We start from the raw sequence: 225,889 nt of genomic DNA, 5'->3' as shown, positions 1-225,889 counted from the left end.
CAGCCGGCTCGCCGCCGAGGCCGTCGCCGACGGCTTCCGGCAGATCAAGCTGAAGGTCGGTGCCGATCTGGAGGACGACGTACGCCGCTGCCGTGTCGCCCGCTCGGTCGTCGGCCCCGACATCCGCATGGCGATCGACGCCAACCAGCGCTGGGACGTGGAGGAGGCGATCCGCTGGACCAAGGCGCTCGCCGAGTTCGACCCGTACTGGATCGAGGAGCCCACCAGCCCGGACGACGTCCTCGGCCACGCGGCGATCCGCGAGGCCGTCGCCCCGGTGAAGGTGGCCACCGGCGAGCACGTCCAGAACCGGGTCGTCTTCAAGCAGCTCCTGCAGACCGGCGCCCTGGACGTCGTCCAGATCGACGCCGCCCGCGTCGGCGGGGTCAACGAGAACCTCGCCGTCCTGCTGCTCGCCGCCAAGTTCGGCGTCCCGGTCTGCCCGCACGCGGGCGGTGTCGGACTGTGCGAACTCGTCCAGCACCTGTCGATGTACGACTACGTCGCCGTCACCGGCACCACCGACGACCGCGTCATCGAGTACGTCGACCATCTGCACGACCACTTCCTCACCCCGGTGGTGATCCGCGAAGGCCGCTACACGGCACCCACCGCGCCGGGCTTCTCGGCCGCCATGCGACCCGAGTCGATCGCGCGGTACACGTTCCCGGGCGGCGCCTTCTGGGCCGCCGACCTCCAGACGCAGAAGAAGGGGCACGCGGCATGAGCGACTTCGACGGTCTCAAGGCGCTGGTGACGGGAGGCGCCTCCGGCATCGGCCGGGCCGCGGCCGAACTCCTCGCCGCCCGCGGAGCCCAGGTCGCCGTACTCGACCTGAACCCGTCGTCCGTCGACAAGCCGCTGCTCGCCTTCCGCGCCGACGTCACCGACGACGCTTCCGTACGCGCGGCCGTCGCGGCCGCCGTGGCCGAACTCGGCGGCCTGGACGTAGTGATCAACAACGCCGGCGTCGGCGCCCAGGGCACCGTCGAGGACAACGACGACGCCGAGTGGCACCGCGTCATGGACGTGAATGTCGTCGGCATGGTCCGAGTGGCCCGCGCCGCCCTGCCGCACCTGCGGAACTCGTCCCACGCGGCGATCGTCAACACCTGCTCCATCGCGGCCACCGCGGGGCTGCCGCAGCGGGCGCTGTACAGCGCGACCAAGGGTGCCGTCCACTCGCTGACCCTCGCCATGGCCGCCGACCATGTGCGCGAGGGCATCCGCGTCAACTGCGTCAACCCGGGTACGGCCGACACACCCTGGATCGGCCGCCTGCTCGACGCCGCCCCCGACCCGGCCGCCGAACGCGCCGCGCTGGAGGCCCGCCAGCCCACCGGCCGGCTCGTCTCCGCCGCCGAGGTCGCGGGCGCCATCGCCTACCTGGCGAGCCCGCTCTCCGGGGCCACGACCGGGACCGCGCTCGCCGTGGACGGCGGCATGCAGGGCCTGCGGCTACGGCCGGTGGGCCGGTGAGGCGGCTCGGCGGCAGCGGCGTCGAGGTCAGCGAGCTGGCCTTCGGAGCCGCCGCCATCGCCAACCTCTACACCGAGGTCGGCGAGGGGCAGGCGTACGAGGCGGTGCACGCCGCCTGGCAGCGGGGCATCCGCTACTTCGACACGGCACCGCACTACGGCCTCGGCCTGTCGGAACGCCGCCTCGGCGCGGCCCTGCGCGAGCGCCCCCGCGACCGGTACACCATCTCCACGAAGGTGGGCCGGCGTCTGGAGCCGTGGGACGAGGGCGGCGACGACCTGGGCAACGGCTTCGCCGTCCCCGCCACCCACCGCCGGGTCTGGGACTTCAGCGAGGACGGCGTACACCGCACCCTGGAGGCGAGCCTGACACGGCTCGGCCTGGACCGCGTGGACATCGTCTACCTCCACGACCCCGACGACCACGCCGAGTGGGCCTTCCGCGAGGGCTATCCGGCGCTGGAGAAGCTCCGCGCGCAGGGCGTCGTCGGCGCGATCGGCGCCGGCATGAACCAGGCGGAGATGCTCACCCGCTTCGTCCGGGACACCGACGTCGACGTGGTGCTGTGCGCCGGCCGCTACACCCTGCTCGACCAGCGGGCCCTCACCGAACTGCTGCCCGCCGCCCAGGCGCGCGGTACGTCGGTCGTGATCGGCGGCGCCTTCAACTCGGGCCTCCTGGCGGATCCGAAGCCCGGCGCGACCTACAACTACGCCACCGCGCCATCCGATCTGCTGGACCGGGCCCTGCGCCTGAAGTCCGTCGCCGACCGCCACGGCACCACCCTGCGGGCCGCCGCCCTGGCCTTCTGCGCCGCGCATCCGGCCGTCGCGAGCGTTCTGGTCGGCGCCCGCTCGGCGGCCGAAGTCGTCGACTGCGCCCACCAGTTCGCGGCTCCCGTGCCGGCCACCTTCTGGCAGGAACTGCGCGACACCGGCCTCCTGCCGCCCGACGCCCCCGTCCCCGCCGAGGAGCAGTGATGAGAGTCGCCCTGCACACAAGGGTCCGCGCGGACCGCGTCGCAGAGTACGACGCCGCGCACCGCGAGGTCCCCGGGGAGCTCACCGACGCCATCCGGGCCGCCGGGGCCACCTCCTGGACCATCTGGCGCAGCGGATGCGACCTGTTCCACGTCCTGGAGTGCGAGGACTACGGCCGCCTCCTCGCCGAACTGGAGAAACTGCCGGTCAACGTGGCCTGGCAGGCCCGCATGGCCGAGCTGCTGGAGGTGGCGCACGACTACTCGGGGGCGGGTGCGGACGCCGGCCTGCCCGTCGTGTGGGAGCTGCCGTGACGGTCGTCGACGCCCATCACCATGTGTGGGACCTCGCGGTACGCGACCAGGACTGGATCACCGGCCCCGCACTCGCGCCGCTCCGGCGCGACTTCACCGTGGCCGGCCTCGCCCCCGAGGCGCGGGCCGCCGGAGTCGACCGTACGGTCCTCGTCCAGACCGTCACCGTGCCCGAGGAGACCCCTGAGTTCCTGGCCCTCGCCGCCGAGCACGAGCTGATCGCGGGTGTCGTCGGCTGGACCGACCTCACCCGTGCGGACATCGCCGAGGAACTGGCCCGGCTGCGGGAGCTGCCGGGCGGGCCGTACCTGAAGGGCGTCCGCCACCAGGTCCAGGGCGAGCCGGACCCGCGGTGGCTGCTGCGCCCGGACGTACGGCGCGGACTGGCCGCCGTGGCCGACGCCGGGCTGGTCTACGACCTGGTGGTGCTGCCGCACCAGCTGCCGGCCTGCGTCGAGGCCGCCGCGGGCCATCCCGGCCTGACGTTCGTCCTCGACCACCTCGGCAAACCGCCCATCGCCGCCGGCGAGCGAGAACCGTGGGAGACCTCGGTCCGCTCCCTGGCCGCCCTCCCCAACACCGTCTGCAAGTTCTCCGGCATGGTCACCGAGGCCGACCCCGCCGCCTGGACGGTCGAGGACCTGCGCCCGTACGCGGACGTGGTGCTGGAGGCGTTCGGCCCGCGGCGCCTGATGTTCGGCTCGGACTGGCCGGTGTGCACCTTGGCCGCGTCGTACGCGCACGTGCTCGCCACGGCAGAGGAGTTGACGAGCCCGGCGGATCGCGCGGAGATCTTCGAGCGGACCGCCGTCCGGGTCTACGGTCTGTGAGCCGCGTCCGCCAACCGCGTGGGCGGCAGATACTCCCGCACATACGTCCGCTCCCAGCACGCGCCCGTCTCCCGCAGCTCACGCCAGGTCGTGTAGCGGTAACGGAAGAGACGGGCGCGGATGTGGCGCGGCGGCGCGTCCGGGGGGAACGGCGAGCGGCGCAGCAGCTTCAGTGTGTCCCGGTCGTTCTCCAGAAGCCGTTCCACGAGGGCGCCGAACCACGACCCGGCGTACCCGGGTGACAGCGCGGCGAACCACATCAGCCAGTCCAGTCGCAGGTGGTAGGGCGCGAACTGGCGCGGCCAGCGCCGGGGATCGCCCGGCTTGCCCTTGAACTCGTACTCACGCCAGTCCGAGTCCGGCCGCGGTACCTCGTCGGCGGTGCCCTCGATCACCACCTCGTACCGGATCCTGCTGACGCTGCCGAACGCTCCGTAGGTGTTGACCAGATGGAGCGGGTCGAAGGAGCGGTTCATGACCTGGCGGCGGGAGATCATGTTGGCGACCGGGTGGTAGCTGAGGAACAGCAGCAGCGCGGCGACCGCCAGGACCACGACCTCGTACCACAGCGGCGCGTCCGGCACGGACGGCGGATCGCTCGGGAACTCCACCGCCGACAGGGCCAGCACGATGGTGATCCAGTTGAGCCAGGAGAAGTTGCCCGACAGGACGAGCCACAGCTGGGTCACGATCATCAGGGCGGCGGCGGCCGTGGCGACCGGCTGCGGGGTGAACAGGGCGAACGGCACGACGAGCTGGGTGACGTGGTTCGCGGCCACCTCCACGCGGTGCAGGGGCCTGGGCAGATGGTGGAAGAACCAGCTCAACGGCCCCGGCATCGGCTGCGTCTCGTGGTGGTGGTCCAGGCAGGTCAGCTTCCGCCAGCAGGCGTCGCCCCGCATCTTGATCAGGCCTGCCCCGAACTCCACCCGGAACAGGATCCAGCGCAGCAGGAAGAGCACCACGATCGGCGGCGCCACCTCGTCGTTGCCGAGGAAGACGGCGAGAAAGCCGACCTCCAGCAACAGGGACTCCCAGCCGAACGAGTACCAGGTCTGGCCGACGTTGACGATCGACAGGTACAACACCCAGGGCAGCAGCCACAGCAGCATGGCCCCCCACAGCGGCACCACCGAGTCCAGCCCGGCGAGCAATGCCACCGACACCGCGCAGCCCGACCATGCGCAGAAGGCGAAGAAGCGGTCCGAATAGCGCAGTTGGAACAGGCTCGGCGCGGCCTTGAAGGGCACCCGTTCGACGAAGCGCGGCACGGGCAGCATCCCGCGCTCGCCGATCAGGGCCCGGAACTGCAGGGCCGCCGTCAGGAACGCGACGAGATACACCCCGGCCAGGGCCCGCTGGAAGACCAGCCGGCTCGTCCAGTACTCGGGCGCGATGAACCAGTCCACGGCCGTGTGCTCCTCGTTTCCAGTGTCGCGCCCGAGACGCGTGTGACTCTCCGTATACCACCTCTCCGCTTGCGTAACCCGAGCGAGTGAAACAGACAATTAGTGACGAAAACGTCGAAACCGTTGGGAGGGTGTGGTGCGGACATCCAGTGCGGTCGTCGTCGCGGCCTGCGCGCTCCCGGCGGCCCTCGTCGTCGCCGGCTGCGGCGGCAACGCGGTGCAGGGCACGGAACCGGCCGCGGAAGTCCTCCTCGAACCCGCGGCGGCCAAGGGGCCGGACCCCTTCACCGACACCACGGCGGTCACCGGAGCCACCCCGCCCCCGACCGCCCGGACCCCGCAACCGCCACGCTCGGAGCACAGCGGCCCGCGGACCCTGTCCGGCGGAACGCCCGGCCTCTACGGCGGCACCCGGGGTGCCGGCAGCTGTGACGTCGAGCGGCAGATCGGCCATCTCATGTCCGACCGGGGCAGGGCCCAGGCCTTCGCCCGGGCCGCGGGCATCTCCGCGGCCTTGGTACCCGGCCATCTGCGGAGCCTGACCTCGGTCGTGCTGCGCGCCGACACCCGGGTCACCAACCACGGCTTCCGTGACGGCCGCGCGACCGGCTACCAGTCCGTCCTTCAGGCGGGCACCGCCGTCCTCGTCGACCGCCACGGCGTGCCGCGGGTGCGCTGCGCCTGCGGCAACCCGCTCACACCGGCGGCACGCCTGCGGGGCGAGCCCGGCACCAGCGGCCGGCCGTGGTCCGGGTACCGGCCGGGCCAGGTGATCGTGGTGGCCCCCGCGCCCCAGGTGATCACCGGCCTCACGATCATCGACATCGCCGACCACACCTGGATCGAACGCCCGACCGGTCATCGGGGCCACCGCCGCGACCACGCCCTGCCACGGCCCAAGCCGCCGCACCCGCACGACAGCGCCACCGGCACCTCACCCGGCGAGGAGGGCCGGTTCCCCGAAGACGAGGGCGCGTCCCGGTCCGGCGCACCCACCTCCCCCTCCGACGAGCGCACCTCCCCGAAAGAGTCGCCGGCCGACTGCGTGACCCCGACGGCCACCGCCACCCCGGGCACCACCGACCCCCCGCCGGCCGAGAGCGCCTCGGACACCTCGGCCGGACCGGTCCCCGCCCCCTCCGGCTGCCCCACGGCGACCGGTACGGCCCCGTCCGCGGCGGCCTCCCCCGACCGCGTCCCCAAGCCGCCCGGGAAGCCCAGCGCTCACGGGACCGGGACCGCCCCCGGGTCGTCCCCGAAGTCCTCCGATCCGGCGGAGACGGGCACCGGGGCGATGCCGGAAAGCCCCGACCTTTCGGACGGCGGCGGGCTGATCCCCGATGCCCCGGAGACCTCCGGCAGCATCTTCGGCAGCCCCACCGACGTCTTCGACGGGTGACGGACGCGGCTGGAGAGGCACCGGGGGGCGGTGGGAACAGTTCTGTCGCCCCGGTCGAAGAATCCGGCAAATCCTGGCAAGGTGGCCCCATGGTTGATCGGGGAGCGAGCGCCCTGTCCCTCCCGGACGACTGGCCCGCCCACCCGGACCCGATCCTGGCGCTCAACCGCATGGGCAGCTTCGACTGGGACCTGGACAGCGGTCTGCTCCACATGGACGCCCAGGCCCACGAGGTCTTCGACCTGCGCCCCGACGAATACGACGGCAACCCCGCGACCCTGGCGGTCCGGGTACCGCCGCCGGAGTCCTACCGGCTCGACGGCCTGGTCTCCCAGGCGCTGAAGGACGGCAGCGAGAACTACGGTGCCTACTTCCGCATCCGCTGCCGCGACGGCACCCTGCGCTGGACCCACACCCAGGGCTACATCCGCCGCGACGAGACGGGCCGCCCCCGCCGCATCGTCGGCATCGTCCGCGACGCCACCGAGGAACTCGCCGAGAGCGAGGAGCGGGGCGAGCAGACCGCCGAGGACGAGGCTCGCCGGCAGCAGACCAGCGTCGTCCAGCTCACCACCGCCGCCCTCGCGCACGCCCGCACCGTGCAGGACGTCATCGACGTCCTCAAGGACACCCACGGCATCACCCACCTCGGCGCCACCAGCCTGGTGATGGGCCTGGTCGAGGCCGGCCGCATCCGGCTGGTCGCCGAGGGCCCCGCGGGCAGCTTCGTGCCCGGGACGCTGGTCACCCGGATCGACGAGCAGTACCCGATGAGCGAGGTCGTACGGACCCTGAGCCCGCGTTTCATCGAGTCGCCGGAGGAGTTCGCGGCACGCTACCCGATCCTCTGGCCGCACATCACCGACCTGAACATCACAGCCGCCGCCTACATGCCGCTGATCGCCCAGGCCCGGCCCATCGGCGCCATCGGCCTGCTCTACAGCGACCGCGACGGCTTCTCCACCGAGGACCGCAACGTGCTCGTGGCCCTCGGCAGCAGCATCGCGCAGAGCCTGCAGCGGGCCATGCTCTACGAGCAGGAGAAGGACCTCGCCACCGGCCTCCAGCAGGCGATGCTGCCGCGCACCATCCCCAGCGTGCCCGGCGCGGACGTCGCCGTGCGCTACCGCGCGGCAGGAGCGGCGGGCTCCCTCGGCCGGGACATCGGCGGCGACTGGTACGACCTCATCCCGCTGCCGGGCGGCCGCGTCGGCGCCGTCATCGGCGACGTCCAGGGCCACGACACGCACGCCGCCGCCGTGATGGGCCAGCTGCGCATCGTCCTGCGCGCCTACGCCGCCGAGGGGCACACCCCGGCCACGGTGATGGCCCGCGCCTCCGTCTTCCTGCACGAACTGGACACCGACCGCTTCGCCACCTGCCTGTACGCGGAGGCCGACCTGACCACCGGCGTCGTGCAGGTCGTCCGGGCCGGTCACATCGACCCGTTGATCCGCGAACCGGGCGGCGCCTGCCGCCGCGTCCCGGTCGAGGGCGGGCTGCCGCTCGGCCTGTCCGCGGAGTTCGGGCGTCTGGAATACCCCGTCAGCACGATCGAGCTGGACTCCGACCACACCCTCCTGCTGTGCACCGATGGCCTGGTCGAGCAGCCCGGCGCCGACCTGGACGACGGCATGCAGGCCCTCACCGCCCTCATCGCCACCGGCCCGCACGACGTACGGGAGCTCGCCGACCGCCTCATCGACGTCGCCGAGGAACGCGGCGGCGACGACGACGTCGCGCTGCTCCTGCTGCGCCGCCGCGTCCTGGACGCCCCGCAGTCCGGCGGCCGCCTCCAGCAGCATGTCGCCCCCGGTGACCCCGAGGCCCTCACCGGGGCCCGGCACATGATCCGTGCCGCCGTGCGTGCCTGGGACGCCGCCGAACGGGCCGACGAGATCGAGCTGGTGGCCGACGAGCTGATCACCAACGCCCTGATGCACACCGAGGGCTCCGCCATCGTGACCCTGCGGGTCCTCACCGGCTCCGAGCGGCGGCTGCGCGTCGAGGTCGAGGACTCCTCCAGCGCGCTGCCACGCCGCCGGGAGGCGGGGGAGTCGGGGGTCTCCGGCCGCGGTCTGCTCCTGGTCGACCTGCTGACGGACGTGTGGGGCGTGGAGGCCAGGGGCGGCGGCAAGGCGGTCTGGTGCGAGTTCGTGGTCGCGGAGCGGCCCTGATGGCGTTGCCGGTGCCGGGTGGCACTCTGGACGTATGCCGGAACTCCCCGAGGTCGAAGCGCTCAAGGACTTCCTGACCGAGCACCTGGTGGGCCATGAGGTGGTCCGCGTGCTGCCCGTCGCGATCAGCGTCCTCAAGACGTACGACCCCCCGGTCACCGCTCTGGAGGGCCATCAGGTCACCGCCGTGCACCGCTACGGCAAGTTCCTCGACCTCCAGACGGCCGACGGTCCCCACCTGGTCACCCATCTGGCGCGGGCCGGCTGGCTGCACTGGAAGGACGAGCTGCCCAGCGGCATGCCCCGCCCCGGCAAGGGCCCGCTCGCGCTGCGTGTGGCCCTGGAGACCGGCGCCGGCTTCGACCTCACGGAAGCCGGCACCCAAAAGCGCCTCGCGGTGTACCTGGTGCGGGACCCGCAGCAGGTGCCCGGCGTGGCGCGGCTGGGACCCGACCCGCTCGCCGACGGCTTCGACGAGGGACGCTTCGCCGCTCTGCTGAAGGACGAGCGCCGTCAGATCAAGGGCGCCCTGCGCGATCAGAGCCTGATCGCCGGGGTCGGCAACGCCTACAGCGACGAGATCCTGCACGCGGCGGGAATGTCCCCCTTCAAGCTGGCGTCGTCCCTGACGGCCGAGGAGACGGCGAGGCTGTACGCCGCCCTGCGGACGACCCTCACCGAGGCGGTCGAGCGCTCGCGAGGGCTGGCGGCCGGGCGGCTGAAGGCGGAGAAGAAGAGCGGCCTGCGTGTCCACGGCCGCACCGGTGAGCCCTGCCCGGTGTGCGGCGACACCATCCGCGAGGTCTCCTTCAGCGACTCCTCGCTGCAGTACTGCCCGACCTGCCAGACGGGCGGGAAGCCGCTGGCCGACCGGAGGCTGTCGAGGCTGCTCAAGTAGTCCCCGCGCCGGAGCCGGGCGCCCTCGTCACCGGGGCTTCAGGGTCACCAGATGCTCCCCGCCCGACGTTCTCACCTCGTAGCGCACGATCTCGTCGGAGTGCATCGCCGTGGCGCCCGTCATGGTGTCCTCGCGGGCGTCGTGGTCGGCCGCGTGCCAGCTGGTCACGGTCTCCTCCGAGCCGTCCCGGCCGACGGCGACCAGATGGCAGGCGCGCGGACCCGCGGCGTCCTTCACCTTCAGCTGCACCTGGCTGCCGTACAACTCGTCCTCGGTGGTGACCTGCGCCCACACGCCCGAGCGCGCGTCCGTCGCCTGGACGACCCGTGCGCTCCCCCCGTCGTCACCGCTCGCCATGATCGCGGCGGTGGGGCCGGCGAAGGCGAACACCACGGAGGCGGCCACGGCGTACAGGGTGCGCCGGCGGCGGGCACGATGGCGGGCCGCCACCGATTCGAGCAGCCGGTTCAGCAGCTGCGGGCCCGGTTGGGCCATGGGGTGCACGAACCGGGGCGTGGACCGCCGGTACAACATCAACTGGCGGGTGACAGGCCCGAACTCGGTCACGTGTGCCGCGCAGCGCGGGCACTCCATGAGGTGGTCCTCGAAGCGGAACGCCTCCGCCTCGTTCAGCACGCCGAGCGCGTACGCGGCGACGTCGCGATGCCTCTCCAGGGACCTCATGCCGAATCCTCGTGCCGTTGGGTGCGGGGTGGGTTACTCCTTGCGCCCACTGGTACGCACCAGACAGTCGAATCACTCAAGCCACGCACCGAATCGCAACCAAAGGATTCGGAGCGGTCGGGCCCGAGGATTGGTCCGAGGCGGAAAGAACTTAAAAAAGATGGATGGCGAGGTGCCCGAGCGGCAGCCCCAGCTGCCACGCCGGGGTCCACACCTTCGGTCCCTCGTCCTCGCCGACCAGCGCGCCGCCGCCCGGAACCGCGTTGAGATCGGGTGCGAGCAGCTCGGTCTCCTGCAGCCAGCGCCAGGCCGCCTCGGCCAGCTCCAGGTCGGGTGCGGGTCCGCCGGCCTCGACCGCCTCCGCCGCGAGACCCGCCATGCGCTCGCCCACCCAGTCCTGCCACGGCTGGTCGTACGCCGTCAGCGAGAGCCAGGTCTCCAGCTGGGTGACGACCCGGATGCCGGAGAGCTCGCCGTCGGTGTCGGACAGGAAGATGGTCAGCGCCAGGGCGTCGCGCCCGGCGCGGAACTCGAAGGACGTCGGCGGCATCAGATCGCCGGTGCGCAGCAGCTCGTCGGCGATGTACTCGGCGTACAACCACGCCATGGGGACGGCCAGTTCACCGCCGCCGGTGCCGTCCGTGCTCTCTTGACCTCTGTGCAGCATCCCTTCCTGCCTTCCTCCGGTGAGTGCGTCGCCCGACCCGGGGCCCTTGGGCCCTGGGGCCCAATCCGGAACACGGATGAGGACAGCCGATTACTCAACCGGTGTCTTCAGCAAGGCGCTTTACGGAGGTTTGACTCAGCCATTGGTTTCACCGCAGGTCGGCCGCGTATCCCGGAAGCACCCTGCGCAGGGCGCGCAGCGCGTAGTAAGCGCGGGACTTCACGGTACCGGGCGGGATCCCCAGGGTTTCCGCGGCCTCCGCAACACTCGCCCCTTGGAAGTACACGAGCACCAGGACTTCACGGTGCTCGGGAGTGAGTGTCTTCACAGCCTCACGGACGTCCAGCACCTCGGCGGCCCGCTCGGCGTGGTCGGAGATCACCCGGGCGTTCTCCAGGATCGCGTCGCCGACCTCCGGCGGCCGTGCCTGCCGGGCGCGGCGCGCGTCGATCGCGAGCCGCCGCCCGACCGTCATGAGCCAGGGCCGCACGGACTCGAAGTCAGCCGCGCGCAGCGCCTCGGGGTGCTGCCAGGCGCGCACCAGGGTCTCCTGCACGAGGTCCTCGGCGCGCTGCCGGTCGCCGTCGCAGAGCCGGAGCAGGAGCGCGAAAAGGGGCCGGCCGTGCTCGCGCTGCAGCGCGGCGAGCTCGTGCTCGGCGGTCGTCGTCCCTTGGGGCAGGGTGGTTCCGGCCGTCATGGCCGTATGGCATCGCAGGCGGCCTTTCCGGGACAGGGCGCGCACACGGGTCTGCGGCGGACGGTCGATCGCGTCGACGAACGGTTCGACGAACGGTCCCTTCCGCCTGCGTCGGCCGGTGAACGGTCGGTTCCGCCTGGGGCGGTACGCGGACGGGCTAACAGAAGTGGCCGGATTGTTTGCGATCAGGTCCAGATTCATACCTATTGGTGGGTAAATAAGACCATCCGGGGTGAGTTGATGATTGCACGCAGTCGACTTGCGGCCCTCGCTCTGACGGCCGCCCTCGCCGCAGGCGCCGCCTGCCAGGCCAACAACCACAAGGGTCCGGGGCATCCGGGCGCCTCCGCCGACCCCCGCGGCTTCACGCTCGTCGCCTCCGGCGACATCCTCCCGCACACCTCGGTCATCGACCGCGCGCGCTTCGACGCGGGCGGCTCCGGCTACGACTTCCGCCCGATGCTGGCCGGTGTCGAACCCGTCGTCTCGCGGGCCGACCTGGCGCTGTGTCACATGGAGACCGTCTACGGCGAGGGCGGCCAGTACACCGGCTACCCCACCTTCAAGTCCCCTCCGGAGATCGCCCGCGGGGTCGCCGCCACCGGTTACGACGGCTGCTCCACCGCCTCCGACCACAGCCTCGACGACGGGGCCGCGGGCATCCTGCGCACCCTGAACGCCCTCGACAAGGCGCGGGTACGCCACGCGGGAACGGCCCGCACCCAGGGCGAGGCGCGTGCCGTCACGGTGCTGCGGGCGGGCCGCGCCAAGGTGGCCCACCTCGCGTACACGTACGGCGTCAGCGGCTTCCCGCTGCCCGCCGGGCAGCCCTGGGCCGTCAACCTCATCGACGAGGGCAAGATCGTGGCGGACGCCCGCGCCGCCCGCAAGGCCGGCGCCGACGTGGTCGTCGTCTCGCTGCACTGGGGCACCGAGTGGCAGGACGAGCCCGACGACCAGCAGCTGGCCCTCGCCCGCTCCCTCACCGGCTCCCGGACCGGCGAGCGCCCCGACATCGACCTGATCCTCGGCACCCACGCCCACGTCCCGCAGGCGTACGAGAAGGTCAACGGCACCTGGGTGGTCTACGGCATGGGCGACCAGGTCGCGGGCGCGATGTACAACCACCAGGGCGTGCAGGATCCGCGCGGCAACCAGTCCACGCTCGGCCGCTTCACCTTCGCGCCGCCCGACCGCGCCGACGGGCGCTGGGAGGTGACCAAGGCCGAGTTCATCCCCCAGTACTTCGACATCGACGCCGGCCGGGTGGTCGACCTCAACCGCGCGATCGACAAGGGCGCAGAGCTGAACGGCGTACGGGACCGGATCCGCGACGTCGTGCTCAGCCGGGGGGCGGCGGAGGACGGCCTGGTGATGGGGGAGTAGGGGAGCGGGCTCAGTCGACGTCGACGTGGTCGAAGGTGCGCACCATCTCGGTCAGCACCCGCACGCACGCCCGCACCTCGGCGTCGGTCAGTCCGCCGCCGACCTGCCGGTTGAGGGTGTGCTCACGGGCGAGTACGGCCGTGATGGTCGCCGCGCCCGCCTCGGTGAGCCGGATCAGGGACGAGCGCTGGTGCGCCGGGTTCGGGATGGTCTCCACCCAGCCCCGGGCGGCCGCGTCGTTGACCATGCGCTGCACGAACTGCCGGCTCAGCGCCTGGGCCCGGCCCATCTGGGGAACGGTCATGGGCCCGTTCTGGCGCAGCAGGTTCAGCACGGCCCGCACTCCGGCGGACGCCCCCTCGATGGGTTCGGCCAGCTCCACCTTGCGCGCGGCGGTCCGGTAGAGCGGGCCCACGAGGTCGAACACCGCGGTGAGGCGATGGCCGAGCTCATCGGGCGGGAGTGGTTCCTCGGTTTCGGTCACCAGCCCATCATGACACCTGGGTTGCCAAAGTGGGCCCAGGATGACACCTTGGTTGTCATGACAGTCGACGAACTGAGCTTCTTCGCCTCTGCCGACGGGGACCTGGCCTACCGCGACCTGGGAGCCGGGGACCCCGTGGTACTGCTGCACTCCGGCTACGCCGACCATCGCGTCTTCGACGACCAGATGACGGCCCTGGCCGCCCACTACCGGGTGATCGCACCCGACGTGCGCGGACACGGCTTCTCGGCCAACGCGAGCCGCCCGTTCCGCTGGGCCGACGACCTCGCCGGACTGCTCCGCCACCTCGACGTCGGCCCCGCGGCCCTGGTCGGCCTGTGCATGGGCTCGGCGGTCGCGACCGACACCGCGTTGGAATACCCCGAACTGGTCCGCGCGGTCGTCGTCAGCGGAGCCGGCACCAGCGAGTTCGAGTTCACCGACCCGGGGACGCTGGAGCACGTGGCCGAGGCCGCCCGGCTGCTGGCCGCCGGCGACGTCGAGGGATGGCTCGACCACTTCGCGCGGGGAGTGGCAGGCCCGCACCGCACGGTGGACGAGGTCGATCCCGAGGTCGTCCACCGGCTCCGGGAGATGGTCGCACACACGCTCGCCAAGCACACGCCCGGCGAACAGGAATGGCACGTGCCCCTGAACGACACCTGGCCGCGCCTGCCGAAGATCGACGTCCCCGTCCTGGCCGTCCACGGCGCCCTCGACGCACCGGACAGCATCGCGATGGCCGAACGCGTCGCCCGCACCGTGCCCGACGGCCGGTCGCTCACCGTCGACGGCGTCGGGCACTACCCGAACATGGAGAAGCCACAGGTCTTCAACGAGATCGTGCTGGAGTTCCTGCGAACACTCTGACGCACCGCCGGGAGCCCACGGTCGCCGAACTGTGCGCGGCGGCGCCCCAGTCGGGGCGCGCGGGATCTCACTGAACGTCGCCGTCTCCCGCTCGGTCTTCGAAGGGGGCGCCCGTGTCGACGCCGGACCGGTGCTGCGACCGTGGCGCCCCCTGCTGCTGTTCTTCTCCAAGTGGTGGCAGCCGGAGGCCCTGTACCGCTCCAACGCCGAGTACCGGCCGCACTGGTGCCCCGCTTCATCCGCTACGGCAGGGCCCTTACTCGCCGTATCGGCCGTGCCTCCGCCATCGCCGAACAGGTCGTCTCCGTACTCCAGAGCAGTTCGGCTCGGTACTTCGCTGAGCAGACTCCGCAGAAAAGGGCACCCGAGGAACGGGTCACGTCCCGCCACCACTCAGGGACTGCCCTCGCCGGCGGCGCTCGGCCCCGAAGGAGGGGATGGGGCCGGGGCCGCCGGACCAGGTGCCGGCCTGCCCCAACAGGTCCGCATCCGGCACCGCGCCTTCGACCGGCTGCGCGCGGACGCCCTGGACCGCTGCCCCGTAGGCATACGCCCCGCACCACGCCCCGGCCGACGTCCGCGTCGTCGACCACCAACTCGCCCTCACCCGCGGGGAGACCGGCCCGGCACGGCCTCGACCGCCTCACCACCGCCACCGCCACCGACACCGACATCGGCGGGGGTGACCGAGTCCCCTCCTCGGCGAACGCCGCTGCCTCGCCCACCCCGAGGCCGAGGTCCGCATGCGCTACCTCGACCTGGTCTCCGGCCCGCCGCCCGCGGCTGACCCCACGTCACAAGTCAGGCGCGGCCGCCACCCGGGCTCGGCCGGTCGAGCGTTTTCCTGCCGCCGTCCCGGTGCCGCCGTGGTCCACCGGTCCCTCCCCGGGCGACTGATGAGTCATGACGAAGGATCAGTCGCTCACAGGTCCGCTCACGCGGCGCCGCGCGCTGCTCGCCGGTGCCGCCGCCGTCGGAGCCGCCGGCGCCGCCGGACTGTTCACGACGATCGCGGGCGAGAAGCCGATCCGGCCCGCCGCCCCGGCCGCGGGCCCGCAGGCGCACCGCGCGCTCAAGCCCTCCGCCTATCGACTCCAGCCCCTGACGGGATACGGCCCGCCCCGTACAACGCCCCGCCGGCCCCTCGTACGGCGCGCGCCGTTCCTGCGGGTGTCCGGACGGGGCCGCACCATGGTGCTGACCTTCGACGACGGACCCGACGCCCGGTACACCCCCTACATCCTGGACATCCTGCGCGAGTACGACGTACGCGCGATGTTCTTCGTGTGCGGCGAGATGGTCGCCGACAACAAGGACCTGCTGGCGCGGATGGCCGACGAGGGCCATGCGGTCGGCAACCACACCTGGTCCCACCCGCTGCTCACCCGTCTCAGCCGCGCCCGGATCCGCGCCGAGATGGAGCGCACCAGCGACATCGTCGAGGCGGCGTACGGCGATCGCCCCCTCTGGTTCCGGGCCCCCTACGGTGCCTGGAACCGTGCCGCCTTCCAACTCGGCGCCGAGCTCGGCATGGAGCCGCTGGCCTGGACCGTCGACACCCTCGACTGGATGGCGCCGGGCACCCGCACCATCGTCGACCGGGTCGAGAACGGCGCCGCCCCCGGCGTCGTCGTGCTCTCGCACGACGCCGGGGGCGACCGCTCCCAGAGCGTCATGGCGCTGCGGTCGTACCTGCCGCAGCTGCTCGACGCCGGATACTTCGTCACCGTCCCCGAACGGAAGTACGCCTGACGGGCGGTCGCGCCGGCTTTCGCCGGCCCGGTGCGGAACGTTCAGCGCACCTCGACCAGGCTGGCGAAAGCGACGACGTTCCCGTCATAACCGTTCTGTTTGGAGAAACCGCCACCGCACGTGATGACCCGCAATTCGGCGGTGCCTTTCGAGGCGTAGACCCGGTCGCCGGGGAAGTTGTTCTTCTCGAACACCTCCACGCCGTAGATCTCGAAAACAGCCGTCTTTCCGTCCTGCCGGACGACCTCGACGCGATTTCCCTGCCTGAGGGAGCCGAGCCCATAGAACACCGCGGGCCCCTGAGCGTTGTCGACATGGCCGACGACCACCGACGTGCCCTTCTCGCCGGGGGACACGGAACCGGTGAACCAGCCCGCCAGGTTGGGATCCTCGGGCGGCGGAGCGCCGATCCAGCCGTCCATGTCCAATCCGACCGGGATCATCGGCGCGTCGACCTGGATCCCGGGAATCCGCACCCGTTCCGGCATGGCGTACGGCAGCGGCCGCGCGGCCGCCGCGAAGACGCCGCCCGGTACCCGGCTGTCCGGGGCCGCCGCCGAGGCGGGCTGCGGCGGTCCCGTGTCGAACTCCCCCGAGCCATTGCGAATGAGCGCGAGACCGGTCAGCAGAACAAGCGCTATCACGCCCCAAGGAGCATGCTTCTTCCGCCGCTCCTCCTCTTCGGCCTGCTCGGACCCATACATTCGGCTTCCCCTCTCGACGCGGCCGTCGCCACGTCAATCGCGCATAGGAAAACGCTAAGTCGCGCGCCGGGAACCGGCGACGGGGCGGATGCGAACGGGTGGCCCCCTTTTCACCGGTGAGCCATCCGAGTTGCCGCCGGCAGGAAAATTCTGACGGTCCGTGACCTGCGGCAATATCGGATTGTGGGCTCATCGGTCGGCGTGTCCTCTCACCAGGACGGACCATCGCCGAAATGCGGCCTCGCGCACGTCATCTGAGGGTCTTTCTGGGAGGCGCTTTCTCGCCGATCGACCGGGGACGGTTCCCGGGGCGTCTTCCGCGGAGGATCACATGCGTACTACTCGTGCCCTGGCGGCCGCTGCCACCGCGGTCGCCGCCCTCGGCCTCGCCGCCCCGGCGGCACAAGCTCGGGACGGCATGCCCGTCGGCCCCAGCAACATCGTCGCCATGCCCAGCGTCATCGCGCGCGGCGGGCAGCTGACCATCACCGTCGACGGCTGCCCGAGAGGCGGCACGGCGACCTCGGACGCCTTCCGGCCCACCCGGCTGTTCCCGGTCAGCGGCAGCACGGCCAAGGGCACCGCGACGATCGACCGGCACGCGAGGCCGGGTGCGCACAGCATCACGGTCCACTGCGACGGCGCCGGCCGGCCCCTGACGCACCCCAACGCCTTCACCGTCATCGGCGGTGTCAGGGGCGGCCTCGGCGGCAGCACCTCCACGGGAGCGACGCCGACCGACATGGCCATCGGCGCCGGGCTCATCGCCGTGGCCCTGGTCGGCGGCGGTGTGTTCTGGATGCGGCGGCGCTCGGAGAGGCAGATCTGAGGGGCTGTCCGGCGCAGACGGAGGCACCCGGACCGCACGTGGACACACCTTCGCCCCGGCCCCCTTCGCGGGGGATCCGGGGCGAAGCCGTGTCCGGGCGGTGCCGACGGGCCCGGTCAGCCGCCGTCCTCGCCGCCGCGGCGCCGGGAGAGGTGGTACGCCGTCCCGAGCGAAGCCGTGATGAGCGCGGCACCCAGCCCGATCTGCTTCAGGTTCAGGTCGGCCAGGCTGCCCCCCTCGCCCGCCTGGACGCCGTGCTGCCGGTAGTCGGGCACCGGGCTGACGTGCCGGCCGCCGGCGATGGTGAGGTCGACGTCCTGCCAGAACGTGCCGCAGTGGAAGGACACCTCGTACACCGCACCCGGTTTGGCGTCCCAGTCGACCTTCACCCTGGCCGTCGTGTACCCCCGCGGGATGATGACGGTGTCGAAGACGCCCGAGGACACGCTCACGCTCTTCTCGCAGCCGGTCGCGCGCAGCGTGACCCGGCCACCGGGGGCGACGGTGGAGGGCAGGACACTGACTCGGAAGCCGTCGGACTCACCGCTCGCCTGCGCGGCGGGGGCGGTCATGACGAGGGCGCTGACGCCCAGCAGTGCGGCCGAAGCAACGCGTATCGCGCGCATGGTGTTCCCTCCGGGTCCCCGAGGAGCTGCTGCGGACCTTCTTCCGCTCGTGTCGGGCATGCACCTCGATGATCCGAACGCTAGGAAGACGCGCACCCGCGCGCGATCGCTGTCGTGCGAATGGGGCACAGGTGTGGGCCGCTCAGGGGAAGCCGCTCCCACCACCGGGGGACCGGCACGGCGTGGCGGCCCGCACATCGGGTGCGTCGCCGCGTGCCCACGCCCCCCGGTCGGCGCGCCGGCTGAACCCGTCAGCCCTTGATGTGCGGGAACAGATCGAAGAAGGGCTCGGCCGACGCCGTGACGCCCCGGCTGTACGGAGCGTCGAAATCCCAGATGAGGAAGAGCAGGAAGGCGATCAGCGCGGAGAACACACCGGCGAGGACCAGCTCACGGGGCGTGCGCCGGATCTGCAGGGCGAAGATCATCCCGATGGTGACGACGCCGCCCGCGATGAGCCCGAACCACACCACGCCCGGCATGGTCTCGCCGGTGGAGTTCGCGCGGGCGATACGGGCCTGGTCGGCGGCGGTCACCTGGTCGAGGAGCGGCTGGTAGGCCTGGGCCTCGAAGTCCGTCCCCGGCTGGTAGTCGGTGACGTCCTCACGGATGCGCTGCAGGAGCGCGGTGCCGCGTTCGGTGACCCGGCCCTCCTCGGACATCGTCTTCCACTCGGTGGTGACGACGTGTCCGACATAGGCGTTGACATCGTCCCGAATGCGGTCGCGGGTGTCGGCCGGATAGACCCGGACGCGCTCCGAGATCTCGTGCAGCGCCGTGGCCTCCGCCTGTACGTGGTCCTGCGCGGCGCTGCGGCCCTCCCACACACCGGCGATGGCCAGGCCCAGGACGATGGCGTACACCACGCCGATCCACATCGTCATGTACTCGATGACGTCAGGGGTCTCGGAGGGGTCCTCGTCCTCGGGGGCGGTGCGGTGCCGTACGAAGGTGATGATGACCACCACGGCGCAGGCGGCCAGCATCGCGAGGGTGAGAACAAGCCATTCCGGCAACGGAAGCCTCCAGGGTCAGCGCGGACGCAGTGCGGCGACGGCGACGATCGCGGGTGCCGCGATGAGCAGGACGAAAGTGAGAGGTGACGGCGCGTCGTGCGCCGGGCGCCGGTGCGGGGCGGCGCGGTAGGGCGGGTAGTGCACGGGGGTCGTGGACGGGCTCGGGGTGGGCTTGACCGACGGTTTCGGCGCGGGAGCGGCCGGGGTGGGCGTCGGCTTCGGCGCGGGAGGCGGTGTCGGGGCCGGCCGCGGCCGGGGCGGCGCGGGCCGGGGGGCCGGTGCGGCCGGGGGTGGCGGTGGCGCGGGCCGCGGTGGCTCGGGTTTCGCGGTGGGCGTGGGCTTCGGTGGTGACGGCGCCGGGGGCACGGGGTCCGGAGTGGGTGTGGGTGTCGGCGTCGGGGTGGGTGTGGGTGTGGGTGTCGGCGTCGGTGCCGGGCACTGCGGAGGCGTCGGCCAGGTGCGGCTCCCGGCCACCGCCACCGCCTGCGCGCCGTCCGGACCGGTGCCGGCGTACGCGCAGGCGTCGGCAACCGCCACGCCGGCCGGCGCCGCGACCAGCAGCCAGGTCAGCGCCGCCACCGTCAACAACCGTGTCGTCAAGGCGGATTGGGTCGGATCGAGTGCATGCACGACGAAGATCTTCAGGCCGGTGTGTGCTCCGGCACGCCGCAGTGCGGGCGGAATGCCCCGAACGGGCGACGAAAGGCCCTCGATGGTTTGACCGGCGGGCACGGACGTGACTGCCGGGACGTACGCGCGTGCGACGCGCACGTGGGGCGGCCGGGGTTCAAAGGACCCGCGTCCCATGCTTTAGGAAAGAAATTTGCGCGCCCGTTGAACACAGTCGTGGCTCTCGTGCGTACCTCTTGTCGTGCGGCGGCGCAGCAGGGCGCTGCAACACCCTTGTGAGTATGGGGAGTTGACGATGAAGACCTCGTGGCGGAGCGCCTCGCTCGTGGTGAGCGCCGTGGCAGTGCTGGCGCTGACGACGGCATGTGGGCAGGAAACCGCCCCGCCGGCGAGCAGCCAGAACGTGGGTGCCACGGCCGCGGCCGGCGACTACGGAACCGCCGGCACCGGTTTGGGGAGCGGAACCGGCACGGGCACCGGCGCCGGAGTCGGCGCGGCCGGTCAGGAGAATGCCGCGGCACAGGGCGCCTCCGCCGGTGAGCTGTCCGTCTCCACCAACCAGGAACTCGGCAAGGTGCTCACCGACAGCGCCGGTCTGACGCTCTACCGTTTCGACAAGGACACCGCGGAGCCGCCCAAGTCCAGCTGCGACGGCGACTGCGCGAAGAAGTGGCCGCCGGTCCCCGCGGACGACGCCACGGCCGGCGCCGGCATCGACAAGTCGCTGCTCGGTTCGGTCACCCGGTCCGACGGCAGCAAGCAGTTGACCGTCGACGGCTGGCCGGCCTACCGCTTCGCCAAGGACACCGCCGCCGGTGATGTCAACGGCCAGGGCGTCGGCGGTACTTGGTACGCGCTCGCCCCCGACGGCAAGAAGGCGAAGGGGGGCGCGGGGGCGGCCGACCTGCCCGGGCTGTCCACACGCAAGGACCCCAAGCTCGGCGAGATCGTCATCGACAAGAACGGCATGACGGTCTACCGCTTCATGAAGGACTCGCCCTGGCCGATGAAGACGGCGTGCACCGGCGCCTGTCTGGACAAGTGGCCGGTCATCGAGCCGGTCGATGCCGAGGACACCGAGGGCATCGATCTGAAGGGCTCCGGTCCCCGGGGGCAGGGCTATGTGGTCTTCGACCGGCCCGACGGGCTGAAGCAGCAGACCATCGACTGCGTCCCGATCTACACCTTCGCCGGTGACAAGAAGCCCGGAGACACCAACGGTCAGGGCGTCGGCGGTACCTGGTACGCCATCCGCCCCGACGGCAAGCCGGTCGGCGCGCCCCAGCAGTAGAGATCACACCTCCCCAGGGTTGATCGCCTCACCCGGTCGAGTACCGATCACGGAAGGGAGGGACGAAACGGAGAGAGTGCCGGACGAACGGACGGCGCGCCCGACCGAACCGGTCCGCCCCCTGCGGTTCCACCAGCAGGGGGCGGACCGGTTTGTCGTCGTTCACCCGTGTCCTTCGCCCTCTTCACCATGGTTCGGAGGTCTGTGGAACGCTTCGGGTGCTTTTCGCGCCCGGTGTACGGGGCATCAATACGGCACGTGCCGCTGGCAGTGACCGGGAACGGATGGTCAATTTCCGTTTCCGCTCGCTCCTTTGGCGGGCGATCAGTAGCCTCTGCTCGAACACCGGATCGCCTAAGCCTTGGAGAGATAGATGGAGCGTCCCGCCTGGGCCCCACGGAGCATCGACATCTCGGTGCCCAGTGTCTCGCGGATCTACGACTACTACCTGGGCGGTTCGCACAACTTCGAGGTCGACCGGGAAGCAGCCCGCAAGGCCATGGAGTTCATGCCGGGGCTCCCCAAGATCATGCAGGCCAACCGGGCGTTCATGCGCCGCGCGGTGCGCTTCGCGGTCGACGAGGGCATCACCCAGTTCCTGGACATCGGTTCCGGCATCCCGACGTTCGGCAACGTCCACGAGGTGGCCCAGAAGGCCGACCCCGGCGCCCGCGTGGTGTACGTCGACCACGACCCGGTCGCCGTCGCGCACAGCCAGGCCGTCCTGGAGGGCAACGACGGCGCGGACGTCGTCGCCGCGGACCTGCGCAAGCCCCAGGACATTCTGACGAGTTCACAGGTCGAGCGCCTCATCGATCTGAAGCGACCGGTGGCGTTGCTGCTCGTTGCCATACTGCACTTCGTGGAGGACGAGGACGACCCGTGCAGGGCGGTGGCCGAGCTGCGTGACGCACTCGCCCCCGGCAGCATGCTGGTGCTCACACATGCCTCGTACGAGGGAATCCCGCTGCCCGAGGGGCGGGCCAAGGGCACGGTCGACGTATACAAGGACATTCGCAACCCGCTGATCATGCGCTCGCGCGAGGAGATCGCGCGGTTCTTCGAGGGGTACGACATGGTGGAACCGGGACTGGTGCCGATGCCGCTCTGGCGGCCGGACACCGCACCGGAGGACGAGGACCCGTATGCCTTCTCCGGGTTCGCAGGCGTGGGGCGTACGGCGTGAGCGCGGGGCCGGACGGGCCGGAGGACAGACTGCGCCGGTTCGCGACGATCTGGAGCCGGGCGGTCTTCCCGGTGACCTCGACGTCGTCGACCCGGCCGGAGTTCGAGGACCAACTGCTGCCGCTGGCCCGGCGGTTGAGTGAGGCGCTCAGGGCCAGGGCCTTCGCGGCGGACGAGGGCAAGGCCGTCGGAGCCGCGCTCGTCGCCGCGCACTGCACCGACCCCGAGGCGCTCAGCCGTTCATTGGACTGCGTGGACGCCTACCTGGTGCTCTACTGCGGCGGCGACGGCGACCAGGAGGACCTGCGGGCCCGATCGGCGCGGCTCCAGCACGCGATGGCCGCCGGGTACGCCCAGGCGCTGCGCGAGCGGACGCTGGCCGAGCAGGAGGCGATCTCCGCGGCGGCCCTGAAGGCGCAGGGCGTGGTGGCACAGGCGCTGCACGCCACCGAGGCCCGCTTCCGCGCGGTCTTCGAGGGCGCCGCCATAGGAATCGGCATCTCCGACCTCGCCGGCAACATACTGCAGGTCAACGGGGCGCTGCTGCGTATGTTCGGGGTCTCCGAACAGGCGATCCGCAGCCGCAACGTCAAGGAGTGGACCCACCCCGAGGACGCGCCGCAGACCTGGAAGCTCTACGACGAGCTCGTGCGCGGCGAGCGCGAGCACTACCACGTCGAGAAGGCCTTCTACCGCCCTGACGGGACGGTCCTGTGGACCAACCTCACGGTCTCCCTGCTGCGCGACGCCGACGGCGAACCGCAGTACCAGCTGGCCCTGATGGAGGACACCACCGAGCGGCGCCTGCTCAATCTGCGGCTGCGCTACGAGGCCACGCACGACGCCCTCACGGGCCTGCCCAACCGCACGTTCTTCTTCGAACGCCTGGAGAAGGCACTGGGTGCCGGCGAAGGACAGCGGTTCGGCCTGTGCTATCTCGACCTGGACGGCTTCAAGACCGTCAACGACAGCCTCGGTCACGCGGCCGGCGACCGGCTGCTCGTCGAGGTCGCCGACCGGCTGCAGTCCTGCGCCACCGCGCCCGGCGAGATGGTCGCGCGGCTCGGCGGCGACGAGTTCGTGGCGCTGACCACCGGACCCGACACCGAGCGCGAGGTGGACGAGCTGGCCACCCGGATCATGAACGCGCTGGTCGCGCCGATCAGCGTGGACGGCCGGGAGCTGACCGTGCGCGGCAGCATCGGCATCGTCGAAGGGCCGGCCGGGGAGCGCAGCCCGGCGGAGGTGCTGCGCAGCGCCGACATCACGATGTACCGGGCCAAGTCGGCCGGCGGCAACCGCTTCGAGCTGGCCGACCCCGAGGCCGACGCCCGCGCCATCACCCGGCACGGGCTGACCACGGCGCTGCCGACGGCCCTGGAGCGCGGCGAGTTCTTCATCGAGTACCAGCCGCTGGTCCACCTCGGCGACGGCAGCGTGCGCGGCGCGGAGGCCCTGGTGCGCTGGCTGCATCCGCAGCACGGCATCCTCGGACCGGACCGGTTCATCCCGCTCGCCGAGCACACGGGACTCATCGTCCCGCTCGGCCGCTGGGTGCTGGAGCAGTCGGTGCGTCAGGCGCGCGAATGGCGAGAACGCCACCACGACGCGGGCCCGCTCCGGATCAACGTCAACCTCTCGCCGTGCCAGCTCACCCACCCCGGCCTCGTGCAGGACACGGTGGACATCCTGGAGCGCGCGGGTGTCGCGCCGGACGCCCTGTGCCTGGAGGTCACGGAGTCGGCCCTGATCGGCGCCGACGACGACCTGCTGAAGCCGCTGCGCCGACTGGCCGAAATGGGCGTGGACATCGCCCTGGACGACTTCGGCACCGGCTACTCCAACCTCGCCAACCTGCGCCGGCTGCCGGTGAGCGTCCTCAAACTGGACCGCTCCTTCACCCAGAGCATGCAGCGGTTCCCGGCGGATCCCGTCGACCTGAAGATCGTCGAGGGGATCGTCTCCCTCGCCCACAGCCTGAACCTCGCGGTGACGGTCGAGGGCGTGGAGACCGGAGCCCAGGCCGAGCAGCTGCGGATACTGGGCTGCGACACCGCCCAGGGCTGGTACTACGCCCGCCCGGGCCCGCCGGAGCGGCTGCACGAGCTGGCGCTGGTGGACGCGGCGGGGTGAACCGCGCGGCCGTACGGGGAAGTCGCCTGTCTCCAGGGCCCGTACGGCCGGCCCAGGTACTCTGCCCGCTCGCCCGGCGGGCAGGTCGGGGAGCGGCCGCAGACCCGCGCACGATGCCCGCCCGGCTCGCGTGCTGCGGCACCGCACCCCGCCGCGTGGCCCGAGCGCCCACCCGGTTCCGCCACGAGGGCGCTGCGGGCCCTGCCCCTGACGGTACCGGAGCACTCGACCCGACCGGACGCTCACAGTGCGCAGACCTCTTGAGCACCACCATCGACCCGGTCGACGACGGCTCGGAGCAGGTCAGCGACCTCGCCGACAGCGCGCGCGCCGACTTCTGCCGGCGGATCGGCATGACGGGCCTGCTGACAGCCCGGACCGCGAGCTGATCCTCACCGTTCCAGCAGCATCCGCTGCAGCTCCCGGGCGGCCCGCGGCGGCGCCACGTCGCTGCGGTGGGCCAGGGCGATCGTCCGGTGCAGCCCGGGCCGGGCCAGCGGGGTCACCCGCAGCCCGCGGCCCGCGCGCGCCGCCACCATGCGGGGGACGACGGCCACGCCCAGCCCCGCCCGCACGAATCCCAGTACCGCGTCCATCTCCCCGCCCTCCACCGCGAGATCCGGTTCGAAGCCCTCGGCGCGGCAGGCGGCCACGGTCAGCTCGCGCAGGTCGTAGCCGTGCCGGAACATCACCAGGCGCTCGCCCTCCAGGTCGGCGACGCGTACCGTGCGCCGGTGGCCGCCCGGGCGGGGCGCCTCGGGGGAGGAGACGACCACCAGGTCCTCGCGCAGCAGCTCCACCGTGGTCAGCGCGGGGGAGGGGCTGGGCAACGGCAGGACGACCAGAGCGAGGTCGAGGGCGCCACGCGCCAGCTCGCGTACCAGGTCGTGCGAGCCGCCCTCCTCGATCAGCAACCGGATGCCCGGGTAGCGGTCGTGGAAGGCGCGCAGCACGTCCGGGAGCAGGCCCGTGCACAGGCTCGGGGTCGCACCGAGGCGGACCCGGCCGCGGCGCAGCTGCACCAGCTCCTGGACCTCGTGCCGGGCCGTGTCGGCGTCGGCCAGGATGCGCCGGGCCAGCGGCAGCAGCGCCTCACCGGCGTCCGTCAGCGTGATGTTGCCCCGTGCCCGCAGGAACAGGTCCGCGCCCAACTCCCGCTCCAGCGCCTTGATCTGCTGCGACAGGGACGGCTGGGCGACATGCACCAGGTCGGCGGCCCGGGTGAAGTGCCGGGTCTCGGCGACCGCCACGAAGTACTGGAGCTGCTGGAACTGCACCCTGCCATCATAGGTGCCACCTATCGAAACGAGCCGGACCATGTCTTGGACCGATGGGGCCGTCCGGCCCTAGCGTCGTGGCCATGGCTCTGGCAACGCGGACGGACCGACGGCCGTCCATGGCACGCACCGTGTGGGACTCCACCGTCGGCAAGAAGACCGTGATGGCTGTCAGCGGGCTGATCATGCTGCTGTACCTGGTCGTCCACATGATCGGCAACCTGAAGATCTTCTTCGGGGCGGGCGAGTTCAACCACTACGCGCACTGGCTGCGCACCGTCGGTGAGCCGTTCATGCACTACGAGTGGACGCTCTGGCTCGTGCGGATCGTGCTGGTCCTCGCCGTCGTCGCCCACGCCACCTCGGCGTACCAGCTCAGCCGCCGCGACATCAGGGCGCGCCCCAGCAAGTACGTGCACAAGAAGCCGCGGGCCAGTTACGCCACCCGCACCATGCGCTGGGGCGGCGTCATCCTCGGCCTCTTCATCGTCTGGCACATCCTCGACCTGACGACCGGCACCGTGCACCCCGGCGGCTTCCAGCAGGGCCACCCGTACCAGAACGTCGTGGACACCTTCTCCACCTGGTACGGCAACGTCGTCTACATCGTGGCGATGCTCGCCCTCGGCCTGCACATCCGGCACGGCTTCTGGAGCGCCGCCCAGACCCTCGGCGTCGGCAGCCGCGCCCGCGACCGCGCCCTGAAGGCCACGGCCGACATCCTCGCGCTGCTGCTCACGGCCGGCTTCATCGCCGTACCCGTGGGCGTCATGACCGGAGTGGTGAGCTGACATGACCGCATACACGAACTACGTGACCGGCGACCCTCTCGTCGACGCCTTGGCACCTTCCGGCCCCGTCCACGAACGGTGGGATAAGCGCCGCTTCGAGGCCAAGCTGGTCAACCCCGCCAACCGCCGCAAGCACACCGTGATCGTCGTCGGCACCGGCCTGGCGGGCGGCTCCGCGGGCGCCACGCTCGCCGAACAGGGCTACCACGTCGTCCAGTTCTGCTACCAGGACTCCCCGCGCCGCGCCCACTCCATCGCCGCGCAGGGCGGCATCAACGCGGCGAAGAACTACCGCAACGACGGCGACTCGATCCACCGGCTGTTCTACGACACCGTCAAGGGCGGCGACTTCCGGGCCCGCGAGTCCAATGTGCACCGGCTCGCGCAGATCTCGGTGGAGATCATCGACCAGTGCGTCGCGCAGGGCGTGCCGTTCGCGCGGGAGTACGGCGGTCTGCTCGACACCCGCTCCTTCGGCGGCGTGCAGGTCTCCCGTACGTTCTACGCCCGCGGCCAGACGGGTCAGCAGCTGCTGCTCGGCGCCTACCAGGCGCTCAGCAGGCAGATCGCCGCGGGGAACATCGAGATGCACCCGCGCACCGAGATGCTCGACCTGATCGTCGTCGACGGACGGGCGCGCGGCATCGTGGCCCGGGACCTGATCACCGGGAAGATCGACACGTACTTCGCGGACGCCGTCGTCCTCGCCTCCGGCGGCTACGGCAACGTCTTCTACCTGTCGACGAACGCCATGAACTCCAACGCCACCGCCGTCTGGCGGGCGCACCGGCGCGGCGCGTACTTCGCCAACCCCTGCTTCACCCAGATCCACCCCACCTGCATCCCGCGCACCGGCGACCACCAGTCGAAACTGACGCTGATGAGCGAGTCGCTGCGCAACGACGGCCGGATCTGGGTGCCGAAGGCCAAGGGCGACACCCGCCCGGCGAACCAGATCCCCGAGGACGAGCGCGACTACTACCTGGAGCGTATCTACCCGTCCTTCGGCAACCTGGTCCCGCGCGACATCGCCTCCCGCGCCGCGAAGAACGTGTGCGACGAGGGCAGGGGAGTGGGCCCCGGCGGCCAGGGCGTGTACCTGGACTTCGCGGACGCCATCGAGCGGATGGGCCGGGCGGCCGTCGAGGCCAAGTACGGCAACCTCTTCGACATGTACCAGCGGATCACCGACGAGGATCCGTACGAGGTGCCGATGCGGATCTACCCGGCCGTGCACTACACGATGGGCGGCCTGTGGGTCGACTACGACCTGCAGACCACCGTCCCCGGCCTGTTCGCCATCGGCGAGGCCAACTTCTCCGACCACGGCGCCAACCGGCTCGGCGCGAGCGCGCTGATGCAGGGCCTGGCCGACGGCTACTTCGTTCTGCCGGCCACGATCAACGACTACCTCGCCCGCAACCCGCACCACGAGAAGGTCACCGACGAACACCCCGTCGTCCAGGAGGCGCTGGCCGAGACCCAGGACCGGCTCAACCTGCTGCTGGCGGTCGACGGCGACCGTACGCCGGACTCCTTCCACCGCGAACTCGGCGAACTGATGTGGGAGTTCTGCGGCATGGCCCGCACCGACTCCGGTCTGCGCAAGGCGCTGGAGCGCATCCCGCAGATCCGCGAGGAGTTCTGGCGGCGCATCAAGGTCCCCGGCTCCGGCGAGGAGTTCAACCAGTCGCTGGAGAAGGCCAACCGGGTCGTCGACTACCTGGAACTCGCCGAGCTCATGTGCCTCGACGCGCTGCACCGCGCCGAGTCCTGCGGCGGCCACTTCCGTGAGGAGTCGCAGACACCCGACGGCGAAGCGGCCCGCAGGGACGACGAGTTCGCCTACGCGGCGGCCTGGGAGTTCACCGACACGGGCACCGCACCCGTCCTGCACAAGGAAGACCTGGTCTTCGAGTACGTCCACCCCACCCAGCGGAGCTACGCATGAAGCTCACCCTGCGCGTCTGGCGGCAGCGCAACGCCGACGCCGAAGGCCACATGTCCACGTACGAGGTGGACGGCATCTCCAGCGACATGTCCTTCCTGGAGATGCTCGACACCCTCAACGAGGAGCTCATCCTCAAGGGCGAGGACCCGGTCGCCTTCGACCACGACTGCCGTGAGGGCATCTGCGGCGCCTGCTCGCTCGTCATCAACGGCGACGCGCACGGGCCCGAGCGCACGACGACCTGCCAGCTGCACATGCGGTCCTTCAAGGACGGCGACACGATCGACATCGAGCCGTGGCGGGCCTCCGCGTTCCCGGTGATCAAGGACCTGGTGGTGGACCGGTCGGCGTTCGACCGGATCATCCAGGCCGGCGGCTACATCACCGCGCCGACCGGATCCGCGCCGGAGGCCCACGCCACGCCCGTGCCGAAGCCCGACGCCGACCACGCCTTCGAGCACGCCGAGTGCATCGGCTGCGGCGCGTGCGTGGCGGCCTGCCCCAACGGGGCGGCGATGCTGTTCACCTCCGCCAAGATCAACCACCTGAACGTGCTGCCCCAGGGAGCGCCCGAACGCGAGACCCGGGTCCTGGACATGGTGGCCCGGATGGACGAGGAGGGCTTCGGCGGGTGCACGCTCACCGGTGAGTGCGCGACGGCCTGCCCCAAGGGCATCCCGCTCATGTCCATCACCGGCATGAACAAGGAGTGGCTGCGGGCCACGCGGAAGGTGAAGCGGTAGACACCGGCGCACCACAGACGTTCGCCGGCAGGTGCGGACGGGCGGGGCCGGGAGTGGTGCTCCCCGGCCCCGTCTCGCCTTCCCGCGCCCCACAGGTGAACGGCACCGGAGCAGCCGGCTGACCGCTCGGGCACCGGAAGGTGGACCGCCGGTACCGGTCCGTGCCGTTCAACATCCGCACATCACCTCTCCTGGCCCAGGTCACGCACACGCCAACCGGCATCGGAAGAACAGGGGCGGCACACCGCACCGCTCCCGCTGTGCTCCGCTCGCCGTCCCCGGCCCGTGACCAGGAGTAGCCATGACCGGCGTACTGACCGTCGACCGCCCCCCGCAGCCCACGGCACCCACCCGCTACACCGTCGCTCTCGCCCGCGACGAGGAGGACGTGCGCGCCGCCCAGCGGCTGCGGTACGACGTCTTCGCCGGCGAGATGGGGGCCCTGCTGTCCACCCCGCAGCCCGGCCACGACATCGACGCCTTCGACGCGTACTGCGACCACCTCCTCGTCCGCGAGGAGCTCTCCGGGCAGGTCGTCGGCACCTACCGGCTGCTCCCGCCCGAACGCGCCGCGGTAGCGGGCCGGCTGTACTCGGAGGGCGAGTTCGACCTCACCCGCGTCGACGCCCTGCGCCCGGACCTGGTCGAGGTCGGCCGCTCCTGCGTCCACCCCGACCACCGCGACGGCGCGGTCATCGGCCTCATCTGGGCCGGCATCGCCCGCTACATGACCGACCGCGGCCACGAGTGGCTGGCCGGCTGCTGCTCGATCCCGCTCACCGACGGCGGCACCCTCGCCGCCGCCACCTGGGACCGGGTACGGGACAGGCACCTGGCCCCCGAGGAGTACCGCGTACGACCGCTGCGCCCCTGGCGGCCCACCGTCCCCGCCCCGGCCGCCCGCCATGAACTGCCCGCCCTCCTGCGCGGTTACCTCCGCCTCGGCGCCTGGGTCGGCGGCGCGCCCGCGCACGACCCGGAGTTCGGGGTCGCCGACCTGTACGTGCTGCTGTCGATGCGCCGGGTCAACCCGCGCTATCTGCGGCACTTCCTCTCCCTCGTCCCCGCATGACGGACATGGCGGCGACCCTGTCCGAGTCGGAGGGGGCCGGTGCCGGCACCCTCTGGCGGCCCACCGCCCCCTGCACCCCGCGGGGGTGCGTGACGGCGACGGGACGAGCCGCGGCCCTGCCCCTGGCCGTCCTGCGGGTCGCGGCGGTCGTCTCGCTGCTGACCGCCGCAATCGCGGTCAGCCACCTCTGCCGGGGGCCCGCGCACCGGCGGGGCAGGGTCCCCGCGGCGCTGGTCCGGCGCTGGTGCCGCTGGGTCGTGCGCGCCGCCGGGGTCCGGGTGCGCATCGACGGCGGCGCCGCTCCCGACGGCGGGCTGCTGCTCGTCGCCAACCACATCTCCTGGCTGGACATCCCGCTGCTCGCCGCCGTACGCCCCGCCCGGATGCTCGCCAAGTCGGAGATCCGCCGATGGCCCGTGGCGGGCCGGCTGACCGCCCGCAGCGGCGCCCTGTTCATCGACCGGGACCGGATCCGCGCCCTGCCCGACACGGTGGCCCGGATCGCCGGCGCCCTGCGGGCGGGGGACGCGGTCACCGTCTTCCCCGAGGGCAGCACCTGGTGCGGGCGTGCCCAGGGCCCGTTCCGCCGGGCCGCCTTCCAGGCCGCGCTCGACGCCGGTGTTCCCGTGCAGCCGGTGCGTCTGCGCTACCGGGTCGCCGGGGGCCCGCCCAGCACGGCCCCCGCCTTCGTCGGCGAGGACTCGCTGCTGAGGTCGGTATGGCGGGTGGTGACGACACGGGGGCTGGTGGCCGAGGTGGAGGTGCGGGCCGCGATCCCGGCGGGCAGCCGCCCCGATCGCCGCACCCTGGCCCGGGCGGCCGAGGCGTCCGTCCTGCCGCGGGTGCGGCGGCTCCAGGTCCGCGGCCCGCGGCACCCCGGGCCCGTTCCGGCGGACCGGTGCGGCCACGGGGCCGAGCGGCTCCAGGTGGGCTGTTCAGGGACGTCGGTGACGGGCGGCACGCCTTGAGCGGTCCTCGACCGGGACGGGGGCCTTCGTCCGGCGCGCCGAGGGCACGCACCGGACACCGCAGGCACCGCACGCGACTTGCGCAACACCCCCTGGCCGGCCCCGCCCCGCGAGGCCGTCACGGCATGACCCGGGCGAGATACGGGGCCGTGGCGCCGTCCCCCGCCCGCGCCACCTGAGCGGGCGGACCGGCGGCCACGATCCGTCCGCCCGCGTCCCCGCCGCCCGGACCGAGGTCGATCACCCAGTCCGCGCCCGCGACGACCGACATGTCGTGCTCGACCACGACGACGGTGTGCCCGGCGTCGACCAGGCCGTGCAACTGGCGCATCAGCACCTCGACATCGGCGGGGTGGAGGCCGGTCGTCGGCTCGTCGAGGAGGTAGAGGGTGTGGCCGCGCCGGGCCCGCTGCAACTCGCTCGCCAGCTTGATGCGCTGGGCCTCGCCGCCCGACAGTTCGGTGGCCGGCTGGCCCAGCCGGAGGTAGCCGAGTCCCACGTCGAGCAGTGCGGCCAGGCTGCGGGAGGCGGCCGGGGTGTCCGAGAAGAAGGCCGCGGCCTCCTCGACGGTGAGGTCCAGCACCTGCGCGACGGTGCGCCCCCGATAGGTCACCTGGAGCGTCTCGGGGTTGTAGCGGGCCCCGCCGCAGTCCGGGCACGGCGCGTAGGTGCTCGGCAGGAACAGCAGCTCGACGCTGACGAACCCCTCGCCCTGGCAGGTCTCGCAGCGCCCTCCCGCGACGTTGAAGGAGAAGCGCCCGACACCGTAGCCGCGCTCCCGCGCGTCGTCGGTGGCCGCGAACACCTTGCGTACGACGTCGAAGAGGCCGGTGTAGGTGGCGAGGTTGGAGCGCGGAGTACGGCCGATCGGCCTCTGGTCGACCGAGACCAGCCGGCCCACGCCCGCCGACTCCTCGGTGATCTCGCCGATGAGCGTCGACTTGCCCGAACCGGACACCCCGGTCACGGCCGTGAACACCCCGAGCGGGAACTCGGCGCTCACCCCGCGCAGGTTGTGCCGGGTGACCGGGCCGACCGTCACCTGGCCGCGCGGGGCGCGCACCCGGCGTACGGCGGCGGGGGAGCGGTCGAACAGGAAGCGTGCCGTCGCCGACTCGGTGACGGCGGCCAGCTCCGCCACCGGACCGCTGTGCAGCACCTGCCCGCCGTGCTCACCCGCGCGCGGCCCGACATCGACCAGCCAGTCGGCGCCGCGCACCACGTCGAGATGGTGTTCCACCACGAACACCGTGTTCCCGGCCGCCTTCAGCCGCTCCAGCACGCCCAGCAACGCCTCCGTGTCCGCCGGGTGCAGTCCCGCGGACGGCTCGTCGAGGACGTACACGACACCGAACAGACCGGACCTCAGCTGGGTCGCCAGCCGCAGCCGCTGCAGTTCGCCCGCCGAGAGCGTGGGGGTGGCGCGATCGAGGCTGAGGTAGCCGAGGCCGAGCTCCACGACGGGCGCGATACGGGAGGTGAGGTCCTCGGTGAGGACACGAGCGGTCCGCGAGGCGCCGCCCTCCAGGACGCCCGCCAGCTCCTTCAGCGGCAGCGCCGCCAGCTCGGCGATCGTGCGGCCGGCGAAGGTCACCGCCAGCGCCTCGGGTCGCAGCCTGCTGCCGTCGCACGCCGGGCAGGGCGCCGAGGTGAGGAACCGCTCCGCCTTGGCCCGCAGCGTCGGGCTCCTGGAGTCGGAGAACGTCTTCATGACATAGCGCCGGGCACTCATGTACGTGCCCTGGTACGGCCGTTGGATGCGGTCGGCGTCCCGCACCGGATGGACGGTCACCACCGGCTGCTCGTCGGTGAACAGGATCCACTGCCGCTGCTCGGCCGGCAGCTCGCGCCAGGGCCGGTCGACGTCGTGGCCGAGCGTGTCGAGGATGTCGCGCAGGTTCTTGCCCTGCCAGGCCCCGGGCCACGCGGCGATCGCGCCCTCCCGGATCGACAGCGACGGATCCGGGACCAGCAACTCCTCGGTCGTACGGTGCACTTGGCCCAGCCCGTGGCACCGGGGGCACGCCCCGGCCGCCGTGTTGGGTGAGAAGGCGTCCGAGGCGAGCCGCTCGGCGCCGGGCGGGTAGGTGCCGGCGCGGGAGAACAGCATCCGCAGGGAGTTGGAGAGGTTGGTGACCGTGCCGACCGAGGAGCGGGAGGTGGGCGCCGAGCGGCGCTGCTGCAGGGACACGGCGGGTGGCAGCCCGGTGATCTCGCCGACCTTCGGCGCTCCCACCTGGTGGATCAGCCTGCGGGCGTACGGGGCGACCGACTCGAAGTAGCGGCGCTGGGCCTCGGCGTAGATCGTGCCGAAGGCGAGCGACGACTTCCCGGACCCGGAGACCCCGGTGAAGACGGCCAGGACGTCCCGCGGGATGTCGACGTCCACGCCCTTGAGGTTGTGCTCACGGGCGCCGCGGACGCGGACGAACGGGTCGTGCGGGGAATGCATGGGGTGGATGCTCCGGGACGGTCGGGTGAGAGGTGTGGGCAAACCCCGCGATCCTATGCGAACCAGGCGTACGCCCGTGCGAGCCACCTGATGTTCACGACGCCGTCGGCTCACCCACACCGACCGCCCGTAGCGTCACGCCAGTCTCTCTTCCTACCGAGGAGTATCGTGAGCGCTTCAGCTCTGAGCACTCTCACCGCCGTGCTGCTGATGGTCACGGGTGCCGCCGCCCCGCAGCCGGTCTCCGTCTCCGCACGCGTGGAGACGCCCGCCGTGTACGACGATGAGGCGGGCGGCAACGCCGACGCCGACGACCCGGCCGTCTGGGTCGACCCGCGAGACCCCGGGCGCAGCCTCGTGATCGGCACCCTGAAGGAGGCCGGCCTCGACGTCCACGGCCTCGACGGCAGGAGGCTGCAGCACATCGCCGCGCCCCCCGCGCCGGGTGAGGACGCCGCACCGGGCCGCTTCAACAACGTCGACGTCGTCTACGGTTTCGAACTGGGCGGCAGGAAGACCGACGTGGCCCTGGTCAGCGACCGCGGCCGGGACCGGGTGAGGGCCTACGCCATCGATCCGGCCGCCGTCGCGGCGGGCAGGCCCCCGCTGAGGGACGTGACCGCACCCGACGCCCCGCCGGTCTTCTCCGCCGACGAGGCCGAGGTCGACGATCAGCGCACCGCCTACGGACTGGCCGCCTTCAGCGCTGACGACCACGCGTACGCCGTGGTCAGCCGCCGCTCGGAGACCCGCCTGCGGCTGCTCCGGCTGGAGGACCGGGGCGGGCGCGTCGGCTACCGCACCGAGGACACCCTCGACCTGCCCGCCTCCTTCACGCTGCCGAACGGGGCGAACTGGACGCCGTGCGCCGACCCCGGCGACCGCCCGCAGGTCGAGGGCATGGTCGTGGACCAGGAGGAACACGTCCTGTACGCGGCGCAGGAGGACGTCGGGCTGTGGCGCGTCGACCTCGACGACGAGGAGTTCGACCGGCCGGAGCTGATCGACCGGGTGCGCGAGTACGGCACGCCGTGGACGTACGACGCGGAGCAAGAGGAGTGCGTCCTGGACACCGCTAACGACCCGGGATTCGGCGGTGAGCACCTGAGCGCCGACGCCGAGGGCACGACGATCTACCACGCCGCCGACGGCAGGGGCTATCTCCTCGCCTCCAGCCAGGGCGACAACAGTTTCGCCGTGTACGAGCGCGAGGGCGGCAACGCCTACCTCGGCTCCTTCGTCGTCACCGACGGCCCCGCCACCGACGGTGTGCAGCACTCCGACGGGACGGCCGTGATCAATGTGCCGCTGGGCCGGTCCTTCCCCAAGGGGCTGCTCGTCGCCCACGACGGCGAGGCGACGCCGGCGGACGGCGACCGTGAAGGCACCGGCTTCAAGTTCATCCGCTGGGAGGCGGTGGCGACCGCGTTCCCGAAGCCGCTGACCGTCGACACCGGTTCGTTCGACCCGCGCGACACCGACTGACCGCCGGCCGGCGCCTCGCCCTGATCAGGAGGTGACGATCCGGGCGAGGCGCCGGCAGGAGTCCGCCGACGCCGCACACCGAAAGGTTCGTTCCGGGGCGGGGAGCTCTTGAGCATGTCCTACTCCCGCGGCGATCAATGGACCTTCCTGACCAGCCACGCCCGCGTCCTGCTGCAGATGGCCCGTGACGCCGACACGCGCCTGCGCCACCCCGCCGAGGCCGGCCATCCCGTGGGCGACCTCCTCGGGGCGTTCCTCCACCGCGAGGAAAGCCCCGACCCGACCGGGCCGGAGTCGTCCCCCACCTGATGCCCGGGCCGCCGTGCTGATCTCGACGGGACGAGGCAGCGCCCGCCCGGCAGGCGTGGGCGTCCTCACCTCGGTCAGCATCGGAGCGGGAGGCATCGCCGGCGCAGGGGCTTCGTGCCTCACTCACGGCGCAGTACGACCTTGAGCGCGCCGGACTGCGTGCCGTGGGAGAACACCCCGTAGGCGTCCTCCACCCGATCGAGGCCGAATGTGTGGGTGACCAGCTGTGAGACGTGCAGGCGTCCGAACCTCACCAGCTCCATCAGCCACGGTATGGAGTACGTGTCCACCTGGCCGGTGCTGATCGTCACGTTCTTGCGCCACAGGGATTCGAGATGCAATGTGACCGGTTTGCCGTGGGTGCCGATGTTGGCGATGTGCCCTCCCGCGCGGACGGCGCGGGTGCACAGCACGAAGCCCTCCGGCTCACCCGATGCCTCGATGACCACGTCGGCACCCGGCCCCTCGGACAGCTCGGCGATCATCGTCCCCGGTAGTTCGGCGGCATCGGCCCCCACGCGAGCGGCGGCTTCCAGGCGGGCGGAAGACAGGTCCACCACGATGATCCGGCGGGGCGAGCAGAGCCGCGCGACGGCCACGCAGGCGAGACCGACGGGACCCGCGCCCACCACGACGACGGTGTCTCCCGGCCCCACCTCTCCGTTGCGCACGCCGACTTCATAGGCGGTGGGGAGGACTTCGGCCAGCAGGACCGCGTCGTCGAGCGGGAGGGCGGAGGGCCGTCGGTGGGTGGAGTGGTCGGCGAAGGGAACCCGTACGAACTCCGCCTGGGTCCCGTTGACCAGATTCCCCAGGACCCATCCACCGCCCCCGCTGCACTGTCCGCGCAGGGTGTCACGGCACGCCGGACAGCGGCCGCAGGCCGAGACGGACGACACGATCACCTGGTCGCCGGCGCGCAGGTCGTGGACGTCGCCGCCGGTCTCCATGACTTCGCCCACGGCCTCATGACCGAGGACCGTCCCCGGCTTCACCTCGGGCAGGTCCCCGCGAAGGATGTGCAGATCGGTGCCGCAGACGGCCGTGGCCTCGATGCGCACGACGGCGTCGGCAGGGTCCTCGATCACAGGATCCGGGACGCTGTCCCAGGAGATCTGTCCGGGACCGTGGTAGACGAGAGCACGCATGGGCATCCACTCCCTGGCCGACTCGGCCGGCTCCCTCCACCGTCGCTCTGCGAGGACGCCCGGGCAACCGGGACCATCGGACCCGCCGACTCCGCAGGATCGTCGGACTCCTGCGGCCGGGAAGTGCGGCTGCGTCGCCCGGTGTTCAGGGCCGGACGGGCAGGGATGCCGCTGCGCCGACCAGGGAGAGCCAGCCGGTCAGACCGGCGGGGTCGGCGGCCCCGCAGCGGAAGCCGACATGCCCGTCCGGCCGGACGGCAACCCATGGTGGCCTCCTCACGACGAGCCGTGACGGCGAGGACGCCGGGTTCTGCCGTGCCTGCCATGCCGGGGCCCGTACCACCCACCATGCGGCGATGCGCCCTGCCCCGCGAGACGAGGTGACGCGGCCGGCAACAGGGGGCGCGAACCCCAGCGGTGCACACCCCTTCGTTCGGCTCGACCGCGACGGCCTCGGGCCATGGCGGCGTGTACAGGCCGTCGCCGTAGCCGGCCGCCGCGGATTGCTCAGCCGGGATGCCGGCCAGCTCCGTACGGAGGCGGTCGCTGCTGAGCGGCGTGAGCCCCAGCCGGTCGGTCAGTGCTCCGGACAGGGTGGACTTCCCGCTGCCGGGCAGTGCGCCGGCACGGGTCAGGGCGACGGGCGGAGGTGCGCAGGTGGTGCAGTGACGTCGCGATCAGTCGTCGTGACGCCGTCTCCGGTGAGCCGTCCAGGCCCACGGTGACGACTGGTTGCATGGCAGCGGCCTCCGTGTCGTACGAAGCTGGAGATGACGGTGAACGAGTCCGACGGTGTGGACGCTCCGGACGTGGTCGGCATGCCGGGCACGACGGGTCCTCTCGTTCGAGGAGCGCCCCGATCCCCTCCGCGGCGCATGTGGACGGGACGGGACCGGAGATGCGGCATCCGGCCGAAAGGAGATCGGGCGGTGACGATTCCCCTGGTGGTCGGCATCGACGGCTCCGAGGCGAGCCTGGAGGCGGTGGACTGGGCCGCCGACGAAGCCGTCCGGCATGGTGTGCCGCTCCGTCTCCTGCACGCGGCGGCGCAAGACCACGAAGCGTCCGAACTGATCGATGCCGCCTCGGAACGCGTCATAAAGCGCGCTCCCGGCGTGCAGCTGTCGAGCGAAGTGCTGCATGAGGACGCGACCGCCGCCCTGGTCGACGAGGGGCGTAACGCCTTTGCGCTGGTGGTGGGATCGAGGGGGCTCGGTGGCCTGGCCGGAATGCTTCTGGGATCGGTCAGCCTCGCCGTGGCGGCGCGAGCGGACTGCCCGGTCGTCGTGGTGCGTGGCTCGGCAGAGCACCGGGACGCCCGGTTCGGGAGCGTCGTGGTCGGGGTCGAGGAGGGAGAGGGCAGCGGTACGGCAGTGCCGTTCGCGTTCCGTGAGGCACATGCACGGCACTGCCGACTGGTGGCGGTGCACGCCTGGAGCGCACCGTTCGGTGCCTTCGGCACAGCACAGGTTTCGTCTTCGTACGCTCCCGAGGACCACCGGCGCCCGCCGGCGCAGGTGCTGGACGACGCCCTGCGGGACGCGTCGGAGCAGTACGGCGCCCCGGTGAGCCGACGGGTGATCGAGGGACCGGCACGCCAGGCCCTGCTGGAGGCGGCCTCCGAGGCGGACCTGCTGGTAGTCGGCGCCCGCAGACGAAAGGGGCACCTGGGCCTGCAACTGGGACTGATCAACCATGCGGTACTGCATCACGCGCCATGTCCGATCGCGGTCGTGCCCCGGATATGACCCCGGACATGAGCAGACCGGCGCAGACGCACCACGGTCCGCCCCCGCAGGGCCGGAAGTCGTCCCCGCGGGGACTTTCGGCCCTGTGACCGCGGTCCGGTGCCGTCCCACGGTGGGAGTGGTGGAGGTACGGGCCGGCGATCTGCTGGAGGCCGAGTCATGAGTGCACAGGATTCGCCGCACGCGTCCGGTCCGCCTCCGCCGCGCCGCCGGCGGGCATCGAAGGGGACGAACCCCCTGCGACGTACGTCCGACCGGTTCGAGTCCTGGTTCCGCCGCTTCCTGATGCTGGCCCTCGTCCTCGGCGTGCCGGTCGCCGCGCTCAGCGCGGGGCTGACGGCGTACGAGTCGTCGATGCGTACGGTGCGAGCCCAGTCGGCGGAACGGGAGGAGGTCGCGGCCCGACTCGTGTCGACCGCCAAGGGCGTCACCACGGATGGGAAGCAACGGGCGCAGGTGCGCTGGACCGATGGCGACGGCACGGTGCGGACGGGAACGACCCTCGTCACGGCGCACACCCCGCAGGGCGCCACCGTGCGGGTGTGGACGGACCGCGACGGCGGCCTCACCGGTCCGCCGATGAGCGGGATCAGCGCGACGACCAATGGCTGGTTCGTGGGCGGTGTGGCCGCGATCGGCGTGGGCGCCGGGTTCTACGCGGCGCGCGCAGGCATGCGCCGTTCGCTGGACCGCAGACGGTACGCGCAGTGGGACGCCGAGTGGGACTGGGTCGAGCCCCTGTGGTCCGCGCGCTTCCGCCGGTGACGGGCAGGAACCCCGGCCGGGAGACGAGGAGGCGATGTCGATGTCCGACGCGACGAGCACCGACCTGTACGAAGTGACCATGGCCATGTCCTACCTCCGGGAGGGCATGACCGGGCCCGGCCACGTGCAGCCTCTTCGTCGGCGGGCAGCGCACCGGAACCAGGCCGTCCTCGGTCCCCTGACGAACGTGTCCGGACCTCATGGGTCCGTAATCGAGCTGAGGAGGAAAGCGATGCCGCACACGGCGGAGTGGAAGGTTCGACTCCACCTCTTCGAGGAGGGCGACGGAACAACGAAGGCACAGGTGCTGCTGGACACCGGCACCACGGCGCTCACCGGCCACGGGACCGCGCATTGCCACCCGGCGGACGCCGACGTGCCCTTGATCGGCGACGAACTGGCTGCGGGCCGAGCCATGAAGGATCTCGCCCAGCAGCTGCTGAACATCGCCGAGCGCGACATCGAGGGCATGGGCGCGCCCCGGCCCAGTACCCGTCAGGTCGCCGGATGGCCCATGTGACCGACGGTTGGCGCAGCAAGTCGAGGAGGATCAGCGATGACACATCCCGTACGACCCAGCAGAGGTGGACTCTCGGCAGCCCTGCATGAGCTGGACGATCTCCGTGCCCGGATGGACCAGCTCATGCACGCTGTCTTTCCTGTGGGCGGTTACCCCGAGTTCGGCACGGCCGAGCCGTGGGCGCCGCCGGCCGACGTCGTGGACACCGAGGACGCCTACCTGGTGGAACTGGAGCTTCCCGGCGTGGGTAAGGACCAGATCACCGTGGAGGTCGCCGCGGGCGAGCTCGACATCCACGGCGAGATCAAGGAGAAGGAACAAACCGGGGTGGTCCGCAGGCACACCCGCCGCATGGGGCAGTTCGACTACCGCACGACTCTGCCGCCGAACGCCGACACCGAGCACATCAGCGCGGACCTGACGAGTGGAGTCCTCAGGGTGCGGGTGCCGAAAACCGAGACGGGCAAGGCTCGGCGCATCGAGATCACCGGCTGACCGGGGTGAGGAGGTCCGGGGTCGCGTGCCGGTTCGGCAGGCCGGTGCCCGTTCCCTCCGCGCGAGGCCGGCGGCCTCGCGCGGTCACGGTCCCGTGTGGCTTCCAGCCGTCGCTTCCGACGGCCCCTCAGGTGGCGGTGGTGGGGGATCGCCGGGCGTCATGGGATCGCCGGGCGTCGTCGGTCCGGTGTGCGAGATGCTCGGAGGCCGAGACCAAGCCGTCGACGCTCCGGCAGAGCCGCTCGATGACGGGGACCACACTTCCGTACCCGACCGAGACCGTCTCCAGGCGTGGCACAGGGGCCCTGCCCGGCGGGTCGGCTGGTCGGGCGCTTGCGCAGCAGTCTTGAACGGCCGGTCAGGCCGCGCCGTGACGACCTCTCGGGTCATGAGGTCCGCGACCGTTCGGTGGTGCATGTCGCCCGTCCGCTCCGGGTTGTGACCCCCCGTCCGGGATGTGACCGATTGACATCCGGTCGGCTCGGCCCGCCCCCGCGGATACGGGCCGGTCGGCCCATGCGGCCGCGTGTCGCGAGTGGCACGGTGGATACAGCACCATTCTGAGGAGAGGCGGCGACCATGCGAGCTCACCTCGGCGACCAGCTCGTCGTAGAAAACCCCGCCGGCGTCGGCAGGCGCGACGGCGAGATCGTCGGACTCCACCACGAGGACGGAACGCCTCCCTACGACGTGCGCTGGTCGGACACGGATGAGGTGACGCTCATGTTCCCCGGGCCCGACGCGCACATCCGGCATGTGGAGCACGGGCAGCCGGGGACCACGCGCACGTCATCTCGGACGGACACCGGTGAGGCGGAGGCCAGGGCCGCTTTTGCTCCACCGACCGGGACAGCCGGCCCGGGCGACATCGGTCGGCGCGTGGCCCTCGAACGCCGCAGGCGCGGGCTCAGCCGCGAGGAGACGGCCCGCCGCGCCCACATCTCGCCGGGCTACCTGGCGTACCTGGAGGAACAGCCGGCCGACCCGACCATGGCGACTCTCCTCAGCCTGGCCGCCGTACTGGGCACCACCGCCACCGCCCTGCGCGGAGCAGGCGTCGACCTGCCATCCGGTCAGGGTCATGCACTGCTGCATCCGCAGCTGCGGGAGCTCGGCCCGGAGGAATGCCGCCGCCTGCTGTCCACGCACGGCGTGGGGCGCATCGCCGTGTCCACGCCGGACGGCCGCCCGGCGATCGTCCCGGTCAACTACGACGTCGTGGATGACGCGATCGCCTTCCGGACCGCGCCCGACTCCGTGCCCGCGGCGGCTGTCGGAACGGAGGTCGCCTTCGAGGTCGACCACGTGGATGATGCGATGGGCCAGGGCTGGAGTGTGCTCGCGGTCGGCCCCGCGAACGTCGTCACGGAGCCCGACGCCGTACGTGGGCTCGCCCGGCGCGCACACGCCGAGCCATGGGCGGGCGGTGCACGCGAGATGTGGGTGTCGATCCGGCCCACGCGACTCACGGGCCGGCGTATCACTCCGGCCGATCAGTAGCCGCCCACGGGCCGCCGAGGGCCCCGCCCAGCGGGCCGCCGGCTCGCGACGGGAGGCGCAGCCGCACGTTCGAGATCCGCGCCGACTTCCGGCACGTCATCCAGCCCTGACCCGCCGGAGCGACCGAAGCCGGCCGGCGGTCGGCCGCGCACACGGTCACGGAGTCGTCCCGGTCCCGTCCCGACCGGCTGACTCGCCGGCGAGTTGTGGCTCGACGTCCACGACGCCTTCCACGGCCCGCACGAGGCGCACGGCGACGGAGATGAGCGAGGTGTCGTGGATGTGCCCGCGGAGCGTGACGACTCCCTCGTGCACGCTCACGTGGATGGCGTGGCTGAAGGCCGGGAAGAGGTAGGACACCACGGTACGGCGGACCTCCTCCTCGATCTCCTCGTCCGGCCGCAGGAAGACCTTCAGCAGATCGGCGCGGCTGACGATGCCCTGGAGCATGCCGATGCCATCGACCACGGGCAGCCGCTTGACATGCCGGACGGCCATGATCCTGGCCGCCTGTGCCAGGGTGGCGTCGGCGTGGACCGTGATCGCGGGGGTGCTCATGAGCTCCTGCGCCGTCACCGCCCCGGCCTTGACGACGTCGGACAGGCGCCGACGTTGTTCGAACAGGCTCGGGTCGCTGTCGCGGAACTCCTCCTTGGGCAGCAGGTCGGCCTCGGAGACGACGCCGATGACACGCCCTTCTCCCTCCAGGACCGGCATGGCACTGACCTTCCACCGCTCCATGGTCCGGACGATCTCCTTGAAGGGCGCGTCACGTCCGACGGCCACGACCGTCCGGGTCATCACATCGCCGACGATGTGCGGGGTCTCAGGCACGCGATCCTCCTCGTCTCGCCTCGTCAGGGCACCTCGCCGGCACCCTGGGGGCGCACAGGTCGAGCAGCCGCACCCGGGCGGACCTGAGTCGCTCCACGATCACGCCTGCGACGCAGGTGAGCAGCACATGATCGGGTTCCGGACGGTGCCGGCACAGCTCACGGACCGCGGCGGCGTCGAACTCGCAGACACGTACCGGGTCGTCGGCGGCCTGCGCGCCGAGCTGCCACCCGGTTCTCGCGCCGGCCGCATGACTCCACGATCGTCGCAAATCAGCGCAGCGCAACCCGGGCCGAGGGCCTCCGCCGGAGCCCATCCATGTGTCGCGACGGAAGCCGTGCGGTGCGACGGTATTGACAAGGGCTTCCCGCAGTGGCCGGGCATGAAGGTGGTGGTGACCGTGGAGCTCCCGCTGGTGGTGGGTGTGGACGGATCGGACTCCAGCCTGGAGGCCGTTGACTGGGCGGTGGACGAGGCGGCACGCCTCGGGCTGTCCCTACGGCTCCTCTACGCCTCTTTGTGGGAGCGGTACGAGGGAGGCCGCCCGTCCTTCAGTACCGACCGTCCGGCCGAAGCGGTCATGGCTCAGCACATCGCCGCGTCCTGCGCGGAACGCGCCCGGCTGCGCAACCCGGAGGTGAAGGTCTCCAGCGACGTAGTGCCCGACGACGCCGTGTCCGCTCTCCTGCACGCGGCTCATGAATCCTTCGCCCTGGTCACGGGCTCCCGCGGCCGCGGTGAGATCGCCGGGGTCCTGCTGGGTTCGGTCAGCCTCGCGGTGGCCGCCCGTGCCGTGTGCCCGGTGATCGTGGTTCGCGGTGCGGAGCGGAACCGGCAGGGCTCGCTCGGCCGGGTGGTGGTCGGCGTCGGCGACTCCACGGAGGGCGCGGCGGCCGTCCGGTTCGCCTTGCGCGAGGCCGAGGCGCGCGGTTGCGGTCTGCACGCCGTACGGGCCTGGCGCCGCCCCGCCCACGAACACGCGGACCATCCCTTGATCGCGGATGACGCCGCCGGTTCCCATGAGGAGCGCGCCTCCGCTCTCCTCACCGACGCGCTGCGCGACGCCCTACGCAATCACCCGCAGGTGGACGTGCACCGTCAGGCCGTCGAAGGCCCCGCCCACCAGGTCCTCCTGGACGCCGCGGCGGAGGCTGACCTGGTGGTCGTGGGTGCGCGCAGGCGCCACGGCCATGTCGGTCTGCAATTCGGCAGGGTCGCCCACGCCTTGCTGCATCACGCCCGGTGCCCGGTGGCCGTCGTCCCGCAACGGGCCTGACCCGACACGCGTCTGATGGTCCTTCACATCGCGCAGGGGGAAGAGGAGAGGGCGGCGGATGTCGGAGTGGACCTGGGAGTACGAGGGCTACGACCCGGCCGGCGAGCGGCTGCGCGAGTCGTTGTGCACGCTCGGCAACGGGTACTTCGCCACCCGTGGTGCCGTGCCCGAGAGCAGGGCGGGCCTGGTGCACTGCCCGGCCACCTACGCGGCCGGCGTCTACAACCGTCTGGAGTCCGGCGTGGCGGGGCGGCGGGTGGTGAACGAGGACCTGGTGAACCTCCCCAACTGGCTGCTTCTGCGGGTCCGTCTCCGCTTCGCCGACGGATCGACGAGCCCGTGGTTCTCTCCCGACAGATGGCAGCCGCTCGACCACCGGCACAGCCTGGATCTGCGCCGGGCCACGCTGACACGGACGTTCCGGTTCCGGGACGACGAGGCAGGCGTGCTCAGTGTGGAACAGGTACGGCTGGTCCACATGGCGGATCCGCACCTGGCCGCGCTGCGGACCGTTGTCACAGCCGAGGAGTGGTCCGGAGAGCTGGAGGTGGAGTCCGTCCTCGACGGCGATGTGATCAACAGCAACGTGCACCGATACAGGTCCCTCAACCGTCACCACCTGGTCCGTGTACGCACCGGCGCGTCCGCGGCCGACGTGACGTGGCTGAGCTGCCGCACCAGCACCTCCGACATCGGCATCGGGATGGCGGCCCGTACGGTCGCCGTCGGCCGGCCCCCCACGTCCTCGGAGCTGCGGGCTTCTCGCCGCCGTGCCGTACACCGGCTGGTGGTACCGGTCGCTCCAGGCCGCCCCGCCGTCGTGGACAAGACGGTCGCCCTGCACACCTCCCGTGATCTGGCGATCAGTGACCCGCTCGGCGCGGCGCTCGACCGGGTGGCCACGGCTGCGGACTTCCCGGCGCTCGTGAACTCCCATGAAGCGGCCTGGGCACGGTTGTGGCGGGGCGCGGACATCCAGGTGCCCGGGGAGGCGGGCCGTGTCCTGCGCCTGCATCTGTTCCACGTGCTGCAGACACTGTCGCCGCACACCGCGGACCTGGACGTGGGCGTGCCGGCCCGTGGGCTGCACGGCGAGGCGTACCGGGGCCATGTCTTCTGGGACGAGCTGTTCGTACTGCCGTACCTGAATCTGCACTTCCCGGAGGTCTCCCGGGCCCTGCTCGACTACCGTCACCGGCGCCTGCCCCAGGCATGCCGCGCTGCCCGCACGGCGGGCCGGGCGGGGGCGATGTACCCGTGGCAGTCCGGCAGCGACGGCCGTGAGGAGACCCAGCGACTGCACCTCAACCCCCGTTCGGGCCGGTGGCTGCCGGACCACTCCAGGCTCCAGCACCACGTCGGCTCGGCGATCGCCTACAACGTGTGGCAGTACTGCGAGGCGAGCGGCGACACCGAGTACCTGCACACCAAGGGCGCGGAGATGCTGCTGCAGATCGCCCGCTTCTGGGCGGAGAGCGCGCAGTTCGCCCCGGGCCTCGGCCGGTACCGCATCCGTGGCGTGGTCGGCCCGGACGAGTACCACGACAGCTACCCCGACGCCGCCCGGCCGGGCCTGGACGACAACGCGTACACCAACGTCACCGCCGTCTGGGTGCTCAGCCGTGCCCTGGACCTGGTGCGGCGCCTCCCGGCCTGGCGCCGACAGGAGCTGTTCGAACGCATCGAGCTGGACAGCGGCGAACTCCCGCGGTGGGAGGAGGTCTCCCGGCGGCTGCGGGTGCCGTTCCATCAGGGCGTCATCAGCCAGTTCGACGGCTACGGCGACCTCCCCGAGCTGGACTGGGACGCCTACCGCACCCGCTACGACAGCATCCGGCGGCTGGACCGCATCCTCGAGGCGGAGGGCGACTCCGTGAACCGCTACCAAGCCTCCAAACAGGCCGACGTCCTGATGCTCGGCTACCTCTTCTCGCCCGCCGAGCTGCGGGCTCTGTTCCGCCGTCTCGGGTACGACGTGGACGACGAGGTCTGGCGCCGGACCGTCGACTACTACCTGCGACGCACCAGCCACGGCTCCACCCTCAGCGGACTCGTCCACGGCCTCGTCCTCGCCCGGGCCAGACGAGCCGAGGCGTGGAGTTACGTCCAGGAGGCCCTGGAGGCGGACATCGCCGACATCCAGGGCGGCACGACCGGCGAAGGCATCCATCTCGGCGCCATGGCCGGGACCTTGGACCTGGTGCAACGCGGCCTGACGGGACTGGGGACGCGTGAGGACGCGCTCTTCCTGGACCCGGTGCCCCTACCCGCGCTGTCGGAGTACGGGTTCTCCATGCGCTACCGCGGCCATTGGGGTGTCGGTATGCGGCGCCGCAGCGGCCAGCTGGAGATCCGGGTGCCCGACTCGGAGGAGTCACCGATCCGCGTGGTGCTGGCCGACCGGGCCGTGACCGTGGCGCCCGGGGAGACCTGCACGCTCGTGCTGCCGGAGAGTTGATACGCGCAGATGCGCGTGCCGGGCTCGGCCTCTGCGGCAGGACCACCCAGCGGGCCATAGGCTCGAAAGCGGGTTCCGCTTCAGGTGACAGCGTCGTGGGAGAAGTGGATGAAGTGGCTGGTCTCGCTGCTCGGTGCCGGGCTCGTCGTGCTCACCCTGCGGGATCTCTTCCACACCCTCTGGCACCCCACCCGCCACGGCGGCCTGAGCCGCCTCGTCATGACGGCGATGTGGCGCCTGGCCCGGCGCTTCCGCGCACGCAGGCGGGTGGTCGGGCTGGTCGGGCCGCTCGCCATGGTCACGGTCGTGTCCATGTGGACCGCCACCGTCATCCTCGGCTGGGCCGTCGTCTACTGGCCCCACATGCCCGAAGCGTTCACCTTCTCCCCCGGCTCCGAGGCGGCCCAGGAGCCGGCGTTGCTCGACTCCCTGTACCTGTCGCTCGTCACGGTGGCCACCTTGGGCCTGGGAGACATCGCACCCGGCGAGGGCTGGCTCCGCCTGGTCTCACCGGTGGAAGCCCTCGTCGGCTTCGCCCTCCTGACGGCCACTGTCTCCTGGGTGCTGGAGATCTACCCGGCGCTGACCCGCCGGCGGGTCCTGGCCATCCGGCTGGCGCTGCTGCGCGACTCGGACCCGACGCCGGGGCAGATCGACTGCACGGCCGGGGCGCTGCTGCTGGACGGCCTGGCAACGGACGTCGTGCGCGTGCGTATCGACTTCACACAGTACGCCGAGGCGTACTACTTCCATGACGGGGAGGACCACTCGTCGCTGGCGGCCATGGTCGGCTACGCCGCCACCCTCGCCCAGCGAGGACAGGCAGCCCAGCGGCCGGAGGTGCGCCTGGCAGGTGAGGTGCTCGCCGGTGCGCTGAAGGACCTCGCCGCCATCCTTGACCAGCGTTTTCTCCACACCGGTGGCACGGTGACGGAAGTCTTCGCCGCGTACGCCGCGGACCACGGGCGCAGCCTCACCCAGCCCTGACCACCAGGCCCGTGCCGGGGCAGACCGTGGCGGCGAGCGCCACTGCCCCCTTTGTCGATCCACGAGCGAACCCGTGCCCGTGCGCGCCGCCCCTCGCTCGTGGGCGGCATGCGCCGGACCGGGGCCAGAAGGTGCCGACGAACCCGTCCGTGTCCGGGCGGGCACGGACCAAGCCGCCCGTGGCGTGCCGTGCCGCACCGCTCAGATCCCCGCATGCCCGCCGGGTCCGCCCGGCCCCGGCACGGCCCCGAGCCACCGGACGTCTTCGTCGGCGGAACGCCGTGACCGGGTTCTCGTGGGGCGGGGCTCCCGGCTGCTGCGGCACGCGACTCTGCGGTGAGGACCGGCTGAGGAGGGAAGCGGCAGGCGATGCACAGCACGAGCGACCCCGGGCTGCCGCCTTTACGACACGGTCACCCGGACCGCCGTGACCTTGTACTCGGGGCAGGAGGTGACGGTGTCGGCGACGTCCGAGGTGAGGCGATTCACTCCGCTCGCGGGGAAGTGGAAGGCGCAGAAGACCTGGCCGGGGGCTGTCTGGTCACCCAGACGGGCGATGAGCCGGGCTCGGCCGTGCCGACTCTCCACCGTTACCCGCTCACCGTCGCGCACCTGGTATCGGCCGGCGTCGTCGGGATGGAGGTCCAGGAAGTCAACCGGGTCGAGCGCGAGGTTGCCGCCCCGCCGCGTCATGCTTCCGGAGTTGTAGTGAGCCCAGCGCCTTCCGGTGACCAGGATCAGCGGATAGTCGTGGTCGGGCTGTTCACCCGGGGGGAGGTAGGGGGCGGCGGCCAGGTGGGCCCGGCCGTCCGGCGTGGCGAAGCGCTCGGTGTACAGCTTGGCTTCTCCCGGCCGGTCGGCGGCGGTGCAGGGCCAAGGCACGGAGCCCTCGCGGTCCAGCCGGTCGTGGGAGAGCCCGGCGAAGACGGGCGCGAGCCGGCCACACTCGGCGAAGGCGTCGGCGGGAGTAGCGCACGCCAGGTCGGCTCCCATGGCCTCGGCGACGGCCCGAAGGGTGTCGAAGTCGGTGCGGGCCTGTCCCGGCGGGGGTACGGCGGGGCGGACGCGCTGGAACCGGCGGTCGAAGTTGACGAAGGTCCCGTCCTTCTCCAGCCAGGAGGCCACCGGCAGGACGACGTCGGCGTGCCGGGCCGTCTCGGAAGGGAACAGTTCGTCGCAGACGACGAGCGGGCAGGCGTCCAGGGCCTCCGCCACCTTCTCGGCGTCGGGATCGGTGGCGCATACGTCCTCGCCGATGACCCACAGCGCCCGCAGATTCCCGGCTCGTGCGGCGGCGAACATGTCCGGGATCCGCAGACCGGGCCGCCCGGGGACCGGTACGCCCCAGACGTCTTCGGCCCGCGCGCGAGCGGCCGGGTCGGTGACCTTGCCGTACCCGGGCAGGAGATCGGGCAGGGCGCCCATGTCGGAGGCGCCCTGGACGTTGTTCTGGCCGCGCAGCGGGTTGACCCCGTATCCCCGGTCGGTGCCCACGGCGCCGCGCAGGATCGCCAGGTTGGCCAGGGACCGTACCCCGTCGGTGCCATGGAGGTGCTCGGTCACTCCCAGGCCGTAGACGATGGCCGGATGCCCGGCGCTGCCGTACAGGCGGGCGGCGGCGACCAGGTCCTCGGCCGGTACCCCGGTGACGTCCGCGACGCGGTCGGGTGGGTAGTCGGCCAGCAGATCGGTGAGTTCCGGCAGTCCGGTGGCCCGTTCGCGCAGGAACGCCTCGTCGGTCAGCCCTTCGGCGAGCAGGACGTGGGCGAGTCCGTGGAAGAGTGCCACGTTGGTGCCGGGACGCGGCCGCAGGTGCACGTCGGCGTGCAGGGCGAGGCCGACCGCGCGCGGATCGGCGACCACCAGCTGGGCCCCCTGGAGGACCCGCCGCAGCAGCCGGGCTCCGACCACCGGATGGGCCTCGACGGGATTGGCCCCGACCACCAGCAGGCAGTCGGCCCGCTCCACGTCGTCGAAGGCGTCGGTGCCGCCGGAGAGCCCGAAGGAAGCGGTGAGGCCGGCGGCGGAGGGGGAGTGGCAGAGCCGGGAGCAGTTGTCGACGTTGTTGGTTCCGATGACGACCCGCATGAACTTCTGTACGAGGTAGTTCTCCTCGTTCGTGGCGCGGGCCGAGGAGATCGCCGCCACGGAGTCCGGGCCGCCGGCATCGACGGCGGCCCGCAGTCCCCGGGCGACGTGAGCCAGTGCCTCGTCCCAGCCGACCGGTTCCAGCACGCCGCCGCGTCGCAGCAGGGGCCGGGTGAGCCGTTCCGGTGAGGTACGGAATCCGTGGGAGAAGCGGCCCTTCACGCACGCGTGGCCGCGGTTGACCGGGCCGTCCCGGGCGGGCAGCACCGTCGTGACCTCACCGTCGTGTGCGATCACGTCGAGGGTGCAGCCCACGCCGCAGTAGCCGCATGTGGTGCGCGTCCGGGCCTGAGCGGGATGGAACGCCGAGGTGAGTCCCCGCGCCGGTCCCGGCTGGGTGATCGCCCCGGTGGGGCAGGTGTCCACGCAGCCGCCGCAGGCCACGCAGTCCGATTCGGCCCAGGGCCCGCCGGTGCCGGGGGCCACGACGGTGTCGCCGCCTCTGCCGACCAGGGTGAGGGCGAAGGTGCCCTGCACCTCGGCGCACATCCGCACGCACCGGCCGCAGGCGATGCACAGGTCCCGGTCCAGGTGGACGTACGGGTGGGAGTCGTCGCCGCCCCGGCCTCCGGCACCCTGGGCCGCCTTTGGGCCGATGCCCATCGACCGGCAGACACGGGCCAGTTCGCTGGGACTGCCGTCGGCGAGGGCCCGGGGCGGCAGCGCGGAGACGATGAGCTCCACCGCGTCCCGGCGCAGCCGCACAACCTCGTCGCTTCCGGTGTCCACGCGCATGCCGGGGACGGCCGGAGTGACACAGGCCGCCGCGATGCGTCCCTCGGCCCGTACGAGACACGTACGGCATGACCCGGCGGGACTGAGGCGGTCGTCGGAGCACAGCGCGGGCAGCTCGATCCCGGCCGCCCGCACCGCCGTGAGCAGCGACGACTCCTCGGGCACCTCGACGCCGGCGCCGTCGACCTCGATCGTGACCGCGTTCATGGTCCCCATCCCGCCAGTCGGTCCCCGTAGGCGCGGGCAAGGCTGTGCACGGCGGGCGGGATCCGCCGTCCGAAGGCGCACAGGCTCGCCTCGGTGAGGACCCGGGACAGCTGCTCCCACTCCCGGCCCGGCGGCCTGTCGGCGGACGCCCATTCCAGGCCGCGGCGCGAGCCGACACGGCAGGGCGAGCACGCGCCGCAGCTCTCGGCCGCGGCGAACTCCCAGACATGACGCAGCACTTCCTTTGGTGCCACACGCTCGTCGAAGGCGACGAGACCGGCATGGCCGAGAGCGGCGCCCCGGGCCGACAGCCCTGCCTCCGACAGCGGCACGTCCAGCGCGTCGGCGGCGAGGAAGCCGCCCAGCGGCCCTCCGACCTGGAGTGCCGCCAGCTCGGCGCCGTCCTTCAGGCCGCCTCCCAGCTCGGTGACGATCCGCCGCACCGGCGTGCCGAGTTCCACCTCGTAGCAGCCCGGTCGTGCGAACCGCTCCGAGAGACAGACCAGCTTGGTCCCCGTCTCGTCGGACGTGCCGCGCCGGGCGTACGCCTGGCCGCCGTGCCGGACGATCCAGGGGACGGCCGCCAGGGTCTCCACGTTGTTGACCACGGTCGGCGCGTTCCACAGCCCACGCTCGGTCGGGTAGGGCGGACGCGGCCGGGCGCAGCCGCGACCACCCTCCAACCCCGCGATGAGCGCGGTCTCCTCACCGGCGACGTAGGAGCCGGCACCCTCGACGATGCGGATGTCCAGGGACGTGGCCGTCCCGTGCACGGACGCTCCGAGATGCCCATTCGCGTACGCCTGGCGCACCGCTTCCCGTATCCGTGCCAGAGCGGCCGGGTACTCGGAGCGCACCAGCACCAGCCCCTCACGGGCCCCGCACGCGAAACAGGCCAGGGCCAGACCTTCCAGTACGCGCCCCGGGTCGGCCTCCATCAGCAGCCTGTCGGCGTACGAACCGGGATCGCCTTCGTCCCCGTTGGCGACGACCACGGTCCCGGCTGCGCGACCGGCCGCCTCCCATTTCGCCGCCACGCGGAATCCGGCGCCGCCACGCCCACGCAGCCCGGACGCCGCGACCTCCCGGCGCACCTCGTCCGCCGTACCCGACGACACCGTCCTCGACCACACCAGCCACGCCGGTTCACCGGAGAGCACACCCCGCAGCAGGACCGGGTCGCCGGTGTCGTCGGCCACCGGGATCTCCGGCGCCCGCGGTGGCTCCCGCCCGGCGAGCTGAGCGGGCAAGGACGCCCCGGTGCAGGGCGTGTCGCCGTCGAGGGCGGCGGGCCCCGCGTAGCAGTAGCCGAGACATCGGACAGCCTGCAGCGACATGTCACCGCGCGGTGAGGCGGCGTGTGCGGCGACGCCCAGCTCACGCTCCACCTCCGGCAGGTGCTCTCCGCCCGTTGCGGCGAAGCAGGCCGTCGCGGCGCACACCCGGACATGGCGGTCCCCGTGCGGGGCCGCGAGGTCGGCGTAGTAGCCGGCAGGCCCCAATGCGGCGGCAGCAGGCAGTCCGACGCGGGCGGCGACAGCCGGTGCCCAGAGCTCAGGGCTGTCCTTCGTCGTGGCCCTGGCCTCGGCCAGCGACTCGATCAACCTTGCTCCAGGCCGCCCATGCCGGTCCGCCAGCGCCCGGAAAGCGTCGAAGGAGTGACCGGAACGGACGACCGCCATGCATTCATCGTGGCCGAAGGCGCAGAAGAGCGCAGCTGGGGAACGGCGCGGTCGGACTTCGAAATCGAGCACCTGCTGCAGTCCGCCTGGCTGGGCTCACCCCGGGCAGCCGTCCTCTCACGGCGACCGGCGGAAGCGCGATTCCAGCCCCGCGCGTGGCGTCCGACGGCAAGAGCCCGCGGGGGCTCCAAGACCCGGTCTTCCAGGTCCCGGGCCGGCCGGACGATGTCGGGCAGTGCCTCCGCGTGCGTGCGGCCCTCCTGGGTGCGGGAGCGGTCCAGGACGCGGAAGCGGGTCGAGGCGCTCCCGGAACTCATACCGGGTGCAATGCCTGGGAGTCCGCAGGATTCCTTTCGTGGTCGCAGGTGTCGTCGACGCCGTAGGTGTCCCAGGCCGGGAACGGGTCGTCGGCCGGGAGGTCCTCACCGTCCGCGATCAGGCAGTCGGCCAGGGCGGCCTGGAGCGCCTCGGCGTCCAGCCGGATGCCGATGAGGACCAGTTCCTGCGCGTACGGGGCGTCGGTGTCCCGTGCGGCGCTGGGCTCGAAGCGGGCGACCGAGCCGGCCTGGGACCACAGGCCCGTCACCTGGGGGCGGCTGGCGAGGGTGAAGAAGCCCTTGGACCGCAGTACCTTTCCGTACGCGCCGCTGTCGAGCCGCTCCGTGACGAAGGTCCACAACCGCCCCGGGTGGAAGGGGGTTTCGGAGCGGAACACCGTCGAGGAGATGCCGTACTCCTCGGTCTCCGGAACGTGGTCGCCGTTCAGCTCCCGCACCCAGCCCGGTGACTGCTGGGCGCGCTCCAGGTCGAAGAGCCGGGTGCCGAGCACCTCCTGGAGCGCCACGCGGCCGTGTACGGCGTCGACGACGCGCGCGGCCGGGTTGAGCCGGGCCAGCGCCGCGCGCAGCCGGTCGGCCGTCGCAGGGTCGACCAGGTCCAGCTTGTTGAGCACGAGGACGTCGGCGAACTCGACCTGGTCGACGAGGAGATCGCTGACGGTGCGTTCGTCGTCCTCGTACGGGGCGAGGCCGCGTTCGGCCAGCTCGTCCCCGCTGTCCAGCTCGGTGAGGAAGTTGGCGGCGTCGACGACCGTGACCATGGTGTCCAGCGAAGCGAGATCGCCGAGCGTTGCGCCGTCGTCGCGGGCGAAGGAGAAGGTGGCGGCGACCGGCATCGGTTCGGAGATACCGGAACTCTCGATGAGCAGGTGGTCGAAACGGCCCTCGCGGGCCAGCCGGTCGACCTCGTCCAGCAGGTCGTCGCGCAGGGTGCAGCAGATGCACCCGTTGGTCATCTCGACCAGGCGTTCCTCGGTCCGTGACAGCGCGGCCTCGCCGCCCCGCACCAGGGCGGCGTCGATGTTGACCTCGCTCATGTCGTTGACGATGACCGCCACGCGCAGCCCTTCACGGTTGGCCAGCACATGGTTGAGCAGCGTCGTCTTGCCCGCCCCGAGGAAGCCGGACAGGACGGTGACGGGCAGACGGCTCTCGTACGGCATCCCCGCTCAGCCCTCGGGGCGCAGCAGCCCGCGCTCGTACGCCCTGACCAGGTGCTGCGGCACGAGGTGGCGGACGCCGTCGACGGTGACGGGTACGAGCCGCGGCGTGCTCGCCTTCCACTGGGCGCGGCGGTGGCGGGTGTTGCTGCGGGACATCTTCCGCTTGGGGACAGCCATGACGGACCTCCTCGGTGGGTGAACACCGAGGACGCTACATGAAAATGGATCCCATTAACAATTGCTGCCGAGGGCTGACGCCGGGAGCGGTGGCCCGTCAGCGTCGCGACCGTACCCGTGCGTCCCGCGGCGGCCGGACGAACTGCAGCTCCAGCGCGACAGGCGGCCGCGCGAGACCCGGCCCGCCCGCGGCCGCCCACTGCACCAGCTCCTCCGTGCAGTCGTCGTCCATCGCGAAGCCCACCCAGGTGGCCCGCCCGCCGGCCCGGCGCCCCGCGGCCGACGGCTGGACGACGATCACATTGGCCTGGTCGCAGGGGCCGAGGCAGTCCGTCGTGCGGACCTGGAAGCCGTGCTCGGCGCCGGCCGCGCGCAGCCGCTCCAACTGCCCCGCGTGATCGGTGCCGGGGTGCTTGCGGGGATCGCCGCAGCAGCAGCCCCGGCAGACGACGAGCGTGCAGGGGCGCTGGCGGGCGGCGCCGATCAGGAAGGTGTGAGTGGGCATGACAGAAGCATCCCTCACTCCTTCGTGCCCACGAGCATCCGCACCTCGAACTCCGCGTAGGCGGCGTCCTCCCGGGCCTCCTGGCGGTCGCTCAGCACCGTGCCGAGCCAGCCGAGGAGGAAGCCCGCCGGGATGGAGACGATGCCGGGGTTCTGCAGCGGGAACCAGGCGAAGTCGGCACCCGGGTAGAACGAGCCCGGCGTGGCCGAGACCACCGGGGAGAACAGCACCAGCAGGACCGAGCAGGCCAGGCCGCCCCAGAGGCTGAGCAGCGCGCCCCGTCCCGTGAAGCGCCGCCAGAACAGGGTGTAGACGATCGTCGGCAGGATCGCGGACGCCGCGATGGCGAAGGCGAGGAAAGCGAGCGTCGCGGTGTTGGCGCCGTACGAGACGAGGGCGAGCATCATGGCGAGGACGCCGATGACGGCCGCGGACAGCCGAGCCACGGTCAGTTCCTCGGTCTCGCTCGCACGGCCCTTGCGGATCACCTCGCCGTACAGGTCGTGGGCGAGGGAGGAGGCGGCGGCGAGGGTGAGGCCGGCCGCGACCGCGAGCAGCGTGACGAAGGCGAGGCAGGACAGCAGGGCCGTCAGGATGCCGCCGCCGAGGGCGTTGGCCAGCAGCAGGACCGCGGAGTCGCCCTTGTGGTCGGTCTCGGCGATGGTCTCCCGGCCGACGACCGCGGTGGCGCCGAGGCCGAGGATCCCGGCCGCCAGGCAGACCAGCGCGACCAGGCCCATCGCCCAGACCACGGACGAGCGCAGGACGTCGACCTTGCGCGGAGCGAGCAGGCGCATCAGGACATGCGGGAGCGCGGCCAGGCCGAGGACGATCGCCAGCTCCAGGCTGAAGAAGTCGAGTTTGCTGGTGGCGCTGGCCCCGTAGCGCAGCCCGGGTTCCAGGAACCGTGTGCCGGTGCCGCTGTTGTGCGCCGCGGCGGACAGCAGGGCGTCGGGGTTCCAGTCGTAGTGGTCGAGCACCATCACGGCGGTGACGCAGACGCCCGCCACCAGCATCACGGCCTTGATGATCTGGATGACGGTGGCACCGGGCATGCCGCCGATCGCGGCGTACACGATGACGATCGTGCCGATCACGATCACGCACAGGGTGCGGGTCGCCGCGCTGGGTTCACCCGTGAACTGGGTCAACAGCGCCATGCTGCCCACGAGCTGGGCCACCAGGTACAGCACCGCGATGGTGAGGGTGCACACCGCCAGCGCGAGCCGCGCCGGGCGCTGGAGTTCGGTCAGACGCAGGGCCAGCGTGTCGCCCAGGGTGAACCTGCCCGTGCGGCGCAGGGGTTCGGCGATGAGCAGCAGCACCATCATCCAGGCGGCGACCGTGCCGCCGAGGTACAGCAGTCCGTCGTACCCGGTGAGGGCGACCAGTCCGGTACTGCCCAGCAGGGTCGCGGCCGACAGGTAGTCGCCGCACATGGCGAGCCCGTTGCGCAGCGGGGACATGCTGCGGTTGCCGAGGTAGAACTCGCTGATCTCGTCGCGTTGCGGGGCTGTGAGCAGCGCCATGAACAGCGTGACCACGACCACCGACAGGAAGAGGACGAACGTCAGTTGCAGGCTGAACCGGTCGACGATGCCTTCGGACAGGGTCACCACGCGTGGTACCCCCCGGAACCGGGCTGGACGCTCCGCCCGGCCTCGTCGCGGGACGCGGTGGCGCGCGGCGAGCCCGCTTCGTGCTGCCGCAGTCGAGAGCCGAGGCCCCGGGCGAGCGGATCGACCCGCCTGCGCATGTGCCGGACGTAGCACCAGGCCGTCACGCCCATCACGGCGAACTGGCCGAGTCCCAGGGCGAGGCCGACGGTGAGGTGTCCGACCAGGCGCTCGTTCATCGGACCCGGGACGTAATGCGACAGCAGCACGTACAGCAGGAATCCGCCGGCCGAAAGAAGAGTGGCGCGGATGCCGAATCCGAGCTGGGTGCGCCGCAGTGAGTGGAATTCGGGATCCTCGGATATGCGTCTGGACGGCGGTGGTTCATCGGTTCGTGAACCGTTTGTGAGCGAATTGTCGTGCCATGGTGAAAACTTGGGCACAGGCGCACCTTCTTCGCTGCGTCATGCCGAACACACTCGTGGGTGCGGGCTTGGTGGGGGGTGGGCGGCAGGGCCGGAGCCCGGAGTATGTCAGCGGCCTCTTTGAACAATCAACCGCCCGGGATGAATTGCGCGGCGTCCGTGGCGCGTCACGCCCCGGCGAACGTGTTGTGATCTTGAACGGCCTGCGGAAAAGGGCCCCCGGCGAAATAGTCCGCACCAGCACTTCTGGTCAGGCTGTCTCAAAGCGGTCCCGGGCCGTCTAGGGTGAAAGTGTGACCGACCGCAGCAACCGCCCGCTCGCCGTGTTCGACCTGGACAACACCCTCGCCGACACGGCACACCGGCAGCACTTCCTGGAGCGCCGGCCGCGCGACTGGGACGCCTTCTTCGCGGCCGCCCCGCAGGACCCGCCGATCGCGCAGGGCGTCGCGCTGGCCCTGGAGGCCGCCGGGGAGTGCGAGGTCCGCTATCTGACCGGGCGGCCCGAGCGCTGCCGGCGCGCCACGCTGGACTGGCTCGCCGCGCACGGGCTGCCCGAAGGGCGCGTCCACATGCGGCGCAACGACGACCGACGGCCCGCCCGGCGCACCAAGCTGGAGACCCTGAACCGCCTCGCCCGCACCCGGGAGATCCGCATGCTGGTGGACGACGACGAACTGGTCTGCGAGGACGCCGAACGGGCCGGTTTCACCGTCGTACGGGCCCGCTGGGCCGCCCCCTCCGCCGCGCTGAAGGTGGCGCAGGAGCGGGAGGGGCGGACCTGACGGCCCGGCGTGTCAGCCGGCGTCCTCCAGGCGGAAACCGACCTTCATGGTCACCTGCCAGTGCGCGATCTGCCCGTTGTCGAGCTGGCCGCGCACCTCGGTCACCTCGAACCAGTCCAGGTTGCGCAGGGTCTGCGAGGCACGCTCGATGCCGTTGCGGATGGCCTGGTCCACGCCCTCGGGCGAGGTGCCGACGATGTCCGTGACCCGGTAGGTGTGGTTCGTCATGCGGGTGCTCCTCTCCCGTGACCGAGCCATGGCGGATCGGTCACACATCACTCCACCGTGCCCCAGGGCGGGGCATCACGCGAGCCGTCCGTCACCGCGCCACGCTCAGCGACAACGCGAAACGGCCCTGGCGGTCCGTCCACCAGTGCGCCAGGTCCAGCCCGGCCGCCGCCAGCTCGGCGCGCACGCCCTCCCTGCGGAACTTCGCCGACACCTCGGTGCGCAGTTCCTCGCCCGCCGCGAAGTCCACGGCCAGATCGAGCGCGGGCACCTTCACCGTCTGCGCCGTACGGGACCGCAGCCGCATCTCGATCCACTCGCTGCGCGCGTCCCAGATCGCCACGTGATCGAAGGCGTCGGGATCGAAGTCGGCGCCCAACTCGCGGTTCATCACGGTCAGGACGTTCTTGTTGAAGGCGGCCGTCACCCCGGCCGCGTCGTCGTACGCCTCCACCAGGACCCGCTCGTCCTTCACCAGGTCGGTGCCGAGCAGCAGCGCGTCCCCGGGGGAGAGACGGGACCGCACCGAGGACAGGAACGCGGCGCGCTCCTCGGGCAGGAGGTTGCCGATCGTGCCGCCCAGGAACGCCAGCAGCCGGGGGCCCGGCGTGTCCGGCAGGGCCAGCCCTCCCGTGAAGTCGGCGATCAGTGCGTGCACGTCCAGTCCGGGCCGCGCCTCGACGAGGGCCTGCCCGGCCTGGGTGAGGGCGCTCTCGCTGACGTCGACGGGGACGTACGTGTGCAAGCCGGTGAGCGCGTCGATGAGGTACCGCGTCTTCTGGGAGGAGCCCGACCCCAGTTCGACCAGGGTCCGGGCGCCGGTGGCCGCGGCGATCTCGCCGGCCCGGTCGACGAGGATCTCGCGCTCGGCGCGCGTGGGGTAGTACTCGGGCAACTCGGTGATCAGCTCGAAGAGTTCACTGCCCTTCGCGTCGTAGAACCACTTCGGCGGCAGCGTCTTGGGCGTGCTCGTCAGACCCTTGAGGACATCGGCGCGCAACGCGGCGTCGGTGGCGTCCTCGGGCAGGGTGCGGGTGAGAAGGAACGGACTCACGTGCTGGGCTCCTTCGGTGGCTGTGCCAGGGTGTCGTCGGGATCCTTGAGCGGGGTGAGCAGCACATCGGAGCGGCTCGCCGCGAGCAGGGTGCGGTCCGGGACCTCCTGCCAGTGCGGATCGTCGTCGTAGGGCTCGGAGGCCACGACGGTGCCGCCGCCGGGCCGGGTCAGGTACCACAGGGTGTCGCCCCAGGCGGTCGCGGTGACGGTCTCGCCGTCGGTGAGCAGCAGGTTGAGCCGGGACGCGGGCGCCGCCTCGGCGACCTCCACGACCGTGTCGGCCAGTGCCTGCGCCGGGTCGTCACCGCCGCGCAGCCGGGCGAGGACCAGCGCCCAGACGAACGCCGAGTCGTTGCGGGCCTCCATCCGCAGCAGGTCCACCGCGGGCAGGCCCGCGACCAGCGGCGTCAGCGAGCCGGGCCAGTCCTTCACGGCGCCGTTGTGGCTGAACAGCCAGGGCCCCGTGCCGAACGGCGCCGCCGCGGCCTCCTGGTCGGCGCCCGGTACGGTCGCGTCCCGTACGGCGGCCAGCAGCGCGGTACTGCGTACGACCCGGGCGAGATCGGCGAAGGACGGATCCGCCCAGACGGGCCCGGCCCTGCGGTAGCGCGCCGGCACCGGATCCTCCTCGGCGTACCAGCCGACTCCGAAACCGTCGGCGTTGACGGTCCCGTACCGCTGGCGCCGAGGCGCCCACGACTGGCGGTACAGCCCGTGCGGGGGCTCCACGAGGAGCCGGCCGAGCGGCTCGGCGGGGCCCACATAAGCCAGGTGACGGCACATCAGGCGGCTCCCGAACGTGCCGTACGGAACCCGCAGAAGATCTGCCGGCGGATCGGGTAGTCCCAGTTGCGGAAGGTGCCCCGGCAGGCCACCGCGTCCACGGCGAACGAACCGCCCCGCAGCACCTTGTACTCGGGCCCGAAGAACACCTCCGAGTACTCCTTGTACGGAAACGCCTGGAAGCCCGGATAGGGCAGGAAGTCGCTCGCCGTCCACTCCCACACGTCACCGATCAACTGTCGTACGCCGAGCGGGGATTCGCCCGCCGGGTAGCTCCCGGCCGGTGCCGGGCGCAGATGCCGCTGGCCGAGGTTGGCGTGCTCGGGCCCCGGGTCCGCGTCGCCCCACGGGTAGCGCGTCGAGCGGTCCCCGGCGGGGTCGTGCCGGGCGGCCTTCTCCCACTCGGCCTCGGTGGGCAGCCGGCGCCCGGCCCAGCGCGCGTAGGCGTCGGCCTCGTACCAGCACACGTGCAGCACCGGCTCGTCGGGCGGCACCACCTCGGTGACGCCGAAACGGCGCCTGAGCCACTGCTTGCCGTCGCGCCGCCAGAACAGCGGCGCCCGGATCGAGTGCTGCCGGATGTGCGCCCAGCCCTCCGGCGTCCACCAGCGCTCGGTGTCGTAGCCGCCGTCCTCGATGAACGCCTGGTACGCGGCGTTCGTGACCGGCGTCGTGTCGATGTAGTACGGCGGCACCTCGCGCCGGTGCGCCGGGCGTTCGTTGTCCAGCGCCCAGGGCTCGGTGGAGGTGCCCATGGTGAACGGGCCGCCCGGGACCAGGACTTCGGACGGTCCCGTGAACAGCGGCGCCGGTTCGGGGTCGGGGGCGGTCAGGGCCTGGGGACCCTTGCGCAGCTGATGGGTGATCAGCATCGTCTCGTCGTGCTGCTGCTCGTGCTGCGCGATCATCCCGAAGGCGAAGCCCGCCTCGGTCAGCCGCGTTCCGTGGAAGGCCGTGCTCTCCAGCAGGTCGAGCACCCGGCCGCGCACCTCGGCCGCGTACTGCCGGGCCTCGGCGGGCGGCAGCAGGGGCAGCGAGGGGCGTTCGGCGCGGGGGTGCTCGAAGGCGTCGTAGAGGCCGTCGATCTCGGGCCGTATCGCCTCCCGCCGCCCCACCGTCCGCAGGAGCCACTGCTCCTCCTGGTTTCCGATGTGCGCGAGGTCCCACACCAGCGGGGACATCAGCGGGGAGTGCTGGGCCGTCAGATCGGGGTCGTCCACGCAGCTGGTCAGCAGGGTGGTCCGGGCACGGGCGGTGGTCAGGGTGGTCAGGGCCCGCTCGCGGAGGGTGTCGGCTTCGGGGGCGGGGTCGGTCATGTGCGAAGGTCCTTCCGGTGCGCGGTGCGGTCCGTGCCGTCGAACTCGTCCAGCAGGTCGTCGGCGGGGCAGCGGCCCCTGCTGACGTAGCGCTCCTGGTATGCCGCCACAGCGGCCGTGACGTCGCTCGTCGCGCCCAGGCGGGGCAGCGCCTCAAGGGCGGCCGCGAAGCAGATGACGGCCACCTCCCGCAGCTCCGGATCGGCCAGGCCCGTCCGGGCGGCGTCGGCCCACAGCGAATTGTGCGGTGCCGGCAGCGACTGGGCACGCTCGGCCAGCGGCTTCACGGCGCGGTACGCGGTCTCGGCGGCCTCGGGGTCGTCGAACAGGGCGGTCGTCACCGCGAGCGGCACGATCCAGCCGTCCTCGCCGGGCTGGGCGTCGATCATGCGCAGTTCCAGATGGCCACGCGGTCGGACCGGGGGGAACAGCGTGGTGAGGTGGTAGTCGAGGTCCTCCCGCGTCGGCGGTTCGGGCGCGCCGCACCTGATCCACTCCCGGAACGTCAGGCCGTCCGGGACGTCCCACGGGCCGTTCTCCCGCCGTACGCACATCACCGGAGCGTCCAGCACGTGCCGCGCCCAGGCGGCCCGCGGATCGCCGTTGAGCGGGGGCGCGCCCGCGCGGTCCGCGCCGATCTCCATCCACAGCAGCTGCCGGGTCGAGAGCCAGCCGGTGGCCTCGCTGCCGGCCAGCGGCGAGTTGGCGAAGGCGGCCACCAGGACCGCGCCCAGCTGGTGGGCCAGCCACCAGCGCCGCCCGTGACCGAGCGGACCGGGCTCCTCGTGACCGGCGTCCAGGCACACCTGCACGGAGGCCGAGGTGCACATCATGGCCCGGCCGGCCGGGCCCGTGCGGTCCAGGCAGGCCTCCATGGCGTCGTAGCGCGGCTCGCGCAGGAAGCGGCGGGGCGGGTGCCAGGGGTCGTTGCCGATGCCGACGAGGGCGAGGTCGTGCTCGCGCAGCACCGCGCGGGCGGTGCCGAGGTCGGCGGAGACGGTACCGACGCACTCCATCAGTGAGGCGGCGGGCGGCGAGCTCAGCTCCAGCTGACCGCCGGGTTCGACGGTGAGCGCCGACCTCAGGGGCGCGGTACGCAGTGCGGCGTAGGCCGCTTCGAGTCGTTCGGGTGTCACGGGGAGCTGCGGTTTGCGCAGCTCATGGACGAGCCATTCCACTTCGACACCGAGCCTGCGGGGCGGACCGGTCTTGAAGCAGATGCCCCTGACCAGGGCCTCCACCTCGGCTTCGGTGACCGCGGCGCGCGGCTGCGCCGTACAGTCACTCACCGAATCGGACATGGGATCCTCCTGAGTGTCCACGGTGGCACCGCCCCGGATCTTGTGGGCGGGGCGGCACACTGGTCCCACCCAAAACCCTCGCGCCGCTTCGCACAAGGGTGCGTACCGGTACGTTCCGGGTCGGTGATCTTCGTTTTCCCCGCGTTGGCCGGGGCATTCCCGGCCGTTCCCCGACCAAATGGCGGGGCTCGGGAAAACTCTGTTGCACCGCACGACCAGCATCGCTCACGATGCCTGGGTGAGCACGACGGGGGAGATCGCGGGCAGCCGACGCGGTCGCGGGTGCATGGCGCGCACGGGGGTGGCGCCATGAGCGCGCGCCTGCGCGGCATCGCGCGGGAGACGGAGCAGATCGTCGCGGCGGGGGCCTACACCGCGCCGGACGGCCGCGAGGTGTCCGTCGCGGCGGCGATCGAGGCGGCACGGTCCGGCACCCGCATGTACGGACCGGGCCCCGTCACGTTCCCGGTGCCGGCGGTCTCCGCGACGGAAGTGTCCGTCGAGGTCACGGGCGAGAGCAGCCTGGCGGCGGCCCGCCGGCTCGGCGACGCGGCAGCCGTGCTGAACTTCGCGTCCGCCCGTAATCCCGGCGGCGGTTACCTCAACGGCGCGCAGGCCCAGGAAGAAGCCCTGTGCCGAGCCTCGGCGCTGCACACCTGCCTGCTTTCGGCCCGTGCGTTCTACGACCACCACCGGGCCCACCGCGACCCGTTCTACACGGACCGCGTCATCCACTCACCAGGCGTTCCCGTCTTCCGCGACGACGGCGGCCGTCTCCTGGACGAGCCGGTCACGGTCGGCTTCCTCACCGCCGCCGCGCCGAACGCGGGAGTCGTCCGCCGGACGGCGCCGCACCGCACGTCCGAACTGCCGCACGCGCTCGCGGTACGGGCCGAGCGGGTACTGGAGACGGCCGCGGCGCACGGGTACCGGCGCCTGGTGCTGGGCGCGTGGGGCTGCGGGGTGTTCCAGAACGACCCCGCTCAGGTGGCGGCCGCCTTCCGGGCGCTGCTCGGACCCGGCGGGCGGTTCGCATCGGCCTTCGAGCACGTGGTGTTCGGGATCCTGGACCGCACACCGAACAATGCGGTACGGGAGGCGTTCGTCCGGGCCTTCCCGGCGCGTCAGGTCCAGCCGTAGCGCTCGTGCAGCCGCTGCCTGACCAGGTTGAACCGTCCGCGGTCCAAAGCGCACGCCTCCCGGCGCATGCCCTCCTCGTGCAGGCGCAGGACGCGGTCCACGTCCACCCACGACTCCCGCCCGGACCGGTCCCACGGCCCGCTGCCGATCGCCACCCACTCACGCTCCCCGTCGTGCCGCTTGCTGGAGAGCTGCACCGCGAGGAACGTCCCTGCGGCCTCCCGGGCCACCACCAGGACCGGGCGGTCCTTGCCCCGCCCGTCGTTCTCCTCGAAGGGCACCCAGGTCCAGACGATCTCGCCGGGATCGGGGTCGCCGTCGTGGGCGGGGGAGTACTCGGTGCGCACCCTGCCGATGGCACGCGGGTCGGCTTCGGCGGTCGCGGTCGGGCCCTGGCGGCCCGGGACGCTCTCTGCGGTGGAGGTGGTCACGGGGGCACCTTAGGGCCTGGTGGCGGTGGCGAAGCACCTACCCCCGGAACAGGTGGACGGCCGGGCGGTCGAGGCGGTCCGGCGTTCGCTCAGACGACGGCGGTGGGCGCCGTCTCGCCCTGCTGCGGCGGCCACAGTTCGTGCCAGCGCAGTTCCGCCTCCAACTGCGCCGCCAGCGAGACCAGCAGGGGCTCGCTGTTGGCCGGCCCGAGCAACTGGGCGCCCACGGGCAGGCCGCCCACGAATCCCGCGGGGACGTTGACACCGGGCCAGCCCAGCACGTTCCACGGCCAGGCGTACGGGCAGGCGGCGATCATCGCCCGGTCGGTGGCGAACCCGCCGAGCCCGAGCATGGCGCCGACACGGGGCGGGGGAGCGGCGGTCGTGGGTGCGAGCACGACGTCGTACGACTCGTAGAACCTGCCGATACGACGGTGCAGGACCGCCTCGGCCCGCCGGGCCGCCCGCAGCGGCGGACCGCCGAGCAGCCGGCCCAGCCGGACGGCGCTGCGGGTGCGCGGGTCGAGCAGCGCGGGAAAGGGGACCTCGCTCGCCCACTCGGCGATACCGGCCGTCGCGCGCGGCACGAAGGTCAGCCCGATCTGGCCGTACGGCGGATCGGCCTCCTCGACGACGTGCCCCAACGCGCTGAGCCTCTCGGCGAGTTCGACGACCCTGGCCCGCACCTCGGGCTGGAGGCGGGCCGGCAGTGCGGTGAACGGCGGCTTGAGGGAGAGCGCGATCCGCAGCCGGCCCGGTTCACGGCCCACGGCCCCGGAGGCGTCGACGGCCGGCGGGCGGTGCGGGTCGAGCGCGTGGTTGCCGGCCGCCGCGTCCAGCAGAAGAGCCGCGTCGGCCACCGTGCGGGCGAGGGTGCCGTTGACGGTGATGCCCTGGAACGACTCACCCTTCGGCCAGGTGGAGATACGACCGCGCTGCGGTTTGATGCCGATCAGATGGGTCCAGGACGCGGGGATCCGCACCGAGCCGGCGCCGTCCGAGCCGAGCGCGGCGGGCACCAGGCCCGCGGCCACGGCGGCGGCCGAACCGCCGGACGAGCCACCGGGAGTGTGCTCCGGGTTCCACGGGTTGCGGGTCGCGCCGAAGGCGGGCCCCTCCGTGAACGGCCACTGCCCCAGCTCGCAGGTGTTGGTCTTGCCGACGATCACGGCCCCGGCCGCGCGCAGCCGCCGTACCGCCTCGCCGTCCTCGGCGACGGGCGGGAACTCCCCGCCGCAGCCGAACGCCGTCGGCTCGCCCGCCACGTCCATGTCGTCCTTCACCGCGACCGGCACCCCGAGCAGCGGCCGTCGCGCGCCCGCGGCGAGCTCCGCGTCCGCGGCCGCGGCCTCGGCGAGGGCGGCCTCGGCCCGCACCACCCGGAAGGCGTTGAGCGAGCCCTGCGTCGCCTCGATCCGCTCCAGCGCCCGGCTGACCAGCGCCTGCGACGTCACCTCCCCGTCGGCCAGCGCACGGGCGGACTCGGCGAGGCCTACGGCACGGTCGGGTGTCATACGGGGCACCTCCGGGACGACGTTGTCTACCGAACGGTAACGTCCCGGGAGCGGTGGCGGAACGCTCTCGCCGGGCGCGGCTCCCAGGTTCCCGACAGGTTTCCCCCGGTGGGCCCCCTTGCGCGCAGCATTGACGCAACTTCACGGTGATCAAGGATGCCGTCCCGGGCGGCCCGGCCCTGACGAGGAACGTCACCCGCTCCCTCCGGTCGGTCGACCAACCCACCCGGTACTGGGGTCGATCCGCTTCGAGTCGTAACAACTGCCCCGGGTACTACCTGCGGCACCACGGCCACCGGCTGAACGGGGCGACGGCACGGACCTGTTCCGGCAGGACAGCTCCCTTGCGCCGGTGGCCGCCTGGGCCTGAGCGAAGGTGTCCGGGGGCCCTTGGCCTGACTTCGCAGGTGTCACGCGAGTGACGTATCGACTCTTGTGGGAAAAGATGCGCACTTTGTGGCGATGTGGTGACCTTGGTTGTGGAGGCTATGGCTGACCCCAGAGGAGATGGTGATATGCCTTCCATTGACAAGGCGATCAAGGAAACGACCGGCGTCCGGACCGACCTCGAAGCGGCACTCGACCCCACCGAGCCCGACGGAGTCTTCCGTGACAGCCGCGAGTGCGCCGCCCTGGCGCTGCTCTCCGCGGACACCAAGCTGCTGCTGTCCCCGCCGACCCCTCGCCCCAAGAAGGGCTGAGTGGACCGACGGGAGCGGCTGAATGGAGCAGTCAGGCACTTCGGCCCTCTTGCAGGGCGCGGTGCAGGACCTTGCGTCCGACGTGGTCTCCGCCCTTCGGGGCGGGGACCACGTGCGCATGTCCGGCACGGAGACGGTGGACGACCCTGAGGGAAGCCTCTCCCTCGCGGCCGTACGAGTGCTGGGAGCGGATCTTCTGCTGCCGCACGTACTCTTCCCGACACCCCCGGTACCAGAGGCACTTACCGTGTTCCGCAGGACGGTGGAGGCGTTCCCGCCGCGCCCGGACGCGGCCCCCACCGTCAGGTGGAGCCACTGGGCCATGGCGCGCACACTGCGGCGGTTCGACATGTCCGCACCCGGGACCGGGGGCGAGGAGGACGCCACGGCACCCGACGCGAGCTGGCTCGACGCGGCGACCTGGCAGGTGCTGACGCATCAACTCGCGGTCCTGGCCCCGCTCGCGGTCCCCGGCGAGGACTGCGCCGTGAGCCTGGTGGCCAGGCGCCGGCCGGTCGACGTGGCCCGTGGCTTCGTACGCGCCGTGCGCCGGCGGGACTGGCAGCAGGCGGCGGGCGCCGGCCGCTGGCTGACCCTGCTCGACGGGGTGCCGGACACGCTCGGCCTCGAAACCGGGCTGGACTTCGTGGAGTTGATGGGCGGCAGCGACCCCCGCGTCGCCCTCCAGGTGCAGGCGGCACGGGTCATGCGGGTGGCCGGAGCGCTCGTATGACCGCCCTGGGTGTCCAGGAGATCCGGGACGTGGGGGCCGCCGCCTTCGCATGGCTGTCCGCGCACCGCGGCGAGTTCGCGCTCGGCGAGGACGCGCTCTCCGCGGACGGCCATGTGGACGCCACCTGGAAACCCCTCGGCGAACTGGCCCAGACGTGCGCGAGCGTACGCTCGCACACGCCGCCGTCCGACTCGCTGCACATCTGCGCGGCGGACCTGCTGCGGTTCGCCTGGCAGCAGACCGGCCAGGGCGAACTCTTCCTGCACCTGCAGCGGATGGAGCCCTTCGCCACCTACCCCCTGGAGATCTACTCCGTGTTCGCCGCGGCCGGACTCAGACATCCCGGGTACGAGGCCGCCGCCGCGACGACCGCCCGCACTCGCGGCTGGCGGCTCACCGAGCAGGACCCGACGCGGCGGCTCGGCGTGCTGAAGGCCGAGCGGCGCAGCGGCATCCACCGGCCGGAGCAGGCCGAGCGGGTGCTGCGGCAGACCTGGCTGGGCGCACTGCCGGAACCCTGGACGTTCGAGCGCTCCTCCGGTTACGCGCTCACCCATGTCGTCTTCCACCTCACCGACTGGGGCCGCCTGCCCGCAGGCGTCCCCGCCGACCTCGACGCCTACCTGTCGCACTGGCTGCCGCCCTGGCTCGACACCTGCCTGGACGCCGGGATGTGGGACCTCAGCTGTGAGCTGCTGGTGGTGGCCGCGAGCCTCCCGACCCCGCCGGACCCCGCGGCACTCCAGGCCGCCTGGGCGCGGATCGCTCGGGCGCAGCTCGACTCCGGCGCGCTGCCCGAGCAGCGCCCCGACTCCGACGCCGAAGGGGGCCGGGAGCCGGGCTTCCGCCACTGCTACCACTCCACGCTGATGGCCGGCTTCGCGGCGGCACAGACCGTCAAGTGCCTCACCGGCGAGGGCGATGCGGTACCCGCGGGCGGCATGCAGAACCGCTACGGGGGACAAGGAGTGCCAGGATGACCGACACCCGTCTCATGCACACCGTCGGCGTGCGCGCCCTGGAGTGGCTGTGGGCCCACCGCGACGGCTTCCGCCTGGAACCGGACGTCGATCCGGAGGTGGGCTTCCTGGAGCGCTTCAAGCCCGTCGGTGAACTGGCCCTGATCTGCCGGGTGTTGTTCCGGGAGGGCGTGGCGGGCTCGCGGCAGGCCGAGCTGGCACGCCGGCTGCTGGACCACACCTGGCGGGAGAGCCTGGACGGCGGGCGCCTGCTGGTGCGCGGACAGCGTGTCGAACCGCTCTCGCCCATCCCGTTCGAGGTGTACCTCCCCTACAAGGAACTCGGTTACAGCGAGCCCGAGGTGGAGCGTGCCACCGTCCTCTACCACCGGCTCGACAGCTGGGACGCCCTCGAACTGGACCCGACCCGCCGCCTCGGACTGGCCGCGTTCCAGCGCCGTTTCGGCCTCACTCCCCGCACGCCCGAATCGGACCTCGTCGGCTCCACCTGGCTGGCCCGTACGCCCGAACCCTGGACGGTCAGCGGGCACATCGCCTACGACGTCACCCACACGGTGTTCCACCTCACCGACTGGGGAGAGCACCCCGAGCAGCTGCCGCCGGACATCGCGGACTACCTCGCCACCTGGCTGCCCGTCTGGATCGACGACTGGCTGGACCTCAGACGCTGGGACCTGCTCGGCGAACTCCTCGTCGTCGACGCCTGCCTGCCCCGCCCCACACTGGACGAACGGGCCTGGGAGGGCTTCGCCGCGGCCCAGCAGCCCGACGGCGCGATGCCGGCCGTCCGGGACATGCCCGAGTGCGAACCCGACGAGCTGTTCGACATCGTCTACCACCCGACGCTGGTCGCCGCCTTCGCCTCCGTGCTGGCCACCTCCCGCGCCCTGTCCGAGCTGACTCACGCCACGACCACGACCTCATGACCGGGCGGGACCTGCCCTGGCCGGGAGGCGACGGCGGCGCGGACGTACGGGGTGGTGCGGGGGTCGTGGCCTCGGCGGGAGACCCGCCCGCCGGTGCCGGGAACGGCCTCCGCCTCCGGGGCGCCGTCGCGGGCGACGAGCCCGTCGGCACCCAGGACGACGCGCTGGTGGAGCGGCTGCGCCGGGCCGTCGACGCCGTGGAGGCGCCCGACGTGGTCCTCGCCGTCTCCCGCTCCGGCCGCCGCACCCTGTACTGCGGCGGCACCGCCGCGCCCCCGCGGGTGCCCCGTCGGGAGCTGCGCTACGAGATCGGGTCGGCCTCGAAGGCGTTCACCGGGCTGCTGCTGGCCCAGCTCATCCAGCGGGGCGTCCTCACCGGGGGCGAGCCGGTCGCCGCCTGCCTGGACCCGGCCCGGCGCAGGGAGCGGGACCCGGTCACGTTCGCCCATCTCGTCACGCACACGGCCGGACTGCCCGCCCTGCCCGCGGACTTCTACCGCCGGGCCCTGCCCGCCTGGCGCACCAACCCCTACGGCCGCTATCCGGCCGAGCGGGTGACCGACGCCTTCCTGCGCCACCGCCCGCGGCACCGGCCCGGCTCCCGGTGGCAGTACTCCAACTTCGGTGTCGCCGTGCTCGGTCACGCGGTCGCCGCGGCCACCGGCACGGCATGGGAGGACCTGCTCGGCGCCCATGTGCTGCGTCCGCTCGCTCTGCACGGCACCGCCCTCAAGGCGCAGGACGCGGGGACTGACGCCGTCGGACACGGCAAGGACGGACGCACTCCCACCCTCTTCTTCGACGCCGGCGGATTCCAGGCGGCGGGTGCTCTGCGGTCCACCCCGCACGACCTGCTGACCTTCCTGGAAGCCCACCTCGACCCAGCCGGCAGCCCACTGGCCGACGCGCTGCGGGCGGTCCGTGTGCCGGTGCTCCGCCGCGGCCGGGACCACCGGCACGTCCACACGGTGGCGTGGTTCCGCCATCCCACCGACGGCGGTCCCCTGTACTTCCACAGCGGGGCGACCCTCGGCCAGCAGGCCTTCCTCGGCTTCCGGCCCGACACGGGCACGGCCCTGGTCGCGCTGTGCACCCGCCGCTTCCGCGCCCGCGACCGCTTCGTCACCACGGCGTACGGGCTCCTCGCCGCGGAGTAGGGGAGCGGCGGCGGGACCGGTGCGGGGCGGGCCCCGCACCGGAACGGTCGTACGACTCCTACATCCGCTGCCACAGCGCCGGCGTGGCGACCGGCGACCACGCGCCCTGCGCCTGGTGGGACTGCAGGCACTGGTACCGCACGCCCGCGTGGGTGACGGTGGTGCCCGCCTCGTAGACACGGCCGGCGGCCCAGGTGTCCACCGTCCCGTTGTCCTGCGGGGCGGACGCGCCGGACTGGGCCGCGGCGGTCTTCAGGACCAGGCCGAAGTCGCTCAGGATCGGATTGATCGGCTGGTAGAAGGTGGTGCCGCCCTCGTCGCAGTCACCTGAGCCGCCGGAGGTGACGCCCTGTGCCTGGGAGCCGGAGACGTACGGGCCGCCGGAGTCGCCCGGCTCGGCGCAGACGGTGGTCTGGGTGACGCCGTCGACCGTGCCCTCGGAGTAGGCGACGCTCGTGTCGTGCTGCTGGATGGTGCCGCAGTGCCAGCCGGTGGTGGAGCCGGAGCGGCAGACGGACGCCCCGACGAGTGCCTGGACCGAACCGGTGACCTGCGTGCGCTGGCCGTCCTCTCCCTCCACGTCGGGCGTGGCCGTCCAGTCGCTGTTCACGGCGACCCAGGACATGTCCTTGCCGGGGAACGTGGAGGCCTGGAACGTGCCCTGGGACGCACGGTTGGAGCCGGCCGTCGAGTCGCCCCGGTCGCCGCAGTGGCCCGCCGAGGCGAAGCCCTGCTGCTGGTCCTTGGTGACGGAGAACCCGATGGAACAGCGGGCGGTGCTCTCGATGTAGTAGGCGTCGCCGCCGACGAGGTCCGCCAGCAGCCTCGGCCGTTGCGCCGACACACGGACGCTCACGCCCTTGCCCCGGACGCCGGCGGCCTTGATGAAGGCGGTGGCGGCCGGCCGCCTGGTCGCCTGGACCACGACGCGGTTGGTCGGTACGTCGACGTACCAGACCGGTGTGTCGCGCGTCTTGACGCGGCGGGCGGCCGAGTCCAGCTTCTTCTTGACGGCCTGGAGGTCGGTCAACGGCCGCTTGAAGACGGCGGCCTTGGCGCCCTGCGACTCGATGGCGGCCACGTCGGCGGAGTGCGTGGTGGCGACGGTGAGCTCGGCGGAGGTCGCGCCGCTCACCCAGGCCCCCGCGAAGTGCGTGCCCAGCGCGTTGCGCAGGCGGCCCGCGCGAGCGCCCGCCTCCGCTTCGTTGACCAGCCGCTCGGCCGCCTGACCCGGCTTCAGCTTGAGGTCCCGCTCCAGGGCGCGCAGTACCGCCGCGGGCGGCCGGTCGGCGCCGAGGGTGTGAGCGGCGGTGGACGCCGGGGCGGGCGGCGGCTCGGCCGAGGCGGCCGTGGTGACGCCGGTGAGGACGAGGGTGCCGAGAGCGGTGAGGGCGGTGCGGCGCCGCGCTGCGCCATGTCTGCCGAGCATGCGGTGTACCTCCATCGGGGTGCGCGTGGGTGTCGATCAGCTCAAGTCCTTGACAGAAAGCGACGCGCCGATGCCATAAGTGATGTTTTTTCGCGCTTTGGGGGGCCTCGGAGGGTGTCATGTGCGCCAGCGGACGGAACGGGGGCGGGAACGCGGCCGCGGCCGACCTCGCTTTCCGGCCATCCAGGACGTGGCAAACTTTCATCGTTCGTTTTCTTGAATCATTCGTGTTTAGGAAGGTAGGTTGTCCCCATGACCGCATCCCCGACCCCGACCCCCGCCGAGGAGCTGCGCGGTGCCGGCCTGCGGGTGACCGCCGCGCGAGTCGCGCTGCTGGAGGCCGTGCGCGCCGGTGACCACCTCGGTGTCGAGGCCATCGCCTCCGGGGTGCGCGATCGCGTGGGGCACGTCTCCCTGCAGGCCGTCTACGAGGGCCTGCACGCTCTCACCGCGGCCGGACTCGTGCGCCGCCTCGAACCACCCGGCAGCCCGGCCCTCTACGAGGGGCGGGTCGGCGACAACCATCACCACCTGGTGTGCCGGTCCTGCGGCGCCGTCGCCGACGTCGACTGCGCGGTCGGTCATGCCCCGTGCCTGACCGCGTCCGACGACCGTGGCTTCGCGGTCGACGAGGCCGAGGTCATCTACTGGGGCCTGTGCCCCGCCTGTTCAGCCGCCCGCGGCTCCTGAACACGTGATCCAGCCGAGCACCGTGATCCACCCGAGCACTGTGATCCACCGAGCACCGTGATCCACCCGAGCACTGTGATCCACCCCGTCCGGAAGGATTCCCATGACTGAGAACCACGACGCGATCGTCACCGACCCGAAGTCGGAGGAGGCGGGCGGTGGTTGCCCCGTCGCGCACGGGCGTGCCGCGCACCCGACTCAGGGCGGTGGCAACCGTCAGTGGTGGCCCGAGCGCCTCAACCTGAAGATCCTCGCCAAGAACCCCGAGGTGGCCAACCCCCTCGGTGAGGAGTTCGACTACGCCGAGGCGTTCCAGGCCCTCGACCTCGCGGCCGTGAAACGTGACATCGCCGAGGTCCTCACCACCTCGCAGGACTGGTGGCCGGCCGACTTCGGCAACTACGGCCCGCTGATGGTCCGTATGGCCTGGCACAGCGCGGGTACCTACCGCATCAGCGACGGCCGCGGCGGCGCCGGCGCGGGTCAGCAGCGCTTCGCCCCGCTCAACAGCTGGCCGGACAACGGCAACCTCGACAAGGCCCGCCGCCTGCTGTGGCCGGTCAAGAAGAAGTACGGCCAGTCCATCTCCTGGGCCGACCTCATGATCCTCACCGGCAACGTCGCCCTGGAGCAGATGGGCTTCAAGACCTTCGGCTTCGCCGGTGGTCGCGAGGACGTCTGGGAGGCCGACGAGGACGTCTACTGGGGCCCCGAGACCACCTGGCTCGACGACCAGCGCTACAGCGGCGACCGCGAGCTGGAGAACCCGCTCGCCGCGGTCCAGATGGGCCTGATCTACGTCAACCCCGAGGGCCCGAACGGCAATCCGGACCCGATCGCCGCCGCCCGCGACATCCGCGAGACGTTCCGCCGCATGGCGATGAACGACGAGGAGACCGTCGCCCTGATCGCCGGTGGCCACACCTTCGGCAAGACGCACGGCGCCGGCCCGGCCGACCACGTGGGTGCCGACCCCGAGGCCGCGTCCATGGAGGAGCAGGGCCTGGGCTGGAAGAGCACCTACGGCACGGGCAAGGGCGGTGACGCCATCACCTCCGGCCTGGAGGTCACCTGGACCACCACGCCGACCCAGTGGAGCAACGGGTTCTTCAAGAACCTCTTCGAGTACGAGTACGAGCTGGAGCAGAGCCCGGCCGGCGCCCACCAGTGGGTGGCCAAGGACGCTCCGGAGATCGTCCCGGACGCCCACGACTCGTCGAAGAAGCACCGTCCGAAGATGCTCACCACGGACCTGTCTCTGCGCTTCGACCCGATCTACGAGCCGATCTCCCGCCGGTTCTACGAGAACCCGGAGGAGTTCGCGGACGCCTTCGCGCGCGCCTGGTTCAAGCTGACCCACCGTGACATGGGCCCGAAGTCCCTGTACCTCGGCCCGGAGGTTCCGGCGGAGACGCTGCTGTGGCAGGACCCGCTGCCCGAGGCCCAGGGCGAGGCCATCGACGACGCCGAGGTCGCGGCCCTCAAGGCCAAGCTCCTCGACTCCGGCCTGACCGTCTCTCAGCTGGTCTCCACCGCGTGGGCGTCCGCCTCGACGTTCCGTGGCAGCGACAAGCGCGGCGGTGCCAACGGCGCCCGTATCCGTCTGGAGCCGCAGCGCAGCTGGGAGGCCAACGACCCCGACCAGCTCGCTCAGGTCCTGCGCGTGCTGGAGGGCGTCCAGCAGGAGTTCAACTCCGGCGCCAAGAAGGTCTCGCTGGCCGACCTGATCGTCCTCGGTGGTTCCGCGGCCGTGGAGAAGGCCGCCAAGGACGCCGGGTTCGACGTCGAGGTGCCGTTCGCCCCGGGCCGTGTCGACGCGACCGAGGAGCACACCGACGCGGAGTCCTTCGCCGCGCTGGAGCCGGTCGCCGACGGGTTCCGCAACTACCTCGGCAAGGGCAACCGCCTTCCCGCCGAGTACCTGCTGCTCGACAAGGCGAACCTGCTCACCCTGAGCGCCCCCGAGATGACGGCCCTCGTCGGTGGCCTGCGCGTCCTCGGCGCCAACCACCAGCAGTCGCAGCTGGGTGTCCTGACCCGGACCCCGGGCGTGCTGACCAACGACTTCTTCGTCAACCTGCTCGACCTGGGCACCACGTGGAAGTCGACGTCCTCGGACCAGACCACGTTCGAGGGCCGTGACGCCGCCACGGGCGAGCTGAAGTGGGCCGGCAGCCGTGCCGACCTCGTCTTCGGCTCCAACTCCGAGCTGCGCGCGCTCGCGGAGGTCTACGCGAGCGACGACGCGAAGGAGAAGTTCGTGAACGACTTCGTCGCGGCGTGGGTCAAGGTCATGAACCTGGACCGGTTCGACCTCGTCTGATCCGTCACTCGTCTGATCCGTCACGCGTACGACGTCCAGGCCGGCCCGTGGGGGCCGGCCTGGACGTTTCTCGTGTGTGGGGGCGCTCGGCCCGGACGAGGCGCGGCTCCAGGAGCTACACCCGCCACATCTGCCACGCCGGTCACATCGGCCACACCAGCCGCATCGGCCACACCCTTCACACAACGCACACGGCACCCCATCAGTTCTTTAAGTTTCAATCGCTAGGCTCGCCGCGAGGAGTTCGGCCCCACCCAGCACAGGAGACCCGGCGTGCTCGACGGCGACGTAGTGGTGATCGGCGGCGGCTATGCGGGCGTCCGTCTGGCGAGAAGACTGGACGCCACGGCACGGGTGACCCTCGTGGACCGCAAGGAGGTCTTCTTCCACCGCATCGCCTCCCTGCGCGCCGGGGTGCGTCGCGACTGGTCGTTCACCCCCTTCATCCCGTACGACCGCCTGCTGAGCAACGGCCGTGTGGCCGTGGGCAAGGCCGTGCGCATCGACACCGCCGAGCGCCAGGTGGTGCTCGCGACGGGGGAGCGGCTCCCCTACGACGTGCTCGTGATCGCCACCGGCGCCGACTACCCCGAACCCGCCCGCTTCACGGGCACCACCCAGGAGGAGGCGGCGAAGTCCTTCGCCGCGCACCAGCAGCACATCGCGGGCGCCGAGCACGTCCTGGTCGTCGGCGGCGGGCCCTCCGGTGTCGAGCTCAGCGCGGAGATCCGCCTGGCGCGGCCCGGAGCCAGGGTCACGCTCGCCCACTCCGGGCCGGAACTGCTGCACGCCACCGGCAGCACCCGGGCCGGGCGCAAGGCGCGCGAGTGGCTGGAGTCCCACGACGTGGAGGTGTGGCTGGACGCCTTCATGTCGCCGGGCAACGAGTTCGGCACCTACCGCGACAGCCGCGGGACCGTCATCGAGGCCGACCTCTCCTTCTGGGCGACCGGTACCACCCCCAACACCCTCTGGCTGCGGTTGGCCGGGCACGGGGACTGGCTCAACGGGACGGGCCATGTGAAGGTCGACCAGGCGCTGCGCGTCCAGGGGTGGCTGGAGGTGTTCGCGGTCGGCGACGTGAACGACGCCACCGAGCTCAAGATCACTCCGGCCGCGCTCGCACAGGCCGACCTGGCGGCTCACAACATCCGCGCCTACCTCAACAGCGCCGGCAGGCACCGCAAGGAGCCCCGCTCCTATCGCCCGACGCACCGTACGCCGCTCATCGTCCCCTTCGGCCCGGCCGACGGAGTGACCCTGCTCCCCGTGCCCGGGGGCGAGACGGCGGTCCTCGGCGGCCGCACGACCACGCTGGCCAAGGCCAAGACGCTCATGACCCCCTATATGAGACGGCAGCTGGGCTACACCGCGGCGTGACCGCCCGGCGGCGGCTTCCCGAGCGCTTCCCGAGCGCTGCCCGAGCGCCCCCCGAGCGCGGCCCGCCCGCTGCCCGACCGCCTCCCGAACCGGCGACGAACGACCTGCAGGGCCCTGCTCACCGTATTGATGCTCGCCGTATTGAACCTGGTGTGCCGGGTACTCGGCCTCCGATCGAGCCCGCCCGCCCCCAGCCGCGGGCTCGGACAGGACCGGCGTGCTTCGAACGGAGTCGTGATGACGCAGAACCGGGAGAGTGCGACGCCCGCCCAGCGACCCGGGTTTGCGGAACTGCGCCCGGTGGAGGAGGGCCCGTCGCCTTCGCGGGAGCCGCGCTCGCTCACCAACGGAACACCGGTAGGTGACCGCAGCCAGGCGATCCTGGAGGCGGCCAAGCAGGTGGGCGCGCTGCTCAAACGCAAGGGGCACAGCTTCGCCCTGGCCGGCAGCGTCGCCGTCTACGCGCACGGCGGAAGCGGTCACCTCCAGCACGACGCCGACTTCTGCATCCGCCGCTCCGATGCCCAGGCGGTGACCGAGACACTGGCCGAGGCGGGCCTCACCGTCCGTACGCCCCCGGAGGACTGGCTGCTGAAGACCACCTGCTTCGGACAGGAGGTCGACCTCCTGTTCGAGCTGGCGCACCGGCCGGTCTCCGACGACATGCTCGCCCGCGCGCAGGAGCTCCCGGTCGACTCGGTGCGGATGCCCGTCATCGCGCCGACCGACCTCATGCGCGGCCTGATCGAGCCCTTCTCGGAGCACTACTGCGACTTCGGGCCGGTGCTGGCCGCCGCCCGTGCCCTGCGCGAGAAGGTGGACTGGGAGGACGTACGCGCTTCCTGCGGTGACGAGCCCATGCCCGCCGCCTTCTTCTTTCTCCTCGAACGCCTGAACGTCATCGCCCCACGGGAGGAGCTTCGATGACCGGATACGGCGCCCCGCCCGCTCCCGGCGCCGGAGCGCCGCAGGGCCTGGACTACCGGGTGGCGCATCTCGCCGACCATCTGGCCGCCGGGGACCTCGGCGAGCTCGGTGTGCGGATCGAAATCCGCGGCGAGGCGGTCCTGCTGACCGGCACCGTGCCGTCAGCGCAGTGCCGCGACGACATCCTGCGCATGGCGCGTGAAGAGCTGTCGGGGGCGCCCGTCCACAGCGACATCGTGGTCGCGGACTCCACCGCGCCCGATCACGCCGAGGAGGTCGAATGATCCGGATAGCAGCCGTCGGGGACATCCACATGGGGCCCGACAGCAAGGGCCGGCTGCGTCCCTCCTTCGAGACCCTGCCCGAATGCGCCGACGTGCTGCTGCTCGCCGGTGACCTCACCCGCCACGGCACCCCGGAGGAGGCCCGGGTGGTGGCGCACGAGATCGAGGGACTGGCGGTCCCGGTCGTCGCGGTGCTGGGCAACCACGATCACCACGCCGACTGCCCCGAGGAGATCACCGCCGTGCTGGAGGACGCGGGCGCGCGGGTTCTGGAAGGCCAGGCGACCGTGGTGGGCAACGGGGGCGCCAGGATCGGCGTGGCCGGCACGAAGGGCTTCGGCGGTGGGTTCGTCGGGCGCTGCGCCGGTGAGTTCGGGGAACCGATCATGAAGGAGTTCGTCAGGTACTCGCGCCGGCGCGCCGACACCCTGCGGGAGTCCCTGCAGGAGCTGGCGGGGCAGGACTGCGACGTACGTATCGCGCTCACCCACTTCTCCCCGGTACCGGACACGCTGGCCGGGGAACCGCCCGAGATCTACCCGTTCCTCGGCAGCTATCTGCTGGCCGAGGCGATCGACACGGCCGGCGCCGACCTCGCGGTGCACGGGCACGCGCACCTGGGCAGCGAGCACGGCATGACGAGCGGGGGCGTGAAGGTGCGCAACGTCGCTCAGCCGGTGATCGGCCGGGCCTTCCACGTCTACCACCTCGCACGGCACGACCGGGCGGTATCCGTTGCCCCGGGCGGCCGGACGCGGATCTGAGGGTGTGGTCGCGTCGTGCCGTGACCGTCCCGGTGTGGGCGAGGCCACGCCGCCGATCGGCCTTCGGGCATGTCCACCGGCCGGGACGCCGGGCTACCGTTTCAGGGCTTCTGTAGATCTGGTGGACCTAAGCGTCCATCGCTCGTACCCCGGACGGCCCGGCAGTGCTCGCAGACCTCTCCCCGCTCATCGCGGCGACCACCCAATGGCTGACACGTTCCTATCCCGCGTGCGGCGGCGCGCTGGCCGCCGCCCTGGGTGAGGTGCAGGCCCGGCAGGCCGTCACGGTCGCGGCATGGCTGCGGTACCCGACGCCGACGGACGCCGCACTCGTGGGGATGGCGGGCCCGGGCGGCTCGGGTGGCCTGGACTGGGTCACCGGCGCGGACGCCGCCGCGGCCGACGAGACGGACGACTTCGCCTGGCGCACCTGGGTCGACGAGGTCGTGGCGAGCTGGGCGGCCTGCCTGCTCACCGACGACGCCCTGGCCCGGCTGGCGGTAGCGGCGCTCGCCGACGGCGATCACGCGACGGGCGTACCGCAGGAGTTCCGCCGCCTCGTCCGCCCCGACTCCCGCGACCGGGCCGCAGCTGCCCTGCTGCGTCACCCCGACCTGGTGGCCCCCGTGGCCGCCCTCCATCGAGCCGCCCTTCAGGCACGCCTCGATCCGGGCCGGGCGCTGGCCGCCTGAGCGTGCGTGGTGCCGCCGTTCGGGTGGGCGGGGGCGTCGGACGGCGTACGGGGAAGGACCGGGCGACGGGTCCGGTGAGCCCGGCCCAGCAGTCGCCGGTTCGGATGCCGCCCAGCCTCGCTGCCTGCGAGCTCTGATGGCGCCGAGCCCGGGAGTCCTCGCGCCGCGCAGCCCAGCGACGGCAGCCGCGTGCTGCAGGGCCTTTCGCGTACGGCTCGGCGAGCCGGCCCCGGCCTGCCCGCGGGCGCTCCTCGTCCAGCCCTCGAAGGGCCGTCCGGCTCCGCCACCCGCGTGCCTCGTGAGGTGAGTCGTCTCGCTGGGGTTGTCCGGCTCGTGGCGTCGGCCCTGGGCCGTGTCAGGTGAGTCGTCTCGCTGTCGTCCCGCCAGGCCGCCCGCTCCGTGCCGTCGGGCCCGGGGGAACCCGCTCCGTGCTGTCCCGCCAGGGCCGCCCGCCCCGTGCCGTCGGGCCCGGGCCGCCCGCCCCGTGCCGTCGCCCCCCTCCCGTCAGGCAGCCGTCCCCAGGGCCGCCCGCACCGTGGCGTCGCCCTCCTTCGTCGGCAGGGTCGTCGGCGTCGGGGTTCGGCGGGCGCGGAGGGTGAGGCCCGCCGCGATGGTGGCGGCGATGATCAGACCGCCGGTGACCAGGGCGCCGCGGGCGCCGGCCAGTTCCATGAGGAGGCCGAGGGCCGGAGGGCCGCCGAGCCCCCAGGCGGTACCGATGCTGCTCCAGACGCCGAGCACGCGTCCCCGCAGGTGGGCCGGAGGGTCGGTCTGCAGGACGGAAGTCCCGGCGGTGTCGGAGACGGACTCCACCACGGCCATCGGCAGCACCAGCACCAGCAGCACGGCCAGCGACGGGGACAGCCCGGCCGCCACCTGCAGCAGACCGCCCGCCGCCGCCAGCGTGCCCACCAGCCGGACGGAGGGCCTGCGCAGCCGGGCACCGAGGACCGCGCCCAGGATGCCGCCGACGGCGAGCACCGTGGAGACCGTGCCGAAGGACCCCGCCCCGCCCGCGAGCGGCCCGGTGACGAGCACCGCCAGGGTGAGGCCGTAGTTGCGGCCGAAGACCGAGCTGACCCCGGTGACCGCGGCGAGCGCGACCAGACGGGGGCGGCGCAGGAAGAAGAGCAGGCCCTGGCGCATGGTCATGTCCGGCGCGGAGGGTTTGCCGTCGCCGGGCCGCGGCACGGAGCGCACCTGCGCGGCGTGCCGCACCGCGCCGGGCGCCGGACGCAGGAAGGGAATCACCGACGCCACGAACAGGAACGACAGGCCGTTCGCGGCGTAGGCGGCGGCTGTGCCGAGGAACCCGACCGTGACACCGGCCAGGGCGGTGCCCACGAGCCGGCCCGCGTTGTGCACCAGCGAGCCGACGCCGATCGCGGAGGGCACGTCCGCCACAGGAACGAGGTCGTTGCCCAGCAGGGCGCACGCGGGCCCGTCGACGGTGGCGATGATGCCGGTCACGGCGGCCAGCACCATCAGGGAGGTCATGTCCAGCCCGCCCAGCGCCACCAGCAGGGCCGTGGTGAAGGCCACCGCGCCGAGCAGCGCCTGGCTGACGGCGGCCGTCAGCTTGAGGGGCCAGCGGTCCACCGCCGTACCGCCCAGCAGGCTCATGAACAGCGCGGGAGCGGCCTGAACGGACATCGACAGGCCCGTCGCCGCCGCCGAGCCGGTGATCTGCAGGACGAGCAGGTTCTGCACCGTGAGCTGCATCCAGGTGCCGGCGTTCGACAGGAAGTTGGCGACGGACCACCAGCGCATGCTGCGGTACCTCAGCGACCGCCAGGGCGAGCGGGACTCGCCGTCGGACGGGACGGAGGCGGTGTTCGGCGCAGACGGGGGCAGGGCAGGGGTGAAAGACACAGTGCGGTACCCGGAACCAGGGGAGTCGAGGAGGGACCGGGGAACCGGTATCGCCGGCTGCGCTGCGCGGCGGTTCCACCGAGTCGGTCACGGCGCGGACCATCGTGGCAGACCGGACCCCCGGAACGACGGCGCCCGCCCTGTCGCGCCGCCGCCCCGGGGGTCAACTGCCCGGGACGATCCGGTATTTGCCGGTCGAGTGTGGTTGCTCACAGGGGCCCGGGAGGCCGGACCGCACGGCCGTCCCTCCCGGCCCGGGTCAGTCCTTCTTGCCGCGACCGCTCAGCGCGTCGCGCATCCGGTCCACCAGGCCCGCTCCGGGGGCCAGGAGCTTGTTGGCGGGCGGCTTGTCCGGGGCGGCCGGATGCGGCCGCGTCGGTGCCATCTTCTTCGCCGTACGCACCTTGTCGCCGAGCTGGTCGAGCGCCTCGGGCGGACAGGCCGCGCGCAGCCTGGGGAAGAGGTTCTGCTCCTCGTCCGCGATGTGCGAGCGGACCTCGGTCATCAACATCCCGACGAGCCGGTCGAAGTCCGGATCGCCGGCCTCGCACCCCTCCAGGTCCTTCATGATCTGCTCGGCCTTGGAGTGATCCTCGGTCTCCCTGTCCGCGAGGGTGTCCCCGCCCGCGACATGCTCCCGCACCGCCGGGTAGAGGTACTCCTCCTCGGCGACCGAGTGCCTCACCAGCTCCATGGTGACCTGCTCGGCATACACCTTGCGGTCCTTGTCACCGGACGGAAGCGCCTCGATCCGGCCGAAGAGCTCCTCGACCTCGCGGTGATCGGTCACCAGCTCGTCGATGACGTTCCCACCATGACCCATGTCCTTCACCTCCAGCTTCAGCGGCGCCCCGGGTGGGCCGCCGCCGGCTCCGAGTGCCCGCGGTCGGCGGACTCACACGAAGTCGCGACCGGCCACGGACCGACGCATAGTAGGAATCAACGTGTGAAACCAGCACACCCCGGGAACCCCGTGGTCGTGCGTCGTCGAAAGAGACGACTGCGGGCGCGGGCGCTTCCGCCGGGCGCCGTCCGCGACCAGTTCTTTCACCCTCGCCAACAGTCGGGCGAAGGCGCGCCGAAGCCTTCCGCGGTTCTCCGAAACCTCCTGTGCCGCGCCTGAGGGTGTGCGGTGTGCGCCGGTTTCCCGGCGTCCTCGTGCGTGGAGAAGGAAGACCCATGAGCGAATCTTCGACATGTACATGGCGACGTGCCCTGGTGACCGGCGGTGCCGGCTTCCTCGGCAGCCATCTGTGCGAGCGCCTGCTGGATTCGGACGTCGAAGTCGACTGCGCCGACAACCTGTGCTCCGGTTCGCGTGAGAACATCGCGCACCTCGAAGCCCGCCGCGGCTTCCGGTTCGTCGAATGCGACGTCTCGGCACCCGACGCCCCCCAGCGGCTCCCGGGGCCGTACGACCTGGTCCTGCACTTCGCCTGCCCCGCGTCACCCGCCGACTACCTTCGGCTGCCCCTGGAGACGCTCGACGCGGGCAGCCTCGGCACCCGCACCATGCTGGCCGTCGCCGAGCGTGACCGGTGCCGGTTCCTGCTGGCCTCGACCTCCGAGGTGTACGGCGATCCGCTGCGGCATCCGCAGCGCGAGGACTACTGGGGCAACGTCAACCCGGTCGGGCCGCGCAGCGTGTACGACGAGTCCAAGAGGTTCGCCGAGGCCCTGGTCACCGCCCATGTGCGGGTGAAGGACGCGAACGCCGGGATCGTGCGCCTGTTCAACACCTACGGGCCGCGCATGCGCGCGCACGACGGGCGAGCCGTCCCCACCTTCGTCAGCCAGGCACTGGCCGGCGAACCGCTCACCGTGGCGGGCGACGGCCGTCAGACACGGTCGCTGTGCTACGTGGACGACACCGTCGACGGGATCCTGCTCGTGGCGGCGAGCCACTCGGTCCGCCCCGTCAACATCGGCGGCAGCGACGAGGTCACCGTCCGCGAGATCGCCCACCGGGTGGTCGAGTTGACGGGTTCCTCCTCACCGATCGTGTACGTCGACCGCCCCACCGACGACCCGCAGCGCCGCCGCCCGGACACCGGCCTGGCGCGCGAGCTGCTCGGCTGGACGCCCCGGGTGCCCTGGGAGGAGGGCGTCAAGCAGACCATCGCCTACTTCGCCACGGAGTCTGCGGCGCGCGAGCCCGGCCCACAGGACTGACCCACCCGCACGCCGTACGGAGGCATCGCATGCGCGTCCTGGGAATCAACGCCCTCTTCCACGACCCCGCCGCCGCCCTCGTCGTGGACGGCCGGATCGTGGCGGCCGCCGAGGAGGAACGCTTCAGCCGGCGCAAGCACGGCAAGCGCCCCCTGCCCTTCTCCGCCTGGGAACTTCCCGAACTCTCCGCCCGATGGTGCCTGGACCGGGCCGGCCTGACCCCGGCCGACCTGGACGCGGTCGCCTACTCCTACGACCCCGAACTCGCCCGTCCCGCAGGCCGGTTGGGGCTGGACGACCCCTGGGACCACCTGCGTCAGGAATACGCCCGCCGCGCCCCCGGGTTCCTCGCCGAGGCCCTGCCCGGACTCGACCCCGGCAAGGTCCGCTTCGTCGCCCACCACGTCGCCCACGCCGCCTCCGCCGGACAGGCCGCCCCGTACCCCGACAGCGCCGTACTGGTGCTGGACGGCCGCGGCGAATGCGGCTCGCACCTGGCCGGCCGGTACGCGAACCGCGAACTCACCGTCCTCGGCTCGCAGTCGCTGCCCGACTCGATGGGGCTGTTCTACGAGGACCTCACCCAGCACCTCGGATTCCTGCGCAGCAGCGACGAGTTCAAGGTGATGGCGCTCGCCTCGTACGGCACGCCCCGCTTCCTCGACCGGCTGCGCGAGTACGTCCACCCGGACGGCGACGGCGGCTTCCGCGCACGCCCCGTCCCGTGGGCGTCGCTGGTCCCCCCACGTGCGGCGGGCGCCGACTGGACGCAGGACCACGCCGACCTCGCCGCCAGCGCCCAGACCTGCCTGGAGGAGGTCCTGCTCGGCCTCGCCCGATGGCTGTACGACCGTACCGGCGAGGAGGTGCTCACCCTCGCGGGAGGCGTCGCCCTCAACTGCGTGGCCAACACCCGGCTGCACCGGGAGACACCCTTCCGCCACGTCTGGGTGCAGCCCGCCGCCGGGGACGCGGGCACCGCACTCGGCGCCGCGCTCCACGTCGCCCACCAGAAGGAGGCCGTGGAGGCGATGCCGACCGCGGCGCTCGGCCGCGACTGGAGCGACGACGAACTGCGGGACCGGCTGGACCGCGCGGCCGTGCCCTACGAGGAACCCGACGACATCGCCGAGACCGTGGCCGCCGAACTCGCCGGGGACGGCATCGTCGCCTGGTTCCAGGGGCGCAGCGAGTACGGGCCCCGGGCACTCGGGCACCGCTCACTGCTCGCCCACCCGGGCCGCGCCGCGAACCTCGAACGCCTCAACGCCGTCAAGGGCCGCGAGGAGTTCCGCCCCGTCGCGCCCATGGTGCTGGCCGAGCGTGCCGCTCAGCTCTTCGACGGGCCGCTGCCCAGCCCCTACATGCTGTTCGTCCACGAGGTCGCCGAGGAGTGGCGGCATCGCATCCCGGCCGTGGTCCACGTCGACGGCACGGCACGGATCCAGACCGTGGACCGCCGGGACGAACCCCTGGTCGCGCGCATGATCGACGGGTTCGAACGACTCACCGGCCTGCCCGTCGTCGTCAACACCAGCCTCAACACCGCCGGACGGCCCATGGTGGACGACCCCCGGGACGCCCTGGAGTGCTTCGGCTCGGCGCCCGTGGACCTGCTCGCCCTCGGCCCCTTCGCGATCCGGCGGAAGAAGGTGTTCGCATGACGGCCGACGTTCCCGCCTACTCCGTCGTCATCCCCACGATCGGACGGCCCTGCCTCGCCGACTGCCTGCGCGCGCTCGCCGAGGCCGCGCCCCACCACCCACCCGAGGCGGTCGTGGTGGTCGACGACCGCCCCGACCCCACCGGCCCGCTGCCCCTGGAAGCGGCCGGCGACCTGCCGCTGAAGACCCTGAGCACGGGAGGCAGGGGCCCGGCGGCCGCCCGCAACGAGGGCTGGCACACGGTCCGTTCACCCTGGACCGTCTTCCTCGACGACGACGTCCAGGTGCTGCCCGACTGGTCCCGCCGGCTCGCCGACGACCTCGCCGCCGCGGACCCCGCCACCGGCGGCGTCCAGGGACGCCTGCGGGTCCCCCTGCCGGAGGACCGCCGGCCCACCGACTGGGAACGCGGCACCGCCGGACTGGAACGGGCCGCCTGGGCCACGGCGGACATGGCCTACCGCACCGAGGCGCTCGCGAGCGTCCGAGGCTTCGACGAACGGTTCGGCCGGGCCTTCCGGGAGGACGCCGACCTGGCCCTGCGCGTCCGCGACGCCGGGTGGCTGCTGCGCCGCGGACAGCGAACGACGCGCCACCCGGTGCGGGACGCCGACCGCTGGGTCTCGGTGCGGGCCCAACGCGGCAACGCCGACGACGCGTTGATGACCCGGATGCACGGCCCCCACTGGTGGGCGAACGCCCGGGCCCCGCGCGGCCGACTGCCCCGGCACGCGCTCGTGACGTCCCTCGCGCTCGCCACCCCCGCCCTCGCGCTGGCCGGCCGGCGCCGCGCGGCCCGGGTCACCGCGGGACTGTGGGCGCTCGGCACCGCCGAGTTCGCCCTCGCCCGCATCAAGCCCGGGCCCCGCACCCCGCAGGAGATCACCACCATGATCGCCACCAGCGTGGTCATCCCGCCGCTCGCCGTGCGCCACTGGGTCGACGGGCTGATACGCCACCGGCGGGCCACCCCCCTCAGGAGCACACGGTGACACGGCGCGGAACGGGCACGAGCCTTCACCGGCCCACGCGGGGTCGCCGTCATCACGGCCGCGTGGCCGCCGTCCTCTTCGACCGCGACGGAACCCTCGTCGAGGACGTCCCCTACAACGGCGACCCCGCCCGGGTGCACCCGCTCCCCGGCGTCCGGCAGGCACTGGACCTGCTGCGCGCCGCCGGCATCCCGACCGGGGTCGTCAGCAACCAGTCGGGCATCGGCCGCGGACTGATCACGGAGACCGACGTCCGCCGGGTCAACGACCGGGCGGACACCCTGCTGGGCGGCCTGAACACCTGGGTCCACTGCCCGCACGCGCCCGACGCCGGCTGCTCCTGCCGCAAGCCCCGCCCCGGACTGGTCGTCGAGGCCGCCCGGCGGCTGGGAGTGCCCCCGCCGGACTGCGTGGTGATCGGTGACATCGCGGCCGACGTCCAGGCCGCCCGCGCCGCCGGCGCCCGGGGCGTGCTCGTGCCCAACGCGGCCACCCTGCCGTACGAGGTCGAGACGGCACCCGACACCGCCCCCGACCTGCTCACGGCGGTCCGGCGGCTCCTCGCCGAGAGGCGGGGTGATCGCCCGTGAAGAGCCTGGTGGTACGCCTCGACAGCTTCGGCGACGTCCTGCTCGCCGGACCCGCGGTCCGGGCCGTCGCCGCGCACTCCTGCCACGTCACCATGGTGTGCCGCCCGCGCGGCGAACCCGCCGCGCGCCTGCTGCCCGGCGTCGACGACGTGATCGTGTGGGAGGCCCCGTGGGAGGGCTTCGACGCGCCCACCGTCCAGGAAGCCGACGTCGACGGCCTCGTACGACGCCTGAAGGGCGCGGCGTTCGACGCCGCCCTCGTCCTCACCTCCTTCCACCAGAGCCCCCTGCCCACGGCCCTGTTGCTGCGCCTGGCGGGCGTCCCGTACATCGGCGCCGACAGCGTCGACCACCCGGGCCGCCTCCTCGACGTACGCCACCGGCGGCTCCCCGGCCGCCACGAGGCCGAGGCCGCCCTCGACACCGCCGCCGCCATGGGCTTCGAGCCGCCCGCCGGTGACGACGGCCTGCTGCGCGTCCTGCCGCCGCCCGACACCATCGCGCTGACGGGCAACGGCCCCTACGTCGTGCTGCACCCCGGAGCCAGCGCACCGGCCCGCGCCTGGAGTCCCGAACGCTGCGCCGAGGCCGTCGAGTCGCTCGCCGAGGCCGGGCACCGGGTCGTCGTCACCGGCGGCCCCGACGAGGTCGGCCTGACCCGGAAGGTCAGCGGCGACATCGCCGTGGACCTCGGAGGGCGCACCGAACCGCGCACGCTCGCCGGGATCCTGCGCACCGCCGACGTGGTGGTGTGCGGCAACACCGGACCGGCCCATCTGGCCGCCGCCGTCGGCACGCCGGTCGTGTCGCTGTTCGCCCCCGTGGTCCCGGCGGAGCGCTGGGCGCCGTACGGAGTGCCGAGCGTCGTCCTCGGCGACCAGCGCGCGCCCTGCGCGGACAGCCGTGCCCGGCGCTGTCCCGTGCCCGGTCACCCCTGCCTGGAGGAGGTCACCGGGCAGGACGTGGTGGGCGCGGTCCGCAAACTGCTCAAGGAGGACGCATGAACATCCTCGTGTGGCATGTGCACGGTTCGTGGCTGACGTCGTTCGTGCAGGGCGCGTACGACTTCCTCGTCCCCGTGACCCCCGACCGCGGGCCCGACGGACTCGGACGCGCCAGGACATGGCAGTGGCCGCCCACCGTACGGGAGTTGAGCCCCGCCGAGCTGCGCGAGGCCGACATCGACCTGATGGTGCTGCAACGGCCGCACGAACTCGAACTCGCCCGCCGGTGGACCGGGCGCCGTCCCGGCGCCGACGTACCCGCCGTCTACGTCGAGCACAACAGCCCGCACGCCACACCCGTGGACACCCGGCACCCGCTGGCCGACCGGGACGACATCACGCTCGTGCACGTCACCCACTTCAACCGCCTGATGTGGGACAGCGGCCGGGCCCCGACCACGGTGATCGAGCACGGCGTCATGGACCCCGGACACCTGTGGACCGGCGAGGAGCCGCGCGCCGCGGTCGTCGTCAACGACCCCGTACGGCGCGGCCGTACGACCGGAACCGACCTGCTGCCCGAGTTCGCGCGCGCCGTGCCGCTGGACGTCTTCGGCATGCGCACCGAAGGGCTCGGGGACCACCTGCGACTCCCGTCCGACCGGCTGCGCAGCCGCGACCTGCCCCAGAGCAGCCTGCACCCGGCGATGGCGCGCTGCCGCATGTACCTGCACCCCGTCCGGTGGACGTCCCTCGGACTGTCCCTGCTGGAGGCGATGTTCCTCGGGATGCCCGTGGTCGCCCTGGACACCACCGAGGTGCGCGAGGCCGTCCCCGAGGGAGCGGGGGTGGTGTCCAACCGGCTCGACGTACTGCGGGACGCCATGCGCGGATTCCTCGCGGACCCCGTGGACGCCCGGCTGACAGGGGAGGCCGCCAGGGCCGCGGCGCAGGCCCGCTACGGAGAGCGGCGCTTCCGGGACGACTGGGAGCGTCTGATCAAGGAGGTCACCCGATGAGCACCAGCCACCCCTCGGCCGGCCGTGTCGCCATGGTCTCCGAGCACGCCAGTCCGCTGGCCGCGCTCGGCGGACCCGACGCGGGCGGACAGAACGTCTACGTGGCGCAACTCGCCGGGCGACTGGTCCGCCGCGGACACGAGGTCACCGTGTACACGCGGCGTGACGACCCCCGGCTGCCGGAACAGGTCACCGTGCCCGACGGATTCAAGGTCGTGCACGTGCCCGCGGGACCGGCGGCGCCCATACCCAAGGACGAACTCCCGCCTTACATGCCCGAGTTCGGCGCGTTCCTGGCCCGGCGGTGGGCGGCCGAACCGCCCGACGTGGCGCACGCCCACTTCTGGATGTCCGGCTGGGCGGCGCTCGCCGGCGCCCGCGACCTCGGCGTGCCCGTCGTGCAGACCTACCACGCGCTCGGCACCGTCAAGAAGCGCCATCAGGGCGCCGCCGACACCAGCCCGCCCGACCGCATCGCGATCGAGACCACCATCGGCCGCGAGTGCAGCCGCATCATCGCCACCTGCGAGGACGAGGTCACCGAACTTCGGGCCATGGGCCTGCCGCGGCGACACATCTCGGTCGTCCCCTGCGGCGTCGACCCCGTGCGGTTCGCCCCGGTCGCCGCGACGCGCAGACCCGCCTCCGCGCCCCGGCGCCTCCTCGCCGTCGGCCGGCTCGTCCCCCGCAAGGGGTTCGACCGCGCCATCCGCGCCCTGGCCGGCATCCCGGACGCCGAACTCCTCATCGCCGGCGGACCCGAGGCCGCCCTGCTGCTCGCCGAGCCGGAGGCCGAGCGGTTGCGGGCGATCGCCGACGAGTGCGGTGTGGCCGACCGGGTACGGCTGCTGGGCGGGGTGAGCCGCGAGGAGATGCCGGGGCTGATGTCCGGCGCGGACCTCGTGCTGTCCCTGCCCCGCTACGAACCGTTCGGCATCGTGCCCGTCGAGGCCATGGCCTGCTGCGCGCCCGTCCTCGCCACGGCCGTCGGCGGGCAGCTCGACACCGTCGTCGACGGCGTCACGGGCGTCCTCGTACCGCCCGACGACGACCACGACATCGCCGGCACCGTCCGCCGCCTGCTGGCCGACCCGGAGCTGCTCGCCCGCTACGGCGCGGCCGGGCGCCGCCGTGTCCTGGCCCGCTACACCTGGGACCGCGTCGCCGACGGCGTGACCCGCGCCTACAGCGCCGTCTCCACCGTCCCCTCGCTGTCGGGAGCCGTCCGATGAAACTCGCCTCCGACGTCACACACTGCGACGACCTGATGCGGGCGCTGCAAGGCTTCCGCGGCTACGCCGGGCCCGTGCTCCGGCACTGGGGCGCGCTGCTCGCCTCCCGTCTCGGTTCCGGCTCCCGGCTCCTCGTCGCCGGCAACGGCGGCAGCGCGGCCCAGGCGCAGCACCTCACCGCCGAGCTGGTCGGCCGCTACCGGGACGAACGCCCGGCGTTCTCCGCACTCGCGCTGCACGCCGACACGTCCTCCACCACCGCCATCGCCAACGACTACGGCGTCCAGGAGATCTTCGCCCGCCAGGTCGCCGCGCACGGCCGCGCCGCAGACGTCCTCGCCCTGCTGTCCACCAGCGGCGCCAGCGCCAACCTCCTCGTCGCGGCGAGCGAGGCCCACCGCCTCGGCATGACCGTGCTGGCCCTCACCGGCCCGGCACCGAACCCGCTCGCGAGCGCCGCCGACGAGGCCCTCTGCGTCGAGGCGGCGACCTCGGCGACGGTGCAGGAGCTGCACCTGGTGGCCGTCCACATGCTCTGCGAGACCTTCGACCAGGCGGTCGCACGACGGGAGACGGCGCACCGGCGCATCCGGGACGACGCCGCCCGGCCCGGCACGACGGACCGGCGCTACTGGTCCGTCGGGACCGGCGGCGCCCCGGAGGAGCACCATCGCCCCGACGAACGGCCCGGTGAACGCTGGGCGCTGCTCCTGGAGGAGGACGGCACATGACCGCACCGGCCGCACTGCTGGTCGTCGGGGACGCCCTCCTCGACCACGACGTCTCCGGCCGTGTCGAACGCCTCGCCCCCGACGCGCCGGTACCGGTCGTCAGCGGCACCCGGCGCGCCACCCGCCCCGGTGGGGCCGCGCTCACCGCCTGCCTCGCCGCCGCCGACGGCCGGCCGGTCACGCTGATCACCGCCCTCGGCGACGACCCGGACAGCGCGGCCCTGCGCGACCTGCTGACCGGCCGTGTGCACCTGGTCGAACTCCCGTTGGAAGGCGCCCTGTCCAGCAAGACCCGCGTCCTCGCGGACGGCCGGCCGCTGCTGCGCCTGGACGACGGCGAGGGACGGGCCCGGGAAACCACGCACGAGGCCGTCCGAGCGATCACCGAGGCGGACGCCGTGCTCGTCTCCGACTACGGCCGCGGCACCGCCGACGTGCTGCGCGAGGCGCTGGCCGGGGCGGCGGCGCGGATCCCCGTCGTCTGGGATCCGCATCCCCGGGGCATGCCACCGGTACCGGGCGCACGGCTGGCGACGCCGTCCGCCGCCGAGGCACATGCCCTCGCGGACCGGACCGAGGACCGCGACGACACCGAGCAGCGCGGACCCAGCGGCGAACTGCGCACGGCCGCCCAGGACGCCGGCCGGCTCGTACGGGCCTGGCGGGTGGCGTCCGTGGCGGTGACGCTCGGTGGACGCGGAGCCCTGCTGTCGCACGGCGGGACGCCGCTGCTCGTGCCGTCGCCGGTCACGGCCGAGGGCGACGCGTGCGGGGCGGGCGACCGGTTCGCGGCCACCGCCGCCGGGCTGCTCGCCGACGGCGAACTCGCCGAGACGGCCGTCCGCGCGGCCGTGCACGCCGCCACCCGCTATGTCGCCGAGGGCGGCGTACGGTCCCTTTCCACGGCCGCCACGGCCACCGCGACGACGGCTCCCCAGCCCCAGGGCGCGCCCACGGACGACGCCCTGCGCACGGCTGCCCGGGTGCGGGCGGCGGGCGGAACGGTCGTCGCCGCCGGCGGCTGCTTCGACCTCCTGCACGCCGGCCATGTCGCGCTGCTGCAGGCGGCCCGGCGCACCGGTGACTGCCTGGTGGTGTGCGTCAACTCCGACGCGTCCGTGCGCCGCCGCAAGGGCGACGGCCGGCCGCTCGTCCCCGAGGCGGACCGGATCCGGGTCCTGCGCGCGCTGGAGTGCGTCGACGCGGTCGCCGTGTTCGACGAGGACACGCCGGAGCGCCTCCTCGCCGAACTGCGCCCGCACATCTGGGCGAAGGGCGGCGACTACGCTCTCGAACGCCTCCCGGAGGCGCCCCTCGTGGAGAGCTGGGGAGGCCAGGTCGTCCTCTTCCCGTACCTCGACGGCCGCTCCACCACAGGCATCGCCGAGCGAGCGGCCCTGACCCCACGACCACCGTCGACACCCCTGACGCCGGCCACCGCACGAAGGCGGCGGTGACCCATGCCCGTCGCCGGACACCGTGACGAGTGAGATGAGCCGGCGGTGATCGATCGCCGGGGTGGTGGTGCGACGAGGCGGCTCGCGGGCCCGCGGTTCGCCCCCGGGGCAGAAGGGCGTGGGCGAACGCCGGGGCGGGTCGGGTGAGTTGACGGTGGCGGGTCCGCCGGGAGGCCGGAATGGGCCACTCGCGGGACGAGGCACGTGACCGTGACGAGTGAAGGGAGTCCGCGGTGATCGATCCGCCGGTGCGAGGGTGCCGGGCGGCCGAGGCGGCAGGGCGGTGGCGCCCGTGGGAGGCCGACGGCTGCGCGGCCGGGGCCCGGCGCGAGACCGTCGAGGCCGCGGGCACCGGACCGTACGGCCGCCGCCGGATCCTGGTGTTGCGGGCGCTGGGGCTCGGTGACCTGCTCGCCGGGGTTCCCGCGCTGCGGGGCATCCGGCGGGCCTTCGCACGCGATCACATCGTGCTGGCGCTGCCCCCGGCGCTCGCCGAGGCCGCGCTGGCCACCGGAACAGTGGACGGCGTCCTGCCGGCGCAGGCGCCTGGGCGGGGCGTGCCGACCCTGGATCACTGGCCCGGGCCGCCCCCGGACGTCGCCGTCGACCTGCACGGCAACGGACCCGAGAGCCGCGACGCACTGGCCGCCCTCGGCCCCCGTCGGCTCCTGGCCTTCGCCGCAGCGGGCGATCCCCTCGCCGGTCCAGGGCCCGCCCAGCCCCCCGTGTGGCGACCGGACGAGCACGAGCGCGAGCGCTGGTGCCGCTTCCTCGGCGCCTACGGCATCGCGGCCGACCCGGACGACGTACGACTGCCACCGCCCACGGCCCCCTCCCCGGCACCGGGCGCCGTCCTCGTCCACCCCGGCGCCGAGTCCGCCTCCCGCCGCTGGCCCGCCGGGCGGTACGCCGACGTCGTACGGCGGTTGCGAGCCGCGGGGCACCGGGTCGTCGTCAGCGGCGGCCCCGCGGAGGACGCGCTGGTCCTCGACCTCGCCGCCCGTACCGGGCTGCCCGCGCGCGACGTGCTGCGCGGCGGGCTGCCGTTCGCCGAGCTGTCGGCGCTCGTCGCCCACGCCGCCCTCGTCGTCAGCGGCGACACCGGACCGGCCCATCTCGCGGTGTCCCACGGCACACCGTCCGTGACCCTCTTCGGACCCGTCTCTCCCCGCCTGTGGGGACCTCCGCGCTCCCCGCGCCACGTCGTCCTGTGGAAACCCGGCCCCCCGGGCGACCCGCACGGCGACGCCCCCGACCCGCAGCTGCTGCGCATCCGCGCCGACGAGGTGGTCACCGCGGCCGTCGGTCTGCTGAACCCCGCCCGGACCACCACGTGACCACGACCGGCCCGAATTCCCGCGGCACGCCGCTACGGGCCGTGCCCGCATGCCTCACCGGAACGCGGGCACGGCCCGTAGCGGCATCGTCACGTCCCCTCCGTCCCCGTGTCCGGAGCGGCGACGGCCTCCGTCGTCTCAGGGGCGTCGTCGCGTTCACCCTCGGCCTGGGACGGCGTCGTGTACTCCGGAACCGGGTGGTGGGCCCATGGGGTCTCGGCCTCCTCGCGCTCGCCCTCGGCCTGTGACGGGGTGTGGTGGCTCACGCTCATCGTGATCGTCCCTCCTGCGCACGGGCCGGTCGGCCGGCCCCACTCGGGCGGGGGAGGGGCCCGGCACCGTCGAGCGCCGGACCGGCACCCCCGGGCGCCCCGGTGACACGGCGCGGTCCGCCCGCATCACCCCCGCACGGCGGGTACCCGTCCGGCGGCACGGCTCGGCGGCGGAAAGGACGCGCGGTGCGGAAGCACCCATACTGGCTCTACGAACGTACCTCCGCCTGCGCGCCGCCGCCGTGCCGGACCGGCGGCGCCGGACAGCCGGAGGTGAGGTTCTCCCACAGGGCCCGGCCGACTCGGGCTCCACGCCACGACGGCACGCTGCCACCTACAAGACCCCCGGCCCCAGTCCCTCGGCGACGGCGCCGTCCAGGACAGCTCGCGGGTCCCGCTCGCCTCCATCGAACGGGAGTTCCGGATGACGATCACCCCACACCCGTCGCCCGCCTCGTCCTCTCTGCGCATCGGCCTGCTCGGCTCGTACGGCGGGTGCAACACCGGCGACGAAGCGATCCTGATGTGTGTCCTCAGCTGCCTGCGAGCCCACCGGCCGGGGGCCCGGCTCGTGGTCTTCAGCCGGAACGCCGAGCACACCCGCGCCCACCAGCCGCAGGCCGACGAGGTCGTCGACTGGGAGGGCGTCCCGCAAAAACCCGTCCTGGACGTTTTGGCCGGACTGGACCTGCTGGTGCTGGGCGGCGGCGGGATCCTCTACGACGGGGAGGCGCGGCGCTACCTGCGGCTGGTGAGGGCGGCGCAGGAGCGGGGCGTGCCCACCTTCGCCTACGCGGTCGGCGCGGGCCCGCTGCGCGAGGCGGACGACCGGGAGGCCGTACGTGCCGTGCTGCCGCGGATGACCGACGTGGTGGTGCGCGACGAGGAGTCACGCCTCGTCCTGGAGGAGGTCGGCGTCGACCGCGAACTCACCGTCACCGCCGACCCGGCGCTGCTGCTCACCCCCGAGCCTTTCACCGAGCAGATGATGCGGCAGGAGGGCCTGCCCACCGACACCCGCCTGATCGGGATGTCCGTGCGCGAACCGGGCCGGGCCGCGGAGAAACTCGACGAGGACGACTACCACGCGCTGCTGGCCGACGTAGCCGAGTTCCTCGCCCGGCGCCTGGACGCCCACGTGGTCTTCGTGCCGATGGAACGCCAGGACGTCCGCCACGCCCACGGCGTACTGTCCCGGATGAGCGCCCCGGACCTGGGCCGCATCCTGCACAACTCCTACAGCCCCGGCGAGATCCTCGGCTTCATGAGCCATCTGGACATGGTCGTCGGCATGCGCCTGCACGTCGTGATCTTCGCCGCGCTCACCGGCCTGCCCGTGCTGCCGCTGCCCTACTCCGGCAAGGTCTTCGACTTCGCCCGCCGTACCGGCGCGCCCGCCCTGGTCGGTGTGGCGCGGGAACAGGCCGGCCTGCTCCTGGCGGAGGTCGACCGGCTCTGGGACGAGTTCCCGCGGCGGCAGGAGGAGCTGACCACGCGGGTACGGGGACTGCAGGCGCTGGCCCGTGAGACCTGCGCCCGCTGCGGCTTCCTGCTGGACTCCATCGACGGCGGCGGCGCCGACGTACGAAGGACCGCGGACCTGCACCTGCACGGTGCCGTGACCCCCATGACCCCCATGACCCCCTGACCGGCCGACCACCCGCCCCCTGTGCCGGAACGCGCCCCTCGCGACCCACCGATCCGACGGGAAGATGCGATGCCGATCCTGGAACCACCCCGACCCGCCGAGACCGTCACCCTGCCCCCGCGGGCGGCCCGGCACGGCGGCCGCACGGACGTCCTGGTCGTGGGCGGTGGCCCGGCCGGCACGGCCGCGGCCTACGCGGCGGCCGACGCGGGCGCGGACGTCGTGCTCGTGGAGCGCTACGGATTCCTCGGCGGCAACGCCACCGTGGCGCTGGTGATGCCGTTGATGTCCTTCCACAACGAGCGCAAGCAGGCGGTGTTCGACGAGGCCGGCCACGACAGCCGGCTGCTGCCCTCCGACCACGGGGAGGGCGATCCGGTGGTGGCCGGCTTCCTGTGGCTCCTGCTGGACCGGCTCACCGCACGCGGCGGCTGCGTGACACCGTCCCCCGACACCGGCTACACCGTGCCGTTCGACCCCGAGACCTACAAGCTGGTCCTCCTCGACCTGCTGGACGAGGCGGGCGTCCGCATGCTGTTCCACTCCTTCGCCTCCGCCGCGCTGCCCCTCGACGACGGCTGGCGCGTGGTCTTCGAGACCAAGTCCGGCCCGGTGGTGATCGACGCCGGTGTCGTCGTCGACGGCACCGGCGACGGCGACATCGCCGCCGCCGCGGGTGCGCCGTACGAGATCGGGCGCCCGGAGGACGGACTGGTGCAGCCGATGACACTGATGTTCCGGGTCGTCGACTTCCTGCAACCGCTGTTCTCCGAGTACGTCAGGGACCACCCCGACCAGTGGCGGGGCGTGCACGGGCTGTGGGACCTCGTCCAGGAGGCCACCGAGGCCGGGGAACTGCGCCTGCCGCGCGAGGACATCCTGTTCTTCGGCACCCCGCATCCCCGCGAGGTCAGCGTCAACAGCACCCGCGTCACCCGCGCGCTCGGCACCGACGTGTGGGACCTCAGCCGCGCCGAGTACGTGGCACGCCGCCAGATGGAACAGATCGACCGCTTCCTGCGCCACCGTGTGCCGGGATTCAAGAGGTCCTACGTGGCCCAGAGCGGCGTCCAGATCGGTGTACGGGAAAGCCGCCGCATCCTCGGCGACTACCACCTGACCGGCCACGACATCCTCGCCGCACGCGCCTTCCCCGACGCCGTCGCGCACGGCGCCTACCCCGTCGACATCCACAACCCCAGGGGCAGCGGCACCGTCCTCAAGCGCGTCCCGCGCGGACACTTCTACGACATCCCGCTGCGCTGTCTGCTGCCGAAGGACACGGACCGCCTGCTGGTCGCCGGGCGCTGCATCTCCGGTTCTCACGTGGCGCACTCGTCCTACCGCGTGATGCCCATCGCGATGGCCACCGGCCAGGCGGCCGGCGTCTGCGCCGCGCTCTCCGTGCGCCTCGGCCGCAGTCCCCGCGAGGTGCCCCACCACCTGGTCCAGCGCGCCCTCAAACGGCAGGGCGCCCATCTGCGCCTCGACCCTCGCGAGCCGGTGCCCCAGCGCCGCTGACCCATGTCGACCCGCCTGCGCTCGCCGCACCCCGCCTCCGGCGCCGCGCGGGCACGGCCTAGGGTGCGGGCATGACCTCACAGGCGTACCTACGCGAACTGTTCTCGCTGGACGGCCGGGTCGCGCTCGTGACCGGCGGCAGCTCCGGCATCGGACGGGCCGTCGCCGAGGCGCTGGCACGCGCGGGCGCGAGCGTCGTGGTCGTGGCCCGCAGGGAGGCGGAGCTGGCCGCGACGGTCGAGGAACTGGCGGCGCACGGCTGCCGTGCGGCCTGGGTGAGCGCCGACCTCGGCACTCGCGACGGCGTGCGCGCGGCGGCCGAGGAGGCGGCCGGCACGTTCGGCGAGCCCGACATCCTCGTCAACAGTGCGGGGATCAACCTGCGGCCCCCGATGGGGGAGTTGGGCGAGGACGTGTGGGACACCGTCATGGCGGTGAACCTGGAAGCGCCCTATCTGCTGGGACAGCGGTTCGGGCCGGGCATGGCCGAGCGGGGCTTCGGGCGGATCATCCACATCACCTCCCAGCAGGCCCACCGTGCCTTCGTCCAGAGCGGCGCCTACGGCGTCTCCAAGGGCGCGCTGGAGTCGCTGGCCCGCTCCCAGGCCGAGGCCTGGTCGCCGTACGGCGTCACCTGCAACACCCTCGTGCCCGGGTTCGTGATGACGCCGCTGAACGCACGGCTGTCCTCCGACCCGCAGAAGGTGGCGGCACTGGCCGAGCGGACCATGGTCGGACGCAACGGCCTGGCCGAGGACTTCGCGGGCGCGGCGGTCTTCCTCGCGAGCCGTGCCTCGGGCTACGTCACCGGCCAGTCGGTCTTCGTCGACGGCGGCTTCTCCGTCCACTGAAACCGCTCCGGCCGGTACGTCAGCGCAGGTCGAGCCGCATCAGGATGCGGGGGTGACCGGCCAGCACCGAGCTGGTGTCGGCGGCGTGCACGAACCCGGCCCGTTCGAAGTTCTTCCGGAGCCCGGCGTAGGCCATCGTCAGGTCCACCCGGGCGTCGCCGTTGTCCAGCGGGTACGCCTCGACCACGGGCGCGCCCCGGGCGCGGGCGAAGTCGACCGCGCCGGCGATGAGCGCGTGGGTGATCCCCTGCTTGCGGTGGCCCGGTCGTACGCGAACGCACCACAGCGACCAGACCGGCAGGTCGTCGACGTGCGGGATCTTGCGGTTGCGTGCGAAGGACGTGGCCGAGCGCGGCGCCACGGCGGCCCAGCCGACCGGCTCGACACCGTCGTAGGCCAGAACCCCCGGAGGGGGATCCGCACGGCACAGCCCGGCGACGTACTCACCGCGGGCCGGTCCGCGCAGCTCCTGGTTGAGCTTGGACGGGAGCCGGTAGCTCAGGCACCAACACACGCTTGCGGTGGGCGACTTGGGGCCGAGCACCGCACGCACGTCGTCGAAGACCGATGCCGGGCGAACTTCGATGGCCATGCCTCCACCCTTTCACGGCGTGATCGCCGACGCCCGGGATCGGTGGCACGGTCGGCGCGAGGTTCAGCCGGAGAGGAGGGCTTGCGGGGACGGCGGCTGCTCCGGGCACACCACCTCGTCGTGCGGGGGGCGGCCTCGGTACGTGGGCGGTCGAACCCTTCGCCGCACACCGCCGCCCGCCCTCATGCCGGGGCCTGGAATGCCTGCAGTGTCTCGGCGACCTCGGCGTCGGAGACCTGGGTGAAGTCCTCGTACCACTCACCGACGGCGTGCAGGGAGGGCGGTTGCTCCAGGCAGACCACCTCGTCGCACTCGGTGCGGATCGCCGCCGTCGTGCGAGGACTGGCGACCGGGAAGGCCGCGATCAGCCGGGCCGGGCCGTGGCGGTGCAGGAAGCGCAGGGCCGCCGCAGCGGTGAGGCCGGTGGTCAGGCCGTCGTCGACGAGGACGACCGTGCGCCCGTGCACCGAGGGGAGGGGGCGGCGGCCGCGGTATACGTACTCCCGGCGGTGCAGCTCGTTGCGTTCGCCCGAGACGACATCCCCGAGCCGGTCCTCGGACAGATGCATCATGGCCAGGCCCTGCCGGTCGTACATCGGCGGGTCGTCGGCCACGATGGCGCCGATCGCCGTCTCCGGCCGGATCGGAGTGCTGATCTCCCGGGCGACCAGCACGTCCAGCGGGGCGCGCAGGCTGCGGGCCACCTCCGCGGCGACGGGCACGCCGCCCGGCGGCAGGGCCAGCACGAGCAGACGGGGGAGATCGCCGGAGCCGGCCCACTCGACGAGCCGCAGGGCGAGCTCCTGTCCGGCATGGGTGCGGTCACGGAAAGACACGGCGCTCCTCCCTCGGGGTGGGGCAGCCGCCGAGTGCCCGGTGGGTCCACCGCGAAACGAGGTGGTCCGGGGCGTCACCCGGCAGCCCGAAACGCACATGACGAGCACCGGACCGGGTACCCGAACCGTCCGGCGCGTACCGGACGGAAGTGCACGACACGGCGACGGGACGAACCATGACCGACCCCCATTTCGAGAGCGACGCCTCCGCGGCCCAGCAGGCCCTGCGCACGGTCGTCGAGAAGGGCGCGGACGAGGCGGCCCTGAGCACGCTGGCCCACAGCGAGGTGCTGGTGCCGGCGGCCACGAACGCGGAGGGGCCCGCGCCGGCGGCGCTGACCCTGCCCGTGTTCGAGCAGGAGGACGGCACCGAACTGGTACCGGTCTTCACCACGCAGGAACGCATGGAACAGGCCATGCCGAAGATGCACCGGCACCGCAGCGTCCGGCTCGGCGTCCTCGCCCACGGCTGGCCCTCCGACAATCTGTCCCTGGTCATCGACGCCGGCACGCCCGAGCAGCTGGCGCTGACGGCCCAGGGCGTCAGGGCACTGCTGGACCGGGGCGACAGCTGACCCCGCAAGCCCGGGCGGCCACGGTCACGACCCGAACGGCCGCTTTTCGGCCGATGCGAGGCGGGAACCCGGTGGCCGTTCGTTCCCGCCCCGCGTTCAGGAGGCCGTTGTGACGGATCCGCAGCACACCCAGCAGCATCCGGCCACCCAGCACCCGCAGCCCGACTTCCCCGCCCAGGACCAGCCCCACCCCGGATGGACCGGGCCCATGGACCCGCCGCCGGACCACGGCGAGGAGAGCTACCGCGGCACCGGCCGGCTGCAGGGGCGCGCGACCGTCGTCACCGGCGGGGACTCCGGCATCGGGCGGGCTGTGGCCCTGGCGTTCGCCCGGGAGGGCGCCGACGTGCTCTTCACCCACCTCGACGACGAGGCGGACGACGCGCGAGAGACGGCCCGGCTCGTCGAGGACGCGGGCCGCAAGGCGGTCGCCGTGGCCTGCGACATCCGTACCGAGGACAACTGTCGGGCCCTGATCGACCGCGCGGTCGAGGAGTTCGGGCGCATCGACGTCCTGGTGAACAACGCCGCGTACCAGATGTCCCAGCCCGACGGCATCGAGGCGATCACCACCGAGCAGTTCGACCGGGTCATGCGCACCAACCTCTACGGCATGTTCTGGTTGACGAAGTTCGCCCTGCCGCACATGCCCGAGGGCAGCAGCGTCATCAACTCCACCTCGGTGCAGGCTTACAAGCCCAGCCCGCATCTGCTGGACTACGCGATGACCAAGGGCGCCATCGTGACCTTCACCCAGGGGCTGGCCCAGATGCTGGTCGACCGCGGCATCCGGGTGAACGCGGTGGCGCCGGGACCGGTGTGGACGCCGCTGATCCCGGCGACGCTGCCCGACACGGCCGAGTTCGGCAAGCAGAGCCCCTTGGGGCGTCCGGCCCAACCGGCCGAACTGGCCCCCGCGTACGTCTATCTCGCCTCCCAGGAGGCCAGTTTCGTCACCGCGGAGATCCTCAACGCGACGGGCGGGACGCCATTGCCGTAACCCGGACGGACCGGGGCGTACGGCGAGGCCGGCGATCCCGCCGTACCGCCACCTTGTTCCCGCGAACGCGTCAGCCCATCGGCCGGATGGGTCAGCGCGGCCGGTACGTCGGGCTGCGTACCGGCCGCGCAGAGCGCATGGTGGTGGCATGAGCACGCGTCCCCCCGTGGTGGTGTCGCCGCCGGCGTCGGACGGCGGGCGTCAGGTGACGATCCACGACGAGCCGGCGGGCACCGCGTACAGCCTGTTCGACGTCCTGGACCTGGTGCACCGCGCCGACCTGCCCGCCGAGGACCGGGCCGTCGACGATCCCGAGCTGATCGAGTGGCGCGGGGGCGGACCGTACGACTGGAACGAGCCGGACACGTCGCAGAAGCCGAACGGCTGAACGCGGCCGCCACCCTCGGATGTCCGAGGTTCCCGTGCCGGCGCCGCTGCCCTTGACTGGAGGCGGCAAGTCCGAACGGACCACGACATCACGGGGGCACACATGAACCGCAGGAAGAGCATCGTCGCAGCCGGCCTGGCCGGCACCGTCTCGGCCCTGGCCCTCGCCGCGGGCGGCGTGGCCGCGCCCGCCCACGCCGCGGCCCGGGCGGGCACCGTCGACTGCGACGGCTGGGTGCACAACAACAACCCGGACCACGGCATCGCGGGCTGCAAGAACAACACCGACCGCACCGTCACCTTCCGCGCCGAGATCGTGTGCGGCTGGGCGCCGGACGTCTCCGGCCAGTGGGTGACGCTGGCCCCCGGCCAGTACGGCGAGTCGTCGGGTGTCTGCGCCGTCTACAGCTCGGGCGTCGGCAGCGTGGGCTGGACCATCCAGTAGCGCAGGGCCACCGGCCCGGTGTGCGCTCCGGGCCGGGGCCGAACACCGGGCGGAAGCTCCCCGGCGGCGCCTGCCTCCCCGGCGGGCGCCGCCTCGGCCGCCAGGTCGGTCCAGACCTCGTGCGCAGAGCCGGACGCCGCTTGCGAGTGCGGCCCGGCGGTGTGTCCGTCTCCCGGCAGCGGGGTACGCGGCGACCGACGGAAGGGGAGACCCATGCGGTTCCGTGACCGCGACGAGGCCGGGCAGGAGCTCGCTGAGCAGCTGCGCCTCCGGCAGGAGAAGGGCATCCTGCCGCGCCCCGTGGTGCTCGCCCTGCCCCGAGGCGGCGTCGCCGTCGCCCGGCAGGCGGCCCGGGTGCTCCAGGCTCCGCTCGACGTGCTCGTCGTACGCAAGATAGGAGCCCCGTTCCACGAGGAGTTCGGCGTCGGCGCGCTCGCGGGCGACGACCCGCCGCTCTTCGACGAGGCGACGCTGTACCGGCTGGGGCTGAGCGAGGCCGATCTGGCACCGGTGGTGGAGCGGGAGCGCGGCGAGCTGCGGCGGCGTGAGGAACGCTATCGGCAGGGCCGCCCGGCGCCGCCGCTGCGCGGCCGCACCGCCGTGGTCGTGGACGACGGCATCGCGACCGGCTCGACCGCACGCGTCGCCCTGCGCGCCGTGCGCGGCAGGCAGCCCGAGCGGCTGGTCCTCGCCGTACCGGTCTGCGCGCCGGAGGCGGCACAGGAACTGCGCCGCCAGGTCGACGACTTCGTCTGCCTGCACGAGCCGAGTCTGTTCAGCTCGGTGGGGGAGTGGTACGAGGACTTCGGCCAGCTGTCCGACGCGGATGTGCTGGAGGCCCTGCGCGGCGACTGACGCCACGGCGTCCGTGCCGAGGAGAGGGTCAGCCGGAGCCGGCCGTGCCCGCGCCCGGCCGGGAGGGGGGTTCGGTCAGGGTCAGCGCGCCGTCCGGGTCCAGGGCGAGGTGCGTGCCGTAGGCGATGCGGTCGAGGGTGGCGTGCAGCCAGGCGCGGTCCTCGGCCGGTGCCGGTTCCAGGCGCAGACGGCGGGCGAGGAACGGCAGCATGCGCAGCCCGGTGAGTTCGCCCGTGTCCGCCGCCACCGTCACGAAGTAGGCGATCCGGAGGTCGTCGCGGTACTCCTCGTAGCCCGGGATGCCCTCGTAGTCGTCGATGAAGTCGCCGCAGCCGTGCAGGATCAGCCGGTTCCGGTAGACCTCGACGGGGCGGGGGTGGTGGGAGGAGTGACCGTGCACGACGTCGGCCCCGCCGTCCACCAGGGCGTGCGCGAAGCGGCGCTGGTCGCGGGAGACGAGATAGCCCCAGTTGGAGCCCCAGTGCACGGACACGACCACCACGTCGCCCGGCCGCTTCACCCGCCGTATGCGCCGTACCGCCGCCGCGGCCGTGGCGGGCGACAGCTCGGGGGCGTAGGCGACGCCGGGCAGCTCGGCCGTCGCCGCCCAGCCAGGGGGGATGCCGCTGCTGCCGAAACCCAGGGCGAAGACCAGCACACGGCCACCGCGGGGGAGCGGGAGCGCCACCGGCGCGTACGCCTCCTCGGCGTCGCGGCCGGCCCCCGCCGTCCGCAGACCGGCCCCGTGCAGCACGTCCAGCGTCTCCTGAAGGCCCGCGCGCCCGAAGTCCCGTACGTGGTTGTTGGCCAGGACGCAGACATCGGGCCGGGCCACCGAGAGAGCGGGCAGGTTGGCCGGATGCATGCGGTAGTGGACCGCCTTGCCGGGCTCGAAGGCGGCACCGCGCGTGACGGACGTCTCCAGGTTGACGATCCGGACGTCCGGCGCGTTCGCCTCCAGCGCCCCGAGGGCCTCACCCCACGGCCAGGACGGGCCCACCGGCGCCGGGACGGGTCCGTTCACCGCCTCCGCCATGCTCACGTAGGCGCGGGCGTCGGTGACGTACCCCTCCCGCAGCGCCGGGTCACCGGGGCGGGCCAGGATCTGGTCGACGCCGCGTCCGAGCATCACGTCGCCGCAGACGAACAGCGTCACCGTGCCGCCGCTCATGTCTCCACCCTACGAGGGCCGCGGTGCTCCCGGGGCCGTGCGCCCTTCCCGGAGCCCGCGGGACGAGCCGTTGCGGGGCACGGTCGCCCGGCGCGATAGCGTGCGGCCCGCGCGGGTACTCCGCATCTGCGACGCCGGGCGCCGCGGACCACCTTGACGCGGTGCGCACGGCGGCGGTTCGAGCCGCGGGAGGCCGGCATGGACCTGGTCGAGGAGGCTGCCCACCGCTTCCGTATCGACCCGCACGGACCGATGCGGGTGCCGGGCGTGGTGTTCGCGTCCCGGGCGCTGCTGCGGGACGCCGACAAGTCGCTGGAGCAGGTGGCCAACGTCGCGACACTGCCCGGGATCGTGGGCGCGTCGTACGCCATGCCCGACATCCACTGGGGCTACGGCTTCCCCATCGGCGGCGTCGCCGCGACCGACGTGGCCGACGGCGGTGTCGTCTCGCCCGGCGGGGTCGGTTTCGACATCTCCTGCGGCGTACGGCTGCTGGCGGCCGACACCGACCACCAGGGGCTCGGGCCGGCGCTGCCCGACGTGATGGACGGCCTCGACCGGGCGATCCCGCGCGGCGCCGGCCCCGGCGGGGTGTGGCACCTGACCGGCCCCGGGCAGCTGGAGCGGATCCTGCGCGGCGGTTCCCGGTACGCGGTGCGGGAGGGCCGGGGCGAGGAGCGCGACCTGACCCGCTGCGAGGACGGCGGGGCGGTCGCCGACGCCGACGTGGCCCAGGTGAGCGCGCGGGCCCGGGAGCGCGGCCTCGGCCAGGTCGGCAGTCTCGGATCGGCCAACCACTTCCTGGAGGTGCAGCGCGTCGACGAGGTGTACGACCCGGTGGCCGCCGCCGCGTTCGGACTCGCCGTCGGCCAGGTGTGCGTGATGATCCACTGCGGTTCCCGCGGCCTCGGCCACCAGATCTGCACCGACCACGTCCGGGCCATGGACACCGCGATGGCCCGTCACGGCATAGAGGTCCCCGACCGCCAACTCGCCTGTACGCCGGTGGAGTCGCCGGAGGGGCACAGGTACCTCGGCGCGATGGCGGCCGCGGCCAATTACGGGCGTGCCAACCGCCAGCTGCTCTCCGACGCGGCCCGCCGGGTCTTCCGCCGTGCCGCGGGCACCCGGCTCTCCCTGGTGTACGACGTGTCCCACAACCTCGCCAAGATCGAGACGCACCTCGTGGCCGGAAGGCGCCGCACCCTGTGCGTGCACCGCAAGGGCGCGACCCGGGCGTTTCCGCCCGGCCATCCGGAGCTGCCGGAGGATCTGCGTGCGGTCGGCCAGCCGGTGCTGATCCCCGGGACGATGGGCACCGCCTCGTACGTCCTGGTCGGGGTGCCCGGCGGGGACGCCTTCTTCTCCACCTGCCACGGCGCGGGCCGTGTCCTCAGCCGCCATCGCGCCGCCCGCGCCGTCGGCGGCCGGGAACTGCGGGCCCGTCTGGAGTCGGCCGGCATCGCGGTACGCCCGCGGTCCCTGCGCGGCCTGGCCGAGGAGACCCCGGAGGCCTACAAGGACGTGAGCGAGGTGGTGGCCGCGAGCGAGGGCGCGGGGCTGTGCCGGACGGTGGCTCGGCTGGTGCCGCTGGGGGTGGTGAAGGGCTGAGCGGGCGGGGGCGGCCGGATGCCGTCGCGTGCGCCCGGCCGCCCCGGCGGCTCACACGTCCACGGTCACCGCACACGACCACCCGTACGGATCAGGCCCGAAGCGCAGCCCGTGCCAGGAGATGCCCTTCGGCGTGCCGCCGGTGACCTCCACGTCGGCCAGTTCGGCCAGCGCGAGGCGTACGTCCAGGTCGCCGTCGGTGGCGTCGGCCTCCAGGTCGACGGGCACCCGGCCGTCCACGTCGAGGCGGTAGACGACCTCGTCGAGCAGTGCGGTCAGCAGATCCTCGTCGCTCTCCTCGGTGAGCCGCACGCGCTCCACCGAGGTCGGCCGTACGGCCGTGACGTCGGCGAAGCACTCCACCATGCCCAGCGCGGCCTCCACCAGACAGCGCTCGCGGCTCGCGCCCCACGCCTCGATCCGCACGTCGGCCGTGTGCGGCACGGCGCGATGGCCGCTTCCGCCGCTCCGCCGTGTCTGGATGTCGTCGTCCGTGTCACCGACCATCGGCACCACCTCATCCGCTCATGCCGTCCGGGCGCTCGGGCTCTCGGTCCGCTCAGGCCCGGGCGCCCGGCTCCGAGGTCCTGTGGAACGGGGAGCGGCGGGTGTGCCGCCGTTGCCCGTGGGGGCGGTGGTGGGTCGCCCCGCGCTTCACCAGGGCCAGGCCCAGGCAGAACAGGAGCGCGAGAGCAAGACCCGAGCAGAAGACCGCCAACGTGTTCATGGTCGCGAGCTCCTGGCCCAGCACGGTGACGGGGTGGTCCGGGCCACCGGAGAGGTTGTCGGCGATGACCAGACCGGTGAAGACACCGGTGGCCGCGAGGAGGAGCAGTCCGAGCACCAGCATCCGAGTCACCTCCGGGAGAGGGCGCTGCACGCGTAGGGGTACCCGCGACCGGGCATGGGATACCGCCGGAGCGATGATCCCGTCGGGGCGGCCGACAGGCGGAGCCGTTCTCCGCCGAGCGCATGCACCGGCGCAGACCCATTGACCCCAGGCATCTGAAGGAAGGCCGCCGTCGACGAACGGCGCGGATCGGCGACGCGCGCGCGTCCGGCCGTCACCCCAGCAGCGCGGCCGTGCACTCCTCGGTGAGGTCCTCGGCGTGCGGCGGCAGCGGGTTCCCCGCGCGCAGGTGGCGGCGGACCACGGTGAGCGGCAGCTCGACCACGGCGAGGGTGACGCGGTCGCGGCCCTCCTCGTCCGTGGCACCCAGGGCCTCGGCGAGGGCGCCCAGGGAGTCGAACACCCGTCCGTTGCCGGAATCTGCGCGACGGGTGTGCTCCTCGGACCACTCGGCGCGGCCGAAGTCGGCGGCACCGTAGAGGAGCAGGGCCGCCTCCTGCGGGTGCTCCCGGCTCCAGCCGACCACGTGCCGGGCGGCCGCGCGCGCCGCCCGGCGGGGGTCGCTGTGGCTGACGAGGACGGCGTGGTAGCCCTCCTGGAATCGCTCGACCGTGCGCAACCACACCTCGGCGAGGAGTGCCGTGCGCCCGGCGAAGCGGTGGTAGACGGAGCCGCTGGGGGCGCCGACGGCCTGGGCGACCGCCGACATGGTCACGGCGGCCGGTCCGCCGGCGGCGGCCAGGCGGACGGCGGCGTCGAGGAGTTGATCGGTGTCGAAACGGGGTGGGCGCGCCATGAATCAGAGGGTACTCTCTAATTAATTGGAGAGAGGTCTCCAATATGGTTGAGGGGAGAACCTGTGGGCGTTCACAACGTGCACGAACGGCTGTTGGCGGCCGAGGAGAGCGAGGTGGGGGCGCTGGTCGAGACTCTGGCGAGCGGGGACGGCGACCGGCTGTGGCCCGGCCGCGACTGGTCGCCGATGGAGTTCGACCGCCCACTGGGACCGGGCGCGGTGGGCGGCCACGGCCCCGTGCGTTACACCGTGTCGGGACATGTGCCCGGACGCTGGATCCGCTTCGAGTTCACCGGGCCCAAGGGGTTCCACGGCTTCCACGAACTGGCCGTCCTGCCGGCCGGGCCCGGACGCACCCGGCTGCACCACACGCTGACGATGTCCACCAGCGGACTGGCCCGGCTCACCTGGCCGCTGGCCTTCCGCCCGATGCACGACGCCTGCCTGGAGGACGCCTTCGACCGCGCCGAACTGGCCTGCACGGGAACGGTGTCGCGCCCGGCCCGCTGGTCCCCGTACGTCCGCTTCCTGCACGCCCTTGCCTCCCGCGCCGTCCGCCGCCGCGTGGGAGGTGACCCCGCCCGCGGCTGAGGCGGGTGGCGCGGGCTTCGGTCGTCTACCCGCGCGGCAGCACCGTGACACGACGGAAGTTGCACTCGTCCCCCGTCGGCGACCCGGCGGGGGACTGCCGGTGCTGATGGGCCTTGAGCGCGGCGCTGACCAGGCTCATCAGCAGGTCGACGTCCGTGTCGCAGTCGAGATGCACGGTGACCCAGCCGGAACCCGGCACCAGCCGGATCGCGGTCGACTCCCGGAGGTCGTCGTGGAAGCGCCCGATGACCGATGTCGTCAGATGCAGGTCCACGTCCCGGTCGGAATGGAAGTGCACGATCTCGCTGTGGACGGAGCGCAGTGCCCGCCCTGCGCCGCAACTGGTCGGACCCGAGCTGAGATCGGGCCAGACCTGAAGTTGCTCCATGGCGCGCTGGGCCAGTGTCATGTGCCCATAGTCGCCCGATCACCGCTCGGCAACCAGAGGTTGAGCGAACCGTAACCGTCGTGTGAGGTGATTCGATCACCGAACCGTCACACACGGTGAAGGTCTGCTCCGGCGGGGTCGGAGTACACGGGCACGGCGATACCGACGTGCCCGGCGATGCACAGGTGTCCCGTGTGGCGAGGGCCGAACAGCCAAGTCCCGCAGGCGCGGGCAGGGGAGGGGCGTCAGCGGGCCACCGCGGTCGGCGGCAGGCCCTCGTGGGCCGCCCTCAGCAGGGCGAGCACGCCGTCCGCCGTGACCGGTCGGGGGTTCGCGTACGCCTGGCCCGCGGTCTGCGCGGCCGCCACCGCCAAGTCGTCCTCGCGCAGGCCCAGTTCGGCCAGCGAGCGGGGCGCGCCCAGGCGCCCGGCCAGCTCCCACAGGGCCGTCGACGCGTCGGCCGCGCCCAGCGCGCGGGCCACCGCGTCGGCCGCGTCCCGAGCGGCGGGAGCGTTGTGGGCCAGGGCGTACGGCAGCACCACCGTGTGCGTCTCGGCGTGCGGCAGATCGAAGGTGCCGCCCAGGACATGGCACAGCTTGTGGTGCAGGCCCATGGTCGTGGCGCCCAGGCAGGACCCGCACAGCCAGGCCCCGTACAGCGCGCGGCCACGCGCCCCGAGCGATGTGGGATCGCCGGCCACCTGCGGCAGGGCCCGCGCCAACGCCCGTACGCCGTCCTCGGCCATCAGCTGGACCAGGGGTGAGGTGTCCGGGGCGTACAGCGCCTCGACGGCGTGCGCGAGCGCGTTGACGCCGCTGGTCACGGAGAGCGGCACGGGAAGGGACAGGGTGAGTTCCGGGTCGTAGACCACGCTGCGGGGCTGCACCCGCGCATCGCGGCCGGTGCGCTTCACACCGTGTTCGGTCAGTCCCCAGACCGGGGTCATCTCCGACCCGGAGTACGTGGACGGCACCGCGATCAGCGGCAGGCCGGTGCGCAGGGCGACGGCCTTGCCCAGCCCGATCGACGAGCCGCCGCCGACCGCCACACAGCCGTCGGCGCCGGCCGCGCGGGCCGCCCGTACGGCCGCGTCGGCGACCTCGGCCGGTACGTGCATCCGGGCCCGGTCGTGCACCCCGACGCACCGCGGCCCGAGCGCGTCCGCGACCGCCCGCGCCGTGTCCGCGCCCCTCGTCCCGCACACCACGAGCACCCGCCGCAGTCCGAGCCGCTCGGCCTCGCCCGGCGTCGCGGACAGCGCCGCGCCCGCCCGGAAGACGACCCGCACGGGCCGGCTCTCGTAGGAGAAGTCCAGGTCGTCCCTCACGCGCGCTCCAGTACGAGGTCGAAGCGGGCGTGCCGGAAGGGGTTCGCCACGCCGAGATCCCGTGCCGCCGACGGGTCGTCGACCGGCGCGAAGTCCGCGACCAGTCGCGGCTTGACGGCGAACACCGCGTCCGAGTCCAGGTAGTCGCTGCCCGCCACGAAGACATGGGTGGTCACCGGGGCGTGCCCCTCGGCCGAGGCGATGAAGTGGATGTGCGCGGGCCGGTAGGGATGCCGCCCTGTGGCCCGCAGCAGACCGCCGACCGGCCCGTCCGTCGGGATCGGGTACGGGCTCGGCACACATGTGCGGAACCAGAACCGCCCCTCGTCGTCCGCGGTGAACAGCCCGCGGCCGTTGCCCGCGGGCTGCACGCCGGGCTGCTGCACGTCGTAGAAGCCGTTGCCGTCGGCCTGCCACACGTCGACCACCGCGCCCGGCAGCGGGCCGCCGTCCCGGGAGAGCACCCGGCCGCTCACCACACAGGGCTCGCCGCCGCCCACGAGGTCGATGTCCGCGCCGAGTTCGCGTACCGGCGACTCGGTCATGTGGAACGGACCCAGAACCGTCGACTCGGTGGCGCCGGGGCCCTGCCGGTTGTTGATCGTCTCCACGAGCATCGACAGGCCGAGCACGTCCGACAGCAGGATGAACTCCTGCCGCGTGTCCGTGCACGCCTGCCCGGTCGCCGTGAGGAACCCGATCGCCCGCTCCCACTCCTGCTGCGTCAGCCTCGCCTCCCGCGCGAAGGCGTGCAGATGCCGGACGAGCCCGGTCAGCAGCTCCCGCAGCCGCGGGTCGGCCGATCCCCGCAGACTGTCGACGACCTCGTCGGTGACCGTCCTGTCACCCGTCATGTCGGCTCCTTCCCCGCCCGTGCCGCACGATCGCTCCTGTCCACCGTGCCCGAGAATCCGGCGCGGCGCGTCCGCGCGCGGCCCCGCGGCGGCCCTCGGCCGCGCCGACGTGCCGCACCACCGCACCCGTCGGGGCGTACGAGGAGGGCGCCCGCGTCGCAGATCCCGCCCGGTTCCGCCCGGTCACCGTACTGACCTTCGTGACTCCCGGCCCGGTCCGGCGACGGCCGCCGCGATGTCGAGGGGCGTGGGCGGTCCGCACCCGCCTCGCCCTTCCGGGAACAGGGAATGGTGCGGCGTTCGTGGGTGGCTGATCACGGGGCGGCGTTCCCGAGACAGTCCGCGCCTGCCGCCGGAGGTGCCGGCGGGTGCGGTGAGCGAGCGCCATGACGACCGCGGAACACCCCCACCCGCGCGGCACTTCGCCGGGCGCGTCGGCGGCTCCTGACCGGCCGCCCGCTCCTGGCATGCCGGACGGCGGCGTCGCCGTCCGGCGGTGCGCCCGTGCCTTCGGTGTACGACCCGTGTCGGCGGTCCGGCGCGGCGGCCGACGGCCGGTCCGGGCGACGCACCCGGGAACGAGGCGCCGTCCTGCGGGCGTTGCGCCGTCAGGGCGGCACCAGGTCGCCGCCGCGGCGGCGTCGGAGATCGCCCGGTCGCCCTCGTACCGCGGTCCGCGTGCGTACCGGGACGGGACGACCCTGGGGCGCCGAAGCCGTGAATCGCCTCGACGCCCCTGGTCGCGTGAGGGGCCCGAAGCCCCCGGCCGCGTGATGCGCCGGGTCGCCTCAGCGTGCCCCGGTCCAGTTGTGCGCCACGTCGATCACGACCCGGTCCGTGGCCACCCATACCCGGAACGGCAACCGTGCCCGGACGCCCAGTCCGATCTGCGTGTCCCCTTCGAAGCTCCCGGCGAACCGGGCGTCCCTGAAGGTGCGGTACCCCGTGAGGTCCACGCCGGTCAGACGCTGACCGGCCCGCGCGGGGTACGTGGGCTTGCCGGTGTCGGGGTCGTAGGCGGGGGCGGCCACCCGCACCTCCAGCACGGCTCCGCCGGCGACGGGAATGTGGTTGCCCGAACCGTCCTGGTAGAGGCGGCTGACGTACCGCACGGAATAGCCGAGGTCACGGGTGCCCGCGCCGGGAACGTCGACGACCATGCGGTCGAAGCAGGTGTGCCGACCGGTCCTGATGTTCGTCACCGACTCCGACGTGGCGGCGGAGCGGGTCTTGGCCGTGCTGCCCCAGCCGGTGGGGCAGGCGGTGGCCTGGGTGGTGGTGGTCGTGGTGGCCTCGGCCGGGACCGCCGCCACACCCGCAGTGGCGGCCATGAGCGCCACGGTTGTCGCCCATGCGATTTTGTTTCGTCCCATTTCATCCCCTGGAAGGGTGGTGTGTCTGATATCAGGAAAGACATCCGACTCAGCGGAATGGTTGCACCGTTGCGGAGTTCCCCGATCCGGGCTGTCCAACGACCGGCGGCCCGTTCGGGAACCGGCGCGGGACCCGGAACGTTTCACATGAACGGCTGCCACTCGCGGGGCAGTACGTCTACCAGGGGGGCGATGTGACGCGGTTGGTCGTCATAGGGGGCGGGATCGCCGGCGCCGGTGCCGCTCTCGCCCTGCACAAGGCCGGCTTCGACGTCACCGTGCACGAGTCGCATCCCGACTCCGCCGAGGACATCGGCGCGTTCCTCACACTCGCGAGCAACGGCATGCGCGCCCTGGCCCAGCTCGACGCCTCGGAAGCTGTCACCGGGATCGGCTTCCCGCTGACCTCGATGCGGGTCCTCGACGACACGGGCGCCGTGATGGCCCGGGTACCGCTCGGCGAGGCGGGCACCCCGCGTCTTCGCTACCGCTGCCTGCGACGCGGCGAGCTGAACGCCGCGTTACAGGCCGAAGTCACGCGCCGAGGCATCGAGATACGGCACAGCGCGCGCCTCGTCTCGGTCGAGGACGGCCCGGACGCCGTCACCGCCCACTTCGCCGACGGCACCGCGGCGACCGGTGACCTGCTCATCGGGGCCGACGGCCTGAACTCCGCCGTGCGGCGGGCCGTCGCGCCCGACGCACGCCCCGGTTACGCGGGCCAGTACGTCTTCTACGGCTACACGGACACCGCGCCCCCGGTGGACGAGGACGAGACCATCACCATGGTGCGCGGCAGCGGCACCGCCTTCGGGTACGCGACATCTCCCGAGGGGGAGACGTACTGGTTCGCCCGGGTCCGCGACGCACCGTCGGCAGCCGACGCCCTCGCGCACGGCACGCCGGCCCGGTGGCGCGACCTCCTGCTGCCGCTGCTGCGCGAGGACGCCACCCCCGCGGCGGACCTCGTCGCGGCCACCGACCGCCTCATGGTCACCAACGCCACCGAACTCCCCACCGGCACACCCTGGCGCTCCGGCCGGTCCCTGATCATCGGCGACGCGGCCCACGCGGCGTCCCCCGCCACCGGACAGGGCGCCTCCATGGCCCTGGAGGACGCCGTCGTCCTCGCCAAGTCCCTGCGGGACGCGCCGGACACCGATGCGGCGCTCGGTCTCTACGAGAGCCTGCGCCGTCCCCGCGTCGAGCAGAACATCACCGTCAGCGGAGCCATCACGCGAGGCACCCACACCCCACCGGGCCCCGGGCCCCGTACCGCGCCCGCCGACCGGGCGGGCGACGACCGGCTCGTACGGCAGCTGGAGTGGCACACCGACCTCAAGGCGCTCCGGCCGCCCCCGCAGACCACCGACCGCGCCCAGAGCCCGCGACGCCCGCCTGGTCCGAACGACGAAACCTAGACCGATGGTGCGGCCAACCGGCGCAACCCCGCCGCCCGCCGGCCCCTCATACAGGTCGAACCATCCCGGGTTCTCGGAGAGGAGCGCCTGTTGGCCCGTCAGTTGTCCCGTCGACAGTTCGTGGTCTACACGCTCGCGGCGACCACCCTGACCGTCGCGGCGCCGCTCGGCTGTGACGGCTCCCCCGCACAGGGCGCCGAGGAGGCCGCGGACGGTGGCCGCCGCGGGTCGGAGGCCGTGGCCACCGGCACCGACGAGGAGATGCTGGTCCTGGAGGTCACCCCAGCCAACAGGGTCGTCGTACGGCTGCCGCGCGTCGAGGTCGGCCAGGGCGTCACCACCGCCGTCGCCATGATGATCGCCGACGAGCTGGACGCCCGGCTCGCCGACGTCGACATTCCGCTCGCGGACGCCCGGGACAAGGGCAACCAGTTCACGGGCGGCTCCAGTTCGGTCAGTTCGCTGTACGGACCCGCCCGGCATCTGGCCGCCGCCGCCCGCGCGAAACTCGTCACCGCGGCCGCCAGGCGCTGGCATGTCCCGGCACGGACCCTGCGTACCCGCGGCACGCGGGTCTTCGCACCGGACGGGCGTACCGCCACCTTCGGATCGCTCAGCCGCAGCGCCGCCCGGATCACGCGGCCGGCCGTCCCCACCACCCCCAAGCCCGCGTCGCAGCACCGGCTGATCGGACGGCCGACCAACCGCATCGACGCCCGTGACATCGTCACCGGCAAGGCGAAGTACACCGGGGACCTCACGGCGGCCGGAGCGAAGCCGACGGTCGTGGCCCGGCCGCCGACCCTCGGCGGGAAGGTCCTCTCGGTCGACTCCCGAGCCGCCCGCGCCCTGCCCGGTGTCCACGCGGTCGTGCGGATCGCCGGCGGGGTCGCCGTGGTCGCGGAGACCTTCCACCATGCCTTCCAGGCCCGCGACGCCCTTCGGATCACGTGGGCCCCGGGCCCCCTCGCCGACCTCTCCGACCGCGAGATCCGCCGCCGGCTGCGTGCCGCGGTCCCGAAGCTGGCGACCCCGCCGAGCGGATCGACGCAGACCGAGGCCGAGTTCGAGTTCGCCTTCGTCAGCCACGCGCCGATGGAGGTGCTCACCGCGGTGGCCGATGTCCGTGCCCAGCGCGCCGACATCTGGTTCTCCTCCCAGACGCCGCAGTCGGCGCGGGAGGACATCGCCTCGGTGGTCGGCCTGCCGGCGTCGAAGGTCCGGGTCCACGTCCTGCGCGGCGGCGGCTCGTTCGGGCGCCGCCTGAACCACGATGCCGCCATCGAGGCCGCCGAGATCTCCAAGAAGGCACGCCGGCCCGTGAAACTCATGTGGAGCAGGGCCGACGACATCCGGCACGGCAGAATGCGGCCGGCCTCCCACCACCGGATCCGGGCCAGCCACGCCCGCGGCCGCGTGGTGGCCTTCGCCCACGCGACCGCCTCGGTCAGCGAGTCCTACGAGCAGCGGGGCATGTCCGCCCAGGGTGTGTCCACGCGTGCCCTGACCACCCGGGCCGGGATGCGCACCGCCGTCCGCGCCCCCGCGGCGGCACCACTCCCCAGCGACGGCGGCCTCTACAACTTCGGTCCGCTCTCCGGGGATTCGGGCTCGGTCGAACTGGCGATCCCGCTCGGCGCATGGCGCTCGGTGGACTCCGGCACGGTACGCACCGCCGAAGAGATCATGGTCGACGAGGTCGCCCGCAGCCTGGGCGAGGACCCGGTCGCCTTCCGCCGTACGACCCTGCGCAGCAAGGCCGTCCGGGCCGTGCTGGACAAGGTTGCCGAGGCGGGGGAGTGGGGCCGGCGCATGCCGCGGGGCCATGCCCAGGGCGTCGCCCTCCACGAGGAGTACGGCTCCTGCGTGGCCTGCCTCGTCGAGATCGACGCAGACGATCCGAGGCACCCGCGCGTGACCAAGGTGGTGATGGCGGCCGACGTCGGAACGGCCGTCAACCCACGCGGACTGGAGGCCCAGCTCATGGGCACCGCCGTCGACGGCATCTCCACGGTGCTCAGCGCCGGACTGCACATCGACCGGGGCGCCGTCCGCGAGAGCAGCTTCGCCGATTTCCACTACGCCCGCCAGCGCCACGCCCCCCGGCACTTCGAGGCGCACATCATGCCCTCCCGGCGCGAGCCCGGCGGAGCCGGTGAACTCGGCGTCCCGGCCGCGGCCGGCGCCGTCGCCAACGCCTACGCGCGAGCGACCGGCACCAAGCCGCGCCGCTTCCCGCTGAACTTCTGAGCCACCCTTCGAGAAGGTACCGATGCCGTCCTATTCCTTCATCCTCAACGGCGAGCGGGTCACCGTCGAGGCACCCGCCGACATGCCCCTGCTGTGGGTCCTGCGCGACCTGCTGAACGTCACCGGCCCCAAGTACGGCTGCGGCGTGGGCGCCTGCCGCGCCTGCACCAGCCACCTCGACGGCGCCGAGATACAGCCCTGTGTCGTCCCCGTCGCCGACTGCTCCGGTCGCGAGGTCACCACCATCGAGGGCCTGGCCGACGGCGACCGGCTCCACCCGGTGCAACAGGCCTGGCTGGACTGCGACGTCGCCCAGTGCGGCTTCTGCCAGCCGGGCCAGGTCATGGCCGCGGCCGCCCTCCTGAAGAAGACGTCCACTCCGACCGACGCCGACATCGACCGGATCGAGAACGTCTGCCGCTGCGGCACCTACTCCCGGATCCGCGAGGCGATCAAGAAGGCTGCCGCGAGCGGCTGATCAGGCGCCTTCGGCCAGGCCGGGGGCCGCCGTACGCTGGGGGCCGTGCACAACCGCTTCGAGGACCCACGTGCAGTGGCGGCGCGGTTCACCGGACTCGCGGCCACCGGTGAACGGCACCTGTCCGGGTCGCTCACCGAAGTCACCCTGGACGGCGGCCGGGTGGTGATGGTCAAACGCGGCGACGGCGACCGCGCCGCCCGGGCCGAGGCGACGGGGCTGCGCTGGCTGGCCGACGCCGGCGCCGTCCGCGTCCCCGCCGTGCACGGCCACGACGACCGGTGGCTGGTGACCGACCGCGTGCCGACCGGCCGGCCCGGCCCGCGAGCGGCCGAGCGGTTCGGCCGGGACCTGGCCGCCCTGCACGCCGCCGGCGCGCCCGCGTTCGGCGCCCCACCGCCGGGCGGCCCCGACGACGCGTACATCGGGCTCGCCCCGATGCGCAATGCCATCGGCGCCGACTGGCCCGGCTGGTACGCGGAGCACCGGGTGCTGCCGTATCTGCGGCGCGCGGTCGACGACGGCATCATCCGCAGCGCCGAGTCGGCCGTCGTCGAGCGGGTCTGCGAGCGGCTTCCGGAGCTGGCGGGACCTCCCGAGCCGCCCGCCCGCCTGCACGGCGACCTGTGGAACGGCAACGTCCTGTGGGGCGCCGACGGCCACGCCTGGCTGATCGACCCGGCCGCGCACGGCGGCCACCGCGAGACCGATCTGGCCATGCTCCACCTCTTCGGCTGCCCCCACCTGGACCTCGTCGTGGAGGGGTACCGGCAGTCGGCTCCGCCGGCCGACGGCTGGCGCGACCGCATCCCGCTGCACCAGCTCTTCCCGCTCCTGGTGCACGCCGTGCTCTTCGGCCGCGGCTACGCGGAACAGGCCCTCGCGGCGGCAGCGAAGGCCCTGGGCTGAACCGTCGGGCCGCTCAGCCGGCCAGTGCCCTCAGCACCCGCTCGGCGCTGTCCTTGCCGGACTGCGGGTTTTGGCCGGTGATCAGGTTGCCGCGCGGGCCTGGGGCGGACGGTGACGGTGTGTCAGCTCCAGCTGGGGGAGCGTCCGTCGGGGTGCCCGTGCGGCACGGGACGGCCCGTGAACGCGTCCAGCAGCACTCGGTCGCCGAGCGGCCGGTCCAGTACCACCGTCACCTCGTCCGCGAGCAGTTCGGACGTGCACAGACCGTCGCTCGAGCCGAGGACGTAGCCGGACAGCACCACACTGCCGTCCGTCTCCAGCACGTCCACGGCGGGCCCGTCGTCACAGGCGCCGTGGTGGGCCAGCACGGTGACGGCCCGGCCGTCCTCGGTCACGTCGACCAGCCCGCTGAGGTCCCAGAGATCGTCGGTGGGGGTGTCCCCGGCCGGCTCCACGGGCGGCTCGGGAAGCTTCGAGGGGTCGAGGGCGACCCGCTTGAGCGGGGTGTCGTAGCCCTCGATCGTGAACAGCCAGGCCGGTACGGTGGCCGGCCCGCGGCTCGTGGCCAGCCGCGTCTCGCCGAGCCTCACCCCGGTCACGGTCAGGCGCGGCCCCTGACCGCTGCCGTCGCCCAGCCGCTCGTACGCCTCGCGCGCTCCCATGAGCGGCAGCGTGAGCGAGCCCCCGCCCTCCCAGGTGACCTCGCCGTCCTTCCGCGGGGCCGCGGGCAGGTCCCCGCGCAGCTCGAAGTTCTGGGTGAGGTACGCCTCCTTGTCGGCTTCGTCATGAAAGGCGCCCTCGGGCAGCTGGACGGCGTCCGCCATCGGGTAGTAGCCCTCGCGCCAGGCCGCGGCGGCCGGTGACCCGTCCCAGGCCGCGGCGACGTCGCGGGCCCGGGGCCTGGTGTCCGGGGCCGGTTCGGAGCGCTCGGCGCTCCCGCCGGCGGGGCCGCAGCCCGCGGCGAACAGGCCGAGCACGACGAACAGTCGGACGGTGCGTGAGGTGGTCGTAGGCATGGATCCCCCCGAACGGACGGCGACGGGCCGGGAGCGCCGTGCGGGTCCGCTCCGAGACTGTGACGCACGAAGGGCACGTAGCGTTCGGCCGTGCGGCGACGTCGGCTCCGCCGCGCCGCGCCTCACCTCAGACCACGCCTTCGCCCCGCAGCGTCTCGATCTGGGCGTCGGTGCGGCCCAGTCCGGCGAGGATCGCCTCGGTGTGCTCGCCCGGCGCCGGCACCGGGTCCATGCGCGCGGGCACCCCGGCGAGATCGGCCGGCGGGAGCAGAGCCTGCACCGTCGCCCCGCCGGGCACGGCGACGTCCCGCCAGCGGCCGCGCGCGGCCAGGACGGGGTGGTCCAGGAACGCGGCGACGTCGTTGACCCCCGCGCAGGCGATCCCGATGGCTTCCAGGTCCTTCAGCACCTGCGCGGCGTCGGAGCGGGAGCACCGCTCGGCGACGACGGCGTTGATCTCCTCGCGGTGGGCCACCCGGGCGGAACTCGTGGCGAACCGCGGGTCGTCGGTCAGCTCGGGCCGGCCCAGGAATCCGGCGCACAGGGCGGCCCACTCGCGCTCGTTCTGGATGGAGAACAGCACTTCCTTGCCGTCGGCGGCCGGGAAGGCGCCGTACGGGGCGATGGTGGCGTGCTGCGTCCCCAGCCGCGGGGGCTGGCTGCCGCCGTACCGGGTGTAGTAGGCGGGCTGGCCCATCCATTCCGCCAACGCCTCGAACAGGGACACCTGCACGGGGTGCGCCCTGCCGGTGGTGGCGCGGGTGTACAGGGCGGTGAGAATGCCGCTGTAGGCGTACATCCCGGCGGCGATGTCGGCCACCGATATGCCCACCCGGGCTGTCTCCTCGGGAGTGCCGTTCAGCGACACCAGACCGGTCTGGCACTGCACCAGCAGGTCGTACGCCTTGCGGTCGGCCCATGGGCCGGACGTGCCGTACCCGGAGATCGTGCACGGGATCAGCCGCGGCCACCGCTCGGCGAGGGCCTCGGTGCCCAGGCCGAGGCGATCGGCCGCGCCCGGCGCCAGGTTCTGCACGAACACGTCGGCGTCGTCGAGGAGCCGGTCGAGGATCTCGCGTCCCCGGGGGTCCTTGACGTCCAGCGTGAGGGATTCCTTGGAGCGGTTGAGCCACACGAAATAGCTGGAGGTGCCGTGCACCGTCGTGTCGTACCGGCGGGCGAAGTCGCCACCCCCGGGCCGCTCCACCTTGATCACGCGCGCGCCCAGGTCGGCGAGCTGCCGGGTGGCGTAGGGGGCGGCCACGGCCTGTTCGAGGCTGACCACCGTGATGCCGGACAGGGGAAGCTGCGACGCGATCATACGGCCCAGTTGTACGACCCCGCCCGACCGCTGTCAATGGCGGCCCCGACCCCGTTGACCTGCGTTTTTCGGGGCATCGCAAGGGCCGGCAGGTGCGGCGTCCCGTCCGTCCCCGGCGCCCTTCCCGCCGCACGGGGTGGTGCGCGATGCGAAGTGACCCATATGGGGCACGGAAGTCTTCGAGGCCGCAGAGGCAGACCTCAGGCGGGCACGCGGAGCGTCTCCACCGCCCTGACCAGGGGGGCGAGTTCGGGGTTTTTGGCGGCTTCGTCGAGGGCCTGGCGCAGGGCCGTGTCGTTGGTGGGCCGGGCTTCTTCGAGGAGGGCGAGTCCGGCTTCGGTGACGTCGGTGTAGATGCCGCGGCGGTCGGTGGGGCAGAGGTAGCGGGAGAGCAGGCCGCGGTCCTCCAGGCGGGTGACGAGGCGGGTGGTGGCGCTCTGGCTGAGGACGACGGCGTCGGCGACCTGCTTCATCTGCAGGTGGCCGCCTTCGCCGCTGTGCTGTCGGCTGAGGACGTCGAGCAGGGAGTACTCGCGCACGCTGAGGTCGTGCCCGGTCTGCAGGGCGCGCTCGATGTGCGCCTCGATCCTGCCGTGCAGCAGGGAGAGGGCGCACCAGCCCTGGGCGAGCGCGGTCAGCGCGGGGTCTGTGGCCGTCATGGCGCCGGTCTCCTCCGTCCCGAAGTCAATGACATCCAGGATATGGCATGCGTGAAATTTCCGGCCACCGCGTGTAACGAGCGTATGCAAGTAAGGCGCCGGAACTCCGTGGCATCGTGCCCGTGCCGGCCCTGGGCCCTGACCCGACCAGCCGCGAGCGCGGCAGCGAACCGAGGAGTGCGATCCCCGGGCCGGCCGACGCCCCACGACGACCCTGTGGCGACCCGCCGGTCCCGAGGAACTGCGCCTGGTCCGCGAGTTCGGCCGGCGAGCCTGGCCGCCGCGCCTGCCGGAACAGCCGATCTTCCATCCTGTCCTCAACGAGCCGCGGACACCGGCGGTGGAGCGCACATGCCGTGGGCCACATACGCACTGACCGCCACGGCTCCCCGCCCGGCGTGGAGCCGCCTCCCCACTCGGGCTCAGCGGCCGGCCGAGCTCCGCTGAGCCTCGGCGGGGCGGCTCCGGGAGACGACGCGCGTCCCGAGACCGTCGACGACCCGTACCTGCAATGAGCCGCAGCCGCACCGCGTCCACACCGTCCGGCCCGCCGCGGTGTTGTGCCGGGACACCACCTGGAAGGGCTCGGCCCCGTCCGGCCACCCGCAGTGCGGGCAGGCGGTGCCGGTCGTGCCGGTCGTGCCGGTCGTGGTGGTCGTGCTGGTCATGGCGAACTCCTCGCATCCGGTGGCTTCTTCGGCGTCGCGACACCACCAAGGGTGCGGGGCCCCTTCGTACACGTCCAGGTTGACTTTCCGGACGTTACCTTGAAGCGTAGCCTTCATGATTGACCTGCGCCGACTGCACGTCCTGAGGGCGGTCGCCCACTACGGCACGGTCACCGCGGCCGCCCACGCCCTGCACTTCACCCCCTCCGCCGCCTCCCAGCAGATCCGTCAACTGGCCCGTGACCTGGGCGTGGACCTGCTGGAACCGCAGGGTCGAGGGGTGCGCCTGACCGCTGCCGCCGAGAGTCTGCTCGCCCACGCCGACGCGATCGCGGCACGCTGGGAGGAGGCCGAGCTCGACCTGAGCGCCGAGCACCGGGCCCCCGCCGGGCAGCTGCGCGTCGGCGGATTCCCCACGGCCGTGTCGGTGCTGCTCGCGCCGATGGCCGTCCGGCTGCGCGAGCGGCATCCGCGCCTGACCGTACGGATCCGGGAGACGGTGGTGCCGGAGAGCTTCGACCTGCTCTTCGAGCGGGAGATCGACCTGGCCGTGGTGGAGGTCGCCCCGCACAACCCGCCTCTCGGCGACGCCCGCTTCGACCAGCAGCCCTTGCTGGACGACCCGTACGACCTCGTCGTCCCCGACGATCACCCGCTGGCCGGACGTGACCGCGTCGACCTCGCGGAGGCGGCGCACGAGGACTGGATCGCACCGGTGCCCGAGAGCCCTTGCCGTCCGCATGTGATGTCGGCGTGCGGGGCGGCCGGGTTCACCCCCGCCGTGCTCCATCACGCCAGGGACTGGCATGTCACCGCCGAGCTCATCGCCCACCGGCTCGGTGTCGCCCTGATCCCACGACTGGCCCGGCTGACCCCGCACCTGCCGATCAGTCGCGTCCGTTGCGCGGGCGACCCGCACCGCAAGCTTCTCAGCAGCACGCGCCGTGGCTGCCGGGAACGCCCGGCGGTGGCGGCGGCGTTGGAGGAGCTGCGCGCACTGGCCCGCGCGGCGGTGGCATGACGGGTCGGACGCCGTCGGGCTTCGCCGACCGGGGGTCGCAGGAGACGTAGCGGCGAGGCGACGAGCGGGCGGAGGAGCTCAGGGGCGACGAAGAGCGGAAGGCGACGTCGAGTCCGTATACGACGAAGCGGCCAAAGCCTTGGGCCCCGGCCGCTTCGAAAGGACCCCGGTCCGGTCAGGCGGCCGCCACCTCGCCGGCGTGGCCGTGGACACGGGCGATGACCTCGGTCAGCTGAGCGGCGACCTCGGCGTCGTCGACCGGGTGGGTCTCGGCGAAGCGGGTGAGCGAGCCGGGGATGGACAGCTTGACGTCCTCCAGCACCTTGCCGCCGGCGATGCCCACCGACTTGCGGGTCTCGTCCTGCGCCCACACGCCGCCGTACTGGCCGAAGGCGGTGCCCACCACGGCGACGGGCTTGCCGCCGAAGGCTCCGGCACCGTAGGGGCGGGACAGCCAGTCGATGGCGTTCTTCAGCACGGCCGGGATGGTGCCGTTGTACTCCGGGGAGAACATCAGGAACCCGTCGGCGGCCAGCGCGGCCTCACGCAGCTTGGCGGCGGCCGCGGGGACGCTGCCCTCGACGTCGATGTCCTCGTTGTAGAACGGGATGTCGGCCAGACCCTCGAACAGCACGACCTCGGCGCCCTCGGGGGCGAGCTTGACGGCCGCCTCGGCGAGCTGGCGGTTGTGCGAACCGGCGCGAAGGCTGCCGACGAGCGCAAGGATGCGAACAGACATGGTGAACTCCAAGATGCCGTAACACTGCCGAAACGATCCGGACCGAGGTCCGCTTAATTTCTAACACCATAACCGGACCGCGGTCCAGTTACATTCCCGATGCTTTACGCTGGATTCATGTCCGCCGTCCTGCCCCCCTTCCCGCCGTCTCCGGAACCCGCCGCCACCCCTCAGCTGCTGGACGTCGGCTCCGGGCCCGACGAGCGCTGCCTGCGCGCCGACGCGGCCCGCAACCGTGCCCGGCTCCTGGAGGCCGCGGCCGAGCTGATCGCGGAGCACGGGGCCGCCGGCGTCACCATGGAGGCGGTGGCCGCGGCGGCCGGCGTGGGCAAGGGCACCGTCTTCCGTCGGTTCGGTGACCGCACCGGCCTGCTGACGGCCCTGCTGGACCACTCGGCGAAGAAGCTCCAGGCCGACTTCCTGGGCGGGCCTGCGCCGCTGGGGCCCGGGGCGCCGCCGGTCGAGCGCCTGCAGGCGTTCGGCCTGGCGGTGCTGTACCGCACGGTCGAGCAACTGGACCTGCAGCTGGCGGCCCAGCCGGAGGCGACCCGCCGCTTCGCCCACCCCTCGTACCGGGCCCTGCACACCCATGTCACCGTCCTGCTGCGGCAGATCCGGCCGGACGCCGACTGCGAGCTCCTCGCCCAGACGCTCATGGCCTACCTCGATCCCGCCCTGGTGCACCATCTGACCAGGCAGTGCGGCATGCCCATGGAACGGCTGGAGAAGGGCTGGTCCGACCTGGTGGCCCGGCTGACGGGCTCCGGCGCGTGAGCGGACGGGGACCCTGAGCGACGGCTCGCTCACCGTGTCTGCAAGGATGCGGTACGTCATGGTGCAGATACCGAAAACGACCGCGCCCGCCCTCCCCGCACAGCGCTCGGTACCCACGAGCGCTGATGTGGCCCGCCTGGCCGGCGTCTCGCGCGCGACCGTCTCCTATGTCCTGAACAACACCAGCGCCGTCCGGATCAGCGAGCCCACGCGCCGTCGCGTCCACGCGGCCGCCAAGGAACTGGGCTACGTCCCGCACGCGGCCGCCCGCAGTCTGCGCGCCGGGCACAGCCGGATGGTCCTGATGCCCGCCCCGAGCTTCCCCGTCGGTCCCCTCTACAGCCAGTTCCTCGGTGACCTCCAGGCCGCCCTCGGCCGCCTCGACTACACGGTCGTGCAGCACGGCGGCGTCGGGCTGTACGGAGACGACGCCGCCCGCGCCTGGGCGGAACTGCGCCCGGTGGCCGTCCTGGTGCCCGGAGCGGGGCTCTGCCCGAAGGGGCTGGCGGTGCTCAAGCGGTCCGGTGCGCGGGCGGTGATCACGCTCGGTCCCGAGTCGGTCGAGGGGGCGCACGCCGTGATCATGGACCACGAAGCCGTCGGCCACTGCGCGGGCCGCCACCTCTACGAGCGCGGCCGGCGCCGCGTCGGCGTCGTCGTGCCCGAGGGGGACGGCCTGGACTCCTTCTCCACGCCCCGCCTTGAAGGCGTGCGCCGCGCCCTGCGGGGCACGGACGCCACCGTGACCGCCCTGCCCCTGGCCTACGAGGAGGAGTCCGCCGCGCGGCTGGCCGCCCGCTGGCGCGATCTCGGCCTGGACGCCGTGTTCGCCTACAACGACGAGTACGCGATGCTGCTGATGCGTGCTCTGCAGGACGAGGGCCTGCGCGTCCCGGCCGACACGGCCGTCATGGGCGCCGACGACCTGATGCTGGGACGTCTGCTGCGGCCCAGGCTGAGCACGGTCCACATCGAACTGCCGTCCGGACGCGAGCTCGCGGAGCTGGTCGACCGCGCCGTGCGCAACCCCGCTGCCGCGCCCGAGACGCACAAGGTGCTGGGGGCGACGGTGGTGCACCGGGAGTCCAGCTGAGGCAGCGCGCGTTCGGCCGACGTACCGTCGAAGCCAGGGAGGCGTGGCCATGCGTACGACGGTCGGCATCATCGGCGGAGGTCCCGCCGGTCTGCTCCTCGCCCGTCTGCTGCACCGCGCCGGTGTCGACTGCGCGGTGCTGGAGCGCCGGACGCGGGAGTACGTCGAGCGGCGGCAGCGTGCCGGGATGCTGGAGCAGGGCACGGTCGACGCGCTGCGCGAGGCCGGCGCCGCCGAGCGGCTGGACGCCGAGGGCCTGGTGCACCAGGGCATCGAGCTGCGCTTCGACAGGGAACGCCATCACATCGACTTCCCGGGCCTCACCGGTGGCCGTACGGTCACGATCTACGCCCAGACCGAGATCGTGAAGGACCTCGTCCCCCTGCAACTCGCCGACGGGCCACAGCTGTTGTTCGAGGCCGCGGCGCTCGCGGTCGAGGGGGCGCGCAGCGAGGCGCCCGTCGTGCGCTTCCTGCACCAAGGCCGCGAGCAGACCCTGACCTGCGACTGGGTCGCCGGCTGCGACGGATTCCACGGCGTCTCCCGCCGCGCCTTCCCGGCCGGCGCCTGCCGCTCGTACGCCCACGAGTACCCGTACTCCTGGCTCGGCGTCATGGCCGAAGTCCCGCCGTCCTGCGAAGAGTTGATCTACGCGCGCGGTGACCGCGGCTTCGCGCCGCACAGCATGCGCTCACCGTCGGTGTCCCGGTTCTACCTCCAGGTCCCCAACGGCACCGACCCCGGTGACTGGCCCGACGGCCGGGTCTGGGACGAACTGGACGCCCGTTTCGCGATCGACGCCGACTGGGCCCTGCGCCGCGGGCCCATCACCTCCAAGTCCGTGACGGCGATGCGGTCCCACGTCCACGAACCGATGCGGCACGGCCGTCTGCTGCTGGCCGGTGACGCCGCCCACATCGTCCCGCCGACCGGCGCCAAGGGCCTCAACCTCGCGGTGTCGGACATCCGGGTGCTGGCTCGCGCCCTCACCGTGCTGCACCGCACAGGGGAGTCACAACTCCTCGACGTGTATTCCGAGTTGTGTCTGCAACGCGTGTGGCAGGCCACCCGTTTCTCGGACGACATGACTAGGATGTTGCACGCTCAACCAAATGGGGACGCGTTCGACCACCGGATGCAGCTCGCACGGCTGCGCCGGGTCATCGCATCCCGCCACGCCGCCGCCGAACTGGCGGCGAACTACGCGGGACTTCCGCTCCCCGTGTGAGTCCCGCCGGTCATCGAACGGAGAGTCGCAATGCCGTTGCTCGACCCCAAGGCCTGGCACTCCAGCTCCCTGTCAGGAGGCGAGTACACCGTCACCGAGCCCGCCACCGGTGACCCGCTCGGCACCGTCACCCTGGCCGACGCCGAGGACGTCGGCACGGCCGCGCGAACCGCCCGTGACGCCCAGTCCGAGTGGGGCCGGCTGCCGCACTTCGTCCGGGCCGCCGTGCTGCGCAAGGCCGGCGACCTGTTCACCGCGCACGCCGACGAGCTGCGCGAGTGGCTGGTCCGCGAGTCCGGCTCGATCCCCGGCAAAGCCGACTTCGAGCTGCACGTCGCCGCCCAGGAGTGCTACGAGGCGGCCGCGCTCGCCTCCCGCCCGGCCGGGCAGGTCCTGCCCAGCGAGGCGCCCCGACTGTCCTACACACGCCGGGTGCCCGTCGGGGTCGTCGGCGTGATCGCGCCGTTCAACGCCCCGCTGATCCTCTCCATCCGCTCCGTCGCCCCGGCGCTCGCGCTCGGCAACGCGGTCCTGCTGAAGCCGGACCCGCGCACGGCGGTCTGCGGCGGCCTCTCGCTCGCGGCGGTGTTCGCCGAAGCCGGGCTGCCCGAGGGGCTGTTGCACGTCCTGCCGGGCGGCCCGGACGTGGGACAGGCGCTGGTCGCCGACCCACGCGTGCCGGTCATCTCCTTCACCGGCTCCACGGCCGCGGGCCGGGCCGTCGGCGAGGCCGCCGGGCGCCACCTCAAGCGTGCGCATCTGGAACTGGGCGGCAACTCCGCCCTGATCGTGCTGGAGGACGCCGACATCGACGCGGTGATCTCCACGGCCGCCTGGGGATCCTTCTTCCACCAGGGCCAGATCTGCATGACGACCGGACGGCACCTCGTCCACCAGTCCCTCTACGAGGAGTACGTCGAGCGCCTCGCCGCCAAGGCCGAGTCCCTCGCGGTCGGCGACCCGCACCGTGCCCAGGTCCACCTCGGCCCGCTCATCGACGACGGTCAGCTGGGCAAGGTGCACGGCCTGGTGGAGGCCAGTACCGCGCGCGGCGCCAAACTGGCCGCGGGCGGCACCCACGAGCAGCTCTTCTACCGGCCGACCGTGCTCGCCGGCGTCGACGACGGGACCCCCGCGTACGCCGAGGAGGTGTTCGGCCCGGTCGCGCCCGTACGCCCCTTCACCAGTGCCGACGAGGCCGCCGCCCTCGCCGCGGCCGGCAGCTACGGCCTCTCCCTGGGCATCGTCACCCGCGACGCCGCCCGCGGCCTCGACCTGGCCGAGCGCGTCCCGACCGGCATCGTGCACATCAACGACCAGACCGTGAACGACGAGGCCGTCGCCCCCTTCGGCGGCATCGCCGCCTCCGGCACCGGCGCCCGGTTCGGCGGCGATGCCAACCTGGAGGCGTTCACCGAGCTGCGCTGGACGACGGTGCGCGGTGACGTGGCGGCGTACCCCTTCTGAGGCGGTCTGCCGGTCGTTCCGGAAGGCGGTCTGCCGGCCTTCTTCCGGAGGGCGGCCTACTGACCGTTCGGCTCGGCCTGCGCCTGCTGGGCCGCGACGGCCTTGTGCACCTCGTCCATGTCCAGCTTCCGGGCCTGCCCGATGACGTCCGCGAGAGCGGCCTCGGGCAGGGCACCCGGCTGCGCGAACACCGCGACACGGTCACGGACGATCATCAGCGTCGGAATCGACTGGATGCCGAAGGCGGCCGCCAGCTCCGGCTGGGCCTCGGTGTCCACCTTGCCGAACACCAGGTCCGGGTTCTCCTCGGCCGCCTTCTCGTAGACCGGCGCGAACTGACGGCACGGCCCGCACCAGGACGCCCAGAAGTCGATCAGGACGAACTCGTTGTCGGTGACCGTCTCATCGAAGTTCTCCTTGGTGAGCTCCACGGTGCTGCTCATGGCGATTTCCTCTTCCTGGTGTCAGGGGCGAAGCCGTCGTCGACAACATGGCCGTGCGGCCGCGTATTCCGTCGTGTTCCGGCGCGCGTACCCGTGTGGCCACGCCGCACACCACCCGCAAGACTGACCCCATGACGGAAACGGATTCCAACGTGTACGACGTCGTGGTGCTCGGGGCCGGGCCCGTGGGGGAGAACGTGGCCGACCGGACCCGGGCGGCCGGTCTCTCCACCGCGGTCGTGGAGAGCGAGCTGGTCGGCGGTGAGTGCTCGTACTGGGCGTGCATGCCCAGCAAGGCCCTGCTGCGCCCGGTCATCGCCCGGGCCGACGCCCGCCGCCTGCCGGGCCTGAGCCGGTCCGTGCAGGGGCCCCTCGACGCGGCCGCGGTCCTCGCCCGACGCAACGAGTTCACCTCGCACTGGCAGGACGACGGGCAGGTCGGATGGCTGACCGGCATCGGCGCCGACCTCCATCGCGGCCACGGCCGTCTCGCGGGGCCCCGCACGGTGGAGGTGACCGGCCCCGACGGCGTACGGCACGTCCTGACCGCCCGGCACGCCGTCGCCGTCTGCACCGGCAGCCGCGCCGTCCTCCCCGACCTGCCCGGACTCGCCGAGGTCAAGCCCTGGACCAGCCGCGAGGCCACCGGCGCCCAGTCCGTGCCCGGCCGGCTGGTCGTGGTCGGCGGGGGAGTGGTCGCCACCGAGATGGCCACGGCGTACCAGGCCCTCGGCTCCCGGGTCACCCTCCTCGTACGCGGCAAGGGCCTGCTGAACCGCATGGAGCCGTTCGCCGGTGAGCTCGTCGCCGAGGCGCTCACCGAGGCGGGCGTCGACGTGCGCACCGGGACATCGGTGCGGTCGGTGACCCGGAAGGACGGCATCGTCGTGGTCGGCACCGACTCCGGCGACCGTATCGAGGCCGACGAGATCCTCTTCGCGACCGGACGGGCCCCGCGCACCGACGACATCGGCCTGGACACGGTCGGAATGGAGCCCGGCTCGTGGCTGGAGGTCGACGACAGCCTTCGGGTCACCGGCAGCGAATGGCTGTACGCGGTGGGCGACGTCAACCACCGGGCCCTCCTCACCCACCAGGGCAAGTACCAGGCCCGCATCGCGGGCGCGGCCATCGCCGCCCGGGCCTCCGGCGTCTCCCTGCCGGAGTCGGACCCGTGGAGCGCTCACGCCGCCACCGCCGACCACCGCGCCGTCCCCCAGGTCGTCTTCACCGACCCCGAGGCCGCCGCGGTGGGTCTGTCCCTGGCCGAGGCGGAGCAGGCCGGACACCGCGTCCGCGCCGTCGACCACGACCTCGCCTCGGTGTCCGGGGCCTCCCTGTACGGTGACGGCTACCGGGGCCGTGCCCGCATGGTGGTCGACCTGGAGCGCGAGATCCTCCTCGGCGTCACCTTCGTCGGCCCCGGTGTCGGCGAGCTCATCCACTCCGCGACGATCGCGGTCGCCGGTCAGGTGCCGATCAGCAGGCTGTGGCACGCCGTTCCGTCGTATCCGACGATCAGTGAGGTGTGGCTGCGGCTGCTGGAGTCCTACCGGGACAACTGACCTCCACCACCGGGGAGTTCGGGCGCGACCGCCGAGCCGTCGAGGCCCGACGGTCGCGCCCGGGACCCGCTAACGGGCGGGCAGCAACTCCAGATACGCCTCGTCCCACAGATCCTCGTCCGCCTCCGGCAGCAGCAGCACCCGGTCCGGGCGCAGCGCCGCGAGGGCGCCCGCGTCATGGGTGACCATGACGATCGCGCCGGGGTACGTGCCCACCGCGGCCAGGACCTCGGCGCGGGAGGCCGGGTCGAGGTTGTTGGTCGGCTCGTCCAGGAGCAGGACGTTCGCCCCCGAGTGCACCAGGCCCGCCAGGGCCAGCCGGGTCTTCTCGCCGCCGGAGAGAACACCGACCGGCTTGTCGGCGTCGTCCCCGGTGAACAGGAACGAGCCCAGGACGCGCCGCAGTTCACCCTGGGACAGGTGCGGTGCGGCGGACGCCAACTGCGCACCGACCGTCAACTCAGGTTCCAGAGTGTCGTGTTCCTGGGCGAAGTAGCCCAGGCGCAGCCCGTGCCCAAGGACCACCCGGCCCTCGTCGGGCCCGTCCTGACCGGCGAGGATGCGCAACAGGGTGGTCTTCCCGGCACCGTTGGGGCCGAGGACGACCATACGGCTGCCCCGGTCGACCGCCAGGTCCACGCCCCGCAGGACGCGATGGCCGTCGTACGCCTTGGTGAGGCTGACCGCTCCCAGCGGGACGCGGCCGCAGGGCGCCGGTTCGGGCAGCCGGATCCTGGCCACCCGCTCGGTGCGCCGGACCGGTTCGAGGCCGGCGAGCATGCGGTCGGCACGGCGGGCCATGTTCCTCGCGGCGACGGCCGTCGACACGCGGGCGCGCATCCTGTCGGCCTGCGTGCGCAGCGACGCCGCCTTGCGCTCGGCGTTCGCCCGCTCGCGGGCCCGGCGCCGCTCGTCGGCCTCCCGCTGGGCGAGATACGCGTCCCAGCCCGTGTTGTGGACGTCGATCGTGGCGCGCCCCGGGTCCAGGTGGAAGACCCGGTTCACCGTCTCCGCGAGGAGGGAGGTGTCGTGGCTGATCAGGACCAGCCCGGCGCGCTGCTGGGTCAGGAAGGTGCGCAGCCAGGCGACCGACTCCGCGTCGAGGTGGTTCGTCGGCTCGTCCAGCAGCAGCGTGCCGTGCTCGGCGAACAGGATGCGGGCGAGCTCCACGCGGCGGCGCTGGCCGCCCGAGAGCGCGCCCAGCGGCCGGTCCATCAGCCGGGCGGGAAGCCCGAGCCCCGCGGCCACCCGGGCGGCCTCGGCCTCCGCGGCGTAGCCGCCGCGGGACTGGAACCGGGCCTCGGCGCGCACGTACGCGTCCATCGCGCGCCGCGTACCGTCGGCCATGGCCTCCTCGGCCCGGCGCAGGGCCCGTACGGCCTCGTCGAGGCCCCGCGCGGACAGGATGCGGTCGGCGACGGTGACCGTCGGGTCGGCGGCGCGGGAGTCCTGGGGCAGATGGCCGACGTCGCCGGTGCGGGTCACGGTGCCGGCGGCGGGGCGCAGGGTGCCCGCCAGGGTGTGCAGCAGCGTGGTCTTTCCGGCGCCGTTGCGGCCGACCAGGCCGACGCGGTCGCCGGGGGAGATGCGGAAGGAGATGCCGGACAGCAGCAGACGCGCGCCCACGCGCACGTCGACAGCACTGGCGGTGATCATGAGAAGACGCTCCGAACAAGCAAGAGGACACACGGGTGGCGTGGAAGCGGGTCCTCAGCTAGGAGATTCGGGGCGTCGACATGCGCTCAGGGTAAGGGCGAAGCCGTCCCCGGCGCCTGCGGTTTTCCTCGCGCGGCCGTCGTGCGCCTGTGATCCAGCCGGCGGGTCTGCTCCGCCGGGCGGCCGTTCTCCTCGTCCGCTACGGCAGTTCGAAGCCGAGCGCCTCCGCGGCCCGCACCGGCGTGGGCTGTGCCCAGCGCTCGACCAGCGCCTGGTTCGACGTGAGTGAGCGCAGCTCGGCACGGTCCAGGTACAGCGTGCCGTCGAGATGGTCGGTCTCGTGCTGCACGATGCGGGCGGGCCAGCCCTTGAACACCTCGTCGACCGCGCGCCCGTGCTCGTCCGCGCCCGTGAGCCGCACCTCGGCGGGCCGGGCCACCACCGCCTGATAACCCGGGACGCTCAGACATCCCTCGAAGAACGCGGCACGAGCGGTGCCGACGGGCTCGTACGAGGGGTTCACCAGCACCCGGAACGGCTGCGGCTCCCGTCCCCGGGCCACCCGTACCTCCTGCGGTACCGGTGCCGGGTCCTCGATGACCGCGATCCGCAGCGGCACACCCACCTGCGGTGCGGCGAGGCCGACGCCCGGCGCCGCGTGCATCGTGATGCGCAGCGCCTCGACGAAGCGGGACAGCAACGCCGGGCCCAACTGACCCTCGAAAGGCTCACTGGGGCGCCGCAGCACCGGGTCGCCGGCCGCCACGACCGCCAAGGGGCCTTCTTCCGCCAGGAGTTGCTCGACCTGCTCGGCCAGGGGTGCGCGCTCACTCGGAACTGCCATCACGCCAGCATGCCATGGCGCGCGCGCCCCCGGCCGACTCCCTTGTGACGCACGCCACTTGAAAGGCCGGGAACTCGACGCCCTCTTCACCCGACTACTGGACCGCCACTGCACAGAAAACGTCCCCGCTCTCCGGAGAAGCCGCCCATGCCCACCGCTGACACGACCACCACGGAGGAGGCGGCGCAGCCCGACGCCCCGCCGTCCTCGCCCAGCAGATGGGCACCGCTGCGCCCGCTGATCCTGCGTCTGCACTTCTACGCCGGAGTACTCGTCGCCCCGTTCCTGCTCCTCGCCGCGGCCACCGGCTTTCTGTACGCCGGCGCCTTTCAGGCCGAGAAGCTCGCGTACGCCCACGAGATGACGGTCCCGGTCGGTGACGAGAAGCTGCCGATCTCCCAACAGGTCGCCGCCGCCCGCAAGGCCCACCCCGAGGGCACGATCTCGGCGATACGCCCCTCCCCGCAGGACGACGCGTCCACCAGGGTCATGCTGTCCGGCGTGAAGGGCGTCGCCGCCGACCACACACTCGCGGTGTTCGTCGACCCGTACACCGCCGAGGTGCGCGGTGCCCTCGAACAGTACGGCTCGACCGGCGCGCTGCCCCTGCGCACCTGGATCGACGAGTTCCACCGCGACCTGCACCTCGGCGAGACCGGCCGCCTCTACAGCGAGCTCGCCGCGAGCTGGCTGTGGGTGATCGCGGCGGGCGGCCTGGTGCTGTGGTTCTCCCGCCGCCGCGCCCTGCGCAAGGTGCGCGGCACCAGCGGGCGGCGCCGCACGCTCGGCCTGCACGGCACCGTCGGCGTCTGGGCCGCCATCGGGTTCCTCTTCCTCTCGGCGACGGGGCTGACCTGGTCGGCCTACGCCGGCGCGAACATCGACGAGCTGCGCACCTCCCTCGGCCAGGCCACCCCGTCCCTCTCGGCCTCGGCGGGCGGCGACCACGGTGGTCACGGCGCCGCAGCCGGCTCCGGAGGAAGCGGTGAGCACGGCGTCGGTCTCGACAAGGTCCTCTCGGCCGCGCGCGCCGAGGGCCTGGGCGATCCCGTGGAGATCGTGCCGCCCGCTGACACCTCGTCCGCGTACGTGGTGAAGCAGGTGCAGCGCAGCTGGCCCACGAAGCAGGACTCGGCCGCGATCGACCCGGCCACCGGCGAGGTCATCGACGTGCTGCGGTTCGCCGACTACCCCGTGCTCGCCAAGCTGACCCGTTGGGGCATCGACCTGCACACGGGGGTCCTGTTCGGTCTGGCCAACCAGATCGCCCTGATGCTGCTCGCGCTGTCGCTGATCCTGCTGATCGTGTGGGGCTACCGCATGTGGTGGCAGCGGGGCCGCGGGTCCGCCTTCGGCCGGCCCGTCCCGCGCGGCGCCTGGCAGCAGGTGCCCCCGCAGATCCTGGTGCCGCTGGTGGCGGTCGTCGCCGTCGTCGGCTACTTGGTGCCGCTGCTCGGCATCTCGCTGGCCGCGTTCGTCGTGGTGGACGTGGTGCTCGGGGAGGTCGCCCGTCGGCGGGGGCGGCGCAGGCCGGCCGGGGCGGGTCAGGCGGCCGGTTAGGCATCTGGCGGCCGGATGGACGCAGGGGCCCGGTTCCGGGGGGATCCGGGCCCCTGACCTTGTTCGGCGCCGCCTCGCTCAGAGCTGTTCGAAGTCGCCCGCCAGCGCGGAGGCGAGGCGCAGGTGCGGCTCCGCCTCCTCCTGGCGCCCCTGCCGCTGCAGGGTGCGGCCCAGCATCAGCCGGGCGTACTGCTCGACGGGGTCGTTCTCGATGATCACGCGCAACTCGCTCTCCGCGCGCCGGAGTTGGGCCGAGTGGTAGTAGGCGCGCGCCAGCAACAGCCGAGGCCCGGTCTGCTCCGGCACCTCCTCGACCAGCCGGCCGAGGACACGCGCGGCGGCGGCGTAGTCCTTGGCGTCGAAGAACATCTGCGCGCGCTCCCAGCGCTCGGCCGGTGTTCCGTGGTCGTAGTACGTCATGTCCACTGCTGACCTCCTGTGCGGCCCTCAACGGACATGGGTGGTTCGATATTCCACTACGGGGCCGGGGTGTCCGCCAGGGCGGCGAGTTCCGCGTTAGCCCGCTCCGTGACGAGGGTCAGGACGCGCCCCGCGGCGGCCAGGTCCTGCGCCGGGAGGCCGGCGTAGATCCGGGCGGTGACGGGGGCGGTCTCGGCGGTGGTCCTGGCGTACAGCTCCCGTCCGGCGTCCGTGATCCGTACCCGGGACGGCTCCGGACCGGCCAGCAGCCTCGCGGCGATCAGCTCGTCGACCACGGAGTGCGCCTCCGCCCGGTCGATCTTGAGCGCGCCGACCACACCGTCGACGAGCTCGCCCCGCTCGACCGGTTCCCCGGCGACGGCGACGAGCCGGAGGGTGACGGACTGCTGGAAGGTCGCGCCGTGCCGGCCCAGCACGTTCTCCAGGAGCGCCCGGCTCGCGTAGTGAGCCAGGGCTATGACGCGGGGGTTGAGCGGGGGAGCGGAAGCGGAGGCGGAAGTGGGAGGGGAATCGGGCGTGGAGGCGGGCGTGGAAGCGGTGGCGCTCATGACTGCTCCTTGTCAAGGTCGCTGTCCGTGGTGAACGGATCCAGGGGGGCGTCGAGCAAGGTGGCCAGCTCGCGCGTGAACTCCCGTGTACGCGCACTGTCCAGGCCGCCGAGGGGTGCGAGCAGCTGCTGGAGGAGCCCCTGGACGACCCTGATCGCCTGCCGGGTCCGCTCACGGCCCTGTTCGGTCAGGGCCAGCTGTACGGCGCGGGGGTCGCGGGGATCCCGCGCGCGTTCGAGGAGGCCGGCGGCCTCCAGGGACCGCGCCAGCTTGGAGACGTACAGCGGCTCCAGCCCGGTGTGGTCCGCCAGGCGGCGCTGACTGGGCCGCTCTCCCCGGCGCTGCATGCCGTACAGCGAGGCCACCAGCGCGTACTGCGCGTGCGTGAGCCCCAGCGGGGTCACGGCCCGGTCGACCGCGACCCGCCACTTCGTGGACAGGCGCCACACCAGGAACCCGGGGGAGACGTTCTCGGAACCCTTGCTCATGGCCGATACGGTACATGGATACTATATCCATGGCTACTATATCCATGCCTGCTGTTCCCGGAATCGCATCGAGACGGCCCCGAGTGACGGACTGACGTGGTGGCCCCGGCGGGGCTAGTTTGGGCGCCATGAGCAATCTTGATCGCGAGCCGGCGCCCGCCATCTGCGGTGGCCGGGGTTTCGTCGTGGCGGAACCCGTACGCGAACTCCTCAGTCCTCGCCACGTCAAGCTCGGCGAGTCCACCGAAGTCCGTCGCCTGCTGCCCAACCTCGGCCGGCGCATGGTCGGCGCCTGGTGCTTCGTCGATCACTACGGCCCCGACGACATCGCCGACGAGCCCGGTATGCAGGTTCCGCCGCACCCGCACATGGGCCTGCAGACGGTGAGCTGGCTGCACGAGGGCGAGGTGCTGCACCGCGACTCCACCGGCAGCCTGCAGACCATCCACCCGCGCGAACTGGGCCTGATGACCTCCGGCAAGGCGATCAGCCACTCCGAGGAGAGCCCGAGGTCCCATGCCCGCTTCCTGCACGGCGCCCAGCTGTGGGTCGCCCTCCCGGACAGCCACCGCCACACCGACCCGCACTTCGAGCACCACGCCGAGCTGCCGGTCGTCACGGCACCCGGCCTGCGGGCCACCCTGATCCTCGGCGGCCTGGACGGCGCGACCTCGCCCGGGACGACGTACACGCCGATCGTCGGCGCCGACCTGACCCTCTCGCGCGGTGCCGACGTACGCCTCCCGCTGGAGCCCGACTTCGAGTACGCCGTCCTGTCCATGTCCGGCGAGGCCCACGTCGACGGCGTCCCGGTGCTGCCCGGCTCCATGCTCTACCTCGGCTGCGGCCGCACCGAACTCCCGCTGCGCGCCGAGTCGGACGCCGACCTGATGCTCCTGGGCGGCGAGCCCTTCGAGGAGGAGCTGATCATGTTCTGGAACTGGATCGGGCGCACCCAGGAAGAGATCGAGCAGGCACGGCGGGACTGGATGGAAGGGACGCGGTTCGGGGAGGTGAAGGGGTACGACGGGGCACCACTGCCCGCACCGGAGCTGCCGCCGGTGCCGTTGAAGCCGCGGGGAAGGGTGCGCTGATCTGCGGGAAGGCTTCTGTGGTGGTGACCGCCGGCGGAAGGCGGTCGGGTCATTCCTCCTGCCTTCCGGCCGTCTGCCGGAACACCTCCGAACGGCCCGGCCGGCTGAAGCCGGTGCGTCGGTGTGCGAGGTTCTTCTCCCAGCTTCGGCGCTTGCGTAGACGTGTGCAGGTTCGGTGGTGCCCGGACTGATGCTGACCTGTGTGAAACGTGGCCATGTGGCTCGTTGGAGTCGTCGGCCCTGGAACGGTCCACATCTTGCCCTCAACGAGACGGGACTGGTCCTCCGTCGACGCCGCACTCCTCGGCGCGTGGGACTGATCCAAGCGGATGTGTCGGCCCGCCCAGTGCTACGGCGAAGTGGGCAGGTAGGGGCAGCGGAGCACGAGCAGGGTGATCTCGCTGGGGGAGAAGACACGGAACGGCGGTCCCCAGAAGCCGGTGCCGCGGCTGGTGTAGAGGAGGGTGCGGGTGCCGTGGTGGCTGAGGCCGGCGAGGGCGGGCTGGTCGAGGCGGACCAGGTGGTGGAAGGGCCAGATCTGGCCGCCGTGGGTGTGGCCGGAGAGCTGGAGGTCGATGCCGGCGGCTGCCGCCCGGTCGACGAACTTGGGCTGGTGTGCCAGGAGCAGGACGGGGAGGTCGGGGTCGGCGCCGTGCAGGGCTCCGGCGAGGTGGGCGCGGTGGCCTGCCAGGCCGGAGGATTCGGCGGTGACGTCGTCCACGCCGGCGACCACGAGGGTGTCGCCTCCGTGGTGAAGCAGCAGATGGCGGTTGCGCAGCGGCTCCCAGCCCAGCTCGTCCATCAGGTCGACCCAGCCCTGGGCCTGGCTGTAGTACTCGTGGTTGCCGGTGACGTAGACCCGGGCATGGGCGGCCCGCACTGCTCCGAGTGGGACGGCTTGGGCGCGGCGGCGTTCGGCCGTGCCGTCCGCGATGTCGCCGGTGTGGCAGACCAGGTCGGCTTCCAGGGTGTTCACCGTCTCGCACACCTGTGCCGACCAGCGGGCGCGGTCGAGCGGGCCGTAGTGCGTGTCGGTGATGAGGACGACGCGGAGGCCGTCCAACCCGGCGCCCAGCCGTGGAAGTTGCACGTCGAGTCGTCGCACCCGTGGCACGCGGCGGGCTTCGGCGTACCCCCAGGCGAGTAGTACGGCGGTCACGCAGAGAACGGCCCACGTCACGATGCGTGTCCGGTCCTGACTCTCACCGACGCCGGCCACGGTCAGGGCGAGCCGCAAGAAGACGCCGAGCAGAACGGACCAGGTGAACAGAACCCAGATCGTGCCCAGCAGGGTGTCACCGAGGATCGCCGCCCGGTCCTGCTGACGCCGGCCGTGGCCGCGCACCATCGCGAGCGGCATACATATGAGGCCGAGGACGAACAGGACGGTGCCGACCAGCGTGACGGGCAGCGGCCAGTGCTGGCCGGAGTACAGGAGCACCCAGCAGGGCACGGTCCACAGCAGGACTGGGGCGATCAAGGGGATGTAGCGCATCAGGCGGTGCAGCAGGCTCTGCCGCGGAGCCCGCGTGGCACTGTCGGCGGGTCGGGTGTCGCTGGTGTCTGTCACGCTTCCGCTCCCTGACCAGGCTGCTGTCTCGCGCAGGGTATCCGGTCGTCCTCGGGCTCGCGTTACGCACTGCTGCGCGACTCCGGCACGTGAACCGGCGGTCGACGCAGGGCACTTGAACGTACCTGCGGCGGCCACGGGCACCAGGCCGGCCGGTGCCCCACCGGGCATCACCGTGTGCACGCTGGGCCTGGGCTCGGTGTTCAAGCCCGCGATCTCCCACCCCTGCTCCGGCCCGGCCGGTGCCCGAGCTGACCGAGGACGCCACGGTCGCCGACGCGATCGACCTGCTGCGCCGCCGGGCCTCGCTCGCCGTGGTCCGTGACGCCTCCGGCCGGCTCACCGGCATCGTGAGCCTGGACGATCTGCCTCTGGATTGGCACGGCCAAGGGCCGCCTTGTCCTGACGGTCGGTTGCCGCCTATTTCGACGGCAACCGGCCTTCGATGTCGGGCGGATATCCCTGGTGAAGGTCCGGTGACGGCCGGGACGGGACTCGCTGCGCCGCCCCGACCGGTCACCGGATTGCGATCAGGCCGAAGTGCGGAAGGGGCCGGTGACCTCGTAGGTGATGCCGCCGGAGGAGCTGCCTGACGTGCCGCGCTGGCTGGAGAAGTACAGGCGCCGGCCGTTGGGGGAGAAGGCCGGGCCGCAGATTTCGGAGCTGGACTGGCCGGTGATGCGCAGGAAGGGGGCGACGATGTCGTCGGGGGTGATGATGCAGATCTCCATGTTGCCGCCGTCCTCGGCGACGAACAGGTCGCCGGAGGAACTGCCGGTGACGTTGTCGACGCCGGTCAGTGGTGCGGTGCCGTTGGTGACCAGGTTGTCGTCGTAGGCGAGTTCGTAGGTGCTGTTGAGCAGGTTGAGCTGCCAGACGCGGTTGTCGCCCTTGGTGGTGAACCAGACGGTGTCGTTGGCGTAGTGGCAGCCTTCGCCGCCGTTGAAGATCTTGGCGCCGGCGACCTGGTCGCGTGTGACGGTGGGGGAGCCGTCGGGGTCGGGCACGTTCGCCCAGGTGAACGAGCCGGAGGTGGCGGTACCGGCCTTGAGGACCTGGAGTGTGCCGGAGGACAGGTCGCCCCAGGTGGTGGGGACGAACCGGTAGAGGCAGCCGTCGGACTCGTCCTCGGTCAGGTAGATCACCTTGCGGACCGGGTCGGCGGCGGCCGCCTCGTGCTTGAAGCGGCCCATCGCGGAGCGGCGGACGGCGGCCTTCACGCCCCACGGGTCGGTCTCGTAGACGTATCCGAGGGACACCTCCTCGCAGGACAGCCAGGTGTTCCACGGGGTGGCGCCGCCCGCGCAGTTGCGGTTGGAGTTGGACAGGATGCGGTAGGCGCCGGTGACGGTGCCCGAGGAGTTGAACTTGACGGCGCCGGCGCCTCCGGTGGAGGAGATCTCCGAGTTGGAGACGTAGATCCATCCCGTGCCGTCGGCGAAGCAGGCGCCGCCGTCGGGGGCGTTGTGCCAGGTGTACGAGGTGCCGGGCACCGTCTGACCGGAGCGGGCGATGACTCTGCTGCTGAAGCCGGACGGCAGCATGATCCCGTTGGCGTCGGCGGCCAGCAGACCGCCGTAGGGGCTGGTGCCGTTCTGGGCCGGGGCCGCGTAGGCGGCGCCGCGCATGAGGGTGCCGCCGAAGACGGCGGCCGAGGTGCCGAACACGGCACCACGCAGGAAGTTGCGACGTTCCACAGCTACTCCTTCGACAAGAAGGGCGACAGTGAGTCGTTGGGCGTCGCCGACTGGTCACAGGGACCGTAGGGCTCTTGGCCGGTGAGGGTCAGGGTCCCGTGGGCCAACTCTGTCCGGCCAACCGGTGAGTAGTTTTGGTGCAGAAACGATCAGTCCGGCACCAAATGAACGATCAGGAAAGCTTTGTGGACCAAGTGATGAAGGTCCCTTGCCCGGGCGCGCCGGCGAGTGTTGAGGAATCCGGAGACGTCACCAGCGTCTGCGCCTCGGCGTGAGCCGGAGGCGTCCACGCTGCCGCCCCACCGGGGGCGAGCCGGCCTCAGTAGCTGTGCGATCACGGCGTCGCCGCGCAACCCGACTGATGTTCCCCGGTCAGGGAGAACGCCCACCGCGGCGGGCTCGGCGTGGGAATGCCTGATGGCGGCGGTTGCCTGACGTGCCGCGATATGGGCCGCCTCGCGCGTTGGCGGGGCGCCCTGCGGGCATAGCGCCGCAGGACCTCATGTCAGTGGACCTCACGCCTGGGAGAGTTTCCCCTCCGGCAGTGCCTGTTCCGTCCAGACCGTCTTGCCTTCGCGGCTGTAGCGGGTACCCCAGCGGTCGGCCATCTGGGCCACCAGGAACAGGCCGCGCCCGCCTTCGTCGGCGGTGCCGGCGCGGCGCAGGTGCGGTGAGGTGTGGCTGGCGTCGCTGACTTCACAGATCAGAGAGCGTTCGCGGATGAGCCGCAGCGTCATGGGGCCGCCGGCATAGCGGTAGGCGTTGGTGACGAGTTCGCTGGTGATCAACTCAGTGGTGAACACGAGGTGCAGCAGTCCCCATTCGGTCAGCTTGCCGCTGACGAGTGCTCTGGCCCGAGCTGCCGCGTCGGCCTCCCGGGGCAGCCGCCAGGACGCGACGTTGTGTCCCCGCAGCACCCGAGTGCGAGCGATGACCAGCGCGATGTCGTCGGCCGGGCGGGCGGGCACAAGGGTGTCCACGACCGCCTGGCACGTTTCCTGCAGAGGGTCCGCCGGGCGGGTCAGGGCTGCACACAGTCGTGCCAGGGCCTGGTCGGCGTCCATGGTCCGCTCACCGATCAGTCCGTTGGTGTAGAGCGTGATCAGGCTTCCTTCGGCGATTTCGAACTCCAGGGCCTCGAAAGGCAGACCGCCCAGACCCAGCGGCGGGCCGGCGGGCAGGTCGAGCAGGCTCGCCTGCCCGTCCGGGGTGGTCACCACCGGCGGCGGATGGCCGGCGCGGGCCGCGGAGCACCGGCGTGAGACGGGGTCGTAGACGGCGTACAGGCAGGTGGCGCTGAGGACATGCTGAGTCACCGGCCGTTCGTCGGCCGCCTCCCGTTCGGCTGCCAGCAGGTTGACGAGGTCGTCCAAGCGGGAGAGCACTTCGTCCGGTTCCAGGTCCAGGCTGGCCAGGGTGTGGACCGCGGTACGCAGTCGGCCCATGGTGGCGGCGGCGTGCAGACCGCGGCCGACCACGTCGCCTACGACGAGGGCGACCCGCGCTCCGGACAGGGGGATGACATCGAACCAGTCGCCGCCCAGGCCTGGGCCCGCCCCGGCCGGCAGATAGCGGGGCACCGCCTCGATGGCCGACTGCTGCGGCACCGCACTGGGCAGCAGGCTGCTCTGCAAGGCGAACGCGGTCTGCTGTTGCTGAGCGAAGCGACGGGCGTTGTCGATTGACAGGGCCGCGCGCGAGGCGAGTTCCTGCGCCAGGGTGAGATCGTCGGATTCGAACGGATCCGGGCGGCGCGAACGCCACAGGCTCATCACGCCCAGGACCAGGCCCCGTGCCGCCAGTGGCACAACGATCAGGGTGTGTGCGCCGGGTCCCGGAACAGGCCGACCCGCCGGCTTGCGGGACAGCCGGTCGGAGACCAGCACCGGTTCCAGCACGGGGCGGCCGCTGGCCAGACATCTGGCCTGGGGCGTGTCCGGTGGGTACTCGATCGGCTCGCCCCGCGGGTCGCGCGCGTCGGGTTCGTGCGCGCCGACGCTGAATGAACCCAGCCGCACCACGGACCCTGATGAGGCGGGCGTCGGCTCCTCGCCGCGGGTGACCGGCTGCAACAGGTCCACCGTTGAGTGGTCGGCGAGGTGGGGGACGAATACGCCGGCGAGTTCCCGGGCGGTTTGTCCCACGTCCAGGGCCGTGCCGACGCGGGTGCCGGCTTCGGCGAGGAGCGCGAGTCGGTGCTGGGCGCGGTGGCGTTCGGTAATGTCTTCGATCATCTCGGCCACGCCCAGGATCTGGCCGGAGGCATCTTCCATGGGGAAGGACGACACGGATGCGACGCGCTCGCGCGCCGGGTCCCGTTCCAGGCGCACGTGCTGTTCCGAGTGGACCTGCGGTCTCCCCGTCCGGATCACCTGGCGCACCCGGTCCACGGCCTTGCGCGCGTCCTCGGGGATGAGCATTTCGCCGGTGGGCAGGCCCCGGAAGTCTGCGGCCGCAACGCCGGTGAACCGTTCGATCGCACGGTTGACCCGCACAATCCTCATGTCGGGGCTGTGCACGGCCAGGCCGATGGGGCACCGGCGGTACAGCCCGTCGAGGACCGCGCGGTCCCGTTGCCATTCCAGGACGTCAGCTGCAGGCGCTCCGGCGAGAAACCACTCGCGGAGATGGTCACGCGAAAGGGCGGAGACCCTCAGTCCCAAGTCCACCAGATGCCCGCTGCGATGCCGCACGGGAAGCAGCCCGAACCATCCGCCGGATCTCCTGCAGCGCAGCGCGGCATCCCTGACGGGCGGCAGATCGCCCGGATCCACCAGAACCTCGAACGCCGAGCGACCGATCACGTCAGGGCTGGGATAGCCGATCAGGTCCTGGGCCCGCCGACTCCATGCGACCACGGTTCCTTGGTCGTCGAGCACTGCCAGGGCAGCCAGGTGCAAGCCGAGCGGATCGTCATCGCTCTCGCTGAGCTGCGTCACCCGCTTCTCCACTGCCGGACATCACCTCGTCCACGCTTGCCGACCCTGCCCAGGGGCCATGGCCGTCGCCCACCCGGGCTCTGGAAGGAGCAGCGATACCGGTGTGTGTCGACACGCCCGTCGACCACACTCTCTTCGGGCGGGTATGTGATCGGTTTTCCGCCCTCCCCATAGCCTCCCCCTGTCCGAGGGTGCGTGCATGCGGAGACGGCCGTCAGGGGAGAACCTTGCTCCTTCGTCCTTCCGTGCAGCCGTATGGCCACGGCATTCACGGGGCGCGAAGGAGCCGGTGCTCCAGCCCGTTGGCCCGCGCCGCCGGTCAGGGAGGAGCGAGGCCGGTCTCACCTACCGGCGTGGTGCGTCGGTTGCCTGTCCTGCCAGCAGATCCCTCGCGAGCAGAGCCATCTGCTCGGCGTAGTTCCGCCACTCCACCGCCACGCCGGATGAACGTGTCTGCAGTCTTGACCTGCCCGTTTTGGACGGGGTGATAGCCAGCGGTGGAGGGGCTGCTCCCGTCGCACGGCCTCGGTCAACTGGCGGCGGGCGACGGACTGCGCTGCGTCCAGTTGGCGCGTGCCTGTGATGACACAGAGTGTGTAGGTGGCATCCGCGAGTTCGCGGGCGGTCTCGGCGTTGTGGTCGGCGGCCAGGCGGCGCCTGAGCGTCTCGCACTGTGTGACCAGTTCGCGCAGGAGCGGAGGGTGCGCCGTCATCATCGTTGCTTCCCCTTCCGTCCAGCCCGTGCGGGCTACCCCCTTCCCTCGTACGGTCGCAGCCGTCGGTGAGTGCCGCATCCTGACGCCGGTGATCGGCTGCCATGGCAGATGGCCCCTGGTTCCCCTCGGCGACCAAGGGTTTTCTGAGGTCGGCGCCCTCACCGGCCCGTCCGTACACGGCGAAGTATCCACCGTGTCAAAGTCGCAGCATCGAACCCGTTGATCATGTCGGGCACGCTCTCCGGCGGCCGCGGTCGAGAATGCCGGCCGGGAGAACTCCAGATGTGACACCTGCAGTGTCCGGCGCGCTGTACTGGACGGGCTGCGAGTGCGGCCCCGTGAGGCCCGCTTTCCCCCGTGAGCGGGTACTCGTCGCAGGGGCAGGCAGGGGCATTCCCCCCGTCTCCTGCCTGCCCCGCGCGCAGTGCGCCTGGCCCCGCCTCCGGCTCGCCCGCAGTCGAAGCCGGGCTTGGCGTCGGGCCGGCCGAGGCCGGATGTCTGCGCTTCTGTGCGCTGCGGAACGTATCGGGAAAATTCTGTACATGCGGATCATTTCCGGCGTGGAGCATGCAGTGCCCTTGGGGGAAGGCTGGATGTGCACGCGCTTGTGGCGGATCTGACCAGCTCGACGAGCAGCTGGGGCGGGGCGCGATGGGAGCAGCCCGCCCGCGACCACGGCGTCAGCCGCGGCGCGATCCGCACGGCCGGTCGCAGACCTCATGCCCGGCCACACCGCCGCCGAGGAGGACGCCCCGGCCCCGGAGCTGCTGGTCAGCCTCGACATGCCCGGCAAGGTCGCCGACTTCCTCCGCGCCGCCGACCTGGAGCCCGCCGAGCGGGCCGCGCTCGACCAGGGAGTGGTCGTGCGGCGCGGCCAGGGGTACACCCTGCGCGTCACCGCGGTCCCGATCGTGCACCGCCGGCTCCTCGCCCTCTGCCAGCCGCTCGACGGCGGCCAGGGCACCCCGGCGGTCCCGGCTCAGCGCAAGGCCCGCCGCGAGTACGAGAACCGGGTCAGCGCGCTCGCGCCGACCGGCCCATGATCGTTCTGGGACGCCTCGGTGAGCTGGCCCTGCCGGTGCTCGTCACGTCCGGACGCCACGACGTGACGACCCCGGACACGGTCCGCCCCGTCGCCGAGGGGATCCGGGGCGCCGAGTGGGTGGTCTTCGAAGAGAGCGCCCGGACCGCTACCGTCGGGTTCTGGAGGACTTCCTCGGCAGAGTGGAAGCGGTTGATCCAGGACGTTGAGACGCTTCGGGATCGCAGGCGGTCTCGGCGGATCAGTGAGCAGGCGAGCCTGAGGAGCGCGCCGCACGGGCGTTGAGGGAGCGCGTCGAGCCCGCCGCCACCTCGACCTGGAGATGCTGGGCCGCCGCGGACAGCGGTCCGGGCTGTGCAGTCCTCGACGCGTCCCTCGTTGCCTGCTGACCGTTACAAGGCGCCCCGGAGCCAGGGCCCGGTGATCGCGAACGTGATGCCCGGGGTCTGGATGTTCACGAACAGCCAGTTGCCGTTCTTCGGCTCGAACACCGAGCCCGCCCACTCCGAGCCCCGGTGGTCGGCCGCCGCAACGTTCTTGCCCGCCGTCCCACCGCGCAGATCAACGTTGTTGGCGGCGAAGCGGAAGATTTCGCCCTCCACGGTCAGGCCGTGGACGTACTCGGTGCCGCCGCCGTCCTCGCAGAGCACCAGGCCGCCGCGCGGGCTGACGCACATGTTGTCCGGCGCGTTGAGGACCTCCGCGCCGGGCGAGGCGAACAGCACCCGGAACTCGTCCGTGGCCGGGTCGAGTTCGAAGACCTGACCCTGGCGCGCGGGGCCGCCGTCGGTGGTGATGACGTAGATGCGGTCGTTGCCGTACCAGGCACCCTCCAGGCGGCTGAACACCGCGGCACCGTTAGCCTGCGCCTGATGCCGCACCGTGTCCGCCGCCGGGTCGACGTCTTCCACGGGCACCCAGGAGACGGTGCCGTACGCCTTATCGCCGTCGAGCCGGGTGTCGTACGACGCGCTGCCGATGCGCAGGGCCTCCAGCCGGCCGCCCTTGGACAGGTCGCCCGGGACCGCCGGGACGAAGCGGTACAAGGACGCGTCGCCGCGGTCCTCGGTCTCGTAGACGTAGCCGGTCGCCGGGTCGATGGCGATGGCCTCGTGGTTGAAGCGGCCCATGGCCTTGTAGGGCTCGGGGTTGCCCTTGCCCTGGGAGGCCACCTCGAAGATGTAGCCGTGGCGCTGTCCAGCCGTCGTGGAGAAGGTTTCCTCGCAGGTCAGCCAGGTGTTCCACGGGGTGGGACCGCCGGCGCAGTTGCGGATGGTGCCGCCGAGGCTGCCGTAGGACTCCAGCCACTGGCCGGCGTCCGGGTCGAAGACCAGGGTGGTGGTGCCGCCACCGGCCTCGGGGTTGTAGGCGGGGGCGGTGAAGGCGGGGCCGGCGCCGCGCTCGTGGTTGCGGACGAGGTGGACCTTGTCGCCGTAGCGGAAGGCCGCCATGCCGTCGTGCGAACCCGGGGTGCGCACCCCGTCGTCCATGAGGTCGTTCGTCCACCCGTAGGAGATGTACTCGAAGCCGCGCGGCAGGTGGAGCAGTTCCAGGCCGGTCGCCTGGTCTTTCACCGGGCTCAACGGGCCGTATCCGGCATCGAATGCGAGCTTGACCGGGGCCGCCGCCGCCGAGCGCGCGGCGAGGGCCTGGAAGGGGACGGATGCTGCCGCGGCCACCGCTGCTCCGCGCAGGAGGGTGCGTCGTTCGAAACCGGGACCGCTGGTCGGTCTTCCGGCGGGCGTGCCTGTCATGGGAGTCCTCTCGTGCAACGAACGGGAAGAACCGGGGGGCGGCCGCGATCACCCTAGAAGCGATTCCTTCGTCCGATTCCCAACGGAAAATGAGCGTTGGGAGAACCTCTTGCAACCCCACCTCTGGCACCCCCTCGTCACCTACCTTCCGTCGGGGTTCTCTGCGGAGTCGTCCACCTGCACAAGACCTGACGGACTGATCTGCCTCGTCCGTCGAGTGCACGAGCAGAGGGAACAGCCAGGTGATCGAGTTGCCCCGCCCGGACCACAGGCACGCGTCGCGCGGTGCCCACTTTCGGACCCACCCACGGGGGCGACGGGCGCTGCGTGGCATCGTTACAAGCGGGAGAGAGCACTGAGGTCTCTGGCGAGACCGGTGTTGTCGGTGCCGATCTTGCGGTAGACGGAGGAGAGTAGTCGCTTCACACCATGTTCGGTGATGCGCAGTTCCTTCGCGACTACCGCTGCTGGGTGGCCTTGCGCCGTCAATTCGGCAACGCGTCGTTCGTGAGCGGTGAGTGCGTCCCTCTGCGCACGGCGCAGCGGCCGCAGTCCAGCCGCCGAGAGTTCCTTTCTGGCGTGGTCGGCCAGCGACTCGGCGCCACAGTGGACAGCTGCTTCCAGACCCTGGTAGAGGCGGTCCGCGGCCTCTTGCAGGTGTCCGTTCCGGGACAGGGCCGCGCCGTATCCGACCAGGGCACGAGCCAGCTCGTACGTGGCGGGGGAACGTTCCAGGTGGTCGACGGCCTCGGCGTACAGGTCGAGTGCCGCCGACCCGCCGGTCACTCCGGCCTCGGTGTGGAGTGCCTGGCCGATCGCGGACGCCGCACCGAAGTACCGGGCCCGTTCGACGGCCTCCCGGGCCAGGCGGACCGCCCGGTCGGGATCGGTGGAGGCGAGAGTGGAAGCCAGGTGCAGCTGCCAGGGGCACCAGGTCGGGTTCCGCCAGTTCCGTGACTCCAGCCATTCCCCGACGTCCGACAGGATGCGCTCGGCCTCGGATTGCCGCCCCTCGGTCAGGAGCAGTTCGGCATACACCGTGCGGGGATCCGGGTAGACGACGGCATTCGGAACCGCCTCGCCAAAGCGGTAGGAATCGGCGAGCTCACGCGCGTCGGCCGTGCGCCCGCGGGCGACAAGGGTCTGGATGAGGATGCCGATGGCGAACCACTGGGCGGGCACCGCGCCTTCCACTCGGTCGGCGGTGCGCAGGCCCTCCCGTACCAGTGCCTCCGCATCGGTGAGGCAGCCGCGGCGGTAGCGGATGTAGGCCAAGAGGGCCTGTCCGACAGCCAGGTGGGAGCCGCGCCAGCCTTTGGCCTCGCACTCGGCCATCCCTTCGACGAACAGTTCCTCGGCCCGCCGTGGCTGGTCGCAGTACATGAAGACGAGGGCGACGGAAACGGGTACCTCGAAGCCACGGTTCTCATCAGTCCAGCTCAGTCCGCCGCGCAGGGAGTCCTCGGCATGGGAGAGGACGGTCTGCCGCGGCTCGCCGCGCATCATGGCGTCCCAGGCTCGCAGGCCCAGGATGTAGCGCTCCTCCGGACCGCGGCCGGTCAGGCGCTCGGCCAGCCGCGCCAGCCGGCGTGAGCGGGCGGACGAGTCGGGCTCGTCGGCGCGGAGCGCGCTCCAAAGGAAGTGATCGGCCTGCATACGCAGCCGGATGCGTGGGTTGGTCGCGTGCCGTGCCTCGTCGGCGGCCAGGGCTGCCGCCTCGGCCACCTGGTCGGTGTGGGCCAGCGCCTGCATCAGCCGTTGGACCATGGAGGCCCTCAGCTCGGGGTCGACTCCGGGTTCCGACAGAGCTTCCCGGAGATGACGGATCGTGGCACTGGGGTCGATCAGGGAGGTCGAGCAGGCCAGTTCGTGGAGGAGCGCCGCACGGTCCTGCGGGAGGGGCGGCTCCCGCAGCGCCCGGGTCAGCACGCGCCGGGCGGCCTCCGGCGCCCCCGCGTGAAGGTACTCCCGCGCGGCATCCCGCAGCCATTCGACTGCTTCGGGGCTGCCCTCGCAGGGCACCTCCAGCAGATGCCGGGCAGCGGCGGTGGCGCCGAACCCCGCGGCGCGCACAGCGTCTGCCGCGTAATGGTGCAGACCGATTCGCAGGGCCGAGGGAATGGACCGGTAGATCGTCGAGGCGATCAGCGGATGTACGAACTCCAGGTCACCGCCCTGTCCGGGGGCGTCGGTCAGGATTCGCGCGGCGCGCAATGTCCCGATCGCCTCGGCGGCCTCCTCGCTGTCGAGGACGGCGAGGGCAGCCGTGAGGTCCGGCGAGCTGGGGGTACCCAGAACAGCGGCGGCCCACGCGAAGCGGACGGTCGCCGCACCGAGCCCTTGCAGTCGCTCGATCAGTCCGCGGCCCCTGATCGCCGAGGCCACATCCCGCACCACGGGCAACTCGTCGTGTGTGCCCGCTACTTGCCGTTCGCCGAGCCGAATGGCGAGTTCGACGACCTCGAAGGGACTCCCTCCGGTCACCATCCAGCATTCCTGGCAGAACTCATCCTCGGCTCCCTCGCCCACCTTCTCCCTGATGATTCGTGCCACGCCGTACGCCGTGAGTGGTTTCAGGGCGTAGGGGCGGTTCCTGTGATGCTCGATGAGCGCGCGGAAGGTGGTCCCCTCCGACGGCAGTTCGTCCGGCCGGTAGGCGACGACGATCAGCAGGGGGAGGTCTTCGGCTCGTGGGGCGAAGGAAGCGATCCAGTTCAGAGATTCGATGTCGGCCCATTGCATGTCGTCCAGGAGCAGGACGACGGGTGCCTTCATGACCGTGAGGCGGGTCATGACCCAGTCCAGGCCGTCGCGCACCCCGGTCGGGTCCGGTGCCCGAGTGGGGTCTGGCGCCTTGAGTCCGAGTGCGGCGGCGACGATGTCGTACCAACCACCCAGGAAGACACGGTGCTCCGCCTCGTCCATCGCTGCCAGGGCGGGCTGCACCACCTGGCGCACCACGCGGAACGCGGACTCCCGCTCCGTCTCGCCGCCCTCGCCCGACAACACCGTGAACCCGTGTGCCGCGGCCCGTGCACGCGCTTCCGCGATGAGCGCCGTCTTGCCCAGTCCGGCCGGGCCGGTGAAGGCGAGCAGCCCGGTACGCCGCGGTCGCCCCACACCCTCGGTGGTTCTGCCCAGCTCCGTCAACGCTTCGTCGATCGCACGAAACTCGTCTTGGCGCTCCAGCAACAGGCAGTTCTCGGTGGTCGGCAACCGCAGCTCATGCGCCATATGCCTGGCCGCGTCATATCGCCGATCCCGGGAAGACAGCGCCGACCGCTCGAATTGCCCCTGGGGGGACGGCTCCTCCTCGGCCATCCACTCCCTCAACTCCTTCAAGCCTTCAAAAGCACTCTGTGTCGGAGCCTGCGCATCCACTGCACGGTCGAGTTGCTTGAGAAGGTCGTCAGCCCTGACGGACACGCCGGCCCTCGACGGGGGGTTGGTCACGCCTGACCAAGCCCGGCCGTTCCCCATCCCGTTGCCTCCTCTCCTGGATCGTCCCTCCACTCGGACGGGAAGACGACCTCGCCCCCCAGTTCCGCGACCAGCGTGTTCCGCGCGTTGCTCAGATGGACCCGTACGGTGCTCGGAGCGATGTCCAGGTGTGCGGCGATCTCACGGTTGGTCCACTGGCCCTGCCACTTCAGCAGTGCCACCCGTCGCTGAGCACAAGGCATGCTGTCGACGACCTTCCAGCACTTCTGCAAGAGGAGATTGGAGATCGCCGTACGCGGCGTATCCAAGTCGGACACCCTGTCCTGGCCGCTGACGCTCTCTACGTAGCGTCTGGCTGCTCCCCACTGGTCGAAGACCTTGTTCTTCAGCACTCGGTACAGCCACGCCCGTTGACTGCACTCGCTTCGGGTGCGCAAAGTGCCCCACTGCAAGGCAGCGGCCTTGAACGTCTCCTGAACCAGGTCCCGAGCCATATGAAGCTTGCCACCAAGCAGCCGGTCCGCGAATTTGACCATGGCATCGCGGAACTTCATGTACAGGACCGCAATCTCATCCCAGTGATGCGCCGGGATTCGAGGCGTCATGAGTCCCGCTCCGGAAGCGACACTGCCCCACCTCCGACCTGAATCAACATTCCCGGCCCGCCCATGCCACCCTCCTGCGTCACTACGGTGCCGGGCGGCGCCTGCGTGGTGATGGCCAGCAGGGTCTTGCGGCGCGACCTCTCCGAAAGGAATTTCAGCACTCCAACGATGAGCAAGACGCAGTAGGCGGACTGCCATGGCAACACGTGCCGCACGAAGGCTGTCCCCTCAACTGCCCACCCTTGAACCAGGGCTGTGATGGCGTTCATACCTGTTCATCTGTCGCCCCACCGGAAGTGTTTAGCCGACGTCAACAGCCAGGCGGACACGTTACGGCAGGGTTCACCCCGGCCTGCGATCGGATTCGAACACTCGTGTAGGCGTGGACGGTCGGTCCCGGCCATCTGCGGGCAGGCGCGGTGGCTGTTGGTGCTGCGCGTCTACGGGTAACGGCCTCCCATTGCAACGTCCAGAACCAGAGCCGTGTACCGCACCTGCGAGGGTTCGGCGCGCCTGCATCTTGGTCGGGCCGGCCGAATCCTCTGGCGCGGCGCTGCTGCCCTCGCGGGGTGGGGTGTCACCTGATGTAGATGAGGCCGTCGGCGGTGACGGTGGGCGCGCCGGTGGTTGGTTCGGTGCCGGTCGGCGTTGCGGGCGCGTGCGAGCGGCCCCGCGCCCCCGGGCTGCGCACCTTTCTCACAGAACGAGGTGACCATCACGCACGCGGCCGGCCTGGATGACGCCACTCGTGGACGCCTGCTCTTCGGCGGTGACTGCAACTCGGAGCAGTGAGTTCCGGGTTCATCGGAGCAAAGCTCGACGCGGGCAGTGCATCTGCGGTCACGCTCCTGCTGTGGCGGTTCCTGCCGCCGGCCGTCATCCGCCCGCAGGCCGGACGGGCGTCGTGGTCACCGGCGTAGGCCAGGCAGGCTGGGATGCTCTCCAGTCCCTGGCACGCCGGTTCGGGCTTGGTTGCGGCGTGGGCGACTCGGGCACGGGACCGAATCGGCGGACAGATCACGTCGATCAGGCGCTGGGGTGCGCGGCGGTCGCCAGCTGCCGTTGCCGTCGTTGTGACGGCGACCGAGCGCGAGGAGCCTCCTCACGCAGTGGCCGGACTCTGTCGCCGCAGCGAACAAGCCATTCCCTTGACGAGTTCACCGAGTGTTCCGGAGCTGGTGTTCGATCACTGCCGTCGAGCCGCTAGGATCACGGCATGGTTACGGCTTGGTCGCCCTGGCGCATCGTCAGGACCCGCTCCGGTGCGGGTCCGCTGCTGCGTGTGCTGGCCCTGGCCGTGCTGCTGTCCGGCTTCCTCGTGACACACGGCATTCACGTGGAGAGTGTCCAGGGACACCTCTCGACCGGCGCAGCCATCCCCGCCGCACTGCAGGGCGATGGCGTCCGTCATACAGCGGACGAGCCTGCGCCGCAGTTCGCCGCCGCCGCCGACGATCATCATGGCGGCCATGAGACGTCCCACCCCGGCGAGCACTGCGCACCCGGACAGCCTCAGCAGAGTCCCGCCCCGGTGTCGCCATGCTGTGCGGGGTCGGTCCGCGAATCGACCAGTTCCTGCGGTGGCTCGACCGTGCGTGGGCCGGCCGCCGGCAGGCCCATGGACGGTGCGTCTCCCGCCGCGCTGAGAGCGGTCTCCGTGGTGCAGCAGGTCTAGGAGTACGGACTCCTCCAACTGGCCTGCCGGCTGTCACCGGTTCGGCTGGTGGTGCGCGACGAGTGTCTGCTCCCGTGTTCATGATGGGCCGTCACGTTCGTCGAAGCCGTCCTGCCCCCCACCCATGTCTGCGCCTCACTCCGTCCTTGCCGGAGACGGGCAGCAGCGCGGAGGACCTGTGCCGACACCTTTCCGTACGCCTGCGAACGCCCCCTGGGCAACACGCGGTTCACCGTCGTGGCGCCGATTGGTCTCGGCGATCCGCGGGACCTTCGTGATGGCGCTCATTCTGTGCGCCGTCATGCACTGCGTGTCCGAGGAGACGCACGCACCGGTGCCGGGCACGGCCGGATTCTCGGCGACGGCTCCGGGCGAGGAACCTCACGGACCCCACGCTCCCCACGGGGCCGAGGACTGTGTGGCGGACGTGGTCGTGCGTACCGCGGCTCAGTCCGGTGAGGATCCTCCGCTCGGCGCGCCGGCCGTCGTGGTACTCCTCGCCGTGTCCCTGCCGCTGGGACGACCCCTAGTACGGCACGAACGCCGTAGACGTCGCCGCACACGCAACGGCCGTGTGGCAATCGTCGTCACGTCGCGGTGGCGGATCTAGGCCACTCGCTCGCAGCCGACCGATGTCTCGGCTGCCGCGTGCCCATGCCTGAGCGCGGACTCCCGGTCTGCCCCAGGGCCATGACACGCGAGATGAACCCGCACCCGGTATTCATCGAGCGAGAGTGAGCACATAGAGATGCAGTCATTGACCAAGCCCGCGGTCGACCCGGGCCGGTCCGCCCTGTGCGGCCTGGTGGGCAACACCCCACTGCTGCGGATCTCGGAGCCGCTGGCCCCTGCCGGACGTGGCTTCTGGGCGAAGCTTGAGGGGTTCAACCCCGGTGGCATCAAGGACCGTCCGGCGCTGCACATGGTGGAGCGGGCCCGCGCGCGCGGCGACCTGAGGCCCGGCGGACGGATCATCGAGTCCACCAGCGGGACCCTGGGTCTGGGGCTGGCTCTGGCCGGGATGGTGTACGGCCATCCGGTCACCCTGGTCACCGATCCGGGGCTGGAGTTGTCCATGACCCGGTTGCTGACCGCGTACGGAGCACAGGTCAACGTCGTCTCGGAGCCGCATCCGACGGGCGGTTGGCAGCAGGCACGCCGCGACCGCGTGCAGCGGCTGCTGGAGCAGCATCCGGATGCCTGGTGCCCGGACCAGTACAACAACCCGGACAACGTGGCCGCCTACACCCCGCTGGCCCTCGAACTCGGCTCCGAGATGGGCCACATCGACGTGCTGGTGTGCAGTGTCGGCACCGGCGGTCACTCCGCGGGCGTCACCCGGGTGCTGCGGCAGCTCTACCCGGAGCTGACCGTCGTGGGAGTGGACACCACCGGTTCGACGATCTTCGGCCAGCCCGCCCGGCCGCGGCTGATGCGCGGGCTGGGCTCCAGCATCCATCCCCGAAACGTCGCCTACGGGAGCTTCTCGGAAGTGCACTGGGTGGCCCCGGCCGAGGCGGTGTGGACCTGCCGCCGACTGGCCGCCTCCCACTACGCCACCGGAGGCTGGAGCGTGGGCGCGGTCGCGCTGGTGGCCGGCTGGCTGGCCCGCACGATGCCTGCGGACGCACGGATCGTCGCGATCTTCCCCGACGGCCCGCAGCGCTACCTGGGAACGGTCTACGACGACGACTACTGCGCCGCCCACGGCCTGCTGGACTCGCCGCCGGCGCCCGAACCGGAGCTGATCGGCCGCTTGGACGAGAAGGAGGTCACGCGCTGGACCCGGTGCACCACCGTGGTCGATCCCCTCGCTCTGCGAGGCGCGGAGCGCGACGTCGCCGAGGTCGCGCCGGCTGCCGGGTCCGACTCCTTTGAGGAGGGCCGGTGAGGGGGCTGTTCACCCAGGTCCGGTCGTACGAACGCAGTGTCCGGCTGTTGATGGTGAACCAGTTCACCATCAACCTCGGCTTCTACATGCTGATGCCGTACCTGGCCGCCCACCTGTCCGGAACGCTGGGACTCGCCGGGTGGATCGTCGGACTCGTCCTCGGTGTGCGGAACTTCAGTCAGCAGGGCATGTTCCTGGTCGGCGGGACGCTCGCGGACCGGCTCGGCTACAAGCCGATGATCGTCGCCGGGTGTGTGCTGCGTACGCTCGGTTTCGCCACGCTCGGGCTGGTGGACTCACTGCCCGCGCTGCTGGCCGCGTCCGCGGCCACCGGGCTGGCCGGTGCGCTGTTCAATCCGGCGGTACGGGCATACCTCGCGGCCGACGCGGGGGAGCGCAGGGTCGAGGCGTTCGCCCTGTTCAACGTGTTCTACCAGGCCGGCATCCTGTTGGGCCCGCTGGTGGGCATGGTGCTGACCGGGGTCGATTTCCGCGTGACCTGCCTGGTGGCGGCCGGGATCTTCGCGCTGCTGAGCGTCGTACAGATCCGCGCGCTGCCCGCCCGGCGGTCCGAGGACGCCGGGCGGCAGGAGAGCGACGGTGGTCAGGGCGTGCTCGCCCAGTGGCGCGGCATCCTCGCCAACCGGCCGTTCGTGTTGTTCTCCGTCGCCATGATCGGGTCGTACGTCCTGTCCTTCCAGGTCTACCTGGCGCTGCCCCTGGAGGTCCGTCGGCTCGGCGGCGACGGGGAGTTCGGCACGGCTGCGGTGGCGGTGCTGTTCGCCGTGTCCGGGCTGAGCACGATCCTCGGCCAGACTCGGGTGACGGCGTGGTGCAAGGCGCGGTACGAGCCCGGACAGGCGCTCGTGCGGGGGCTGACGGCGATGGGCCTCGCCTTCGTTCCGCTGCTGACGGCCACCGCCGTACCCGTACCGGAGTCCCGGATCGGGCTGTGGCTGCTCGCGGCGGTGCCCCCGACGCTCGCCGCGTTGCTGCTGGCCGTCGGCACGATGATCGCCTACCCGTTCGAGATGGACACCATCGTCCGCCTCAGCGGTGACCGGCTCGTCGCCACCCACTACGGGCTGTACAACACCGTCTGCGGTATCGGTATCACCGTCGGGAACCTGGGCACGGGCGCCGCGCTCGACGCCGCCCGCGCGGCCGGCATGCCCGCGCTGCCGTGGCTCACGCTGTGCGCGCTCGGCCTGGCGTGCGCGGCCGCCCTGTACAGCCTGCACCGAACCGGCCGGCTGGCGGCACCGCCCGCGTCCGAGCCGCTGGCCGCCACCGTCTGACCCACCGGCCCACCGGCCCGGGGGCGGGGCACGGCAGCGTGCCCCGCCCCTGCTGGACCTGCCTGATCCGGGAGCCTTCGATGCCCGCCCCCTTCGTTTCCCTTCCCGAACCGACCCCGTTGCGGCTCCGGCCCTTCCGCGCGGTGCGCTACGACGCGCACCGTGCAGCCGACTTGTCCGAGCTGCTCGCTCCGCCCTAGACCACGCGGACCCAGCACGTGGACGTGGACCACGAACTCATCCAGGCCGCGGCTGACGTCGCTCGCACGCGCTGCAGGGGCGACAACCACACCATGGCAGCCGCGGCCCGCGTGAAGGACGGCCGGATCGTCACCGCGGTGAACGCCTACCACTTCACCTCAGGCCCCTGCGCCGAGCTGGTCCTCATCGGTGCGGCGGCCGCGCAGGGCGCCTATGAGCTGGACACGATCGTCGCCGTCGGCGACCGCGGCCGCGGGGTCGTTCCGCCGTGCGGCCGGTGCCGGCAGGTCCTTCTCGACTACTTCCCCGCCCTCAAGGTCATCGTCGGTGAGGGCGGCCGCATCCGAACCGCCCTCATCATCGACCTGCTGCCCGCAAGCTACGTCTGGGCCGACCACCAGGTGGAGGCCTAGACCACCGCACCGCTCGGCACGGGCTGACACCGCCCAGCTTCTTCCTGCCCCGAATCCGAGGGCGCGCGAGACGGGGCGCCGGGGGTAGCCCGCACGGCCGGCCGCTCAGATCGCTGCGCGAACGGCCCGCTCGAAGTCCTCGACGTGGCTGCGGGCCAGCCGCGCCGCCGTCTCGGGCTCACCCGCGACGATCGCGTCGATCAGCGGTCCGTGCTCCTCGACGTGGCCGGCCATGTCGGACAGGCGGTCGATGAACAGGCACCAGATCCGGGTGGCGAGGTTGTCGTGGCGGACCAGGGTGTCCTCCAGGTACGGATTGTGCGCGGCGGCGTAGATGGCGCGGTGCACCTGGAGGTCCAGATGCATCAGAGCGGTGGAGTCCTGCCGGCGGGAGTCCGTGCTCCCCAGCTCCCTGCGCAGGGCGGTGAGAGCCGCCCGGTCGGCAGCCGTGGCGCGCCGCGCGGCCTGGGCGGCGGCCAGCGGCTCCAGCTCCTGCCGCACCTCGGAGATGTGGGCGAGGTCGGTGATGTTGACCTCGGTGGCGAAGGTGCCGCGCCGGGGGTAGGTGGCGATCAGCCGCTCGTACTGGAGCCGCTTGAGGGCCTCGCGCACCGGTGTGCGTCCCACCCCGAGGGACTGCCCCAGCTGCTCCTCGTTGATCGGCGCGCCCGGACGGATCTCCAGCATGACCAGCCGGTCCCGGATGGCGCGGTAGGCGCGTTCGGCGAGGGTCGGCTCCTCGCTGACGGGCGCGGTCGCCGCCTGCTGCATGAATGCCCCCTTGACCTCGTCGGCGAGCTCCCATACCGTACCGCACAGTCTGATATATCAGTTGCGCATTAGCCGGCTCCCAGGACGGTGCACAGATGGCAACGACCCCGTCGACCACCACGCTGACCTCGCCTCTCTCCCTCCCGCTCGGCGAACTCGACCCGGACGTCGCCGACGCCGTGGCCGCCGAACTGCACCGCCAGCAGTCCACGCTGGAGATGATCGCCTCGGAGAACTTCGCGCCGGCCGCCGTCATGGAGGCCCAGGGCTCGGTCCTGACCAACAAGTACGCCGAGGGCTACCCGGGACGCCGCTACTACGGCGGCTGCGAACACGTCGACGTCATCGAGAAGCTGGCCATCGCCCGGGTACGGGAACTGTTCGGCGCCGAGGCCGCGAACGTGCAGCCGCACTCGGGCGCCCAGGCCAACGCGGCCGCCATGTCCGCCCTGCTCCAGCCCGGCGACACGATCCTCGGCCTCGACCTGGCGCACGGCGGCCACCTGACCCACGGCATGCGGATCAACTTCTCCGGCAAGCTGTACGACGTCGTGCCCTACCACGTGCGCGAGTCCGACATGCGCATCGACATGGACGAGGTCGAGCGGCTCGCCCTGGCGCACCGACCGAAGATGATCGTCGCCGGATGGTCCGCCTACCCCCGACAGCTGGACTTCGCCGCGTTCCGGCGGATCGCTGACGCGGTGGGCGCGTATCTCCTGGTGGACATGGCGCACTTCGCCGGACTGGTGGCGGCGGGCCTGCACCCGAACCCGGTGCCGTACGCCGACGTCGTCACGACCACCACGCACAAGACTCTCGGCGGCCCGCGCGGCGGGGTGATCCTCAGCCGTGCCGACCTGGCCAAGAAGATCAACTCCGCGGTCTTCCCGGGGCAGCAGGGCGGGCCGCTGGAGCACGTGATCGCGGCGAAGGCGGTGGCCTTCAAGGTGGCGGCGGGACAGGAGTTCAGGGAGCGTCAGCAGCGAACGCTGCACGGCGCCCGGATCCTCGCCGGGCGGCTGCTGGCCGACGATGTCGCGGAGGCCGGCATCACCGTCCTCACCGGTGGCACCGAGGTCCACCTGGTCCTCGTCGACCTGCGCGCGTCCGCCTTGGACGGGCAGCAGGCGGAGGACCGGCTGCACCGCACCGGCATCACCGTCAACCGCAACGCCGTGCCGTTCGACCCGCGTCCGCCGATGGTGTCCTCGGGGCTGCGGATCGGCACCCCGGCCCTGGCCACCCGGGGCTTCGCGGAGGCGGAGTTCCGTGAGGTCGCCGATGTCATCGCCGAGGCCCTGAAGGGCGAACAGAGCGAGGACGCACTGCGCGCCCGGGTAGGGCGACTCGCCGCCGCCTTCCCCCTCTACCGCCACCTGGCCCACGCGAACGGAGCTGCCGCATGACCGCCGAGCCGCTGCCGGAGCACCCGGACTTCCTGTGGCGCAACCCCGAGCCGCGCTCCTCGTACGACGTCGTCATCGTGGGCGCGGGCGGCCACGGCCTGGCCACCGCCTACTACCTCGCCAGGAACCACGGCATCACGAACGTCGCCGTCCTGGAGAAGGGCTGGCTGGCCGGCGGAAACATGGCCCGCAACACCACGATCATCCGCTCCAACTACCTCTGGGACGAGAGCGCGGCGATCTACGAGCACGCCCTCAAGCTGTGGGAGCAACTGCCCGAGGAACTCGACTACGACTTCCTGTTCAGCCAGCGCGGGGTCCTCAACCTCGCGCACACCCTCCAGGACGTCCGCGAGGGCATGCGCCGCGTGGGAGCCAACCGCCTCAACGGAGTCGACGCCCAGTGGCTCGAACCGGACGAGGTCGCCAAGGTCTGCCCCATCCTCAACGTCTCGCCCCGCACCCGCTATCCGGTGCTCGGCGCCACCTTCCAGCCGCGCGCCGGCATCGCCAAACACGACCACGTGGCCTGGGCCCTGGCCCGCCGGGCCGACGACAGGGGCGTCGACCTGATCCAGGGCTGCGAGGTCACCGGCTTCCTCAAGGACGGCGACCGGGTGGTGGGCGTCGAGACCAACCGCGGCCGTATCCACGCCGGGCGGGTGGGTCTCGCGGCGGCCGGTCACAGCAGTGTGCTCGCCGAACTGGCGGGGGTGAGGCTGCCCGTGCAGTCCCACCCCCTCCAGGCTCTCGTCTCCGAACTCCACGAGCCCGTGCACCCGACGGTGGTCATGTCGAACCACGTGCACGTGTACGTCTCCCAGGCGCACAAGGGCGAGCTGGTGATGGGCGCGGGCGTGGACGCGTACAACGGCTACGGGCAGCGCGGCTCCTTCCACGTGATCGAACGGCAGATGGCCGCGGCCGTCGAACTCTTCCCGGTCTTCGCACGGGCGCACGTGCTGCGCACCTGGGGCGGAATCGTCGACGTCACCCCGGACGCCTCCCCGATCATCGGCGGCACCCCGATGGAGGGCCTGTACGTCAACTGCGGCTGGGGAACCGGCGGGTTCAAGGCCACCCCGGCCGCCGGCTGGACCTTCGCGCACACCCTCGCCCACGGCGAGCCGCACCCGCTGAACGCCCCCTTCGCCCTCGAACGCTTCACGACGGGCGCATTGATCGACGAACACGGCGCAGCAGCCGTGGCCCACTGAGGAGGACCCCGTGCTTCTCATCACCTGCCCGTGGTGCGGCCCTCGCGACGAGACCGAGTACCACTACGGCGGACAGGCCCACGTCCCCTATCCCGAGCACCCCGCGGACCTCACCGACCAGCAGTGGGCCGAGTACGTCTTCTACCGGGACAACCCCAAGGGCCCCTTCGCCGAGCGGTGGGTGCACAGCACCGGCTGCCGCCGCTGGTTCAACGTCCTGCGCGACACCGCCACCCACCAGGTGCTCGCCTCCTACCGGCCCGACGAGCCCCGCCCCGGAGGCAACCGATGACCGACCAGCGTTTCCGGCTCCCGCGGGGCGGCCGCATCGACCGCGGCACCGTGCTGCGCTTCACCGTGGACGGACGGGAGTTGACCGGCCATCCCGGGGACACCCTCGCCTCGGCGATGCTGGCGAACGGCCTCGTCGAGGTCGCGCCCTCGCTCTACCGCGGACGCCCGCGCGGCATCGTCGCCGCGGGGGTCGAGGAGCCCAACGCCCTGGTGCAGCTGGACGGTTCGTGCTCGGAGGGCATGCTGGCGGCCACGACCGTGGAACTCCACGACGGCCTGTCCGCCACCACGCTGTCCGGCATGGGCAGGCTCGACCCCACCCCCGACCCCGCCGTCTACGACAAGAAGTACGTGCACACCGACGTCCTGGTCGTCGGCGCCGGACCCGCCGGGCTCTCGGCCGCCGCCGCTGCCGCCCGTTCCGGTGCCCGCGTGCTCCTCGTCGACGAGCGGCCCGAGCCCGGTGGTCCGCTGCCCTGCGACGCGCGGTGGGCCGCCGAAGCCCGCGCGGCCCTCGACGCCGCCCCGGAAGCCCTCGTACTCCCGCGCACCACGGCCTTCGGGTCGTACGACGACAACTACGTACTGGCGCTGCAACGCCGCACCGACCACCTCGGACCCGACGCCCCCGAGGGCGTCTCGCGGCAGCGGCTGTGGCACATCCGCGCCCGACAGGTGGTCCTGGCGACCGGCGCGCACGAGCGTCCGCTGGTCTTCGCCGGCAACGACCGGCCCGGGGTGATGCTCGCCGGGGCCGTGCGCGAGTACCTCAACAGGTACGCGGTCGCCCCGGGTTCACGGGCCGTGGTCGGCACGACCGACGACAGCGCCTACGACACGGTGGCCGACCTGCACGCGGCGGGCGTCGTGGTGGCCGCGGTCGTGGACGCCCGCGCCGAGTTGTCCGCGCGGGCCGCCGAGACCGCCGCCGCGACCGGTGTACGGGTCCTGACGGGCAGCGCGGTCGTCGACACGGCGGGGGAGGGGCGGATCACCTCGGTCACCGTCGCGGGGATCGACGCCGACGGCCGACTCCTGGACACGGCCGGGTCGTTCGACTGCGACCTGCTCGCCGTGTCGGGCGGCTGGAGCCCGGTGGTGCACCTGCACAGCCAGCGTCAGGGCAAGCTGCGCTGGGACACGGACCTGGTCGCCTTCGTACCCGACGGGACGGTACGGGACCAGCAGGTGGTGGGTGCCGCGCGCGGGACGTACGACCTCGACGGCTGTCTGGCGGAGGGGGCGCGGGCGGGCGCGGTCGCCGCGACGCAGGCCGGGTTCCCGGTGCCGGTGCCCACGGTCCCGTACCGGGAGGTACGTCCTGACGCGCGCCCCCTGTGGCTGGTACCGGGCCCTGACGGCGGCTGGGACACCCACTTCGTCGACCTCCAGCGCGATGTCACGGTGGCCGACGTCCTGCGTTCCACCGGAGCCGGCATGCGCGGCGTCGAGCACGTCAAGCGCTACACCTCGCTCGGCACGGCGAGCGACCAGGGCAAGACGTCCGGCGTCAACGCGATCGGTGTCATCGCCGAGGTCCTCGGCGGCTCACCGGGAGAGATCGGCACCACGGCCTACCGGGCGCCGTACACGCCGGTCGCCTTCGCCGCGCTGGCCGGACGCGAGCGCGGCGAGCTGTTCGACCCCGAGCGGACCACCTCCATCCACAGCTGGCACGTGGCGCACGGGGCACGGTTCGAGGACGTGGGGCAGTGGAAGCGCCCCTGGTACTACCCGCGGCCCGGGGAGGACATCCAGAGCGCCGTGGCACGTGAGTGCCGCGCCGCCCGCGAGGCAGTGGCCTTCATGGACGCCTCCACCCTCGGCAAGATCGAGATCCGGGGCGCGGACGCCGGGGAGTTCCTCAACCGCGTCTACACCAACGCCTTCAAGCAACTCAAGCCCGGCATGGCCCGCTACGGCGTGATGTGCAGGCCCGACGGCATGATCTTCGACGACGGTGTGACCCTCCGCCTCGACGACGACCGCTACTTCATGACCACCACGACCGGCGGCGCCGCGGGCGTCCTGGACTGGCTGGAGGAGTGGCTCCAGACGGAGTGGCCCGAACTCGCCGTCCACTGCACCTCGGTGACCGAGCAGTGGGCGACGATCGCCGTGGTCGGCCCCCGCTCACGCCAGGTCGTCGCCCATCTCGCACCGGACGTCGACCTGTCCGCCGAGGCGTTCCCCTTCATGGCCTTCCGCGAGACCACCCTGGCCTCCGGCATCCCGGCCCGCATCTGCCGGATCTCCTTCTCCGGTGAACTCGCCTACGAGATCAACGTCTGCGCGTGGTACGGACTGTCCGTCTGGGAACAGGTGCATGAGGCCGGGCAGCCGTACGGCATCACCCCGTACGGCACCGAGACCATGCACGTGCTGCGGGCCGAGAAGGGCTACATCATCGTCGGCCAGGACACCGACGGCACCGTCACCCCGCAGGACGCCGGCATGTCCTGGGCGGTCTCCACCCGGAAGGACTTCATCGGCAGACGGTCCTTCTCCCGCGCCGACACCTCACGCGCGGACCGCAAACAGCTGGTGGCTCTGCTGCCGGTCGACCGCACGACCCGGCTGCCCGAGGGGACGCAGGTCGTCGCACGCGACGTGCGCGTCGAGGCCACCCCGGTCCCGATGCTCGGCCACGTCACCTCCAGCTACCACAGCCCGGCCCTCGGCCGTCCCTTCGCCCTCGCCCTCGTCACCGGCGGGCGGGCCAGGATCGGCGAGACCCTGCTCGCCCCGGTGGGCGAGGACCTGGTGCCCGTCGAGGTGGCCGACTGCGTCCTCTACGACCCGGAAGGGACCAAGCGAGATGGCTGACCCCGGTATCGCAACGCTGCGCAGAAGTCCGCTGGCCCATCTGGCGGAACGGATGCACGCCGCCGCCGTCACCGGTGCCCGCGGCGTCGCGCTCACCGAACGCCCGTTCCTCACCATGGTGAACCTGCGGGTCGCGCCCGGGTCCGAAGCGGCGAAGCGGGTGGAGAAGGCGCTGGGTGCGCCGTTGCCGCGTGCCTGCGGCGACACCACCGCGTCCGGTTCCCGCACAGTCGTCTGGCTCGGCCCCGACGAGTGGCTCGTGCTGTCCCCCGAAGAAGGGACCGCGGAGTTGGGGGACGCCCTCGGTGACGCTCCGGGTTCGGTCGTCGACGTGTCCGCGAACCGCACCACGCTGGAGCTTCGCGGCCCGTCCGCCCGGCAGGTGCTGGAGAAGGGCTGCCCGCTGGACCTGCATCCCCGGGCCTTCGGACCCGGCCGGGCGGTGTCGACCACGGTCGGCCCCGTCGCGGTGCTCCTCTGGCAGGTCGACGACGCGCCGACGTACCGCCTGCTGCCGCGCTCCTCGTTCGCCGACTACCTCGGGCGCTGGCTCATCGACGCGATGGGCGAGTTCAGCGGACCGGAGGTGCCCTGATGGAGACGTCGGCCGAGCACGTGCTCACCCTGGACTGCCCCGAGGCGCCCGGCATCGTCCACGCCGTCTCGCGGTTCCTGCTGGAACACGGCAGCGACATCATCGACAACCAGCAGTTCGGCGACCGCCGCGACGGCCACTTCTTCATGCGGGTCCGGTTCACCACCGACGACGACACGGCCGCGCTGCGCCGTGACTTCGCCGCCGTGGCCGCCCCGTTCGCCATGCGGTGGCACGTCGAACCGGTCGGCACCAGGCGCCGCGTACTGATCATGGTGTCCCGCTACGACCACTGCCTCAACGACCTGCTCTTCCGCACTCGCAGCGGCGACCTGCCCATCGACGTGGTCGCGGTCGTCTCCAACCACCGCGACCACGAGGCACTGGTCACCTGGCACGGCATCCCGTTCTTCCATGTGCCGGTCACCGCCACGTCGAAGCCCGAGGCCGAAGCCAGGCTCCTCGAACTCGTCGACTCCTTCGACGTCGACCTGGTGGTGCTCGCGCGCTACATGCAGGTGCTGTCCGACGGCCTGTGCACCCGTTTGGCCGGCCGCGTGATCAACATCCACCATTCGTTCCTGCCGAGCTTCAAGGGCGCCAAGCCCTACCACCAGGCCCACGAACGCGGCGTCAAACTCGTCGGCGCGACGGCCCACTACGTCACCGCCGACCTCGACGAGGGGCCGATCATCGCGCAGGAGGTCATCGGCGTCGACCACAGCCACACCCCCGACGACCTGGCCGCGATCGGCCGCGACGCGGAGTCGGCGGCCCTGGCCCGGGCGGTGCGCTGGCACTGCGAGGGACGGGTGTTCGTCCAGGGCAGGAGGACGGTGGTGCTCCGCTGACCGGCGGGTGGTGACGGCGGGTCACCGGACGCGGTGCGGGTGCGCGTGCCGGGGCGCCGAACCGGCTGAAGGCCACCGGCAGTCGGCTCACCCACCCCGTGAACCGCCTGCGGGAGGCCGGTCACCGCCCGCGCCGCCTGGCCGGGTTCGCGCGCAGGCGGGTGCGCGCCGCTCACGCCGCCGCGGTGAACGCCGCGCTGACGGCGGTGTCCGTGCGGGCGTGGATGACCAGGCGTGTCCCGGTGGTGTCGGCGTTCGCCTCCAGTGCACGGCGTGCGGGGGCGCTGCTCGTGGCCACGGACATCAGAACGCCCAGGTGGCTGCAGAGCCGGTGGACGCGCAGGGCCACGCCGATCGCGGCGCCGTCGGGGGCCGGTTCGTCGAGGACGACCACCACGGGGGCCGGCCGGTACGCGTGCACCAGGTCGCTGATCTTGGTGAGCAGCGTGGCCCGACCGCCGGTACCGGGGTCCTGGTGCACCGTGATGACGAGCACTCCGTGATCGAGTGAATGTGACAGCACCCTGGCCTCCCGGTTCCTTCGGCCCTTTCTCTCTCGGGTCGTCGCACCCTGGGTACCCCGCGTCGGCCCTTTGAAGCGCCGTTGGGCCGGCGCGAGGGGCGGCCCGTTCCGCGCGTGCCCGCCGCCGCGGGCCGGTCCACCGCCCAACGATCAACCCCGGCGGTCGAGTTGGCGTCTCCCGCGACGGGGGGCGCTCCCGCCTCCTCGGTGACCGAGAGGCGGAACTCCATGAAGCAGCGGGTCGCACGCGGCGTCTCCCACGTACTGGCGATGGCGCTGGCCCTGGCGGCCACGGCACTCGTCCCGTCCGCACACGCGGCTCAGGCGCGGCACGACCACGAGGCGACCCGTACCGCCCTGCGCGACCTGGTCGCACAGGGCGGGCTCCCGGGGGCCGCCGCCGAGGTCGTGGACCGCAGGGGACGTTGGTTCGCCGCCGCCGGTCACGCCGACACCGACACGGGTCGGGAGCGCTCGCCCGGCGATCACTTCCGCGGGGCCAGCCTCACCAAGACGTTCGTGGCGACCGTGCTGCTTCAACTGGAGGCGGAAGGAAGGCTGAGCCTGGACGACACGGTCGAGACATGGCTGCCCGGCCTGGTGCGGGGCAACGGCTACGACGGGCGCCGGATCACGCTGCGCCGACTCCTCGACCACACCAGCGGCCTCGCGAACCACACCGACGACCCTGCCTTCATCCATGACGCCGCCGGTCCGGGCTTCCCGGACCACCGGTACGACACCCACACCCCCGAGGATCTCGTGGCGACCGCGCTGCGGCATCCGCCGCTGCCCGACCCGGAGCGGACACCGTCGTACTCGAACACCAACTACGTGATCGCCGGGCTGGTCATCGAGAAGGTGACGGGCCGCTCGTACGCACAGGAGATCACCCGCCGTATCGTCCGGCCGCTGAAGCTGCGCGGGACCTCCTTCCCCGGCACGTCACCGAAGATGCCGAAACCGCACCCCGTCGGCTACTCCCGGCTCCACCAGGAGACCCCCGGCGCCCCGGTGTACGACGCCACCGAGCAGAACATGACCTGGCTGGGCGCGGCCGGCGACGTCATCTCCACCCTCGGTGACCTCAACCGCTTCCAACGCGCCCTGATGAAGGGTGAGTTGCTCCCCGCGGCACAGATGAAGGAGATGCTCCACGAGGTGCCGGCGGGGGAGGGGATCGGGTTCGGGCTCGGAGTGGAGTTCGCCCGGTTGTCCTGCGGAGTGAAGGTCGTGGGCAAGAGCGGCCGTACCAACGGCTCACTGTCCGCGATGGTCGGCACGCCCGACGGCGAGCACCGGTTGACGTTCCACGTCAACGGCGACTGGCTCAGGGACGGCTCACTCTACGTGAACGTCATCGAGGCGGAGTTCTGCCAGAAAACCTCGTCCCGGACGGGCAGGCCGCCTGTCCCGACGGTCGGCCGATGAGTGGCATTCATCGGCGCTGAGGTGGCACTTGCCTTGGCATGCAGGTGATACGAGGAGCGGCGCTGAGTTCACGGCGCTCGGGCAGGGCGGCCCGTGAGGCAGTCCGGCGGGCCTTGGCGGAGCCGGGGCGCGAACGGGATCTGGTGATGCAGTCGTGCAAGGCGGCCCTGGCGGCGTGCCTCGCGTGGGCGGTGGCGGGGTGGTGGCTGAAGGCGCCGATGGCGTTCGTCGCGCCGTGGGTGGCGATCGTGCTGGTGGATGCGACGGTGTACCGGTCGATCGCGCGCGGACTGCAGCAACTGGCCGCGATCGCCACGGGGACCGTGGTGGCCACCGGCGCCGCCCTGATGCTGGGTTCCCCCATGGCGGCGATGGGCCTGGTGCTGCCGGTCGTCGTGCTGCTGGGCAGCTGGCAGCGCCTGGGCAGCCAGGGCGTCTACGCGGCCACGGGCGCCCTCTTCGTCCTGACCATGGGTCCGGTCACCGTCGCGGCCTCGGCGGCCCGGCTCGCCGAGGCGCTGTTCGGCGCGGTGGTGGGCATCGCCGTCAACGCGCTGATCAGGCCCCCGGTGTATCTGCGCAGCACCCGCGCCGCGCTGGAGGACGCGGCCGGCGAGGCGCAGGAGATCCTGGACGCGGTCGCGGACCGGCTGGCCGCCGAGGAGTGGGACGCCCACACGGCCGGTTCGCTGCACGAGCGCGCGCTGCGCCTGTACCGCCTGGTCGACCAGGCCCGCGCCGCGCTCGGCTGGAGCCGGGAGAGCCTGCGTGTCATCCCGCGCCGCCGGAGCCGCGTCGGCCCGCCTCCCGGTCAGGACTACGACGACGCGATCACCGTCCTCGACTATGTGGCCGTCCACACCGCGGGTGTCACCCGGGCCGTGCTGGAGGCGTGCGACGAGGACCGTGCGGGACTGCGGCCGAGCCCGCGGGTCGGCAAGCCCTACGCCGAGTTCCTGCACAACAGCGCCCGTGCCATCCGGCTCTACACCCGGAGCCGGTTCGACGCGGACGGTCAGGACCAGCAGGCCGACCAGGATCTGCACGACGAGGCCGAGGACCTGCTCCGCGCCTTGGACGACCTGCGGCAACGGCTGTCCCGTGCGGCACCGGAGGATCCGGACGCCCTGGCGACCTACGGCACCCTCCTCACCCAGGCCCGCCGCCTGGCCGAGCAACTCGGCAGGAACTGAGCGCGTCGGGGGGCCTCCATGTCCGTGCGGGCGGCGAAAGTCGATCCGGAGCGCGCGACCCCCGCGGAGACGTCGATAACGGGAAAAAGGTATGAACAATAGTAAATGTTTATGTTTGCACTTTTTGGGCTGTCTATGAGTTGCAACCTCATGTGCAGATGGCGGGCGGACGGCCGGCCAGTCGACCACCGCCTGTGAGGAGCGGAGGCGGAGATGAAAATGTCGATACGGCGGTCCGCGATCTTCGCGAGCGCGGCTGCTCTTGTGATAGCTGTCTGCGGTGCGACGGGCACCGCCCGGGCCGACCCCGGTGATGGTGAGCTCCAGTTCGGCTACGTCCTGCCGGAGACGGGACAACTGGCCTACCTCGGCCCACCCCAGATCGAGTCGCTGAAGTTCGCGATACAGAAGATCAACGACGCCGGCGGAGTCCTGGGCAAGCCCGTGCCGAACGCGGTCGCCAGTGACGAGGCGGGTCAGGAGGCCGTCGCCGCACAGTCGGCGGACCGGGTCCTCGCGGCAGGCGTGGACGCGATCGTCGGCGCCGCGGCGTCCGGCATGTCGCTGGCGTTCATCGACCGGGTGACCGGAGCGGGCGTCGTGCAGTGCTCGGGGTCGAACACCGCTCCCACCTTCACGGACTACGAGGACGACGGCTTCTACTTCCGTACCGTCCCGAGCGACGCGTTGCAGGGCCCCATCCTGGCGGATGTCGTCCGTGACGACGGCCACGACCGGGTGGCCATGGTCGCGCGGGCGGACGACTACGGGCGCGGCCTGATGGAGGCCACCCGCAAGACGCTGGAGGAGCGCGGTGCGACGGTGGCGCTCGCCGAGACCTACGACCCGAAGGCGAGCAACTTCGACCAGGTCGTCCAGCAGGTGGAGAACTCCAGGCCGGACGCCGCCGTGGTGATCGCGTTCGAGGAAGGCACCCAGATCCTCCAGGGCATGATCGAGTCCGGACTCGGGCCCGACCGGATCGGCGTCTACGGCGCCGACGGACTGCGCAGCGAGGAACTGCCCTCGCTGGTCGCCCCGGGCCAGCCGGAGAGGCTCTCCGGCATGAAGGGGACCGCGCCGGCCTCGGCGTCGAACGAGCAGTACGTGAAGGAACTCAAGGAGTTCGCGCCTGACCTGAAGGAGCTGCAGTTCGCACCGCAGGTGTTCGACTGCGTGACGACGATCGCGCTGGCCGCGGAGAAGGCCGAGTCCGACGACCCCGGCGAGTATGTGAAGGAGATGAACGGCATCACCGAGGACGGCGACAAGTGCAACTCCTTCGCCGCCTGCAAGGAACTGCTCGCAGACGGCAGGGACATCGACTACGACGGTGTGAGCGGCCCGCTCGACTTCACCGACAAGGGCGAACCGGGACAGGCGTCGATCGAGGTCTACGGCTACAACGACGAAGGACGGCTGGAGACGCTGCGTACCGAGACCAGCACGGCCGAGGAGTGACAGGGAGGAACGACAGCGGGAGTCAACGGACGCGGGCGAGTGTGCCGAGGTAGAGCTCGATCACCTTCTCGTCGTGCAGCAGGGCCGTCCCGGTGCCGGTGTGCGCATTGCGGCCCTGGTCCAGGACGTAGCCGCGATCGCAGAACTGCAGGCACCTGCGGGCGTTCTGCTCGACCATGAGCACGGCGACGCCCGCGCTGTTGATCATTCGGCACCGCTCGAAGACGTGGTCCTGATGGAGCGGTGACAAGCCCGCCGACGGCTCGTCGAGCAGAAGCAGGTGCGGCTCCATCATCAGGGCGCGGGCCATCGCGAGCATCTGGCGTTCGCCGCCGGACATCGCGCCGGCCTTCTGCTTGCGGCGGTCGGCCAGCACCGGGAACAGCTCCTCGACGGCCGCGATCCGGCGCGCGTGGTTCTTGGGCCGCAGATACACGCCCATCCGCAGGTTCTCCTCGACGGTGAGTGTGGGGAACACGTTCTGCAGCTGCGGCACGTAGCCCACGCCCCGCCGGACCAGCTCGTGCGCGGGCCGGCCGGTCACGTCTTCACCGCGCAGCCGCACGGTCCCGCCGCGCACCCGCAGCAATCCGAAGACGGCCTTGACCAGCGTCGACTTGCCGGCGCCGTTGGGGCCGATCACGCCGACCACCTCGGCCGGCCGCACTTCGACGCTGCATCCGCGCAACACGTCGACGCCAGGGATGTAACCGGCGACGATGTCGTCGGCCGCCAGTACCGGTACCTGCTCCTCTGCGGACATCGCTACCCCTCCTCGCCCTTGTCCCCGGTCGCCTCCGGCTCGTCGTGCCGCTTGCCGAGGTAGGCGTCCACGACGGCGGCGTTCCGGCCGATGGTGTGCGGTGGCCCCTCGGCCACCAGGCGGCCGTCGGCCATGACGGCCACCCAGTCGCTGATGCCCATGACCACGTCCATGTCGTGCTCGACGAAGCACACCGTCAGCCCCTCGTCGCGCAGCCGCGTGATGTGCCCGAGCAGCGACTGGGTCAACGCGGGGTTCACCCCGGCCATCGGCTCGTCGAGCAGGAGCATGACCGGCCGGGCCATCAGCGCGCGGGCCAGTTCCAGCAGTTTGCGCTGGCCACCGGAGAGCGTTCCGGCGTGGTCGTCGCGCAGGGGCCCGAGCCGGAACCGGTCCAGCAGTTCGTCGGCCCGGCGCACCGTCTCCCGCTCCTGCCCGCGCCACAGCGGCCGCAGCAGGGCGGGCAGCACTCGCTCGCCGCGTTGCCCGGGCGCGGCGAGCAGCAGGTTCTCCAGCACCGTGAGCCGGGCGAGCGCCCGGGAGAGCTGGAACGTACGGACCAGTCCCCGCCGCGCCACCCGGTACGCGGGGGAGCCGGCGAGCGGCTGCCCGTCGAACGACCAACGGCCGCCGTCCGCCCGGTCGAACCCGCTCACCACGTTGAACAACGTGGTCTTGCCCGCGCCGTTGGGCCCGATGAGCGCCGTGATGGTTCCGCGCTGCACCTCCAGGTGCTCGACCCGTACGGCGACGAGGCCCCCGAACGTACGGGTCACCTGGTCCATGACGAGCAGCGGGTCGGGCTTGCGCACCCCCGGCTCCGGGGGGATCGCGGGCAGCCGGCCCGTACGGGACACGGCGGGGTCAGCGGCCACTGAGCAGCATCTCCTTCCGGCTGCCGAGGATGCCCTGCGGCCGGAACGCGACCAGCAGGATCAGGGCGACCCCGACCAGGGCGAAGCGCACGGCGCCGACCTCCGAGGTACTGATGAGGTCCGGCGAGATGTACTCCGCCTCGATGGCCTGGCGGAGCGCGCTGTCGAGGAAGCTGAGGACGAACCAGAACAGGATCGAGCCGACGACCGGCCCGAGGATGCGCCCGGCACCTCCGAGGACGAGCAGCGTGTACAGGAAGAACGTGACGCCCGGGTCGTAGTTGTCCGGGTTCACGGACTGCACCTGGATCGCCTGCATCATGCCCGCGACCGCCCCGATGACACCGCCGAGCACGAGGCTCTGCATCTTGTACGCGTAGACGTTCTTGCCCAGGCTGCGCGCGGCGATCTCGTCCTCACGGACCGACCGGACGACACGGCCCCACGGGCTGTGGATCAGCAGGGCCAGCAGACATCCGGTCACGAGCACCAGCGCCCATCCGACGATCATCACCCAGAGGTCGCGGGAGCTGAACCGCACGAGCCACACGCCGTACGTGCCGGGCTCGATGGGACTGAGTTCGTAGAAGTCGTCGGCGAACCTCTGCAGCCCGAACACGCCGCCGGTGACCGGCTCGGCCCAGTTGGAGCGGTAGAACAGCCGCAGCGTCTCCCCGGCCGCGATCGTGGTGATCGCGAGGTAGTCGGCGCGCAGCCGCAGGGTGGGCAGACCGAGGAGCAGGGCCAGCACGATCGCGCAGGCGATGCCGCCCAGGACGCCGAGCCACATCGGGCCGTCGTACGTCGACACCGTGATGGCGAGCCCGTAGCCGCCGACCAGCATGAATCCGACCTGGCCGAAGTTCAGCAGCCCCGTGTAACCGAAGTGCAGGTTCAGCCCCATCGCGGCGAGGGCGTAGACGGCGGCGATGGGTCCGATTCCCGAGCGCAGGGCGTCGGAGACGATGGCCGAGAAGTCCATGGCGCACCCCTCACCCGACGCGTTCGGCCCTGCCGAGGATGCCCTGCGGCCGGACGAGGAGGACGAGGATGAGGACGAGCAGCGCCCAGGCGTACTGCAGGTCGACCGGGAACCACAGGGTGGACATCTGGGCGACGACGCCGATGACGAGGCTTCCGACCATCGCACCGTAGGCGGAGCCGAGGCCGCCCAGGATGATCCCCGCGAACATGAGCAGCAGGAGCTTGAAGCCCATGTCCCAGGTGACGATCTCCACCAGGCCGAAGAAGACCCCACCGAGTGCGGCCAGTCCGCCGGCGAGCATCCACACGAACAGCACGACGCGCTGCACGTCGATGCCCGACGCCTCGGCGAGGTCACGGTTGGCGGAGACGGCCCGCACGGCTGTGCCGATCCGCGTCTTCTGCAGCAGCGCGGCGACGCCGAGCAGCACCAGCACGGCGAGCAGGGTGACCGTGAGGTCCCGTGGGGTGATGCCGGCCGGGCCCAGGTCGATCGTGCTCTGGATGTCGTACTGCGCGTAGGAGGCGGGCCGGGTCCCGTACAGCACGAGGACGACGTGGCGCAGCACCAGCGACAGCCCGATGGTGACGATGAACATGTTGATCAGCCCGGTACCCCGGGCCCGCAGCGGGCGCCAGATGCCGCGGTCGACCGCTCCGCCCAGCAGGGCGCCGAAGACCACCGCGGCGAGGGCGGCGGGGATCAGGTGCCAGCCCGGGCCGGCCGCGGAGACGTTGAGGAAGAAGGCGAAGGCGGCGCCGATCGTGACGAACTCACCGTGCGCGAAGTTGATCAGGTGGATGGTGCCGAAGATCAGCGAGAGTCCGACCGAGGTGATCGCGATGATCACTCCGAACTGGAGTCCGTCGATCAGCGCCTGCAGAGCGCGCGCGGCGAACGTGGGTCCGCGCGGGACCTCCTCACCCTGTGCCCGAACGGAGATCGCGGGCGCCGACACGAGGGTCAGGGCGAGGGCCGGCACGAGCATCCGCTGATAGCGCACGATGGTTCCGGTACGTCACGAACGTCCCTTATGGGCTCAGTGTAAGTGCAGGTCGGGACGGTGACACGGACACGTCGTGGGCGGCCGCCGGTGGAGCGTGCAAGGGCGCTCCACCGGCCGCCGCCTTCATGCGTCAGTGGGTCAGCGCGTCAGGCCTGGCCGGCGCCTGTGCCACCGGCGCCGCAGGCCGCTGTCCCGTCACGCTGCCGAGCCAGCCGAGCAGGAACGCAAACGGCACCGACACCAGGGCGACCGTCTGGAGCGGGAACCAGTCGATGTGCCACTCGGGTACCAGCGCCATCGGGTTGCCCGAGAAGACGGGGCTGCACACCTGCAGTCCGATGGCGGAGCCCAGGCCGCCGTACAGCGTCCACATCAGCCCCCGGCGCGTGAAGCCGCGCCAGAACAGCGCGTACACCAGTGCCGGGAGCAGGCACGAGGCCGCTACCGCCAGGGAGAGCGTGGACAGGAAGCCCATGTTCCAGCCCTGGACCCGCACCGCGCAGCTGATGCTCAGCACCCCGACCAGGGCGGACGCGATACGGGCCGCGGCCACCTCCCGCCCCTCGGTGGTACGCCCGCGGCGCGCGACGTTGGTGACGAGATCGTGGGCCACCGCGCCGGCCGCCGCCAGGGTCACGCTCGCGACGACCGCGAGCGTCGTGAGGAACACCGCGCTGACGACCAGCACGACGAGCCATGCCTCGCCCGTCCGCGCCGCCGATCCTCCCGCCAGATCGCCGGTGAGCATCAGCAGGCTGCTGGTGGCTCCGGGATCGGCGGCGAGAATCCTCGGGGCTCCGATCAACGCCGCGGCACCGAAGCCGATCACGGTGGTGACGAGGCAGACGGCGCCGACGATGGCGATGGTGTGGCGGACCGTGCGTCGGGCGGCGGCCGGGTCGGGCGCGGTGTTGAGCTGGGTGGCGACATGGGGCAGGCACGCCACGCCCAGCACCACGGTGATCATCAGGCCGATGAAGTCCAGTGTGCTCTCGACCGGGCCCCCGGCGGCGAAGCGCAGGCCCGGACGCATGTAGCCCGCGGGCCGGCCGCTGCCCTGAGCGGCGGCGTCGAGGAGGGAGTCGGCGCTCCAGTGGAAGCGGTGGAGCAGCACCGCGGCCACGGCGAGCGCCATGGCGAGCAGGACGACCGTCTTGAACATCTGGAGCGCGATCATGCCGCGCATCCCGCCGAAGGCCGTGGCGCAGACGACGAGCGTGCCGATCATGACGATGGCGGTCTGTTCGGCGCCCGGCCCGGAGAGGCCGAGCAGCATGGCGGTGGTCCGGCCCGCGCCGGAGAGCTGGACGATCAGATACGGGATGCAGGCGCTCAGCGTGACGACGGCGGCCGCGATCCGCACGGCCGGCCCCGGGGCGCGCAGGGCGAAGGTGTCACCGAGGGTGTAGCTGCCGCGCTCGCGCAGCGGGCCGGACAGCAGGAGCAGGACGCCGAGCGACAGCACGGTGCACAGGGCGATGAACAGGCCGTCGAAGCCGAAGACGGCCACGGTTCCGGTCGTACCGAGAACGGTCGCCGCGGAGAGGTAGACGCCGGACAGGACGATGGCGCCCTGCACGGGGCGCAGCCTGCGGCCCGCGGTGTAGAAGTCGTTGACCCGGTCGCGCTCGGGGCCGTTGAGCACACAGATGAGCAGCATGGGGACGATGAACGTCAGAAAGCCCACGAGGACCCAGGCGCGGGTGTCCGAGTCCAGGTCGAGGGTGCCGGGTGTCCCCGCGGCGAGCAGCATCGGGGGAAGCATCAGCGTTCCTCCAGCGGGCGGTACGCAACCTCGCCGTACCGGGTCTCGCCGTAGGGGGCGGCGCCGTACGGCGTCCTGTCGCCCGAGGTGTCGTCGTCCGGCGTCTCGTCGTGGGCTCGGCCGTGGAGGACGCGGTCGTAGCGCGCCGCGGTCCACAGCAGGAGCAGCACCTGGGCGAGGAGCGCGGTGACGCCGAAGGTGATCTGTCCTGCGACTCGCGTGCCCAGCAGGTCCTGCGCGGTGCAGGCGAGCAGGAGGTGGACCGCGAAGCTCAGTCCGTTGACGAGCAGGAAGGATCTGCCCGGCGGGTGGGCTCGGGGTCTTGGATGGAGCCGTGGGGTGTGCGTATGGGTGTGCTGGTGGGCCATGGAGCTCTCCTGGCGGGCAGGGATGCGCGCGCATCGCCTGCCTGGGGCGATGCCGTGCGCGGGCATTGCCCCTGACGGCATTGCCCCTGATGCGGGCTCACCAGAACACATACCGACCAGTCAGTCCATGCGCTCCCGGCACACCGTTGTCCGCTCCCAACGCCGGACGGCGGTGACTGTGCCGATGCCCATCCAGCCGGCCGGTGGGCCGCCCCGGCGCACGGAACGCGTGTTCGCGGCGGGCACCCCTCGGCGCATGCGGCGCCTCAGCCGTCCACGTCGCGATCCCGGGTGGCCGCGCAGCCGAGAACGGCCGCAGGGCCGAGCAGCCGGAGGGCGTCGAACGCGAGCGTGAGCCGTACGAGGTCGCGGGGGCGGGACAGTTCGAGCCCTGTGAGCTGCTCGAAGCGGCGCAGGCGGTTCAGCACCGTGTTGCGGTGGCACAGCATGTGCCGGGCCGCCTGGACCGCCGAACCGCCCTTCTCGATCCACACCCCGAGCGTGTCCATCAGTGTTTCGCGGTCCGCCGGCTCCAGGTCGTACACCGGCCGCAGCACTTGCAGGGCGAGTTCGGCGGACAGGTCGGGACGTGAGACGAGCAGACCGTCTGGCAGACGGGCGTCGAGCCGGGCGACCTCACCGTCTCCCCGGCAGGTGCGCAGCGCGAGCCCGGCCATGTCCCGCGCCCGGGGCAGGTTCTCCAGACCCTGGACGACGGGGCTGACGCCGATGCGGGTGCCTGGACCGGCGTCGAGGGCGGAGACGAGCGCGTCGAGCGGGCGGTCGCCGAGATGGGCGACGAGCACATCGCGCCGGCCCCCGGTGTGGCGCAGGATGCGCATGCCGCGGATCTCCGGTACGGCGTCGGGCGTACGGCCGAAGGGGGGCGTGGCCCGTATCTCCGCGACCGCGAAGCGTCCGTCGGGCGGCAGGTCGAGGATCGACGCCGCGTCCCGGATGAAGGCCGGGTCGTCGCGGCTCTCCAGTACTGCGGCGAGGATCAGGCGCACGCGCTCGTCGTGGCGGCTGGCCGCACCCTGGGCGACCTGGCGGTAGGCGTCGGCCAGCAGGACGCAGTCGCGGTCGTTGATCTTCCACACCAGCTCGGCCACCCGCACGAGGTGGCGCCGCTCGCCGAAGCCGTCCCGCTCGGCGGCGCCGACGATCCCGCTCCAGACCTCCGATCCGGCCACTCGGAAGGCATGCAGCACCTCGTCGAGGGGACGGCTCTCCTCGGCCCGGCGGATCCCGAGCTCACGTGTGTAGCGCTCGACGTTAACGATCCGGTCCGGGTCTAGGGCGGCCTCCAGGGTGATGCGTACGCCCTTGTGCACGGATTGCGGCAGATCGGGCGGCGCGAGCACCGGGTCGGCGTAGTACGGCACCTCGGCGCGGATCTGGTCCACCACGGTGCCGCTGAACGCCTGGCCGCGCCCGAGGAGATGCCGGCAGGCGTGGTCGAAGAGCTGGTGCGGCGAGGGCTCGTCGGCACGGTCGGGCGGGGGCGGCGGCGATCCGACGACCGCGGCGCCACGAGGGGGACCGGCGGCGCCAGGTCGCGGACCGGCGGGGTCGGCGGAGTCGGCTGTGGTGGCGCGGGGGCGGACCGCGCCATGGATGGAACCTGTGTGCATGGACCCTCCAGACGGACGGGGCGTGCGAGAACACCACGGCGGGTCGCCATGTCTTGCGCTGCGCAGGTGGCAGGGATGGCTCCATCGGCAGGCGATCGGCGTGGGCTGATGGAGCTGCTTCCAGGAATACGCATGCTAAGCAGTCGGTCACCGTGTGTGGCGAGACCTCTGTCAAATCGTGATGATCCGCGCGAGCGGGCCGGAGAACGCCGGCCGGCTGAAGCCCAGCACACGGCTCCGGCGAGTGCGGTGCCGATCTTTCCGCGAAGCATGCCGGGCCCGGGGTCGGCGGCCCTCCAACGGGGCCGCGAACACGACGGGGCTCGTAGGCCGTGGGCGGGAAACGGCGGCATGCATGCCGTGGCGGCGTCCGTCACCGGTGGGAGGCGCCGAGTGGCTCGACAGTCCGAGTCGGGCGGTGCTGCCGCCCTCGCGGCGGCGGCGGTCCGGGTGCCCGCGGGACCGCCCGGACCGCTCCCGCGGGCACCCGCCTGACCGCCCGGACCGCTCCCGTGAACCGGTACGGGGCATGGCGATCGCACAGGGACGCCTCCCGAACGACCTATGGCCGCTTCGGTCGTTCTGTCCTGGTTTGACCAGGCGGTGGTCGCGGCACTCGGGCATCCCATGAGTGCCCCGTGCCGAGGTGACCATCGCCGCGGGAAGCGCGCCCACCGGGCGTGGCGGGATCCGACCGGCAGCCGGGCGGAACAGAAGGTGGTCGATGACGACGGTCGGCGTGGAAGAGGTGTACCTGCTGCTCGACCCGGTCACGGGCCTGCCGGTGCCCCAGGCGGACAAGGTGTGCGCCTCGGCGGACGTGGCCCGTCTGGTGGCGGACCATGAGGTGCAGCACGAGCTGCTCCAGGCCCAGGTCGAGGTGGCCGTCCCGCCCTGCCACACGCTGGAGGAGGTCGGAGGGCACCTGCTGCGTCTGCGGCACGCCGTGGGAGTGGCCGCGGAGGAGCATGGCTGTCGGCTGGCGGCCTGCGGCACCTCGCCCCTGCGGCACGGCCGGCCGGTGGCCGTCACCGACGAGGCCCGGTACCGGGCCATGGTCGCCCAGGCCCCGCAGCTGGTGGCGGAACAGCTGGTCAACGGCATGCATGTGCACGTCGCCGTCCCCGACCGCGAGGCCGGTGTGCAGGTGCTGAACCGGATCCGGGTCTGGCTGCCGACGCTGACCGCGATGTCCGCGAACTCCCCGCTCTGGGACGGCCACGACACCGGCTTCGCGAGCTGGCGCACGGTGATCTCCAGCCGCTGGCCGGTCAGCGGCATACCCCCGTCCTTCCGCGATGCCGAGGACTACCGGCGGCGGGTGCGCGGACTGCTGGACGCCGGCCTGATCGCCGACACCGGCCAGCTGTACTGGCAGGCCCGGCTGTCGGCCGCGGAGCCCGTCGTCGAGGTGCGCTGCATGGACGTACAGCTCGGCGTGGACGAGGCGGTCATGCTCGCCGGGAGCGTCCGGGCCCTGGTGGAGACCGCCCTGGCCGAGGCGGACGCCGGGGCGCCCGTGCGGGACCGCCCGCCGGAACTGCTCCACGCCGCCCTGTGGCACGCCGCCCGGCACGGCCTCGGTGACACCCTCGTCGACCCCGCCGGCACCCTGCAGCGGGCCGGGGACGTGCTGTACGAGTTCCAGCGGCACGTCGGTCACGCCCTGGAGGCGTCGGGGGACACACGTCAGGTCACGTCGCTGATCCACCGGCTGCTGCAGAACGGCACCGGAGCGGACCGTCAGCGCGCGGCCCTCGCCGAGGGGGGTCTGCGGGCCGTGACCGACCTGATAGGCGTCCAGAGCACCATGCCATGACGGGTTCGCCGGCTCACGGTCCCGGGGCCCGGGCGGTCGGGTCGCGGCGGCCGGGGCGCGCCCGTCGGAGGCGGCCCGCACCTCGCTCATCTGCGGAAACCGCATCCCGGATATGCGGTGCGGGCTTACCTGGCCGAGAGTGGGGAACTCAGAGCACACCACATGCCGCCCCTCCGCCCGGGCCGAGTCCTCACCTCCCCGCGGCAGGCGCTCTGATTCCGAGGAGTGAACGTGACCATGCGCATCGGAGTGGAGGAGGAGTTCCACATCCTCGAGATCGAGAGCGGGCTGCTCGTACCGCGGGCCGACGCGATCCTGCGGAGGGCCGCCGGCCGGACCTTCCAGACCGAACTGCATCAGTGCACCGTGGAGTCCAACAGCGCGGTCCACACGTCCCTGCACGCGCTGTACGACGACCTCACCGGCATGAGACACCGACTCGACGCGGCCGCCTCCTCCCTGGGGCTGGCCGTCGTGGCGGCCGGCACGGCCCCGCTGGCTCCCGCGGCCCCGGCGCACCTCACCGCCGACCCCCGCTACCGCCACATGGCCGAGGAGTACCGCAAGGTCGCCGACGAGCAGCTCATCTGCGGTGCCCAGGTCCACGTGGACGTGCCCGACCGCGACACCGCCGTCCGGGTGATGTGCGAGGTCTCGCCCTGGCTGCCCGTCCTGCTGGCCCTCTCCGCCAGTTCGCCCTTCTGGCAGGGCACCGACACGGGATACGCGAGCTGGCGGACCCTGCTGTGGCAGCGCTGGCCCACCGCGGGGCCGGTCGGCTGCTTCTCCGGCGCGGCCGAGTACGACGCGGCGGTGGAGGAGTTCGTACGGTCCGGGGTCATCAGCGACGCCGGGATGATCTACTACGACGTCCGCCCCTCGGCCCATCTGCCGACGCTGGAACTGCGCGTGTGCGACGCCTGCCCGCGCCCGGAGACGGTCGTGCTCATCGCCGGGCTCTACCGTGCCCTGGTGGCCACCGCCCTCGAACGGCTGGACGCCGCCCGTGCGTGCGGGGGCCGCCACGAGTGGCTGCGCGGTGCCACATGGCGTGCGGCCCGGTCGGGCCTGGAGGGCGTGCTGGTGGACCCCGAGACCCACCAGGAGGCGCCGGCGCCGCGGGTCGTGCGGAAGCTGCTCACGCGGCTGCGGCCCGCATTGGAGGCCCAGGGGGACTGGCAGACCGTCCGGGCGCTGACCGAGGCGGCCCTCGCGGACGGAAGCGCCGCCCATCGCATGCGCCGCGCTGCACAGCGCGAGGATCTGCTGCGCTGCGTCGACATGCTGATCGCCGAGACCCGCGGAGAGCGCGTCCGGCGCGAGCGTGGCGGCCACGGGCACCGCAGGACCGTGTCGCCGGGGCGCACATTCACCTCCGCCGTCGTTCCGGGCCGTTCCCCGTCGCTCGCCGACCCCCGGTCGTCGACCGGCGTGTCGCGGCGGCACGGGCAGCCGCCGCCCCCGTGAGCGGAACGGTTGTCCGAAGAAAGGTTTCGTCACAGGAAAGGGTTTCGTGATGTCTCGTACCACCCTCCAGGCCCCAGCCGGCGGCCGCGCCCCGACGCCCGTGCCCGCGCACGTCGTCGCCGGTGCGCAGAAGGGAGGCGAGACGTCATGTGTGGCTTGACCGGGGAGGTCCGCTTCGACGGCGGGCGAGCCGACCTGGCGGCCGTGGGCCGCATGACCGACCGCGTCGTCGCCCGGGGACCCGACGGACAGGGCACCTGGACACGCGGCCCCGTCGCGCTGGGACACCGGCGACTGAAGATCATCGACCTGACGGACCGCGGGGCCCAGCCGATGACCGACGCCCGCGGAGAGGTCACCGGCGTCTTCAACGGGTGCGTCTACAACCATCCGGAACTGCGCGAGGAACTGCGCGGCCTCGGGCACCGCTTCGAGTCGACGTCGGACACCGAGGTGGTGCTCAAGGCCTACCAGCAGTGGGGCACCGCCTGCGTCGAGCACTTCCGCGGCATGTTCGCGTTCGTCCTCGTCGAACACCGCACCGGCCGGGTCGTCCTCGCCCGGGACCGGCTCGGCATCAAGCCCCTGTACCTGGCCCGCACCCCGGGCCGGCTGCGGTTCGCCTCGACACTGCCCGCGCTCCTCGCCGCCGGAGACGTGGACACCTCGCTCGATCCGGTCGCCCTCCACCACTACCTGAGCTGGCACGCCACGGTCCCGGCACCGCACACCGTCCTCAACGGGGTGCGCAAGCTTCCGCCCGCCACCGTGCGGGTCGTCGAACCCGACGGCACCCATCGGGACCACTGCTACTGGCAGCCGTCCTACACCCGCCGGGCCGAGTACACCGGCATGGGCGCCGACGAATGGCGCGACGCGGTACTGGACGCCCTGCGCACGGCCGTGCGCCGCAGGATGGTGTCCGACGTGGAGGTCGGGGTCCTGCTCTCCGGCGGCCTCGACTCCAGTCTGATCGTCGCGCTGCTGGCCGACGAGGGCCAGCGCGACCTGATGACGTTCAGCGTCGGGTTCGAGACCGAAGGCGGGGAGAAGGGCGACGAGTTCCGGTACTCGGACCTGGTGGCCCGCGAGTTCGGGACCGACCACCGCCAGCTGCTGGTGCCCTCCGACCGGGTGTCCACGGCCCTGGACGGGGCGGTCGCCGCGATGAGCGAACCGATGGTCAGCCACGACGTGGTCGCCTTCTACCTGCTGTCCGAGCAGGTGTCCAAGGAAGTGAAGGTCGTGCAGAGCGGGCAGGGAGCCGACGAGGTCTTCGCCGGCTACCACTGGTACCCGCAGCTCGCGGAGGTCTCCCGCGAGGACGAGCCGCAGCGTTACGCCGAGACGTACTTCGACCGGTCGCACGCCGACCTGGCCCGGATCCTGCGCCCGGACCTGCTGCCCGCCGACGACGTCTCCGGCCGCTTCGTGCGCGAGCACATGGCGGTCCCGGGCGCCGAGACCGCGCTGGACGCGGCCCTGCGGCTGGACACGCACGTCATGCTCGTCGACGACCCCGTCAAGCGCGTCGACAACATGACCATGTCCTGGGGGCTCGAAGCCCGGGTGCCCTTCCTCGACCACGAACTGGTCGAGCTCGCGGCCGCCTGCCCGCCGGAGCTGAAACTGGCCGACGGAGGCAAGGGTGTGCTGAAGGAGGCGGGCCGCAAGCTCCTGCCGCGCGAGGTCGTCGACCGGCCCAAGGGCTACTTCCCGGTGCCGGCCATCCGGCACATGGCCGGTCCCGTCCTGGAACGCGTGCGCGCCGCCCTCGCGGCACCCGAGGCGAAACGACGCGGCGTGTTCGAGGAGTCGTACGTGGCCGAACTCCTCGCGGCACCCGACGAGCACCGGACCAGGCGGGGCGCCAACGCCCTGTGGCAGATAGCTTTGCTGGAGATATGGCTGCAGACCCACGGAATCAAGTGACCGACGGCCGGAACGTGCGCACGGCGCACGACTCCTCGCCCCCGCTCGCTCCTTCCGGGGCGTTCGACCCGGCTTCCGCGCAGGTCCAGGACGGCCCGCCGGACCAGTACGACGCCGGCCGCGCCGCGGCCCCGGAGCCGGTGCCGCTGCCCGAGGCGGCAGGCCCGCGCGACGCCGTCACACGGCTGCGCGCGCACGGCTGCTGGTACCCGTCGGGCGACGCCGACGGCACCGAGACGGCCTTCATCTGCGACCGGGGCGGCGTTCCCCAGCTCTGGGCGGGCTCCGTCCACACCGACGACGTGCGGCTGCTCGACTCCTCGCCCGATCCCGTCAAGGAGGTCTCCTGGTCACCCGACGGCCGCTGGATCGCGTACACCACCGCCCCGGGCGGCGGTGAGCACTCGCGGGTGCTGTGCGTGCGGCCCGACGGCACCGGCCGGCGCATCCTCGCGGGCGCCGACCCGGCCAGTTCCGCCTATCTGGGCTGCTGGGCGCACGACGGCTCGTCCGTCGCCGTCACCGTCGCGGCACCGGCAGCTCCCGTGTACGGCGGCTTCACGACGGCCGCCCCGACACCGGAACCGGCCGACGGGTATCCCGCCGGCCTCCGCCGCGCCACCGACTGGGCGGAGCGGGACGGCCACGCGACCCTGCTCGGACCAGCCGCCTACGACGCGGCCCCGGTGACGCAGCCGGGCGGAGCACCGCTCGTCGTCCCATCCCTGGGCGACGCGGCCGCGGCGGCCCCGGCGACCCGGCGCGACGGCGGCCTGTCGGTCTACCTGATCGATCCCGACGGTCTGGCCTCCCCCGTCCTGCTCACCACGGAAACCCACGCCGCCTCCCTGCGTGTGTGCGACATCAGCCATGACGGCAGCCTCGCGCTGCTGCGCAGAGGACCCCGCGGACGGCGGGAGGCGATCGTCCGGCGCACCACCGACTCGGCGATCACCTTCGCCATGCCGGTCGCCGACGGCGACCCCTGGATCGGCCGGTTCTCTCCCGACGGACGGACCCTGTGGCTGCGCAGCAACGCCGACCGGGAGTACGCGGCGCTCCTCGCGGTAGCCCTGGACACCGACGGCGGGGCGCGCGACCTGTCCGTCGTGGCGGAACGCGCGGGAAGCGACCTCGAACTCCTGGCGCTGGCGCACGACGGCCGTACGGCCGCGCTGGCGTGGAACGTGCAGGGAGCGAGCGAACTCGAACTCGTCGAGACCTTCCCGGCCGCACGGGCCCCGGACCGCACCGGCCCGCTGCGGCCCGTCCCCCTGCCCCACGAGGTCGTCACCCGCATCACCCCCGCCGGTACCGGCCGCCTGCTGCTCGCGCTGGCCGGGTCGCAACGCCGGCCGGGCGTCTGGTGGGCCCACGAAGGCGTCTCCCTGCTGCGCACCCCCTGGTCCTCCCAGGACGAGGACGCCGTCCCACCGGGCCGCCCACCCGTACGCCCCGTCCCCCTGCGCCTCACGGCGAGGGACGGGCTGCCCCTGGGCGGCTGGTACTACCGGGCCCCGGGGCGGGGCCCGGACGAGCCGGCTCCGTGTGTCATCCACCTGCACGGCGGCCCCGAAGAACAGGAACGGCCCGTCTTCAGCCCGCTGTACCACGAGCTGGTCGGCCGCGGCCTGGACATCTTCGCCCCCGACGTCCGGGGCTCCCTGGGGCACGGCCGGTCGTTCGTCGACGCCGATCTGGGCGCGGGCCGCTTCGCGGCGTTCGACGACGTCGCCGACTGCGCGGCCCACGCGGTCGTCGCGGGACCCGCCGACCCCACACGGCTCGCGGTCATGGGGCGCTCCTACGGCGGCTATCTGACCTTCGCCTCCGCCGTGTGGCACCCGGCTCTGTTCCGCACCGGAGTCGCCGTCTGCGGCATGTCGGACTTCCTGACCTTCTTCGCCGGGACCGAGCCCTGGATCGCCGAATCGGCGGCCCACAAGTACGGCCACCCGGAACGCGACCGGGACCTGCTGCGCTCCCTGTCCCCGATGAGCCGTATCGACGCGCTCCGCGTCCCGCTGCTCGCCGTCCACGGGGAGCACGACACCAACGTGCCGCCGGGGGAGTCCCAGCAGTTCGTGCGCGCCGCACGGGAACGGGGCGTGGAGGCCGAACTGCTCACCCTGCGCGACGAGGGCCACGACTTCCTGCGCGCCGAGAACAGGCGCCTGTTCCGCCGGGCCGCCGCCGACTGGCTGGAACGGCACCTGTACTGAGGACTGCCGCGCAACCGGCGTCGCGCCGCACGCGCCGCCTCCGTGACACCGCGCGGCGACACCGCGCACCGGGACGGCGTGCCTGGCGCACCGCATCGGCGTAACGTCCTGACATGGGTGACTTCGGGTGCGTGCGGCGTCCGGGTACGGCGCCGCGAGGGGAGCGGCTGGTATGACCGGCAAGGGCGACACGGCCTCGGACACCGGACCGCTGGACGCCGTGTTCGCGGAGACGGTGCGCCGCACGGGCGCGTCCATCGGCGGCCTGTACCTGCTCGCACCGGACGAGCAGCAGCTGGTCCTGGTCGTGCTGTGCGGGGCACCGGCCGAGATCGCGGCGCCGTGGGCACGGGTTCCGCTCACCGCTCCGGCGCCGGTGGCCGAGGCGGTGCGCGAGGACCGCCTGGTGTGGGCGGGCAGCCAGGACGAGCTGGCCCGCACCTACCCGAGGTCCGCCATGGCGCTGCCGTACCCGCTGGCCCTGGCAGCGGCACCGGTCGTCGGCGTCCACCGGTGGGGAGCCCTGCTGCTGATGTGGCCGGCCACCCGCCCCCCGTACATGACACAGCGGGAGCGGGGGAACATCACCTCCAGCTGCCGACGCCTGGCCCGGCTCCTGGAGGAGATCCCCGCGGACGGGCGGTTCCCGGGCCCGCACGACGGACCGCGCGTGATCTCCGCCGGACTGGGCCGCCTGCCGGCGGGCCAGACGAGGGCCGCCGACGACTTCGTGGAGAGGCTGCCGGGCGGCAGCTGCGCCCTCGACCTGGAGGGGCGCTTCGCCTACCTCGACTCCGGGGCCTGCGAGTTGCTGGGCCGCGAGGCGGGACAGCTGCTGGGCACGCTGCCCTGGCAGTCCCTGCGCTGGCTCGACGACCCCGCGTACGAGGACCGCTACCGCGCCGCGGTGATCACCCGTGAGCCCGTCGCCTTCACCGCGCGCCGCCCGCCGGACCACTGGCTGGACTTCCATCTCTACCCCGACGACAGCGGCATCAGCGTCCGTATCGTGCCCACCGGCGGCCCCGCCCCGCCGTCACCGGCCGCCCGTGAGAGCACCGGCGGGCAGGCTCGCGCGGCCCGGCTCTACCAGCTCACGCACCTGGCCGCCGCACTGACCGAGGTCGTCGGCGTCCAGGACGTCGTGGACGTGGTCGCCGACCAGATCATGCCCGCCTTCGGCGCCCGCTCCCTGGTCCTGTCCAGCGCCGACGCCGGGCGGCTGCGGATCACCGGATACCGCGGATACACCCCGGAGGCCATCGAGCGCTTGAACGGGCTCCCTCTCGACACCGCCTTCACCCCGGCAGGGCAGGCGCTCGCCAGCGGCGTCCCCGCCTTCTTCGCCAGCCAGGAGGAGATGGGGCGCACCTACCCGGACGCCCTGCTGGTCAGCGGCAAGCACGCCTGGGCCTTCCTGCCGCTGATCGTCTCCGGCCGGCCCGTCGGCTGCTGCATCCTGTCCTACGACCGGCCTCATGACTTCCCCGCCGAGGAACGGGCGATCCTCACCTCGCTCGCCGGCCTCATCGCCCAGGCCCTGGACCGCGCCCGCCTCTACGACACCAAACACGACCTCGCCCAAAGCCTCCAGCAGGCGCTCCTCCCGCACTCCCTCCCGCCGGTCCGCGGGCTGCGGGTGGCCGCCCGCTACCTGCCGGCCACCCGGGGCATGGACATCGGCGGGGACTTCTACGACCTCATCCGGCTCGGCGACACCGCGGTGGCCGCCGTCATCGGCGACGTCCAGGGCCACGACGCGGCCGCCGCCGCCCTGATGGGGCAGGTCCGCACCGCCGTCCACGCCCATGCGGCGCACGGCGCAACTCCGGACCGGGTACTCGCCGCTACCAACCGGCTCCTCGTCGACCTCGGCACCGAGCTGTTCACCAGCTGCCTCTACGCCCGTCTCGACTTCGCCGCCCGCCGGGTGGCCCTGGCCAGCGCCGGTCACCCCCCACCCGTCCTGCGCCTGTCGGACCACGACACCCGCCCCCTCCACGTGCCGCCGGGGCCGCTTCTGGGCATCGACCCCGACGCGGTCTACCCCGTGACCGACATCCCTCTCACGCTGGGCCTCATGCTCACCCTCTACACCGACGGTCTCGTCGAGAGACCCGGAGTCGACCTCGACGACTCGATCGCCGGCCTCACCCGCCACCTCGCCGAAGCCGACGTGCACGACCTTGACCGGCTGATCGACACCCTCGTGGGAAGGGCGGGCGGCACCTGGCAGCGCACCGACGACGTGGCGCTGCTCGTCCTGCACCACTGCGCCGAGCGGCCGTGAAGGCGGCCGGGGCAGGTCGGGCGGCGGTGCGGTGACGGCCCGGAAGGGCCCGGGTCAGTCCTCGCCTCGCACGAGGTTCCATTCGTCCCCCCGGCGCTCGTCGCCCTCGACGGTCGCGCGTACCCAGGTACGTATGCACTGGCCACGCAGGCGGCGTGCGGTGGCCCAACCCGTCTCGGGTCGGCGGACGGTGGTCGTCTTCTCGGCTTGCGCGGTCACGGCGGTTCATCTGCTTTCTGTCTCCGGACCTCGGCGGTCCGGTTCGTGTGGTCCCACTTCGGACACCGTCACCGGGTGTCCGCGTCACGCCGCGGGAAACACCGGCCCGGCCGTGACGGCCGCGCGGGCATGCCGAACGGAGCAGCCGGACCGTGGACGACCGGACCGGCTCCTCATGCGCGGCTCGCCGCCGGATGCACCGGATGCCGCGGACCGGCCCTCCGGGCGGACGACGGGGTCTCGCGGGCCCGAGCTAGGCGATCAGCGTCACCGCCATGGCGATCAAGCCGATCGCCACCAGTGCCACGATCACCATGATCAGGACCAGCGGCCCGGGGCCCCAGCCCTTGCGCAGCTCGGTCTGCGGATGGGAGATGGCGGAAGTGCTGCCCGACTCGGCGGGCGGCGTCTCACCGGGAGGCACCCCGCTTCCAGGTTCGAGTCCCGGCGTTCGTGTCGGCTCGGGATCGGGGCTTGTCATGGCCCACCCTCCTCTCGGTTCCGGGAACGGTTCACCGGTTGGGTGGCTTGGAACTGATGTCGCCGAGGGCCGAGTCGGGGTCCCGCTCGATGGCGAGGTCACCGATGGAGACGATGCCCACCGGGTGACTCTCGCGGTCGACGACCGGCACCCGGCGCACGGAGTGCTCGCGCATCACCCGTACCGCGACGATCAGGTCGTCGTCGGGCCCGACCGTGACCAGGTCCTCGCTGCACGCCTCGGCCACGGTCGTACGGTCCGGGTCGCTGCCCTCGGCCATCGCGCGTATCACCAGGTCACGGTCGCTGACCAGCCCGCGCAGCCGCTCGCCCTCGGTGACCAGCACGGCGCCGATGTCCTCGTCGCGCATCATCCGGGCCACCGCCTGCACCGAGGTCTGCGGTTCGACGGTCGCCGGGTCGGTCGTCATGACGTCGCGGACGTGCTGAGTCATGGGAACGTCCCTCCGTGGACTCGGGCGGTGCCACTCACCGCCGTGGGGCCACCGAGTACCCGCGGACGACAGGGGCTTTCACGTCCTCGGCGACGGGTATCCGGAAAGGACTCACCACCGGTGCGTCGAACCGCCAGGGGGTCGGGGTGCGCCTGTACCGCAGTCGGCCCACGGAGCCGGGATACCGGCGCAGAGTCCGTGACCGTCGCCGACGCGCTGCCCGACCTCGGCGACGAGGGCACGCACGGCGTCCCCGCGAGGCGAGGGCCGGCCGGACGTGCCGTCCTGCGCATGCTCCGCGGCTGAGGCGTAACCGCCCTGTCGCCACCCGGGTCACTCGTGCGCACGCCCTCACCGTGCGGCACGTGGACGCGCCGTCGATGCTGGTCCTCCACGCCCCGGAGATCACGTGCTCCCCGTCTCGGGGTGCACCGACCACCGAGGTGACGACGCGAGCGGAAACGACGGGCGATGTCGATCAGCAGATGGTGCCTCGGCGTCCTGGTGGCCGCCCTCGCCGCGGCGGCCGGCTGTGGCGCTCCGGACGAGCGCACCGCGGGCGCGTCCGCCGCCGCGACGGGGTTCACCGACGCGGTGCGGCGCTCCGACGGCGTACGCGCATGCGCTCTGCTGGCTCCGCGCACCCGGGAGGAACTGGAGCAGTCCGAACGGACGACATGCGACCGGGCGGTGCTCCAGGAACAGCTGCCGGCCGGAGGCACCGTGCGCGGCGTCGACGTCTACGGCGATCGAGCCCGTGTGCTCCTCCCCGCGGACACGCTCTTCCTGGCCCGCTTCCCGTCCGGCTGGAAGGTCGTCGCCGTCGGCTGCACGCCCCGTCCCGAGCGGCCTTACGACTGCACGGTCGAAGGCGGGTGAGGGCACGGATGCGGACCATGTTCACCCTGTGCCTGCTGCTGGTGATCGGGGGCCTCGCCTACTTCACGGCGGTGGGACTGATGCACCGGTGACGGCGGGGTGAGCCACATGCGTCGCTTCCTGCGCGAGAACGGCCTGAGCCTGGCCTTCGGCGTCGGCTTCCTGCTGGCCCTGCTCGGCCAGGCGATCGCCGGCCACGCCGACTTCAACAACCGGCTGGTCAGCGACGGCATGGCGCCGATCGGCATCGGCGCCTACCTGACCTCCTCGGACTTCGCCGTGGACGTGACGGAGAACTGGCAGTCGGAGTACCTGCAGTTCTACCTCTACGTCTTCGTCACCGTGTGGCTGCTCCAGCGCGGTTCACCGGAGTCCAAGGAGCTGGACAGGGCGGGCCCCGAGTCGGACCGGGACCAGCTCGTGGGCGCGTACGCCCCGGCGAGCGCGCCGAGCTGGGCGCGGGTCGGCGGCTGGCGCCAGGCGCTGTACTCCCGGTCCCTCGGCCTGGTGATGGGCGCCTTGTTCCTGCTCTCCTGGCTGGCCCAGTCCGTCGCCGGCACCGCCGCCTACAACGAGGAGCAGCTGCGCGACCTCCAGGCCCCCGTCACCTGGGCCCAGTACGTGGCCTCCGCCGACTTCTGGAACCGCACCCTGCAGAACTGGCAGTCGGAGCTGCTCGCGGTGGCCTCCATGGTGATCCTGTCGATCTACCTGCGCCAGCGCGGCTCCCCCGAGTCCAAGCCGGTGGGCGCCGCGCACACCGCCACCGGCGTGGAGGGCTGAGGGGACGCGTCGCCGGGCCCCTCGGGCGCGGCGGCGGTGTCAGCCGACCTGGCGGGGAGTGCCGGTGTCGCACGGCGCGCCGTGCGTCACCGCCGGTGCGAGGGAGGGTGGCGTGGACGCTTCGATGGACCGTATCGCCCAGGAGTGCACCCCCGGCTGGGCGGCCGCGATCCGCGACGTACCCGCTGCCCGGATCGCGGAGGCCGCCGAACTCCTCGGCACGGCCGACGCGCACGTCGCCGAGCTGGCCGCCGTGTGGAACGTCGACCCGATGACGATCCCGCACTACGCCCGGCCCACCCCCGCGATGCAGATGTTCCGCTACGCCGAGCAGACCTCGCTGCGCATGCTGTGGGTAACCGGCACCAACCCGGCGGTGGCTCCGACTGGCCGGGCGCCGGAACCGGCTACGCGGTCCGGGTCAGCAGACCGGCGTCGATGACCTCAGCGATAAGGTTGGCGCCGCGACTGTTCTGGTGGATGTGGTCGGTCGTGAGCACGAGACCTCGCCGCCGCGAGATCGTGTCGAGGCTGCGGCGCAGCACTGCGTGCTGGACGAGGACGCCGACGGTCGCTGCGGGCGTCACCTCCCGGTAGGAAATCGGCGGCGGGTCCGCTTGGCGCAGTTCCTCGATCTGGCGTTCGTGGAGCGGAACGTAGGCCACGTCGTTGGTGGCGGCGACCTCGGCGATCATCCGGCTGTACACCTGGGATGCCTGTGCCGCTGCTCCGTCGAGTTGTTGGCCGAGCACCGGTAGCGACAGCAGACCGATCGTCGCGTCGGTCTCCGCTCGCAGCCGTGCGACGACGGCTCCCAGGCACTGTTGGAACCAGCCTGCCGAGGGGCGATCGGGGAGCTGTTTGCGCTTCATGGCCTGCTCGACGGGGTAGCCGGCAAGGCTCGCTCGGGCGTCGTTGGTCCCGATCAACACGGTGATCACATCGGGTGGGTTCGTGACGACGGCATCGAGGCGCTGCAAGAGGTTGTAGGCGAAGTCGCCGTTGACGCCGAAACGGGCAAGCTGCACGTCACCGGGACGGTGGCGTCGTCCGAGAAGATCCAGGTAGTCGACGCTGAACTGCGCGCGGGTGAGGCTGTCGCCGAGGCACGCGATGCGTGTCGTCACGGCGCTTCCTCCGGGCTGGGCGTGCCGACGTGTTCGGTCGGGCGGGTGTCGGTCCGAGGACGGTGGTCGGTGCCGAGGGTCGCAGTGATGGCCAGGATGGACGTCGGCCCCTCCATGTCGACCACGTGCCATACCCCGGCCGGGTTGATGGTGGCCTCGCCCGGCCCGAGCAGAACGCGGTCGGGCACCCCGTCCACGTCGCGGGTGACCGTCACGGACCCGGTGAGGCAAACGACGAGTTCGTCGCCTGCAGGGTGGCTCTCCCAATGGTCGCCGAGCCCCTCGCCGTCGAAGATCATCACCATCCGCCCCTCGGCGCCGTCTGCCGCGACCGCGGCGCCGTAGGCCTGGAGCACCTCCGGGTCCCAGGTGAAGCCCTCGACGGGTTTCGCTCTCGATCCCAGTCCGAGGTGCACGGGGGTGGTCCGCAGGTCCATGGCATTGCGTTCGTGGTTGACGAGTCTCATGCCGACGATCGTCCACGGCAGCGGTCGGGCGGTCTTGAAGAAATGGGAAGAGCCGACGCGACGGGCGGACGGTTGGCCGCTACCCGGCTCCGAGGAGGACTTCGCTGCGGCGCCAGGCCGTCGGGGATCGGCCCGTGAACTGGCGCCAGTCCCGAACGAGATGGGCCTGGTCGGCGTAGCCGGAGACGGCTGCCACATCGCCCCACGGGAGCGGGTCCTGCGCCGCCGCCAGTTCGTGCGCGTGCTCGAAGCGCAATACCCGGGCGAAGGTCTTCGGCGACAGGCCCACCTCACCGCGGAACCGTTCGGTGAGGTACCGACGGCTCCAGCCGAGTTCCGCGGCGACCGCACCGACCTGGACGCAACCGCGCGCGGCGACGAGGCGGCGCCACGCCTCGGCTACCTCGGGGCGCACCCAGCGCACATGGTCGCCGCAGACGCCGCGGCCGACAGCTCGGAGGAGCAATTCGTCCAGTGCGGTGAACCGCGCCGCCCATGTTGTCGCCGATCGGAGCCGGTCGACCAGCTCGACGGCAAGCGTTCCGAGGAGCTCGTCAAGTGGGACCAGTCGGTGCGCGAGCTCGGCGGCGGGCATGCCGTAGATGGCCCGGGCCCCGAGCGGTGTCAGCGATACCTGAACACCTTGCTGGCGTCCGTCGTGGTGAATCGCGACGGACCGGCACATCAGACCGCCGGCCACACTGCCGAATCGGGTGACCGGTGACCCGTCGTCGACGCCCGCCGCCACCTCCAAAGGATCTGACAGGCTGATCACCGCAGTGAGCGCGCGGCTCGGCGGGCCGCAGTGCACCCCCGTCGGGAGCCCGCGGAGGTCGAAGCCGACATACGAGTCGACGTACTGCCGCAAGGGGGGCGCCGGACGTGCACCGATCCCGGTGGCCGTGTGGTCCTCCATTTTCGTCAGTGTACGAGCCGCCCAGCCCAGGAAGATCACCATCCAAGGACTGATCAGTTGCCACGTAAGCCTGCAGTGCATCGCGGACAGCCCTTGCCGCCCGTTGGGGAACGGTCTTCAGCACCTCTTGTCAGCGCAGCTCATCAGCGCTCGTGAACACCCGCATGCATGGCGCCAGGCCGTTTGCCTGGGTCATGCCCGCAGATCCTCCGTCACGGGCAGGCACTCGGCGAGCAGGTCGACTACGTCGCGCCATGCTCGCTGTGCGTGCTGTGGGTGGTAGCCGACGCCGGGGACCGTGGGGTGGTCGACCGGCGGGTGGTGGAAGGCGTGCGAGGCGCCGCCGTAGACCGCGAGGCGCCAGTCGACGCCTGCGGCCTGCATCTCGGCGGTGAACGCGTTTCGTTGTGAGGGCGGCATGATCGGGTCTTCCGATCCGACTCCGGCCCACACCGGGCAGCGGATGCGCGCTGCCTCGCCCGGTCGGCCCGTGGTAGTTGCGTTGACTGTCCCGATCGCGCGCAGGTTCACGCCGTCGCGCCCGAGTTCCAGCGCGATGGCTCCCCCCGTGCCGTAGCCGATGGCGGCGATCCGGTCGGGGTCGGTCCGCGGTTCGGTGCGCAACTCGTCGAGTGCCGCGTGGCCGATGCGCCGCATCCGGTCGGGATCAGCGAGCAGTGGCATACAACGGGCCAGCATCTCCTCGGGGTCGCCCAGATAGCGCCCGCCGTGAAGGTCGAAGGCCAGCGCCACGTATCCCAGCTCGGCGAGAGCATCGGCCCGGCGGCGCTCGACGTCGCTGAGCCCCATGCCCTCTGGTCCGAGCAGCACTGCGGGCCGGCGGTCGATACCGGCCGGGAGCGCGAGGTGCCCGATCATCGTCAAACCGTCCGCCGGGTACTCGACCGTACGCGTCGTGATCGCCGTCATGAGACCGGACTGTAGTGATCGTCGATCCCGGCCCGGCCGCTGTTCTGCCGCTGGCAGAACAGCGCGCGTCCCTCCGGAATGCAGGGGCCGAGCCCCCAGGACTTCAAGATCGTTTCGAACTCCCTGCTCTGAGAGATGCTCGCCCAGGCCGCACAGGCCACCAGGGACGACGGACTGCGCGCCTGACCTCCGTTTGCCTCCGCAGACCCTGCGGCAGCCGCGCCGGGCCGTCCCCATGATCAAGAATCTGTCGCGCAGGTGCTGACCAGCCTGTGAGGACCGTCCGGGCGGACCGTGGCACAGTGGCGGTATGTGCGGCCGCTATGCCTCCACCCGCAGCCCCGAGGACCTGGCCCGGCTGTTCCGGGTGTCCGACTGGCGCCCGGAGGAGACCCTGGCGCCCAGCTGGAACGTGGCGCCCACCGACGAGGTGTACGCGGTCCTGGAGCGCACGCCGCGCGACGCGGGCGAGGACGAGCCGGCGCGTCGCGGGCTGCGACCGCTGCGGTGGGGCCTGGTGCCCTCCTGGGCGAAGGACACGAAGATCGGTGCGAGGCTGATCAACGCGCGGGTGGAGACCGTGCACGAGAAGCCCGCCTTCCGCCGTGCCTTCGCCAAACGCCGCTGCCTGCTCCCGGCCGACGGGTTCTACGAGTGGGACGAGATCAAGGACGGCACGTCGGGCAAGGTCCGCAAGCAGCCGTACTTCATCCACCCGGAGGACGGGCAGGTGATGGCCCTCGCCGGTCTGTACGAGTACTGGCGCGACCCGCGCGTCAAGGATGCCGCCGACCCCGCCGCCTGGCTGCTGACCTGCACGATCATCACCACCGAGGCCACCGACGCGGCCGGCCGCATCCACCCTCGGATGCCGCTCGCGCTCACCCCGGACCACTACGACGCCTGGCTCGATCCCCACCACCGGGACACCGGCGACCTGCGTGCGCTGCTCTCCCCGCCGGCCGGCGGGCACCTGAACGCCCGGCCCGTCTCGCCCGCCGTCAACAGCGTGCGCAACAACGGTCCGCAGCTCCTTGACGAGGTGGCCGCGCCCTGAGGGCGGAAGGTGAGTTCTCGATAAGGGTTTCCGACGCGGGGCGAAGCCCCTGAGCTGAAGACATGAATGAGTCTTCATTCATTCCTGTATCGTGCGGGACATGACTTCCACGCTCACCCGGCCACCGGCCGGCCAAGCCACGTCCGTGCGCTCCGGGACCGCTCCCCGCGGCCGCACCCGGCTCCTCGCACTGCCGGAGGTCCGCTGGGCCGTGGCCGCCACCGCGCTGTTCCTGCTCGCGCTGCCCCTGCAGCTGACCGGAGCGCCGGCCTGGACCTGGGTGCCTCTGTACGCGCTGTCGTACGCCACGGGTGGCTGGGAACCGGGCTGGGAGGGCCTCAAGGCGCTCAAGGACAAGACCCTCGACGTCGATCTGCTGATGGTCGTCGCCGCGCTCGGCGCCGCCTCGATCGGGCAGGTGATGGACGGGGCGCTGCTGATCGTGATCTTCGCGACCTCCGGCGCCCTGGAGGCGCTGGCCACCGCCCGCACCGCCGACTCGGTGCGCGGCCTGCTCGACCTGGCTCCCGCCACGGCCACCCGGATCGCCGCCGACGGTGCCGAAGAGACCGTGCCCGTCGAGGAGTTGGCGGTCGGCGACACCGTCCTCGTCCGTCCCGGCGAACGCGTCGGAGCGGACGGCCGGGTCCTGGAGGGAACCAGCGAGGTCGACCAGGCGAGCATCACCGGAGAACCGCTCCCCGCGGCGAAGCAGCCGGACGACGAGGTGTACGCGGGCACCCTCAACGGCACCGGCGCACTGCGCGTCCGGGTGGAACGTGACGCCTCCGACTCCGTGATCGCCCGGATCGTCCGCATGGTGGAGGAGGCGTCCGAGACGAAGGCGCCCACCCAGCTGTTCATCGAGAAGGTCGAACAGCGCTACTCGCTGGGCATGGTGGCCGCGACGCTCGCCGTGTTCGGCGTCCCCCTCGCCTTCGGCGAGGCGTTCTCCGAAGCCCTGCTGCGCGCCATGACCTTCATGATCGTGGCCTCCCCGTGCGCGGTCGTCCTGGCCACCATGCCGCCCCTGCTGTCGGCCATCGCCAACGCCGGCCGGCACGGTGTGCTGGTGAAGTCGGCGGTGGTGATGGAACGGCTCGGCCAGGTCGACGCCGTCGCGCTGGACAAGACCGGCACCCTCACCGAGGGCACACCGCGTGTCACCGACGTACGGCCGCTGCCCGGCGGCGGTTGGGCCGAGGAGGAGTTGCTGCGGCTCGCCGCGGCCGCCGAGCACCCCAGTGAACACCCGCTCGCCCGTGCCGTCGTGGACGCGGCGCGCCAACGTCGCCTCGACCTGCCCGCGGCGCAGGGCTTCGCCTCCACGCCCGGCGTCGGCGTGAGCGCCGTCGTCGGCGGGTGCACGGTCGAGGTGGGCGCCCCGGCCCACCTGCTCGACGACACCCGCGGGGCGGCGAGCCCGGTGGCCGCACTCGCCGAGGAACTCGAACAGTCCGGCCGTACCGCCGTCCTCGTGGTCGTCGACGGCACCCCCGCCGGGCTGCTCGGCATCGCGGACCGGCCGCGACCCGACGCCGCCGCCACCGTCAGGGCCCTCACGGCCCTCACCGGCACCGCTCCGGCCCTGCTCACCGGCGACAATCCCCGTGCCGCCGCCCACCTCGCCGCGGAAGCCGGTATCGAGGACGTCCGTGCCGGGCTGCTGCCGCAGGACAAGATGGCCGCGGTCAAGGAGATGGCCGGTGCGGGCCGCAAGGTGCTCGTCGTCGGGGACGGCGTCAACGACGCGCCCGCCCTGGCCGCCGCCCACATCGGTGTCGCCATGGGCCGGGCCGGCTCGGACCTGGCCCTGGAGACCGCCGACGCGGTGATCGTCCGCGACGAACTCGCCGCCGTCCCCACCACCGTGGCCCTCTCCCGCCGGGCCCGGAACCTGGTGGTGCAGAACCTGGTCATCGCCGGGGTGTTCATCGCCGGCCTCGTCACCTGGGACCTGGTCGGCACCCTGCCGCTGCCGCTCGGCGTCGCGGGCCACGAAGGCTCCACGGTCCTCGTCGGCCTGAACGGGCTGCGCCTGCTGCGGGACGCTGCCTGGCGGCGGGCGGCGGCCGACGGGACCGCCTGACGCGACGGGCCGCGGGCCGGCGCGGGTGTCACCGGTCGCGGCGCCCGGTGAAAGTCCGTGGGGTGCTGGGGTCAACTGCGCCGCCGGGCGAGCCGGTTGTCGCCGGGCGGGCGGCCGTCCCGTGTTTGGACTGTGCGTACAGGCGTTGGACGTGTAGTCTAGAAGTCGGCTCGGCGGAGGAAGCCGGGACCGAGGTGACGGGAGAGTGAGTGATGTCGGCCGCGCTGGAATCCGAGCGGGACGCGATCGTCGCGACGCTGAGGCCGGTCGTCGACGGGCTCGTGGCGACGTTCGGGCCGATGTGCGAGGTGGTGCTGCATGACTACCGGCGGCCGGAGACGTCCGTCGTGGCGGTGGCCGGTTCGGTGACCGGGCGGGCCGTGGGCGGGGCGATGAGCGAGATCGGCATGCGGATCGTCGCCCGCGGGGACGAGGCGCGCGACGAGCTGAACTACGTGACCCGGACCCGTGACGGCAAGCTGGTCAAGGCGTCCACGATGGTGCTGCGGGACTCCACGGGCACCGTGTTCGGCGCCCTCTGCGTCAACCTGGACATCACCGCGGTGAGCGAGGCCCACACCCTGCTCGGTGCCCTCGCCGGCCTCGGCGAGAACCCGGCCGAGGTGCCGGTCACCGCCTTCGGCAACGACATCGACTCCGTCGTCGACGCCATCCTCGACGCCCACCGGCTGCGGCAGAACGGCAGCTGGGCGGCGCTCGACCGCGCCCAGCGGCTGGAGCTGTTCCGCGGCCTGGACGCCCGGGGCGTGTTCGCCGTGCGGCGCGCGATCGAACAGGTCGCGGCACGGCTCGGCATCTCCCGCGCCTCCGCCTACAGCTATCTGTCCCAGGCGCGCGCCGGGACCGCCTCGACGGCGGACCGCGCCGCCCCCGACAAGACACCCCCCGGAGGACCCGCGTGACGACCGACACCCCGCCGATCACCCTCGACGACGTACGCGATGCCGCCGCGCGCCTCAAGGGCGTGGCACACCGCACGCCGGTGCTGCGCTCACGCACGCTCGACGAACGCGTCGGCGCCGAGGTCTTCCTCAAATGCGAGAACTTCCAGCGCGTCGGCGCGTTCAAATTCCGCGGCGCCTACAACGCCGCCTCCCGGCTCGACCCGAGGCAGCTGGCCCGGGGCATCGCCGCGTACTCCTCCGGGAACCACGCCCAGGCCGTCGCCCTGGCCGCCCGGGAACTCGGGACCACCGCCGTGATCGTCATGCCGGAGGACGCCCCGCCGTCCAAGCGTGAGGCGACCCTCGGCTACGGCGCGGAGATCGTCACGTACGACCGCTACACCGGCGACCGCATCGCGATCGGGGAAGCCCTGGCCGCCGAGCGCGGCCTCGCCCTCATCCCGCCCTACGAGCATCCGCACGTCATGGCAGGGCAGGGCACCGCGGCCCTCGAACTCCTCGAAGAGGTGGGGGAGCTGGACCAGCTGGTCGTGCCGGTCGGCGGCGGCGGGCTGATCGCGGGCAGCGCCACGGTCGTCAAGAGCCTGCGTCCCGACGCCCGGGTGATCGGTGTCGAGCCGGAGGCAGGCGACGACACCAAGCGGTCCCTGGAGGCGGGGCGGCGCGTGAGCGTCCCGGTGCCGCGCACCATCGCCGACGGCCAGGCCCTGCACACGCCGGGAGAGCTCACCTTCTCCGTCAACCGGCGGCTCGTCGACGGGATCGCGCTGGTCGGCGACGACGAGATCCGGGACGCGATGCGGTTCGCCTTCGAGCGGCTGAAGATCGTCGTCGAGCCCAGTGGGGCCACCCCGCTGGCCGCCCTGCTCACCGGCCGGACGGGCCCGCTCCCGCGCCGGGTCGGGGTGATCGTCTCCGGTGGCAACGTCGACGTGGCGCGCTTCGCCGAGCTCTGCGCGAACGGGCGCTGAGCGGGCGTTCCCCCGAATGGCGGCCCCCGGTGGACGGGCGGAGGATGGATGGGTAGAGGACCGGGCGCCTACTACGGCGGTGCCCAGGGCCGCCGGGGAGACCGGCCCCCGGCCGCGAACGACCGCGGCCGGAAGGGAGAGCGCCATGTTGGAAGTGAAGCCCCTCGACAAGCCCGACGAGCAGCGTGATTTCCCGCAAGGGCACCTGGAAGCCGTCCATATGACGGACCTCGACTTCGCCGTGGCGACCTTCGAGCCCGGCTGGCGCTGGACCGAGTCGGTGGGCCCGATCGCGGGCACCGAGAGCTGCCAGATGCACCACAACTGCTACGTGCTCCAGGGACACATGCACATCCGCATGGACGACGGCGGGGAGACCGAGGTCGGCCCCGGCGACGTCTTCGTCTGCTCCCCCGGACACGACGCGTGGGTCGTGGGCGACGAGCAGGTCGTGCTCTACGACTTCCAGGGGCAGACGGCGAGGGAGTACGCGAAGAAGTAGGCCCGACGACCACCCGACGACCCTCGCGCGGCGACGACCGCGCGACGACGGCTCACACCGTGACGACGACTTTCGCGCGCGCGTGCTCCACCTGCACGTACCGGATCGCCTCGGCCGCTTCGCTGAGCGGATAGGTCCGCTCGACGACCGGGGCGATGCTGCCGCTCTCGGCCAGTTCCCGCAGCGTCGCGAGATTCGCCCTGGTCTGCTCGGCCGGGAGTTCGCGCAGCCGCCGGCGCGTGAAAAGCGCCGCGAGGCGCCTTTTGAAGAACAGTCCCATCGGCCCGAGCACGCTGCCGCCCTCGTAGACACCGCCACCGGACAGCACCAGCGTGCAGGTGGGAGCCAGCGCGCGCCGGAACCCGGTCAGCGAGTGGTTGCCCACCAGGTCCAGCACGACGTCGTACCGTCGGCCCGCCCGGGTGAAGTCCTCGCGCGTGTAGTCGATGACGTGGGCCGCGCCGAGCGAGCGGACCAGGTCCACCTTCCTGGTGCTGCACACCGCGGTCACCTCCGCAACGTCACACGCGGAGCCCGGCGCTCACACCGGCAGCAGCCGTGCCACCAGCGCACTGAGCTGCCGGACCGTGCGGCACTCGTGCATCTCCACCAGCTCGGCGTAGGCAGGAGCGGCGGAGTCGCCCGTGCCCCAGCGGGAGCGCTGCTCGGGGTTCAACCAGTAGACGCGGCGCGCCCGTTGCGCGATCTGACGGACGGCCGGCAGGTTCGGGTCGCTCATGTTCGTACGGGCGTCACCGAGGACGAAGACGGTCGTGCGCGGACCGACCGCGTCGCCGTGCCGCTCCGCGAACTCGCCCAGCGCCATGCCGTAGTCGCTGCTGCCGTGCCAGCCCGTCAGCGTGGCCTCCGCCTGGATGCGGGCACCGAGCCCTTCCGGATCGGCGGTGCCGTGCCGCAGCAGCCCCGTCACCTCGTCGATCCGGTTGACGAAGGCGAACACGCGCACCTTGCTGAACTGGTCGTGCAGCGCCTGCACCAGCAGCATCGTGAAGTCCGAGAACCCGGACACCGAGCCCGACACATCGCACAGCAGCACCAGTTCGGGCCGCACGGGACGCCGCCTGCGCAGCACCGGCTTCATCGGCACCCCGCCCGTGGAGAGCGAACCGCGCAGGGTCCGCCGCAGGTCGATCGTGCCCCGGGAGGCACGGCGGCGACGGGCGGCGAGCCGGGTGGCGAGCTTGCGGGCGAGCGGCTGCACCGTCCTGCGCAGCTCGGCCAGTTGGGGCTTCGCGGCGAACAGGAAGTCGACGCGGTCGGCGGTCGGGGCCACCGCCCGCCGGGCGATCTCGTCCCGGCCGCGCCGCTCGGCGACCCTGCGCCGCGCCTCCGCGGCCACCAGCGCCCGGAACACCTCGATGCGCTGCCGGATCTCGTCCTCCAGCAGCCGGTCGGCGAACCCCGCGCTCCCGCCCCGCCCGCGGACCCCGTCGCGCACACGGGCGAGCAGCGTCTGCGGACGCAGCCGCTCCAGCGCCTGGTACGACGACCAGCCGTCCGACTCCGGCGAGGAACCGTACCCGCCGAAGCCGTCGACGGCCTCGACCGCCAGCCGCCCCAGCATCGCCCGGTCGTCGGCGGCGAGCGCGTCCGCCAGCCGGTCGCGCAGGTCGTCCCGTCCGGCGGCCTCCTGCTCGGGGCCGCCCACCCCGCGCGGGAAGTACAGGTCGAAGACCGCATCGAACACCTGCCGCCCGCCAGGGCCGTGCAACAGCGTCGCCGCCAGACCCTCGCGCAGCAGCTCCCGGTCCGTGAGGCCGAGCGCCTCCATCGCGCGCGCCGCGTCCACCGTCTCGGCCGTGCCGATCCGGATGCCGTGCGCGCGCAGCGCCCCGACGAAGGACGTCAGCCGATCCGCGACCCCCGCGGGCGTGGTCACAGGGTGTCCAGGTCGAGCTTGGCGGTCGCCTTGAGGATGTCGTCCTGGTGCTTGAGGAGCACGCCGAGGCTGTCCCGTACGAGCGTCTCGTCCAGGCTGTCGGCGCCGAGCGCCAGCAGCGTCCGGGCCCAGTCGATGGTCTCGGCGACCGACGGCACCTTCCGTAGGTCCATCGCCCGCAACGCGCTCACGACCCGGACGACCGAGCGGGCCAGCGCCTCGTCCAGGCCCGGCACCTTCAGCCGTACGATCCGGCGCTCCAGCCCCTCGTCCGGGAAGCCGATGTGCAGGAACAGGCAGCGGCGGCGCAGCGCCTCGGACAGCTCGCGGCTCGCGTTGGAGGTGAGGACGACGAAGGGGCGCCGGGTCGCGGTGATGGTGCCCAGTTCGGGGACGGTGACCTGGAAGTCGCTGAGCACCTCCAGGAGCAGGCCCTCCACCTCGACGTCGGCCTTGTCCGTCTCGTCGATCAGCAGCACCTTGGGGTCGTCCCCGCGGATGGCCGTCAGCAGGGGCCGCGTGAGCAGGAACTCCTCGCTGAAGATGTCCGTGCGCGTCTCGTCCCATGTCTCGTCGCGGCCCGCGCTGATGCGCAGGAGCTGCTTGGCGTGGTTCCACTCGTACAGCGCCCGTGACTCGTCGACCCCCTCGTAGCACTGCAGGCGCACCAGTCGCGCCCCGGCGACCTCGGCCACGGCCTTGGCGAGCTCGGTCTTGCCGACCCCCGCGGGGCCCTCCACCAGCAGCGGCTTGCCGAGGCGGTCGGCGAGGAAGACGGTCGTGGCGACCGCGGGCGAGGCCAGATAGCCGGTCTCGGCCAGACGTGCGCAGACGTCGTCGACGGATGTGAACACGGGGCCTCCCGCTCGACGGCAACCATGGGAACAGGAACCTATCTAAGCGCTTGTTCACCCGCTCTGTCACCCGGTCCCGGCCCCGAAGCCGAAGGGGCCGCCGCAGCCGCCGCCCCAGGTCCTGCGGCCGCGTCAGGACGCCACCGCGACCGCCCTGACCGCGGGAGTGCGCAGCATCCGCCGGGCCGTCGCCAGGCAGGTGCCCAGCGTCACCACCGCCGCGACCGCGACGACCGCCGCGCCGATACCGAGGACCTGGCCGGGCAGCACGTCATCGGTGCGGACCACGGTGAACGGGACGATCCCCGCCAGCGCGGCCAGGGCGCCGAACAGGACGCCCGTGACCGTGAGGATCAGCCCCTCCACCCCGACCATCCCGAGCACCTGCCCCTCGGTCGCCCCCGCGAGCCGCTGCTGCCCGAACTCCCGCATCCGGTAACCGGTCGCCGCATACAGCGAGTTGACCAGCATCACGCAGACGAAGACCACGATGATGCCGACGACGGTGAAGTTGAGGGTCTCCAGGTTCTTGGCGTCGACCGACTTGGTGATGCCCAGCGCCTCCACCGTGTCGCTCTCCACCGCCTGCATGGTGAGGGTGGCCGTGGCCACCGCCGTGAACAGGATCAGCGACATCAGGATCCCGGCCAGTCGGCCGGCTCGCGCGCGCAGGTTCCGTACGGCCGGCCAGCCGCTCGCCCCGTTCAGCGGCAGCCGGTCGAGGACGCCCTCCAGCAGCCGGGGCGCCCTCAGCGCGAGCCCCACCGACAGCAGGATCGCCCCGTACGCGGGCGGCGCCATCAGAGCGGCGTCCGTCGCCGAGAACGCGAAGGTGGAGCAGACCGCCGCCGCTCCGGTGACCAGCGCGGCGTACGCGAGGAACGTCCGCGCCCGGCCCCGCCGTTCGTGTCCCCGCGTCGCCCGCCGCACGGCGAGGAAGGCGGCACCCGCCGACGCAAGGAGTGTGATGGTGACGCCCGTCAGACATGCGACCGGCCCGAAGGAGTGGTCCACGGACCCGGCGACCTGGCCGCTGTCCTGGAACACCTCCAGCAGCGCCCGACCGCCCAGCATCGCGGGGCCGACCGCCAGGGCCGCGCTCACCAGCGCGACGACCACCGCCTCGCCCACCACCATCCGCTTGAGCTGCGCAGGTGTCGCCCCCGAGCAGCGCAACAGCGCCAACTCGGCCGCGCGGCCACGCACGTTGACGGTCAGAGCCGAGGCGACGGCGAAGAACACCAGCAGGGTGCCGTAACCGCCGACGACACCGGCCGCGGTGGACAACGTCTCGGCGCTGGTCGCGTCGACGCCCTCCTGCGCCGCCGTGTCGTGCAGCGAGTTGAACGTCATGATGATCGCCGCGCCCAGGAGCGAAGACAGCAGGGTGGCGAGGAAGCGCCCGGGGCGGTGCCGGATCGACCGCATGGCCAGGGAGAACATCGCTCACACCTCCGTCGCCACGGCGTCGCCGAGGTGCGCGAGGCGCTCGGCCACCGCGTCCGCCGTCGGCGCGTCCGTCCGGCCCGCCAGCCGGCCGTCCGCCAGGAACAGCACCGAGTCCGCGTAGGAGGCGGCCACCGGATCGTGCGTCACCATCACCACGGTGCGGCCGTGCACCCGCACCGCCTGCTGGAGCAGGCGCAGCACATCGCGGGCGCTGCGGGTGTCCAGGGCGCCCGTCGGCTCGTCCGCGAAGATCACCCGGGGCTCGGTCACCAGGGCGCGGGCGATCGCGGCACGCTGCCGCTGGCCGCCGGACAACTGGTCGGGGCGGTGACCGAGCCGGTCGCCGAGGCCGACCGACGCCAGGACCTCCTCGGCCCGCCGGCGGTCGACGCGCTGCCCGGCCAGCTTGAGCGGCAGCACCGTGTTCTGCGCGACGGTCAGCGTCTCCAGCAGGTTGTACTGCTGGAACACGAACCCGATCCGGCCGCGCCGGAACCTCGTCAGCTCGGCCTCGCCACCCCCGGTCATCTCGGTGCCGTCCACCCGCACGATGCCGCTGTCGGGCCGGTCGAGACCGGCCGCGCAGTGCAGCAGCGTGGTCTTTCCGGAACCCGACGGCCCCATCACCGCGGTGAACGTGCCCCGCCCCAGACCGAGCGTGACGGCGTCCAGAGCGGTCACCGCACTCTCCCGCGTGCCGTAGGTCTTGGTGACCTTGACCAGCCGGAGCGCTTCGGCGGCGGGTCCCATGTCGTGCGTACGTCGCGAGCCTGTCCGAAACACAGTCATCCCTCTCCGTCCGGCACCCCCTGTGCCCTGCCGTAGAAGCTACGGAGAAGGCGACGGGACCACATGGGGCGCAGAACCCGTATCGGCGGGTGTACTTGGGGACACCCCAGGGGGCATCCGTCGGGGGGAGGGGAGGGGAGGGGAGGGGAGGGGAGGGGCGGGGCAGGGTCGGTGCCTTCCGTTCCCAACGGCAGCCCCGGCCCGCTGACCTGCGTCGTCGCCCGATCGGCGTACCGTCGTGTGGCCCAGCCGGTCCGGGGGAACTCGGCAGCCATGGACGATCAGGCCCGTACCCCCACGTCGTACTGGATCGAGACGGCACCGCCGGGCGACCTCGCACCCCCGCCGGACGGCGACCTGACCGTCGAGGTCGCCGTCGTGGGCGCCGGCATCGCCGGGATCAGCACCGCCTGGGAGCTGACCCGCCGGGGCCACTCCGTCGCACTGCTGGAAGCGGACCGCGTCGCCGCCGGCGTCACCGGGCACACCACCGCCAAGGTCAGCGCCCAGCACACCCTGATCTACGACCGGCTCCGCCGCACCCGCGGCAAGGACGGGGCCCGCCTGTTCGCGGCCTCCCAGACGGACGCGATCCGGCACGCCGCCGAGACCGCGGACGCCCTCGGCATCGAGTGCGACTGGGAGGGGACGGCGGCGTACACCTACGCCGAGGACGGCGACCGTACCGACGAGCTGCGGGCCGAGGCCGCCGCGGCCCGGGAGGCGGGCCTGGCCGCCGAGTACGTCACCGACACGGACCTGCCGTTCCCGGTCGCCGGTGCGGTCCGGGTCGAGGGGCAGGCGCAGTTCCACCCCCGCAAGTACCTGCTGGGACTGGTCGAGGACCTGCGCCGACTCGGAGGCCGTGTGCACGAGCGCACCCGCGTGGTCGGACTCTCCGAGGGGGAGCCCTGCGTGCTGACCACCGAGGACGGTGTGAAGGTGAGCGCGCGGTCCGTCGTGGTCGCCACCCACTACCCGGTCTTCGACCGGGCGCTGCTGTTCACCCGGCTGTCGACCCGCCGCGAACTCGTGGTCGCCGCCCCTGTCGAGGCGACCGCCGCACCCGCCGGCATGTACATCACCCCCGAGCAGAACACCCGCTCCGTGCGCACCGCGCCCTACGACGACGGCAGGCGCCTGCTCATCGTGACCGGTGAGCACTTCACGCCGGGCACCGGCGGCGACGTCCGGGCACGGTTCGACGCGCTGTCCTCCTGGGCGGTGGAGCGCTTCGGGGACCTCGACTTCACTCACCGGTGGGCCACCCAGGACACCGACCCCACCGACTCGGTGCCGCTCGTGGGCCCGCTGCACCCCGGCAGCAGGCACACCTACGTGGCCACCGGTTTCGGCGGCTGGGGAATGGCCAGCGGGATCATGGCGGGCCGTCTGCTGTGCGATCTGATCACCGGCCGCGACAACACCTGGAGCGACCTGTACGACCCGCGCCGCGTGGCGCCCGTCCTGCGTGAGGGCATGGACTTCGTCAAGCACCAGGCGGACGTGGCCCGCCACTTCGTCGGCGACCGGCTCCAGCACCTGCCCGGCCCCTCCCGCATGTCGGTGGACGACATCGAGCCGGGCGACGGCGCCGTCGTCCACGTCTCAGGAAAGCGCTGCGCCGTCCACCGCGACGAGGACGGGAAGCTGCACGCCGTCTCCGCCAAGTGCACGCACCTGGGCTGCATCGTGTCGTTCAATCGCGCCGAACGCGCCTGGGAGTGCCCCTGCCACGGCTCCCGCTTCGACCCGGACGGCCGGGTGGTGCAGGGCCCGGCGGTACGGCCCCTGGAGCCGCGGGACATCTCAGACACCTGACTCAGCCGACCAGCACCACCTCCAGCGTGCGCGGCCCGTGCACGCCCTCCACCCGGTCCAGTTCGATGTCGCTGGTCGCCGAGGGCCCGGAGATCCAGGTCGACGGGCGGGCCGGATCGAGCCGTTCGAGGGCCTGCGGCACGGACGCCACGACCTGTTCGGGGACCCGTACCACACAGACGTGGTGGTCGGGGACGAGCGTGATCCGGCGACGCCCCTGGTCGGGGGAGCCGTCCAGGACGATGGTGCCGGTCTCGGCGACGGCCACCGCGCAGCCCGTCACCACGCTGTCCACACGGTCCAGTTCGTGCGGCGTGCTCTCGGCACGGTCGGGGACGCGGGTCGCGTCCACCGCCTTGAGCCAGTGCGGCGGCAACCCCGGCGGGACGAGCACGCTGCGCGAGCCGCGCTCGGCGAGCAGCCGCATCAGCAGGCCGGGCAGTTCCTCCTCCGTGCACCGGTGCACGACGGCCCGGTAGTCCGCCAGGTTCTCGGCCAGCAGACCGACCGTCTCCTCGACGCCGCGCTCCCCGTGGGCGCGCAGATAGGTGCGGGGCACCGCCTGCTCGTACGGCTCGTCGCCGTGCCGTTCCACCTCCGGTACGTCGGCCAGAGCGCGCCGCACCCGGCCCAGGATCCGCTCCCTGCTGCTCACTTCCCGGTCTCCTTGCCGCCGTTCGTACGCTGCCACCAGTCCCGGAACGGCTCCCGCGGCACCGCCGGCAGGTCCCTGGTCCCGCTCCACGCCCTGCCCGGCCCGGGCAGCGACCGCGGATGCAGGCGACGGGTGCGCGAGGCGAGCCGCTGACCGGCCCGCAGTGCCCCCGGCCGGCTGAACGCCCAGCGCGCCGCACGCATCGCGGCCCGCTCGGCGGCATGCCCCTTCGCGGGCTTCAGCACCACCTTGTTGCCGCGCGAGGTGACCTCGCCGCCCTCCACGACCCGCTCCCTCAGATGCACCAGCACCTCGGGGATGTCGATGGCGACCGGGCACACCTCGTAGCAGGCGCCGCACAGCGACGACGCGTACGGCAGCGAGGCGTCGATCTCACTGGCCACACCCCGCAGTTGGGGGCTGAGGATGGCGCCGATCGGGCCCGGGTAGACCGAGCCGTACGCGTGCCCGCCCGCCCGCTCGTACACCGGGCACACGTTGAGGCACGCCGAGCAGCGGATGCAGCGCAGGGCCTGGCGGCCGACCTCGTCGGCGAGCGTGTCCGTGCGGCCGTTGTCGAGCAGGACCAGGTGGAAGTCCCGTGGCCCGTCCTCGCCGGTCGTACCGGTCCACATGGAGGTGTACGGGTTCATGCGCTCGGCGGTGGAGGAACGGGGCAGGGTCTGCAGGAACACCTCCAGGTCCCGCCAGGTGGGCACGGTCTTCTCGATGCCGACCACCGAGATCAGCGTCCTGGGCAGGGTCAGGCACATCCGCCCGTTGCCCTCGGACTCCACGACCACCAGCGTCCCGGTCTCGGCGACCATGAAGTTGGCGCCCGAGATGCCGACCTTGGCGCGCAGGAACTTCTCGCGCAGGTGGAGGCGGGCCGCCTCCGCGAGTTCGGCGGGGGTGTCGGTCAGGCCGTCCGGCGCCGGGCGCCCCCACCCGCCCATCTCCCGCAGGAAGATGTCCCGGATCTCACCCCGGTTGCGATGGATCGCCGGGACCAGGATGTGCGAGGGCCGGTCCTTGCCCAACTGCACGATGAGTTCCGCGAGATCCGTCTCGTAGGCACGGATGCCCTCCGCCTCCAGGGCCTCGTTCAGCCCGATCTCCTGCGTGGCCATCGACTTGACCTTGACGACCTCCGACTCGCCGGTCGCCTTCACCAGGTCCGCCACGATCCTGTTCGCCTCGTCGGCGTCGGCCGCCCAGTGGACCGTGCCGCCCGCCGCCGTGACCGACTCCTCCAACTGCACGAGGTAGCGGTCGAGATGACGCAGGGTATGGTCCTTGATCCGCTTCCCGGCCTCCCGGAGCGCCGCCCAGTCGGACACCTCCGCGACGGCCTTCGCCCGCTTGGCGCGGATCGTGTGCGTGGCGTGCCGCAGATTGCCGCGCAGGGTCGCGTCGTACACGGCCTCGTGTGCGGCCTTCGGAAACGCCGGCATCCCGACGAACGTCCCGCTCATGCCGTCGGCTCCTCCTCCGTGCTCGCCAGGATCTCCGCGATGTGCACCGGCCGCACACCGGTGCCGAGCCGCGCCATCGTGCCCCCGATGTGCATCAGACAGGAGTTGTCGGCCGCGCACAGCACGTCGGCACCCGTCGACTCGGCGTTGCGCACCTTGTCCGCGCCCATCGCCGCCGAGACATCGCAGTTCTTCAGGGCGAAGGTGCCGCCGAAGCCGCAGCACTCCTCGGCACCCGGCAACTCCACCAGCTCCAGCCCCTTGACGGCCCGCAGCAGCCGCCCGGGCCGGTCGCCGAGGCCCAGCCCGCGCAGCCCGTGGCAGGTGGGGTGGTAGGTCACCTTGTGCGGGTAGTAGGCCCCGACGTCCGTCAGCCCCAACACGTCCACCAGGAACTCGGTGAGCTCGTACGTCTTCGGCACCACGGGCGCGAGCGTCGCCGCGAGCGCGTCCCCGCGCCCCTCGGCCCGCGCCCGCTCACCCATGCGCGGATACAGCTCCCGCACCATCGCCCCGCACGACCCTGACGGGGTGACGATCGCCTCGTACCCCCCGAATACATCGGAGAAATGCCGGGCCAGCGGCTCGGCCTCATGGCGATAGCCGGTGTTGTAGTGTGCCTGCCCGCAGCAGGTCTGGGCCATCGGGAAGTCGACCTCGACTCCCAGCCTGGTCAGCAGTTTCACCACGGCGCGCCCGGTGTCCGGATAGAGCGTGTCGTTGACGCAGGTCAGGAACAGGGCGACACGCATCGAGGCTCCTCGTGATCGGTCATCGGACGAGTGCAGGGTAATGCGGACGCGTGGCCCAGGGGAGGCCCCCGCTCACCGCCGGGTGAGCCGGGCCTGCGCCTCGTCCCAGCGTGCCGCGTCCCCCCGCGGCCGGTACCGCGTGAGCGGCTGCGTACGGGTGAGCAGTCGCCGCCCGTCGGCGAGGTCACCGACCAGTCCGTGGGTCCGGGCCTGGACGAGGACGTTCCCGAGCGCGGCGGCCTCGGTCGGGCCGGCCACCACCGGGAGGCCGCATGCGTCGGCGGTCAACTGGCACAGCAGGGCGTTGCGTGTGCCGCCCCCGACGATGTGCACGACGTCGACCGGATGGTCGGCCAGCCGCTGGGCCCGCGCGATCGCCCGCCGGTGGGCGAGGGCGAGCGAGTCGAGGATGCAGCGCGTGATCTCGGCGGGCGACCCGGGCACGGGCTGCCCCGAGGCCCGGCACGCCTCGGCGATCCGCTCCGGCATCCGGCCCGGCGCCAGGAACGCCGCGTCCCCCGCGTCCACGACCGACCGCAGCGCCGGCACCTCGGACGCCTCCAGCAGCAGGGCCCCCAGATCGGGCTCCCCCCAGGCCCGTACGCACTCCTGGAGCAGCCACAGCCCCATGATGTTGCGCAGATACCGGACGGTGCCGTCCAGCCCCAGTTCGTTGGTGAAGTTGGCGGTCCGGCTCTCCTCGGTGAGCACGGGAGCGCCCAGCTCCAGTCCCGCCAGCGACCAGGTGCCGGTGCAGATGTAGGCGAACCGCTCACCCTCGGCCGGCACGGCGGCCACCGCGGACGCGGTGTCGTGCGAACCGACCGCCGTCACCGGCACCGGACCGGTGAGCCCGGTCTCCTCCAGCACCTCGTCGCGCAGCAGCCCCGCGGGATCGCCCGGCTGCCGCAGCGGCGCGAACAGGCCCAGGTCGATGCCCAGCCGGGAGGCGATGCCGTCCGCCCAGTCGCGGGTGCGCGGGTCGATGAGCTGGGTCGTCGAGGCGTTGGTGAGCTCGGTCCCCTGCTCGCCGGTGAGCCAGTACGTCATCAGGTCCGGGATGAGCAACAGGCGCTTGGCATGGGCCAGTTGCGCTGACGAACGGGCCGCCGTCAGCTGGTACAGGGTGTTGAAGGGCGCGTACTGCAAGCCGGTGGCGGCGTACAGCTCCTGCGCCGGTACGGTCGCCCACACCTTCTGGGCGACGCCCTGCGTCCGGAAGTCCCGGTAGTGCACGGGATTGCCGAGCAGCGCCCCGTCCGCGTCCAGCAGCCCGTGGTCCACGGCCCAGCTGTCGATGCCGACGGAGTCGACCGGCCCCGCGGCCCGCAACCCGTCCAGCACCCCCGCGTACAGGGCGAGGACGTCCCAGCGCAGTCCCTCCGGCACCCGCACCGGACGGTTGGGGAAGCGGTGGGCCTCGCCCAGCTCCAGGGAGTCCGGGCCGACGCGGCCGACCATGACACGCCCGCTGGACGCGCCGAGGTCGACCGCGGCGTACGACTTCACGGCCGGGCTCACCGCAGGAAGGCGGCCGCGACGCCGGCGTCGACCGGGATGTGCAGGCCGGTGGTGTGGGTCAGGTCGCCGCCGGTGAGGGCGAAGACGGCGTTCGCGACATGCTCGGGCAGCACCTCGCGCTTGAGGATGGTCCGCTGGGCGTAGAACTCGCCCAGCTTCTCCTCCTCCACCCCGTACACGGCGGCCCGCTGGGCCCCCCACCCACCGGCGAAGATCCCGGAGCCGCGTACGACGCCGTCCGGGTTGATCCCGTTGACGCGGACGCCGTGCTCACCGAGTTCGGCGGCCAGCAGCCGTACCTGGTGGGCCTGGTCGGCCTTGGTGGCCGAGTAGGCGATGTTGTTCGGTCCGGCGAAGACGGCGTTCTTGGAGGCGATGTAGACGATGTCGCCGCCCAGCCCCTGCGCGATCAGCACGCGTGCGGCCTCGCGCGACACCAGGAACGAGCCGCGCGCCATGATGTAGTGCTGGAGGTCCCAGTCCTCGGCCGAGGTCTCCAGCAGCGGCTTGGAGACGGAGACACCGGCGTTGTTCACCACGAGGTCGACCCCGCCGAAGGCCAGCACGGCGGCCTTGAAGGCGTCGGCGATCTGCTCCTCGGACGTGACGTCCACCGTCACCGCGACGGCCCTGTCCGGTCCGCCCAGCTCCTCGGCGACGGCCTCGGCGTGCTCGCCGTTCAGGTCCGCGACGACCACGCACGCGCCCTCGGTGACCAGCCGCCGCGCGATGGCCTTGCCGATCCCGCTGCCGGCGCCCGTCACCAGGGCGATGCGGGTGGCGAGCGGCTTGGGCTCCGGCATCCGCCGGAGCTTGGCCTCCTCGAGGGCCCAGTACTCGATGCGGAACTTCTCGGACTCCTCGATCGGCGCGTACGTGGAGACGGCCTCGGCGCCGCGCATCACGTTGATGGCGTTGACGTAGAACTCACCGGCCACCCTGGCGGTCTGCTTGTCCTTGCCGAAGCTGAACATGCCCACCCCGGGCACCAGCACGATCGCCGGGTCGGCGCCGCGCATGGCGGGGGAGTCGGGCTCGGCGTGCCGCTCGTAGTAGGCGGCGTACTCCTCGCGGTACCCGGCGTGCAGCTCCTTGAGCCGTGCGACGGCCTCGTCGAGGGGGGCGGCCGGCGGCAGGTCCAGCACGAGCGGCCGGACCTTGGTGCGCAGGAAGTGGTCGGGGCAGGAAGTACCGAGCGCGGCGAGCCGCGGGTGCTCGGCCCGGGCCACGAAGTCCAGCACGACCGCGCAGTCGTCGAAGTGGCCGACCTGCGGCCTGTCCTGCGAGGCGATCGCCCGGACGTACGGCGCCAGAGCCGCGGCCCGCTCCCGGCGCTCCTCCTCGGGCAGCGCCTCGTACCCCGCGATGACGGGCCCGAAGGGCTCGGCCTTCCCGTTCTCGGCGAGGAACGCCTCCGCGGTACGGATGATGTGCAGCGAGTTGCGCTCGCATTCCTCGGAGGTGTCGCCCCAGGCGGTGATCCCGTGCCCGCCCAGGACGCACCCGACGGCCTGCGGGTTGGCGGCCTTCACAGCCGCGATGTCCAGGCCCATCTGGAAACCGGGCCGCCGCCAGGGCACCCACACCACGGTGTCCCCGAAGCACTCGGCGGTCAGCTTCTCCCCGTCGGCGGCGCAGGCGAGCGCGATACCGGAGTCGGGGTGGAGGTGGTCGACGTGGGCGGCCTCGACGAGCCCGTGCATGGCGGTGTCGATGGAAGGGGCCGCTCCGCCCTTGCCGTGCAGGCAGTAGTCGAAGGCGGCGACCATCTCGTCCTCGCGCTCGACGCCGGGGTAGACGTCGACGAGCGCCCGCATCCGGTCCAGCCGCAGCACGGCCAGCCCGCCCTCGGCGAGCGTGCCGAGGTCACCGCCGGATCCCTTGACCCACATCAGCTCGACGTCGCCGCCGGTGACGGGGTCGGTGGCGGTGCCCTTGGCGGAGGCGTTGCCGCCGGCGTAGTTGGTGTTGCGGGGATCGGAGCCCAGCCGGTGGGAACGGGCGAGGAGCGCGGCGGCTTCGGGATGGGTTGCCATGAACGTTCAGTCCTTATGAGAGAGGGGAGTGCACTTACCTAGGGGCGCGGGGAACTGCGCGACCAGCCACAACGGGCCCACAGCCCGCAACGAGACAGATCCCGGCAGACGCTTACGCCCCCCACCCGGCCTGCTGCCCACCAACCCGCTCGGCCACGATCTTCTCGGCCCACCCGGACCGGCGGTACGCGGCGATGGGATCGGCATCCAGCCCCATCTCCTCCCGCACCTCGACCAGCAACGGCCGCACATCCGTGTTGTACGCATCCATCAGTACGGCATTCGCCCCGAGCACATCACCGGCGGCCTGCGCCGCAGCCAACGCCTCCCGGTCAACCAGCAGCGCCTTCGCCGTGGCCTCCTGCACGTTCATCACGGACCGGATGATCGCCGGGATCTTCGCCTCGATGTTGTGGCACTGGTCGAGCATGAACGCGACCTCGGGGGAGAACCCGCCCCCGCGCACGACCTCGTACATGATCCGGAACAGCTGGAACGGGTCCGCGGCGCCCACCATCAGGTCGTCGTCCGCGTAGAACCGCGAGTTGAAGTCGAACCCGCCGAGCTTCCCCTCCCGCAGCAGCGTCGCGACGATGAACTCGATGTTGGTGCCGGGCGCGTGATGCCCGGTGTCGACCACGACCTGCGCCTTCGGTCCCAGCTTCAGGCAGTGGGCGTACGCCGTCCCCCAGTCCGGCACGTCCGTCGTGTAGAAGGCCGGCTCGAAGAACTTGTACTCCAGCAGCATCCGCTGCCCGTCCCCGAGCCGCTCGTACACCTCGGCCAGCCCCTCGGCCAGCCGGTCCTGGCGGGCCCGGATGTCGTCCTGGCCGGGATAGTTCGTGCCGTCCGCGAACCACAGCTTCAGATCCCGCGAGCCCGTCGCGTCCATGATGTCGACGCACCCCAGCAGATGATCGACGGCCTTGCGCCGCACCGCCGCATCCGGATGGCAGATGCTGCCGAGCCGGTAGTCGTCGTCCTGGAACGTGTTCGAGTTGATCGCGCCCAGTCTCACGCCACGCTCCTCGGCGTGCTCGGCCAGCGCCGGGTAGTCGTCGACCTCGTCCCACGGGATGTGCAGGGCGACGGTGGGCGCGACGCCGGTGAACTCATGCACCTTCGAGGCGTCGTCCACCTTCTCCTGCGGTGTCCGCGGAACGCCCTGCTGGGCGAACACCTTGAACCGCGTCCCCGAGTTCCCGTACGCCCACGACGGCGTTTCGACTGCCTGGGTCTTGAGTGCGGCCTTCACGGCGGCGAGCTCGGTCACTGAGGGCTCCTGCGACGTCGGGACGTAAGTCGGACGGTAGGCATGATGAAAGGCTTGTCTGTGAAACGATTCAAGACGGGAACGTATGAGTCGGCCGAGAGGGTGTCAACCCCCGAGACCCAGGCTGTTCGCCGTGTTCTGGCCGTGACCGTCGTCCATCGAAACTTTTTCGACACGGACCCATTGACGTGACATGCGGTCCCTGTCTAACGTCCCGGCAACCGAGTTGAAACCTTTCACGACGTCGGGAGGGCCGTCCCGCCGGCGTCGTCGAGGAGCCCCCATGACCCACCCGTCCACCACGGGTCCGGCCCCGGTTCTGGCGCTCAGGGACGTCTCCAAGTCCTTCGGCGCGGTCCGTGCCCTGAGGGACGTCTCCCTGGAGCTGTTCCCCGGGGAGGTGCACGCCCTCGCCGGAGAGAACGGCGCGGGCAAGTCGACCCTCATCAAGACGCTCGCCGGTGTGCACCGGCCCGACGCGGGCCAGGTGCTGCTCGACGGAGCGCCCGTCGTCTTCCACGGCCCCGGTGACGCCCGCGACGCCGGCATCGCCGTGATCTACCAGGAGCCGACCCTCTTCCCGGACCTGTCGATCGCCGAGAACATCTTCATGGGCCGCAGGCCGAAGCGCTCCCTCGGCCGGATCGACCACAAGGCCACGCACGCCGCCACCCTCGCGCTGATGCGGCGCCTCGGCGTCGAACTCGACCCCGACCGTCCCGCGCGGGGCCTGTCCATCGCCGACCAGCAGATCGTCGAGATCGCCAAGGCGCTCTCGTTCGACGCCCGTGTCCTGATCATGGACGAGCCGACCGCCGCCCTCACCGGCAGCGAGGTCGCCCGCCTCTTCGGCGTCGTGCGCACCCTGCGCGAACAGGGCGCCGCCGTCCTGTTCATCTCCCACCGGCTGGAGGAGATCTTCCAGCTCTGCCGGCGGGTGACCACCCTGCGCGACGGCGCCCGGATCGCCGGCGAGCCGCTGGAGGGCATGACCGAGGACGACCTGGTGCGCCGCATGGTCGGCCGCGACCTCGACGAGCTGTACCCGAAGCAGCACGTGAAGCCGGGCGAGGTCGCCCTGAGCGTGCGCCGCCTGACCCGCGAGGGCGTCTTCACCGACGTCTCCTTCGAGGTGCGGCGCGGTGAGATCGTCGGCCTCGCGGGCCTCGTCGGCGCGGGCCGTACGGAGGTCGCGCGGGCCGTGTTCGGCATCGACCGCTGGGACGCCGGCGAGGTCACCGTGGACGGCAAGGCGCTGACCAACGGCGCCCCGTCGACCGCCATGGCCTGCGGCCTCGCGCTCGTCCCCGAGGACCGGCGCGCCCAGGGCCTGGTGATGGGCATGTCCATCGAGCGCAACATCGGCCTCACCGGGCTGCGTACGACCGTCAGGGCGGGGCTGATGGACCGCGGTGCCGAACGCAGCCGCTCCCTGGACTGGGCCGTCAGGCTCCAGGTGAAGTACGCCCGGATCGCCGACGCCGTGTCCACCCTGTCCGGCGGCAACCAGCAGAAGGTCGTCCTCGCCAAGTGGCTCGCCACCGGCCCCAAGGTGCTGATCGTCGACGAACCGACCCGGGGCATCGACGTCGGCACCAAGGCGGAAGTGCACCGGCTTCTGAGCGAGTTGGCCGCCGACGGGGTCGCCGTCCTGATGATCTCCTCCGACCTGCCCGAGATCCTCGGCATGGCCGACCGCGTGCTCGTGATGCACGAGGGCCGCCTCACCGCCGAGATCCCGCGCTCCGACGCCACCGAGGAGACCGTGATGGCCGCGGCCACCGGGAGGGCCGCCGCATGACGGTGACCACTTCCGAAGAGGCTCCCGTGACCGACGTACCCAGGTCCAGCGGCACCCGTCTCGTCGACCGCGTCCTCAAGATGCGCGAACTCGCCATCCTGGCCGTCTTCGTGGTGATGATCGTCGTCACTCAGCTGGGCAACAGCCAGTTCCTCACCGAGCAGGGCATCAAGGACCTGCTCCTGAACGCGACGATCCTCGTCCTGGTCGCCACCGGTCAGTCCCTGGTGGTGATCACACGCAACGTCGACCTCTCGGTCGGCTCCACGCTCGGCATCAGCGCCTTCGCCGCCGGCAGCCACCTCCAGGACGGCGGGAACCCGGTCGTCGCCGTGCTCCTGGCGGTCCTGACGGGCGTCGGCTTCGGCCTGCTCAACGGTCTGCTCGTCAGCCTCGGCCAGGTGCCCGCCCTCGTCGTCACCCTCGGCACCCTCTACATCATCCGCGGCATCGACTCCCTCTGGGTCGGCTCCCGGCAGATCGTCGCCTCCGCCCTCCCGGACGGCTTCGTCGACTTCGGCTCCGGCGGCATCTCCGCGGTGCCGTACCTGGCGCTGATCGCCCTCGCCGTCCTGGTCGCGACCGCCTACCACCTCAAGCACTTCGGCAGCGGCCGCGAGCTCTACGCCCTGGGCTCCAACCCCGAGGCCGCCCGCCTGGCCGGCATCCCGGTGCGCAAGCGGATCGTCGCCGCGTACACCTTCTGCGGAGCGCTGGCCGGCCTCGCGGGCGCGATGTACCTGGCCCGCTTCGGCAACGTCGACTCCAGCACCGGCAACGGCTACGAACTCACCGTCGTCAGCGCGGTCGTCGTCGGCGGCGTCGTCTTCACCGGCGGCTCCGGCAGCGTCTACGGCGCGGCGCTCGGCGCGCTGTTGCTGACCTCCATCAACAGCGTGCTGCCCGCCTTGGGCATCAGCTCCGTCTGGGTGCTCGCCATCAACGGCATCCTGCTCATCCTCGCCATCGCGGTCGACCGGATCGTCGCGCTGCGCGTGGCCTCCGCCCTGAAGAAGAGGAACGCCCGCCATGGCTGACTCGCCGCTCGCGCGCGCCGTTCGCTGGGACACCGTCGTCGGCGCCCTCCTGATCGTCGTCCTGTTGCTGTCCTTCGGATTCGTCGACGGCTTCGGCAACGCCCTCAACCTGTCGTTCCTGATCGGCAACACGCTGCCCATCGCGCTGATCGCCCTGCCGATGACCCTGCTCGTGGTCTCCGGTGAGATCGACCTGTCGGTGGCCTCCACGGCCGGTCTCTCGGGGGCCGTGATGGGCGCCCTGTGGAACCAGGGCATGACGATCGAGACCATCATCCCGGTCTGCCTGCTGCTCGGCGTGGGGTGCGGACTGGTCAACGGTCTGCTGGTGACGAGGCTGGGCCTGCCGTCCCTCGCCGTCACCATCGGCACCCTCGCCGCCTACCGGGGCATCGCGCAGATCGTCCTCGGCTCGAACGCGGTGACCGACTTCCCCACCCCGTACCTTGACTTCGCGGCCGGACGCATCGGCGACACCTTCGTCCCGTACGCCTTCCTGCCCTTCCTGGCCCTGCTCGCGATCGCCGTCATCGCCCTGCACGCCACCCCGTTCGGACGGTCGCTGTTCGCGATCGGCGCCGGCGAGGAGGCCGCACGGTTCGCCGGGATCCGGGTCAAGCGGCAGAAGCTGATCCTGTTCACGGTGACCGGCCTGATGGCCTCGCTCACCGGCATCTTCTGGGCCCTGCACTACGCCAGTGCCCGCTACGACAACGCCACGGGACTGGAACTGTCGGTCGTGGCCGCCGTGCTGCTCGGGGGCATCGATTTCGACGGAGGCAAGGGCACGCTGGGCGGCGCGATCGCGGGAGTCTTCCTGCTCGGCGCGCTCCAGAACGTGATGAGCCTGAAGGACGTCTCCGCCCAGTCGCAGATCGTCGTCACCGGCGTCCTGCTCGTCCTCTCCGTGCTCGGCCCCCGGGTCGCACGCCAGATCTCCGTAGCGAGGGCGGGCCGTAGAGCCGCCTCGACTCCGGCCTCGTAACCCCGCCCTCCTTCGCAAAGGACCATCGCCATGCGCAAGTCGTCCCTCCGCCGTGCCTCGGCCGGACTCGCCGCCGTCACCTCCCTCGCCCTCGCCCTGACCGCCTGCGGCGGCACCACCAAGGAGGACGTCAAGAACGAGGGCGCCTCCGCCGCCACCGGTGGGAAGGCCGACCCCGACGCCGAACTGAAGAAGGGCCTGACCGTCGGCTTCCTGCCCAAGCAGGTCAACAACCCGTACTTCACCTCCGCCGACAAGGGCGGCGAGGCGGCCCTGAAGGAACTGGGCTCCAGCTACAAGGAGGTCGGCCCGTCCAGCGCGACCGACACCGCCGGCCAGGTCTCCTACGTCAACACGCTCACCCAGCAGCAGGTCGACGCGATGGCCGTCTCCGCGCAGGACCCGGGCGCCCTGTGCACCGCGCTCAAGCAGGCCATGAAGAACGGCATCAAGGTCGTCACCTACGACTCCGACACCACTGCCGAGTGCCGCAACGCCTTCGTCTCGCAGGCCTCCGCGGAGGACCTCGGCCGCACCGAGGTGCAGCTGCTCGCCGAGCAGATCGGCTACAAGGGCGAGATCGCGATCCTGTCCGCCGCGCAGACCGCGACGAACCAGAACATCTGGATCGACTTCATGAAGAAGGAGCTGGAGGAGCCGAAGTACAAGGACATCGAGCTCGTCAAGGTCGCCTACGGCGACGACGACGCCCAGAAGTCCTTCCAGCAGACGCAGGGCCTGCTCCAGGAGTACCCGAACCTGAAGGGGATCATCTCCCCGACCACCGTCGGCATCAAGGCCGCGGCCCAGTACCTGTCGGGTTCCAAGTACAAGGGCAAGGTCAAGCTGACCGGCCTCGGCACCCCCAACGACATGCGCAAGTACGTCAAGAACGGCACCGTCGAGGCGTTCGAGCTGTGGGACCCGGCGAAGCTCGGCGAGCTCGCCGCCCATGCCGCCGTCGCCCTGGTCTCCGGCCGGATCACCGGCGAGGAGGGCGAGACCTTCAAGGCCGGCGACACGACGTACACCATCGGCAAGGACGGGGTGATCAGCCTCGGCAAGCCGACCGTCTTCGACGCCGAGAACATCGACCAGTACGACTTCTAGGCCCTGTCGGCCCCTTCGTCCCCTTCCGGAGCTGGTACTTCATGCAGCGCGTCTGCTTCCTCCTCAAGGTCCGTGAGGACCGGATCGCCGAGTACCGCGAACGCCATGCCGCCGTGTGGCCGCAGATGCTCCGAGCGCTCTCGGCCACCGGCTGGCACAACTACTCCCTCTTCCTGCGCGACGACGGCCTGCTCGTCGGCTACCTGGAGACCGAGGACTTCGAGGCCGCGAAGGCCGGTATGGAGGCCACCGAGGTCAACGCCCGCTGGCAGGCCGAGATGGGGGAGTTCTTCGAGGCCCTCGACGGCGCCCGACCGGACGAGGCGATGAAGCCGCTCACCGAGGTGTTCCACCTCGCCTGACACACCCCGCACCACTTCCCCCGCCCCGCCCTCCCACGCACCTCGCCGACCATGGAGTCCCCCGAGATGAAGAGACGTACGCTGCTGGGCGCCGCACTCGCAGGAGCCGTCGTGACCCCCGCCCTCGCCTCCGGTACCGCCCGCGCCGCCGACCCGGGCCCGTCCGTCACCCTGACCGGCACCACCACGCTCGACACGCAGGCCATCTACTTCGTGTCGTACGACGGCCTGGTCAACAACAACTCCTTCCAGAAGAACGGCCTGCTGACCTACAAGGGCCACCAGTACGCCGTCTGGTACACCGCCGACCGCAACGCCGTCGTCGGCCGCCGCGCGCTCGGCTCGAAGACCTGGTCCACGGTCAAGGTCGGCCACACCCTGCGCTACAACGACTCCCACAACGTCATCTCGATGGGGATCTCCAAGACCGACGGCCGGCTCCACCTCGACATGGACTCGCACAGCGACGGCTTCACCTACGTCAAGTCGGTCGCCGGCCTCGTGGACGACCCGGCCGGCCTGAGCTGGACCGCGAGCCGCTTCGGTGCACCCCGGTCCACCCTGGACGGCCTGGCGCTCACCTCCCAGTTCACCTACCCGCAGTTCGTCTCCACACCCGAGGGCAGGCTCCAGCTGAGCTACCGGGTGGCCGTCTCCGGCAACGGCCGCAACGCCCTCGCGGAGTACGACGGTTCGAGGTGGACCGACCTGGGCGAGTGGAGCAGCTCCACCGGCACGTACACCAGCGAGCACGGCTCCTCCACCGCCCGCAACATGTACCTGCACGGCATCGACTACGACCGGGGCGGCCGGCTGCACTCCTTCTTCACCTGGCGCGAGCACGACGGCGCCGTGATGTGCTCCGGCGGCGGCATCACCAACCACGACACCGGCTACGTGTACTCCGACGACCGCGGCCGCACCTGGCGCAACGACGCGGGTGCCGTCGTCGGCGTCACCGGCGGCTCCGACAAGGTGTCCGTGAACGACGCCGGCCTGATCGTCGACCCGCTCGACCCCGACCACTCCCTGATGAACCAGGAGAGCCAGTTCACCGACTCCGCCGGCCGGCCGCACGCGATCATCAGCTACGTCCCCGGCCGATTCGGCCAGTGCACCACGAACTACGTCGCCGACCGGACGCGCAACGGCCGCGCCTTCCACGTCCGCAAGAACGCCTCCGGCAGCTGGCAGAAGACCGAGATCCCGGTCCCGCTCAACTCCAGCCAGCGCACCAAACTGATCCTGGACACGTACGACAACGCGTACGCGATCTTCCCGTTCTGCCGCATAGCCGGCGCCTCCAAGGCCTCCGGGTACACGGACTGGACGGTGCTGTACGACGGTGTCACCGCCGGGCTGAACGCCTTCGGCGAGGTCGTGATCGACGAGACCCGCGTCGGGCAGGACCACGTCCTGTCGATCATGTACCAGGAGAAGTCCAGCGGTTCGACGCCGTCGGCGCTGCGCAACCTCGACTTCCGTCTGCCTGCCTGATCGCAGCCGTGCTGAGCGGTGTGACGGTAATGTGAAGGCCTTCCCGCCGCCCCGCGTCCCAACCGTTCATCCTGGAGGTCCCTGCCCGATGGCCCAGTCGGTGGGTATCAAGGACGTCGCCCGCGCCGCCGGAGTCTCCGTCGGCACGGTCTCGAACGTCATCAACCGTCCGGACTCGGTCGCCACCGAGACCCGGGCGCGGGTGCAGTCCGCGATAGACCGGCTGGGCTATGTCCGCAGCGAGTCCGCGCGTCAGCTGCGCGCGGGCCGCAGCCGGATCATGGGGTTGCTCGTCCTCGACATGGGCAACCCCTTCTTCGTCGACGTCGCGCGCGGCGCCGAGCGGGCCGCGCGGGCGGCCGGGCTCGGCGTCATGGTCTGCAACAGCGCGCAGAGCGCGAGCGAGGAGGCCGAGTACCTGTCGCTCTTCGCCGAGCAGCGGGTGCGCGGCGTCCTGCTGACCCCCGCCGACGCCACCGGCCGCAACATCGAGACGTTCCGGCGGCACCACATCCCCTTCGTGCTCGTCGACCGGGTCGCCGAGGGCACCACCGAGTGCTCGGTCTCCGTGGACGATGTCGCGGGCGGCGCCCTGGCCGTACGCCATCTCGTCGACGCCGGGCACCGCTCCATCGCCTACGTCAGCGGGCCGCCCGGTCTGAACCAGGTCAGCGACCGCCGCACCGGCGCCCTGAACGCGCTGGAGGAGGCCGGCCTCGGGCCCGAGCACCTGCGCGAACTGCCCACCGAGCGGCTCGACGTCGCCGCCGGCCGGGACGCCGGCGCCCGACTGCTCGGCCTCGCCGAGCGCCCCACCGCCGTCTTCTGCGCCAACGACCTGCTCGCTCTCGGCGTCCTGCAGGCCATGTACGCCGCCGGCGTCGGCGTCCCCGACGACCTCGCGATCGTCGGCTACGACGACATCGAGTTCGCCGCCGCCGCGGCCGTCCCCCTCACCTCCGTACGGCAGCCCGCGGTCACCATGGGCACCCTCGCGGCGGAGATGCTGCTGGAGGAGACGGAGGAGGAGACCGGGGGGAAGAAGCACGAGCACCGACGCGTGGTCCTCCAACCCGAGCTGGTGGTGCGGCGGTCGAGCCTGTCGGCCCGCTGAGCCGCCGTCGGCCGGGGCCCGCACCCGCTGATCCCGCGTTCAGCAGGGTTTCATGATCCCGAGGGCTCGGACGGCGGACGAACATGTGCTGAACTGGGACGCGGCCCGAAAACCTCCGTCCCGGGAGCCCCGTTGACCGTCAGCTACCGCCAGCCCGGCGTCGTCCTCACCGACCGCCACTTCACCGTGCCCCTCGACCACGACACCCCGGCGGGGGAGACGATCGAGCTCTACGCCCGTGAGGTCGTCGCGAGCGACAAGACGCACCAGGACCTGCCATGGCTGGTCTACCTCCAGGGCGGCCCCGGCTTCGGCGCCAACCGCTTCGTCGGCAAGGGCGCCTGGCTGGGCCGCGCCCTCAAGGAGTACCGCGTCCTGCTCCTCGACCAGCGCGGCACCGGGCACTCCACCCCCGCCAACCGCCAGACGCTCCCGCTGCGCGGGGGCCCCGCCGCCCAGGCCGACTACCTCACGCACTTCCGCGCCGACTCGATCGTCCGCGACTGCGAGGCGATCCGCCGCCAGGTGACGGGCGGCGCCCCCTGGACCGTGCTCGGCCAGAGCTTCGGCGGCTTCTGCACCGTCACCTACCTCTCCACCGCCCCCGAGGCACTGTCCGCCGCCGTCATCACCGGCGGTCTGCCCGCCCTCGACGCCCACGCCGACGACGTCTACCGCGCCGCCTACCCGCGCATCGAGCGCAAGGTGGCCGCGCACTACGCCCGCTACCCCCAGGACGTCGAGCGGGCCCGCCGGATCGCCGACCACCTCCTCGCGAACGAGGTGGTCCTGCCGGGCGGATACCGCCTCACCGCCGAGGCCTTCCAGTCCCTCGGCATCCTCCTCGGCGGCAGCGAGGGCAGCCACCGCCTGCACTACCTCCTGGAGAACGCCTTCGTCCGCACCCTGCAGGGCCCGGCCCTCTCCGACGCCTTCCAGGAGGAGGTCCAGGGCCTGCTGTCGTACGCGAGCCACCCGCTGTACGCCCTCGTCCACGAGGCCATCTACGGTCAGGACGCCCGCCCCACCGCCTGGTCCGCCGAGCGCGTGCGCGCCGAGTTCCCGCAGTTCGACGCGGCCAAGACGCTCGCGGGCGACGGACCGCTGCTGTTCACCGGCGAGACCATCCACCCCTGGATGTTCGACTGCGACCCGGCCCTGCGCCCGCTGCGCGAGACGGCCGAACACCTCGCCGCCCGCACCGACTGGAAGCCCCTCTACGACCGCACGCGCCTGGCCGCCAACGAGGTGCCGGTCGCGGCGGCCGTGTACCACGACGACATGTACGTCGACACCGCCCACTCCCTTGCCACGGCACGCGCGATCCGCGGACTGCGGACCTGGGTCACCGACGAGTTCGAGCACGACGGCGTACGGGCCGGCGGCTCCCGTGTCCTGGACCGGCTGCTCGCGCTCACCCGTGACGAAGCGTGATGTCGGTGCCACCGGTTAGTGTGCGGGCATGACCGAGCCGACGATCACTCAACTGAAGCCCATGCCTGACGACTGGCAGCGCGCGCTCGCCGTCGTCGCGCACCCGGACGACCTGGAGTACGGCTGCTCGGCGGCGATCGCCGCCTGGACCGACGCCGGCCGTGAGGTCACCTATGTCCTGGCCACGCGGGGGGAGGCCGGCATCGACACGCTGGAGCCCGCGAAGTGCGGTCCGCTGCGCGAGCGTGAGCAGCGGGCCAGCGCGGCGGTGGTCGGGGTGTCGGCGGTGGAGTTCCTCGACCACGAGGACGGCGTGATCGAGTACGGCACCGCACTGCGCCGCGACATCGCCGCCGCGATCCGCCGGCACCGACCCGAGCTGGTGATCACCCTCAACCACCGGGATACCTGGGGCGGTGTCGCCTGGAACACGCCGGACCATGTGGCGGTCGGGCGCGCCACGCTGGACGCGGCCGGGGACGCGGGCAACCGCTGGATCTTCCCGGAACTCGTGGAGCAGGGCCTCCAGCCGTGGGACGGCGTCCGCTGGGTCGCCGTCGCGGGCTCCAGCGCACCCACGCACGCGGCGGACGCGACCGCCGGTCTGGAGCGCGCGGTGCGCTCACTGCTCGAACACCGCACCTACATCGAGGCGTTGACGGACGAGGACCCGGAGACGTACGCCCGTGGGTTCCTCACCGCGAACGCCGAGGCCACCGGGGAGCGCTTCGGCGGGAAGCCGGCCGTGGCGTTCGAGCTGTTCAGCCGGTAGCCCCGCGGCGGCCTTTCGACGGACGCGGGAGCCGCGATGCGATGCTGTGTGGCAGTTCGCGCGGTCCATGCGGCTCGCGCTCGTCAACGGCGCGGTCGGGGTCGTCAACGCCCCCGAAGGCCGGCCGCTGTCGGTCATGGGCGTCACCGTCGTCGGCGGCCGGATCACCGCGATGTACATCCTGGCCGACACGGAGCGGCCGGCCGCTCTCGACCTGCCCGCCCTCGACGGCCCCGCGGGGCGCGAGATTTCCTCGGTGAGCCGTCGTCCGCGGGCGGACATTAGGCTGATGGCATGAAAGATCACCCCGGTGCCCTCGCCGACCTGCGCGGGGACTGCGCGAACTGCTTCGGGCTGTGCTGTGTGGCGCTGCCCTTCGCGGCCTCGGCGGACTTCGCCGTCGACAAGGACGCCGGTACCCCCTGCCGCAACCTCCGGGACGACCACCGCTGCGGCATCCACGCGCGGCTCAGGCAGCGCGGCTTCACCGGCTGCACCGTCTACGACTGCTTCGGCGCGGGCCAGAAGGTCTCGCAGGGAACCTTCGGCGGCCAGGACTGGCGCACTGGCTCCCCGGCGCACGCCCGCCGCATGTTCGAGGTCTTCCCGGTCGTCCGCCAGCTCCACGAACTGCTCTGGTACCTGACGGAGGCACTCACCCTGCCCGCCGCCCACCCCCTCCACCCCGAGCTGCGCACGATCCTCGCGACGACCGAGGCGCTCACCCTCCGGGCCCCCGAGGAGCTCGCGGAGGTGGACGTGGCCGCCCATCGGCAGGAGGTCAACGAGCTCCTGCTGAAGACCAGCGAGCTGGCACGGGCGGGCATGGGGGGACGCCGGAAGAACCGCCGGGGGGCGGACTTGATGGGCGCCCGGCTCAAGGGGGCCGATCTGCGCGGAGCCAACCTGCGCGGTGCCTACCTCATAGCCGCCGACCTGACCGGCGCCGACCTGCGCGACACCGACCTCACGGACGCCGATCTGACGGGCGCCTTCTTCCTGACCCAGCCACAGCTGAACGCGGCCCGCGGCGGTGCGGGCACCCGACTGCCCGCCTCAGTCAGCCGCCCCGTGCACTGGACAGCGGGCGCCTGAGGCCCGGCCCGTCACGTCCCTGGCCGCGGTGGACCCCGTGTCCGGCGCCGCGGGCACGGACTTCCCCGTGCCGGCCGCCGCCCGCCGCTCCAGGTGCAGCCGCAGCCCGTGCGGCATCAGCGTCAACCGCTCGGTCACCCGCAGCCGGTAACCCGGGTCGGCCCGCAGGTCGTACCGGCGCAGCAGCAGCCCCAGCACCAGCGTGGCCTCGTGCAGCGCGAACTGCCGCCCGATGCACGCCCGCGCCCCGGTTCCGAACGGCTTGAAGGTGTGGGGCGGACGGGACCGTACGGCCCCCGGTTCGAAGCGGTCCGGGTCGAACCGCTCGGCGTCCGGGCCCCACACCTCCGGGTCGCGGTGCAGCATCGCCGTGAGCACCAGCGCCCAGGCCCCCCGCCGCATCGGATGGGTCCCGTCGAGCACCGTGTCCTCGCGGGCCTCCCGGGCGAAGGCGGGCGCCGTCGGCCACAACCGCAGGGACTCGTCGAGTACGCGGCGCACGTACCGCAACCTCGCCACCTGTTCGTAACCGGGCGTCGCCATGTCGCCCCAGACGCGGTCCACCTCGGCGCGGGCCCGGGCGGCGACGTCCGGATGCCGGGAGAGGTAGTGCAGGGCGAAGGAGAGGGCGCCCGAGGTGGTCTCGTGCCCGGCCACCAGGAAGGTGATCACCTGGCGGCGCACGTTCTGCGGGGAGAGGCGTTCGCCCGTCTCCGGGTGGGCGGTCTCCAGCATCCGGTCCAGCAGGTCCCCGTCCCCGGGTCCGCCGGCCGTGCGGGCGCTGACCAGGTCGTCGACCGTGCGGTTGAGGTACGCGATGTCGGCGTCGTTGCGGCGCCCGGCCCGCCGCAGCAGGAAGGGCCAGGGCACGGCGTTGAGCCGCTGCGCGTGGCTGAGCGTGCCGACCATCGCCGTCACGAAGGGATGCGGTCGGGATCGCTCGAAGGAGCCGAAGTCGTGGCCGAAGCCGGTACGGGCGATGGTCTCCAGGGTCAGCCTGGTCATGTCGCCGGGCACGTCCGCCGCCCGGCCCGCCTCCAGCTCGCGGTCCCAGTGGTCCATGAGCCGGTCGGCCACGGCCAGCATCATCGGGTGGTAGCCGGCCATGGCGTCCCGGCTGAAGCCCGGGGCGAGGACGTCGTGCGCCAACTGCCAGTTCGGCTCGTGGTTGTAGGCCGTGAACAGCCCGTCCTTGACGACCGGCCGCAGATTGGCGATGCCCAGACCGACGTGCTTGGCGAACCGCGCCTCGTCCGCCATGTCGGCGGCGAGGCCGGCGCCCCACACGAACACGAACTCCTTGTCGAACGCCTTGCGCCGGAAGATCGGCCCCAACTGCCGCGCGAAGCGCAGGGAGTCCTGCACCGGCGTACGCCGGTCGGCCCCCAGTACGTCGCCGAGCAGCGGGAGCCGGTGCGGGGGGCGGGGTATGCGGTGCAGCTCCGGCCAGCCCTGCTCGGCGCTGCGGAACCCCTTCGGCAGCCCGGTCCCGGTCGTCGTCTCCGCCATGGCGCGATCTCCCTCGATCAAGCGGCAGATTGAGCTAGTTGTACGTGGGTTCAATAGCGCGCTCCAGTGTGGTCCCGTCGTTGAATCCACGTCAAGTAAAGTGCCGGCATGGCCGCGAACCAGGGCGAGCGCACCCGCCGCCGGCTCAGTACGGAGGAACGCCGTGAGCAGCTCCTCGCGGTGGGGGCGCGGCTGTTCTCGGAGAGCCCGTACGACGAGGTGTGGATCGAGCAGGTCGCAGAGATCGCCGGTGTCTCGCGCGGGCTGCTCTACCACTACTTCCCGACCAAGCGGGACTTCTTCGCGGCCGTCGTCGAGCGGGAGAGCGAGCGCATGCTGCGGATGACCGCGGCGGTGCCCGGGGTTGCGGTGCGCGAGCAACTCGCCGCGGGTCTCGACGCGTTCCTGGGGTACGTCGAGGCGCACGCCCACGGCTACCGCGCCTTCCATCGTGCCGACGCGGCCGGCGACCAGGCCGTGCGCACGGTCTACCGGCGCGCACTGGCCGCACAGGAGAAGCAGATCCTGGCGGCGATGGCGGCGGACCCCGAGTTCGGCGCGGCCTTCGAGGGGCGGCCCGACGTCCGGCTCGCCGTACGGGGCTGGCTGGCGTTCACCACCGCCGTCTGCCTGGAGTGGCTGCGGGACTCGGAGCTCTCCCGGGAGCAGGTGCGCGACCTGTGTGCCCGCGCCCTGCTCGGCGTCATCGCGCCCTGAGCGCCTCCTTCGGTGGCAAAGAGGTCGCATGGGAACGGCGGGGCCGGTTGGCGTGCGGCCCGATCTTCGATAGGTTAGGTGAGGCTTACCTAAGGAGGTATGGGATGGGTGACAGCCAAGCCTGGGCGGCCGCGCCTTCCGCGGCGGAACGGGCCCGGTCGGTGCTCGCCGCCGCGTGGTCCTGCGCGGTGACGGCGGAGGGCTGCCGCGAGGAACTCGTCGGCGCGCACACCGTGACCGAGGACGGTCGCGTCCTGCTGGCCGTGCCGGAGGACAGCGCACTCAGGACGGCGGCGATCTGCGCACCCCGCGCGCAGCCCTCGGCCGTCCTGGAGTTCGCCGACGTCGCCCCCGTACCCGTGCGGGGGCGGATCCGCGCCCGGCTCTGGCTGTCCGGCTGGTTCACCCCCGAGGCGGACGAACTCGCCTTCCAGGCCACCAGGATCGTGCTGCGCCGGCCTTCCGGCGCCGTGGTCGTCGACCTCGACGAGTTCGCCGCCGCCACGCCCGACCCGCTGGCCACCGCCGAGGCCCGGCTGCTCACACACCTCGCCGACTGCCACCCGGACGCCGTCGAACGGCTCACCCGTCTCGTCGAGCCCGACAGCCTGCACGGCGCGGTACGCGTCCAGCCCCTCGCCGTCGACCGGCACGGACTGACGCTGCGCATCGAGCGCGTCCGCGCCCAGGGCGACGTACGCCTGCCCTTCCACCGCCCCGCCGACGACGTCGCGCAACTCACCGAGCGCATGCACGTCCTGCTCGCCCAGGCCAGCGCCGCCTCCTGCCCGCGCGCGCTACAGCGGCAGCGCGCAGACGGCGACGGGTGACGCGAACGGCTCACCCGCGAGCCGCAGCTCACCGCTGTCCTCGTCGACATGGAAGACGCTGACGGTGCTCGACCGCTGGTTCGACGCGAACAGCAGCGCGCCGTCCGGTGAGAGGGCGATCTGCCGCGGGAAGTCCCCGGCGACCGGCACCGTGTCGAGCAGGCTGAGCCGGGCGCCGTCCGACTCCACCGCGTAGCGCGCGAGGCTGTTGTGCCCCCGGTTGGCGAGGTAGGCGTAGCGGCCGTTCGCTGTCACCACGATCTGCGCCGGATGGTTGGTGACCGAGCCCGTCCCCGTGGACTGACCGTCGCCGATCGTCAGCCGGCCCGCCCCGGGGTCGTACGAGCACACCGCGACGGTGTTGTCGACCTCGTTCGCCAGGTACGCGAACCGGCCGCCCGGATGGAAGGTGAGATGGCGCGGCCCCGCACCCGGCTTCGTCCGTGCCCGGGCGACCGCGGTGAGCGTGCCCGCCTTCAGGTCGAGCCGGTAGCTGTACACGGTGTCCGTGCCCAGGTCGACGGCGAGCACATGGCCGCCGTCGGGGCTGGTGAGGACCTGGTGGGCGTGCGGGCCCTCCTGCCCGGGACCGGGCGGCGGACCGGAGTGCGTGACCAGGTCGGTGCGCTCGCCGAGCCCGCCCGAGGCGTCGATCGGGTGCACGGCCACACTGCCCCCGCCGTAGTTGGCGCTCAGCAGCCAGCGCCCGCTCGGATGCACCGACAGATGGCACGGCGCCGCCCCGCCGGTGCTCCGGCTCCCCAGGACCTTGCGGTCGGCCAGGCGGACCGCGGTCACGGCCCCGTCCTCGCGCTCGTCCACCGCGTACAGCGTGCGGCCGTTCGGGTGCGGTGCCAGGTACGAGGGGTCGCCCACGCCCTTGATCGTTCCGGCGCCGGTGACACGACCCGTGGCCGGGTCGTACGTGGCGAGGCCGATGCCCGTGCCGCCGCCCTCGGCGGAGGTGTAGGTGCCGAGGTAGAGGGGGCGAGGGCCGGAGGGCGCACGACTGCCGGCCTGGGCGCTCGGACGTGTCCCGGGCGTCCTCGACGCCGAGGCCGTGCCGGACGGGTCCGCGGGCGCCGCTGCGTCGTCGCACGCCGTGGCCGCCGGGAGGGTCATGCCGGCGGCCGAACCGGCGAGGGCTCCGACGAACCGGCGCCTGCTCAGCCCACCACAGCCCATGTCCACACCTCAGGTCGTCGGTCGTCGCGGTCGCGACGGCCACCTTTGCGCGGATCGCCGGTCGAGCGCAAGAAAAGCAACGACTGTTGTGGAGAGTGCAACGGCGGTCAGGGTGCGGTTCCGTTCACCAGTCCCCGTCCTGCACCGGCTTGCCCGGTGCGTCCCCGAGTGGCGTCACCTGGCCGGGCGAGGGCGCATGCCAGGGCTCGTGGTCGTCACCGAGCCAGTCGCCGACCGGCTTCACCGCCCCCAGCGCGTCCGTCGGGGCGAGATCCTCGGCGTCCTGGTCGTAGTAGTCGAACCAGGGCAGCCCCGCACGCGTGTACGCCGCCCGGTCCACCGGCGACGGCGGGGGAGCCTCACCCGTGATCCGCCGCCACTCCGGAGGCGTCACCAGATGGACGAAGACCCGGCCGGCGGGACGGTCGGCCCAGTCCGACAGCGCACGGTCGTCCTGGTAGACCTCCTGACGCATCGAACCGCCGACGCCCAGACCCATGGCCGCCGCGGCCCGGGGCCGCCGGCTGCCGGGAGCGGCCGCGGGCGCCGGGACCGAGCCCGGCGCGGGCGGGGCCGCCATCGGCATGGCAGGGGCGCCGTATCCGCCGTACTGCGGCACCGCCCGCGCCTGCTCCGCCCGGCGCCGCTCCTCCTCACGCCACCGCGCCAGCCGGTCCTCCTTCAGCGGGAACGACTGCAGCTGTACGCCGCCCCAGACCTCCTCGCCGGTGACCTGACCCTCGACCGTCGCGCCCAGGCCCAGCGGCACCGCCACGAACTGGCGGACCGTGCCCTTGCCCGAGTTGATGCCGTCCAGCCACGGCTGGCGGGGCAGCACGACGTAGTTCTGCGGCTTGCGCGACAGCCGGTCGCTCCACGGCTTTCCTGAGACCGCGCACACCTTGCCCACCCCGACCTGGAGGGCCGCCGGCTCCGTGGTGCCCCCGAAGCTCAGCCACATCGCCTCCCGCAGGTACACCGGCAGCATCACACCACCGCGCGCCCGCCACGCCTCGGGAACCGAGTCCGCGTGATCCGCCACCCGCCGGACCGGGAACTCGCCGAGCCCCGGCGGCAACGGATGCGTGCCCGACTCGGGCAGCCGCAGCGTACGGATGAACCGCACCGCCACACCGCCCGGCAGCCGCAGCGTGTTTCCGTCGATCCGTACGGTCGTCTCGGCCATCGGCCCGCTCCCTCGCGTCCGGCGCCGGCCCCGTCCCGGCGCTCACTGGCGAGAACGCCCGCCCATCCCCGTCCGGTTCCGCCACAGCTGCTCCTGGACGCCCATCCGCTCACGCAACCGGGTCAAACGCGGCATCCGCACCCGCTGCTCCTGCGACACGCGGTCCAGTTCCTCCAGCAGACGACGCGAGCGGTGCTCGGTGTCGAGCTCGTCGAGAATGCGGTTCACCTCGGTCAGGACGGCGCCGAGCAGCTGCCAGTGCTCCGTCTCCCGCTCCGACTCCTCACGCAGCAGCAGGGCGAGCTTGTCGCGGGTACCCGCCGCCGTGCGCAGCTCCGCGCTGAGCCTGGACTCGGCCGCGTCGGCGTTGCTGCTGACATGCGTGGTGACCAGCACCGAGAAGCTGACCACCGCGTCGGCGATCTCGGACAGCAACTGCTCCAGGACCGTGCCCGTCTCCTTCGCGAACAGCGGCTCGGGCTCCCGGTCCTTCGCGAGGTCGGTGAGGGTGCGCGCGAGCACCCGCAGGACGACCGTGCAGATCTCCAGGGTGTCCAGCCCGGTGCGCAGTACGACCCGGTGCAGCAGCCCCTCGCGT

The 225,889-nt window shown here is 72.3% G+C and carries 207 protein-coding genes and 4 pseudogenes (2 of these 211 running past the window's edge); 119 read left to right on the top strand and 92 right to left on the bottom strand.

The genetic code is table 11. The annotated features are described in order from the left end of the window. The 5 genes in view from ACWCPI_RS09360 to ACWCPI_RS09340 are tightly spaced (each overlapping or abutting the next) and all read left to right on the top strand, a layout consistent with a single transcriptional unit that may run on beyond the window. Positions 1 to 727, top strand: the 3' portion of a protein-coding gene (locus ACWCPI_RS09360; RefSeq protein ID WP_451037534.1) for an L-fuconate dehydratase. The gene continues 626 nt to the left of window position 1, outside the view; the window shows 727 of its 1,353 coding nt (coding positions 627-1,353); the start codon falls outside the window, past its left edge; its stop codon occupies positions 725 to 727. Further along, the gene (locus ACWCPI_RS09355) at positions 724 to 1,479 is read left to right on the top strand and encodes an SDR family NAD(P)-dependent oxidoreductase (RefSeq protein ID WP_451037533.1); all 756 of its coding nucleotides are present in this window, start codon (positions 724 to 726) and stop codon (positions 1,477 to 1,479) included. The genes ACWCPI_RS09360 and ACWCPI_RS09355 overlap by 4 nt, the downstream gene beginning before the upstream one ends. Next, complete coding sequence (locus ACWCPI_RS09350; RefSeq protein ID WP_451037532.1) at positions 1,476 to 2,459, top strand: aldo/keto reductase; 984 nt, start codon at positions 1,476 to 1,478, stop codon at positions 2,457 to 2,459. Before ACWCPI_RS09355 ends, ACWCPI_RS09350 begins: the two co-directional genes overlap by 4 nt. Beyond that, the gene (locus ACWCPI_RS09345; RefSeq protein WP_451037531.1) at positions 2,459 to 2,773 is read left to right on the top strand and encodes an L-rhamnose mutarotase; all 315 of its coding nucleotides are present in this window, start codon (positions 2,459 to 2,461) and stop codon (positions 2,771 to 2,773) included. Before ACWCPI_RS09350 ends, ACWCPI_RS09345 begins: the two co-directional genes overlap by 1 nt. Beyond that, positions 2,770 to 3,603, top strand: a complete 834-nt coding sequence (locus ACWCPI_RS09340; protein WP_451037530.1) for an amidohydrolase family protein — start codon at positions 2,770 to 2,772, stop codon at positions 3,601 to 3,603. Before ACWCPI_RS09345 ends, ACWCPI_RS09340 begins: the two co-directional genes overlap by 4 nt. Here ACWCPI_RS09340 and ACWCPI_RS09335 read toward each other — a convergent pair. Beyond that, positions 3,591 to 5,012: a lipase maturation factor family protein gene (locus tag ACWCPI_RS09335; RefSeq protein ID WP_451037529.1), complete on the bottom strand. Its 1,422-nt coding sequence runs from the start codon at positions 5,010 to 5,012 to the stop codon at positions 3,591 to 3,593. The two genes, ACWCPI_RS09340 and ACWCPI_RS09335, sit on opposite strands and share 13 nt — an antisense overlap. A gap of 136 nt (positions 5,013 to 5,148) precedes the next feature. On the opposite strand from ACWCPI_RS09335, the gene ACWCPI_RS09330 reads away from it, so the two are divergent. From ACWCPI_RS09330 to ACWCPI_RS09320, 3 genes are all read left to right on the top strand, one after another. Further along, on the top strand, positions 5,149 to 6,411 hold the full coding sequence (locus ACWCPI_RS09330; RefSeq protein ID WP_451037528.1) for a DUF6777 domain-containing protein: 1,263 nt from the start codon (positions 5,149 to 5,151) through the stop codon (positions 6,409 to 6,411). An 89-nt stretch (positions 6,412 to 6,500) separates the two neighbouring features. Continuing rightward, complete coding sequence (locus ACWCPI_RS09325) at positions 6,501 to 8,588, top strand: SpoIIE family protein phosphatase (protein ID WP_451037527.1); 2,088 nt, start codon at positions 6,501 to 6,503, stop codon at positions 8,586 to 8,588. Between the two features lie 34 nt (positions 8,589 to 8,622). After that, complete coding sequence (locus ACWCPI_RS09320) at positions 8,623 to 9,486, top strand: Fpg/Nei family DNA glycosylase (protein WP_451037526.1); 864 nt, start codon at positions 8,623 to 8,625, stop codon at positions 9,484 to 9,486. Positions 9,487 to 9,513: 27 nt separating this feature from the next. Here ACWCPI_RS09320 and ACWCPI_RS09315 read toward each other — a convergent pair whose 3' ends face one another. The 3 genes from ACWCPI_RS09315 to ACWCPI_RS09305 form a co-directional block, all read right to left on the bottom strand. After that, positions 9,514 to 10,170 carry a zf-HC2 domain-containing protein gene (locus ACWCPI_RS09315; RefSeq protein ID WP_451037525.1) on the bottom strand — a complete coding sequence of 219 codons (657 nt, stop codon included), beginning with the start codon at positions 10,168 to 10,170 and terminating at the stop codon, positions 9,514 to 9,516. A 151-nt stretch (positions 10,171 to 10,321) separates the two neighbouring features. Further along, entirely contained in the window at positions 10,322 to 10,837 is a 516-nt protein-coding gene (locus ACWCPI_RS09310; RefSeq protein ID WP_451037524.1) for a hypothetical protein, read from the bottom strand. A 148-nt stretch (positions 10,838 to 10,985) separates the two neighbouring features. Beyond that, complete coding sequence (locus ACWCPI_RS09305) at positions 10,986 to 11,534, bottom strand: sigma-70 family RNA polymerase sigma factor (RefSeq protein WP_451037523.1); 549 nt, start codon at positions 11,532 to 11,534, stop codon at positions 10,986 to 10,988. Positions 11,535 to 11,774: 240 nt separating this feature from the next. Here ACWCPI_RS09305 and ACWCPI_RS09300 point away from each other — a divergent pair, with 240 nt between their 5' ends. Beyond that, positions 11,775 to 12,920, top strand: a complete 1,146-nt coding sequence (locus ACWCPI_RS09300; RefSeq protein ID WP_451037522.1) for a CapA family protein — start codon at positions 11,775 to 11,777, stop codon at positions 12,918 to 12,920. Positions 12,921 to 12,930: 10 nt separating this feature from the next. Here ACWCPI_RS09300 and ACWCPI_RS09295 read toward each other — a convergent pair whose 3' ends face one another. Next, the gene (locus ACWCPI_RS09295) at positions 12,931 to 13,404 is read right to left on the bottom strand and encodes a MarR family winged helix-turn-helix transcriptional regulator (RefSeq protein WP_451037521.1); all 474 of its coding nucleotides are present in this window, start codon (positions 13,402 to 13,404) and stop codon (positions 12,931 to 12,933) included. A gap of 57 nt (positions 13,405 to 13,461) precedes the next feature. Between ACWCPI_RS09295 and ACWCPI_RS09290 the strand changes: the two genes are divergently transcribed. From ACWCPI_RS09290 to ACWCPI_RS09280, 3 genes are all read left to right on the top strand, one after another. Next, entirely contained in the window at positions 13,462 to 14,274 is an 813-nt protein-coding gene (locus tag ACWCPI_RS09290; protein ID WP_451037520.1) for an alpha/beta fold hydrolase, read from the top strand. A gap of 31 nt (positions 14,275 to 14,305) precedes the next feature. Then, complete coding sequence (locus ACWCPI_RS09285) at positions 14,306 to 15,061, top strand: phosphatidylglycerol lysyltransferase domain-containing protein (protein WP_451037519.1); 756 nt, start codon at positions 14,306 to 14,308, stop codon at positions 15,059 to 15,061. Between the two features lie 116 nt (positions 15,062 to 15,177). Further along, a complete protein-coding gene (locus tag ACWCPI_RS09280; protein ID WP_451037518.1) occupies positions 15,178 to 16,026 on the top strand; it encodes a polysaccharide deacetylase family protein in 849 nt (282 codons plus the stop codon). Between the two features lie 41 nt (positions 16,027 to 16,067). On the opposite strand, the gene ACWCPI_RS09275 is transcribed toward ACWCPI_RS09280, so the two are convergent. Next, positions 16,068 to 16,730 carry a class F sortase gene (locus ACWCPI_RS09275; RefSeq protein WP_451037517.1) on the bottom strand — a complete coding sequence of 221 codons (663 nt, stop codon included), beginning with the start codon at positions 16,728 to 16,730 and terminating at the stop codon, positions 16,068 to 16,070. Between the two features lie 331 nt (positions 16,731 to 17,061). On the opposite strand from ACWCPI_RS09275, the gene ACWCPI_RS09270 reads away from it, so the two are divergent. After that, positions 17,062 to 17,559 carry a hypothetical protein gene (locus ACWCPI_RS09270; RefSeq protein ID WP_451037516.1) on the top strand — a complete coding sequence of 166 codons (498 nt, stop codon included), beginning with the start codon at positions 17,062 to 17,064 and terminating at the stop codon, positions 17,557 to 17,559. Between the two features lie 116 nt (positions 17,560 to 17,675). Here ACWCPI_RS09270 and ACWCPI_RS09265 read toward each other — a convergent pair whose 3' ends face one another. The 3 genes from ACWCPI_RS09265 to ACWCPI_RS09255 form a co-directional block, all read right to left on the bottom strand. Then, a complete protein-coding gene (locus ACWCPI_RS09265; protein WP_451037515.1) occupies positions 17,676 to 18,185 on the bottom strand; it encodes a hypothetical protein in 510 nt (169 codons plus the stop codon). Between the two features lie 251 nt (positions 18,186 to 18,436). Further along, on the bottom strand, positions 18,437 to 19,201 hold the full coding sequence (locus ACWCPI_RS09260; RefSeq protein ID WP_451037514.1) for a bestrophin-like domain: 765 nt from the start codon (positions 19,199 to 19,201) through the stop codon (positions 18,437 to 18,439). 15 nt (positions 19,202 to 19,216) lie between these two features. After that, on the bottom strand, positions 19,217 to 19,801 hold the full coding sequence (locus ACWCPI_RS09255) for a hypothetical protein (RefSeq protein ID WP_451037513.1): 585 nt from the start codon (positions 19,799 to 19,801) through the stop codon (positions 19,217 to 19,219). A 325-nt stretch (positions 19,802 to 20,126) separates the two neighbouring features. Between ACWCPI_RS09255 and ACWCPI_RS09250 the strand changes: the two genes are divergently transcribed. From ACWCPI_RS09250 to ACWCPI_RS09235, 4 genes are all read left to right on the top strand, one after another. After that, complete coding sequence (locus ACWCPI_RS09250; protein ID WP_451037512.1) at positions 20,127 to 21,122, top strand: SCO0930 family lipoprotein; 996 nt, start codon at positions 20,127 to 20,129, stop codon at positions 21,120 to 21,122. A gap of 373 nt (positions 21,123 to 21,495) precedes the next feature. Next, positions 21,496 to 22,308 carry an SAM-dependent methyltransferase gene (locus ACWCPI_RS09245; protein WP_388805892.1) on the top strand — a complete coding sequence of 271 codons (813 nt, stop codon included), beginning with the start codon at positions 21,496 to 21,498 and terminating at the stop codon, positions 22,306 to 22,308. Continuing rightward, a complete protein-coding gene (locus tag ACWCPI_RS09240) occupies positions 22,305 to 24,440 on the top strand; it encodes a putative bifunctional diguanylate cyclase/phosphodiesterase (protein WP_451037511.1) in 2,136 nt (711 codons plus the stop codon). Before ACWCPI_RS09245 ends, ACWCPI_RS09240 begins: the two co-directional genes overlap by 4 nt. 260 nt (positions 24,441 to 24,700) lie before the next feature. Further along, a complete protein-coding gene (locus tag ACWCPI_RS09235; protein WP_451037510.1) occupies positions 24,701 to 24,829 on the top strand; it encodes a short-chain dehydrogenase/reductase in 129 nt (42 codons plus the stop codon). A 3-nt stretch (positions 24,830 to 24,832) separates the two neighbouring features. Here ACWCPI_RS09235 and ACWCPI_RS09230 read toward each other — a convergent pair whose 3' ends face one another. Next, positions 24,833 to 25,717 (bottom strand): LysR family transcriptional regulator, encoded by an 885-nt coding sequence (locus ACWCPI_RS09230; RefSeq protein WP_451037509.1) that lies wholly within the window; start codon positions 25,715 to 25,717, stop codon positions 24,833 to 24,835. Positions 25,718 to 25,836: 119 nt separating this feature from the next. Between ACWCPI_RS09230 and ACWCPI_RS09225 the strand changes: the two genes are divergently transcribed. The 5 genes from ACWCPI_RS09225 to ACWCPI_RS09205 all read left to right on the top strand — a co-directional run bounded on the left by ACWCPI_RS09225 (position 25,837) and on the right by ACWCPI_RS09205 (position 31,242). Then, positions 25,837 to 26,508, top strand: coding sequence for a succinate dehydrogenase (locus ACWCPI_RS09225; protein WP_451037581.1), 672 nt, complete (start codon positions 25,837 to 25,839; stop codon positions 26,506 to 26,508). Position 26,509: 1 nt separating this feature from the next. After that, on the top strand, positions 26,510 to 28,459 hold the full coding sequence (locus ACWCPI_RS09220; protein ID WP_451037508.1) for a fumarate reductase/succinate dehydrogenase flavoprotein subunit: 1,950 nt from the start codon (positions 26,510 to 26,512) through the stop codon (positions 28,457 to 28,459). After that, complete coding sequence (locus ACWCPI_RS09215) at positions 28,456 to 29,202, top strand: succinate dehydrogenase/fumarate reductase iron-sulfur subunit (protein WP_451037507.1); 747 nt, start codon at positions 28,456 to 28,458, stop codon at positions 29,200 to 29,202. Before ACWCPI_RS09220 ends, ACWCPI_RS09215 begins: the two co-directional genes overlap by 4 nt. A 301-nt stretch (positions 29,203 to 29,503) precedes the next feature. Then, complete coding sequence (locus ACWCPI_RS09210; RefSeq protein WP_451037506.1) at positions 29,504 to 30,274, top strand: GNAT family N-acetyltransferase; 771 nt, start codon at positions 29,504 to 29,506, stop codon at positions 30,272 to 30,274. Then, entirely contained in the window at positions 30,271 to 31,242 is a 972-nt protein-coding gene (locus ACWCPI_RS09205; protein ID WP_451037505.1) for a lysophospholipid acyltransferase family protein, read from the top strand. The genes ACWCPI_RS09210 and ACWCPI_RS09205 overlap by 4 nt, the downstream gene beginning before the upstream one ends. Before the next feature lie 118 nt (positions 31,243 to 31,360). Here ACWCPI_RS09205 and ACWCPI_RS09200 read toward each other — a convergent pair whose 3' ends face one another. Further along, positions 31,361 to 33,694, bottom strand: a complete 2,334-nt coding sequence (locus ACWCPI_RS09200) for an ATP-binding cassette domain-containing protein (RefSeq protein WP_451037504.1) — start codon at positions 33,692 to 33,694, stop codon at positions 31,361 to 31,363. 168 nt (positions 33,695 to 33,862) lie between these two features. Here ACWCPI_RS09200 and ACWCPI_RS09195 point away from each other — a divergent pair, with 168 nt between their 5' ends. Both ACWCPI_RS09195 and ACWCPI_RS09190 read left to right on the top strand, forming a co-directional pair. After that, positions 33,863 to 35,179, top strand: coding sequence for a phytase (locus tag ACWCPI_RS09195; protein ID WP_451037503.1), 1,317 nt, complete (start codon positions 33,863 to 33,865; stop codon positions 35,177 to 35,179). A gap of 108 nt (positions 35,180 to 35,287) precedes the next feature. Further along, positions 35,288 to 35,488 (top strand): hypothetical protein, encoded by a 201-nt coding sequence (locus tag ACWCPI_RS09190; RefSeq protein WP_451037502.1) that lies wholly within the window; start codon positions 35,288 to 35,290, stop codon positions 35,486 to 35,488. Between the two features lie 119 nt (positions 35,489 to 35,607). Here the strand turns inward: ACWCPI_RS09190 and ACWCPI_RS09185 are convergent, their stop codons facing one another. Beyond that, complete coding sequence (locus ACWCPI_RS09185) at positions 35,608 to 36,636, bottom strand: alcohol dehydrogenase catalytic domain-containing protein (RefSeq protein WP_451037501.1); 1,029 nt, start codon at positions 36,634 to 36,636, stop codon at positions 35,608 to 35,610. Between the two features lie 458 nt (positions 36,637 to 37,094). Further along, positions 37,095 to 37,335: pseudogene (locus ACWCPI_RS09180) on the bottom strand (AAA family ATPase); the annotation flags it as partial. A 230-nt stretch (positions 37,336 to 37,565) separates the two neighbouring features. Between ACWCPI_RS09180 and ACWCPI_RS09175 the strand changes: the two are divergent. The 5 genes from ACWCPI_RS09175 (at position 37,566) to ACWCPI_RS09155 (ending at position 41,664) form a co-directional block, all read left to right on the top strand. After that, positions 37,566 to 38,384, top strand: coding sequence for a universal stress protein (locus ACWCPI_RS09175; protein ID WP_451037500.1), 819 nt, complete (start codon positions 37,566 to 37,568; stop codon positions 38,382 to 38,384). A gap of 159 nt (positions 38,385 to 38,543) precedes the next feature. After that, positions 38,544 to 39,149: an Rv1733c family protein gene (locus tag ACWCPI_RS09170; RefSeq protein ID WP_451037499.1), complete on the top strand. Its 606-nt coding sequence runs from the start codon at positions 38,544 to 38,546 to the stop codon at positions 39,147 to 39,149. Positions 39,150 to 39,381: 232 nt separating this feature from the next. After that, positions 39,382 to 39,669 (top strand): DUF1876 domain-containing protein, encoded by a 288-nt coding sequence (locus tag ACWCPI_RS09165; protein ID WP_451037498.1) that lies wholly within the window; start codon positions 39,382 to 39,384, stop codon positions 39,667 to 39,669. Positions 39,670 to 39,705: 36 nt separating this feature from the next. Continuing rightward, positions 39,706 to 40,164, top strand: a complete 459-nt coding sequence (locus tag ACWCPI_RS09160) for an Hsp20/alpha crystallin family protein (RefSeq protein WP_451037497.1) — start codon at positions 39,706 to 39,708, stop codon at positions 40,162 to 40,164. A gap of 579 nt (positions 40,165 to 40,743) precedes the next feature. Then, positions 40,744 to 41,664: a pyridoxamine 5'-phosphate oxidase family protein gene (locus ACWCPI_RS09155; RefSeq protein WP_451037496.1), complete on the top strand. Its 921-nt coding sequence runs from the start codon at positions 40,744 to 40,746 to the stop codon at positions 41,662 to 41,664. A gap of 156 nt (positions 41,665 to 41,820) precedes the next feature. Here ACWCPI_RS09155 and ACWCPI_RS09150 read toward each other — a convergent pair whose 3' ends face one another. Next, positions 41,821 to 42,498, bottom strand: coding sequence for a CBS domain-containing protein (locus ACWCPI_RS09150; RefSeq protein WP_451037495.1), 678 nt, complete (start codon positions 42,496 to 42,498; stop codon positions 41,821 to 41,823). A gap of 400 nt (positions 42,499 to 42,898) precedes the next feature. Between ACWCPI_RS09150 and ACWCPI_RS09145 the strand changes: the two genes are divergently transcribed. The 3 genes from ACWCPI_RS09145 to ACWCPI_RS09135 all read left to right on the top strand — a co-directional run bounded on the left by ACWCPI_RS09145 (position 42,899) and on the right by ACWCPI_RS09135 (position 47,219). Further along, positions 42,899 to 43,774 carry a universal stress protein gene (locus ACWCPI_RS09145; protein WP_451037580.1) on the top strand — a complete coding sequence of 292 codons (876 nt, stop codon included), beginning with the start codon at positions 42,899 to 42,901 and terminating at the stop codon, positions 43,772 to 43,774. A 58-nt stretch (positions 43,775 to 43,832) separates the two neighbouring features. Further along, positions 43,833 to 46,232, top strand: coding sequence for a glycoside hydrolase family 65 protein (locus tag ACWCPI_RS09140; RefSeq protein ID WP_451037494.1), 2,400 nt, complete (start codon positions 43,833 to 43,835; stop codon positions 46,230 to 46,232). Positions 46,233 to 46,340: 108 nt separating this feature from the next. Then, positions 46,341 to 47,219, top strand: coding sequence for a potassium channel family protein (locus tag ACWCPI_RS09135; RefSeq protein WP_451037493.1), 879 nt, complete (start codon positions 46,341 to 46,343; stop codon positions 47,217 to 47,219). A 402-nt stretch (positions 47,220 to 47,621) separates the two neighbouring features. Here the strand turns inward: ACWCPI_RS09135 and fdhF are convergent, their stop codons facing one another. The 7 genes from fdhF to ACWCPI_RS09100 all read right to left on the bottom strand — a co-directional run bounded on the left by fdhF (position 47,622) and on the right by ACWCPI_RS09100 (position 56,233). After that, positions 47,622 to 50,309: a formate dehydrogenase subunit alpha gene (gene fdhF, locus ACWCPI_RS09130; RefSeq protein WP_451037492.1), complete on the bottom strand. Its 2,688-nt coding sequence runs from the start codon at positions 50,307 to 50,309 to the stop codon at positions 47,622 to 47,624. Continuing rightward, positions 50,306 to 51,991: an NAD(P)H-dependent oxidoreductase subunit E gene (locus ACWCPI_RS09125; RefSeq protein ID WP_451037491.1), complete on the bottom strand. Its 1,686-nt coding sequence runs from the start codon at positions 51,989 to 51,991 to the stop codon at positions 50,306 to 50,308. The genes fdhF and ACWCPI_RS09125 overlap by 4 nt, the downstream gene beginning before the upstream one ends. Before the next feature lie 313 nt (positions 51,992 to 52,304). Then, positions 52,305 to 53,492 (bottom strand): GTP-binding protein, encoded by a 1,188-nt coding sequence (locus ACWCPI_RS09120; protein WP_451037490.1) that lies wholly within the window; start codon positions 53,490 to 53,492, stop codon positions 52,305 to 52,307. 6 nt (positions 53,493 to 53,498) lie between these two features. After that, on the bottom strand, positions 53,499 to 53,669 hold the full coding sequence (rpmF, locus tag ACWCPI_RS09115) for a 50S ribosomal protein L32 (RefSeq protein ID WP_451037489.1): 171 nt from the start codon (positions 53,667 to 53,669) through the stop codon (positions 53,499 to 53,501). A gap of 97 nt (positions 53,670 to 53,766) precedes the next feature. Beyond that, positions 53,767 to 54,174 carry a hypothetical protein gene (locus ACWCPI_RS09110; RefSeq protein ID WP_019755269.1) on the bottom strand — a complete coding sequence of 136 codons (408 nt, stop codon included), beginning with the start codon at positions 54,172 to 54,174 and terminating at the stop codon, positions 53,767 to 53,769. Between the two features lie 14 nt (positions 54,175 to 54,188). Then, entirely contained in the window at positions 54,189 to 55,793 is a 1,605-nt protein-coding gene (locus tag ACWCPI_RS09105) for a solute symporter family protein (RefSeq protein ID WP_451037488.1), read from the bottom strand. Further along, on the bottom strand, positions 55,787 to 56,233 hold the full coding sequence (locus ACWCPI_RS09100) for a DUF485 domain-containing protein (RefSeq protein ID WP_451037487.1): 447 nt from the start codon (positions 56,231 to 56,233) through the stop codon (positions 55,787 to 55,789). The genes ACWCPI_RS09105 and ACWCPI_RS09100 overlap by 7 nt, the downstream gene beginning before the upstream one ends. A 275-nt stretch (positions 56,234 to 56,508) precedes the next feature. Between ACWCPI_RS09100 and ACWCPI_RS09095 the strand changes: the two genes are divergently transcribed. Then, positions 56,509 to 57,000 carry a phosphatase domain-containing protein gene (locus tag ACWCPI_RS09095; protein WP_451037486.1) on the top strand — a complete coding sequence of 164 codons (492 nt, stop codon included), beginning with the start codon at positions 56,509 to 56,511 and terminating at the stop codon, positions 56,998 to 57,000. 12 nt (positions 57,001 to 57,012) lie between these two features. Here ACWCPI_RS09095 and ACWCPI_RS09090 read toward each other — a convergent pair whose 3' ends face one another. From ACWCPI_RS09090 to egtA, 5 genes are all read right to left on the bottom strand, one after another. Continuing rightward, complete coding sequence (locus tag ACWCPI_RS09090) at positions 57,013 to 57,228, bottom strand: dodecin (protein WP_019758416.1); 216 nt, start codon at positions 57,226 to 57,228, stop codon at positions 57,013 to 57,015. A 91-nt stretch (positions 57,229 to 57,319) separates the two neighbouring features. Then, a complete protein-coding gene (gene egtD, locus ACWCPI_RS09085; protein ID WP_451037485.1) occupies positions 57,320 to 58,282 on the bottom strand; it encodes an L-histidine N(alpha)-methyltransferase in 963 nt (320 codons plus the stop codon). Continuing rightward, entirely contained in the window at positions 58,279 to 59,067 is a 789-nt protein-coding gene (egtC, locus tag ACWCPI_RS09080; protein WP_451037484.1) for an ergothioneine biosynthesis protein EgtC, read from the bottom strand. Before egtC ends, egtD begins: the two co-directional genes overlap by 4 nt. Further along, complete coding sequence (gene egtB, locus ACWCPI_RS09075; RefSeq protein ID WP_451037483.1) at positions 59,067 to 60,383, bottom strand: ergothioneine biosynthesis protein EgtB; 1,317 nt, start codon at positions 60,381 to 60,383, stop codon at positions 59,067 to 59,069. The genes egtC and egtB overlap by 1 nt, the downstream gene beginning before the upstream one ends. After that, positions 60,380 to 61,684 (bottom strand): ergothioneine biosynthesis glutamate--cysteine ligase EgtA, encoded by a 1,305-nt coding sequence (gene egtA, locus ACWCPI_RS09070; protein WP_451037482.1) that lies wholly within the window; start codon positions 61,682 to 61,684, stop codon positions 60,380 to 60,382. Before egtA ends, egtB begins: the two co-directional genes overlap by 4 nt. Positions 61,685 to 61,993: 309 nt before the next feature. On the opposite strand from egtA, the gene ACWCPI_RS09065 reads away from it, so the two are divergent. Further along, positions 61,994 to 62,824 (top strand): TIGR02452 family protein, encoded by an 831-nt coding sequence (locus ACWCPI_RS09065; protein WP_451037481.1) that lies wholly within the window; start codon positions 61,994 to 61,996, stop codon positions 62,822 to 62,824. On the opposite strand, the gene ACWCPI_RS09060 is transcribed toward ACWCPI_RS09065, so the two are convergent. Continuing rightward, positions 62,809 to 63,255, bottom strand: a complete 447-nt coding sequence (locus ACWCPI_RS09060; protein ID WP_451037480.1) for a type II toxin-antitoxin system PemK/MazF family toxin — start codon at positions 63,253 to 63,255, stop codon at positions 62,809 to 62,811. The two genes, ACWCPI_RS09065 and ACWCPI_RS09060, sit on opposite strands and share 16 nt — an antisense overlap. Positions 63,256 to 63,344: 89 nt before the next feature. Next, a complete protein-coding gene (locus tag ACWCPI_RS09055) occupies positions 63,345 to 64,769 on the bottom strand; it encodes an amidase (protein ID WP_451037479.1) in 1,425 nt (474 codons plus the stop codon). 515 nt (positions 64,770 to 65,284) lie between these two features. Between ACWCPI_RS09055 and ACWCPI_RS09050 the strand changes: the two genes are divergently transcribed. Genes ACWCPI_RS09050 through ACWCPI_RS09030 form a run of 5 tightly spaced genes read left to right on the top strand, consistent with a single transcriptional unit; the run spans position 65,285 to position 69,266 of the window. Continuing rightward, positions 65,285 to 65,470 (top strand): hypothetical protein, encoded by a 186-nt coding sequence (locus tag ACWCPI_RS09050; RefSeq protein WP_388805791.1) that lies wholly within the window; start codon positions 65,285 to 65,287, stop codon positions 65,468 to 65,470. Positions 65,471 to 65,492: 22 nt separating this feature from the next. Beyond that, the gene (locus ACWCPI_RS09045; protein WP_451037478.1) at positions 65,493 to 66,203 is read left to right on the top strand and encodes a hypothetical protein; all 711 of its coding nucleotides are present in this window, start codon (positions 65,493 to 65,495) and stop codon (positions 66,201 to 66,203) included. After that, the gene (locus ACWCPI_RS09040; protein ID WP_451037477.1) at positions 66,200 to 67,183 is read left to right on the top strand and encodes a DUF6895 family protein; all 984 of its coding nucleotides are present in this window, start codon (positions 66,200 to 66,202) and stop codon (positions 67,181 to 67,183) included. The genes ACWCPI_RS09045 and ACWCPI_RS09040 overlap by 4 nt, the downstream gene beginning before the upstream one ends. After that, positions 67,180 to 68,109, top strand: a complete 930-nt coding sequence (locus tag ACWCPI_RS09035; protein WP_451037476.1) for a DUF6895 family protein — start codon at positions 67,180 to 67,182, stop codon at positions 68,107 to 68,109. The genes ACWCPI_RS09040 and ACWCPI_RS09035 overlap by 4 nt, the downstream gene beginning before the upstream one ends. Beyond that, entirely contained in the window at positions 68,106 to 69,266 is a 1,161-nt protein-coding gene (locus ACWCPI_RS09030) for a serine hydrolase domain-containing protein (protein ID WP_451037475.1), read from the top strand. The genes ACWCPI_RS09035 and ACWCPI_RS09030 overlap by 4 nt, the downstream gene beginning before the upstream one ends. Before the next feature lie 58 nt (positions 69,267 to 69,324). On the opposite strand, the gene ACWCPI_RS09025 is transcribed toward ACWCPI_RS09030, so the two are convergent. Next, entirely contained in the window at positions 69,325 to 70,695 is a 1,371-nt protein-coding gene (locus ACWCPI_RS09025; RefSeq protein ID WP_451037474.1) for an alpha-lytic protease prodomain-containing protein, read from the bottom strand. A gap of 252 nt (positions 70,696 to 70,947) precedes the next feature. On the opposite strand from ACWCPI_RS09025, the gene ACWCPI_RS09020 reads away from it, so the two are divergent. From ACWCPI_RS09020 to ACWCPI_RS08990, 7 genes are all read left to right on the top strand, one after another. Further along, positions 70,948 to 71,385 (top strand): Fur family transcriptional regulator, encoded by a 438-nt coding sequence (locus tag ACWCPI_RS09020; protein WP_388805773.1) that lies wholly within the window; start codon positions 70,948 to 70,950, stop codon positions 71,383 to 71,385. 103 nt (positions 71,386 to 71,488) lie between these two features. Further along, positions 71,489 to 73,708 (top strand): catalase/peroxidase HPI, encoded by a 2,220-nt coding sequence (gene katG, locus ACWCPI_RS09015; protein ID WP_451037473.1) that lies wholly within the window; start codon positions 71,489 to 71,491, stop codon positions 73,706 to 73,708. 273 nt (positions 73,709 to 73,981) lie between these two features. Beyond that, a complete protein-coding gene (locus tag ACWCPI_RS09010; protein WP_451037472.1) occupies positions 73,982 to 75,088 on the top strand; it encodes an NAD(P)/FAD-dependent oxidoreductase in 1,107 nt (368 codons plus the stop codon). Between the two features lie 237 nt (positions 75,089 to 75,325). Next, complete coding sequence (locus ACWCPI_RS09005) at positions 75,326 to 76,015, top strand: hypothetical protein (RefSeq protein WP_451037471.1); 690 nt, start codon at positions 75,326 to 75,328, stop codon at positions 76,013 to 76,015. Beyond that, entirely contained in the window at positions 76,012 to 76,299 is a 288-nt protein-coding gene (locus tag ACWCPI_RS09000) for a BON domain-containing protein (RefSeq protein ID WP_451037470.1), read from the top strand. Before ACWCPI_RS09005 ends, ACWCPI_RS09000 begins: the two co-directional genes overlap by 4 nt. After that, positions 76,296 to 77,063: a metallophosphoesterase family protein gene (locus tag ACWCPI_RS08995; protein WP_451037469.1), complete on the top strand. Its 768-nt coding sequence runs from the start codon at positions 76,296 to 76,298 to the stop codon at positions 77,061 to 77,063. Before ACWCPI_RS09000 ends, ACWCPI_RS08995 begins: the two co-directional genes overlap by 4 nt. 164 nt (positions 77,064 to 77,227) lie before the next feature. After that, entirely contained in the window at positions 77,228 to 77,755 is a 528-nt protein-coding gene (locus ACWCPI_RS08990; protein ID WP_451037468.1) for a hypothetical protein, read from the top strand. Positions 77,756 to 78,259: 504 nt separating this feature from the next. On the opposite strand, the gene ACWCPI_RS08985 is transcribed toward ACWCPI_RS08990, so the two are convergent. Both ACWCPI_RS08985 and ACWCPI_RS08980 read right to left on the bottom strand, forming a co-directional pair. Further along, positions 78,260 to 79,525, bottom strand: a complete 1,266-nt coding sequence (locus ACWCPI_RS08985) for an MFS transporter (RefSeq protein ID WP_451037467.1) — start codon at positions 79,523 to 79,525, stop codon at positions 78,260 to 78,262. 361 nt (positions 79,526 to 79,886) lie between these two features. Then, a complete protein-coding gene (locus ACWCPI_RS08980) occupies positions 79,887 to 80,450 on the bottom strand; it encodes a hemerythrin domain-containing protein (protein ID WP_451037466.1) in 564 nt (187 codons plus the stop codon). Positions 80,451 to 80,806: 356 nt separating this feature from the next. Here ACWCPI_RS08980 and ACWCPI_RS08975 point away from each other — a divergent pair, with 356 nt between their 5' ends. The 10 genes from ACWCPI_RS08975 (at position 80,807) to ACWCPI_RS08930 (ending at position 91,765) form a co-directional block, all read left to right on the top strand. Beyond that, entirely contained in the window at positions 80,807 to 81,799 is a 993-nt protein-coding gene (locus tag ACWCPI_RS08975; protein ID WP_451037465.1) for an NAD-dependent epimerase/dehydratase family protein, read from the top strand. A 29-nt stretch (positions 81,800 to 81,828) separates the two neighbouring features. Continuing rightward, on the top strand, positions 81,829 to 83,463 hold the full coding sequence (locus ACWCPI_RS08970) for a carbamoyltransferase family protein (protein WP_451037464.1): 1,635 nt from the start codon (positions 81,829 to 81,831) through the stop codon (positions 83,461 to 83,463). Beyond that, positions 83,460 to 84,455 carry a glycosyltransferase family 2 protein gene (locus ACWCPI_RS08965; protein ID WP_451037463.1) on the top strand — a complete coding sequence of 332 codons (996 nt, stop codon included), beginning with the start codon at positions 83,460 to 83,462 and terminating at the stop codon, positions 84,453 to 84,455. The genes ACWCPI_RS08970 and ACWCPI_RS08965 overlap by 4 nt, the downstream gene beginning before the upstream one ends. Before the next feature lie 62 nt (positions 84,456 to 84,517). Beyond that, positions 84,518 to 85,045, top strand: a complete 528-nt coding sequence (locus ACWCPI_RS08960) for a D-glycero-alpha-D-manno-heptose-1,7-bisphosphate 7-phosphatase (RefSeq protein WP_451037462.1) — start codon at positions 84,518 to 84,520, stop codon at positions 85,043 to 85,045. After that, the gene (locus tag ACWCPI_RS08955; RefSeq protein ID WP_451037461.1) at positions 85,042 to 86,049 is read left to right on the top strand and encodes a glycosyltransferase family 9 protein; all 1,008 of its coding nucleotides are present in this window, start codon (positions 85,042 to 85,044) and stop codon (positions 86,047 to 86,049) included. The genes ACWCPI_RS08960 and ACWCPI_RS08955 overlap by 4 nt, the downstream gene beginning before the upstream one ends. Beyond that, positions 86,046 to 87,008, top strand: coding sequence for a glycosyltransferase (locus ACWCPI_RS08950; protein WP_451037460.1), 963 nt, complete (start codon positions 86,046 to 86,048; stop codon positions 87,006 to 87,008). The genes ACWCPI_RS08955 and ACWCPI_RS08950 overlap by 4 nt, the downstream gene beginning before the upstream one ends. After that, complete coding sequence (locus ACWCPI_RS08945) at positions 87,005 to 88,240, top strand: glycosyltransferase (protein WP_451037459.1); 1,236 nt, start codon at positions 87,005 to 87,007, stop codon at positions 88,238 to 88,240. The genes ACWCPI_RS08950 and ACWCPI_RS08945 overlap by 4 nt, the downstream gene beginning before the upstream one ends. Then, positions 88,237 to 88,971: a D-sedoheptulose-7-phosphate isomerase gene (locus tag ACWCPI_RS08940; RefSeq protein ID WP_451037458.1), complete on the top strand. Its 735-nt coding sequence runs from the start codon at positions 88,237 to 88,239 to the stop codon at positions 88,969 to 88,971. Before ACWCPI_RS08945 ends, ACWCPI_RS08940 begins: the two co-directional genes overlap by 4 nt. Beyond that, a complete protein-coding gene (gene rfaE2 / locus ACWCPI_RS08935) occupies positions 88,968 to 90,428 on the top strand; it encodes a D-glycero-beta-D-manno-heptose 1-phosphate adenylyltransferase (protein ID WP_451037457.1) in 1,461 nt (486 codons plus the stop codon). The genes ACWCPI_RS08940 and rfaE2 overlap by 4 nt, the downstream gene beginning before the upstream one ends. A 374-nt stretch (positions 90,429 to 90,802) precedes the next feature. Beyond that, on the top strand, positions 90,803 to 91,765 hold the full coding sequence (locus tag ACWCPI_RS08930) for a glycosyltransferase family 9 protein (protein ID WP_451037579.1): 963 nt from the start codon (positions 90,803 to 90,805) through the stop codon (positions 91,763 to 91,765). Positions 91,766 to 91,854: 89 nt separating this feature from the next. Here ACWCPI_RS08930 and ACWCPI_RS08925 read toward each other — a convergent pair whose 3' ends face one another. After that, entirely contained in the window at positions 91,855 to 92,037 is a 183-nt protein-coding gene (locus tag ACWCPI_RS08925) for a hypothetical protein (protein WP_451037456.1), read from the bottom strand. A 424-nt stretch (positions 92,038 to 92,461) separates the two neighbouring features. Between ACWCPI_RS08925 and ACWCPI_RS08920 the strand changes: the two genes are divergently transcribed. From ACWCPI_RS08920 to ACWCPI_RS08910, 3 genes are all read left to right on the top strand, one after another. Further along, on the top strand, positions 92,462 to 93,685 hold the full coding sequence (locus ACWCPI_RS08920; protein ID WP_451037455.1) for a polysaccharide pyruvyl transferase family protein: 1,224 nt from the start codon (positions 92,462 to 92,464) through the stop codon (positions 93,683 to 93,685). A 69-nt stretch (positions 93,686 to 93,754) separates the two neighbouring features. After that, positions 93,755 to 95,206 carry an FAD-dependent oxidoreductase gene (locus ACWCPI_RS08915; RefSeq protein WP_451037454.1) on the top strand — a complete coding sequence of 484 codons (1,452 nt, stop codon included), beginning with the start codon at positions 93,755 to 93,757 and terminating at the stop codon, positions 95,204 to 95,206. A gap of 71 nt (positions 95,207 to 95,277) precedes the next feature. After that, complete coding sequence (locus tag ACWCPI_RS08910) at positions 95,278 to 96,057, top strand: SDR family NAD(P)-dependent oxidoreductase (RefSeq protein WP_451037453.1); 780 nt, start codon at positions 95,278 to 95,280, stop codon at positions 96,055 to 96,057. Between the two features lie 19 nt (positions 96,058 to 96,076). Here the strand turns inward: ACWCPI_RS08910 and ACWCPI_RS08905 are convergent, their stop codons facing one another. Both ACWCPI_RS08905 and ACWCPI_RS08900 read right to left on the bottom strand, forming a co-directional pair. Beyond that, positions 96,077 to 96,649, bottom strand: coding sequence for a GNAT family N-acetyltransferase (locus ACWCPI_RS08905; RefSeq protein WP_451037452.1), 573 nt, complete (start codon positions 96,647 to 96,649; stop codon positions 96,077 to 96,079). Positions 96,650 to 96,831: 182 nt separating this feature from the next. Continuing rightward, positions 96,832 to 97,485: a phosphoribosyltransferase gene (locus ACWCPI_RS08900; protein ID WP_451037451.1), complete on the bottom strand. Its 654-nt coding sequence runs from the start codon at positions 97,483 to 97,485 to the stop codon at positions 96,832 to 96,834. 176 nt (positions 97,486 to 97,661) lie between these two features. Between ACWCPI_RS08900 and ACWCPI_RS08895 the strand changes: the two genes are divergently transcribed. The 5 genes from ACWCPI_RS08895 (at position 97,662) to ACWCPI_RS08875 (ending at position 100,747) form a co-directional block, all read left to right on the top strand. Continuing rightward, positions 97,662 to 98,060, top strand: coding sequence for an SseB family protein (locus ACWCPI_RS08895; RefSeq protein WP_451037450.1), 399 nt, complete (start codon positions 97,662 to 97,664; stop codon positions 98,058 to 98,060). 109 nt (positions 98,061 to 98,169) lie between these two features. Further along, a complete protein-coding gene (locus tag ACWCPI_RS08890; protein WP_451037449.1) occupies positions 98,170 to 99,060 on the top strand; it encodes an SDR family oxidoreductase in 891 nt (296 codons plus the stop codon). 148 nt (positions 99,061 to 99,208) lie between these two features. Continuing rightward, positions 99,209 to 99,448, top strand: a complete 240-nt coding sequence (locus tag ACWCPI_RS08885) for a hypothetical protein (RefSeq protein WP_388805698.1) — start codon at positions 99,209 to 99,211, stop codon at positions 99,446 to 99,448. A gap of 102 nt (positions 99,449 to 99,550) precedes the next feature. Further along, a complete protein-coding gene (locus ACWCPI_RS08880) occupies positions 99,551 to 99,892 on the top strand; it encodes a hypothetical protein (protein WP_388805695.1) in 342 nt (113 codons plus the stop codon). 213 nt (positions 99,893 to 100,105) lie between these two features. After that, the gene (locus ACWCPI_RS08875) at positions 100,106 to 100,747 is read left to right on the top strand and encodes a phosphoribosyltransferase (protein ID WP_451037448.1); all 642 of its coding nucleotides are present in this window, start codon (positions 100,106 to 100,108) and stop codon (positions 100,745 to 100,747) included. Positions 100,748 to 100,775: 28 nt separating this feature from the next. On the opposite strand, the gene ACWCPI_RS08870 is transcribed toward ACWCPI_RS08875, so the two are convergent. Further along, a complete protein-coding gene (locus tag ACWCPI_RS08870) occupies positions 100,776 to 101,918 on the bottom strand; it encodes a CapA family protein (protein WP_451037447.1) in 1,143 nt (380 codons plus the stop codon). Between the two features lie 198 nt (positions 101,919 to 102,116). On the opposite strand from ACWCPI_RS08870, the gene ACWCPI_RS08865 reads away from it, so the two are divergent. After that, positions 102,117 to 103,529 carry an RtcB family protein gene (locus ACWCPI_RS08865; RefSeq protein ID WP_451037446.1) on the top strand — a complete coding sequence of 471 codons (1,413 nt, stop codon included), beginning with the start codon at positions 102,117 to 102,119 and terminating at the stop codon, positions 103,527 to 103,529. Between the two features lie 51 nt (positions 103,530 to 103,580). Here the strand turns inward: ACWCPI_RS08865 and ACWCPI_RS08860 are convergent, their stop codons facing one another. The 3 genes from ACWCPI_RS08860 to ACWCPI_RS08850 all read right to left on the bottom strand — a co-directional run bounded on the left by ACWCPI_RS08860 (position 103,581) and on the right by ACWCPI_RS08850 (position 105,175). Then, on the bottom strand, positions 103,581 to 104,036 hold the full coding sequence (locus ACWCPI_RS08860; RefSeq protein WP_451037445.1) for an archease: 456 nt from the start codon (positions 104,034 to 104,036) through the stop codon (positions 103,581 to 103,583). A 52-nt stretch (positions 104,037 to 104,088) separates the two neighbouring features. Then, entirely contained in the window at positions 104,089 to 104,379 is a 291-nt protein-coding gene (locus ACWCPI_RS08855; protein ID WP_451037444.1) for a hypothetical protein, read from the bottom strand. A gap of 214 nt (positions 104,380 to 104,593) precedes the next feature. Continuing rightward, positions 104,594 to 105,175 carry a TetR/AcrR family transcriptional regulator gene (locus tag ACWCPI_RS08850; RefSeq protein ID WP_451037443.1) on the bottom strand — a complete coding sequence of 194 codons (582 nt, stop codon included), beginning with the start codon at positions 105,173 to 105,175 and terminating at the stop codon, positions 104,594 to 104,596. A gap of 63 nt (positions 105,176 to 105,238) precedes the next feature. On the opposite strand from ACWCPI_RS08850, the gene ACWCPI_RS08845 reads away from it, so the two are divergent. After that, positions 105,239 to 105,766, top strand: a complete 528-nt coding sequence (locus ACWCPI_RS08845; protein ID WP_451037442.1) for an SRPBCC family protein — start codon at positions 105,239 to 105,241, stop codon at positions 105,764 to 105,766. A gap of 25 nt (positions 105,767 to 105,791) precedes the next feature. Here the strand turns inward: ACWCPI_RS08845 and ACWCPI_RS08840 are convergent, their stop codons facing one another. The 4 genes from ACWCPI_RS08840 to ACWCPI_RS08825 form a co-directional block, all read right to left on the bottom strand. Beyond that, positions 105,792 to 106,175: a luciferase domain-containing protein gene (locus tag ACWCPI_RS08840; RefSeq protein ID WP_451037441.1), complete on the bottom strand. Its 384-nt coding sequence runs from the start codon at positions 106,173 to 106,175 to the stop codon at positions 105,792 to 105,794. A gap of 224 nt (positions 106,176 to 106,399) precedes the next feature. After that, complete coding sequence (locus ACWCPI_RS08835) at positions 106,400 to 107,482, bottom strand: maleylacetate reductase (protein WP_451037440.1); 1,083 nt, start codon at positions 107,480 to 107,482, stop codon at positions 106,400 to 106,402. Next, a complete protein-coding gene (locus tag ACWCPI_RS08830; protein WP_451037439.1) occupies positions 107,479 to 108,336 on the bottom strand; it encodes an intradiol ring-cleavage dioxygenase in 858 nt (285 codons plus the stop codon). The genes ACWCPI_RS08835 and ACWCPI_RS08830 overlap by 4 nt, the downstream gene beginning before the upstream one ends. A 788-nt stretch (positions 108,337 to 109,124) precedes the next feature. After that, on the bottom strand, positions 109,125 to 109,709 hold the full coding sequence (locus tag ACWCPI_RS08825) for an AMIN-like domain-containing (lipo)protein (protein ID WP_451037438.1): 585 nt from the start codon (positions 109,707 to 109,709) through the stop codon (positions 109,125 to 109,127). Between the two features lie 194 nt (positions 109,710 to 109,903). Here ACWCPI_RS08825 and ACWCPI_RS08820 point away from each other — a divergent pair, with 194 nt between their 5' ends. The 4 genes from ACWCPI_RS08820 (at position 109,904) to ACWCPI_RS08805 (ending at position 114,767) form a co-directional block, all read left to right on the top strand. Next, entirely contained in the window at positions 109,904 to 111,130 is a 1,227-nt protein-coding gene (locus tag ACWCPI_RS08820; protein ID WP_451037437.1) for an FAD-dependent oxidoreductase, read from the top strand. Positions 111,131 to 111,250: 120 nt separating this feature from the next. After that, positions 111,251 to 113,380: a molybdopterin cofactor-binding domain-containing protein gene (locus ACWCPI_RS08815; protein ID WP_451037578.1), complete on the top strand. Its 2,130-nt coding sequence runs from the start codon at positions 111,251 to 111,253 to the stop codon at positions 113,378 to 113,380. A gap of 22 nt (positions 113,381 to 113,402) precedes the next feature. Then, positions 113,403 to 113,858, top strand: a complete 456-nt coding sequence (locus tag ACWCPI_RS08810) for a (2Fe-2S)-binding protein (protein WP_451037436.1) — start codon at positions 113,403 to 113,405, stop codon at positions 113,856 to 113,858. A gap of 45 nt (positions 113,859 to 113,903) precedes the next feature. After that, entirely contained in the window at positions 113,904 to 114,767 is an 864-nt protein-coding gene (locus ACWCPI_RS08805; RefSeq protein WP_451037435.1) for a fructosamine kinase family protein, read from the top strand. A gap of 122 nt (positions 114,768 to 114,889) precedes the next feature. Here ACWCPI_RS08805 and ACWCPI_RS08800 read toward each other — a convergent pair whose 3' ends face one another. The 4 genes from ACWCPI_RS08800 to ACWCPI_RS08785 all read right to left on the bottom strand — a co-directional run bounded on the left by ACWCPI_RS08800 (position 114,890) and on the right by ACWCPI_RS08785 (position 118,431). Further along, a complete protein-coding gene (locus tag ACWCPI_RS08800; protein WP_451037434.1) occupies positions 114,890 to 115,783 on the bottom strand; it encodes a hypothetical protein in 894 nt (297 codons plus the stop codon). Between the two features lie 127 nt (positions 115,784 to 115,910). After that, positions 115,911 to 117,104 (bottom strand): CaiB/BaiF CoA transferase family protein, encoded by a 1,194-nt coding sequence (locus ACWCPI_RS08795; protein ID WP_451037433.1) that lies wholly within the window; start codon positions 117,102 to 117,104, stop codon positions 115,911 to 115,913. A gap of 200 nt (positions 117,105 to 117,304) precedes the next feature. Then, positions 117,305 to 117,763, bottom strand: coding sequence for a MarR family winged helix-turn-helix transcriptional regulator (locus ACWCPI_RS08790; protein ID WP_451037432.1), 459 nt, complete (start codon positions 117,761 to 117,763; stop codon positions 117,305 to 117,307). 422 nt (positions 117,764 to 118,185) lie between these two features. Continuing rightward, positions 118,186 to 118,431, bottom strand: coding sequence for a hypothetical protein (locus tag ACWCPI_RS08785; RefSeq protein ID WP_451037431.1), 246 nt, complete (start codon positions 118,429 to 118,431; stop codon positions 118,186 to 118,188). 115 nt (positions 118,432 to 118,546) lie between these two features. On the opposite strand from ACWCPI_RS08785, the gene ACWCPI_RS08780 reads away from it, so the two are divergent. Then, a complete protein-coding gene (locus tag ACWCPI_RS08780; protein ID WP_451037430.1) occupies positions 118,547 to 119,452 on the top strand; it encodes a LysR family transcriptional regulator in 906 nt (301 codons plus the stop codon). Positions 119,453 to 119,627: 175 nt separating this feature from the next. Here ACWCPI_RS08780 and ACWCPI_RS08775 read toward each other — a convergent pair whose 3' ends face one another. Continuing rightward, positions 119,628 to 120,191, bottom strand: coding sequence for an NAD(P)H-dependent oxidoreductase (locus ACWCPI_RS08775; protein ID WP_451037429.1), 564 nt, complete (start codon positions 120,189 to 120,191; stop codon positions 119,628 to 119,630). 99 nt (positions 120,192 to 120,290) lie between these two features. On the opposite strand from ACWCPI_RS08775, the gene ACWCPI_RS08770 reads away from it, so the two are divergent. From ACWCPI_RS08770 to ACWCPI_RS08755, 4 genes are read left to right on the top strand one after another with little or no spacing between them, the layout of a single operon-like run. Next, on the top strand, positions 120,291 to 120,965 hold the full coding sequence (locus tag ACWCPI_RS08770; RefSeq protein ID WP_451037428.1) for a TetR/AcrR family transcriptional regulator: 675 nt from the start codon (positions 120,291 to 120,293) through the stop codon (positions 120,963 to 120,965). Positions 120,966 to 121,011: 46 nt separating this feature from the next. Further along, positions 121,012 to 122,058 carry a LacI family DNA-binding transcriptional regulator gene (locus ACWCPI_RS08765; protein WP_451037427.1) on the top strand — a complete coding sequence of 349 codons (1,047 nt, stop codon included), beginning with the start codon at positions 121,012 to 121,014 and terminating at the stop codon, positions 122,056 to 122,058. 49 nt (positions 122,059 to 122,107) lie between these two features. Then, positions 122,108 to 123,286, top strand: coding sequence for a 4-hydroxybenzoate 3-monooxygenase (locus ACWCPI_RS08760; protein ID WP_451037426.1), 1,179 nt, complete (start codon positions 122,108 to 122,110; stop codon positions 123,284 to 123,286). Between the two features lie 30 nt (positions 123,287 to 123,316). Further along, positions 123,317 to 124,753 (top strand): benzaldehyde dehydrogenase, encoded by a 1,437-nt coding sequence (locus tag ACWCPI_RS08755; protein ID WP_451037425.1) that lies wholly within the window; start codon positions 123,317 to 123,319, stop codon positions 124,751 to 124,753. Positions 124,754 to 124,809: 56 nt separating this feature from the next. Here the strand turns inward: ACWCPI_RS08755 and trxA are convergent, their stop codons facing one another. Continuing rightward, positions 124,810 to 125,196: a thioredoxin gene (gene trxA / locus ACWCPI_RS08750; RefSeq protein ID WP_451037424.1), complete on the bottom strand. Its 387-nt coding sequence runs from the start codon at positions 125,194 to 125,196 to the stop codon at positions 124,810 to 124,812. A gap of 131 nt (positions 125,197 to 125,327) precedes the next feature. Between trxA and ACWCPI_RS08745 the strand changes: the two genes are divergently transcribed. Continuing rightward, positions 125,328 to 126,761 (top strand): dihydrolipoyl dehydrogenase family protein, encoded by a 1,434-nt coding sequence (locus tag ACWCPI_RS08745; protein WP_451037423.1) that lies wholly within the window; start codon positions 125,328 to 125,330, stop codon positions 126,759 to 126,761. 69 nt (positions 126,762 to 126,830) lie between these two features. On the opposite strand, the gene ACWCPI_RS08740 is transcribed toward ACWCPI_RS08745, so the two are convergent. Together ACWCPI_RS08740 and ACWCPI_RS08735 are read right to left on the bottom strand one after the other, a co-directional pair. Then, complete coding sequence (locus ACWCPI_RS08740) at positions 126,831 to 128,417, bottom strand: ABC-F family ATP-binding cassette domain-containing protein (RefSeq protein ID WP_451037422.1); 1,587 nt, start codon at positions 128,415 to 128,417, stop codon at positions 126,831 to 126,833. A gap of 199 nt (positions 128,418 to 128,616) precedes the next feature. Continuing rightward, a complete protein-coding gene (locus ACWCPI_RS08735) occupies positions 128,617 to 129,261 on the bottom strand; it encodes a peptide deformylase (protein ID WP_451037421.1) in 645 nt (214 codons plus the stop codon). A 147-nt stretch (positions 129,262 to 129,408) separates the two neighbouring features. Between ACWCPI_RS08735 and ACWCPI_RS08730 the strand changes: the two genes are divergently transcribed. Next, positions 129,409 to 130,821, top strand: a complete 1,413-nt coding sequence (locus ACWCPI_RS08730; RefSeq protein ID WP_451037420.1) for a PepSY-associated TM helix domain-containing protein — start codon at positions 129,409 to 129,411, stop codon at positions 130,819 to 130,821. Positions 130,822 to 130,899: 78 nt separating this feature from the next. Here the strand turns inward: ACWCPI_RS08730 and ACWCPI_RS08725 are convergent, their stop codons facing one another. The 3 genes from ACWCPI_RS08725 to ACWCPI_RS08715 are packed head-to-tail and all read right to left on the bottom strand — an operon-like array spanning position 130,900 to position 132,298. Next, complete coding sequence (locus ACWCPI_RS08725; protein ID WP_451037419.1) at positions 130,900 to 131,247, bottom strand: tetratricopeptide repeat protein; 348 nt, start codon at positions 131,245 to 131,247, stop codon at positions 130,900 to 130,902. Between the two features lie 50 nt (positions 131,248 to 131,297). Continuing rightward, entirely contained in the window at positions 131,298 to 131,810 is a 513-nt protein-coding gene (locus tag ACWCPI_RS08720; protein ID WP_451037418.1) for a MarR family transcriptional regulator, read from the bottom strand. Then, positions 131,807 to 132,298: a MarR family winged helix-turn-helix transcriptional regulator gene (locus ACWCPI_RS08715; protein WP_451037417.1), complete on the bottom strand. Its 492-nt coding sequence runs from the start codon at positions 132,296 to 132,298 to the stop codon at positions 131,807 to 131,809. Before ACWCPI_RS08715 ends, ACWCPI_RS08720 begins: the two co-directional genes overlap by 4 nt. 128 nt (positions 132,299 to 132,426) lie before the next feature. Here ACWCPI_RS08715 and ACWCPI_RS08710 point away from each other — a divergent pair, with 128 nt between their 5' ends. Next, positions 132,427 to 133,392 carry a pirin family protein gene (locus ACWCPI_RS08710; protein WP_451037416.1) on the top strand — a complete coding sequence of 322 codons (966 nt, stop codon included), beginning with the start codon at positions 132,427 to 132,429 and terminating at the stop codon, positions 133,390 to 133,392. Positions 133,393 to 133,741: 349 nt separating this feature from the next. Here the strand turns inward: ACWCPI_RS08710 and ACWCPI_RS08705 are convergent, their stop codons facing one another. Further along, positions 133,742 to 134,962, bottom strand: a complete 1,221-nt coding sequence (locus tag ACWCPI_RS08705; RefSeq protein WP_451037415.1) for a metallophosphoesterase — start codon at positions 134,960 to 134,962, stop codon at positions 133,742 to 133,744. 227 nt (positions 134,963 to 135,189) lie between these two features. Between ACWCPI_RS08705 and ACWCPI_RS08700 the strand changes: the two are divergent. Beyond that, positions 135,190 to 135,330 (top strand): annotated as a pseudogene (locus ACWCPI_RS08700) (CBS domain-containing protein); the annotation flags it as partial. Between the two features lie 162 nt (positions 135,331 to 135,492). Here the strand turns inward: ACWCPI_RS08700 and ACWCPI_RS08695 are convergent. The 3 genes from ACWCPI_RS08695 to ACWCPI_RS08685 all read right to left on the bottom strand — a co-directional run bounded on the left by ACWCPI_RS08695 (position 135,493) and on the right by ACWCPI_RS08685 (position 140,311). Beyond that, positions 135,493 to 136,659 carry an alkaline phosphatase PhoX gene (locus ACWCPI_RS08695; RefSeq protein WP_451037414.1) on the bottom strand — a complete coding sequence of 389 codons (1,167 nt, stop codon included), beginning with the start codon at positions 136,657 to 136,659 and terminating at the stop codon, positions 135,493 to 135,495. Positions 136,660 to 137,174: 515 nt separating this feature from the next. Beyond that, positions 137,175 to 139,598, bottom strand: coding sequence for a SpoIIE family protein phosphatase (locus tag ACWCPI_RS08690; RefSeq protein WP_451037413.1), 2,424 nt, complete (start codon positions 139,596 to 139,598; stop codon positions 137,175 to 137,177). Between the two features lie 341 nt (positions 139,599 to 139,939). Then, positions 139,940 to 140,311 carry a DUF5133 domain-containing protein gene (locus ACWCPI_RS08685; protein WP_451037577.1) on the bottom strand — a complete coding sequence of 124 codons (372 nt, stop codon included), beginning with the start codon at positions 140,309 to 140,311 and terminating at the stop codon, positions 139,940 to 139,942. Between the two features lie 722 nt (positions 140,312 to 141,033). Between ACWCPI_RS08685 and ACWCPI_RS08680 the strand changes: the two genes are divergently transcribed. After that, the gene (locus ACWCPI_RS08680; RefSeq protein WP_451037412.1) at positions 141,034 to 141,357 is read left to right on the top strand and encodes a resolvase; all 324 of its coding nucleotides are present in this window, start codon (positions 141,034 to 141,036) and stop codon (positions 141,355 to 141,357) included. Positions 141,358 to 141,748: 391 nt separating this feature from the next. Here ACWCPI_RS08680 and ACWCPI_RS08675 read toward each other — a convergent pair whose 3' ends face one another. The 4 genes from ACWCPI_RS08675 to ACWCPI_RS08660 form a co-directional block, all read right to left on the bottom strand. After that, positions 141,749 to 143,110, bottom strand: a complete 1,362-nt coding sequence (locus tag ACWCPI_RS08675) for an alkaline phosphatase PhoX (RefSeq protein ID WP_451037411.1) — start codon at positions 143,108 to 143,110, stop codon at positions 141,749 to 141,751. Between the two features lie 336 nt (positions 143,111 to 143,446). After that, complete coding sequence (locus ACWCPI_RS08670) at positions 143,447 to 146,344, bottom strand: ATP-binding protein (protein ID WP_451037410.1); 2,898 nt, start codon at positions 146,342 to 146,344, stop codon at positions 143,447 to 143,449. Between the two features lie 215 nt (positions 146,345 to 146,559). Next, positions 146,560 to 147,156, bottom strand: a complete 597-nt coding sequence (locus ACWCPI_RS08665; protein WP_451037409.1) for an RNA polymerase sigma factor — start codon at positions 147,154 to 147,156, stop codon at positions 146,560 to 146,562. After that, positions 147,153 to 147,425, bottom strand: a complete 273-nt coding sequence (locus ACWCPI_RS08660; protein ID WP_451037408.1) for a hypothetical protein — start codon at positions 147,423 to 147,425, stop codon at positions 147,153 to 147,155. Before ACWCPI_RS08660 ends, ACWCPI_RS08665 begins: the two co-directional genes overlap by 4 nt. A 2,154-nt stretch (positions 147,426 to 149,579) precedes the next feature. Here ACWCPI_RS08660 and ACWCPI_RS08655 point away from each other — a divergent pair. From ACWCPI_RS08655 to ACWCPI_RS08645, 3 genes are all read left to right on the top strand, one after another. After that, positions 149,580 to 150,722: a PLP-dependent cysteine synthase family protein gene (locus tag ACWCPI_RS08655; RefSeq protein WP_451037407.1), complete on the top strand. Its 1,143-nt coding sequence runs from the start codon at positions 149,580 to 149,582 to the stop codon at positions 150,720 to 150,722. After that, on the top strand, positions 150,719 to 152,020 hold the full coding sequence (locus tag ACWCPI_RS08650) for an MFS transporter (RefSeq protein ID WP_451037406.1): 1,302 nt from the start codon (positions 150,719 to 150,721) through the stop codon (positions 152,018 to 152,020). The genes ACWCPI_RS08655 and ACWCPI_RS08650 overlap by 4 nt, the downstream gene beginning before the upstream one ends. A 218-nt stretch (positions 152,021 to 152,238) precedes the next feature. Continuing rightward, the gene (locus tag ACWCPI_RS08645) at positions 152,239 to 152,634 is read left to right on the top strand and encodes a cytidine deaminase family protein (protein ID WP_451037405.1); all 396 of its coding nucleotides are present in this window, start codon (positions 152,239 to 152,241) and stop codon (positions 152,632 to 152,634) included. 105 nt (positions 152,635 to 152,739) lie between these two features. On the opposite strand, the gene ACWCPI_RS08640 is transcribed toward ACWCPI_RS08645, so the two are convergent. Beyond that, positions 152,740 to 153,405 carry a GntR family transcriptional regulator gene (locus ACWCPI_RS08640; protein ID WP_451037404.1) on the bottom strand — a complete coding sequence of 222 codons (666 nt, stop codon included), beginning with the start codon at positions 153,403 to 153,405 and terminating at the stop codon, positions 152,740 to 152,742. 95 nt (positions 153,406 to 153,500) lie between these two features. Between ACWCPI_RS08640 and glyA the strand changes: the two genes are divergently transcribed. Genes glyA through purU form a run of 6 tightly spaced genes read left to right on the top strand, consistent with a single transcriptional unit; the run spans position 153,501 to position 160,597 of the window. After that, the gene (gene glyA / locus ACWCPI_RS08635) at positions 153,501 to 154,814 is read left to right on the top strand and encodes a serine hydroxymethyltransferase (protein ID WP_451037403.1); all 1,314 of its coding nucleotides are present in this window, start codon (positions 153,501 to 153,503) and stop codon (positions 154,812 to 154,814) included. Continuing rightward, positions 154,811 to 156,031: a sarcosine oxidase subunit beta family protein gene (locus ACWCPI_RS08630; protein WP_451037402.1), complete on the top strand. Its 1,221-nt coding sequence runs from the start codon at positions 154,811 to 154,813 to the stop codon at positions 156,029 to 156,031. Before glyA ends, ACWCPI_RS08630 begins: the two co-directional genes overlap by 4 nt. 10 nt (positions 156,032 to 156,041) lie before the next feature. Then, positions 156,042 to 156,323 carry a sarcosine oxidase subunit delta gene (locus tag ACWCPI_RS08625; protein WP_451037401.1) on the top strand — a complete coding sequence of 94 codons (282 nt, stop codon included), beginning with the start codon at positions 156,042 to 156,044 and terminating at the stop codon, positions 156,321 to 156,323. Continuing rightward, positions 156,320 to 159,151, top strand: a complete 2,832-nt coding sequence (locus ACWCPI_RS08620; protein ID WP_451037400.1) for a sarcosine oxidase subunit alpha family protein — start codon at positions 156,320 to 156,322, stop codon at positions 159,149 to 159,151. Before ACWCPI_RS08625 ends, ACWCPI_RS08620 begins: the two co-directional genes overlap by 4 nt. Further along, positions 159,144 to 159,746: a sarcosine oxidase subunit gamma gene (locus ACWCPI_RS08615; protein ID WP_451037399.1), complete on the top strand. Its 603-nt coding sequence runs from the start codon at positions 159,144 to 159,146 to the stop codon at positions 159,744 to 159,746. Before ACWCPI_RS08620 ends, ACWCPI_RS08615 begins: the two co-directional genes overlap by 8 nt. Then, positions 159,746 to 160,597 (top strand): formyltetrahydrofolate deformylase, encoded by an 852-nt coding sequence (gene purU, locus ACWCPI_RS08610; RefSeq protein WP_451037398.1) that lies wholly within the window; start codon positions 159,746 to 159,748, stop codon positions 160,595 to 160,597. Before ACWCPI_RS08615 ends, purU begins: the two co-directional genes overlap by 1 nt. Positions 160,598 to 160,769: 172 nt before the next feature. On the opposite strand, the gene ACWCPI_RS08605 is transcribed toward purU, so the two are convergent. Beyond that, positions 160,770 to 161,120 (bottom strand): hypothetical protein, encoded by a 351-nt coding sequence (locus ACWCPI_RS08605; protein WP_451037397.1) that lies wholly within the window; start codon positions 161,118 to 161,120, stop codon positions 160,770 to 160,772. Between the two features lie 228 nt (positions 161,121 to 161,348). Here ACWCPI_RS08605 and ACWCPI_RS08600 point away from each other — a divergent pair, with 228 nt between their 5' ends. From ACWCPI_RS08600 to ACWCPI_RS08590, 3 genes are all read left to right on the top strand, one after another. Then, a complete protein-coding gene (locus ACWCPI_RS08600; protein WP_451037396.1) occupies positions 161,349 to 162,551 on the top strand; it encodes a serine hydrolase domain-containing protein in 1,203 nt (400 codons plus the stop codon). 146 nt (positions 162,552 to 162,697) lie between these two features. Next, positions 162,698 to 163,744 (top strand): FUSC family protein, encoded by a 1,047-nt coding sequence (locus ACWCPI_RS08595; protein WP_451037395.1) that lies wholly within the window; start codon positions 162,698 to 162,700, stop codon positions 163,742 to 163,744. Between the two features lie 219 nt (positions 163,745 to 163,963). After that, positions 163,964 to 165,205, top strand: coding sequence for an ABC transporter substrate-binding protein (locus ACWCPI_RS08590; protein WP_451037394.1), 1,242 nt, complete (start codon positions 163,964 to 163,966; stop codon positions 165,203 to 165,205). Positions 165,206 to 165,227: 22 nt separating this feature from the next. Here ACWCPI_RS08590 and ACWCPI_RS08585 read toward each other — a convergent pair whose 3' ends face one another. From ACWCPI_RS08585 to ACWCPI_RS08555, 7 genes are all read right to left on the bottom strand, one after another. Continuing rightward, the gene (locus ACWCPI_RS08585; RefSeq protein ID WP_451037393.1) at positions 165,228 to 165,968 is read right to left on the bottom strand and encodes an ABC transporter ATP-binding protein; all 741 of its coding nucleotides are present in this window, start codon (positions 165,966 to 165,968) and stop codon (positions 165,228 to 165,230) included. Between the two features lie 2 nt (positions 165,969 to 165,970). Continuing rightward, on the bottom strand, positions 165,971 to 166,843 hold the full coding sequence (locus ACWCPI_RS08580; protein ID WP_451037392.1) for an ABC transporter ATP-binding protein: 873 nt from the start codon (positions 166,841 to 166,843) through the stop codon (positions 165,971 to 165,973). Continuing rightward, complete coding sequence (locus tag ACWCPI_RS08575; RefSeq protein WP_451037391.1) at positions 166,833 to 167,825, bottom strand: branched-chain amino acid ABC transporter permease; 993 nt, start codon at positions 167,823 to 167,825, stop codon at positions 166,833 to 166,835. The genes ACWCPI_RS08580 and ACWCPI_RS08575 overlap by 11 nt, the downstream gene beginning before the upstream one ends. 10 nt (positions 167,826 to 167,835) lie before the next feature. Further along, complete coding sequence (locus ACWCPI_RS08570; protein ID WP_451037390.1) at positions 167,836 to 168,831, bottom strand: branched-chain amino acid ABC transporter permease; 996 nt, start codon at positions 168,829 to 168,831, stop codon at positions 167,836 to 167,838. A 133-nt stretch (positions 168,832 to 168,964) separates the two neighbouring features. Then, a complete protein-coding gene (locus ACWCPI_RS08565; RefSeq protein WP_451037389.1) occupies positions 168,965 to 170,599 on the bottom strand; it encodes a sodium/solute symporter in 1,635 nt (544 codons plus the stop codon). Beyond that, the gene (locus tag ACWCPI_RS08560) at positions 170,599 to 170,967 is read right to left on the bottom strand and encodes a hypothetical protein (RefSeq protein ID WP_451037388.1); all 369 of its coding nucleotides are present in this window, start codon (positions 170,965 to 170,967) and stop codon (positions 170,599 to 170,601) included. Before ACWCPI_RS08560 ends, ACWCPI_RS08565 begins: the two co-directional genes overlap by 1 nt. A gap of 266 nt (positions 170,968 to 171,233) precedes the next feature. Next, positions 171,234 to 172,601: a PucR family transcriptional regulator gene (locus ACWCPI_RS08555; RefSeq protein ID WP_451037387.1), complete on the bottom strand. Its 1,368-nt coding sequence runs from the start codon at positions 172,599 to 172,601 to the stop codon at positions 171,234 to 171,236. 724 nt (positions 172,602 to 173,325) lie between these two features. Here ACWCPI_RS08555 and ACWCPI_RS08550 point away from each other — a divergent pair. The 5 genes from ACWCPI_RS08550 (at position 173,326) to ACWCPI_RS08530 (ending at position 182,331) form a co-directional block, all read left to right on the top strand. Further along, positions 173,326 to 174,420: a carboxylate-amine ligase gene (locus ACWCPI_RS08550; protein WP_451037386.1), complete on the top strand. Its 1,095-nt coding sequence runs from the start codon at positions 173,326 to 173,328 to the stop codon at positions 174,418 to 174,420. Positions 174,421 to 174,657: 237 nt separating this feature from the next. After that, positions 174,658 to 175,887, top strand: a complete 1,230-nt coding sequence (locus ACWCPI_RS08545) for a carboxylate-amine ligase (RefSeq protein WP_451037576.1) — start codon at positions 174,658 to 174,660, stop codon at positions 175,885 to 175,887. Positions 175,888 to 176,034: 147 nt separating this feature from the next. Further along, on the top strand, positions 176,035 to 177,819 hold the full coding sequence (locus ACWCPI_RS08540; protein WP_451037385.1) for an N-acetylglutaminylglutamine amidotransferase: 1,785 nt from the start codon (positions 176,035 to 176,037) through the stop codon (positions 177,817 to 177,819). Beyond that, positions 177,792 to 180,041, top strand: coding sequence for a S9 family peptidase (locus ACWCPI_RS08535; RefSeq protein WP_451037384.1), 2,250 nt, complete (start codon positions 177,792 to 177,794; stop codon positions 180,039 to 180,041). Before ACWCPI_RS08540 ends, ACWCPI_RS08535 begins: the two co-directional genes overlap by 28 nt. A gap of 172 nt (positions 180,042 to 180,213) precedes the next feature. Then, positions 180,214 to 182,331, top strand: coding sequence for a SpoIIE family protein phosphatase (locus ACWCPI_RS08530; protein ID WP_451037383.1), 2,118 nt, complete (start codon positions 180,214 to 180,216; stop codon positions 182,329 to 182,331). 54 nt (positions 182,332 to 182,385) lie between these two features. Here ACWCPI_RS08530 and ACWCPI_RS08525 read toward each other — a convergent pair whose 3' ends face one another. The 3 genes from ACWCPI_RS08525 to ACWCPI_RS08515 form a co-directional block, all read right to left on the bottom strand. Then, positions 182,386 to 182,550: a hypothetical protein gene (locus ACWCPI_RS08525; protein ID WP_451037382.1), complete on the bottom strand. Its 165-nt coding sequence runs from the start codon at positions 182,548 to 182,550 to the stop codon at positions 182,386 to 182,388. A gap of 253 nt (positions 182,551 to 182,803) precedes the next feature. Beyond that, entirely contained in the window at positions 182,804 to 183,031 is a 228-nt protein-coding gene (locus ACWCPI_RS08520) for a DUF6480 family protein (protein WP_451037381.1), read from the bottom strand. Between the two features lie 31 nt (positions 183,032 to 183,062). Next, positions 183,063 to 183,485, bottom strand: coding sequence for a CBS domain-containing protein (locus tag ACWCPI_RS08515; protein WP_451037380.1), 423 nt, complete (start codon positions 183,483 to 183,485; stop codon positions 183,063 to 183,065). A 471-nt stretch (positions 183,486 to 183,956) separates the two neighbouring features. Between ACWCPI_RS08515 and ACWCPI_RS08510 the strand changes: the two genes are divergently transcribed. The 3 genes and pseudogenes from ACWCPI_RS08510 to ACWCPI_RS08500 all read left to right on the top strand — a co-directional run. After that, positions 183,957 to 184,364, top strand: a complete 408-nt coding sequence (locus ACWCPI_RS08510) for a hypothetical protein (RefSeq protein ID WP_451037379.1) — start codon at positions 183,957 to 183,959, stop codon at positions 184,362 to 184,364. Between the two features lie 108 nt (positions 184,365 to 184,472). After that, complete coding sequence (locus ACWCPI_RS08505) at positions 184,473 to 185,147, top strand: DUF6766 family protein (protein ID WP_451037378.1); 675 nt, start codon at positions 184,473 to 184,475, stop codon at positions 185,145 to 185,147. A gap of 139 nt (positions 185,148 to 185,286) precedes the next feature. Then, a pseudogene (locus tag ACWCPI_RS08500) lies at positions 185,287 to 185,529 on the top strand (hypothetical protein); the annotation flags it as partial. A gap of 25 nt (positions 185,530 to 185,554) precedes the next feature. Here the strand turns inward: ACWCPI_RS08500 and ACWCPI_RS08495 are convergent. The 4 genes from ACWCPI_RS08495 to ACWCPI_RS08480 form a co-directional block, all read right to left on the bottom strand. After that, on the bottom strand, positions 185,555 to 186,274 hold the full coding sequence (locus ACWCPI_RS08495; protein ID WP_451037377.1) for an SGNH/GDSL hydrolase family protein: 720 nt from the start codon (positions 186,272 to 186,274) through the stop codon (positions 185,555 to 185,557). Then, the gene (locus ACWCPI_RS08490; RefSeq protein ID WP_451037376.1) at positions 186,271 to 186,741 is read right to left on the bottom strand and encodes a cupin domain-containing protein; all 471 of its coding nucleotides are present in this window, start codon (positions 186,739 to 186,741) and stop codon (positions 186,271 to 186,273) included. The genes ACWCPI_RS08495 and ACWCPI_RS08490 overlap by 4 nt, the downstream gene beginning before the upstream one ends. Positions 186,742 to 186,820: 79 nt before the next feature. Next, positions 186,821 to 187,657 carry a helix-turn-helix domain-containing protein gene (locus ACWCPI_RS08485; protein WP_451037375.1) on the bottom strand — a complete coding sequence of 279 codons (837 nt, stop codon included), beginning with the start codon at positions 187,655 to 187,657 and terminating at the stop codon, positions 186,821 to 186,823. 192 nt (positions 187,658 to 187,849) lie between these two features. Continuing rightward, on the bottom strand, positions 187,850 to 188,587 hold the full coding sequence (locus ACWCPI_RS08480; protein ID WP_451037374.1) for a dienelactone hydrolase family protein: 738 nt from the start codon (positions 188,585 to 188,587) through the stop codon (positions 187,850 to 187,852). Positions 188,588 to 188,897: 310 nt separating this feature from the next. On the opposite strand from ACWCPI_RS08480, the gene ACWCPI_RS08475 reads away from it, so the two are divergent. From ACWCPI_RS08475 to ACWCPI_RS08455, 5 genes are all read left to right on the top strand, one after another. Further along, complete coding sequence (locus tag ACWCPI_RS08475; protein ID WP_451037373.1) at positions 188,898 to 189,644, top strand: SOS response-associated peptidase; 747 nt, start codon at positions 188,898 to 188,900, stop codon at positions 189,642 to 189,644. Positions 189,645 to 189,744: 100 nt separating this feature from the next. Then, positions 189,745 to 191,733, top strand: coding sequence for a heavy metal translocating P-type ATPase (locus ACWCPI_RS08470; protein WP_451037372.1), 1,989 nt, complete (start codon positions 189,745 to 189,747; stop codon positions 191,731 to 191,733). Between the two features lie 212 nt (positions 191,734 to 191,945). Then, on the top strand, positions 191,946 to 192,656 hold the full coding sequence (locus tag ACWCPI_RS08465) for a helix-turn-helix transcriptional regulator (protein WP_451037371.1): 711 nt from the start codon (positions 191,946 to 191,948) through the stop codon (positions 192,654 to 192,656). Beyond that, positions 192,653 to 193,630 carry a threo-3-hydroxy-L-aspartate ammonia-lyase gene (locus ACWCPI_RS08460; RefSeq protein WP_451037370.1) on the top strand — a complete coding sequence of 326 codons (978 nt, stop codon included), beginning with the start codon at positions 192,653 to 192,655 and terminating at the stop codon, positions 193,628 to 193,630. Before ACWCPI_RS08465 ends, ACWCPI_RS08460 begins: the two co-directional genes overlap by 4 nt. A gap of 145 nt (positions 193,631 to 193,775) precedes the next feature. Beyond that, positions 193,776 to 194,132: a cupin domain-containing protein gene (locus ACWCPI_RS08455; RefSeq protein ID WP_451037369.1), complete on the top strand. Its 357-nt coding sequence runs from the start codon at positions 193,776 to 193,778 to the stop codon at positions 194,130 to 194,132. Between the two features lie 52 nt (positions 194,133 to 194,184). Here ACWCPI_RS08455 and ACWCPI_RS08450 read toward each other — a convergent pair. The 5 genes and pseudogenes from ACWCPI_RS08450 to ACWCPI_RS08430 all read right to left on the bottom strand — a co-directional run. Next, positions 194,185 to 194,649: pseudogene (locus tag ACWCPI_RS08450) on the bottom strand (zinc-binding dehydrogenase); the annotation flags it as partial. A 24-nt stretch (positions 194,650 to 194,673) separates the two neighbouring features. Then, positions 194,674 to 196,032 (bottom strand): vWA domain-containing protein, encoded by a 1,359-nt coding sequence (locus ACWCPI_RS08445; protein ID WP_451037368.1) that lies wholly within the window; start codon positions 196,030 to 196,032, stop codon positions 194,674 to 194,676. Beyond that, entirely contained in the window at positions 196,029 to 196,886 is an 858-nt protein-coding gene (locus tag ACWCPI_RS08440; protein WP_451037367.1) for an AAA family ATPase, read from the bottom strand. The genes ACWCPI_RS08445 and ACWCPI_RS08440 overlap by 4 nt, the downstream gene beginning before the upstream one ends. A 132-nt stretch (positions 196,887 to 197,018) precedes the next feature. Beyond that, positions 197,019 to 198,329: an FtsX-like permease family protein gene (locus ACWCPI_RS08435; protein WP_451037366.1), complete on the bottom strand. Its 1,311-nt coding sequence runs from the start codon at positions 198,327 to 198,329 to the stop codon at positions 197,019 to 197,021. Between the two features lie 3 nt (positions 198,330 to 198,332). Next, entirely contained in the window at positions 198,333 to 199,124 is a 792-nt protein-coding gene (locus tag ACWCPI_RS08430) for an ABC transporter ATP-binding protein (protein ID WP_451037365.1), read from the bottom strand. A gap of 273 nt (positions 199,125 to 199,397) precedes the next feature. Here ACWCPI_RS08430 and ACWCPI_RS08425 point away from each other — a divergent pair, with 273 nt between their 5' ends. Continuing rightward, on the top strand, positions 199,398 to 200,945 hold the full coding sequence (locus tag ACWCPI_RS08425; RefSeq protein ID WP_451037364.1) for an FAD-dependent oxidoreductase: 1,548 nt from the start codon (positions 199,398 to 199,400) through the stop codon (positions 200,943 to 200,945). A 1-nt stretch (position 200,946) separates the two neighbouring features. Here ACWCPI_RS08425 and ACWCPI_RS08420 read toward each other — a convergent pair whose 3' ends face one another. The 6 genes from ACWCPI_RS08420 to rhaI all read right to left on the bottom strand — a co-directional run bounded on the left by ACWCPI_RS08420 (position 200,947) and on the right by rhaI (position 208,657). Continuing rightward, complete coding sequence (locus tag ACWCPI_RS08420; protein WP_451037363.1) at positions 200,947 to 201,600, bottom strand: LutC/YkgG family protein; 654 nt, start codon at positions 201,598 to 201,600, stop codon at positions 200,947 to 200,949. Further along, entirely contained in the window at positions 201,597 to 203,075 is a 1,479-nt protein-coding gene (locus tag ACWCPI_RS08415) for a LutB/LldF family L-lactate oxidation iron-sulfur protein (RefSeq protein ID WP_451037362.1), read from the bottom strand. The genes ACWCPI_RS08420 and ACWCPI_RS08415 overlap by 4 nt, the downstream gene beginning before the upstream one ends. Next, positions 203,072 to 203,827 carry a (Fe-S)-binding protein gene (locus tag ACWCPI_RS08410; RefSeq protein ID WP_451037361.1) on the bottom strand — a complete coding sequence of 252 codons (756 nt, stop codon included), beginning with the start codon at positions 203,825 to 203,827 and terminating at the stop codon, positions 203,072 to 203,074. The genes ACWCPI_RS08415 and ACWCPI_RS08410 overlap by 4 nt, the downstream gene beginning before the upstream one ends. A 72-nt stretch (positions 203,828 to 203,899) precedes the next feature. Further along, entirely contained in the window at positions 203,900 to 205,348 is a 1,449-nt protein-coding gene (locus ACWCPI_RS08405; protein WP_451037360.1) for a rhamnulokinase, read from the bottom strand. Then, the gene (locus ACWCPI_RS08400) at positions 205,345 to 207,384 is read right to left on the bottom strand and encodes a bifunctional aldolase/short-chain dehydrogenase (RefSeq protein WP_451037359.1); all 2,040 of its coding nucleotides are present in this window, start codon (positions 207,382 to 207,384) and stop codon (positions 205,345 to 205,347) included. The genes ACWCPI_RS08405 and ACWCPI_RS08400 overlap by 4 nt, the downstream gene beginning before the upstream one ends. Positions 207,385 to 207,496: 112 nt before the next feature. Further along, a complete protein-coding gene (gene rhaI, locus ACWCPI_RS08395) occupies positions 207,497 to 208,657 on the bottom strand; it encodes an L-rhamnose isomerase (RefSeq protein ID WP_451037358.1) in 1,161 nt (386 codons plus the stop codon). Positions 208,658 to 208,940: 283 nt separating this feature from the next. On the opposite strand from rhaI, the gene ACWCPI_RS08390 reads away from it, so the two are divergent. From ACWCPI_RS08390 to ACWCPI_RS08340, 11 genes are all read left to right on the top strand, one after another. Next, the gene (locus ACWCPI_RS08390; RefSeq protein WP_451037357.1) at positions 208,941 to 210,458 is read left to right on the top strand and encodes a sugar ABC transporter ATP-binding protein; all 1,518 of its coding nucleotides are present in this window, start codon (positions 208,941 to 208,943) and stop codon (positions 210,456 to 210,458) included. After that, positions 210,455 to 211,495 (top strand): ABC transporter permease, encoded by a 1,041-nt coding sequence (locus ACWCPI_RS08385; protein ID WP_451037356.1) that lies wholly within the window; start codon positions 210,455 to 210,457, stop codon positions 211,493 to 211,495. Before ACWCPI_RS08390 ends, ACWCPI_RS08385 begins: the two co-directional genes overlap by 4 nt. Next, positions 211,488 to 212,480 carry an ABC transporter permease gene (locus ACWCPI_RS08380; RefSeq protein ID WP_451037355.1) on the top strand — a complete coding sequence of 331 codons (993 nt, stop codon included), beginning with the start codon at positions 211,488 to 211,490 and terminating at the stop codon, positions 212,478 to 212,480. Before ACWCPI_RS08385 ends, ACWCPI_RS08380 begins: the two co-directional genes overlap by 8 nt. 30 nt (positions 212,481 to 212,510) lie before the next feature. After that, on the top strand, positions 212,511 to 213,590 hold the full coding sequence (rhaS, locus tag ACWCPI_RS08375) for a rhamnose ABC transporter substrate-binding protein (protein ID WP_451037354.1): 1,080 nt from the start codon (positions 212,511 to 212,513) through the stop codon (positions 213,588 to 213,590). Between the two features lie 41 nt (positions 213,591 to 213,631). Continuing rightward, on the top strand, positions 213,632 to 213,952 hold the full coding sequence (locus ACWCPI_RS08370) for an L-rhamnose mutarotase (RefSeq protein WP_451037353.1): 321 nt from the start codon (positions 213,632 to 213,634) through the stop codon (positions 213,950 to 213,952). Between the two features lie 66 nt (positions 213,953 to 214,018). Continuing rightward, positions 214,019 to 215,449 (top strand): BNR repeat-containing protein, encoded by a 1,431-nt coding sequence (locus ACWCPI_RS08365; RefSeq protein WP_451037352.1) that lies wholly within the window; start codon positions 214,019 to 214,021, stop codon positions 215,447 to 215,449. Positions 215,450 to 215,537: 88 nt separating this feature from the next. Further along, on the top strand, positions 215,538 to 216,563 hold the full coding sequence (locus tag ACWCPI_RS08360) for a LacI family DNA-binding transcriptional regulator (protein ID WP_451037351.1): 1,026 nt from the start codon (positions 215,538 to 215,540) through the stop codon (positions 216,561 to 216,563). Between the two features lie 132 nt (positions 216,564 to 216,695). Beyond that, positions 216,696 to 217,997: an alpha/beta fold hydrolase gene (locus ACWCPI_RS08355; protein WP_451037350.1), complete on the top strand. Its 1,302-nt coding sequence runs from the start codon at positions 216,696 to 216,698 to the stop codon at positions 217,995 to 217,997. 28 nt (positions 217,998 to 218,025) lie between these two features. Continuing rightward, positions 218,026 to 218,769 carry a PIG-L deacetylase family protein gene (locus ACWCPI_RS08350; RefSeq protein ID WP_451037349.1) on the top strand — a complete coding sequence of 248 codons (744 nt, stop codon included), beginning with the start codon at positions 218,026 to 218,028 and terminating at the stop codon, positions 218,767 to 218,769. A gap of 67 nt (positions 218,770 to 218,836) precedes the next feature. Then, on the top strand, positions 218,837 to 219,067 hold the full coding sequence (locus ACWCPI_RS08345) for a hypothetical protein (protein WP_451037348.1): 231 nt from the start codon (positions 218,837 to 218,839) through the stop codon (positions 219,065 to 219,067). Beyond that, positions 219,064 to 219,864, top strand: coding sequence for a pentapeptide repeat-containing protein (locus ACWCPI_RS08340; RefSeq protein ID WP_451037347.1), 801 nt, complete (start codon positions 219,064 to 219,066; stop codon positions 219,862 to 219,864). Before ACWCPI_RS08345 ends, ACWCPI_RS08340 begins: the two co-directional genes overlap by 4 nt. Here the strand turns inward: ACWCPI_RS08340 and ACWCPI_RS08335 are convergent. Next, the gene (locus ACWCPI_RS08335) at positions 219,826 to 221,373 is read right to left on the bottom strand and encodes a cytochrome P450 (protein ID WP_451037346.1); all 1,548 of its coding nucleotides are present in this window, start codon (positions 221,371 to 221,373) and stop codon (positions 219,826 to 219,828) included. The genes ACWCPI_RS08340 and ACWCPI_RS08335 overlap by 39 nt on opposite strands. Positions 221,374 to 221,481: 108 nt before the next feature. Here ACWCPI_RS08335 and ACWCPI_RS08330 point away from each other — a divergent pair, with 108 nt between their 5' ends. Both ACWCPI_RS08330 and ACWCPI_RS08325 read left to right on the top strand, forming a co-directional pair. Continuing rightward, positions 221,482 to 222,090, top strand: a complete 609-nt coding sequence (locus ACWCPI_RS08330; protein WP_451037345.1) for a TetR/AcrR family transcriptional regulator — start codon at positions 221,482 to 221,484, stop codon at positions 222,088 to 222,090. Positions 222,091 to 222,194: 104 nt separating this feature from the next. Next, positions 222,195 to 222,920, top strand: coding sequence for a DUF2470 domain-containing protein (locus tag ACWCPI_RS08325; protein ID WP_451037344.1), 726 nt, complete (start codon positions 222,195 to 222,197; stop codon positions 222,918 to 222,920). Here the strand turns inward: ACWCPI_RS08325 and ACWCPI_RS08320 are convergent. The 3 genes from ACWCPI_RS08320 to ACWCPI_RS08310 form a co-directional block, all read right to left on the bottom strand. Then, positions 222,888 to 224,105 (bottom strand): lactonase family protein, encoded by a 1,218-nt coding sequence (locus ACWCPI_RS08320; protein ID WP_451037343.1) that lies wholly within the window; start codon positions 224,103 to 224,105, stop codon positions 222,888 to 222,890. The two genes, ACWCPI_RS08325 and ACWCPI_RS08320, sit on opposite strands and share 33 nt — an antisense overlap. Before the next feature lie 124 nt (positions 224,106 to 224,229). After that, positions 224,230 to 225,291, bottom strand: coding sequence for a hypothetical protein (locus ACWCPI_RS08315; RefSeq protein WP_451037342.1), 1,062 nt, complete (start codon positions 225,289 to 225,291; stop codon positions 224,230 to 224,232). Between the two features lie 42 nt (positions 225,292 to 225,333). Then, positions 225,334 to 225,889 carry the 3' end of an FUSC family protein gene (locus tag ACWCPI_RS08310; RefSeq protein ID WP_451037341.1) on the bottom strand. Its footprint extends 701 nt past the window's final position, so 556 of the gene's 1,257 nt are visible here — the last part of the coding sequence; the start codon falls outside the window, past its right edge; its stop codon occupies positions 225,334 to 225,336.

The organism is Streptomyces sp. NPDC001920, from assembly GCF_053594495.1.
The sequence above is the reverse complement of the archived record's forward strand: the minus strand, read 5'-3'. Positions and strand labels throughout refer to the sequence as shown.

Bases quoted from the DNA above. Each gene is read 5' to 3' on its own strand.
- ACWCPI_RS09025 (WP_451037474.1), bottom strand. From the start codon at position 70,695: ATGCTCGGCAGACATGGCGCAGCGCGGCGCCGCACCGCCCTCACCGCT.
- ACWCPI_RS09140 (WP_451037494.1), top strand. From the start codon at position 43,833: ATGTCGGAGTGGACCTGGGAGTACGAGGGCTACGACCCGGCCGGCGAG.
- ACWCPI_RS08545 (WP_451037576.1), top strand. From the start codon at position 174,658: ATGCGCATCGGAGTGGAGGAGGAGTTCCACATCCTCGAGATCGAGAGC.
- ACWCPI_RS08515 (WP_451037380.1), bottom strand. From the start codon at position 183,485: ATGACTCAGCACGTCCGCGACGTCATGACGACCGACCCGGCGACCGTC.
- ACWCPI_RS08980 (WP_451037466.1), bottom strand. From the start codon at position 80,450: ATGGGTCATGGTGGGAACGTCATCGACGAGCTGGTGACCGATCACCGC.
- ACWCPI_RS08670 (WP_451037410.1), bottom strand. From the start codon at position 146,344: ATGGCGCATGAGCTGCGGTTGCCGACCACCGAGAACTGCCTGTTGCTG.
- ACWCPI_RS09225 (WP_451037581.1), top strand. From the start codon at position 25,837: ATGGCACGCACCGTGTGGGACTCCACCGTCGGCAAGAAGACCGTGATG.
- ACWCPI_RS09210 (WP_451037506.1), top strand. From the start codon at position 29,504: ATGACCGGCGTACTGACCGTCGACCGCCCCCCGCAGCCCACGGCACCC.
- ACWCPI_RS08800 (WP_451037434.1), bottom strand. From the start codon at position 115,783: ATGCCTACGACCACCTCACGCACCGTCCGACTGTTCGTCGTGCTCGGC.
- ACWCPI_RS08685 (WP_451037577.1), bottom strand. From the start codon at position 140,311: ATGACGGCGCACCCTCCGCTCCTGCGCGAACTGGTCACACAGTGCGAG.
- ACWCPI_RS08530 (WP_451037383.1), top strand. From the start codon at position 180,214: ATGACCGGCAAGGGCGACACGGCCTCGGACACCGGACCGCTGGACGCC.
- ACWCPI_RS09035 (WP_451037476.1), top strand. From the start codon at position 67,180: ATGACCGACACCCGTCTCATGCACACCGTCGGCGTGCGCGCCCTGGAG.
- trxA (WP_451037424.1), bottom strand. From the start codon at position 125,196: ATGAGCAGCACCGTGGAGCTCACCAAGGAGAACTTCGATGAGACGGTC.
- ACWCPI_RS08775 (WP_451037429.1), bottom strand. From the start codon at position 120,191: ATGTCTGTTCGCATCCTTGCGCTCGTCGGCAGCCTTCGCGCCGGTTCG.
- ACWCPI_RS08755 (WP_451037425.1), top strand. From the start codon at position 123,317: ATGCCGTTGCTCGACCCCAAGGCCTGGCACTCCAGCTCCCTGTCAGGA.
- ACWCPI_RS08925 (WP_451037456.1), bottom strand. From the start codon at position 92,037: ATGAGCGTGAGCCACCACACCCCGTCACAGGCCGAGGGCGAGCGCGAG.
- ACWCPI_RS09065 (WP_451037481.1), top strand. From the start codon at position 61,994: ATGAGCGCGCGCCTGCGCGGCATCGCGCGGGAGACGGAGCAGATCGTC.
- ACWCPI_RS08940 (WP_451037458.1), top strand. From the start codon at position 88,237: ATGAAACTCGCCTCCGACGTCACACACTGCGACGACCTGATGCGGGCG.
- ACWCPI_RS09305 (WP_451037523.1), bottom strand. From the start codon at position 11,534: ATGACGGCCGGAACCACCCTGCCCCAAGGGACGACGACCGCCGAGCAC.
- rfaE2 (WP_451037457.1), top strand. From the start codon at position 88,968: ATGACCGCACCGGCCGCACTGCTGGTCGTCGGGGACGCCCTCCTCGAC.
- ACWCPI_RS08335 (WP_451037346.1), bottom strand. From the start codon at position 221,373: ATGGCGGAGACGACGACCGGGACCGGGCTGCCGAAGGGGTTCCGCAGC.
- ACWCPI_RS09220 (WP_451037508.1), top strand. From the start codon at position 26,510: ATGACCGCATACACGAACTACGTGACCGGCGACCCTCTCGTCGACGCC.
- ACWCPI_RS09250 (WP_451037512.1), top strand. From the start codon at position 20,127: ATGAAGACCTCGTGGCGGAGCGCCTCGCTCGTGGTGAGCGCCGTGGCA.
- ACWCPI_RS08455 (WP_451037369.1), top strand. From the start codon at position 193,776: ATGTTGGAAGTGAAGCCCCTCGACAAGCCCGACGAGCAGCGTGATTTC.
- ACWCPI_RS09040 (WP_451037477.1), top strand. From the start codon at position 66,200: ATGACCGCCCTGGGTGTCCAGGAGATCCGGGACGTGGGGGCCGCCGCC.
- ACWCPI_RS09050 (WP_388805791.1), top strand. From the start codon at position 65,285: ATGCCTTCCATTGACAAGGCGATCAAGGAAACGACCGGCGTCCGGACC.
- ACWCPI_RS08575 (WP_451037391.1), bottom strand. From the start codon at position 167,825: ATGGACTTCTCGGCCATCGTCTCCGACGCCCTGCGCTCGGGAATCGGA.
- ACWCPI_RS08790 (WP_451037432.1), bottom strand. From the start codon at position 117,763: ATGACGGCCACAGACCCCGCGCTGACCGCGCTCGCCCAGGGCTGGTGC.
- ACWCPI_RS08785 (WP_451037431.1), bottom strand. From the start codon at position 118,431: ATGACCAGCACGACCACCACGACCGGCACGACCGGCACGACCGGCACC.
- egtC (WP_451037484.1), bottom strand. From the start codon at position 59,067: ATGTGCCGTCACCTGGCTTATGTGGGCCCCGCCGAGCCGCTCGGCCGG.
- ACWCPI_RS08510 (WP_451037379.1), top strand. From the start codon at position 183,957: ATGTCGATCAGCAGATGGTGCCTCGGCGTCCTGGTGGCCGCCCTCGCC.
- ACWCPI_RS08745 (WP_451037423.1), top strand. From the start codon at position 125,328: ATGACGGAAACGGATTCCAACGTGTACGACGTCGTGGTGCTCGGGGCC.
- ACWCPI_RS09155 (WP_451037496.1), top strand. From the start codon at position 40,744: ATGCGAGCTCACCTCGGCGACCAGCTCGTCGTAGAAAACCCCGCCGGC.
- egtB (WP_451037483.1), bottom strand. From the start codon at position 60,383: ATGACCGACCCCGCCCCCGAAGCCGACACCCTCCGCGAGCGGGCCCTG.
- ACWCPI_RS08855 (WP_451037444.1), bottom strand. From the start codon at position 104,379: ATGCTGGTGCTCGGACTGCTCCTCCTCGCGGCCACCGGTGTCTTCACC.
- ACWCPI_RS08830 (WP_451037439.1), bottom strand. From the start codon at position 108,336: ATGACGGGTGACAGGACGGTCACCGACGAGGTCGTCGACAGTCTGCGG.
- ACWCPI_RS08340 (WP_451037347.1), top strand. From the start codon at position 219,064: ATGAAAGATCACCCCGGTGCCCTCGCCGACCTGCGCGGGGACTGCGCG.
- ACWCPI_RS08410 (WP_451037361.1), bottom strand. From the start codon at position 203,827: ATGCGTGTCGCCCTGTTCCTGACCTGCGTCAACGACACGCTCTATCCG.
- ACWCPI_RS08945 (WP_451037459.1), top strand. From the start codon at position 87,005: ATGAGCACCAGCCACCCCTCGGCCGGCCGTGTCGCCATGGTCTCCGAG.
- ACWCPI_RS09245 (WP_388805892.1), top strand. From the start codon at position 21,496: ATGGAGCGTCCCGCCTGGGCCCCACGGAGCATCGACATCTCGGTGCCC.
- ACWCPI_RS08860 (WP_451037445.1), bottom strand. From the start codon at position 104,036: ATGGTCGGTGACACGGACGACGACATCCAGACACGGCGGAGCGGCGGA.
- ACWCPI_RS08910 (WP_451037453.1), top strand. From the start codon at position 95,278: ATGACCTCACAGGCGTACCTACGCGAACTGTTCTCGCTGGACGGCCGG.
- ACWCPI_RS09315 (WP_451037525.1), bottom strand. From the start codon at position 10,170: ATGAGGTCCCTGGAGAGGCATCGCGACGTCGCCGCGTACGCGCTCGGC.
- ACWCPI_RS08675 (WP_451037411.1), bottom strand. From the start codon at position 143,110: ATGACAGGCACGCCCGCCGGAAGACCGACCAGCGGTCCCGGTTTCGAA.
- ACWCPI_RS08895 (WP_451037450.1), top strand. From the start codon at position 97,662: ATGACCGACCCCCATTTCGAGAGCGACGCCTCCGCGGCCCAGCAGGCC.
- ACWCPI_RS08850 (WP_451037443.1), bottom strand. From the start codon at position 105,175: ATGGCGCGCCCACCCCGTTTCGACACCGATCAACTCCTCGACGCCGCC.
- ACWCPI_RS08655 (WP_451037407.1), top strand. From the start codon at position 149,580: ATGCAGTCATTGACCAAGCCCGCGGTCGACCCGGGCCGGTCCGCCCTG.
- ACWCPI_RS09185 (WP_451037501.1), bottom strand. From the start codon at position 36,636: ATGCGTGCTCTCGTCTACCACGGTCCCGGACAGATCTCCTGGGACAGC.
- rpmF (WP_451037489.1), bottom strand. From the start codon at position 53,669: ATGGCTGTCCCCAAGCGGAAGATGTCCCGCAGCAACACCCGCCACCGC.
- ACWCPI_RS08325 (WP_451037344.1), top strand. From the start codon at position 222,195: ATGGGTGACAGCCAAGCCTGGGCGGCCGCGCCTTCCGCGGCGGAACGG.
- ACWCPI_RS08875 (WP_451037448.1), top strand. From the start codon at position 100,106: ATGCGGTTCCGTGACCGCGACGAGGCCGGGCAGGAGCTCGCTGAGCAG.
- ACWCPI_RS08350 (WP_451037349.1), top strand. From the start codon at position 218,026: ATGACCGAGCCGACGATCACTCAACTGAAGCCCATGCCTGACGACTGG.
- ACWCPI_RS08640 (WP_451037404.1), bottom strand. From the start codon at position 153,405: ATGCAGCAGGCGGCGACCGCGCCCGTCAGCGAGGAGCCGACCCTCGCC.
- ACWCPI_RS08740 (WP_451037422.1), bottom strand. From the start codon at position 128,417: ATGATCACCGCCAGTGCTGTCGACGTGCGCGTGGGCGCGCGTCTGCTG.
- ACWCPI_RS09320 (WP_451037526.1), top strand. From the start codon at position 8,623: ATGCCGGAACTCCCCGAGGTCGAAGCGCTCAAGGACTTCCTGACCGAG.
- ACWCPI_RS08615 (WP_451037399.1), top strand. From the start codon at position 159,144: ATGGCTGACCCCGGTATCGCAACGCTGCGCAGAAGTCCGCTGGCCCAT.
- ACWCPI_RS08970 (WP_451037464.1), top strand. From the start codon at position 81,829: ATGCGCGTCCTGGGAATCAACGCCCTCTTCCACGACCCCGCCGCCGCC.
- ACWCPI_RS08345 (WP_451037348.1), top strand. From the start codon at position 218,837: ATGCGGCTCGCGCTCGTCAACGGCGCGGTCGGGGTCGTCAACGCCCCC.
- ACWCPI_RS08585 (WP_451037393.1), bottom strand. From the start codon at position 165,968: ATGTCCGCAGAGGAGCAGGTACCGGTACTGGCGGCCGACGACATCGTC.
- ACWCPI_RS09310 (WP_451037524.1), bottom strand. From the start codon at position 10,837: ATGCTGCACAGAGGTCAAGAGAGCACGGACGGCACCGGCGGCGGTGAA.
- ACWCPI_RS09135 (WP_451037493.1), top strand. From the start codon at position 46,341: ATGAAGTGGCTGGTCTCGCTGCTCGGTGCCGGGCTCGTCGTGCTCACC.
- ACWCPI_RS08535 (WP_451037384.1), top strand. From the start codon at position 177,792: ATGGCTGCAGACCCACGGAATCAAGTGACCGACGGCCGGAACGTGCGC.
- ACWCPI_RS09325 (WP_451037527.1), top strand. From the start codon at position 6,501: ATGGTTGATCGGGGAGCGAGCGCCCTGTCCCTCCCGGACGACTGGCCC.
- ACWCPI_RS08600 (WP_451037396.1), top strand. From the start codon at position 161,349: ATGAAGCAGCGGGTCGCACGCGGCGTCTCCCACGTACTGGCGATGGCG.
- ACWCPI_RS08320 (WP_451037343.1), bottom strand. From the start codon at position 224,105: ATGGGCTGTGGTGGGCTGAGCAGGCGCCGGTTCGTCGGAGCCCTCGCC.
- ACWCPI_RS08795 (WP_451037433.1), bottom strand. From the start codon at position 117,104: ATGATCGCGTCGCAGCTTCCCCTGTCCGGCATCACGGTGGTCAGCCTC.
- ACWCPI_RS08915 (WP_451037454.1), top strand. From the start codon at position 93,755: ATGCCGATCCTGGAACCACCCCGACCCGCCGAGACCGTCACCCTGCCC.
- ACWCPI_RS09355 (WP_451037533.1), top strand. From the start codon at position 724: ATGAGCGACTTCGACGGTCTCAAGGCGCTGGTGACGGGAGGCGCCTCC.
- ACWCPI_RS08385 (WP_451037356.1), top strand. From the start codon at position 210,455: ATGACGGTGACCACTTCCGAAGAGGCTCCCGTGACCGACGTACCCAGG.
- ACWCPI_RS09055 (WP_451037479.1), bottom strand. From the start codon at position 64,769: ATGACACCCGACCGTGCCGTAGGCCTCGCCGAGTCCGCCCGTGCGCTG.
- ACWCPI_RS08765 (WP_451037427.1), top strand. From the start codon at position 121,012: ATGCGGTACGTCATGGTGCAGATACCGAAAACGACCGCGCCCGCCCTC.
- ACWCPI_RS08715 (WP_451037417.1), bottom strand. From the start codon at position 132,298: ATGAGCAAGGGTTCCGAGAACGTCTCCCCCGGGTTCCTGGTGTGGCGC.
- ACWCPI_RS08540 (WP_451037385.1), top strand. From the start codon at position 176,035: ATGTGTGGCTTGACCGGGGAGGTCCGCTTCGACGGCGGGCGAGCCGAC.
- ACWCPI_RS08965 (WP_451037463.1), top strand. From the start codon at position 83,460: ATGACGGCCGACGTTCCCGCCTACTCCGTCGTCATCCCCACGATCGGA.
- ACWCPI_RS08390 (WP_451037357.1), top strand. From the start codon at position 208,941: ATGACCCACCCGTCCACCACGGGTCCGGCCCCGGTTCTGGCGCTCAGG.
- ACWCPI_RS08660 (WP_451037408.1), bottom strand. From the start codon at position 147,425: ATGAACGCCATCACAGCCCTGGTTCAAGGGTGGGCAGTTGAGGGGACA.
- ACWCPI_RS08360 (WP_451037351.1), top strand. From the start codon at position 215,538: ATGGCCCAGTCGGTGGGTATCAAGGACGTCGCCCGCGCCGCCGGAGTC.
- ACWCPI_RS09005 (WP_451037471.1), top strand. From the start codon at position 75,326: ATGACGCAGAACCGGGAGAGTGCGACGCCCGCCCAGCGACCCGGGTTT.
- ACWCPI_RS08465 (WP_451037371.1), top strand. From the start codon at position 191,946: ATGTCGGCCGCGCTGGAATCCGAGCGGGACGCGATCGTCGCGACGCTG.
- ACWCPI_RS08555 (WP_451037387.1), bottom strand. From the start codon at position 172,601: ATGCACACAGGTTCCATCCATGGCGCGGTCCGCCCCCGCGCCACCACA.
- ACWCPI_RS08520 (WP_451037381.1), bottom strand. From the start codon at position 183,031: ATGACAAGCCCCGATCCCGAGCCGACACGAACGCCGGGACTCGAACCT.
- ACWCPI_RS09265 (WP_451037515.1), bottom strand. From the start codon at position 18,185: ATGCGCGCGATACGCGTTGCTTCGGCCGCACTGCTGGGCGTCAGCGCC.
- ACWCPI_RS08760 (WP_451037426.1), top strand. From the start codon at position 122,108: ATGCGTACGACGGTCGGCATCATCGGCGGAGGTCCCGCCGGTCTGCTC.
- ACWCPI_RS08665 (WP_451037409.1), bottom strand. From the start codon at position 147,156: ATGACGCCTCGAATCCCGGCGCATCACTGGGATGAGATTGCGGTCCTG.
- ACWCPI_RS08415 (WP_451037362.1), bottom strand. From the start codon at position 203,075: ATGAGCGGGACGTTCGTCGGGATGCCGGCGTTTCCGAAGGCCGCACAC.
- fdhF (WP_451037492.1), bottom strand. From the start codon at position 50,309: ATGAACGCGGTCACGATCGAGGTCGACGGCGCCGGCGTCGAGGTGCCC.
- ACWCPI_RS09290 (WP_451037520.1), top strand. From the start codon at position 13,462: ATGACAGTCGACGAACTGAGCTTCTTCGCCTCTGCCGACGGGGACCTG.
- ACWCPI_RS08380 (WP_451037355.1), top strand. From the start codon at position 211,488: ATGGCTGACTCGCCGCTCGCGCGCGCCGTTCGCTGGGACACCGTCGTC.
- ACWCPI_RS09160 (WP_451037497.1), top strand. From the start codon at position 39,706: ATGACACATCCCGTACGACCCAGCAGAGGTGGACTCTCGGCAGCCCTG.
- ACWCPI_RS08780 (WP_451037430.1), top strand. From the start codon at position 118,547: ATGATTGACCTGCGCCGACTGCACGTCCTGAGGGCGGTCGCCCACTAC.
- ACWCPI_RS08315 (WP_451037342.1), bottom strand. From the start codon at position 225,291: ATGGCCGAGACGACCGTACGGATCGACGGAAACACGCTGCGGCTGCCG.
- egtA (WP_451037482.1), bottom strand. From the start codon at position 61,684: ATGTCCGATTCGGTGAGTGACTGTACGGCGCAGCCGCGCGCCGCGGTC.
- ACWCPI_RS09215 (WP_451037507.1), top strand. From the start codon at position 28,456: ATGAAGCTCACCCTGCGCGTCTGGCGGCAGCGCAACGCCGACGCCGAA.
- ACWCPI_RS08485 (WP_451037375.1), bottom strand. From the start codon at position 187,657: ATGGAGGACCACACGGCCACCGGGATCGGTGCACGTCCGGCGCCCCCC.
- ACWCPI_RS08330 (WP_451037345.1), top strand. From the start codon at position 221,482: ATGGCCGCGAACCAGGGCGAGCGCACCCGCCGCCGGCTCAGTACGGAG.
- ACWCPI_RS08735 (WP_451037421.1), bottom strand. From the start codon at position 129,261: ATGGCAGTTCCGAGTGAGCGCGCACCCCTGGCCGAGCAGGTCGAGCAA.
- ACWCPI_RS08505 (WP_451037378.1), top strand. From the start codon at position 184,473: ATGCGTCGCTTCCTGCGCGAGAACGGCCTGAGCCTGGCCTTCGGCGTC.
- ACWCPI_RS09205 (WP_451037505.1), top strand. From the start codon at position 30,271: ATGACGGACATGGCGGCGACCCTGTCCGAGTCGGAGGGGGCCGGTGCC.
- rhaS (WP_451037354.1), top strand. From the start codon at position 212,511: ATGCGCAAGTCGTCCCTCCGCCGTGCCTCGGCCGGACTCGCCGCCGTC.
- ACWCPI_RS08590 (WP_451037394.1), top strand. From the start codon at position 163,964: ATGTCGATACGGCGGTCCGCGATCTTCGCGAGCGCGGCTGCTCTTGTG.
- ACWCPI_RS09045 (WP_451037478.1), top strand. From the start codon at position 65,493: ATGGAGCAGTCAGGCACTTCGGCCCTCTTGCAGGGCGCGGTGCAGGAC.
- ACWCPI_RS08870 (WP_451037447.1), bottom strand. From the start codon at position 101,918: ATGAGCGGCGGCACGGTGACGCTGTTCGTCTGCGGCGACGTGATGCTC.
- glyA (WP_451037403.1), top strand. From the start codon at position 153,501: ATGGCAACGACCCCGTCGACCACCACGCTGACCTCGCCTCTCTCCCTC.
- ACWCPI_RS09020 (WP_388805773.1), top strand. From the start codon at position 70,948: ATGACCGCATCCCCGACCCCGACCCCCGCCGAGGAGCTGCGCGGTGCC.
- ACWCPI_RS09030 (WP_451037475.1), top strand. From the start codon at position 68,106: ATGACCGGGCGGGACCTGCCCTGGCCGGGAGGCGACGGCGGCGCGGAC.
- ACWCPI_RS09000 (WP_451037470.1), top strand. From the start codon at position 76,012: ATGACCGGATACGGCGCCCCGCCCGCTCCCGGCGCCGGAGCGCCGCAG.
- purU (WP_451037398.1), top strand. From the start codon at position 159,746: ATGGAGACGTCGGCCGAGCACGTGCTCACCCTGGACTGCCCCGAGGCG.
- ACWCPI_RS09110 (WP_019755269.1), bottom strand. From the start codon at position 54,174: ATGCCCACTCACACCTTCCTGATCGGCGCCGCCCGCCAGCGCCCCTGC.
- ACWCPI_RS08710 (WP_451037416.1), top strand. From the start codon at position 132,427: ATGAGCAATCTTGATCGCGAGCCGGCGCCCGCCATCTGCGGTGGCCGG.
- ACWCPI_RS08825 (WP_451037438.1), bottom strand. From the start codon at position 109,709: ATGGGACGAAACAAAATCGCATGGGCGACAACCGTGGCGCTCATGGCC.
- ACWCPI_RS09345 (WP_451037531.1), top strand. From the start codon at position 2,459: ATGAGAGTCGCCCTGCACACAAGGGTCCGCGCGGACCGCGTCGCAGAG.
- ACWCPI_RS08920 (WP_451037455.1), top strand. From the start codon at position 92,462: ATGACGATCACCCCACACCCGTCGCCCGCCTCGTCCTCTCTGCGCATC.
- ACWCPI_RS08595 (WP_451037395.1), top strand. From the start codon at position 162,698: ATGCAGTCGTGCAAGGCGGCCCTGGCGGCGTGCCTCGCGTGGGCGGTG.
- katG (WP_451037473.1), top strand. From the start codon at position 71,489: ATGACTGAGAACCACGACGCGATCGTCACCGACCCGAAGTCGGAGGAG.
- ACWCPI_RS08490 (WP_451037376.1), bottom strand. From the start codon at position 186,741: ATGAGACTCGTCAACCACGAACGCAATGCCATGGACCTGCGGACCACC.
- ACWCPI_RS08905 (WP_451037452.1), bottom strand. From the start codon at position 96,649: ATGGCCATCGAAGTTCGCCCGGCATCGGTCTTCGACGACGTGCGTGCG.
- ACWCPI_RS09200 (WP_451037504.1), bottom strand. From the start codon at position 33,694: ATGCATTCCCCGCACGACCCGTTCGTCCGCGTCCGCGGCGCCCGTGAG.
- ACWCPI_RS09165 (WP_451037498.1), top strand. From the start codon at position 39,382: ATGCCGCACACGGCGGAGTGGAAGGTTCGACTCCACCTCTTCGAGGAG.
- ACWCPI_RS08730 (WP_451037420.1), top strand. From the start codon at position 129,409: ATGCCCACCGCTGACACGACCACCACGGAGGAGGCGGCGCAGCCCGAC.
- ACWCPI_RS08950 (WP_451037460.1), top strand. From the start codon at position 86,046: ATGAACATCCTCGTGTGGCATGTGCACGGTTCGTGGCTGACGTCGTTC.
- ACWCPI_RS08470 (WP_451037372.1), top strand. From the start codon at position 189,745: ATGACTTCCACGCTCACCCGGCCACCGGCCGGCCAAGCCACGTCCGTG.
- ACWCPI_RS08995 (WP_451037469.1), top strand. From the start codon at position 76,296: ATGATCCGGATAGCAGCCGTCGGGGACATCCACATGGGGCCCGACAGC.
- ACWCPI_RS09090 (WP_019758416.1), bottom strand. From the start codon at position 57,228: ATGACGAACCACACCTACCGGGTCACGGACATCGTCGGCACCTCGCCC.
- ACWCPI_RS08430 (WP_451037365.1), bottom strand. From the start codon at position 199,124: ATGACTGTGTTTCGGACAGGCTCGCGACGTACGCACGACATGGGACCC.
- ACWCPI_RS08560 (WP_451037388.1), bottom strand. From the start codon at position 170,967: ATGGCCCACCAGCACACCCATACGCACACCCCACGGCTCCATCCAAGA.
- ACWCPI_RS09120 (WP_451037490.1), bottom strand. From the start codon at position 53,492: ATGCCGTACGAGAGCCGTCTGCCCGTCACCGTCCTGTCCGGCTTCCTC.
- ACWCPI_RS08885 (WP_388805698.1), top strand. From the start codon at position 99,209: ATGAGCACGCGTCCCCCCGTGGTGGTGTCGCCGCCGGCGTCGGACGGC.
- ACWCPI_RS09300 (WP_451037522.1), top strand. From the start codon at position 11,775: ATGATTGCACGCAGTCGACTTGCGGCCCTCGCTCTGACGGCCGCCCTC.
- ACWCPI_RS08370 (WP_451037353.1), top strand. From the start codon at position 213,632: ATGCAGCGCGTCTGCTTCCTCCTCAAGGTCCGTGAGGACCGGATCGCC.
- ACWCPI_RS08565 (WP_451037389.1), bottom strand. From the start codon at position 170,599: ATGCTTCCCCCGATGCTGCTCGCCGCGGGGACACCCGGCACCCTCGAC.
- ACWCPI_RS08550 (WP_451037386.1), top strand. From the start codon at position 173,326: ATGACGACGGTCGGCGTGGAAGAGGTGTACCTGCTGCTCGACCCGGTC.
- ACWCPI_RS08720 (WP_451037418.1), bottom strand. From the start codon at position 131,810: ATGAGCGCCACCGCTTCCACGCCCGCCTCCACGCCCGATTCCCCTCCC.
- ACWCPI_RS08400 (WP_451037359.1), bottom strand. From the start codon at position 207,384: ATGGCAACCCATCCCGAAGCCGCCGCGCTCCTCGCCCGTTCCCACCGG.
- ACWCPI_RS08770 (WP_451037428.1), top strand. From the start codon at position 120,291: ATGCTTTACGCTGGATTCATGTCCGCCGTCCTGCCCCCCTTCCCGCCG.
- ACWCPI_RS09270 (WP_451037516.1), top strand. From the start codon at position 17,062: ATGCGTACTACTCGTGCCCTGGCGGCCGCTGCCACCGCGGTCGCCGCC.
- ACWCPI_RS08865 (WP_451037446.1), top strand. From the start codon at position 102,117: ATGGACCTGGTCGAGGAGGCTGCCCACCGCTTCCGTATCGACCCGCAC.
- ACWCPI_RS08975 (WP_451037465.1), top strand. From the start codon at position 80,807: ATGAGCGAATCTTCGACATGTACATGGCGACGTGCCCTGGTGACCGGC.
- ACWCPI_RS08620 (WP_451037400.1), top strand. From the start codon at position 156,320: ATGACCGACCAGCGTTTCCGGCTCCCGCGGGGCGGCCGCATCGACCGC.
- ACWCPI_RS08880 (WP_388805695.1), top strand. From the start codon at position 99,551: ATGAACCGCAGGAAGAGCATCGTCGCAGCCGGCCTGGCCGGCACCGTC.
- ACWCPI_RS08985 (WP_451037467.1), bottom strand. From the start codon at position 79,525: ATGCGCTGGTGGTCCGTCGCCAACTTCCTGTCGAACGCCGGCACCTGG.
- ACWCPI_RS08810 (WP_451037436.1), top strand. From the start codon at position 113,403: ATGCCGTCCTATTCCTTCATCCTCAACGGCGAGCGGGTCACCGTCGAG.
- ACWCPI_RS08365 (WP_451037352.1), top strand. From the start codon at position 214,019: ATGAAGAGACGTACGCTGCTGGGCGCCGCACTCGCAGGAGCCGTCGTG.
- ACWCPI_RS09125 (WP_451037491.1), bottom strand. From the start codon at position 51,991: ATGGCGGTCGTCCGTTCCGGTCACTCCTTCGACGCTTTCCGGGCGCTG.
- ACWCPI_RS09280 (WP_451037518.1), top strand. From the start codon at position 15,178: ATGACGAAGGATCAGTCGCTCACAGGTCCGCTCACGCGGCGCCGCGCG.
- ACWCPI_RS08435 (WP_451037366.1), bottom strand. From the start codon at position 198,329: ATGTTCTCCCTGGCCATGCGGTCGATCCGGCACCGCCCCGGGCGCTTC.
- ACWCPI_RS08680 (WP_451037412.1), top strand. From the start codon at position 141,034: ATGCCCGGCCACACCGCCGCCGAGGAGGACGCCCCGGCCCCGGAGCTG.
- ACWCPI_RS08630 (WP_451037402.1), top strand. From the start codon at position 154,811: ATGACCGCCGAGCCGCTGCCGGAGCACCCGGACTTCCTGTGGCGCAAC.
- ACWCPI_RS08480 (WP_451037374.1), bottom strand. From the start codon at position 188,587: ATGACGGCGATCACGACGCGTACGGTCGAGTACCCGGCGGACGGTTTG.
- ACWCPI_RS08425 (WP_451037364.1), top strand. From the start codon at position 199,398: ATGGACGATCAGGCCCGTACCCCCACGTCGTACTGGATCGAGACGGCA.
- ACWCPI_RS09275 (WP_451037517.1), bottom strand. From the start codon at position 16,730: ATGTATGGGTCCGAGCAGGCCGAAGAGGAGGAGCGGCGGAAGAAGCAT.
- ACWCPI_RS08475 (WP_451037373.1), top strand. From the start codon at position 188,898: ATGTGCGGCCGCTATGCCTCCACCCGCAGCCCCGAGGACCTGGCCCGG.
- ACWCPI_RS08840 (WP_451037441.1), bottom strand. From the start codon at position 106,175: ATGACACTGGCCCAGCGCGCCATGGAGCAACTTCAGGTCTGGCCCGAT.
- ACWCPI_RS09170 (WP_451037499.1), top strand. From the start codon at position 38,544: ATGAGTGCACAGGATTCGCCGCACGCGTCCGGTCCGCCTCCGCCGCGC.